At 57.6% G+C, this 219775-nt stretch carries 196 protein-coding genes, 2 tRNA genes, 1 other RNA gene and 1 pseudogene (1 of these 200 running past the window's edge); 88 read left to right on the top strand and 112 right to left on the bottom strand.

The features are described 5' to 3' along the window. Positions 1-249: 249 nt before the first annotated feature. From msrQ to mrcB, 9 genes are all read right to left on the bottom strand, one after another. The gene (gene msrQ / locus FBY10_RS14940) at positions 250-870 is read right to left on the bottom strand and encodes a protein-methionine-sulfoxide reductase heme-binding subunit MsrQ (protein ID WP_145336532.1); all 621 of its coding nucleotides are present in this window, start codon (positions 868-870) and stop codon (positions 250-252) included. Continuing rightward, positions 870-1883 (bottom strand): protein-methionine-sulfoxide reductase catalytic subunit MsrP, encoded by a 1014-nt coding sequence (gene msrP / locus FBY10_RS14935; protein ID WP_145336533.1) that lies wholly within the window; start codon positions 1881-1883, stop codon positions 870-872. Before msrP ends, msrQ begins: the two co-directional genes overlap by 1 nt. A gap of 63 nt (positions 1884-1946) precedes the next feature. Continuing rightward, on the bottom strand, positions 1947-2804 hold the full coding sequence (gene pssA, locus FBY10_RS14930) for a CDP-diacylglycerol--serine O-phosphatidyltransferase (protein ID WP_053137711.1): 858 nt from the start codon (positions 2802-2804) through the stop codon (positions 1947-1949). 145 nt (positions 2805-2949) lie between these two features. Next, positions 2950-3966: a ketol-acid reductoisomerase gene (gene ilvC / locus FBY10_RS14925; RefSeq protein WP_003176099.1), complete on the bottom strand. Its 1017-nt coding sequence runs from the start codon at positions 3964-3966 to the stop codon at positions 2950-2952. A 47-nt stretch (positions 3967-4013) separates the two neighbouring features. Next, complete coding sequence (gene ilvN / locus FBY10_RS14920) at positions 4014-4505, bottom strand: acetolactate synthase small subunit (RefSeq protein ID WP_003176102.1); 492 nt, start codon at positions 4503-4505, stop codon at positions 4014-4016. A 2-nt stretch (positions 4506-4507) separates the two neighbouring features. Continuing rightward, positions 4508-6232 carry an acetolactate synthase 3 large subunit gene (locus tag FBY10_RS14915; RefSeq protein ID WP_065925350.1) on the bottom strand — a complete coding sequence of 575 codons (1725 nt, stop codon included), beginning with the start codon at positions 6230-6232 and terminating at the stop codon, positions 4508-4510. A gap of 431 nt (positions 6233-6663) precedes the next feature. Further along, positions 6664-6993 carry a YqcC family protein gene (locus FBY10_RS14910; RefSeq protein WP_131699429.1) on the bottom strand — a complete coding sequence of 110 codons (330 nt, stop codon included), beginning with the start codon at positions 6991-6993 and terminating at the stop codon, positions 6664-6666. Further along, complete coding sequence (locus FBY10_RS14905) at positions 6993-7727, bottom strand: M48 family metallopeptidase (protein WP_145336535.1); 735 nt, start codon at positions 7725-7727, stop codon at positions 6993-6995. The genes FBY10_RS14910 and FBY10_RS14905 overlap by 1 nt, the downstream gene beginning before the upstream one ends. A 16-nt stretch (positions 7728-7743) precedes the next feature. Beyond that, entirely contained in the window at positions 7744-10068 is a 2325-nt protein-coding gene (gene mrcB, locus FBY10_RS14900) for a penicillin-binding protein 1B (protein WP_145336537.1), read from the bottom strand. A gap of 118 nt (positions 10069-10186) precedes the next feature. Here mrcB and FBY10_RS14895 point away from each other — a divergent pair, with 118 nt between their 5' ends. The 3 genes from FBY10_RS14895 (at position 10187) to FBY10_RS14885 (ending at position 12655) form a co-directional block, all read left to right on the top strand. Continuing rightward, entirely contained in the window at positions 10187-11743 is a 1557-nt protein-coding gene (locus FBY10_RS14895) for a bifunctional aminoglycoside phosphotransferase/ATP-binding protein (protein WP_145336538.1), read from the top strand. Between the two features lie 92 nt (positions 11744-11835). After that, positions 11836-12180, top strand: coding sequence for a pentapeptide repeat-containing protein (locus FBY10_RS14890; protein WP_131699425.1), 345 nt, complete (start codon positions 11836-11838; stop codon positions 12178-12180). Positions 12181-12382: 202 nt separating this feature from the next. Then, positions 12383-12655 (top strand): TfoX/Sxy family protein, encoded by a 273-nt coding sequence (locus FBY10_RS14885; RefSeq protein ID WP_145336540.1) that lies wholly within the window; start codon positions 12383-12385, stop codon positions 12653-12655. 245 nt (positions 12656-12900) lie between these two features. On the opposite strand, the gene FBY10_RS14880 is transcribed toward FBY10_RS14885, so the two are convergent. The 3 genes from FBY10_RS14880 to FBY10_RS14870 are packed head-to-tail and all read right to left on the bottom strand — an operon-like array spanning position 12901 to position 15580. Then, entirely contained in the window at positions 12901-13668 is a 768-nt protein-coding gene (locus tag FBY10_RS14880; RefSeq protein ID WP_145336543.1) for a heme ABC transporter ATP-binding protein, read from the bottom strand. Further along, the gene (locus FBY10_RS14875; RefSeq protein WP_167656483.1) at positions 13668-14651 is read right to left on the bottom strand and encodes an iron ABC transporter permease; all 984 of its coding nucleotides are present in this window, start codon (positions 14649-14651) and stop codon (positions 13668-13670) included. Before FBY10_RS14875 ends, FBY10_RS14880 begins: the two co-directional genes overlap by 1 nt. Positions 14652-14701: 50 nt before the next feature. After that, entirely contained in the window at positions 14702-15580 is an 879-nt protein-coding gene (locus FBY10_RS14870; RefSeq protein WP_131699422.1) for a hemin ABC transporter substrate-binding protein, read from the bottom strand. Positions 15581-15736: 156 nt separating this feature from the next. On the opposite strand from FBY10_RS14870, the gene FBY10_RS14865 reads away from it, so the two are divergent. Then, positions 15737-16054: a Rieske (2Fe-2S) protein gene (locus FBY10_RS14865; RefSeq protein ID WP_131699421.1), complete on the top strand. Its 318-nt coding sequence runs from the start codon at positions 15737-15739 to the stop codon at positions 16052-16054. On the opposite strand, the gene sfsA is transcribed toward FBY10_RS14865, so the two are convergent. After that, entirely contained in the window at positions 16051-16761 is a 711-nt protein-coding gene (sfsA, locus tag FBY10_RS14860; protein ID WP_145336545.1) for a DNA/RNA nuclease SfsA, read from the bottom strand. The genes FBY10_RS14865 and sfsA overlap by 4 nt on opposite strands. Beyond that, complete coding sequence (locus FBY10_RS14855) at positions 16761-17933, bottom strand: pyridoxal phosphate-dependent aminotransferase (RefSeq protein WP_131699419.1); 1173 nt, start codon at positions 17931-17933, stop codon at positions 16761-16763. Before FBY10_RS14855 ends, sfsA begins: the two co-directional genes overlap by 1 nt. A 320-nt stretch (positions 17934-18253) precedes the next feature. On the opposite strand from FBY10_RS14855, the gene dksA reads away from it, so the two are divergent. The 14 genes from dksA to FBY10_RS14785 all read left to right on the top strand — a co-directional run bounded on the left by dksA (position 18254) and on the right by FBY10_RS14785 (position 37683). Beyond that, positions 18254-18688 (top strand): RNA polymerase-binding protein DksA, encoded by a 435-nt coding sequence (gene dksA / locus FBY10_RS14850; protein WP_005791430.1) that lies wholly within the window; start codon positions 18254-18256, stop codon positions 18686-18688. A gap of 83 nt (positions 18689-18771) precedes the next feature. Then, on the top strand, positions 18772-19659 hold the full coding sequence (gene gluQRS, locus FBY10_RS14845; protein ID WP_131699418.1) for a tRNA glutamyl-Q(34) synthetase GluQRS: 888 nt from the start codon (positions 18772-18774) through the stop codon (positions 19657-19659). 62 nt (positions 19660-19721) lie between these two features. Beyond that, complete coding sequence (locus tag FBY10_RS14840; RefSeq protein ID WP_003176118.1) at positions 19722-19898, top strand: hypothetical protein; 177 nt, start codon at positions 19722-19724, stop codon at positions 19896-19898. Continuing rightward, on the top strand, positions 19882-22836 hold the full coding sequence (locus FBY10_RS14835; RefSeq protein ID WP_167656473.1) for a sensor histidine kinase: 2955 nt from the start codon (positions 19882-19884) through the stop codon (positions 22834-22836). The genes FBY10_RS14840 and FBY10_RS14835 overlap by 17 nt, the downstream gene beginning before the upstream one ends. Positions 22837-22858: 22 nt before the next feature. Continuing rightward, the gene (locus FBY10_RS14830; RefSeq protein ID WP_131699416.1) at positions 22859-24298 is read left to right on the top strand and encodes a sigma-54 dependent transcriptional regulator; all 1440 of its coding nucleotides are present in this window, start codon (positions 22859-22861) and stop codon (positions 24296-24298) included. A gap of 696 nt (positions 24299-24994) precedes the next feature. After that, a complete protein-coding gene (locus tag FBY10_RS14825; protein WP_131699415.1) occupies positions 24995-26398 on the top strand; it encodes a polynucleotide adenylyltransferase PcnB in 1404 nt (467 codons plus the stop codon). Between the two features lie 2 nt (positions 26399-26400). Next, complete coding sequence (folK, locus tag FBY10_RS14820; protein WP_131699414.1) at positions 26401-26898, top strand: 2-amino-4-hydroxy-6-hydroxymethyldihydropteridine diphosphokinase; 498 nt, start codon at positions 26401-26403, stop codon at positions 26896-26898. Between the two features lie 214 nt (positions 26899-27112). Further along, positions 27113-27913, top strand: a complete 801-nt coding sequence (gene panB / locus FBY10_RS14815; RefSeq protein ID WP_145336547.1) for a 3-methyl-2-oxobutanoate hydroxymethyltransferase — start codon at positions 27113-27115, stop codon at positions 27911-27913. Next, positions 27910-28770 (top strand): pantoate--beta-alanine ligase, encoded by an 861-nt coding sequence (panC, locus tag FBY10_RS14810; RefSeq protein WP_145336549.1) that lies wholly within the window; start codon positions 27910-27912, stop codon positions 28768-28770. The genes panB and panC overlap by 4 nt, the downstream gene beginning before the upstream one ends. Positions 28771-28984: 214 nt before the next feature. Continuing rightward, entirely contained in the window at positions 28985-30649 is a 1665-nt protein-coding gene (gene pgi / locus FBY10_RS14805) for a glucose-6-phosphate isomerase (protein WP_090399768.1), read from the top strand. Between the two features lie 105 nt (positions 30650-30754). Then, entirely contained in the window at positions 30755-32692 is a 1938-nt protein-coding gene (gene acs, locus FBY10_RS14800; protein ID WP_145336551.1) for an acetate--CoA ligase, read from the top strand. 16 nt (positions 32693-32708) lie between these two features. After that, on the top strand, positions 32709-33578 hold the full coding sequence (locus tag FBY10_RS14795) for an oxygenase MpaB family protein (protein WP_145336553.1): 870 nt from the start codon (positions 32709-32711) through the stop codon (positions 33576-33578). Positions 33579-33645: 67 nt separating this feature from the next. After that, the gene (locus tag FBY10_RS14790) at positions 33646-34662 is read left to right on the top strand and encodes a class I SAM-dependent rRNA methyltransferase (protein ID WP_131699409.1); all 1017 of its coding nucleotides are present in this window, start codon (positions 33646-33648) and stop codon (positions 34660-34662) included. 87 nt (positions 34663-34749) lie between these two features. Then, positions 34750-37683, top strand: a complete 2934-nt coding sequence (locus FBY10_RS14785; protein WP_131699408.1) for a DUF748 domain-containing protein — start codon at positions 34750-34752, stop codon at positions 37681-37683. Between the two features lie 181 nt (positions 37684-37864). On the opposite strand, the gene FBY10_RS14780 is transcribed toward FBY10_RS14785, so the two are convergent. From FBY10_RS14780 to rlmE, 16 genes are all read right to left on the bottom strand, one after another. Next, positions 37865-38485, bottom strand: coding sequence for a BON domain-containing protein (locus tag FBY10_RS14780; protein WP_131699407.1), 621 nt, complete (start codon positions 38483-38485; stop codon positions 37865-37867). 295 nt (positions 38486-38780) lie between these two features. Then, positions 38781-40886 (bottom strand): polyribonucleotide nucleotidyltransferase, encoded by a 2106-nt coding sequence (gene pnp, locus FBY10_RS14775; protein WP_027605371.1) that lies wholly within the window; start codon positions 40884-40886, stop codon positions 38781-38783. A 195-nt stretch (positions 40887-41081) separates the two neighbouring features. Continuing rightward, on the bottom strand, positions 41082-41351 hold the full coding sequence (gene rpsO, locus FBY10_RS14770) for a 30S ribosomal protein S15 (protein WP_003176135.1): 270 nt from the start codon (positions 41349-41351) through the stop codon (positions 41082-41084). Positions 41352-41466: 115 nt separating this feature from the next. Continuing rightward, positions 41467-42384, bottom strand: a complete 918-nt coding sequence (gene truB / locus FBY10_RS14765; protein ID WP_131699406.1) for a tRNA pseudouridine(55) synthase TruB — start codon at positions 42382-42384, stop codon at positions 41467-41469. A gap of 3 nt (positions 42385-42387) precedes the next feature. Further along, positions 42388-42783 carry a 30S ribosome-binding factor RbfA gene (gene rbfA / locus FBY10_RS14760; protein WP_003176137.1) on the bottom strand — a complete coding sequence of 132 codons (396 nt, stop codon included), beginning with the start codon at positions 42781-42783 and terminating at the stop codon, positions 42388-42390. Between the two features lie 160 nt (positions 42784-42943). Then, entirely contained in the window at positions 42944-45469 is a 2526-nt protein-coding gene (gene infB / locus FBY10_RS14755; RefSeq protein ID WP_145336555.1) for a translation initiation factor IF-2, read from the bottom strand. Between the two features lie 27 nt (positions 45470-45496). Beyond that, positions 45497-46978 carry a transcription termination factor NusA gene (gene nusA / locus FBY10_RS14750; protein ID WP_003212187.1) on the bottom strand — a complete coding sequence of 494 codons (1482 nt, stop codon included), beginning with the start codon at positions 46976-46978 and terminating at the stop codon, positions 45497-45499. A 47-nt stretch (positions 46979-47025) separates the two neighbouring features. Next, entirely contained in the window at positions 47026-47484 is a 459-nt protein-coding gene (rimP, locus tag FBY10_RS14745) for a ribosome maturation factor RimP (protein ID WP_003235029.1), read from the bottom strand. Between the two features lie 140 nt (positions 47485-47624). Further along, positions 47625-47701 (bottom strand) — tRNA-Met (locus FBY10_RS14740). Positions 47702-47797: 96 nt separating this feature from the next. Next, positions 47798-47883 (bottom strand) — tRNA-Leu (locus FBY10_RS14735). A 22-nt stretch (positions 47884-47905) separates the two neighbouring features. After that, positions 47906-48289 carry a preprotein translocase subunit SecG gene (gene secG / locus FBY10_RS14730; protein WP_145336813.1) on the bottom strand — a complete coding sequence of 128 codons (384 nt, stop codon included), beginning with the start codon at positions 48287-48289 and terminating at the stop codon, positions 47906-47908. Between the two features lie 4 nt (positions 48290-48293). Further along, complete coding sequence (gene tpiA / locus FBY10_RS14725; protein WP_145336557.1) at positions 48294-49049, bottom strand: triose-phosphate isomerase; 756 nt, start codon at positions 49047-49049, stop codon at positions 48294-48296. A gap of 66 nt (positions 49050-49115) precedes the next feature. Next, the gene (glmM, locus tag FBY10_RS14720; protein ID WP_053137798.1) at positions 49116-50453 is read right to left on the bottom strand and encodes a phosphoglucosamine mutase; all 1338 of its coding nucleotides are present in this window, start codon (positions 50451-50453) and stop codon (positions 49116-49118) included. Between the two features lie 16 nt (positions 50454-50469). Beyond that, positions 50470-51321 carry a dihydropteroate synthase gene (gene folP, locus FBY10_RS14715; RefSeq protein ID WP_145336559.1) on the bottom strand — a complete coding sequence of 284 codons (852 nt, stop codon included), beginning with the start codon at positions 51319-51321 and terminating at the stop codon, positions 50470-50472. Between the two features lie 8 nt (positions 51322-51329). Beyond that, entirely contained in the window at positions 51330-53240 is a 1911-nt protein-coding gene (gene ftsH / locus FBY10_RS14710; RefSeq protein ID WP_010562674.1) for an ATP-dependent zinc metalloprotease FtsH, read from the bottom strand. Between the two features lie 200 nt (positions 53241-53440). Next, complete coding sequence (gene rlmE / locus FBY10_RS14705; RefSeq protein ID WP_105523285.1) at positions 53441-54091, bottom strand: 23S rRNA (uridine(2552)-2'-O)-methyltransferase RlmE; 651 nt, start codon at positions 54089-54091, stop codon at positions 53441-53443. Positions 54092-54196: 105 nt separating this feature from the next. Between rlmE and FBY10_RS14700 the strand changes: the two genes are divergently transcribed. Beyond that, positions 54197-54505 carry a YhbY family RNA-binding protein gene (locus FBY10_RS14700; protein WP_017139256.1) on the top strand — a complete coding sequence of 103 codons (309 nt, stop codon included), beginning with the start codon at positions 54197-54199 and terminating at the stop codon, positions 54503-54505. A gap of 9 nt (positions 54506-54514) precedes the next feature. Here FBY10_RS14700 and FBY10_RS14695 read toward each other — a convergent pair whose 3' ends face one another. From FBY10_RS14695 to grpE, 8 genes are all read right to left on the bottom strand, one after another. Next, positions 54515-54919 carry an MFS transporter gene (locus FBY10_RS14695; RefSeq protein ID WP_145336814.1) on the bottom strand — a complete coding sequence of 135 codons (405 nt, stop codon included), beginning with the start codon at positions 54917-54919 and terminating at the stop codon, positions 54515-54517. A 28-nt stretch (positions 54920-54947) separates the two neighbouring features. Further along, complete coding sequence (greA, locus tag FBY10_RS14690; protein ID WP_090399746.1) at positions 54948-55424, bottom strand: transcription elongation factor GreA; 477 nt, start codon at positions 55422-55424, stop codon at positions 54948-54950. Then, entirely contained in the window at positions 55421-58642 is a 3222-nt protein-coding gene (gene carB / locus FBY10_RS14685) for a carbamoyl-phosphate synthase large subunit (protein ID WP_131699400.1), read from the bottom strand. Before carB ends, greA begins: the two co-directional genes overlap by 4 nt. Before the next feature lie 104 nt (positions 58643-58746). Further along, a complete protein-coding gene (carA, locus tag FBY10_RS14680) occupies positions 58747-59883 on the bottom strand; it encodes a glutamine-hydrolyzing carbamoyl-phosphate synthase small subunit (protein ID WP_131699399.1) in 1137 nt (378 codons plus the stop codon). 259 nt (positions 59884-60142) lie between these two features. Further along, on the bottom strand, positions 60143-60949 hold the full coding sequence (gene dapB / locus FBY10_RS14675; RefSeq protein ID WP_145336561.1) for a 4-hydroxy-tetrahydrodipicolinate reductase: 807 nt from the start codon (positions 60947-60949) through the stop codon (positions 60143-60145). A 10-nt stretch (positions 60950-60959) separates the two neighbouring features. Further along, positions 60960-62084, bottom strand: coding sequence for a molecular chaperone DnaJ (dnaJ, locus tag FBY10_RS14670; protein WP_145336563.1), 1125 nt, complete (start codon positions 62082-62084; stop codon positions 60960-60962). A 318-nt stretch (positions 62085-62402) separates the two neighbouring features. Beyond that, a complete protein-coding gene (dnaK, locus tag FBY10_RS14665) occupies positions 62403-64316 on the bottom strand; it encodes a molecular chaperone DnaK (RefSeq protein WP_131699396.1) in 1914 nt (637 codons plus the stop codon). A 102-nt stretch (positions 64317-64418) separates the two neighbouring features. Continuing rightward, positions 64419-64979 (bottom strand): nucleotide exchange factor GrpE, encoded by a 561-nt coding sequence (grpE, locus tag FBY10_RS14660; protein WP_053137824.1) that lies wholly within the window; start codon positions 64977-64979, stop codon positions 64419-64421. A 254-nt stretch (positions 64980-65233) separates the two neighbouring features. Between grpE and recN the strand changes: the two genes are divergently transcribed. Next, complete coding sequence (recN, locus tag FBY10_RS14655) at positions 65234-66907, top strand: DNA repair protein RecN (RefSeq protein WP_145336565.1); 1674 nt, start codon at positions 65234-65236, stop codon at positions 66905-66907. Between the two features lie 84 nt (positions 66908-66991). Here recN and fur read toward each other — a convergent pair whose 3' ends face one another. Next, positions 66992-67396: a ferric iron uptake transcriptional regulator gene (gene fur, locus FBY10_RS14650; protein WP_010562662.1), complete on the bottom strand. Its 405-nt coding sequence runs from the start codon at positions 67394-67396 to the stop codon at positions 66992-66994. A 98-nt stretch (positions 67397-67494) separates the two neighbouring features. On the opposite strand from fur, the gene FBY10_RS14645 reads away from it, so the two are divergent. Then, positions 67495-68022: an outer membrane protein assembly factor BamE gene (locus tag FBY10_RS14645; RefSeq protein WP_131699394.1), complete on the top strand. Its 528-nt coding sequence runs from the start codon at positions 67495-67497 to the stop codon at positions 68020-68022. Between the two features lie 67 nt (positions 68023-68089). Here FBY10_RS14645 and FBY10_RS14640 read toward each other — a convergent pair whose 3' ends face one another. Further along, the gene (locus tag FBY10_RS14640) at positions 68090-68392 is read right to left on the bottom strand and encodes an RnfH family protein (RefSeq protein WP_145336567.1); all 303 of its coding nucleotides are present in this window, start codon (positions 68390-68392) and stop codon (positions 68090-68092) included. Then, complete coding sequence (locus tag FBY10_RS14635) at positions 68385-68819, bottom strand: type II toxin-antitoxin system RatA family toxin (RefSeq protein ID WP_005791512.1); 435 nt, start codon at positions 68817-68819, stop codon at positions 68385-68387. The genes FBY10_RS14640 and FBY10_RS14635 overlap by 8 nt, the downstream gene beginning before the upstream one ends. A gap of 168 nt (positions 68820-68987) precedes the next feature. On the opposite strand from FBY10_RS14635, the gene smpB reads away from it, so the two are divergent. Next, a complete protein-coding gene (gene smpB, locus FBY10_RS14630) occupies positions 68988-69470 on the top strand; it encodes an SsrA-binding protein SmpB (protein WP_003176160.1) in 483 nt (160 codons plus the stop codon). A gap of 36 nt (positions 69471-69506) precedes the next feature. Here smpB and FBY10_RS14625 read toward each other — a convergent pair whose 3' ends face one another. Further along, positions 69507-70274 carry an FCD domain-containing protein gene (locus FBY10_RS14625; protein WP_131699392.1) on the bottom strand — a complete coding sequence of 256 codons (768 nt, stop codon included), beginning with the start codon at positions 70272-70274 and terminating at the stop codon, positions 69507-69509. A 261-nt stretch (positions 70275-70535) separates the two neighbouring features. Between FBY10_RS14625 and FBY10_RS14620 the strand changes: the two genes are divergently transcribed. The 6 genes from FBY10_RS14620 (at position 70536) to FBY10_RS14590 (ending at position 78547) form a co-directional block, all read left to right on the top strand. Next, positions 70536-72230: a lactate permease LctP family transporter gene (locus FBY10_RS14620; protein WP_145336569.1), complete on the top strand. Its 1695-nt coding sequence runs from the start codon at positions 70536-70538 to the stop codon at positions 72228-72230. Between the two features lie 106 nt (positions 72231-72336). Continuing rightward, on the top strand, positions 72337-75147 hold the full coding sequence (locus tag FBY10_RS14615; protein WP_145336571.1) for an FAD-binding and (Fe-S)-binding domain-containing protein: 2811 nt from the start codon (positions 72337-72339) through the stop codon (positions 75145-75147). A gap of 136 nt (positions 75148-75283) precedes the next feature. After that, complete coding sequence (locus FBY10_RS14610; RefSeq protein ID WP_131699389.1) at positions 75284-75562, top strand: hypothetical protein; 279 nt, start codon at positions 75284-75286, stop codon at positions 75560-75562. A gap of 94 nt (positions 75563-75656) precedes the next feature. Next, positions 75657-76053, top strand: a transfer-messenger RNA (tmRNA) gene (ssrA, locus tag FBY10_RS14605). Positions 76054-76235: 182 nt separating this feature from the next. Further along, entirely contained in the window at positions 76236-77480 is a 1245-nt protein-coding gene (locus FBY10_RS14600; RefSeq protein WP_256663462.1) for an integrase domain-containing protein, read from the top strand. A gap of 347 nt (positions 77481-77827) precedes the next feature. Further along, positions 77828-78547: a hypothetical protein gene (locus FBY10_RS14590; protein ID WP_145336573.1), complete on the top strand. Its 720-nt coding sequence runs from the start codon at positions 77828-77830 to the stop codon at positions 78545-78547. A gap of 81 nt (positions 78548-78628) precedes the next feature. On the opposite strand, the gene FBY10_RS14585 is transcribed toward FBY10_RS14590, so the two are convergent. Both FBY10_RS14585 and FBY10_RS14580 read right to left on the bottom strand, forming a co-directional pair. Further along, a complete protein-coding gene (locus tag FBY10_RS14585; RefSeq protein ID WP_178116751.1) occupies positions 78629-79645 on the bottom strand; it encodes an inovirus-type Gp2 protein in 1017 nt (338 codons plus the stop codon). A gap of 396 nt (positions 79646-80041) precedes the next feature. Next, positions 80042-80284 (bottom strand): AlpA family transcriptional regulator, encoded by a 243-nt coding sequence (locus FBY10_RS14580; RefSeq protein WP_145336577.1) that lies wholly within the window; start codon positions 80282-80284, stop codon positions 80042-80044. Between the two features lie 596 nt (positions 80285-80880). On the opposite strand from FBY10_RS14580, the gene FBY10_RS31780 reads away from it, so the two are divergent. The 3 genes from FBY10_RS31780 to FBY10_RS14565 all read left to right on the top strand — a co-directional run bounded on the left by FBY10_RS31780 (position 80881) and on the right by FBY10_RS14565 (position 82711). After that, complete coding sequence (locus FBY10_RS31780; protein ID WP_145336815.1) at positions 80881-81210, top strand: hypothetical protein; 330 nt, start codon at positions 80881-80883, stop codon at positions 81208-81210. A 93-nt stretch (positions 81211-81303) separates the two neighbouring features. Next, the gene (locus FBY10_RS14570; RefSeq protein ID WP_145336579.1) at positions 81304-82272 is read left to right on the top strand and encodes a DUF932 domain-containing protein; all 969 of its coding nucleotides are present in this window, start codon (positions 81304-81306) and stop codon (positions 82270-82272) included. 250 nt (positions 82273-82522) lie between these two features. Continuing rightward, complete coding sequence (locus FBY10_RS14565; RefSeq protein WP_145336581.1) at positions 82523-82711, top strand: hypothetical protein; 189 nt, start codon at positions 82523-82525, stop codon at positions 82709-82711. A 365-nt stretch (positions 82712-83076) separates the two neighbouring features. Here FBY10_RS14565 and FBY10_RS14560 read toward each other — a convergent pair whose 3' ends face one another. Further along, positions 83077-83421 (bottom strand): helix-turn-helix domain-containing protein, encoded by a 345-nt coding sequence (locus FBY10_RS14560; RefSeq protein WP_145336583.1) that lies wholly within the window; start codon positions 83419-83421, stop codon positions 83077-83079. Between the two features lie 136 nt (positions 83422-83557). Between FBY10_RS14560 and FBY10_RS14555 the strand changes: the two genes are divergently transcribed. Both FBY10_RS14555 and FBY10_RS14550 read left to right on the top strand, forming a co-directional pair. Next, a complete protein-coding gene (locus tag FBY10_RS14555; RefSeq protein ID WP_178116749.1) occupies positions 83558-84010 on the top strand; it encodes a hypothetical protein in 453 nt (150 codons plus the stop codon). A gap of 33 nt (positions 84011-84043) precedes the next feature. Beyond that, positions 84044-84421, top strand: coding sequence for a hypothetical protein (locus FBY10_RS14550; protein WP_218571039.1), 378 nt, complete (start codon positions 84044-84046; stop codon positions 84419-84421). 1204 nt (positions 84422-85625) lie between these two features. Here the strand turns inward: FBY10_RS14550 and FBY10_RS14545 are convergent. Then, positions 85626-87641 carry a PIN-like domain-containing protein gene (locus FBY10_RS14545; protein WP_145336585.1) on the bottom strand — a complete coding sequence of 672 codons (2016 nt, stop codon included), beginning with the start codon at positions 87639-87641 and terminating at the stop codon, positions 85626-85628. A gap of 224 nt (positions 87642-87865) precedes the next feature. Here FBY10_RS14545 and FBY10_RS14540 point away from each other — a divergent pair, with 224 nt between their 5' ends. Then, on the top strand, positions 87866-88093 hold the full coding sequence (locus FBY10_RS14540; RefSeq protein WP_145336587.1) for a hypothetical protein: 228 nt from the start codon (positions 87866-87868) through the stop codon (positions 88091-88093). Positions 88094-88403: 310 nt separating this feature from the next. Here the strand turns inward: FBY10_RS14540 and FBY10_RS14535 are convergent, their stop codons facing one another. From FBY10_RS14535 to leuA, 10 genes are all read right to left on the bottom strand, one after another. Further along, a complete protein-coding gene (locus tag FBY10_RS14535) occupies positions 88404-90239 on the bottom strand; it encodes a DUF2357 domain-containing protein (protein WP_145336589.1) in 1836 nt (611 codons plus the stop codon). Between the two features lie 6 nt (positions 90240-90245). Then, positions 90246-91895 (bottom strand): McrB family protein, encoded by a 1650-nt coding sequence (locus FBY10_RS14530; protein WP_145336591.1) that lies wholly within the window; start codon positions 91893-91895, stop codon positions 90246-90248. A gap of 15 nt (positions 91896-91910) precedes the next feature. Next, complete coding sequence (locus FBY10_RS14525) at positions 91911-93068, bottom strand: DNA cytosine methyltransferase (RefSeq protein ID WP_145336593.1); 1158 nt, start codon at positions 93066-93068, stop codon at positions 91911-91913. Positions 93069-93072: 4 nt separating this feature from the next. Continuing rightward, positions 93073-94374 (bottom strand): DNA cytosine methyltransferase, encoded by a 1302-nt coding sequence (locus FBY10_RS14520; protein ID WP_145336595.1) that lies wholly within the window; start codon positions 94372-94374, stop codon positions 93073-93075. 15 nt (positions 94375-94389) lie between these two features. Further along, positions 94390-94587: a hypothetical protein gene (locus FBY10_RS14515; RefSeq protein WP_145336597.1), complete on the bottom strand. Its 198-nt coding sequence runs from the start codon at positions 94585-94587 to the stop codon at positions 94390-94392. A 983-nt stretch (positions 94588-95570) separates the two neighbouring features. After that, positions 95571-97115: an MDR family MFS transporter gene (locus FBY10_RS14510; protein WP_131699371.1), complete on the bottom strand. Its 1545-nt coding sequence runs from the start codon at positions 97113-97115 to the stop codon at positions 95571-95573. Next, complete coding sequence (locus tag FBY10_RS14505; RefSeq protein ID WP_145336599.1) at positions 97108-98280, bottom strand: HlyD family secretion protein; 1173 nt, start codon at positions 98278-98280, stop codon at positions 97108-97110. The genes FBY10_RS14510 and FBY10_RS14505 overlap by 8 nt, the downstream gene beginning before the upstream one ends. Further along, positions 98277-99773 carry an efflux transporter outer membrane subunit gene (locus FBY10_RS14500; RefSeq protein WP_145336601.1) on the bottom strand — a complete coding sequence of 499 codons (1497 nt, stop codon included), beginning with the start codon at positions 99771-99773 and terminating at the stop codon, positions 98277-98279. Before FBY10_RS14500 ends, FBY10_RS14505 begins: the two co-directional genes overlap by 4 nt. 212 nt (positions 99774-99985) lie before the next feature. Beyond that, complete coding sequence (locus FBY10_RS14495; protein ID WP_145336603.1) at positions 99986-100726, bottom strand: helix-turn-helix domain-containing protein; 741 nt, start codon at positions 100724-100726, stop codon at positions 99986-99988. 1 nt (position 100727) lies between these two features. Continuing rightward, positions 100728-102422, bottom strand: coding sequence for a 2-isopropylmalate synthase (gene leuA, locus FBY10_RS14490; protein WP_145336605.1), 1695 nt, complete (start codon positions 102420-102422; stop codon positions 100728-100730). 298 nt (positions 102423-102720) lie between these two features. On the opposite strand from leuA, the gene FBY10_RS14485 reads away from it, so the two are divergent. From FBY10_RS14485 to FBY10_RS14450, 8 genes are all read left to right on the top strand, one after another. Continuing rightward, on the top strand, positions 102721-103014 hold the full coding sequence (locus FBY10_RS14485; protein ID WP_131699366.1) for an AMP-binding protein: 294 nt from the start codon (positions 102721-102723) through the stop codon (positions 103012-103014). A 54-nt stretch (positions 103015-103068) separates the two neighbouring features. Beyond that, positions 103069-103392, top strand: coding sequence for a hypothetical protein (locus tag FBY10_RS14480; RefSeq protein ID WP_131699365.1), 324 nt, complete (start codon positions 103069-103071; stop codon positions 103390-103392). Beyond that, positions 103379-103849: a YbaK/EbsC family protein gene (locus tag FBY10_RS14475; protein ID WP_057711097.1), complete on the top strand. Its 471-nt coding sequence runs from the start codon at positions 103379-103381 to the stop codon at positions 103847-103849. Before FBY10_RS14480 ends, FBY10_RS14475 begins: the two co-directional genes overlap by 14 nt. A gap of 162 nt (positions 103850-104011) precedes the next feature. Next, on the top strand, positions 104012-104185 hold the full coding sequence (locus tag FBY10_RS31775; RefSeq protein ID WP_256663463.1) for an acyl-CoA dehydrogenase family protein: 174 nt from the start codon (positions 104012-104014) through the stop codon (positions 104183-104185). 166 nt (positions 104186-104351) lie between these two features. Continuing rightward, on the top strand, positions 104352-105491 hold the full coding sequence (locus FBY10_RS14465; protein WP_256663464.1) for an ATP-binding protein: 1140 nt from the start codon (positions 104352-104354) through the stop codon (positions 105489-105491). Further along, complete coding sequence (locus FBY10_RS14460) at positions 105430-106737, top strand: hypothetical protein (protein ID WP_131699362.1); 1308 nt, start codon at positions 105430-105432, stop codon at positions 106735-106737. The genes FBY10_RS14465 and FBY10_RS14460 overlap by 62 nt, the downstream gene beginning before the upstream one ends. Then, the gene (locus FBY10_RS14455; protein WP_131699361.1) at positions 106734-108608 is read left to right on the top strand and encodes a hypothetical protein; all 1875 of its coding nucleotides are present in this window, start codon (positions 106734-106736) and stop codon (positions 108606-108608) included. The genes FBY10_RS14460 and FBY10_RS14455 overlap by 4 nt, the downstream gene beginning before the upstream one ends. Positions 108609-108616: 8 nt before the next feature. Beyond that, complete coding sequence (locus FBY10_RS14450; RefSeq protein ID WP_074847689.1) at positions 108617-109273, top strand: OmpA family protein; 657 nt, start codon at positions 108617-108619, stop codon at positions 109271-109273. Between the two features lie 65 nt (positions 109274-109338). Here FBY10_RS14450 and FBY10_RS14445 read toward each other — a convergent pair whose 3' ends face one another. Both FBY10_RS14445 and FBY10_RS14440 read right to left on the bottom strand, forming a co-directional pair. After that, positions 109339-110487 (bottom strand): hypothetical protein, encoded by a 1149-nt coding sequence (locus tag FBY10_RS14445; protein ID WP_131699360.1) that lies wholly within the window; start codon positions 110485-110487, stop codon positions 109339-109341. A 31-nt stretch (positions 110488-110518) separates the two neighbouring features. After that, positions 110519-111325 carry a ubiquinol-cytochrome C chaperone family protein gene (locus FBY10_RS14440; protein ID WP_131699359.1) on the bottom strand — a complete coding sequence of 269 codons (807 nt, stop codon included), beginning with the start codon at positions 111323-111325 and terminating at the stop codon, positions 110519-110521. 23 nt (positions 111326-111348) lie between these two features. On the opposite strand from FBY10_RS14440, the gene FBY10_RS32170 reads away from it, so the two are divergent. Further along, positions 111349-111630: a hypothetical protein gene (locus tag FBY10_RS32170; RefSeq protein WP_178116748.1), complete on the top strand. Its 282-nt coding sequence runs from the start codon at positions 111349-111351 to the stop codon at positions 111628-111630. A 15-nt stretch (positions 111631-111645) separates the two neighbouring features. Here FBY10_RS32170 and FBY10_RS14430 read toward each other — a convergent pair whose 3' ends face one another. Next, positions 111646-111903 carry a hypothetical protein gene (locus FBY10_RS14430; RefSeq protein WP_131699357.1) on the bottom strand — a complete coding sequence of 86 codons (258 nt, stop codon included), beginning with the start codon at positions 111901-111903 and terminating at the stop codon, positions 111646-111648. Between the two features lie 119 nt (positions 111904-112022). Between FBY10_RS14430 and FBY10_RS14425 the strand changes: the two genes are divergently transcribed. The 6 genes from FBY10_RS14425 to FBY10_RS14400 all read left to right on the top strand — a co-directional run bounded on the left by FBY10_RS14425 (position 112023) and on the right by FBY10_RS14400 (position 119583). Further along, positions 112023-112898: a WYL domain-containing protein gene (locus FBY10_RS14425; RefSeq protein WP_074847693.1), complete on the top strand. Its 876-nt coding sequence runs from the start codon at positions 112023-112025 to the stop codon at positions 112896-112898. Between the two features lie 21 nt (positions 112899-112919). Further along, positions 112920-113240, top strand: a complete 321-nt coding sequence (locus FBY10_RS14420; protein ID WP_256663465.1) for a DUF6124 family protein — start codon at positions 112920-112922, stop codon at positions 113238-113240. Between the two features lie 337 nt (positions 113241-113577). Further along, positions 113578-114510, top strand: a complete 933-nt coding sequence (locus tag FBY10_RS14415) for a chemotaxis protein CheV (protein ID WP_145336607.1) — start codon at positions 113578-113580, stop codon at positions 114508-114510. A 75-nt stretch (positions 114511-114585) separates the two neighbouring features. Further along, positions 114586-115701 (top strand): HD-GYP domain-containing protein, encoded by a 1116-nt coding sequence (locus tag FBY10_RS14410; RefSeq protein WP_145336609.1) that lies wholly within the window; start codon positions 114586-114588, stop codon positions 115699-115701. Between the two features lie 133 nt (positions 115702-115834). Then, on the top strand, positions 115835-117997 hold the full coding sequence (locus FBY10_RS14405; protein WP_145336611.1) for a methyl-accepting chemotaxis protein: 2163 nt from the start codon (positions 115835-115837) through the stop codon (positions 117995-117997). A 146-nt stretch (positions 117998-118143) separates the two neighbouring features. Then, positions 118144-119583 (top strand): glycosyltransferase family 39 protein, encoded by a 1440-nt coding sequence (locus FBY10_RS14400; RefSeq protein WP_145336613.1) that lies wholly within the window; start codon positions 118144-118146, stop codon positions 119581-119583. Positions 119584-119597: 14 nt separating this feature from the next. Here FBY10_RS14400 and FBY10_RS14395 read toward each other — a convergent pair whose 3' ends face one another. Next, entirely contained in the window at positions 119598-120086 is a 489-nt protein-coding gene (locus FBY10_RS14395; protein ID WP_017253710.1) for a TIGR00645 family protein, read from the bottom strand. Positions 120087-120250: 164 nt separating this feature from the next. Here FBY10_RS14395 and FBY10_RS14390 point away from each other — a divergent pair, with 164 nt between their 5' ends. Next, positions 120251-122074 (top strand): hypothetical protein, encoded by a 1824-nt coding sequence (locus FBY10_RS14390; RefSeq protein ID WP_145336615.1) that lies wholly within the window; start codon positions 120251-120253, stop codon positions 122072-122074. A 6-nt stretch (positions 122075-122080) separates the two neighbouring features. On the opposite strand, the gene FBY10_RS14385 is transcribed toward FBY10_RS14390, so the two are convergent. Continuing rightward, entirely contained in the window at positions 122081-122398 is a 318-nt protein-coding gene (locus FBY10_RS14385) for a hypothetical protein (RefSeq protein ID WP_131699350.1), read from the bottom strand. Positions 122399-122695: 297 nt separating this feature from the next. Further along, a complete protein-coding gene (locus FBY10_RS14380; RefSeq protein ID WP_065938302.1) occupies positions 122696-125134 on the bottom strand; it encodes a Lon protease family protein in 2439 nt (812 codons plus the stop codon). A 267-nt stretch (positions 125135-125401) separates the two neighbouring features. Between FBY10_RS14380 and FBY10_RS14375 the strand changes: the two genes are divergently transcribed. From FBY10_RS14375 to FBY10_RS14355, 5 genes are all read left to right on the top strand, one after another. Continuing rightward, a complete protein-coding gene (locus FBY10_RS14375) occupies positions 125402-125890 on the top strand; it encodes a DUF3015 domain-containing protein (protein WP_027605327.1) in 489 nt (162 codons plus the stop codon). A gap of 91 nt (positions 125891-125981) precedes the next feature. Next, complete coding sequence (locus FBY10_RS14370) at positions 125982-127835, top strand: DUF4105 domain-containing protein (RefSeq protein ID WP_145336617.1); 1854 nt, start codon at positions 125982-125984, stop codon at positions 127833-127835. A gap of 48 nt (positions 127836-127883) precedes the next feature. Then, positions 127884-128189 (top strand): chorismate mutase, encoded by a 306-nt coding sequence (locus tag FBY10_RS14365; protein WP_145336619.1) that lies wholly within the window; start codon positions 127884-127886, stop codon positions 128187-128189. Positions 128190-128336: 147 nt separating this feature from the next. After that, a complete protein-coding gene (locus tag FBY10_RS14360; protein WP_131699347.1) occupies positions 128337-128693 on the top strand; it encodes a hypothetical protein in 357 nt (118 codons plus the stop codon). A gap of 70 nt (positions 128694-128763) precedes the next feature. Next, a complete protein-coding gene (locus FBY10_RS14355) occupies positions 128764-129261 on the top strand; it encodes a GreA/GreB family elongation factor (protein ID WP_131699346.1) in 498 nt (165 codons plus the stop codon). Here the strand turns inward: FBY10_RS14355 and gdhA are convergent. Then, complete coding sequence (gene gdhA, locus FBY10_RS14350; RefSeq protein ID WP_145336621.1) at positions 129258-130595, bottom strand: NADP-specific glutamate dehydrogenase; 1338 nt, start codon at positions 130593-130595, stop codon at positions 129258-129260. The genes FBY10_RS14355 and gdhA overlap by 4 nt on opposite strands. 299 nt (positions 130596-130894) lie before the next feature. After that, entirely contained in the window at positions 130895-132559 is a 1665-nt protein-coding gene (gene ettA / locus FBY10_RS14345; protein WP_053137900.1) for an energy-dependent translational throttle protein EttA, read from the bottom strand. Positions 132560-132843: 284 nt separating this feature from the next. Here ettA and FBY10_RS14340 point away from each other — a divergent pair, with 284 nt between their 5' ends. Together FBY10_RS14340 and glyA are read left to right on the top strand one after the other, a co-directional pair. Next, the gene (locus FBY10_RS14340; RefSeq protein ID WP_145336623.1) at positions 132844-136695 is read left to right on the top strand and encodes a bifunctional diguanylate cyclase/phosphodiesterase; all 3852 of its coding nucleotides are present in this window, start codon (positions 132844-132846) and stop codon (positions 136693-136695) included. Between the two features lie 162 nt (positions 136696-136857). Continuing rightward, a complete protein-coding gene (glyA, locus tag FBY10_RS14335; RefSeq protein ID WP_131699343.1) occupies positions 136858-138111 on the top strand; it encodes a serine hydroxymethyltransferase in 1254 nt (417 codons plus the stop codon). A 185-nt stretch (positions 138112-138296) separates the two neighbouring features. On the opposite strand, the gene yjiA is transcribed toward glyA, so the two are convergent. From yjiA to FBY10_RS14320, 3 genes are all read right to left on the bottom strand, one after another. Then, positions 138297-139256, bottom strand: a complete 960-nt coding sequence (gene yjiA, locus FBY10_RS14330; RefSeq protein WP_131699342.1) for a GTPase — start codon at positions 139254-139256, stop codon at positions 138297-138299. 156 nt (positions 139257-139412) lie between these two features. Further along, the gene (locus FBY10_RS14325) at positions 139413-139610 is read right to left on the bottom strand and encodes a YbdD/YjiX family protein (RefSeq protein WP_003176208.1); all 198 of its coding nucleotides are present in this window, start codon (positions 139608-139610) and stop codon (positions 139413-139415) included. A 15-nt stretch (positions 139611-139625) separates the two neighbouring features. Beyond that, on the bottom strand, positions 139626-141692 hold the full coding sequence (locus FBY10_RS14320; RefSeq protein WP_053137912.1) for a carbon starvation CstA family protein: 2067 nt from the start codon (positions 141690-141692) through the stop codon (positions 139626-139628). A gap of 173 nt (positions 141693-141865) precedes the next feature. Here FBY10_RS14320 and FBY10_RS14315 point away from each other — a divergent pair, with 173 nt between their 5' ends. Next, entirely contained in the window at positions 141866-142234 is a 369-nt protein-coding gene (locus FBY10_RS14315) for a PilZ domain-containing protein (RefSeq protein WP_131699341.1), read from the top strand. A 30-nt stretch (positions 142235-142264) separates the two neighbouring features. Here FBY10_RS14315 and radA read toward each other — a convergent pair whose 3' ends face one another. The 3 genes from radA to katB are packed head-to-tail and all read right to left on the bottom strand — an operon-like array spanning position 142265 to position 145803. Next, positions 142265-143632, bottom strand: coding sequence for a DNA repair protein RadA (gene radA / locus FBY10_RS14310; protein WP_024077502.1), 1368 nt, complete (start codon positions 143630-143632; stop codon positions 142265-142267). 35 nt (positions 143633-143667) lie between these two features. Then, positions 143668-144207: an ankyrin repeat domain-containing protein gene (locus FBY10_RS14305; protein ID WP_145336625.1), complete on the bottom strand. Its 540-nt coding sequence runs from the start codon at positions 144205-144207 to the stop codon at positions 143668-143670. Positions 144208-144261: 54 nt separating this feature from the next. Beyond that, positions 144262-145803: a catalase KatB gene (gene katB, locus FBY10_RS14300; RefSeq protein ID WP_145336627.1), complete on the bottom strand. Its 1542-nt coding sequence runs from the start codon at positions 145801-145803 to the stop codon at positions 144262-144264. Between the two features lie 286 nt (positions 145804-146089). Here katB and mscL point away from each other — a divergent pair, with 286 nt between their 5' ends. After that, positions 146090-146506, top strand: a complete 417-nt coding sequence (gene mscL / locus FBY10_RS14295; protein WP_053137928.1) for a large-conductance mechanosensitive channel protein MscL — start codon at positions 146090-146092, stop codon at positions 146504-146506. Positions 146507-146552: 46 nt separating this feature from the next. Here mscL and FBY10_RS14290 read toward each other — a convergent pair whose 3' ends face one another. Continuing rightward, positions 146553-147329, bottom strand: coding sequence for a ferredoxin--NADP reductase (locus tag FBY10_RS14290; protein ID WP_131699338.1), 777 nt, complete (start codon positions 147327-147329; stop codon positions 146553-146555). A 381-nt stretch (positions 147330-147710) separates the two neighbouring features. On the opposite strand from FBY10_RS14290, the gene FBY10_RS14285 reads away from it, so the two are divergent. Together FBY10_RS14285 and FBY10_RS14280 are read left to right on the top strand one after the other, a co-directional pair. After that, on the top strand, positions 147711-148421 hold the full coding sequence (locus FBY10_RS14285; protein ID WP_145336629.1) for a LuxR family transcriptional regulator: 711 nt from the start codon (positions 147711-147713) through the stop codon (positions 148419-148421). Between the two features lie 161 nt (positions 148422-148582). After that, on the top strand, positions 148583-149707 hold the full coding sequence (locus tag FBY10_RS14280) for a methyltransferase (protein WP_131700156.1): 1125 nt from the start codon (positions 148583-148585) through the stop codon (positions 149705-149707). A 66-nt stretch (positions 149708-149773) separates the two neighbouring features. Here FBY10_RS14280 and FBY10_RS14275 read toward each other — a convergent pair whose 3' ends face one another. The 3 genes from FBY10_RS14275 to FBY10_RS14265 are packed head-to-tail and all read right to left on the bottom strand — an operon-like array spanning position 149774 to position 152402. Beyond that, the gene (locus tag FBY10_RS14275; RefSeq protein ID WP_010562540.1) at positions 149774-149941 is read right to left on the bottom strand and encodes a DUF2474 domain-containing protein; all 168 of its coding nucleotides are present in this window, start codon (positions 149939-149941) and stop codon (positions 149774-149776) included. A 12-nt stretch (positions 149942-149953) separates the two neighbouring features. Further along, positions 149954-150961, bottom strand: a complete 1008-nt coding sequence (gene cydB, locus FBY10_RS14270) for a cytochrome d ubiquinol oxidase subunit II (RefSeq protein ID WP_131700155.1) — start codon at positions 150959-150961, stop codon at positions 149954-149956. Between the two features lies 1 nt (position 150962). Beyond that, entirely contained in the window at positions 150963-152402 is a 1440-nt protein-coding gene (locus FBY10_RS14265; RefSeq protein WP_131700154.1) for a cytochrome ubiquinol oxidase subunit I, read from the bottom strand. 318 nt (positions 152403-152720) lie between these two features. Here FBY10_RS14265 and FBY10_RS14260 point away from each other — a divergent pair, with 318 nt between their 5' ends. After that, on the top strand, positions 152721-153968 hold the full coding sequence (locus tag FBY10_RS14260; RefSeq protein ID WP_131700153.1) for an MFS transporter: 1248 nt from the start codon (positions 152721-152723) through the stop codon (positions 153966-153968). A 141-nt stretch (positions 153969-154109) separates the two neighbouring features. Here FBY10_RS14260 and FBY10_RS14255 read toward each other — a convergent pair whose 3' ends face one another. The 4 genes from FBY10_RS14255 to FBY10_RS14240 all read right to left on the bottom strand — a co-directional run bounded on the left by FBY10_RS14255 (position 154110) and on the right by FBY10_RS14240 (position 158343). Then, positions 154110-156293, bottom strand: coding sequence for a xanthine dehydrogenase family protein molybdopterin-binding subunit (locus FBY10_RS14255; protein WP_145336631.1), 2184 nt, complete (start codon positions 156291-156293; stop codon positions 154110-154112). Beyond that, positions 156290-157279: a xanthine dehydrogenase family protein subunit M gene (locus FBY10_RS14250; protein WP_145336633.1), complete on the bottom strand. Its 990-nt coding sequence runs from the start codon at positions 157277-157279 to the stop codon at positions 156290-156292. The genes FBY10_RS14255 and FBY10_RS14250 overlap by 4 nt, the downstream gene beginning before the upstream one ends. Next, complete coding sequence (locus FBY10_RS14245; RefSeq protein WP_145336635.1) at positions 157276-157800, bottom strand: (2Fe-2S)-binding protein; 525 nt, start codon at positions 157798-157800, stop codon at positions 157276-157278. Before FBY10_RS14245 ends, FBY10_RS14250 begins: the two co-directional genes overlap by 4 nt. Before the next feature lie 96 nt (positions 157801-157896). After that, on the bottom strand, positions 157897-158343 hold the full coding sequence (locus FBY10_RS14240; protein ID WP_145336637.1) for a DUF4879 domain-containing protein: 447 nt from the start codon (positions 158341-158343) through the stop codon (positions 157897-157899). A gap of 188 nt (positions 158344-158531) precedes the next feature. On the opposite strand from FBY10_RS14240, the gene FBY10_RS14235 reads away from it, so the two are divergent. Both FBY10_RS14235 and trmA read left to right on the top strand, forming a co-directional pair. Continuing rightward, the gene (locus FBY10_RS14235; protein ID WP_131700148.1) at positions 158532-159827 is read left to right on the top strand and encodes an NCS2 family permease; all 1296 of its coding nucleotides are present in this window, start codon (positions 158532-158534) and stop codon (positions 159825-159827) included. Then, positions 159824-160903, top strand: a complete 1080-nt coding sequence (gene trmA / locus FBY10_RS14230) for a tRNA (uridine(54)-C5)-methyltransferase TrmA (RefSeq protein WP_145336638.1) — start codon at positions 159824-159826, stop codon at positions 160901-160903. Before FBY10_RS14235 ends, trmA begins: the two co-directional genes overlap by 4 nt. Here trmA and FBY10_RS14225 read toward each other — a convergent pair. The 9 genes from FBY10_RS14225 to FBY10_RS14185 all read right to left on the bottom strand — a co-directional run bounded on the left by FBY10_RS14225 (position 160886) and on the right by FBY10_RS14185 (position 171681). Beyond that, on the bottom strand, positions 160886-161353 hold the full coding sequence (locus tag FBY10_RS14225) for a DUF2442 domain-containing protein (protein ID WP_145336640.1): 468 nt from the start codon (positions 161351-161353) through the stop codon (positions 160886-160888). The genes trmA and FBY10_RS14225 overlap by 18 nt on opposite strands. Continuing rightward, positions 161350-161778, bottom strand: coding sequence for a DUF4160 domain-containing protein (locus tag FBY10_RS14220; protein WP_145336642.1), 429 nt, complete (start codon positions 161776-161778; stop codon positions 161350-161352). The genes FBY10_RS14225 and FBY10_RS14220 overlap by 4 nt, the downstream gene beginning before the upstream one ends. A 135-nt stretch (positions 161779-161913) precedes the next feature. Further along, positions 161914-163242 carry a TolC family outer membrane protein gene (locus FBY10_RS14215; RefSeq protein WP_145336644.1) on the bottom strand — a complete coding sequence of 443 codons (1329 nt, stop codon included), beginning with the start codon at positions 163240-163242 and terminating at the stop codon, positions 161914-161916. Continuing rightward, positions 163239-164564, bottom strand: coding sequence for an HlyD family type I secretion periplasmic adaptor subunit (locus tag FBY10_RS14210; protein ID WP_145336645.1), 1326 nt, complete (start codon positions 164562-164564; stop codon positions 163239-163241). The genes FBY10_RS14215 and FBY10_RS14210 overlap by 4 nt, the downstream gene beginning before the upstream one ends. Then, a complete protein-coding gene (locus tag FBY10_RS14205) occupies positions 164561-166297 on the bottom strand; it encodes a type I secretion system permease/ATPase (protein ID WP_145336648.1) in 1737 nt (578 codons plus the stop codon). Before FBY10_RS14205 ends, FBY10_RS14210 begins: the two co-directional genes overlap by 4 nt. A gap of 174 nt (positions 166298-166471) precedes the next feature. Further along, positions 166472-167092, bottom strand: a complete 621-nt coding sequence (locus FBY10_RS14200) for a heme acquisition protein HasA (RefSeq protein ID WP_065938324.1) — start codon at positions 167090-167092, stop codon at positions 166472-166474. Between the two features lie 103 nt (positions 167093-167195). Continuing rightward, positions 167196-169946, bottom strand: coding sequence for a TonB-dependent receptor (locus tag FBY10_RS14195; protein WP_145336650.1), 2751 nt, complete (start codon positions 169944-169946; stop codon positions 167196-167198). Between the two features lie 151 nt (positions 169947-170097). After that, positions 170098-171096 carry a FecR family protein gene (locus FBY10_RS14190; protein ID WP_145336652.1) on the bottom strand — a complete coding sequence of 333 codons (999 nt, stop codon included), beginning with the start codon at positions 171094-171096 and terminating at the stop codon, positions 170098-170100. Between the two features lie 63 nt (positions 171097-171159). Continuing rightward, positions 171160-171681, bottom strand: coding sequence for an RNA polymerase sigma factor (locus tag FBY10_RS14185; protein ID WP_131700139.1), 522 nt, complete (start codon positions 171679-171681; stop codon positions 171160-171162). A 207-nt stretch (positions 171682-171888) separates the two neighbouring features. On the opposite strand from FBY10_RS14185, the gene aroQ reads away from it, so the two are divergent. Beyond that, positions 171889-172338, top strand: coding sequence for a type II 3-dehydroquinate dehydratase (gene aroQ / locus FBY10_RS14180; RefSeq protein ID WP_010206717.1), 450 nt, complete (start codon positions 171889-171891; stop codon positions 172336-172338). Further along, positions 172335-173183, top strand: coding sequence for a shikimate dehydrogenase (locus tag FBY10_RS14175; protein WP_131700138.1), 849 nt, complete (start codon positions 172335-172337; stop codon positions 173181-173183). The genes aroQ and FBY10_RS14175 overlap by 4 nt, the downstream gene beginning before the upstream one ends. 48 nt (positions 173184-173231) lie before the next feature. Here FBY10_RS14175 and FBY10_RS14170 read toward each other — a convergent pair whose 3' ends face one another. Continuing rightward, positions 173232-173897 carry a TetR/AcrR family transcriptional regulator gene (locus FBY10_RS14170; protein WP_131700137.1) on the bottom strand — a complete coding sequence of 222 codons (666 nt, stop codon included), beginning with the start codon at positions 173895-173897 and terminating at the stop codon, positions 173232-173234. 80 nt (positions 173898-173977) lie between these two features. Further along, positions 173978-175879, bottom strand: a complete 1902-nt coding sequence (gene quiC, locus FBY10_RS14165) for a 3-dehydroshikimate dehydratase QuiC (protein ID WP_131700136.1) — start codon at positions 175877-175879, stop codon at positions 173978-173980. A gap of 223 nt (positions 175880-176102) precedes the next feature. On the opposite strand from quiC, the gene FBY10_RS14160 reads away from it, so the two are divergent. Beyond that, positions 176103-177437 carry an MFS transporter gene (locus FBY10_RS14160; RefSeq protein WP_131700135.1) on the top strand — a complete coding sequence of 445 codons (1335 nt, stop codon included), beginning with the start codon at positions 176103-176105 and terminating at the stop codon, positions 177435-177437. 1 nt (position 177438) lies between these two features. Here FBY10_RS14160 and FBY10_RS14155 read toward each other — a convergent pair whose 3' ends face one another. Further along, entirely contained in the window at positions 177439-178317 is an 879-nt protein-coding gene (locus tag FBY10_RS14155) for a DMT family transporter (protein WP_145336654.1), read from the bottom strand. 199 nt (positions 178318-178516) lie between these two features. On the opposite strand from FBY10_RS14155, the gene FBY10_RS14150 reads away from it, so the two are divergent. Genes FBY10_RS14150 through FBY10_RS14140 form a run of 3 tightly spaced genes read left to right on the top strand, consistent with a single transcriptional unit; the run spans position 178517 to position 180840 of the window. Continuing rightward, on the top strand, positions 178517-178930 hold the full coding sequence (locus FBY10_RS14150) for a membrane lipoprotein lipid attachment site-containing protein (RefSeq protein WP_145336657.1): 414 nt from the start codon (positions 178517-178519) through the stop codon (positions 178928-178930). Between the two features lie 44 nt (positions 178931-178974). Next, the gene (locus FBY10_RS14145) at positions 178975-179862 is read left to right on the top strand and encodes a neutral zinc metallopeptidase (protein ID WP_131700133.1); all 888 of its coding nucleotides are present in this window, start codon (positions 178975-178977) and stop codon (positions 179860-179862) included. Next, positions 179863-180840 (top strand): alpha/beta fold hydrolase, encoded by a 978-nt coding sequence (locus tag FBY10_RS14140; RefSeq protein ID WP_145336659.1) that lies wholly within the window; start codon positions 179863-179865, stop codon positions 180838-180840. It abuts the gene before it with no gap. Between the two features lie 43 nt (positions 180841-180883). Here FBY10_RS14140 and FBY10_RS14135 read toward each other — a convergent pair whose 3' ends face one another. Genes FBY10_RS14135 through FBY10_RS14125 form a run of 3 tightly spaced genes read right to left on the bottom strand, consistent with a single transcriptional unit; the run spans position 180884 to position 182948 of the window. Further along, positions 180884-181471, bottom strand: a complete 588-nt coding sequence (locus FBY10_RS14135) for an HAD family hydrolase (protein ID WP_145336661.1) — start codon at positions 181469-181471, stop codon at positions 180884-180886. Then, entirely contained in the window at positions 181468-182337 is an 870-nt protein-coding gene (gene tesB / locus FBY10_RS14130) for an acyl-CoA thioesterase II (protein WP_027605282.1), read from the bottom strand. Before tesB ends, FBY10_RS14135 begins: the two co-directional genes overlap by 4 nt. A gap of 41 nt (positions 182338-182378) precedes the next feature. After that, complete coding sequence (locus FBY10_RS14125; RefSeq protein ID WP_145336663.1) at positions 182379-182948, bottom strand: GNAT family N-acetyltransferase; 570 nt, start codon at positions 182946-182948, stop codon at positions 182379-182381. 76 nt (positions 182949-183024) lie between these two features. Here FBY10_RS14125 and FBY10_RS14120 point away from each other — a divergent pair, with 76 nt between their 5' ends. Beyond that, positions 183025-183945, top strand: a complete 921-nt coding sequence (locus tag FBY10_RS14120; RefSeq protein WP_145336665.1) for a histone deacetylase — start codon at positions 183025-183027, stop codon at positions 183943-183945. 172 nt (positions 183946-184117) lie between these two features. After that, positions 184118-185344 carry a TIGR03862 family flavoprotein gene (locus FBY10_RS14115; RefSeq protein WP_145336667.1) on the top strand — a complete coding sequence of 409 codons (1227 nt, stop codon included), beginning with the start codon at positions 184118-184120 and terminating at the stop codon, positions 185342-185344. 154 nt (positions 185345-185498) lie between these two features. On the opposite strand, the gene FBY10_RS14110 is transcribed toward FBY10_RS14115, so the two are convergent. Both FBY10_RS14110 and yedA read right to left on the bottom strand, forming a co-directional pair. Then, positions 185499-186836: a DEAD/DEAH box helicase gene (locus FBY10_RS14110; protein WP_065924995.1), complete on the bottom strand. Its 1338-nt coding sequence runs from the start codon at positions 186834-186836 to the stop codon at positions 185499-185501. Between the two features lie 48 nt (positions 186837-186884). Next, positions 186885-187781, bottom strand: coding sequence for a drug/metabolite exporter YedA (gene yedA, locus FBY10_RS14105; RefSeq protein WP_145336669.1), 897 nt, complete (start codon positions 187779-187781; stop codon positions 186885-186887). Positions 187782-187941: 160 nt separating this feature from the next. Here yedA and FBY10_RS14100 point away from each other — a divergent pair, with 160 nt between their 5' ends. After that, positions 187942-188403, top strand: a complete 462-nt coding sequence (locus tag FBY10_RS14100) for an Lrp/AsnC family transcriptional regulator (RefSeq protein WP_131700125.1) — start codon at positions 187942-187944, stop codon at positions 188401-188403. Positions 188404-188489: 86 nt separating this feature from the next. On the opposite strand, the gene FBY10_RS31765 is transcribed toward FBY10_RS14100, so the two are convergent. From FBY10_RS31765 to FBY10_RS14075, 5 genes are all read right to left on the bottom strand, one after another. Beyond that, a complete protein-coding gene (locus tag FBY10_RS31765) occupies positions 188490-188762 on the bottom strand; it encodes an acyl carrier protein (protein ID WP_027605275.1) in 273 nt (90 codons plus the stop codon). Further along, complete coding sequence (locus FBY10_RS14090) at positions 188752-189318, bottom strand: hypothetical protein (RefSeq protein WP_145336671.1); 567 nt, start codon at positions 189316-189318, stop codon at positions 188752-188754. The genes FBY10_RS31765 and FBY10_RS14090 overlap by 11 nt, the downstream gene beginning before the upstream one ends. Positions 189319-189670: 352 nt before the next feature. Further along, positions 189671-190282, bottom strand: a complete 612-nt coding sequence (locus tag FBY10_RS14085; protein WP_115487532.1) for a PolC-type DNA polymerase III — start codon at positions 190280-190282, stop codon at positions 189671-189673. 46 nt (positions 190283-190328) lie between these two features. Further along, the gene (locus FBY10_RS14080; RefSeq protein ID WP_024077544.1) at positions 190329-190805 is read right to left on the bottom strand and encodes an NYN domain-containing protein; all 477 of its coding nucleotides are present in this window, start codon (positions 190803-190805) and stop codon (positions 190329-190331) included. A gap of 117 nt (positions 190806-190922) precedes the next feature. Further along, on the bottom strand, positions 190923-191666 hold the full coding sequence (locus FBY10_RS14075) for a DUF2076 domain-containing protein (RefSeq protein ID WP_131700124.1): 744 nt from the start codon (positions 191664-191666) through the stop codon (positions 190923-190925). A 180-nt stretch (positions 191667-191846) separates the two neighbouring features. Here FBY10_RS14075 and FBY10_RS14070 point away from each other — a divergent pair, with 180 nt between their 5' ends. The 8 genes from FBY10_RS14070 to FBY10_RS14035 all read left to right on the top strand — a co-directional run bounded on the left by FBY10_RS14070 (position 191847) and on the right by FBY10_RS14035 (position 200057). Next, positions 191847-192506, top strand: a complete 660-nt coding sequence (locus FBY10_RS14070) for a YciC family protein (protein ID WP_092488567.1) — start codon at positions 191847-191849, stop codon at positions 192504-192506. A 40-nt stretch (positions 192507-192546) separates the two neighbouring features. Then, positions 192547-193635 carry an endonuclease/exonuclease/phosphatase family protein gene (locus FBY10_RS14065; protein ID WP_145336673.1) on the top strand — a complete coding sequence of 363 codons (1089 nt, stop codon included), beginning with the start codon at positions 192547-192549 and terminating at the stop codon, positions 193633-193635. A gap of 385 nt (positions 193636-194020) precedes the next feature. Beyond that, complete coding sequence (locus FBY10_RS14060; RefSeq protein ID WP_057441182.1) at positions 194021-195133, top strand: toll/interleukin-1 receptor domain-containing protein; 1113 nt, start codon at positions 194021-194023, stop codon at positions 195131-195133. 340 nt (positions 195134-195473) lie between these two features. Further along, positions 195474-196004, top strand: coding sequence for a TIR domain-containing protein (locus FBY10_RS14055; protein WP_178116747.1), 531 nt, complete (start codon positions 195474-195476; stop codon positions 196002-196004). Continuing rightward, positions 195997-197220: a toll/interleukin-1 receptor domain-containing protein gene (locus FBY10_RS14050; RefSeq protein ID WP_145336676.1), complete on the top strand. Its 1224-nt coding sequence runs from the start codon at positions 195997-195999 to the stop codon at positions 197218-197220. Before FBY10_RS14055 ends, FBY10_RS14050 begins: the two co-directional genes overlap by 8 nt. After that, the gene (locus FBY10_RS14045; protein WP_145336678.1) at positions 197217-198041 is read left to right on the top strand and encodes a hypothetical protein; all 825 of its coding nucleotides are present in this window, start codon (positions 197217-197219) and stop codon (positions 198039-198041) included. The genes FBY10_RS14050 and FBY10_RS14045 overlap by 4 nt, the downstream gene beginning before the upstream one ends. 16 nt (positions 198042-198057) lie before the next feature. After that, positions 198058-198615 carry a TIR domain-containing protein gene (locus FBY10_RS14040; protein ID WP_145336680.1) on the top strand — a complete coding sequence of 186 codons (558 nt, stop codon included), beginning with the start codon at positions 198058-198060 and terminating at the stop codon, positions 198613-198615. 224 nt (positions 198616-198839) lie between these two features. Next, positions 198840-200057, top strand: coding sequence for a DUF1444 family protein (locus FBY10_RS14035; protein ID WP_145336682.1), 1218 nt, complete (start codon positions 198840-198842; stop codon positions 200055-200057). A 368-nt stretch (positions 200058-200425) separates the two neighbouring features. On the opposite strand, the gene FBY10_RS14030 is transcribed toward FBY10_RS14035, so the two are convergent. Beyond that, a complete protein-coding gene (locus tag FBY10_RS14030) occupies positions 200426-200758 on the bottom strand; it encodes a hypothetical protein (protein ID WP_057441837.1) in 333 nt (110 codons plus the stop codon). 322 nt (positions 200759-201080) lie between these two features. Here FBY10_RS14030 and FBY10_RS31760 point away from each other — a divergent pair, with 322 nt between their 5' ends. After that, complete coding sequence (locus FBY10_RS31760) at positions 201081-201215, top strand: transposase (RefSeq protein ID WP_145336684.1); 135 nt, start codon at positions 201081-201083, stop codon at positions 201213-201215. A gap of 33 nt (positions 201216-201248) precedes the next feature. Here FBY10_RS31760 and FBY10_RS14020 read toward each other — a convergent pair whose 3' ends face one another. The 3 genes from FBY10_RS14020 to FBY10_RS14010 form a co-directional block, all read right to left on the bottom strand. After that, positions 201249-201950 carry a hypothetical protein gene (locus FBY10_RS14020; RefSeq protein WP_145336686.1) on the bottom strand — a complete coding sequence of 234 codons (702 nt, stop codon included), beginning with the start codon at positions 201948-201950 and terminating at the stop codon, positions 201249-201251. A gap of 108 nt (positions 201951-202058) precedes the next feature. Beyond that, positions 202059-205355 (bottom strand): UvrD-helicase domain-containing protein, encoded by a 3297-nt coding sequence (locus tag FBY10_RS14015; RefSeq protein ID WP_145336688.1) that lies wholly within the window; start codon positions 205353-205355, stop codon positions 202059-202061. Position 205356: 1 nt separating this feature from the next. Then, positions 205357-206094 (bottom strand): hypothetical protein, encoded by a 738-nt coding sequence (locus FBY10_RS14010; protein WP_145336690.1) that lies wholly within the window; start codon positions 206092-206094, stop codon positions 205357-205359. 437 nt (positions 206095-206531) lie between these two features. On the opposite strand from FBY10_RS14010, the gene FBY10_RS14005 reads away from it, so the two are divergent. The 3 genes from FBY10_RS14005 (at position 206532) to FBY10_RS13995 (ending at position 211485) form a co-directional block, all read left to right on the top strand. Beyond that, positions 206532-207572: a TauD/TfdA family dioxygenase gene (locus FBY10_RS14005; RefSeq protein ID WP_256663468.1), complete on the top strand. Its 1041-nt coding sequence runs from the start codon at positions 206532-206534 to the stop codon at positions 207570-207572. Positions 207573-207780: 208 nt separating this feature from the next. Then, positions 207781-209577: a hypothetical protein gene (locus tag FBY10_RS14000; RefSeq protein WP_145336692.1), complete on the top strand. Its 1797-nt coding sequence runs from the start codon at positions 207781-207783 to the stop codon at positions 209575-209577. Between the two features lie 138 nt (positions 209578-209715). Continuing rightward, entirely contained in the window at positions 209716-211485 is a 1770-nt protein-coding gene (locus FBY10_RS13995; protein WP_057445317.1) for an SIR2 family protein, read from the top strand. On the opposite strand, the gene FBY10_RS31755 is transcribed toward FBY10_RS13995, so the two are convergent. The 6 genes from FBY10_RS31755 to FBY10_RS13965 all read right to left on the bottom strand — a co-directional run bounded on the left by FBY10_RS31755 (position 211468) and on the right by FBY10_RS13965 (position 217449). Then, positions 211468-211809, bottom strand: a complete 342-nt coding sequence (locus tag FBY10_RS31755) for a transposase (RefSeq protein ID WP_256663469.1) — start codon at positions 211807-211809, stop codon at positions 211468-211470. The genes FBY10_RS13995 and FBY10_RS31755 overlap by 18 nt on opposite strands. A gap of 252 nt (positions 211810-212061) precedes the next feature. Further along, on the bottom strand, positions 212062-213462 hold the full coding sequence (locus tag FBY10_RS13985; protein WP_145336694.1) for an HNH endonuclease: 1401 nt from the start codon (positions 213460-213462) through the stop codon (positions 212062-212064). A 460-nt stretch (positions 213463-213922) separates the two neighbouring features. Beyond that, on the bottom strand, positions 213923-214528 hold the full coding sequence (locus FBY10_RS13980) for a hypothetical protein (RefSeq protein ID WP_057441823.1): 606 nt from the start codon (positions 214526-214528) through the stop codon (positions 213923-213925). Between the two features lie 575 nt (positions 214529-215103). Continuing rightward, positions 215104-216063: a DUF4145 domain-containing protein gene (locus FBY10_RS13975; RefSeq protein ID WP_145336696.1), complete on the bottom strand. Its 960-nt coding sequence runs from the start codon at positions 216061-216063 to the stop codon at positions 215104-215106. Positions 216064-216345: 282 nt separating this feature from the next. Further along, entirely contained in the window at positions 216346-216612 is a 267-nt protein-coding gene (locus tag FBY10_RS32165) for an MbcA/ParS/Xre antitoxin family protein (RefSeq protein ID WP_145336698.1), read from the bottom strand. Positions 216613-216816: 204 nt separating this feature from the next. Further along, positions 216817-217449 carry a hypothetical protein gene (locus FBY10_RS13965; protein ID WP_256663477.1) on the bottom strand — a complete coding sequence of 211 codons (633 nt, stop codon included), beginning with the start codon at positions 217447-217449 and terminating at the stop codon, positions 216817-216819. Between FBY10_RS13965 and FBY10_RS13960 the strand changes: the two genes are divergently transcribed. Further along, on the top strand, positions 217348-217641 hold the full coding sequence (locus tag FBY10_RS13960; RefSeq protein WP_306100596.1) for a helix-turn-helix transcriptional regulator: 294 nt from the start codon (positions 217348-217350) through the stop codon (positions 217639-217641). The two genes, FBY10_RS13965 and FBY10_RS13960, sit on opposite strands and share 102 nt — an antisense overlap. Before the next feature lie 159 nt (positions 217642-217800). Further along, complete coding sequence (locus tag FBY10_RS13955) at positions 217801-218388, top strand: DUF6088 family protein (RefSeq protein ID WP_178116746.1); 588 nt, start codon at positions 217801-217803, stop codon at positions 218386-218388. A 311-nt stretch (positions 218389-218699) separates the two neighbouring features. Here the strand turns inward: FBY10_RS13955 and FBY10_RS32160 are convergent. Further along, positions 218700-219122, bottom strand: a pseudogene (locus FBY10_RS32160) (hypothetical protein); the annotation flags it as partial. A 118-nt stretch (positions 219123-219240) separates the two neighbouring features. Between FBY10_RS32160 and FBY10_RS13945 the strand changes: the two are divergent. Next, positions 219241-219486, top strand: a complete 246-nt coding sequence (locus FBY10_RS13945; protein WP_057439030.1) for a helix-turn-helix domain-containing protein — start codon at positions 219241-219243, stop codon at positions 219484-219486. 2 nt (positions 219487-219488) lie between these two features. Here FBY10_RS13945 and FBY10_RS13940 read toward each other — a convergent pair whose 3' ends face one another. Further along, positions 219489-219775 carry the 3' portion of a hypothetical protein gene (locus FBY10_RS13940; RefSeq protein ID WP_057439029.1) on the bottom strand. Its footprint extends 175 nt past the window's final position, so 287 of the gene's 462 nt are visible here — the last part of the coding sequence; its start codon lies beyond the right edge, outside the window; its stop codon occupies positions 219489-219491.

Below are 219775 nucleotides of genomic sequence, written 5' to 3'. Positions count from 1 at the left end.
GCGGGAGGCGAATTCTACAGCGTTACACGCTGCTGTCAACACCTCTTTTTCTCCGCTTTCGACCGAGAAGATCGAATCGTTAATAGCGCCAAACAACACGACTCTATCAACTCCTTCTGGGCTTCGATGAACTGAAGCAACTCGCTGTCTAATCCTGCATAACTATTTGTTTAGCAAGGAGTTTTATGTTTCAACTGCGCCGGAAGTGGGGCGAATTATAGACTTCCAGGATCTGCGGTCAAGCGTTAATTACGCTTTTGTTGCAGAGGGCGCTTTTTTAGTAATAAGTCGGGGGATTCGGCGCGCTACTGGCGGTACACGCAACACCAGAAGCAGCGCACCTATAGAAGCATAGATAGCCCATTCCTTCAGATCAGCCCGCACGATCCACAACATATGCAGCAAACCAAGCCCAAGAATTACATACACCATGCGATGCAGCTTCTTCCAACGACTACCCAGTCGGCGCTGGCTATAGCGATTAGACGTGACCGCCAACACCAACAAAGACAAGAACCCTAGCGCCCCCACAATAATGTAGGGCCGCTTACGCAGCTCCACACCCAATTGCGACCAATCCAGTCCCAAGACAAACACACAGTAAGCCACTAAATGCAGCACTACATAAACAAAGCACCACAATCCAAGCTGCCGGCGCACCGCGATCCACCCCGCCCAACCGCTCAGTTTCTGCAACGGCGTCATGCCGAGGGTAATCAGCAAGAGGATCAAAGTGCCCAAGCCAAGCCGGTCAACCAGCACCTTGCCCGGATCCGGCCCCAAGGCAAAACTCCACGCCTCATATAGCCATAACAACGGCCACACTGCCGCAGCTATAAAAACGACAACGCGCCAGATGGGGTAACGCATCAGTAGTTCTTCCGCAGATCAAGGCCTGTATATAAAGAGGCAACCTCATCCGAGTAGCCATTGAACATCTGCGTCTCACGCACATTGGGACTGAACAGGCCACTTGGCAGACGACGCTCCCGCGCCTGGGTCCAGCGGGGATGATCCACCGTAGGGTTCACATTCGCATAGAAGCCATATTCATCCGCCGCGATACTCTGCCAAGTGGTTTTGGGCTGCTCGCTTACAAGGCTGATACGCACGATGGATTTCACGCTCTTGAAACCGTACTTCCAAGGCACGACCAGACGTAAGGGTGCACCGTTCTGATTGGGCAACTCGCGCCCATACATGCCAACGGCAAGAATCGCCAAAGGGTTCATCGCCTCATCCAGACGCAGCCCTTCTACATAAGGCCAGTCGATCAAGCCAAAACTCGAACGCTGCCCAGGCATACTCTTGGCATCCTGGAGGGTTTCAAAGCGGATGTATTTAGCCTTGGAGGTCGGCTCAACCTGCTTGAGCAAGGCAGAGATCGGAAAACCCATCCACGGAATGACCATCGACCACGCCTCGACACAGCGCAAACGGTAGATCCGCTCTTCTAGCTGATAGGGCTTCATGAAGTCTTCAAGGGCATAACGCCCCGGCTTTGCGACCTCACCATCAATCACCACACTCCAAGGCTCGGTCTTGAGTGAGCCTGCATTTTTCGCAGGATCGCCCTTGTCTGTACCGAACTCATAGAAGTTGTTGTAGTGGGTTGCGTCCTTGAACGGGGTGATGGACTCATCCTTGACCGTCACCGCCTGCCATTTCGTTTCCGGCAATTTTTCGGCAAACCAATTGGGCGCCTTGCCAGACTCAACATCGGGATAACGCGCTGCCTCTTCTGCATTGGCCCAACGCGGCAGGCTGCTGGCAGCAATGCCGGCAAGCGCACCACCGAGCAAGCTACGGCGAGAAAGGTAGAAGGATTCAGGCGTGACATCCGATTCTTGGCAATCGGACGCTTTGGGCAATTTGATTAACATGGCAACTCCGCAGCATTGGAGAACTGATGCACCAATAGACTGCGGAGTATGGGGGAAATTACATTAAGGCAACGTTTTGTCCCGACGCATATGCAGCAAGTACTGAATCGGCCCCGAAGCGGCGTAGACCAGGAAGGCCAATAGCAGAATCCGAGGAGGGTCACTGAAGACCACCGCAAACACCAGTACCACTGCCAGGATCGCCACGAAAGGTACACGCCCTTTGAGATCAAGCTCCTTGAAGCTGTTGTACTTGATATTGCTCACCATCAGCATACCGGCCGCAGCAACCATCAACGCCACCAGGAACGACATTTTCGAACCCTGGATGCCGTAGTCGCTGAACGCCCAGACGATACCCGCCACCACCCCCGCCGCTGCCGGACTGGCCAGGCCAATGAAGTAACGTTTATCAGCAGTACCCACCTGGGTATTGAAGCGAGCCAGACGCAACGCTGCACCCGCGACATAGATGAAGGCGACCATCCAGCCAACCTTACCCATATCACCGAGCGCCCAGGCGAAGGCCAGCAGTGCAGGCGCAACACCAAAGGCAACCATGTCCGACAGCGAGTCATACTCGGCACCGAAAGCGCTTTGGGTGTTGGTCATGCGCGCCACACGACCATCAAGGCCATCCAGCACCATGGCCACGAAAATTGCGATGGCAGCAAAGCCGAAATACTTGCTGGCGCTCGCCGCATCACCGGCCGCCAGGGCGCTTTGGGCACTCATTGAGTTGATGATGGAATAGAACCCGGCAAACAAGTTTGCCGTAGTGAACAGATTGGGCAGCAAATAGATGCCACGATGCCGGACCTTGCGGCCTTCAGCGTCATGCCCTTCTTCGACATGCTCATCGATCGGCAGCAGGCTTTCGGCGTCAGAAGCCTGGTTTGGCTCTTCGGGACGTTCGCTCATGGACTTTACCTTGCAACGGTGTGAAAAAAATTCGACCAATACTTGCGGCGACTGTTCGCCCGCAAACGATGCAGCTTTATACCAGAACCCGCTCCCCAAACGAAAAAACGCGGCCTAAGCCGCGTTTTCTGTTGATACGTACGACTTAGTTTTTGGCTTTGTCGACGATCTTGTTGGCACCGATCCACGGCATCATGGAGCGCAGTTGCTCACCGATGACTTCGATACCGTGAGCGGCGTTATTACGACGCTTGGCGGTCATCGAAGGGTAGCCGGTAGCACCTTCGCTGATGAACATTTTGGCGTATTCGCCATCCTGAATACGTTTCAGGGCGTTGCGCATAGCCTGGCGGGACTCGGCGTTGATCACTTCCGGGCCAGTCACGTACTCGCCGTATTCGGCGTTGTTGGAGATCGAGTAGTTCATGTTGGCGATACCGCCTTCGTACATGAGGTCAACGATCAGTTTCAGTTCGTGCAGGCATTCGAAGTAGGCCATTTCCGGCGCGTAGCCAGCTTCAACCAGGGTTTCGAAACCGGCTTTAACCAGCTCAACGGTACCGCCGCACAGAACGGCTTGCTCGCCGAACAGGTCGGTTTCGGTCTCGTCCTTGAAGGTGGTTTCGATGATGCCGGTACGACCGCCACCTACGCCAGCAGCGTAAGACAGCGCAACGTTCTTGGCGTTGCCCGAAGCATCCTGGTAGATCGCGATCAGGTCAGGGATACCGCCGCCTTTGACGAACTCGGAACGTACGGTGTGGCCCGGTGCTTTCGGCGCGATCATGATCACGTCGAGGTCAGCGCGCGGCACAACCTGGTTGTAGTGGATCGCGAAGCCGTGGGAGAACGCCAGGGTGGCTCCCTTCTTGATGTTCGGCTCGATTTCGTTCTTGTACAGCGCGGACTGGAACTCGTCAGGGGTCAGGATCATGACCAGGTCGGCAGCAGCAACAGCGGAAGCAACGTCAGTCACTTTCAGGCCGTGGGCTTCAGCCTTGGCAACGGTGGCTGAGCCTTTACGCAGGCCAACAGTTACGTCAACGCCAGAGTCTTTCAGGTTGCAAGCTTGCGCGTGCCCCTGGGAGCCGTAGCCGATGATGGCGACTTTCTTGCCCTGGATGATCGACAGGTCACAATCTTTATCGTAGTAAACTTTCATGAGGTTCCTCTATATATCCAGGCCGTAAGGCCATTCGCTAATTTGGGTTAGATGCTGAGTACTTTGTCGCCACGGGCAATCCCGGTGACACCACTGCGTACCGTTTCCAGAATCGAGGCCGTCCCGATCGACTGGATGAAGCTGTCCAGTTTGTCGCTCGTACCGGTCAGCTGAACGGTATAAACGCTGGCGCTCACATCGACGATCTGCCCGCGATAAATATCGGTAGTGCGCTTGATCTCGGCACGCTGGGCACCCGTGGCCTTGACTTTAACCAACATCAGCTCGCGCTCGATGTGGGCACTCTCCGACAGGTCGACCAGCTTGACTACTTCGATCAGCTTGTTGAGGTTCTTGGTGATCTGCTCGATCACCTCATCGTGGCCCACGGTGGTCAACGTCAGGCGCGACAAAGTCGGGTCTTCGGTCGGCGCCACGGTCAGGCTTTCGATGTTGTAGTTGCGTTGCGAAAACAGGCCGACAACACGAGACAGAGCGCCGGGTTCGTTCTCCAGAAGCAGGGAGATAATGTGCCGCATGATTAAGTACGCTCCGTCTTGTTCAGCCACATATCGCGCATAGAGCCGTCTTTGATCTGCATCGGGTAGACGTGCTCGCTGGTATCGACCTGAATATCGAGGAACACCAGGCGGTCCTTCATGGCGAACGCTTCTTCCATCTTCGGCTTCAGATCTTTCAGATCGGTGATGCGAATGCCAACGTGGCCATAGGCTTCAACCAACTTGATGAAATCCGGCAACGATTCCATGTAGGAATGGGAGTGACGGCTACCGTAGCTCATGTCCTGCCACTGACGAACCATGCCCAGCACGCCGTTGTTCAAGCAGACAATCTTCACAGGAAGACCGTACTGCAGGCACGTCGACAGTTCCTGGATGTTCATCTGAATGCTGCCTTCCCCGGTGACGCACGCAACGTCAGAGTCCGGGAAACTCAGTTTCACACCCATGGCTGCTGGGAAACCAAAGCCCATCGTGCCCAGGCCACCGGAGTTGATCCAGCGGTTAGGCTTGTCGAACTTGTAGTACTGCGCGGCAAACATCTGGTGCTGGCCGACATCGGAGGTCACAAAGGCGTCGCCCTTGGTCACTTCGCAGAGGGTTTCGATCACGGTTTGTGGCTTGATGATGCTGCCATCGCCCTTGTCGTAAGGGAACAGGCCGCGATCACCGCGCCATTCGTCGATCTGCTTCCACCAACTGGCAACGGATTCCTTGTTCGGCGTTTCGCCGATGTCCTTGAGCGCAGCGACCATCTCGGTCAATACACTTTCCACAGGACCTACGATCGGCACGTCGGCCTTGATGGTCTTGGAGATGGACGCCGGGTCGATGTCGATATGGATGATCTTGGCATTAGGGCAGAATTTGCTCGCGCCATTGATCACGCGATCATCAAAACGTGCGCCCACTGCCAGGATCACGTCGGCGTGGTGCATGGTCAGGTTGGCGGTGTAGCTGCCATGCATGCCCAGCATACCCACGAACTGACGGTCCGTACCCGGGAAGGCGCCAAGGCCCATCAGGGTGTTGGTTACCGGCAGGTTGAGCAGTTTGGCCAGCTCGGTCAGGGGTGCAGAACCGCCACCCAGGATCACGCCACCACCCGAGTACAGCACTGGACGCTTGGCCGCCAGGAGCATCTCTGCCGCCTTGCGGATTTGCCCCGAGTGCCCGCGAACGGCCGGGCTGTAAGAGCGCAGCTTGGCTTTCTTCGGGAAAACGTATTCGAATTTCTCAGCCGGGTTGGTCATGTCTTTCGGGATATCGACCACGACAGGGCCCGGGCGACCGGACTGTGCGAGGTAGAAGGCCTTTTTCATGACGTCCGGGATTTCCGACGCATGCTTGATCATGAAGCTGTGTTTCACGATCGGCCTGGAGATACCGATCATGTCGGTTTCCTGGAACGCATCGGTCCCCACCATGGTGCTTGGCACCTGGCCGGAAATGATCACCATCGGGATGGAGTCCATATAAGCAGTCGCGATGCCAGTAATGGCATTGGTTGCGCCTGGGCCGGACGTTACCAGTACCACACCGGCTTTACCGGTGGCACGGGCATAACCGTCAGCCATATGGGTCGCGGCTTGTTCGTGGCGAACCAGGATGTGGGTAACAGCCGGTTCCTTGAACAGTGCGTCGTAAACATGCAGCAGAGCACCACCTGGGTACCCGTAGATATAGTCGACGCCTTCGTCACGCAAAAAGCGGACGAGCATCTCACCGCCAGATAAAAGCTCCACGTTGTTCACCTCTAAAACGCCAGAATACCGTCCGTTAAAAACCGACGGGTCTTAATAGGTTTACTTCTCAACAGAGCATGAGCGACGGTGGTCGCCGACTACGTCAGCACTGACTGAGCAAGTATTGGGATCGTCCCAAGTGTTGCGGGCTTTTCCCACCCAGCGCGAGGTAACGCGTTGCGGGTGTAACAGGTCGGCGCGGATGTGCGCCTCATGATCTGCTGAGCGGGCCTGCTTCTGGCAGTCCCGATACAGCGGACTTTGGATTCTTCTGTTTCAGGCCTCTCAAGTCAAGCAATAATTGCGCTTTTTTCCAACTAAGCGCATGAGAACGTAGAAGAAAGGGCTTTGAGGAGGGATAAAACTCGCCTGAATGTCGTCAAGCGGTAGAAATGTGCGCAAGACTGCCGGAAAAACCGGCAGCCAGGCAATTAACGAGCGTCGACGATCAGTTGATCGAACTTTTTCAGCGCATTACGCAAGCCCAGGCTTTCTCGCGGCCGATCGGCATAAACCATCTCGGCCATTTCGAGAATGCCTGAAGCATTCGGCAGCGGCAGGTCCTGTTCTAGGATCTGTTTCATGCGCACCAGGAAGATCCATTGCAACCACTGGTGGAAGTCCAGTGTGTCTACCGCAAACGGCTCGACGCTGCCGAGCGCCTCGGCGCTGGGGGACACTTCATCCCACCAGCCCTGCACGCGTAATTCGCGCTCAATCAGCAATAACTGTTCGGCAATCGCGGGAAACCGTGCATCCATCAGAGGTTGACCTTGGCTTTTTGCCGAGCCTGGGCAGCGCCGGCAGCGTCACCTTGTGCGGCACGCGCATCGCCGATCAAAGCCCACAAGCTGGCTTGCAGGTCGGGACGACCGCTGGCCAGCGTGAGACCACGACGAGCGAATTGTTCGGCCTGCGGCGCATCGCCCTGTGCCATGCGTACCTGGGCAAGGCGATACAGCACTTGCGGCTCGCGCGGAGCAACACGTTGCGCACGCTCAAGGCTGGAGGACGCACCATTCAAGTCACCACCCGCCTGCTGTTGCTGGGCAGTGGTCAGCAACGCCAGCACCGGACCATCCAATTGCTCGTCGGCTGACAAGCCGCCAGCGCTGGAGGACGATGGAATGCCACTCGGCGTCGACGGCATGTTGTAGGTGCCCTGATTGATCGGCGCGGTCTGAATTGGCGCGGAATCGATCGGCCCGGAGGTGCTTGGCCCAGGCGTCCAAGGCTCGGCACTGATTGGCGCCGCGGTAGCAGCACCGCCGCCCGGCACCATCACTACCACACCCGAGTCCTGTGGCACGGCCTGAGGCCTGGCCTGGGCCGGACGGTTGGTCACGGTTTGGCGGAAACCGCCATTGGCCGAGATCCGGTCATTATTGGAGACAGCTGTGCTCGAATCCACAACCGGAATAGAGCCGCGCTGCACGCTGGAGCAACCGCCGAGCAAAGCCAGAGCTGTAATAGCTGGAATCCACCACTTGTTCACTTGAAACCCTCTTTGCTTAATTCATCCAGCCCTTGACCCAATCCATCACCGATTCCGCATCTGCAGGGGCACCGCCACCGCACGCAGCACCGGGTGGTGGTTCGCTGCCGCGAATATACGGCATCTGCACCGCGCCCGGACAGTTGGCATCGGAGCCCTGGCCGGTATGCGGATCAATCCAGGCCTGCACGATGTTATCCGGCTGCGGCATGTTCAACGGCAGCGGGTCGGCCTTGCGCATGAAACTGGTCCAGACCTGCAATGCGCCGGTGGCACCGGTGAACGGCGTCTTGCCGTTGTCGTCACGACCCAGCCACACCACTGCGAGCACATCCTGGCCGAAACCTGCGAACCAGCTGTCACGCGAGTCGTTACTGGTACCGGTCTTACCCGCCAGTGTCAGGTTGGAAGGCAAAACCTTATAGACCGAGCTACCGGTACCTTCACGCATCACGCGCTGCATGGCGTTCTGGATCAGATAGATGGAGCCCGCATCGAAACGCTGCTGAATCTGGAACGGATAGCGCTTGAGCGGCTCACCCTCGGCTGTCAGTACACTGCGGATCCCGCGCATCGGCGTATTGAAGCCACCGTTGGCGAGGGTCTGGTACATCGTCGCCACTTCGATCGGCGTCATGGCGCCAGCGCCGAGCAGGATCGATGGGAAGGCCGGGAATTCGCGGGTGATACCCAGACGAGCCAGTGTCTTGAGGACATTCGGCACGCCAACCTCCAAGCCGAGCCGAGACGTGGAAATGTTGTAGGAGTGCGCCAAGCCCTGATACAGGAACACCGTGCCGTGGGAGCGGCGATCAAAGTTCTGCGGCGTCCAAACCTGGCCGTCGCCCCCTTTGACCGACAGCGGGTCATCCGACAGCCAACTGGTGAGGGTGTATTTGCTCGGCTTTTCCAGCGCCGTCAGGTAGACCGCCGGCTTGACCAGCGAGCCGATCGGCCGCACGGCATCCAGTGCGCGATTGAAACCGGCAAAGCTGGCCTGGCGACTGCCGATCATGGCCTGGACTTCACCGGTTTCCGGGTTGGTCACCACCATTGCGGCTTCTACTTCATCGGCGCCCTTACGGCCCGTCAGGCGCTTGAAGGTGTCGTTGACCGATGCTTCTGCCTTCATCTGCAGAATCGGGTCGAAGCTGGTGAAGATCCGAAGGCCTTCTTCGGTCAAGTCTTCGTCGCGGTAGTCTTCACGCAATTGGCGCTTTACCAGATCGATAAAGCCTGGGAACGAACTGTCCGCCAACTTCCCGCGGGTTGTCACACCCAGAGGCATTTTCTTCGCCGCGGCAACTTGCTCCGCCGTGGCAACGCCTTGCTGTTCAAGCACATCGAGCACCAGGTTACGGCGCTCCAGCGCACGCTCCGGATTGCGACGCGGGTTGTAATAGGAAGGCCCCTTGACCATGCCTACCAACAAGGCGACTTGATGCAACTTCAACTCGGACAGCGGTTGGCCGAAGAAGAACTGGCTGGCCAAACCGAAACCGTGCACGGCGCGTTGCCCATCCTGGCCGACGAATACCTCGTTGAGGTATGCCTCAAGGATCTCCTGCTTGCTGTAGTGCAGCTCAAGCAGCATCGCCATCATGGCTTCGGTGAGCTTACGGGTCAGGCTGCGCTCGTTGGTCAGGTAGAAGTTCTTCACCAACTGCTGGGTCAGCGTGCTGCCGCCCTGGGTCATCTTGCCGCCGGAAGTATTCACCCAGATGGCACGGGCAATCGACTTCGGCGAAACGCCCCAGTGACTATAAAAGTCACGATCCTCTACAGCCACCAACGTTTCCAGTAGATACGGCGGCACCTGATCAAGCTTGATCAGGATGCGATCTTCAAGATTCTTCGGGTAAATCCCGCCGATCATCAGCGGTTCAAGGCGTACCACCGGCAACTTCGAGCCGTTGAGGGAGGACAGTTCGGCGACGTAGTCGCCGGAAAAGCGCACGCGCACTGGCTGGGCTTTCTCCAGGCCTTCATAGAACTGAAAGCCGCGAGTATTGAGGTCGACGGTGTTACCGCTGACCGCAGCCGCCCCCGGACCATTGCTCACGGGTTCGCGTCGATAGCCCAGGGCGTCGAGTTCGGTGAGGAAGTCATCCTTGCTCAGCTTCTGGCCGGTGAACAATTCCAGCGGGCGTGCATACACCTTGGCCGGGATAGTCCAGCGCTTGCCGGAGAATTTCTCCTGGACCACAGCGTCGAGGTACACCGCAAAGCCGGCGAGCACCACAAGCCCTACCAGGCCGAGCTTGAGCGCCCAGCCAAGCCACGGGCGCAGGCCGCGGGAAGGAGGTTTTTTACGGGAACGGGGAGATCGGGATCGAGTCATGGCGGCGGATTATACGCACTTTATTGATGATCAACATGAGCCGGACAGCGGTTTGCATGACCGCCCGTACCAGCCATAATGCGCGCCATGATTCCCCCCCGACTCTGAAGGATCGCCCGTGAGCCAGTCACTGATCGCAGCCCTGCAAAACCCGGCTTTGTACCCTCATCCGGTTGAAGCGTTCCAGGTCATCGAAACGCATATTTCATGGGTCATCTTGACTGGCCCCTACGCCTATAAATTGAAAAAACCGATGAACTTCGGGTTTCTGGACTTCACCGACCTGGAAAAACGCGGGCACTTCTGCAACGAAGAACTGCGCCTCAACCAGCGCCTGACAACGGATCTGTATCTGGAAGTGTTGCCGATTACCGGCACTGCCGACGCCCCGCAATTGGGTGGCGACGGCCCGGTGATCGAATACGCACTGAAGATGCGTCAGTTCCCGCAAAGCCAACTGCTCAGCACCCTGCAAGCCAATGGCGAACTGACCGCCACGCACATCGATGAAATGGCAACGCAGATCGCGCACTTTCACCTCACCGCACCAAAAGTGCCGCAAGACCACGCAGCTGGCACCCCCGATGAAGTGATGGCGCCGGTACGGCAGAACTTCGACCAGATCCGTCCATTCCTAAGCGACAAGGCCGACCTGATTCAGCTGGAAGCCCTGCAAGCCTGGGCCGAAAGCAGTTTCGAGCGCCTGAAACCGCTGCTGGCACAGCGCAAGCTCGACGGTTTCACCCGCGAGTGCCACGGTGACATCCACCTCGGTAACGCCACTTTGATTGACGGCAAGGTAGTGATCTTCGACTGCATTGAGTTCAACGAACCGTTTCGCTTCACCGATGTGTACGCCGACACCGCTTTCCTGGCCATGGACCTGGAAGACCGCGGCCTCAAGTCCCTGGCCCGCCGCTTTATCAGCCAGTACCTGGAGCTGACCGGTGACTATCAGGGCCTTGAAGTGCTGAACTTCTATAAAGCCTACCGCGCCCTGGTACGTGCCAAGGTGGCGCTGTTCAGCATGCCGAGCGAGGCAAGCCCGGTGCAACGCGCCACGACCCTGCGCCAATACCGCAACTACGCCAACCTGGCGGAAAGCTACAGCACCATTCCATCGCGCTTCCTGGCAATTACCCACGGTGTCTCGGCAGTCGGCAAAAGCCACGTTGCCATGCGCCTGGTGGAAGCATTGGGCGCTGTACGCCTGCGCTCGGACGTGGAGCGCAAGCGCATGTTCGGCGAGCAGCAGGTCGAAAACACGCCACAGGCCGGCATCTATGCGTCCGACGCCAGCGCCAGGACCTACGCTCGCTTGAATGACATCGCGGATACCGTGCTGCGTGCCGGCTTCCCCGTAGTACTGGATGCCACCTTCCTCAAACGCGAACAACGCGACGCAGCAGCCAAGGTGGCCGAAGCCACGGGCGCGCCGTTCCTGATCCTGGACTGCAACGCGCCACAAGCCGTTATCACCAGTTGGTTGGCGCAACGTCAGGCCGACAAAAACGATCCGTCCGACGCTACGCTGGTCGTTATAGAAGAACAGCAGGCCAACCGTGACCCACTGACCGCCGAAGAACTGTTACTGAGTAAACGCGTCGAGACCAATCAAAGCGGAACCCTCGATGCGCTAGTCGCACAAATTCGCCAGCGCCTGCCAGGCCTGTAAGAAAAATTTCTTGGTCGTGTCGTCTACTTGGACGCACGCCCAAGAAATAGTGGCACTATAATGGCGTCATAAATCCAACAGGAGTCGTTTTCATGAGTCAGCCCAAGCTTCTAGATACACCGCTCTACGCACTCCTGCATAAAGACGATATTCGTGGTTTCAATCAGGCACGCCCAGCAGACGGCATTATCGACATGCGCGGCGGCGACTTCCGTGGTCTGGACTTGCGCGACCTGAACGCGGCCGGTGTAGATTTCACCGACGCGTATTTCCGCTCCACCGACTTGCGCGGCCTGGATTTGCGCAACTGCTCCCTGGAAGGCGCCAGCCTCGCCCATGCGCAGATTTCGGGCACCTACTTCCCGCCTGAATTGACTGCCGACGAGATTCTCATGTCGGTCAATTTCGGCACGCGCCTGCGCTACCGCACCAAGTAACACTCAACTCAAGCCCGACTACGCGCAATGCGTAGCGGGCACTCCCCTCCTGCCCGCCGTCAAAATTCCCGCGCCATTCTTATAAGCTTTTGGGCCGTTTCGGACCAAAGAACCACGCTTTTCCTACTGAGCGCTACACTCCTGTTCAGGCTTGCCTGGTTACGATACCCACCGCACCATTCGGCCGTCGCAAGGAGGCTTGATGAACGATGAGCTGCAACACCTGAAAAACCTTGGCAAGACGTCAGCGCAGTGGCTGCATGCGGTGGGCATCCACAGTGCATCCGACTTGCGTCGCCTGGGAGCGGTCGATGCCTATCGAGCCGTAAGGACTCGTGGGTTCCGCGCATCAAAAGTTTTGCTTTATGCGATCGAAGGGGCACTGATGGACGTGCACTGGAACGACATCCCGGTCGAGCGTAAGGAAGCGTTGAACCGCCAGCTGGATGCTATTTCAGGGCGTCAGAAGAACTAGATCGTCCTGCAAAACCCAATGGTTATGCACACTTCAAACGGACGTTTGAGAAAAACAGAAGATCATTCAAAAACAATTGTTGACTCTCAAATGAGAATCGTTATGATTATCACAACTGGTCGCGAGATCAGCCGATAACTGAAAGACCATTGGTTCGGACTCTCAGATTATCTCCTCATCAGGCTAATCACGGTTATTTGACCCGGCTTTTGCCGGGTCTTTTTTTGCCTGAAAAAAGGCACACCTCAGCGTGCAATGATCAGCGGGTGACCACGCTCCGGATGCGGCTGCACCAATACATCCAAGCCAAACACTGCTTTAAGCGGCTCAGGCCGAAGCACCCTCACCGGCGTATCCAACGCATGGGGACGCCCCTGCTCCAGCAGCAGGATACGATCACAGTAACGTGCCGCCAGGTTAAGGTCATGGAGGATCACCAGCACCGCCGCACCCCGATCGGCAAAGGTGCGAATCGCTTGCAGGGTCGTATGTTGATGCAAGGGATCCAGCATCGATGTCGGCTCATCCAGCAGCAACGTCTGCCCAGCCTCACCTGGCCATAGCTGCGCCAGCACCCGCGCCAGGTGCACACGTTGACGCTCGCCGCCCGAAAGAGCCAAGTAACTGCGACCATTCAAGTGTGCGACATCCGCCGCCTGCAAGGCTGCGTGGATAATTTCATCATCGCGCACACGCCCCGTCTGATGGGGCAAACGGCCCATGCCAACCACCTCTTCGACACGGAACGCGAAGTCCAGGGTCGAGGTTTGTGGCAACACCGCCAGCCGCTGCGCGCGCTGCGGTCCGCTCCAGTCTTTCAACGCCTGCTGACCCAGCCACACCCTGCCCTGATCGGGGTGTAACTCACCGCACAACGCCGCCAGCAACGTACTCTTACCCGCGCCATTGGGGCCCAGCACACCGAGCACTTCACCCGGTAGCAGATCCAGAGTGACATCCGCCAGCACGACCTTGTGACCACGCCGGATCTGCAGGTCTTCAACACGCAGCATCAGGCACGCCCCCGCAACAACAGGTAAAGAAAAAATGGCGCACCAATAAATGCAGTCACGATACCAATCGGCAGTTCAGCCGGCGCCAGGGCCAGTCGCGCGACCAAATCGGCAAACAGCAACAAACTCGCGCCCGCCAATATCGAAGCCGGCAACAGCACGCGGTGATCAGGCCCGGCCAGCAACCTGACCAGATGCGGCACCACCAGCCCGACAAAACCGATCATGCCCGCAGCAGCCACCGCAGCGCCTACCCCTAATGCAGTACAGAACACCAACTCGCGCTTGAGCCCTTCAACATCAATACCCAGGTGACTGGCCTCCGATTCGCCGAGCAACAGCGCATTCAGCGCCTTGGCCCGGCGCGGTAGCCAGAGCGCCACACCGACACTGACCAGCAATAAAGGCCATAACCGCGAATAGCTCGCGCCGTTGAGACTGCCAAGGTTCCAGAACGTCAGGGTACGCAGGGTGGCGTCGTCCGCCAGGTAGGTGAACAGGCCCACCGCCGAGCTTGCCAACGCAGTAAGGGCGATACCGGCGAGCAGCATCGTAGCCACATTGGTCTGACCGTTACGCCGCCCCAGTCGATAGACCAGCGCGGTCACGCCCAGCCCGCCCAGAAACGCGCATAGCGATAGCAGATAAGGCCCGAAGGCATCCGGTAACCCACCGAAAAACGCCCCCCCGACAATGGCGATTGCCGCCCCCAGTGCCGCCCCGCTGGAAACCCCGACCAACCCCGGATCGGCCAACGGGTTACGAAACAACCCTTGCATGGCCACGCCCGACAATGCCAATACGCCGCCAACCGCCAAACCGAGCAACGTACGCGGCAAACGAATCTGCCCCAGGATCAACTCAGCCTGTTCCAGGCCTTGCGCTTCTATCGGCACGCCCATCAAGCGCAATGCCGCCTTGAGCGTATCCAGCAGCGGCAAGCTCACCGGCCCCAGTGCCAACGAAAGCCAGGTAGCCAACAGACATAACAGCGCCAGGCCGATGAACAGCGTTTTCGGTTTAACCAAAGTGGTCATGGGCCGGGTTTAGTCTGTGACGGATAAAAGCCGGCCGAGAGCTTCACAAGACTTTGCGGCAGACGCGGCCCGAGCCCACCAACCAACAGGGTCGGGTCAAGCTCGAAAACGCGGCCACGCTTGGCCGCCGGCGTCGAAGCCAGGATCGGATTCTCCTTGAACAACGCCGCGCGCGCCGCGTCCCCCGTCAGGGCGCGGTCGGCAAATACCAGCACATCCGGGCTCAACCCCGCCAACGACTCCACCGAAAACGGCTTGTAACCGCTGTGTGTGGCCAGGTTACGCCCGCCGGCCTGCTGCAACACCCAATCGCCCGCCGTGTCCTTACCGGCAATCAGCGGCTTGCCGCCAGCATGACCGATCAGCAGCAACACGCCAGGTGCCTTCTGCGAGGCCCGCGCCTTGGCCACCCAGCTTTTCTGCTGATCAAGCGCCTGTTCATATCCGGTAAACAATTCACTGGCCTTAGCCTCATCTCCCAGCAACTTACCCAAGTGCTGAAGATTACCCTTCAAGGTCGGCAAATCCGGCTGCGCCGAGAACATTTCGACCTGGACACCTGCACTGCGAATCTGCGCCAGCACCGGCGGCGGCCCCATCTCTTCAGTACCCACCAGCACCTGTGGACGAAGGCTGAGAATGCCTTCGGCCGACAATTGCCGCTGATAGCCGATACTGGGCAACGCCTTGAGCGATTCAGGATGCTGGCTGGTGGTGTCCACGCCAACCAACTTCGGCTCACCGCCCAACGCCGTGACCCATTCCGACAGCGCCCCACCGGCACTCACCCAGCGTTGTGGCAGTTCAGAGGCTTGCGCCCCAGGGTTGACCAGCAGTCCGACAACAAGCGCAATAGCGCTGGTACTCAGGCGCATAACAGGGTTTCCTTCCAAGGGCAGGGCCTTTCGAGCACCCGTCGATGTGACAGATAACCCCTGCCGGGCATCGAACTGAGCACCCAGTCAGCTAACGGGCGAAGCCGGCATTTGATAATTGTTTGCATTTGAACGTCAAGGCACTTAAGGATTGAAATGAAGTTTCTCTGCCCCTCGGACACGCTCGCGCCCAACAGCAGCCTCGGTTTTACGATTGATGGCACGCCGCTGCTGGCGGTACGCCGGGACGGCATCGCCTACTTCTATATCAACCGCTGCCCACATCGCGGCATCCCACTGGAATGGCAGCCCGACCAGTTCCTTGACGACAGCGCCAGCCTGATCCAATGCGCCACCCACGGCGCGCTGTTCCTGATCGAAAGCGGCGAGTGCATTGCCGGACCATGCGCAGGTAAAAGCCTCAAGGCCCTGCACGGTCGCGAGGACGAGCAGGGCCTGTGGGTGGATCTCTAGTCGAGCAGCACGTCTAACCGACGATCCACGCAAATCTCCTGGGACGTCACGCACACCCCATATGCCAACACTTCCACCCCGGCAGCTTTAGCCTCGCGCAAGGCCGCACCATAGGCGGCATCGATTTCCAGCGCCGGGCGCACTGCGTCAACCCCGGAGAGGTTGACGCAATACAACTGCACTGCCCGCACCCCTTCACGCGCCAGATGCGCCAGCTCTCGCAGGTGCTTGGCGCCACGCTGGGTCACGGCATCGGGGAAGGCGGCAACCCTCGTGCCATCAAACCCCAGCGTGACGCTTTTGACTTCCACATAAGCCGCGCCGTCCGGATATTCCAGGCGAAAGTCGATACGGCTTTTTTCCTGGCCGTAGGGCACTTCACGTTTCAACGCGGTGAAACCGTTGAGTTCCGTGATCACGCCAGCGCGTAAAGCCTCCTCGACCAACTGATTGGCGCGTGCCGTGTTAACGCACGCCAAGCGGCCCTGGGGCGTTTCGGCAATTTCCCAGGTGCCGGGCAACTTGCGCTTGGGGTCATTGGAACGACTGAACCAGACCTGCCCGCCTTCCACCATGCAGTTGAGCATCGAACCGGTGTTTGGGCAGTGAATAGTCAACAACTCGCCGGTAACGGTTTCGATATCGGTGAGAAAGCGCTTATAGCGGCGAATCAGTCGGCCTTCTTCGAGGGGAGGATGAAAGCGCATCAGCCTTGCCAGCTCCTTAGGCCACGCTGGATTCGTTCCACCGCCTCCTGGAGTCGCTCAAGGTTTTGCGTGTAGGCAAAGCGCACATGATGGCCTGCTTGATAGCGACCAAAATCCAGACCGGGTGTAAATGCGACATGCTCGGTTTCAAGGAAATGACGACAAAACGCGAAGGCATCTCCGCCGAACGCACTGATATCGGCATACAAATAGAACGCCCCTTCCGGCTCTACGGCAATCCCGAAGCCCAACTCGCGCAGGGCGGGCAGCAGGAAGTCGCGACGACGGCCAAATTCGGCACGGCGCTCCTCCAGAATGCTCAGGGTTTGCGGGGTAAAGCAGGCGAGCGCTGCATACTGGGCCATGCTGGGCGCGCTGATATAGAGGTTTTGCGCCAGCTTCTCGAGTTCGCCGACTGCAGCGGGCGGCGCGACCAGCCAACCCAAGCGCCAGCCGGTCATGCCGAAATACTTCGAAAAACTATTCAGGACGAAGGCCTCATCGTCGACCTCCAGCACGCTGGCGGCGTCAGTGCCGTAGGTCAGGCCGTGATAGATCTCGTCCACCACCAGATGGCCGTTACGCACCTTGATTGCATCGGAAAGCCCGGCTAATTCATCGCGCGTAAGGATCGTGCCGGTGGGATTCGCCGGGGAGGCAACCAATGCGCCCACGCTGTCCTGATCCCAGTGTTTGGCCACCAGGTCAGCGGTCAGTTGATAACGCACCTCAGGGCCTACCGGCACCAGTTGCGCGGCGCCTTCCACCAGTCGCAGGAAGTGCCGGTTACACGGGTAACCTGGGTCTGCCAGCAGCCAATGCTTGCCTGGATCCACCAGCAGGCTGCTGGCCAACAACAAGGCGCCAGAGCCACCAGGCGTTATCAGAATACGCTCGGGGTCCACGTTCAAACCGTAGCGCTGCTGGTAGAAACCACTGATGGCTTCACGCAATTCCGGCAGGCCACGGGCAGCGGTATAACGGGTCTTGCCATTGGCCAACGCCGCCTGGCCGGCCTGGATGATCGGCTCGGCGGTGGTGAAATCAGGCTCCCCGATCTCCAGGTGGATCACATCATGGCCTGATGCTTGCAGCTCATTGGCTCGCGCCAGCAACGCCATGACATGAAAAGGTTCGATGGCGCGACTGCGCGCACTGTAGGGCTGAGCCATTAGCCTTCCTTAACGGTGAGGACAAAATCAGGATTCTACCGAACCCTCGCGGTAAAACATGCTCTATTGCCTGCCTGGCCGTCCAAGATGAACCCGGCGAGCGCTTGCAAAACGACTAAAATCAACATTCGAGACGATGCATACCCAGCCACAGCGGGCTGCTGCAGTTTGCAACCCCTGCGTGACGGGCCTCGACAACCGGGAGTGGCGCGCCCTGAATCTATCTGGTAAGTTCGCCCGCTTGCAGCCGCAGGGCCGGCAGGTGTCGGTGACGTTGCAATCCTGCGCAATGGATTAGAAGAGTGAGAGGCGGTCTATTCATGTCCACCCAAGCAAAGCAACAGAGCATCAGCGGCTTCCAACCCTACGTTGAATCGAAGGGTGAGGAATACATGGGCAAGCCCATGCGCGAGCACTTCTCCAAAATCCTGAAGCAGTGGAAGCAGGACTTGATGCAGGAAGTCGACCGCACGGTTGACCATATGAAGGATGAAGCCGCCAACTTCCCTGACCCGGCAGACCGTGCCAGCCAGGAAGAGGAATTCGCCCTCGAACTGCGCGCCCGTGATCGCGAGCGCAAACTGATCAAGAAAATCGACAAGACGCTGCAACTGATCGAAGACGAAGAATACGGCTGGTGCGAATCCTGCGGTGTCGAGATTGGCATCCGTCGCCTGGAAGCCCGCCCAACCGCGGACCTCTGCGTAGACTGCAAGACCTTGGCTGAAATCAAGGAAAAACAGGTCGGCAAGTAATCCTGCCGAGCTGAACGAATGGGGCGTGCAAACGCCCCATTTTTGTTTCTGGGATTTGCCGATTTTCCAGTAGTATCCGGCCCATGACTGCCTCTACCTATATCGGGCGTTTCGCCCCCACGCCCAGCGGCCACCTGCACTTCGGTTCCCTGGTCGCCGCCCTCGCCTCCTACCTCGACGCCCGCGCCAACCATGGCCGCTGGCTGATGCGCATGGAAGACCTTGACCCTCCCCGCGAAGAGCCCGGCGCCCAGGCGGCAATCCTGCATGCCCTGGAGAGCTACGGTTTTGAGTGGGATGGCGAACTGGTCCGACAAAGCGAGCGGCATGACGCCTACGCCAAAGTACTGAACGATATGTTCAACCACGGCCTGGCCTACGCCTGCACCTGTTCACGTAAACAACTGGAGCCCTACGACGGGATTTACCCAGGCCTGTGCCGAAATGCCGGCCACGACCAGCAGGATGCCGCCATCCGCCTGCGTGTCCCCGAGTTGGAGTACCACTTTACTGACCGTGTACAAGGAGAATTCCGGCAACACCTGGGCCGCGATGTCGGCGACTTCGTCATCCGTCGCCGCGATGGCCTCTACGCCTACCAACTGGCCGTGGTGCTCGACGATGCCTGGCAAGGGGTTACCGATATCGTGCGCGGCGCCGACCTGCTCGACTCCACGCCACGCCAGTTGTACCTGCAAGAGTTGCTGGGCCTGCGCCAACCGCGCTATCTGCACGTACCGTTGATCGTCCAGCCGGACGGTAACAAGCTGGGCAAATCCTATCGATCCCCGCCGCTGAGTCCCGACCAGGCCACGCCGTTGCTATTGAGAGCCCTGCGCGCCCTTGGCCAGCAGCCTGGAGACGAACTGCTTCACGCCAGCCCACGGGAGTTGCTGGATTGGGGCATTGTGCACTGGGAGGCCAGCAAGATCCCGCACGCACTGACGCTGGCCGAAGCGCAATTAAGCTGAAGGCGCTTGCAGCCTGCCAGCCATCCGTTACCATCGCCGCAGTTTTTTAATCAGAGGCCAACATGTACATCTATCGATTGGTCCTGCTGCTGGTCGTCGGGATCTACCTGTTTTCCCCCGCCATCATGGATTGGTGGATCGACGCCACGGGCGCCTGGTATCGCCCCTATCTGCTGTGGCTGATCCTGATCGTCGTGACCTTCATCCTGCAGAGCCAAAAAGATGCCGATGAGCTTTAGCCTCACCCAGATGCTGCTGATCAGCGCTGCCTACCTGGCTGCACTGTTCGGCGTTGCCTGGATCAGTGAGCGCGGAATGATTCCGCGGGCGATCATTCGCCATCCGTTGACCTACACCTTGTCCTTGGGCGTCTACGCCAGTGCCTGGGCGTTTTATGGCACGGTGGGCCTGGCCTACCAGTATGGTTATGGCTTCCTCTCCAGCTACCTTGGCGTGTCCGGCGCCTTTCTGCTGGCGCCGGTATTGCTGTATCCGATCCTGAAAATCACCCGCACCTACCAACTGTCGTCCCTGGCCGACCTGTTTGCCTTTCGCTTTCGCAGCACCTGGGCCGGCGCACTGACCACCATTTTCATGCTGATCGGCGTGCTGCCCCTGCTGGCCCTGCAAATCCAGGCAGTGGCCGACTCCATCAGCATCCTGACCCGCGAGCCCGTGCAACACCGCGTCGCCCTGGCCTTCTGCGCGCTGATCTCACTGTTCACGATCTTCTTCGGGTCACGCCATATCGCCACCCGCGAGAAACACGAAGGGCTGGTATTTGCGATTGCGTTCGAGTCGGTGATCAAGCTGATCGCCATCGGCGGCGTTGGCCTCTACGCGCTCTATGGCGTGTTCGACGGCCCGCAACAGCTGGAACTGTGGCTGCTGCAAAACCAGACCGCCCTCGCCGCCCTGCACACCCCGTTGCAGGAAGGCCCATGGCGCACGCTGTTGCTGGTGTTCTTCGCCTCGGCGATCGTAATGCCGCACATGTACCACATGACCTTCACCGAGAACCTCAACCCGCGCTCGCTGGTCAGCGCCAGTTGGGGCTTGCCGTTGTTCCTGCTGCTGATGAGCCTCGCGGTGCCGCTGATCCTGTGGGCCGGCCTGAAACTGGGGGCTACCACCAATCCCGAGTATTTCACCCTGGGTATCGGTATCGCCGCCAATAGCCCAGCGTTGGCGCTGCTGGCTTACGTCGGCGGCTTATCTGCTGCCAGCGGGCTGATTATCGTCACGACGCTGGCCCTTTCGGGCATGGCCCTCAATCACCTGGTGCTACCGCTGTACCAGCCGCCCGCCGAAGGCAATATCTACCGCTGGCTGAAATGGACGCGACGCGCATTGATCGTCGCGATCATCACCGCCGGCTACGGGTTCTACCTGCTGCTCGGCGCCGGGCAAGACCTGGCCAACCTGGGCATCGTCGCCTTTGTCGCCACTTTGCAATTCCTGCCGGGAGTGTTGTCGGTGCTGTACTGGCCGACCGCCAATCGCCGCGGGTTTATCGCCGGGCTGCTGGCCGGGATCCTGGTATGGATCGTCACGATGCTGCTGCCGTTGGTCGGCAACCTGCAGGGTTTCTATATTCCGCTGCTGAACATGATCTATGTGCTGGACGACACCAGTTGGCACATGGCCGCGATTGCCTCGCTGGCCGCCAACGTTCTGATGTTCACCCTGATCTCACTGTTCACCAATGCCAGCGCGGAAGAGACCAGCGCCGCCGAGGCGTGCGCGGTGGATAACGTGCGTCGACCGCAACGCCGCGAACTGCACGCGGCCTCACCCCAGGAATTCGCCACACAACTGGCCAAGCCCCTCGGCGCCAAGGCGGCTCAGAAGGAAGTCGAGCAGGCGCTGCGCGATCTGTACCTGCCCTTCGACGAGCGCCGCCCCTACGCTCTGCGCCGCCTGCGCGACCGCATCGAAGCCAACCTGTCCGGCCTGATGGGCCCCAGCGTGTCCCAGGACATGGTGGAAACCTTCCTGCCGTACAAGGCCGGCGGCGAAAACTACGTCACCGAGGACATCCATTTCATCGAAAGCCGGCTGGAGGATTACCACTCACGCCTCACCGGCCTGGCGGCCGAACTCGACGCCCTGCGCCGTTACCATCGCCAGACCCTGCAGGAACTGCCGATGGGCGTGTGTTCCCTGGCCAAGGATCAGGAAATCCTGATGTGGAACAAGGCCATGGAAGAACTCACCGGCATCGCCGCGCAACGGGTGGTGGGCTCGCGCCTGAATACCCTGGGCGATCCGTGGAAAGAACTGCTCCAAGGTTTTATCAATTTGCCCGACGAGCATTTGCACAAGCAACACCTGGCCCTCGACGGCCAGACGCGCTGGCTCAACCTGCACAAAGCCGCGATCGATGAACCGCTGGCACCCGGTAACAGCGGCCTGGTGCTGCTGGTCGAAGACCTGACTGAAACCCAGATGCTCGAAGACAAGCTGGTGCACTCCGAGCGCCTGGCCAGCATTGGTCGCCTTGCAGCGGGCGTGGCCCACGAAATCGGCAACCCGATCACCGGTATCGCGTGCCTTGCGCAGAACCTGCGGGAAGAGCGGGAGGAGGACGGCGAAATCATCGAAATCAGCGGGCAGATCCTCGAACAGACCAAGCGCGTCTCGCGCATCGTGCAGTCGCTGATGAGCTTTGCCCATGCCGGCGGCCATCAGAATCTGGATGAGGCCGTGTGCCTGGCCGAAGTGGCCCAGGATGCCATTGGGCTGCTCGCCTTGAACCGGCGCAATTTCGAAGTACAGTTCTTCAACTTGTGCGACCCCGACCATTGGGTCGACGGCGACTCACAACGCCTGGCCCAAGTGCTGATCAACCTGCTGTCCAACGCCCGCGATGCAACCCCGGCCGGTGGCGCAGTACGCGTCAAGACCGAGGCTTTCGAGCATACCGTCGATCTGATCGTCGAAGATGAAGGCAGCGGCATCCCACAGAACATCATGGACCGATTGTTCGAACCCTTTTTCACCACCAAGGACCCAGGTGAAGGCACCGGTCTGGGCCTTGCACTGGTCTATTCCATCGTTGAAGAGCATTATGGACAAATCACCATCGACAGCCCGGCTGACACCGAAAGCCAACGCGGCACCCGTATTCGGGTGACCCTGCCGCGTCATGTCGAAGCGACGTCCGCTGTGAACTGAGACCGTCGAGAGAATTGAATCAATGCCGCACATTTTGATCGTCGAAGACGAAACCATTATCCGCTCTGCCTTGCGTCGCCTGCTTGAACGTAATCAGTACCAGGTCAGCGAAGCCGGCTCGGTGCAGGAAGCACAAGAGCGTTTCAGCATCCCCACGTTCGACCTGATTGTCAGCGACCTGCGCCTGCCTGGCGCGCCGGGCACCGAGTTGATCAAGCTTGGCCAGGGCACTCCGGTGCTGATCATGACCAGCTACGCCAGCCTGCGCTCGGCGGTGGACTCCATGAAGATGGGCGCGGTGGACTACATCGCCAAGCCTTTCGACCACGATGAAATGCTCCAGGCCGTGGCCCGCATCCTGCGTGATCGCCAGTCAGCCATCAGCGTGCAGGCCGAACAACGTCCCGCCGGCAAAGCGACCAACGGCGCCGACAAACCGGGTGTCGACAACAGTAACGGCGAGATCGGCATCATCGGCTCCTGCCCGCCAATGCAGGATTTGTACAGCAAGATCCGTAAAGTCGCGCCGACCGACTCCAATGTATTGATCCAGGGCGAGTCAGGCACCGGTAAAGAACTGGTGGCCCGCGCCCTGCACAATTTGTCCAAGCGCGCCAAGGCACCGATGATTTCGGTGAACTGCGCAGCGATCCCCGAATCCCTGATTGAGTCCGAATTGTTCGGCCACGAGAAAGGCGCGTTTACCGGCGCCAGTGCCGGGCGTGCGGGCCTGGTGGAAGCGGCGGACGGCGGTACGCTGTTTCTTGATGAGATCGGCGAACTCCCACTGGAAGCACAGGCACGATTGCTGCGCGTGCTCCAGGAAGGCGAAATTCGCCGTGTGGGTTCAGTCCAATCGCAGAAGGTTGACGTGCGCTTGATCGCGGCAACCCACCGCGACCTCAAGAGCCTGGCCAAGATCGGCCAGTTCCGTGAAGACTTGTATTACCGCCTGCACGTAATTGCCCTCAAGCTGCCGGCCCTGCGTGAGCGCGGCGCCGACGTGAATGAGATCGCCAACGCATTCCTGCTGCGCCAGAGTGCACGTATCAACCGTACCGACCTGACGTTCGCGCCCGACGCCGAGCAGGCGATTCGGCATTACTCGTGGCCGGGTAACGTGCGAGAACTGGAGAATGCGGTCGAACGTGCGGTGATCCTGTCGGAGAGCCCGGAAATTTCTGCCGAACTGCTGGGTATCGATATCGAACTCAGCGACTTGGAGGATGACGACTTCATCGGCCTGGCCCCGACACCGGGCGGCGGTAGCAATACCAGCCATGAGCCGACGGAAGATTTGTCACTGGAAGACTACTTCCAGCATTTCGTCCTTGAGCATCAGGACCACATGACCGAGACCGAGCTGGCCCGCAAGCTGGGCGTGAGCCGTAAGTGCCTGTGGGAACGCCGCCAGCGCCTGGGCATTCCACGGCGCAAGACCGGGGTTGCCAGCGAAAGCTGAGGGCGGGCCCCCAGAGGTAACACCCTCAGATGTGAAAAAACTGTTACCGCGGATATTTCGCGTAACAAAAGCCGGGGCTTACGGTAACGAAGCCCCGGCTTTTTTTCGCCCGTCAAAAACCCAAAACCACCTCAAACCCCCGGTTTTACTGGGCGGAGCAAAAGTTGGCACGCACCCTGCTATATGCTTAGTACAAAAACAATAACAAGCTTTGTACAAGACAATAAAAATAAAACGAATCGACTCACGCATAACAAAAACAACACGGCGGAGGCGCAGCTAACTGATTCTTTTGGAGAGGCGTTGCATTTGGGGCTTGCCCCGCAACCAGGCCGAGAACAACAAAAACTGCCCTAAGGCAGAGCCTGAACTGGTTGGATCGTAGATCAGCAACACAGCGACCAAAGCAATCCGTTTGCTCTTAACTCCCGATTGGGAGTGTCATGAAGGTGAAGCTTCATGGCGAGGGCGATCAACAAAAACAAGAAGCCCGAAACCAATAATAAAAATAGAGCATGCAACTACTTCTGGGGGAGCTTCGGCTCCCCTTGTAGTTTCCAGGATTTGACGATTTAAGGCTTATGGTGCAACGCCGAAGCTTGTTCCTACACCATCCCCTGACTAAATGCTAGAATCCCCGCCCATCATGCGGTCATTCTTCGTTATGGCCGAACATTCCTTCAAACAGTGCATCCCATGCTGAAGAAGTTGTTCCAGTCATTCCGTTCTCCCTTGCGTCGTACGCAACACAAACGCAGCACGCCTGAAGTGCTCAACAGCAGCCAGCATTCGTTGCAGCGCGCTCAATTCAGCCGTTATGCGGTGAATATCGTCGAACGGTTGCAGAACGCCGGTTACCAGGCCTACCTGGTAGGTGGTTGTGTACGCGACATGCTGCTCAATATCACGCCCAAGGATTTCGACGTCGCCACCAGCGCCACGCCTGAGCAAGTGCGTGCCGAGTTTCGCAATGCGCGAATCATCGGCCGCCGCTTCAAGCTGGTGCACATCCACTTTGGTCGCGAAATCATCGAGGTCGCGACCTTCCGTGCCGGCCATCCGCAAAACGATGAAGAGGAAGACACCAATCAGTCTTCCCGCAACGAGAGCGGGCGCATCCTGCGCGACAACGTCTACGGCACCCTGGAAGAGGACGCGCAGCGCCGCGACTTCACCATCAATGCCCTCTATTACGATCCGGTCAGCGAACGCATCCTCGATTACGCCAATGGCGTACACGACATCCGCAATAACCTGATCCGCCTGATCGGCGACCCGACGCAGCGCTATCAGGAAGATCCGGTGCGCATGCTGCGAGCCGTGCGCTTCGCCGCCAAGCTCAACTTCGGTATCGAGAAACACACCGCCGCACCGATACGCGAGCTGGCACCGATGCTGCGGGAAATCCCATCCGCGCGTCTGTTCGAAGAAGTGCTCAAGCTGTTCCTCTCGGGCTACGCCGCCGACACGTTCGAAATGCTGGTCGACCTGCAGTTGTTCGACCCACTGTTCCCGGCCAGTGCCGAAGCACTGGAACACAACCCAACCTATACCCACACGTTGATCAGCGAAGCGCTGATCAACACCGACCTGCGCATCAAGCAGAACAAACCGGTAACACCGGCATTCCTGTTTGCCGCCCTGTTGTGGCCGGCCCTGCCCAAACGCGTACTGCGCCTGCAGGACCGTGGCATGCCGCCTATCCCGGCCATGCAGGAAGCCGCTCACGAGCTGATCGCCGAACAGTGCCAGCGCATCGCTATCCCGAAACGTTTCACCCTGCCGATCCGCGAGATCTGGGACATGCAGGAACGCCTGCCCCGCCGCAGCGGCAAGCGCGCCGACCTGCTGCTGGACAACCCACGCTTCCGCGCCGGTTACGACTTCCTGCTGCTGCGCGAAAGCGCCGGTGAGCAGACCGACGGCCTGGGCGAATGGTGGACCGACTATCAGGATGCCAATGACAGCCAACGCCGCGACATGATTCGCGACCTCGGCAGCAAGGGTGACGGCGAAGGGGCTGGTCCGAAAAAGCGTCGTCGCAGCGGCACCAAGCGCAAACGCAGTGCGGCGGATGCCTCTGGCGCTGCGGGCGAATAAACGTGGAACGCATCTACATCGGCATGGGGAGCAACCTGGCGGCCCCGGACCAGCAATTGCGCAGCGCTATCGAAGCGCTGGCGCAATTGCCAGACACCTGCGTTGCGGGTGTGTCCGCCTTTTACCAAAGTGATTCCCTGCTCCCGGGCCAACCGCGCTACACCAATGCGGTTGCCGCCCTGGACAGCAGCCTTGCGCCACTTGAGTTGCTGGATGCGCTGCAAGCCATCGAAAACGACCAAGGCCGCGAGCGCCTGGAACGTTGGGGCCCTCGCACCCTTGACCTGGACATTCTGCTGTTTGGCGATCGCCTGATCGACGAGCCGCGCCTGAAGGTGCCTCACTACCAGATGCACCTGCGTGCGTTTGTGTTGTATCCACTGGCCGAGCTGGCGCCTGCCGCATTGCAGTTGCCGGATGGCAAACGCCTCAGCGCCCTGCTTGAAGCCTGCCCGTTTGTCGGCCTGGAACGGCTCCCTGTTGCTGAATCGCGTCAGTAACAGCGGTAACACCGCCATCGTAACAATGCGGTAACACATCCAATTGACTTCCCGTGTCCTCCTCACGACTATAGGCGTCCCGCTGCCGCCAACCCGGCGCTGAAGGGCGCAATCCAGGCCTTATAAGCACTGCTCTCAAGACAGTGCGCCTGAATAAACGAAGACTCACGCGCGTAACTCGCTGTTTCCAAGCGCCTGAACGAGGACCCTTTTCATGCCAGACATTACCCTGACCACCTTGCAGAGCCTCAAGCTCAAAGGTGAAAAAATCACCATGCTGACCTGCTATGACGCCACCTTCGCCCACGCCAGTTGCCAGGCCGGGGTTGAAGTGTTGCTGGTGGGCGATTCACTGGGCATGGTCCTTCAAGGGAATGACAGCACCCTGCCCGTCACCACCGATGAACTGGCCTACCACACCGCCAGCGTCAAGCGCGGCAACGACGGCGCATTTATCATCGCCGACCTGCCTTTCATGGATTACGCCACCGTCGAGCAGACCTTCCTGAACGCCGGCAAACTGATGCGTGCCGGTGCGCACATGGTCAAAGTCGAGGGCGCCGTATGGCTCGCCGAGTCGATTCGCCTGCTGGCTGAACGCGGCGTGCCAGTCTGTGCGCATATGGGCCTTACGCCACAGTCCGTGAACATCCTCGGCGGCTACAAGGTACAAGGCCGCAACGAAGCCCAGGCGCGCCAGATGCGTGCCGATGCCATCGCCCTGGAACAGGCGGGCGTTGCGATGATCCTGCTCGAATGCGTGCCCAGCGAACTCGCAGCAGAAATCACCCAGGCTGTTAAGGTGCCGGTGATCGGCATTGGCGCAGGCTCGGCCACCGACGGCCAGGTGCTGGTACTGCACGACATGCTCGGCCTGTCGATTACCGGCCGCGTGCCAAAGTTCGTGAAGAACTTCATGACTGGGCAGGACAGCATCCACGCCGCATTGAGTGCCTACGTCGCCGAAGTCAAAGGCGTGACCTTCCCAGGCGCCGAACACGGATTCTCTGCATGAACACCGTAAAAACCGTACGCGAACTCAGAGCCGCCGTCGCCCACGCCCGCAAAGCAGGCAAACGCATCGGCTTCGTGCCCACCATGGGCAATCTGCACAGCGGCCATGCCAGCCTGGTCAGCAAGGCTGTGCAACAGGCGGACTTTGTCGTTGCGAGTATTTTCGTCAACCCGCTGCAATTTGGCGCCGGCGAAGACCTGGACAAGTACCCTCGCACCTTGGCCGCCGACCAGGAAAAGCTCTTGCAGGCCGGCTGCAACCTGCTGTTCGCGCCGACCGTCGAGGAGATGTACCCCGGCGGCATGACCGGCCAGACCCGCGTCAGCGTCCCGCAGTTGTCCGAAGGTTTGTGCGGCGCCAGCCGTCCCGGGCATTTCGAAGGTGTGGCGACGGTGGTCAGCAAATTGTTCAACATGGTCCAGCCGGACATGGCTGTATTTGGCCAGAAGGACTACCAGCAACTGGCCGTGATTCGCGCCATGGTCCATGACCTGAACATGCCGATCCAGATCATTGGCGAGCCCACCGTGCGCGCCGATGATGGCCTGGCATTGTCCTCGCGTAACGGTTTTCTCAGCGAAGAAGAACGTGCGATCGCACCGGTGCTGTACCGCAGCCTCAGCCAGATTGCCGCAGCCATCAAAAGCGGTGATCACGACTTCGCCAGACTGCGTGCCGAACAGGTGCAGCAGATAGAGGCGGCCGGGTTGCGCCTGGATTACCTCGAAGTGCGCCAGGGCGTGCACCTGCGGACCGCTACGGCGGAGGATCGGGATATCGTGATTCTGGTGGCAGCCTTTCTAGGCACGACCCGCCTGATCGACAACCTGCACCTGAACCTCGACTGCCCCCTCTGAACACCCCGCCGATTGCCCTGATCGCTGTGCCGGTATAAAAAAGTACCGGCCACAGCGCAGACAAAGCCAAGACATATCGACACGCTAGGTTTAATGTAATCGCCCTGCGCTATGGTTAGCGCTGTCTGGAACCCAATCCTTGAGATAAGACTGGATGTTCCGGGCTTTGAAGTGTCCTAAAGGCAGTCCCCGTAATAAAAGGAAACCCGCAGCGATGGCGTACTACCGCACCCCTCATGACGTTACCGCTCTGCCCGCCTGGCAAGCGCTCAATCAACATCGCCAAGCCATGCAGGATTTCAGCATGCGCGAAGCGTTCAATGCCGATCCCCAGCGCTTTTCCCAATTCACCTTGAGCAGCTGCGGACTTTTCCTCGATTACTCGAAAAACCTGATCACCAGCGAAACCCGCGACCTGCTGGTGGGCCTTGCCAAGGAAGTCAACCTTAAAGGCGCGATCGACGCACTGTACGCCGGCGAACCGGTCAACTCTTCCGAAGGCCGCCCTGCCCTGCACACCGCTCTGCGCCGCCCTGTGGGCGACAAGCTGTCGGTCAACGGCGTGAACATCATGCCGGACGTGCATAAAGTGCTGAACCAGATCACCGATCTGGTCGGCCGCATCCACGACGGCCTGTGGCGTGGCTACACCGAGAAGCCGATCACCGACGTGGTGAACATCGGCATCGGTGGCTCGTTCCTCGGCCCGGAGCTGGTCTCTGAAGCGCTGCTGTCCTACGCCCATAAAGGCGTGCGCTGCCACTACCTGGCGAATATCGATGGCAGTGAGTTCCACGAACTGACCATGAAGCTGCGCGCCGAGACCACGCTGTTTATCGTCTCGTCGAAATCCTTCAACACCCTGGAAACCCTGAAAAACGCCCAGGCCGCCCGCGCCTGGTACCTGGCCCAGGGTGGCTCGGAAGCCGAGCTGTACCGCCACTTTATCGCCGTGTCGAGCAACAACGCGGCAGCCGTGGCCTTCGGTATCCGCGAAGAAAACATTTTCCCGATGTGGGACTGGGTAGGTGGCCGTTATTCGTTGTGGTCGGCCATCGGCCTGCCAATCGCCCTGGCCATCGGCATGTCCAACTTCAAGGAACTGCTGTCCGGTGCCTACACCATGGACCAGCATTTCCAGAACGCGCCGTTCGAACAGAACATGCCGGTGCTGCTGGGCCTGCTGGGCGTGTGGTACGGCAACTTCTGGGGTGCGCAGAGCCATGCGATCCTGCCGTACGACCACTACCTGCGTAACATCACCAAGCACTTGCAGCAGCTGGACATGGAATCCAACGGCAAAAGCGTGCGCCAGGACGGCAAACCGGTGTCCACCGACACCGGCCCAGTGATCTGGGGTGGCGTCGGCTGCAACGGCCAACATGCTTATCACCAGTTGCTGCACCAAGGTACCCAACTGATCCCGGCCGACTTCATCGTGCCGATCGTCAGCTTCAACCCGGTGTCCGACCACCATCAATGGCTGTACGCCAACTGCCTGTCCCAAAGCCAGGCACTGATGCTCGGCAAGACCCGCAGCGAAGCCGAAGCCGAGCTGCGCGACAAGGGCATCCCGGAAGACGAAGTGCAGAAGCTGGCACCGCACAAGGTGATCCCGGGCAACCGTCCGAGCAACACCCTGGTGGTTGAACGCATCAGCCCGCGTCGCTTGGGCGCCCTGGTTGCCATGTATGAACATAAAGTGTTCGTGCAAAGCGTGATCTGGGGCATCAACGCCTTCGACCAATGGGGCGTGGAACTGGGCAAGGAGCTGGGCAAGGGCGTTTACAATCGCCTCACCGGCGCCGAAGAAACCTTGGCCGAAGACGCTTCGACCCAAGGCCTGATCAATTACTTCCGCGGTCGTCACCGCGGCTGATGCAGGTACCGCAAGGCCAACGTCCGTTTGGACGTTGGCCTTGAACCCTCTCCATACAGGGTGCATCTTTATGACTTGTCGCAAAAACAAGAATAAGGATCGCTCATGTTCGATATCAGCACGTTTCCCACCGCCGATGCCGTCCGCCGGGCTGCGCAACTCAGTCAAGAGGACTACCAGCGCCTCTATCGCCAATCCGTCGAGCAGCCGGACACATTCTGGGCCGAACAGGCCAAGGGCTTTCTCGACTGGATAACACCGTGGCACACCGTCCAGCAGTCAGACATCAAGACCGGTACCGCCCAATGGTTTGCCGGTGGCCAGTTAAACGTCAGCTACAACTGCATCGACCGTCACCTGGCGCAACGCGCCGATCAGCCGGCCTTCATCTGGGAAGGTGATGATCCTGCAAAATCTTCCAAAATCACCTACCGCCAACTGCACCAACACGTCTGCCGCCTGGCCAATGTGCTGAAAAGCCGCGGTGTGAAAAAAGGCGACCGGGTGTGTATCTACATGCCGATGATCCCGGAAGCAGCCTACGCCATGCTGGCTTGCACACGGATTGGCGCTGTGCACTCGGTGGTATTTGGCGGGTTCTCACCGGACGCCCTGCGCGACCGCATTCTGGACGCCGACTGCCGCACCGTGATCACTGCCGATGAAGGCGTGCGCGGTGGTAAGCCGGTGGCGTTGAAACAGAATGTCGACAAGGCCCTGGCCAGTTGTCCCAACGTCAGCACGGTGCTGGTCGTACAACGCACCGGCGCCCAAGTGAACTGGAGCGAAGGCCGCGACCTCAAGTATCAACAAGCCCTGGATGCGGCGAGCGAGGATTGCCCTCCCGCACCGATGGACGCCGAAGACCCGCTGTTTATCCTCTACACCTCCGGCAGCACCGGTAAACCCAAGGGCGTGCTGCACACCACGGGCGGCTACCTGCTCCAGGCGGCAATGACCTTCAAGTACGTACTCGATTACCGCGACGGTGAGGTGTTCTGGTGCACCGCCGATGTGGGTTGGGTCACCGGTCATAGTTACATCGTGTACGGGCCGCTGGCCAATGGCGCCACCTCGCTGATGTTCGAAGGTGTGCCGAGCTACCCGGACAGTTCACGCTTCTGGCAGGTCATCGATAAACATCAGGTGAATATCTTCTATACCGCCCCCACCGCCTTGCGTGCATTGATGCGCGAGGGCCACGGCCCGCTGGAGACGACTTCCCGCGCCAGCCTGCGCCTGCTGGGCAGCGTCGGTGAGCCGATCAACCCGGAAGCCTGGGACTGGTACTTCAACGCGGTGGGCGAACAGCGTTGCCCTATAGTCGATACCTGGTGGCAGACCGAGACCGGCGGCATCATGCTCAGCCCGCTGGTCAGCGCCCAGCGCATCAAACCAGGTTGCGCCACCCAGCCGATGTTTGGCGTACAGCCCGTGCTGTTGGATGAACAAGGCAAGGTCATCAGTGGTGCCGGCAGCGGCGTACTGGCGATCAAGGCCAGTTGGCCGGGGCAGATTCGCAGCGTCTACGGCGATCCGCAGCGTATGGTCGACACCTATTTCAAACCCTACCCCGGCTACTATTTCACCGGTGACGGCGCGCGTCGCGATGAGGACGGCGACTACTGGATTACCGGGCGTATCGACGATGTGATCAACGTGTCCGGCCACCGTATCGGCACCGCCGAGGTAGAAAGTGCGCTGGTACTGCATGACCAGGTGGCCGAGGCCGCCGTGGTGGGTTACCCCCACGACGTCAAGGGCCAGGGCATCTATGCCTTCGTCACCCCCATGAATGGCGTCGAACCCAGCGATGCGCTGAAAAAACACCTGCTGGAACTGGTCAGCAAGGAAATAGGCAGCTTTGCCAAGCCCGAATTGATCCAATGGGCACCGGCCTTGCCGAAAACCCGATCCGGTAAGATCATGCGCCGGATTTTGCGCAAGATCGCTTGCAATGAACTGGATAGCCTGGGTGATACCTCGACCCTGGCCGACCCCAGCGTCGTCGACGGCCTGATCGACAAACGCCTGAACCGATAGGAAAACCCGAGTCGCCATGGAATTTATCCGCAGCCGTATAGAAACCCAGTTGATGAGCCTCACCGGCTTGTCACTGGGCCAACTGGACCTGGAAAACCCCAAGGGCGATCCAGGCCTGTTCGGGCCGGACTCGGTCAGCTGGCAAGTCCATGGCGACTTCAGCAGCATGCTCATCGGCGGCATCAGCGCTTTGATGCTGCAAGCCTTGCACCCATTGGCCCTGGCTGGCGTGTGGGACCATTCGAATTTTCGCCAGGACATGCTTGGGCGTTTGCGGCGGACCTCACAGTTCATTTCCGGCACCACGTTCGGCTCGCGCAAAGACGCCGACTGGCTGATCGAAAAAGTGCGCACCATTCACCTGCAGGTGGTTGGCCATGCCCCGGACGGGAGGCCTTACGCGGCCAGCGATCCAGAGCTGCTGACCTGGGTGCATGTGGCGGAGGTGAGCAATTTTCTTGCTGCCCACTTGCGCTATCGCAACCCGCACCTCTCTGGCCGTGATCAGGACCGTTACTACAGCGAGATCGCCGTCGTCGCAGAACGGCTGGGCGCGCAGCATGTGCCGCATTCACGGCAGGAAATTTCCGATTACCTTGAGAATATCCGCCCGCAATTGCTGTGCGACGAGCGCAGCCGCGAAGTGCTGCGCCTGTTGCTGAACGCTCCCTCCCCCAGCACGCTGGCCAAGCCATTTGGCGCCTTGATGATGCAAGCCGGGATCGACCTGCTGCCGGACTGGGCCGGCACCCTGCTCGATCAGCACCAGAGCCCGCTGCAACGCCAGATGATCCGCGCCGGGGTCAAGCGCAGCGCGCCGTTGTTGCGCTGGGCGATGCGCAATGGTTCGGTGCAGCGTGCACACCGGCGGATGGGGTTGATGTAGGCAACGCGCCATAGCTGTTAAACTCCGCGCCTTTATTTTCCCCATTTACCTAAGCAAGGCGCGCTCCATGTTTCCCTTGAATCAGGCGCTGCGCGCCGCCCTCGATCATCGCCAAGACCTGATCAACGAGCTGCACGCCCAGGGCACCGACTGCTATCGGCTGTTCCATGGCAGCCAGGAAGGCGCCGGCGGCCTGACCATCGACCGCTATGGCCCACAGTTACTGGTGCAAAGCTTCCATCAGTCGCTGGAGACCGCCGACCTGCTGGACCTGCACCAAGTGATCAACCAGTACATGGGCCTCGAGTTGCTGCTGGTATACAACGACCGCTCCCGCGGCAACTCGCGTGTCGATCGCGAAGATTCGGTATACCGCGCAGAACCTGCCGCGCTGGAAGACCTGGTGGGCCACGAATGGGGCCTCAATTACCGTGTACGTGGTCGCCACGCTGGCCAGGACCCGCTGCTGTTCCTTGACCTGCGCAATACGCGCGGATGGGTCAAAGACCACAGCGCCGGCAAAAGCGTATTGAACCTGTTTGCCTACACCTGTGGGGTGGGCCTGAGCGCCGCTGCCGGTGGTGCGCGCGAGGTATGCAACCTGGACTTCGCCGAGGGCAACCTGGCGGTGGGACGTGAAAACGGTCGACTCAATCCACAGCTTCCCACCATGGAGTTCGTGCAATCGGATTACTTCCCGGCGATTCGCCAACTGGCCGGGCTGCCGATCACCCAACGTCGCGGGCAGAAACTGCCGAGCTACCCGCGCCTGGAGCAGCGTCAATATGACCTGGTGTTGCTCGACCCGCCTGCCTGGGCCAAGAGTGCCTTCGGTACGGTCGACCTGCTGCGTGACTACCAGAGCCTGCTCAAGCCTGCACTGCTCGCTACAGCCGACAATGGTGTGCTGATCTGCTGCAACAACCTGGCAAAAGTCAGCCTGGAGGATTGGCGTGAACAGGTTTTGCGTTGTGCGCAAAAGGCTGGGCGTCCGGTGCGGGACTGGAAAATCATGACGCCAGGCGCGGACTTTCCCTCACAGGACCACCAGCCACCGCTGAAGACTCTGATACTTCAACTGTAAGAAGCATCCTAAAGGCCCAGTTCTTCGGAACCGAAAACCCGTGCCATACTCCAAGGCACTCCTGTTTGACATAGATGGCGCCGCCCCATGCCCAAAGGATTGATTCGCGCCGCTGGCGCCTTGTTGACTGCCCTCGCGTTGTACAGCTTGCTGGGCTTTCTGATTTTGCCTGGCATCGCCCTTCGCATTGCCAACCAACAGTTGGCCAATTACGCCACAGTGCCAGCGCGCATCGAACGGATCGAACTTAACCCGTTCAGCCTGGAAGTAACGGTGTGGGGCTTGAAGATCGGCGAGCCCGGTAAGGAACAGGTAGGTTTCGAACGGCTTTACGCCAACCTGCAGGTCGATAGCCTGTGGACCCGCGCCCTGCACCTGGCTGATGTGCAACTGGACAAGCCCAAGACCGAGTTGTTGTTCGACAAATCAGGCCAGCTGAATCTGGCGCAGTTGTTCAAGCTGCCACCGAGCGAGCCTACCCCTGCTAACCCCGACGCCAAACCGTTCCCGCTGCGCGTCGACAGCATCAAGCTGGCCGGCGGTTACGTGCATTTTCAAGACTTGCGCCCCAGCGAACCTATCGAATTCCTCTACGACACGCTCGACTTCGAGCTGAAGAACCTCAGCACCCTGCCGGAAGACAATGCGGACATGACCTTGGTGGCCGCTGGCCCTGAAGGTGGGCAGATCGACTGGAAAGGCAACTTCAGCCTGGTGCCGATCACCTCCGAAGGTACGCTGAAGGTCACCGGTGGCAAGATGAAAGCCTGGTGGCCTTACGTGCGTGACGCCTTACCCCTGGTGCTGGAAGACGGCGTGCTCAACTTCAGTACCGAGTACAGGTTCAGCCTGGCCAAAGAGACCGAGCTGAACCTGACCAACACCGCCGCCAGCATCGCACCGTTCGCTATCAAGGCCCCGGATGGCCGGCCGTTGGTGCGCTTGGAGCGCTTGGACGTCAGCGAGACCACGGTGGACCTGGCCAAACAGCAGGTGGTGGTCGGCAAGATCCGCAGCAATAAACTCGAGACCTGGGCGGCTCGCGAAGCGGATGGGCAACTGGACTGGCAAAAACTGTTCGCCAGCCAGCCGAGCAAACCGGCCAAGGCGCCGGAGCCTGCCACTGCACCAGCCACGGCCGACTCGCCAAAGTCTGCACCCGTCGCCCCAAGTAAGCCCTGGCAAGTGCTGCTCAAGGATGTACAACTGCGCAACTACCAAGTGCACTTGGCCGACCGTCAGGCCAAACCAGCGGTAGCGCTGGAGCTGGGCCCGTTGAACATCGACGTGCAGAACTTCGACAGCCTCAACCAGAGCCCCTTTACCCTGAAGGTCGACACCGGCCTGGGCAAGCAGGGCAAGATCCAGGCGACCGGCACGGTCAACCTCAACCCGGTCAGCGCCAGGTTGAAGGTCAATACCAGGGACATCGACCTGCGAGTCGCACAGTCCTATATCAGCCCGTTTATCCGTCTGGAACTGCGTAGTGGCATGCTTGGCAGCGACCTCGACGTGAACCTGAAAAGCACCGATCCCCTGGCGCTGCAGGTCACCGGCCGCGCGCAGGTCGACCAGTTGCACACCCTGGACACCCTCAAGACCCGCGATTTCCTCAAATGGCAGCGGCTGGTGCTGGAGGGTGTGAACTACCAACACGGCGACAGCCTGACGATCAACAAGGTCAACCTTCTGCAACCGTATGCGCGGTTCATGATCAACGATGATCGTACCACCAACGTCGACGACTTGCTGATCCCGCAGCCAACCGACAGTGGCGCCAAATCGTCAGCCAAACCTGCCCCGAGTAAAGACAAGCCGCTGGGTATCCATATCGGGCAGATTGCGATCAACGACGGTTCGGCCAACTTCGCCGACTTCAGCCTCACCCCCAACTTCGCCACTGCGATCCAACAGCTCAATGGGCAGATCGGCACCATCGACAGTCGCCAGGCCAAGCCGGCGAGCGTTGACATCAAGGGCAAGGTGGACCGTTATGCACCGGTCACCATCAAAGGCAGCGTGAACCCGTTTGACCCGATGGCGGCGTTGGACATCGCCACCAGCTTCAAACGTGTCGAGTTGACCACGCTGACGCCTTACTCGGGCAAGTTCGCCGGCTTCCGCATCCGCAAGGGCCGCCTCAACCTTGACCTGCACTACGTGATCACCAAGGGCCAGTTGAAGGCTGAGAACAAAGTGGTGGTCGAGCAATTGCAACTGGGCGAAAAAGTCGACAGCGCCGATGCCGTGGACTTGCCGATTCGTCTGGCAATCGCCTTGCTCAAGGACAGCGATGGCAAGATCTCCATCGAACTGCCCGTATCCGGCGACCTGAATAACCCGCAATTCAGCGTGATGCCAATTGTGTGGCAAACCCTGCGCAATCTGGTGGTACGAGCGGCCACTGCGCCGTTCAAGTTTATTGGCGGGTTGGTCACCGGAGGCGGAGCGGAGGACCTGGGCAGCGTGTCGTTCGCGGCGGGCTCCAGCGAGTTGAACAAAGACGCCGAAGGCGCCCTGAACACCTTGGCCAAGGCGCTGAAAGAACGCCCTACTCTACGCCTGGAAATCGAAGGCACGGCCGCAGCCAGCAGCGACGGCCCATTCCTGGCGGCCCAGCGGCTGGAACGGGAATACCAATACAACTACTACAAGATGCTGCAGCGCCGTGGCGAGAAAGTCCCGGCCCAGGCGTCCTTGCTGGAAGTCCCTGAGAGCGAAAAAGCACCCTTGCTCGAAGGTATTTACCGTACCCGCTTGAAACAGCAGCCTCCCGCAGAATGGAAGGACCTGAGCAGCAGTGAGCGCTCCGCCAAGTTGAAAGAGGGCGTCATCAGGTTCTGGAGTGGCAGTGACGTGCTGCTGCGCCAGTTGGGCCAGGACCGTGCAAGCACCATCAAGGACTACTTGGTAGATAAAGCGCAGCTGGAGGACGACCGGGTTTACTTCATTGACGCGCAACTGGGCCAGGCAGAGAAAGATGGTCGGGTGATAACGCAGATGCATCTGGACGCCGAGTAGGCGTCAACGCCAAGCCGCTACCGCACTGATTTCCCGCCCCAAATAGAACAGGCCCCGACACAGAAGTGCCGGGGCCTGTAATGACCACATCCGTGTGGTCGGTCGCATGAAAATTAGAGGTGCATTGAGTGGATATCTAACTCACTCGCCGCCGCCGCTAGTTCAGACGAGTTCTTGAGCGTTACTCTGCTTTCAGGCCATCGGCCGATACAGCTTTAACGCCTTTGATTTTCTTGGTGATGTTCACCGCGGTCGTTTTCTGTGCCTCGGTCACAGCGACCGAAGAGGACAGGGAAACTACACCCTTGTTGGTTTCGACTTTGATGTCGGTACCAGGAATGCCTTTCTCGGTTACCAGGTCAGCTTTGACTTTGGTGGTGATCCAGGTATCGGAGGTTGCGCCTTTGGCGTCAGCCGCTGCGCCTTTGGTTTTGTCGATGTTGTCTGCCTTGGTAGCGCCGCCAGCCAGCAGGCCGTCAGCAGAAACTGCGGTTACACCTTTGATTTTCTTGGTGATCGCTACGGCAGTTTCTTTCTGCGAGTCCGAAATGGCTGCGGTCGAAGACAGGGAAACCACACCTTTGTTGGTCTCAACCTTGATGTCCGACCCAGGAATGCCTTTTTCAGTCAGCAGATCGGATTTAACTTTGGTGGTGATCCAAGTATCCGAAACGCTTTCTTTTGCCTTGGTGGCCTCACCAGCCGCCAGGGTCATTGGAGCTTGGGAAGTCTGAGCAAAGGCCACGTTAGCACCCATGGCCAGGGTCAGAGCGGTGGCAGTAGCGAGAGCGAACTTCTTCATACGAGTAACTCCTGTTTTATTGAAAGTCTGCAGTGTGTGAACCTTGATGCTGCAGCGTTAACAGGGTTATTGCAGGCAGTGTGCCAAGTCTCGAACGCATATTAAATTCTTAAAAATCATGCACTTATAAAAATCTCCTAATTTCGGAATCGTGCAATTTGCATGAAGGCGATCGTGCCTGCGTGCAAGTTGCGGTTTCTTGGATTTACTAAGCGTCTGATTTTTCGACATTTTCCTTCAGGCATAAAAAAAGGACTCCGAAGAGTCCTCTTTTTCAGCGTGAAGCCTGGGGTAATTAAACGCCCGAAGCCTTGGCTGCTGCTACGTCCTTGATGGACAGCTTGATACGGCCGCGGTTGTCCACGTCCAATACCAGCACTTCCACTTCCTGGCCTTCTTTCAGAATGTCGGTCACTTTCTCAACGCGAGCGTCGCTCAGCATGGAGATGTGAACCAAACCGTCTTTGCCTGGCAGGATGTTGACGAATGCGCCGAAGTCGACGATGCGCTCAACCTTACCGACGTAGATCTTGCCGATCTCGGCTTCAGCGGTGATGCCCAGGACGCGCTGACGTGCAGCTTCTGCAGCTTCCTTGGTTTCGCCGAAGATCTTGATCGAGCCGTCGTCTTCGATGTCGATCGAAGCCTTGGTCTCTTCACAGATCGCACGAATGGTCGCGCCGCCTTTACCGATAACATCACGGATTTTGTCGGTGTCGATTTTCATCGCGATCATGGTCGGAGCATTTTCCGACAGTTCGGTACGGGACTGACCAATGATCTGGTTCATCTGACCGAGGATGTTCAGGCGCGCTTCCAGGGCTTGGCCCAGGGCGATTTCCATGATCTCTTCGGTGATGCCCTTGATCTTGATGTCCATCTGCAGCGCGGTAACACCTTTGGCGGTACCGGCTACTTTGAAGTCCATGTCGCCCAGGTGGTCTTCGTCACCCAGGATGTCGGTCAGGATGGCGAACTTCTCGCCTTCTTTAACCAGGCCCATGGCGATACCGGCCACCGGTGCCTTCATCGGCACACCAGCGTCCATCAGAGCCAGGGAAGCACCGCAGACCGAAGCCATGGAGCTGGAACCGTTGGACTCGGTGATTTCCGACACAACACGGATGGTGTACGGGAACACGTCAGCAGCAGGCAGCATGGCCTGGACCGAGCGACGGGCCAGACGGCCGTGACCGATTTCGCGACGACCAGCACCACCCATGCGACCACACTCGCCCACCGAGAACGGAGGGAAGTTGTAGTGCAGCATGAACGGGTCTTTTTTCTCGCCTTCCAGGGTATCCAGCAACTGTGCGTCACGGGCAGTACCCAGGGTGGCGACGACCAGGGCTTGGGTTTCGCCACGGGTGAACAGTGCCGAACCGTGAGTCTTCGGCAGAACGCCGACTTCGATGTTCAGCGGGCGTACGGTGCGAGTGTCGCGGCCGTCGATACGTGGCTTGCCGTTAACGATGTTTTCGCGAACGGTGCGGTATTCGATCTCACCGAAGGCTGCTTTGACTTCGCTGGAAGAAGGCTGGCCTTCTTCGCCGGACAGCTTGGCAACAACCTGATCCTTCAGCTCACCCAGGCGAGCGTAACGGTCGGCCTTGACGGTGATGGTGTAGGCGTCGGAGATCGCAGTGCCGAACTCGGAGCGGATAGCGCCCAGCAGTTCGGTGGCTTCGGCTTGCGGAGCCCAGGCCCAGGTAGGCTTGGCAGCTTCGGCAGCCAGTTCTTTAACAGCGTTGATCACAACCTGGAACTCGTCGTGAGCAAACAGTACGGCGCCCAGCATCTGGTCTTCGGTCAGCTCTTTGGCTTCCGATTCAACCATCAACACGGCTTCCGAAGTACCGGCAACGACCATGTCCAGGCTCGACGCTTTCAGTTGCTCGTAAGTCGGGTTCAGCAGGTAACCGGTGCTTTCGTGGAAAGCAACGCGGGCTGCGCCGATCGGGCCATCGAAAGGAATACCGGAGATGGCCAGGGCAGCCGAGGTACCGATCATCGCAGCGACGTCCGGATCGGTCTTCTTGCTGGTGGAAACGACGGTGCAGACAACCTGCACTTCGTTCATGAAGCCTTCTGGGAACAGCGGACGGATCGGACGGTCGATCAGTCGGGAAGTCAGGGTTTCTTTCTCGGAAGGACGACCTTCACGCTTGAAAAAACCGCCAGGGATCTTACCGGCAGCGTAAGTCTTTTCCTGGTAGTGGACAGAAAGAGGGAAGAAGCCTTTGCTTGGGTCGGCGTGCTTGGCGCCAACAACGGTCACCAACACGGTAACGTCGTCGTCAACGGTAACCAGCACTGCGCCGGAGGCTTGACGGGCGATACGGCCTGTCTCGAGGGTAACGGTCGACTGACCGAACTGGAATTTTTTGATAACCGGGTTCACGGTGTCCTACCTTCTTTGTGGCTCTTGGGGAACTTGTCTTCTTGCGAAATTCTTGGGCAATGTCGGGAATCGGCCCAACCCTTGTCCAGGGGTAAAACGTGTATCCAGATAAAACTTGAGGCTGGGAGCCTACCATGGGCCAGTGGGAATCCCACTGACACACGGCAGACAACCAACCTCTAGCGCAATCGCTGATTAGCGACGCAGACCCAGGCGACCGATCAGAGCCTGATAACGACCCAGATCCTTGCCTTTCAGGTAGTCCAGCAGCTTACGGCGCTGGTTTACCATGCGGATCAGACCACGACGGGAGTGGTGATCTTTACCGTTGGCCTTGAAGTGACCTTGCAGCTTGTTGATGTTGTGGGTCAGCAGTGCAACTTGCACTTCTGGCGAACCAGTGTCACCAACAGCTTGCTGATAGTCAGCTACGATTTGTGCTTTTTCTTGAACGTCGAGAGCCATGAGGCAATCCTTTTTTCAGGAAACCACCCAAAGGGCAGTCTCAACAGGCCAGGGACAAATCCCTGTATCTAAAAATGAGTGTTGACCGTGCCTGTTAACAGCCACACTCGTTCGGTCATTCTGACCGAATCAGTCGACGTGGCGCGATGCGCCCGTCTTCGCTCACTTCACCGATACCGATAAAGCGACCGTTATGATCCTGTACCCGCACCATGCCGAACTTCGGGGCATCCGGGGCGCGTACCGGCTGACCGTTAAGCCAGTAGAACGCGCTGTGCTCCGAAAAGTGCAGCAATGGCCAATCCAGCAAACCGCTGTCCGATGGCATCAGGAAGCGATCAATCGCTTCGTTGCCGCCTTCAGCGTGTACCGCTTCCAACTCTTCCAGCGTGACCGTCTGGGCCAGGCTGAAAGGTCCTGCCTGGGTGCGTCGCAGCTCTGCAACATACGCGCCGCAACCGAGCTGTTCACCAATATCTTCCACCAGGGTACGGATATAGGTGCCTTTGCTGCAGTCCACGGCCAGGCGTGCGGTGTCACCTTCACAGGCGAGCAATTCCAAGCGCGCAATAGTAACAGAACGCGGTTCGCGCTCCACTACTTCGCCCGCACGTGCCAGCTTGTAAAGGGGTTGCCCATCACGCTTGAGAGCTGAGTACATCGGCGGTATCTGACTGATTTGCCCACGAAAAGCAGGTAAAGCAGCTTCGATATCAGCACGACCAACGGTCACGTCGCGAACCTGCAAAACATCACCTTCGGCGTCTGCCGTGGTGGTGGTCTTGCCCAGTTGCATCAGGGTTTCGTAACCCTTGTCGGAGTCGAGCAGGTATTGCGAGAACTTGGTGGCCTCGCCAAAGCACAACGGCAGTACGCCGGTGGCCAGGGGATCGAGGCTGCCGGTATGTCCGGCCTTCTCGGCATTGAGCAACCAGCGAACCTTCTGCAATGCGGCATTGGAGGTAAAGCCAATGGGCTTGTCGAGCAGAATGATGCCGCTGACGTTGCGACGGATACGTTTGACCTGAGCCACCGCTTACTCCTTGGCGTCTTCAGGTGTGGATGGGTGCTGGCTGTCTTCAGCCACGGCGCGCTCGATCAGTGCCGACAGGTGCGCGCCACGCACGACGCTTTCGTCGTAGTGGAAGTGCAACTGGGGCACGCTGCGCAACTTCATTTCACGGGCCAACTGCATGCGCAGGAAACCTGCGGCCGAGTTGAGCACCTTGATGCTTTGCGCGATTTCTTCGCTGTTGTCCTGCCCCATCACGGTGATGAAGATCTTCGCATGACCCACGTCACGACTCACTTCAACGGCAGTGATGGTGACCAGGCCAACGCGCGGGTCTTTAACTTCGCGACGGATCAGTTGGGCCAGCTCGCGCTGCATCTGATCGCCTATACGCTGGGTACGGCTGTATTCTTTTGCCATGTCTTGTTACCTGTTACTGCCACACGGTGGAAACCCATGGGGTCTGAAAGCGGCAAACGCCCGGCCTGACAAAAGCCAGACCGGGCGTTGCGTTTAGAGTCCGTACGCTTTGCGGGGCATTTGCATGCCCACACACAGCGTGGCTCCGGAAGTGCGCGAGTTAGAGGCTGCGAGCAACCTGAACCTTCTCGTAGACTTCGATCTTGTCGCCAGCCTTGACGTCGTTGTAGCTCTTGACGCCGATACCGCATTCCATGCCGGCACGCACTTCGGAAGCGTCATCCTTGAAGCGGCGCAGGGATTCCAGCTCGCCTTCGAAGATAACGATGTCTTCACGCAGTACACGGATTGGACGGTTACGGTACACGGTACCTTCGATAACCATGCAACCGGCGATCGCACCAAATTTCGGCGAGCGGAACACGTCACGTACTTCGGCGATACCCAGGATGTTCTCGCGGACGTCGCTGCCAAGCATGCCGGTGAGGGCTTTCTTGACGTCTTCGATGATGTCGTAGATGACGTTGTAGTAACGCATGTCCAGGCCTTCCTGCTCGACAATCTTGCGAGCGCCAGCATCGGCACGCACGTTGAAGCCAAACAGTACAGCGTTGGAAGCCAGCGCCAGGTTGGCGTCGGATTCGGTGATACCACCGACACCGCCACCCACAACACGCACTTGCACTTCGTCGTTACCCAGGCCATTCAAGGCGCCGTTCAACGCTTCGAGGGAACCACGAACGTCAGATTTGAGGACGATATTAAGCGTCTTCTTCTCTGCCTGGCCCATGTTCTCGAAGATGTTTTCCAGCTTGCCGGCGTGAGCGCGAGCCAGTTTGACTTCGCGGAACTTGCCTTGGCGGAACAAAGCCACTTCACGGGCTTTCTTCTCGTCAGACAGCACGCTCATCTCGTCGCCGGCGTCCGGAGTACCGTCCAGGCCGAGGATCTCGACAGGGATGGAAGGACCGGCTTCCTTGATTGGCTTGCCGTTCTCGTCGAGCATGGCACGTACACGGCCATAGTTCGAACCGACCAGTACCATATCGCCTTGACGCAGAGTACCGTCTTGAACCAGTACGGTTGCAACCGGGCCACGACCTTTGTCGAGACGCGACTCAACCACAACACCACGACCTGGGGCCGACGGGGTTGCTTTCAGCTCAAGTACTTCAGCTTGCAGCAGGACAGCTTCGAGCAGTTCGTCCACGCCAGTACCGACTTTCGCCGAAACCGAAACGAACGGCGTATCACCGCCCCACTCTTCAGACGTCACGCCATGAACCGACAGTTCGCTACGGATGCGATCGAGATCGGCGCCCGGCTTGTCGATCTTGTTCACGGCAACAACCAGAGGAACACCAGCGGCTTTAGCGTGCTGGACAGCTTCAATGGTCTGCGGCATCACGCCGTCGTCCGCTGCAACAACCAGGATCACGATGTCAGTCGCCTTGGCACCACGGGCACGCATTGCGGTAAACGCGGCGTGACCAGGGGTGTCGAGGAAGGTGACCATGCCGCGCTCGGTTTCAACGTGGTACGCACCGATGTGCTGGGTGATACCACCGGCTTCGCCAGCAGCTACCTTGGCACGACGGATGTAGTCGAGCAGCGAAGTCTTACCATGGTCAACGTGGCCCATTACGGTCACGACTGGCGCACGGGAGAACGTCTCACCTTCAAACTTCAGGGACTCTGCCAGGGAATCTTCCAGGGCGGTGTCGCTGACCAGGGTCACTTTGTGGCCCAGTTCTTCGGCTACCAGTTGAGCAGTTTCCTGATCAAGCACCTGGTTGATGGTCGCTGGAGTACCCAGTTTGAACATGAACTTGATGATTTCAGCTGCCTTGACCGACATCTGGTTGGCAAGGTCGCCAACAGTGATGGTCTCGCCGATCTGCACATCACGCACGACAGGGCCGGTTGGGCTCTGGAAACCGTGGGCGTTGCGTTTCTTCAGCTTGGCCTTGCCACGACCACCACGACGGAAGCTATCGCTTTCTTCGTCGGTAGTACGTGGGGCAACGCGTGGAGCAGGCGCTTTCTCTTTGACCGAAGCACGATGCGGAGCGTTTTTACGCTCGCCATCGCCACCACCACCGCGACGATTGTTATCGTCGGCACGTGGTTTATCCGGACGACGAGGTTCGTCACGCTTGCGGGCATCAGCTGCAGGCGCTGGTGCTGCGGCAGCCGGAGCAGCCTCACGCACAGCCTCTACAGGAGCGCTAGGCGCGGCGACTGCTTCAGTGGAAGCAGTTTGCGCAGCAGCAGGCTGGCGACGCGCTTCTTCTTCAGCGCGACGCTTGGCTTCTTCTTCAGCCTTCTGACGTGCAGCATTTTCTACTGCGCGACGTTCTTCCAGTTCGCGTTTGCGCTCGGCTTCAATTTCTTCCGGGCTGCGCTGTACGAAGACTTTCTTCTTACGTACTTCAACGCTGATGCTCTTGCTACCCGCAACACGCAGGGTGCTGGTGGTTTTGCGCTGCAATGTAATCTTGCGCGGTTCTTCCACTTTCGCCTTGTGGCTGCTCTTCAAGTGAGTCAGCAAAGACTGCTTCTCACTATCGCTCACACCTTCATCGGCGGCGGTGTGCGGCAGACCTGCCTCACGCATCTGCTGCAACAGGCGCTCTACCGGTGTTTTGACCTCATCGGCCAGTTGTTTCACCGTGACTTGCGTCATGCACTTCTCTCCTCAGGCCGCGCCTAATTACTCGAACCAATGGGCTCGGGCGGCCATGATCAACTTGCCGGCACGATCATCGTCAATGCCGTCGATGTCGAGCAGATCGTCAATAGACTGCTCGGCCAGGTCTTCGCGGGTAATTACGCCGCGCACCGCCAGTTCCATCGCCAAATCCTTGTCCATACCCTCAAGCGAGAGCAGGTCTTCGGCCGGATGGGCGTCTGCCAGCTTTTCCTCAGTAGCGATGGCTTTAGTCAACAAACGATCCTTGGCCCGAGCGCGAAGCTCGTTGACGGTGTCTTCGTCAAAGCCGTCGATGTTGAGCATTTCTTCCAACGGTACGTAGGCAATCTCTTCCAGGCTGGTAAAGCCTTCATCTACCAGCACCTGCGCCAGGTCTTCGTCGACTTCCAACTCGTCGATGAAGTTGCGCAGGATGTCACCGGTTTCAGCTTGCTGCTTAGCCTGGATGTCCGATTCGGTCATCACGTTCAGGGTCCAGCCGGTCAACTGGCTGGCCAGACGCACGTTCTGACCACCACGACCAATGGCCTGAGCCAGATTGTCTGCGCCAACGGCGATGTCCATTGCATGGGCATCTTCGTCAACGATAATTGCCGCCACTTCAGCCGGCGACATGGCATTGATCACGAACTGCGCCGGGTTATCGTCCCATAGGACGATGTCCACACGCTCACCGCCCAATTCGCCCGACACTGCCTGGACGCGCGAACCGCGCATACCGATGCAAGCGCCTTGCGGGTCGATGCGTTTGTCCTTGGAGCGGACCGCGATCTTGGCACGTGAACCCGGGTCGCGGGACGCAGCCATGACTTCGATCAGGCCTTCGGCAATTTCCGGCACCTCGATACGGAACAGCTCAATCAGCATTTCCGGCGCAGTACGCGACAGGATCAACTGAGGGCCACGGTTTTCGGTGCGGATTTCCTTGAGCAGCGCACGCAAACGCACGCCGACACGGAAGGTTTCGCGAGAGATGATGTCTTCGCGGGCCAGCAACGCTTCGGCGTTATTGCCCAGGTCGACGATCACATTGTCGCGGGTAACTTTTTTCACGGTGCCGGAGATGATTTCACCCAGGCGCTCGCGATAGGCGTCAACGACTTGAGCGCGCTCGGCTTCACGAACCTTCTGCACGATGACCTGCTTGGCGGTCTGTGCAGCGATACGGCCGAACTCGATGGATTCGATCTTTTCTTCGACGACATCACCGACCTGGGCGCCTGGGTGCGTTTCAGCAACCTTGCTCGGCCAGGTTTCGATGGCCGGATCATCAAGATCGGCTTCTTCAACGACCGTCCAGCGACGGAAAGTTTCATAGGCACCAGTGTGGCGGTTGATTTCCACACGCAGATCAACTTCGTCTTCAAAACGCTTTTTGGTAGCAGTGGCCAGGGCCAGCTCCAGCGCTTCAAAAATCACGTTTGCCGGTACACCCTTTTCATTGGATACCGACTCAACAACCAGCAGTACTTCTTTGCTCATCGTACGCCTCGCCTTTCGCAAGCCATTGGATCCGCGGGATCCGCGTCTCAGTCAAAACTGGGAATAATGTTGGCCTTGTCGATCATATCGATCGGCAACAGGAACTCATGGTCTTCTACCTGCACCACTACATCCTGTTCTTCTACACCGCGCAGAAGGCCCTGAAAGTTGCGACGCCCTTCGAACGGGGATCGCAGCTTGATCTTCACTTGTTCACCGGCAAATTTTGCAAACTGATCAATAGTGAACAGTGGGCGTTCCATGCCTGGCGAGGAAACTTCGAGGGTGTATTCAACGGAGATAGGATCTTCAACATCCAGAACACCGCTGATCTGACGGCTGACAATGGCACAATCGTCCACCAGCACACCGCCCTCTTTATCGATATAAACGCGCAACATTGAGTGGCGACCTTGAGCCGAAAACTCAATACCCCAGCATTCATAGCCTAGGGCCACGACCACCGGGGCCAACAAGGCCTGCAACTCTTCTAGCTTGCTCGACACCTGAACCCCCTCGTGCATGTATGTGCATGCTGTGCAAAATAAAAAAATGGGCGAAACGCCCATCCTTGAAACGCCGTCGAACAGCGGCGTTGAAAGTGTCCAGCTAACAAAAAGCCCCTTAAAAGGGGCTCCGCTAAAACTGGTTGCGGGGGCCGGATTTGAACCGACGACCTTCGGGTTATGAGCCCGACGAGCTACCAGACTGCTCCACCCCGCGACAAAGCTGGGGCGGAAGTATACGACCGATCCCTTACAGGGTCAATGTAACCTTCCACCTACAAGAAAGCCCGCAACAGCGGGCTCTCCTGATAATTGGTACCGAGAAGGGGACTCGAACCCCTACACCCTATGGGCACAACCACCTCAAGGTTGCGTGTCTACCAATTCCACCACCTCGGCAATACAGCACTTACAACCCTTCTTACTTCTGCTCTTGAGCTGGAGGTACGTCAGTCGCTGGAGTAGCCGACTTTTGCTCTTGAAGCACCGGGACATCATCAGAAGCCGGTTTTGCTTTTGGCACTTCCAACACCGCTGGGTTTGGCAAACCTACTTGAGTCAGCGCATGAGCTTTCTCTTTAGCAAAGTAACCTAACCCTAAGCTGGTTATGAAGAAACCGGCGGCAAGTATAGCAGTAAACTTACTAAGAAAGGTAGAGGTACCTTGGCTTCCGAACACAGTATTTGAAGCACCTGCACCGAAAGACGCACCAGCATCCGCACCTTTACCCTGTTGCAACAAAACCAGGGCAACTACGCCCAAGGCAGCCAACAGATGAAAAACGACTACGACTGTTTCCAGCATTTTTTCAGTTTCCCGCGGCGCGACAAATCGCACCGAACTCATCTGCATTCAGGGAAGCTCCACCAATGAGCCCCCCATCGATATCCGGCATGCCGAACAGTTCGACCGCATTGGCCGCCTTCACGCTGCCGCCGTATAGAAGCCGCACACCTTGTGCGACGTCAGAATTCTCTGCCGCTAACTGAGCGCGGATGGCTGCGTGCACATCCTGCGCCTGTTGCGGTGTAGCAGTCAGCCCGGTACCAATGGCCCAGACCGGCTCGTAAGCAATTACCGCCTTTGCGAACGCACCAACACCCAGCTCCTCGATGATGCTGCCAAGCTGACGCGAGACAACCTCAAGAGTCTTGCCCGATTCACGCTGCTCAAGGGTCTCCCCAATACACAACACCGGAATCAAGCCACAAGCCTGTGCCGCTGCGAACTTGCGATTGAGCGTCCCATCACGCTCGCCCATCATCTGACGGCGCTCGGAGTGCCCGACAAGCACATAGGAACAACCCGCATCAACCAGCTGACTCGGTGCAATCTCACCGGTCAACGCACCTTGCATGGCTTCCACCGCAGAATTCTGCGCGCCGACCTGAATCGACTTACCTTTCAAGCCATCAACCACTTGGGTGATATGCAAGCAAGGCGGGAACACCGCGATATCAGCACCGCTAGGCAAGGCCAAGTGACGAAGGCCATTGATCAGCTCAGCGACACTGGCGCGGGTACCGTGCATCTTCCAGTTACCAGCTACCATAGTGCGACGCATGCTGTACCTCGTCGGTCAAAGTGGGCGCAGATGTTACCCAACCACATCATCACTGGCAAGCCGAATTCAGGCGCAAACTTCAGTTACCAGTTTTGCCAGGTCCTCGGCATGGCCGCGAACCTGTATTTCGTCGTCACCTTCGACCATAACGCGCACCAAAGGCTCTGTGCCAGACTTGCGCAGCAATACCCGTCCACGACCAGCCATTGCCAGGGTCGCGCGTTCGCAAGCCTCTTTGACAGCAGGGTGCTCGATCGGGTTTTCCCCGCCTGCGAAACGCACGTTAAGCAATACTTGCGGGCATTTGCGCAAAGCCTGACGCGCCTGAGCCAGACTCTCTTCGCGGCGACGTAAAGCCAATAGCACCTGCAACGCCGCAATAATCGCGTCACCGGTGGTAGTGTGCTGGAAGCACACCACGTGCCCGGAGTTCTCACCACCTACCTGCCAGTTACGCTCCAGCAGTTCGGCGATCACATACCGGTCACCGACATTGGCGCGAACAAAAGGAATACCCAGGTCTGCCAACGCCAGCTCAAGCCCAAGGTTGCTCATCAGCGTACCGACGACACCGCCTTGCAGCTTGTTACGTTCATGCAGGTCGCGGGCAATGATGAACAACAGATCATCGCCATCGACCACGGCACCCGTGTGGTCAACCATCAGCACGCGGTCGCCGTCACCGTCGAAGGCAATCCCGAGGTCGGCATGCTCTGCCAGGACAGCTGCTTGCAACTGCTCCATATGGGTGGAGCCGCAGTTTTCGTTGATGTTCAATCCGTTGGGCTGAGCCGAAAGCACTGTCACGTCTGCGCCCAGCTCCTTGAATACGCTTGGCGCGACTTTGTAGGTCGCACCATGGGCGCAGTCGACGACAATCTTCAGGCCGGCAAAATTGGTACTGGTTGGCACACTGCTCTTGCAGAACTCGATATAACGACCGGATGCGTCATTGATGCGCGACACCTTGCCCAGCTTACTGGACTCGACCACGGTCATCGGCGCATCCAACAGCTCTTCGATCATCAGCTCAATCTCATCCGGCAACTTGGTGCCCTGACCGGAGAAGAACTTGATGCCGTTGTCGTCATGTGGATTGTGCGAAGCACTGATCACAATACCGGCCTCAGCGTGAAAGGTACGCGTCAGGTATGCAATCGCGGGCGTCGGCATTGGCCCCAGCAACATCACATCGGCGCCTGCGGCGGATAAGCCGGCCTCAAGCGCTGATTCAAACATGTACCCCGAAATTCGGGTGTCCTTGCCCACCAGGATGCGGCACGCCCCCATGCTGCGGAACGCCATACCCGCCGCCCATCCAAGCTTGAGCATGAAATCAGGAGTAATCGGAAACTCGCCGACCCGACCACGGATACCGTCGGTGCCAAAGTATTTTTTAGTCATAAGTGCTCCATCATTCTTATTCGGCTGATTCCACAGCTGCAATCATGCGCACCACATCCAGGGTCTCAGCAACGTCATGCACACGCAAGATGCGCGCACCCTTGGTCACCGCAAGCGCCGCCAGTGCAAGACCGCCGTACAACCGCTCACCCACCGGGCGATTCAATGCCAGCCCTATCATGCTCTTGCGCGAAACACCGACCAACAGGGGCCGACCAAGGGCATGCAAGGACTCCATGTGTTTGAACAAACTCAAATTGTGTTGCAGGGTCTTGGCGAAACCAAACCCCGGATCAAGGATGATCCTTTCCGGCGCAATACCTACCGCAGCGCATTGGGCAACCCGTTCGGAGAGAAAACCACTCACCTCACCAACCAAGTCATCATAGTGCGGGCCGTCCTGCATATTGCCGGGCTCACCCAGCATATGCATCAAACACACCGGCAAACCGGTAGCTGCAGCTGCATCCAGAGCGCCGTCGCGCCGCAGGGAGCGCACATCATTGATCAAGCCGGCCCCCAATCGCGCAGTCTCACGCATTACGGCCGGGGTAGAGGTATCCACCGAAATGATCACATCCAACTCTCGAGCGATGCGCTCGACAATCGGCGCCACGCGCTCCAACTCCTCCAGAGGGGAAACAACACGAGCACCAGGCCGCGTCGATTCACCGCCCACATCAATCAAGGTCGCACCGGCCGCCACCATGGCTTCTGCGTGACGCAATGCAGCATCAAGCTGGCTGAAGCGGCCACCATCGGAAAAGGAGTCAGGGGTTACATTAAGAATGCCCATAACATGTGTATGGGCCAAATCAAGAACCCGGTTGCCGCAAGGCAACCGGGGGGAGGACGAAGCAAAAGTCATTTCAAACCTTAATGGTCAGCTGCCGGGCCACCGATTGGGGTTTCAGGACGTTCGTTCTGAACCACTGGCGGAGTGCCAGAGGTGCCCGAGCCGCCTTCCCAATCGCGTGGCTCACGAGGCGTTCGACCGGCCATAATATCGTCGATCTGGTCCGCATCGATGGTCTCGTACTTCATCAGCGCATCAGCCATTGCATCCAGCTTGTCGCGATTATCGGTCAGAATCTGCTTGGCCGTACCGTAGCACTGGTCAATGATACTGCGCACTTCAGAGTCGATCAGCTTGGCTGTCTCACCGGAGAAACTGGCGTTTTGACCACCGCCGCCACGCCCCAGGAATACTTCACCTTCTTCCTCGGCGTACATCAAAGGACCGAGTTTTTCCGACAAGCCCCACTTGGTCACCATGTTTCGCGCAATTTGGCTGGCGCGCATGATGTCGTTGGAAGCCCCAGTGGTCACACCATCGAAGCCCAAGGTCATCTCTTCAGCGATTCGACCACCGTACAGCGAGCAGATCTGGCTGATCAGCGCACGCTTGGAGAGGCTGTAACGATCCTCTTCCGGCAGGAACATGGTGACACCCAACGCACGACCACGAGGAATGATCGACACTTTGTAGACCGGGTCATGCTCAGGCACGACGCGCCCCACGATGGCGTGACCCGCTTCGTGATACGCAGTGTTCTGCTTCTCTTTTTCGGACATGACCATGGATTTGCGCTCAGCGCCCATCATGATCTTGTCTTTCGCCAGCTCGAACTCTTTCATTTCAACGATGCGCTTGCCGGTACGGGCTGCAAACAGCGAAGCCTCGTTCACCAGGTTGGCCAAATCAGCACCCGAGAACCCCGGGGTACCACGGGCAATCACAGCCGGTGCAACGTCGTCGCCCATCGGCACTTTGCGCATGTGCACTTTCAGGATTTGTTCGCGCCCACGGATGTCCGGCAAGCCAACCACGACCTGACGGTCAAAACGGCCTGGACGCAACAACGCAGGATCGAGCACGTCCGGACGGTTGGTCGCCGCGATGACGATGATGCCGTCATTCATTTCGAAACCATCCATCTCGACCAGCAACTGGTTAAGGGTCTGCTCACGCTCATCATGACCACCGCCCATGCCAGCACCACGATGGCGACCAACGGCGTCGATTTCATCGATGAAGATGATGCATGGCGCATGCTTCTTGGCCTGTTCGAACATATCGCGAACTCGGCTCGCACCGACACCGACGAACATTTCGACGAAGTCAGAACCGGAAATGGTGAAGAACGGTACCTTGGCTTCGCCGGCAATCGCCTTGGCCAGCAAGGTTTTACCGGTACCTGGAGGGCCGACCATCAGCACGCCGCGAGGAATACGGCCACCCAGGCGCTGGAATTTGCCTGGATCGCGCAAGAACTCAACCAACTCGCCGACTTCTTCCTTGGCTTCATCGCAACCCGCTACGTCAGCCAGGGTGGTCTTCACCTGGTCTTCAGAGAGCAGGCGCGCCTTGCTCTTGCCGAAGCTCATCGGTCCGCCCTTGCCTCCCGCACCGCCCTGCATCTGGCGCATGAAGAACATGAACACGGCAATGATCACGAGGATCGGGAAGCTTGCCACCAAGAGTTGAGTCCAAATGCTCTGCTGCTCAGGCTGCTTGCCTTCGACAACCACATGGTTATCCACCAGGTCACCGATCAGGCCGTTGTCCTGGATTGCCGGACGAATGGTCTTGAAGCTGTCGCCATCGTTGCGTTTTCCGGTGATCACGTAGCCATCAACCGCTACGCGCTCGACCTTGCCATCCTTAACTTGCTGGATGAAGTCGGAATAGTTGAGGGTCTGCGGCTCGTTAGGGCTGGAGAAGTTGTTCATCACCGTCACGAGGACAGCCGCGATGATCAACCACAGGATCAGATTCTTTGCCATATCGTTCAATTAACTACCCTCTGAAGCAAGCTCCGCTACTGGCGCGCGCTTCGCATGATATTCACCGGCCTAACTTACTACATTACCTACAACTCTGGCAGGCGCCGTCTGTAACCCTTTGTGAAACTTTGACTACACAATATTCGTAAAGCTTCGTGACGAAAGCGATATAAAAAAACCTATCGCCCTCCTCGAATTCCTCAAAAACGCTCTTCACTCTCCGCGCCTTCGACACCGCGGAAGCCGCGGCACAGCAGATATTGCTCTCTGGACCTGTCCCGGGAAGAGTCAGGTTTACGCGTCTGCACCTTGTCGAACAACTTGCGGATGTTCTTGTGGTACTCGTCGAAACCCTCTCCCTGGAACACCTTCACCAGGAAATCGCCACCGGGACGCAACACCCGACCCGCCAAATCCAGCGCCAACTCGCAAAGGAACATGGCCCGGGGCATATCAACGGCCGGTAATCCACTCATATTGGGGGCCATGTCGGAAATCACAAGGTCTACCTGCGAATTTCCCACAGCCTCAAGGATCTGGGCGAGCACCGTGTCCTGGGTAAAATCGCCATGAACAAAGGTCACGTCCGGGATGCTGTCCATCTCCAGGATGTCGGAAGCGATCAGGCGACCTTGACCACCAATCAGACGACTGGTCACCTGGGACCAACCACCAGGGGCCGCGCCAAGATCGATAACGCTCATGCCTGGGCGAATCAGCTTGTCCTTGTCCTGGATCTCCAACAGCTTGTAGCTGGCCCGGGAACGATAGCCATCCTTTTGCGCCTTTTTGACGTAAGGATCGTTGAAATGCTCTTGCAGCCACTTAAGGCTAGTTTTGGAACGGGCCACGGGCCACCTCGAAAATAAAACGGGTCGTGATTAACTGGGCGGTCCCGGACTCGCTCGGGTAAACTGGCCGCCGCTTTTTACAAGATCAGACGCAGGGGTCAGATTATGCCGCTCACTCAAGAGCAGAAGAAACAGTACAAATCCATTGGCCACCATCTGAAACCAGTTCTGATTGTGGCAGACAACGGTTTGACTGAAGGTGTGTTAGCCGAACTTGAACGCGCACTGGGCGATCACGAACTGATCAAGATCAAGGTCAACATCCTTGACCGCGAAGCGCGCCTGGCCGCCATTGCAGAACTGTGCAAGGTTGGCAAAGCAGACCTGGTTCAGGTCATCGGCAAGATGGCGCTGCTGTATCGCAAGAACTTCAGCGTCAACAAGCAACTGTCGAACGTACACCGCTTCAAGTAACACAAAGGGTCACGGGCGTGCTTCGCGCGCCCCGCCACTCCATCCTGGAGCAGGCTGTATAACCAGCACCAGGCCGGAGAACCCTAGCACAAGATAGCTGAATAGCTGCCAGCGCAACGCTTCCGGCAGCAAGACATGCACAATGCAATACATTGCACATGCATACAGCGCCATCAACAGCAGTTGGCCGCGAATATCCCGCCACAAACTCTCCAAGCCTTCAGCCTTGACCAGCACCAACGCCTGAAGCGCTACGCACGCCGCCGCGAATCCCACCAGCAGCGCACTCAATAATCCATCGATCTCATCGATCAGCAACGGAGCCAGGCCAATCAGGCCCAGCGCCGGCAATACACCAATATGCAATAGCCACACGCCACCCACCCAAAGCATCTGGGCAAGCTGCCAAAGCATGGCGCCCGCACGAAGCGGGCGCCGCCTTTCAGACGTGACGAACTTCAACAATCTCGTACTCGATCACACCGCCGGGCGTTTTGACAGACACCACATCACCCTCCTCCTTGGCGATCAAGGCACGGGCCAGTGGTGAGCCGACGGAGATTTTGCCGAGCTTGAAGTCAGCCTCGTCCTCTCCCACGATGTGGTAGACCACGCTCTCGTCAGTCTCAACGTTGGCGATCTCCACGGTGGTACCGAAAATCACCTTGCCAGTGTGCGGAATAGTCGTGACGTCGATGATCACCGCATTCTGCATACGGCCTTCAATGTCACGGATCCGCGCCTCGACCATACCCTGCTGCTCACGAGCAGCGTGGTATTCGGCGTTTTCCTTCAAGTCACCCAGCTCGCGGGCCGTACCGATGTCCTGGCTCAGCTTTGGACGTACGACCTTGGTCAGATGGGCGTGCTCCTCTTCCAGGGCCTTGGCGCCTTGGACAGTCATTGGGTATTTGATCATGCCTTCAATCCTGCGTGTAGATCCTGCAAGCGGCGCACGGTCTTTTCCGGACCGAACTTGAGCGCTTCGCAGATAGCTTCGCCAGCAGCAATAGTGGTGGTGCAGTAGATCTTGTGCTGCAAGGCATTACGGCGAATGGAGTAGGAATCCGCGATCGACTGGCGACCTTCGGTGGTGTTGATAATCAGCGTGACTTCGTCATTCTTGATCATGTCGACCACATGCGGACGGCCTTCCGTCACCTTGTTCACGCGGCGCACTTTCAGGCCAGCCGCTTCGATCAGCTTGGCCGTCCCGGCAGTTGCCACGATTTCAAAGCCCAAGTTGATCAGATCACGGGCCACGCCTGCAACCAGCGGCTTATCATCATCACGCACGCTGATAAACGCAGTACCGCCGGTCGGCAGCACTTCGCTGGCGCCCATCTGAGCCTTGGCGAATGCTTCACCGAAGGTATCGCCCACGCCCATCACTTCACCGGTGGACTTCATCTCTGGGCCCAGGATCGGGTCCACACCAGGGAATTTGGCAAATGGGAACACTGCCTCTTTCACACTGTAGAAGTTCGGAATAATTTCCTTGGTGAAGCCAATTTCCTTCAGGGTCTTACCCGCCATCACACGCGCAGCGATCATGGCCAGGGACACGCCAATGCACTTGGAAACGAACGGCACGGTACGCGAAGCACGCGGATTGACTTCAATGACGTAGATGTCTTCGCCTTGCAGCGCCAACTGCACGTTCATCAGGCCGACAACACCCAACTCCAAGGCCATTTTCTTGACCTGTTCGCGCATCTCGTCCTGGATATGTGCAGGCAACGAGTAAGGCGGCAGCGAGCATGCGGAGTCACCGGAGTGAACGCCCGCCTGTTCGATGTGCTGCATGATCGCGCCGATGACCACGTCGGTACCGTCGCAAACCGCATCCACGTCCATTTCGATGGCGCAGTTGAGGAAGTGGTCCAGCAGCACCGGGCTGTCGTTGGACACTTTTACTGCATCACGCAGGTAACGCTTGAGCTCTTCTTCTTCGTAGACGATTTCCATCGCACGGCCGCCCAGCACGTAGGACGGACGCACCACCAGCGGGTAGCCGATCTTGCTGGCGGCGCGGATGGCTTCGTCTTCGCTGCGCACGGTAGCGTTTGGCGGCTGACGCAGGTTCAGGCGTTCAACCATTTGCTGGAAACGCTCACGGTCTTCGGCACGGTCGATGGCGTCAGGGCTGGTGCCGATAATTGGTACGCCAGCGGCTTCCAGGGCACGCGCCAGTTTCAGCGGGGTTTGGCCGCCATACTGGACGATCACGCCTTTTGGCTTCTCGACGCGGCAGATTTCCAGCACGTCTTCCAGCGTTACCGGCTCGAAGTACAGACGGTCGGAAGTGTCGTAGTCAGTGGAAACAGTTTCCGGGTTGCAGTTGACCATGATGGTCTCGTACCCGTCTTCGCGAAGCGCAAGGGCGGCGTGTACGCAGCAATAGTCGAATTCGATGCCCTGGCCGATACGGTTCGGACCACCGCCCAGGATGATAATCTTGTCGCGGCCCGACGGCGCAGCTTCGCACTCTTCCTCGTAGGTGGAGTACAGGTACGCAGTGTCGGTGGCGAACTCGGCAGCACAGGTGTCAACGCGCTTGTAGACCGGGAAAATATCCAGTTTGTGACGATGCGTGCGCAGGTTCTTCTCGGTCACACCCAGCAGCTTGGCCAGACGCTGGTCGGAGAAGCCTTTACGCTTGAGGCGGAACATCAGGTCGCGGTCGATAGACGACAGACCGAGGGTCTTGACCTTCTCTTCTTCCTTGATCAGATCTTCGATCTGCACCAGGAACCACGGATCGATCATGTTCATGCCGAAGATGTCTTCGACGGTCATGCCGGCACGGAAAGCATCGGCCACGTACCAGATGCGCTCGGCGCCCGGCACGGTCAGCTCTCGCTTGAGGATGCTCATGCTTTCCGGATTGCCCAGGTCAAGCTTCTCGTCCAGGCCGCAAACCCCCACTTCCAGGCCACGCAGGGCTTTCTGCAGGGACTCCTGGAAAGTCCGGCCAATGGCCATGACCTCACCCACGGACTTCATCTGAGTGGTCAGACGCGCGTCGGCTTTCGGGAATTTCTCGAAAGCAAAACGCGGCAGCTTGGTGACAACGTAGTCGATAGACGGCTCGAAAGACGCAGGCGTCGCGCCGCCCGTGATTTCGTTTTGCAGTTCGTCCAAGGTGTAGCCGATAGCCAGCTTGGCAGCGATACGCGCAATCGGGAAGCCGGTAGCTTTCGATGCCAGCGCCGAAGAACGCGATACACGCGGGTTCATCTCGATCACGACCATGCGGCCTGTGTCCGGGCAGATGCCGAACTGAACGTTGGAACCACCGGTTTCAACGCCGATCTCACGCAATACCGCCAGCGAGGCGTTACGCATGATCTGGTATTCCTTGTCCGTCAGGGTCTGCGCCGGAGCAACGGTGATCGAGTCGCCGGTGTGCACGCCCATCGGGTCGAAGTTTTCGATGGAGCAGACGATGATGCAGTTGTCCTTTTTGTCGCGGACAACCTCCATCTCATACTCTTTCCAGCCGATCAGGGATTCGTCGATCAGCAGCTCTTTGGTCGGCGACAGATCCAGGCCACGCGCGCAGATTTCTTCGAACTCTTCACGGTTGTAAGCAATGCCACCACCGGTGCCGCCCATGGTGAAGGACGGACGGATAATGCACGGGAAGCCCAGCTTTTCGAGAACTGCGTTGGCCTCCTCCATACTGTGGGCGATACCCGAGCGCGGGCAGTCAAGGCCGATGGACTTCATCGCCTTGTCGAAGCGCGAACGGTCTTCAGCCTTGTCGATGGTGTCAGCGTTGGCGCCGATCATCTCTACACCGAACTTTTCCAGGACGCCTTCGCGCTCCAGGTCCAAGGCGCAGTTCAGCGCAGTCTGGCCGCCCATGGTCGGCAGCAGTGCGTCTGGACGCTCTTTCTCGATGATCTTGGCAACAGTCTGCCACTTGATCGGCTCGATGTAGGTGGCGTCGGCCATGTCCGGATCGGTCATGATGGTAGCCGGGTTGGAGTTCACCAGGATGACGCGGTAACCCTCTTCGCGCAGGGCTTTACAGGCCTGGGCGCCGGAGTAGTCGAATTCGCAGGCCTGGCCGATCACGATCGGGCCAGCGCCGAGAATCAGGATGCTTTTTATGTCTGTACGTTTTGGCATGGGTTTGTCACTCAAATCCGCAGGTCAGTCGGCAAGCCGTCTTGAACAATCTTCGAAGAGCCTGCGGGGGCCGCCAAGGTAGGGGCCGCCCGCAGGCAGCTCAGTCAGCGTCGCTTGGCCATCTCATTGATGAAACGGTCGAACAGCGGCGCTACGTCGTTCGGGCCCGGGCTTGCTTCAGGATGGCCCTGGAAGCTGAACGCGCTCTTGTCAGTGCGCTCGATGCCCTGCAGGGAACCGTCGAACAACGACTTGTGAATCGCGCGGACATTGCTCGGCAAGGTCGCTTCATCCACCGCAAAACCGTGGTTCTGGCTGGTGATCATCACAACGCCAGTGTCCAGGTCTTGCACAGGGTGGTTGGCGCCGTGATGGCCATGACCCATTTTCAGGGTCTTGGCGCCGGAGGCCAGCGCCAGCAACTGGTGACCAAGGCAAATACCGAACACCGGAATCTCGGTCTCCAGCACTTCCTTGATGGCCTGGATGGCGTAGTCGCAAGGCTCCGGGTCACCCGGGCCGTTGGAAAGGAATACACCGTCCGGTTGCAGGGCAAGCACGTCGCTGGCTGGGGTTTGCGCCGGCACCACGGTCACGCGGCACCCACGCTCGACCAGCATACGCAGGATGTTGTACTTGACGCCGTAGTCGTATGCGACCACGTGATACGGCAGGTCAGCCACTTCGATAGTTTCGTGGCTGTCGGTCTTCAAGTCCCAGACGGTGGAGCGCCACTCGTACTGTTCCTTGGTGCTGACGACTTTCGCCAGGTCCATGCCTTTCAGGCCAGGGAAGCCTTGCGCTGCTGCAATCGCCGCTGCTTCGGAAATATTGTCACCGACCATGATGCAGCCGTTCTGCGAGCCCTTTTCACGCAGGATGCGAGTCAGGCGGCGCGTATCGATACCGGCGATCGCCACAACGTTGTTGGCTTTCAGGTAATCGGACAGCGACATCGTGTTACGCCAGTTGCTCGCAACCAGTGGTAGATCACGAATGACCAGACCCGCCGACCAGACACGATCAGACTCAACGTCTTCCGGCGTAGTACCGGTGTTGCCGATATGCGGATAGGTCAGGGTAACGATCTGTTGGGCGTAGGAAGGATCGGTAAGGATTTCCTGATAGCCTGTCATGGCGGTGTTAAACACCACCTCTCCAACGGTTTGACCGTCGGCTCCAATGGCTTCGCCGCGAAAAATGCTGCCATCAGCAAGGGCGAGTATGGCTGGCTTAGTCAAGAAGACCTCCCGTAAATAAAGCCTGAAAGGGCGATCGCAGGTTGTAAAAAAGCGGAGTGACGTATGGACACGTCACCCCGCTTCTTCACTGAATTATTCTGCGCGCTTTTAGTGGACACACTAAAGCTGTAGCTTACAGAAAAAGGCTTTTTTGGTCCACCGCTAATGAGCCTTAAAGGCAGGAGAATGCGACAGGACGTCGCTTAGCGGGTAAAAACGGGGCCTTAGGATAATCCTGGGGCCCCGTTTTAGCTACTGATTAGTGCAGATCCAACACATCGCGCATGTCGTACAGACCGGGCTCGCGACCTTCCAACCAAAGCGCAGCGCGCACCGCGCCCTTGGCGAATGTCATGCGACTGGAAGCCTTGTGAGTGATTTCCAGGCGCTCACCCTCGGTAGCAAACAATACCGTGTGGTCGCCTACAACATCACCACCGCGGACGGTCGCAAAACCAATGGTTTCACGCGCACGCGCTCCGGTATGCCCTTCGCGACCGTAAACCGCCACCTTGGACAGGTCTCGCCCCAGCGCATCGGCAATAGCCTCCCCCATGCGCAGCGCAGTACCCGACGGCGCATCGATCTTGTGACGGTGATGCGTCTCGATAATCTCGATATCCGCCTCATCCCCCAACACCCGCGCCGCCATGTCCAGCAACTTGAGCGACAGGTTCACGCCGACACTGAAGTTGGCGGCGAAGACGACGGGGATATCCTTACCCGCCTCAACCAACAACTGCTTCTGCTGGGCAGTCAAACCCGTGGTACCGATCACCATCGCCTTACCCGCCTTGCGGCAGAACGCGAGGTTTTTCAGCATCACCTCCGGCAGGGTGAAGTCGATCAGCACATCGAATTCGTCAGCCACCTGCTCCAGGCTACCTGACAATGAGACACCGATACGCCCCAGCGAAGCCAACTCACCCGCATCCGCACCGATCAACGTGCTACCGGGACGAACAATCGCCGCGGTCAGCCCAGAGGCCGGGGAGCGCTGCTGCACCGCCTCGACCAACGTCTTGCCCATGCGCCCGGCAGCGCCCATTACGGCTATACGTCGCATACTCACTTCCTTACAGGTCGCCGAAGAAGCGCTTCACGCCTTCGAAAAAGCCAGTGGTTTTCGGCGAATGCGTGTCATCGCCCTCCAGCGAACTGCGGAATTCCTCAAGCAACTCACGCTGACGGCGACCCAGATTGACTGGAGTCTCCACGGCCACACGACACATCAAGTCGCCAGCACCGCCACCGCGCACCGGAGCTACGCCCTTGCCACGGATACGGAACTGCTTACCGGTCTGCGTACCTTCAGGAATCTTGAGCTTGACCCGACCGTCCAGGGTCGGAATCTCCAATTCGCCACCCAGGGCTGCATCGACAAAACTGATCGGCACTTCACAGAACAGGTGCTTGCCGTCGCGCTGGAAGATCGAGTGTTCGCGCACATTGATCACCACGTAAAGGTCGCCCGTCGGACCACCCTGAGCACCGGCCTCACCCTCCCCCGACAGACGAATACGGTCTCCGGTGTCCACGCCCGCCGGCACCTTCACCGCCAGGGTCTTGTACTCTTCGACGCGGCCTTCGCCGTGGCAAGAGTCGCACGGATCGGAAATGATCTTGCCCTGCCCATGGCAACGCGGGCAGGTCTGCTGCACAGAGAAGAAACCCTGCTGCATACGGACCTGGCCGATACCGCCGCATGTCGGGCAGGTAATCGGCGAGGAACCTTTCTTGGCACCCGAACCATCACACGGCTTACAGTTAACCAGCGTCGGCACGCGAATATTGACGCTGGTGCCGCGTACAGCTTCTTCCAGGTTCAGCTCCAGGGTGTAACGCAAGTCGCTGCCACGCTGGGCACCACCGCGCTGACCACCCCGGCCACCACCAAAGAAGTCACTGAATACATCACCGAAAATATCGGAGAAGTTCTGACCGCCAAAACCGGCACCGCCGCCACCCATGCTAGGGTCGACACCGGCGTGGCCATACTGATCGTAGGCCGCACGCTTGTTGGGATCAGACAGGCATTCGTAGGCCTCATTGGCCTCTTTGAACATGTCCTCGGATTCTTTGCTATCCGGATTACGGTCCGGGTGGTGCTTCATTGCCAGGCGACGGTAAGCCTTTTTCAGATCCGCCTCGCTGGAGCCGCGCTCCACACCCAACACTTCGTAATAGTCACGCTTTGCCATAAGTCTTTGCACTCTTAAGGACGTTCAGCCAGACCCTCCTGAGCCTGGCTAAACTCGTTGAGCCCCAATACAGGCCCGGACCCAACTCACGTCAATTCAACGATCCTGGTCATTACTACTTTTTAGCCAGGGATCCGGCCAAAAACGCGGTATTTATTGCTCGGAAAGCAGGAGCATCCCCGATCACACCGCCAACATCCGAACGCTGTCGCATGCTGTAAAAATTCGCATACCCCAGACACGCCAACGCGGGAGCAAGCTCCCGCGCGGCGACATCCTACCAGTCACCGCTTGATAGCGGTCAACCGGGCGACCAACTTACTTCTTGTCTGTAACTTCTTCGAACTCGGCATCGACAACATCGTCTTTAGCTTCAGGCTCTGCTTTCTGCGCAGCGCCATCGGCAGGCTGAGCCTGTTCGGCATACATTTTCTGAGCCACTGGCGCGGAAACTTTCGACAATTCTTCAACCTTGGCTTCAATATCAGCCTTGTCGTCGCCTTTAACAGCGGCTTCCAGGGCAACCACAGCAGCTTCGATGGCAGCCTTCTCTTCAGCGGTCACTTTCTCGCCAGCATCAGCGATCATTTTGCGCGTCGAGTGAACCAGTGCGTCACCCTGGTTACGGGCACCTGCCAACTCTTCGAACTTCTTGTCAGCTTCAGCATTGGTTTCAGCATCACGGATCATCTGTTGAATTTCTTCATCAGAAAGACCGGAGTTGGCCTTGATGGTGATCTTCTGCTCTTTGCCGGTAGCCTTGTCTTTCGCGCCTACGTGCAGAATGCCGTTGGCGTCGATGTCGAAGGTCACTTCGATTTGTGGCACGCCACGTGGTGCTGGTGGAATCTCAGCCAGGTCGAACTTGCCCAGGGACTTGTTCTGAGCAGCCTGCTTACGCTCACCTTGCAGCACGTGAATGGTCACAGCGCCCTGATTGTCATCAGCAGTCGAGAACACCTGGGATTTCTTGGTAGGAATCGTGGTGTTTTTCTCGATCAGCGCAGTCATCACGCCACCCATGGTTTCGATACCCAGGGTCAGCGGGCTTACGTCCAGCAGCAACACGTCTTTCACGTCACCGGCCAATACCGCGCCCTGGATGGCAGCACCCATGGCAACAGCTTCGTCCGGGTTCACGTCTTTACGTGCTTCTTTGCCGAAGAACTCGGTAACTAACTTCTGAACCAGCGGCATACGGGTCTGACCGCCCACCAGGATCACGTCGTTGATCGCACCAACGTCGATACCGGAGTCTTTCAGCGCAATGCGGCATGGCTCAATAGTGCGTTGAACCAGATCTTCGACCAGCGCTTCCAACTTGGCGCGAGAGATCTTCACGTTCAAGTGCTTAGGACCGGTAGCGTCTGCAGTGATGTACGGCAGGTTAACGTCGGTCGACTGAGCGGAAGACAGCTCGATCTTGGCTTTTTCAGCAGCTTCTTTCAGGCGCTGCATCGCCAGCGGGTCACCCTTGAGGTTCATGCCGCTTTCTTTCTTGAATTCGTCAACGAGGTAGTCGATCAGACGAATGTCAAAGTCCTCGCCACCCAGGAAGGTGTCGCCGTTGGTGGCCAACACTTCGAACTGATGCTCGCCGTCCACTTCGGCGATCTCGATCACGGAAACGTCGAACGTACCGCCACCCAGGTCATAAACGATCACGGTGTGATCGCCTTTAGCCTTGTCCATACCGTAAGCCAGAGCAGCTGCGGTCGGTTCGTTGATGATACGTTTTACGTCCAGGCCCGCGATGCGGCCGGCGTCTTTGGTCGCCTGGCGCTGGCTGTCGTTGAAGTAGGCCGGAACGGTGATCACCGCCTCAGTCACTGTCTCACCCAGGTAATCTTCGGCAGTCTTCTTCATCTTCTTCAAGATTTCAGCCGAGATTTGCGGTGGCGACATTTTCTGGCCATTTACTTCAACCCAGGCGTCACCGTTGTCAGCCTTGGCGATCTTGTAAGGGACCATCTTGATGTCTTTCTGTACGACTTCTTCGTCGAACTTGCGACCGATCAGGCGCTTCACCGCGTACAGGGTGTTATGTGGGTTGGTCACAGCCTGGCGCTTGGCCGACTGACCAACGAGGATTTCACCATCGTTGGCGTAAGCGATGATCGACGGCGTAGTACGCGCGCCCTCGGCGTTTTCGATTACTTTTGCAACGCCGTTTTCCAGCACGGAGACGCAGGAGTTGGTGGTCCCCAGGTCAATACCGATAATTTTGCCCATGATTTACTCTCCCGAAACTTGAATTTGGTTGCCGCAGCAGTGGTGGCTAACTGCGGTAGCACTTAAACGCTTGACTTATAAATGGGGGCCTTGCGGCGGATTTCAAGCCTGCTCATCAATAGAAGGTGCAACGGGTGCAGGAGCCTTGCTCACTACCACCATTGCCGGGCGCAACAGGCGACCGTTGAGCTGATAGCCCTTCTGGAACACTTTCAACACACTGTTGGGTTCGAGGTCGTGGCTTTCTTGCATGGCCATGGCCTGGTGATGCTCAGCGCTGAACGGTTCGCCGCCTTGCGGATCAATGGCTTCGAGCTGATAACGCTTCAGGGTGTCCTGAAACATTTTCAGGGTCAGTTCTATCCCTTCGCGCATCGGGCGGATGTTTTCGTCATCCGGGTTGGACAACTCAAGGCCACGTTCCAAACTGTCAATAATTGGCAGCAGGTCGCCCGCGAACTTTTCCAGCCCGAACTTGTGAGCTTTTTCTACGTCCTGCTCGGCACGGCGGCGGACGTTCTGCAGATCGGCGGCAACACGCAAAGACTGATCCTGCGCAGCGGCCAACTGCTCTTCGAGCACTTGCACACGAGTTGCCAGTTCATCACCGACAGCCGAATTGGCGTCTGGAGTTTGCGTATCCTGCGTCTGTTCGTCAGCCATAGATTTCTCCTTTCAAAATCATGCGCGAACTCAACTCGCGCTTCTGTTCCGGTATATGGGGCCACAATTTCCAGGTTCAAGGGCGCAGGCGCTATCAAAAGTCTTTGGCGTGCCCCAGATCAACTTCGGCCTGATCATTCTCCTTTGCACTAAAAAACCTGAGTAACCGAGCAAATTGAGCTAAGCATCAGGATTGTCAGTCCAGAACAAAACACTGTATAAATAACCAGACCTAAAGCCTGGGAGCGGCCGTCATGCTCGTGCACCTGTCTGTACACAACTACGCCATCGTTGAACATCTGGATCTCGAACTGGATCGCGGGATGAGCGTAATCACAGGCGAAACCGGCGCCGGCAAGTCGATCATGCTCGACGCCCTGGGCCTGACCCTGGGCGACCGTGCCGACAGTGGCGTGGTGCGCCCCGGCGCAGACAAGGCCGACATTCTGGCCACCTTCGACCTCGCAGACATCCCCGAAGCCGAGGCCTGGCTAGCCGAGCGCGACCTTAATAATGACGGCCCGTGCATCCTGCGCCGAGTCATCACCGCCGAAGGGCGCTCACGCGGCTATATCAATGGAACGCCCTGCCCCCTTGGCGACCTGAAAGCCCTGGGTGAGTTGCTGATTGATATCCATAGCCAGCATGAACACCAGTCCCTGCTCAAAACCGACACCCATCGCCGCCTGCTCGACGAATACGCTGGCGCCACTGACCTTGCCCGGCAGGTACAACTGGCTGCCCAGCGCTGGCGCCAGACCCGGCAGGAGCTGGAGCGACTGTCCAATTCCGGCGACGAGCAACGCGCCCGCCACCAATTGCTCAGCTATCAGCTTGAAGAGCTGGAAAGCCTGGGTCTTGGCGAAACCGAGCTGGAACAACTGGAACAGGAACACAAGAACCTCACCAACGCCGAAACCCTACTGGGTATCTGCCGCCAGGTGGTGGAGCAATGCAGCGAGAGCGATTCCGGCAATGTGCTCAATGCGCTCACGGCCAGCCTCAACCGACTATCCAGTGTTAACAGCGCCTCAGGCCCACTGAGTGAAGCCTCCACCCTACTGACCAGTGCGCAAATCCAGGTAGAGGAAGCCGTAGGCGAACTCAATCGCTTTCTTGATCATTTCGACGCCGACCCGGCGCGCCTTCAGGAGATAGAAGAGCGCCTGGACACCATCTATACGCTGGCGCGCAAACATCGAATCCAGCCCACCGAAGTGGCAACCATGCAGCAAAAACTGCTGGATGAAATCGAGACCCTGAACGCAAATGACGAATCCATTGAGCGACTGGGCGAAGAGCTCAGCTCTTTTGCCCGCCACTATCAGGAGAAGGCCCGCGAACTGAGCGATCTGCGCCAACAGTCCGCCACCAGCCTGGCTGGCGCCGTCGAGCAGGAAATTCAGCGCCTGGGCATGCCGGGCGGGCGCTTTAGCATCGAGTTGCGCACCAACGCCAGCAATGAGCTGCAACCCTACGGCCTGGAGCAGGTAGAGCTACTGGTCAGCGCCAACCCTGGGCAACCGCTCAAGGCTCTGGCAAAAGTGGCGTCTGGTGGTGAGCTATCGCGAATCAGCCTGGCGATCCAAGTGATTACCGCGCAAACCTCACGGGTACCGACACTGGTGTTCGATGAAGTAGACGTAGGTATCGGTGGCCCCACTGCGGAAATTGTTGGTCAGTTACTGCGCCGCCTGGGGGATCGCGGCCAGGTGCTGACCGTCACTCACTTGCCACAAGTGGCGGCTCAAGGGCATCAACACTTGTTTGTGCACAAGGTGAGAAACAGCGATGCGACACACACTGCGGTATCCAAACTGAACAAGTCGGAGCGCGTAGAAGAAGTGGCACGGATGCTCGGAGGGATCGACTTGACCAAAGAGTCTTTGGCACACGCGAAGAAAATGGTCGTAGCCGCTAAGGCTTGAGCCGAACTTTTCCCTATTATAGAAAGCACGAAGGCGACCCTAGGGTCGCCTTCGATCGTTTCGCAGAGCAATTCTGCGTCGTTTTTACTTTTTCTTACGGATGTACAACACGAGATTGTGGTCGACCAAATCGAATCCATGCTCCTCAGCAATTTCGTGCTGGAGCTTTTCGATTGCAGGGCTGGTGAACTCGATAACCTCATTGGTATCCAGGTCAACCATGTGATCGTGATGACCACCGTCAGCCAATTCGAACACTGCATGACCGCCGTCGAAATTATGACGAACCACCAGCCCTGCGGCTTCAAACTGGGTCAGTACACGGTAAACCGTGGCCAGGCCGACGTCCTCGTTAGACTCCATCAGCGCCTTGTAAACATCCTCGGCACTCATGTGGCGCTGCTCAGCAGAATCGAGCATTTGTAGAATCTTGACTCGTGGCAGAGTCACTTTAAGACCGGCTTTGCGTAGTTCGCTATTTTCAACCATGGTTAGCTTTCTCGCGGATGCTGCTTCGCAGCTTCTCTTAATACGGGTATGATCGGCGTTTACGTTGTCCCAGCCAAGATAGTGGAAGTCGCCCACCGATGCAAAACACCAAGCTCTTGCTAACCAGTTTCACCCTTGTGGGACTGCTCGCACTCGCCGGTTGTTCATTCCCCGGGGTTTACAAAATCGACATCCAGCAGGGCAATGTCGTCACGCAGGACATGATAGACCAGTTACGCCCGGGAATGACCCGACGGCAAGTACGGTTTATTATGGGCAATCCCCTGCTGACCGACACTTTTCACGCCGATCGCTGGGATTATCTCTATAGCCTGCAACCTGGTGGCGGTGAACGCCAACAGGAGCGCGTCAGCGTCATTTTCAATGGCAATGACCAGCTTGTCAGCCTGTCGGGTGATTTCATGCCAGGCGTAAGCCGCGATCAAGCACTGCTCGGCAACGATAACGGCGCGAATGTGACTGCACCTGTGCAGGAAAGCGAGAAGCCGAAGTCCGAAGTACCAGCCAAGCCAGGCTCCTTGCTCGACAAGATCCAGAAAGACGTCGACGGGGTCGAAACGGTCCCTGTCCCGACGCCCCAGCCTCTGGACACCAGCCCGCAGTAACATTGTGGCGCATATAAAAAGCCCGGCATGCCGGGCTTTTTGTTACCTGTCCTGTCGTTCAGCCAGCTTATGGATTCTGCCGCTTTGCCAACGCCGCCTTGGCCGCACGCAGTCTGCGCACTTCTTTAGGGTCCACAAGCAAGGGCCGATAGATTTCAATGCGATCGCCCGATTGTACGGGACGCACCTCAGCATCCGTGACGACCTTACCGAATACCCCTAAAGGGCAATCAGCCAGATCCAGCTCAGGAAACTGCACAGCCATCCCTGACAACTGCACTGCCGCGCGCAAACTGGTTCCCGAAGCCACCGTCAACGCCAGCAAGACCTGGCGATCCTCGGCGGCATATACCACCTCAATCTCAACCATGCAGCTGCTTGGCTCGCTGGCAGAATGCATCCACCAGGGTATTGGCCGCCTGATTGAACAACGGCCCCAATGTCGCCCGCACAATCGGCCCAGCGTAATCAAACGACAGGTCCAGGCTGATCTTGCACGCCTTGTCGGTAAGCGCCTTGAACACCCACACACCATGCAGCTGGGTAAACGGCCCTTCCTGCAGATTCATCTCAATGGACTTGCCCGGCACCAGTACATTACGCGTAACGAAGTGCTGACTGAGTCCGCCTTTCGCCACCCCGACACTAGCAACCATATGCTCATCACTGCTTTCCAGCACCTCGGCAGTTGAACACCAAGGCAGGAATTCCGGGTAACGCGCCACGTCGTTGACCAGGTCATAGAGCGCCTGCGCCGGATAGGGCAGCAGGGCCGAACGTTGAATATGCGTCGTCATGTGTGCGTGATTTCCACAGCTGAGCGGCAAACATCGCGAAAGAACAGTCGGATCCGCGAAAGAAAAAAACCAAAGAACTGCCCGTATTGTCCGGGATTCGACCAACACGCTCAAGCACGCAGGTTGACCGTAGCCGACACGCTCGCAACTCCCTATAATGCCGCCCCTATGGCTAAACAAAAGAAACACCCCACAGGGACCATCGCGCAAAATAAAAAAGCGCGACACGATTACTTCATCGAACATCGGTTCGAGGCTGGTTTGGTCCTGGCCGGCTGGGAAGTAAAGAGTCTGCGTGCCAGCAAGTTGCAACTGGTCGACAGCTACGTATTGCTCAAGGATGGCGAGGCATGGTTGCTCGGCAGTCATATCACCCCGCTGACAACCGCGAGCACCCACGTGATTGCCGACCCGGTGCGCACGCGCAAACTATTGCTCAATGCCCGCGAACTGGAAAAGCTCGCCGCAGCCGTACAACAGAAAGGCTACGCCTGTATCTGCCTGTCCTGGTATTGGAGCAAGCATCTGGTCAAGTGCGAGATCGCACTGGGCAAGGGCAAGAAGGAATACGATAAGCGTGATACAGAGCGCGAACGCGATTCCAACCGCGAACTGCACCGCGCCGTGCGCAACAAGGGCAAGGAAGAATAATCCTCCTAACGATGTAGCCTCGGGACTTCCCCCCGGCTACATCCCCTTGCGCCGTTCCGCACGCGCCACGCGCTGAACCTCCTGACGCACTTCCTCCAACACTTCCTGCACGTACTCCAGGTGACGTGTCGAGACGTCTCTCGCCTGCTCGGCCCGCCCCTCAATAATCGCCAGGTACAGTTCCCGGTGCTGGCTGATAAGCATGTCACGGGTCTCTGTACGCTGCTGATACATGCCACCAATGTTGGTCACCACGTTACGCTTGAGCAGGTCGAACAAACCGCGAATGGTGTGCAACAACACCGCGTTATGACTGGCCTCCGCAATAGCCAGATGGAACCTCGCATCCGCAGCACCCTCCTCGACTCGGCTCACTTCATCTACGCGGGTATAGCAATCCTGTAGCGCGTCGAATGCAGCGGTCAGCCGCTCACGGTCGACCTCAGTAGCTCGCAATGCTGCGTAATAAGCACAGGACGCTTCAAGGGTCTGACGAAACTCCAGCAGGTCACGCTGGGCCTCGGGATTGTTTTCCAACAGGTGCAACAGCGGATCGCTGAACGTCGAGCCCAGTGATTCGGCAACATAATTACCCCCACCCTGACGGCTCACCAACAAGCCCTTGGCCGCGAGCTTCTGAATCGCCTCCCGCAATGACGGACGCGACACACCAAACTGCTCAGCCAAAGCGCGCTCGGCCGGCAAGCGTTCACCCGACTTCAGCGTGCCCTCAAGGATCATCCCTTCAAGCTGCTCGACAATATCGTCAGACAAACGGCGCTGACGCACCTGATCAAACCCCATAACTCGCTCTCCATCATCCCGACCACTCGCCGGGCCCTCTATTCTGGCCTATCGCCGCCCTTCCAGCACCTATCAGAACCGCTTCGACTCACCCGGCCAGATCACCTCGCCCACCGGCCTACGACCAAAGTTTCGCGAGCGGCAAATTGACACATCTTCAGAAGGCTTTTAACCTAGCCATCAGCGATTGTAAATTGGTATTACCAATTATCCAAATCGACTATGAAGTGCCTGACCAACAACAATTAGGGGCCACCCCATATGCAAACCTGGCAACAGCTCTACAGCCCGCTCGGCAGCCTCGGCCTGTCCGCATTGGCCGCCGTTATTCCGATCGTGTTCTTCTTCCTGGCGCTGGCCGTGTTTCGCCTCAAAGGCCACGTGGCCGGCAGCATCACCCTGGCGTTATCGATACTGGTGGCGATCTTTGCCTTCCAGATGCCAGTGGACATGGCGCTGGCCGCTGCCGGTTACGGTTTTGCCTATGGCCTGTGGCCTATTGCCTGGATCATTGTCGCGGCGGTGTTTCTCTACAAACTCACCGTCAAGAGCGGCCAGTTCGAGATCATCCGCAGCTCTGTCCTGTCGATCACCGATGACCAGCGCCTGCAGGTGCTGTTGATCGGTTTCTGCTTCGGCGCATTCCTGGAAGGTGCCGCCGGTTTCGGCGCGCCCGTGGCAATTACCGCCGCACTACTGGTAGGCCTGGGCTTCAACCCATTGTACGCAGCCGGCCTGTGCCTGATTGCCAATACCGCGCCCGTCGCCTTCGGGGCCCTGGGAATTCCAATCATCGTGGCAGGGCAAGTGACCGGAATCGATGCTTTCAAGATCGGCGCCATGACCGGTCGCCAGCTGCCGCTGCTCTCGCTGTTCGTGCCGTTCTGGCTGGTATTCATGATGGATGGCCTGCGTGGTGTTCGCGAAACCTGGCCGGCGGCGCTGGTCGCGGGCCTGAGCTTTGCCATTACGCAGTACTTCACGTCCAACTTCATCGGCCCGGAACTGCCGGACATCACCTCGGCCCTGGCCAGCCTGATCTCTCTGACGCTGTTCCTGAAAGTCTGGCAACCCAAACGCACCGCGGGCGCGCAGATTGCCGGCGCCACTTCCGACGTAGCGATTACCGCCAGCGCCGGCGGCTTCGGCCTGCCGCGCAGCACCGTCGCCTCACCTTACAGCCTGGGGCAGATTTTCAAGGCCTGGTCACCGTTCCTGATCCTCACCGTACTGGTCACCATCTGGACCCTCAAACCGTTCAAGGCGATGTTCGCCGCAGGCGGCTCGATGTACAGCTGGGTATTCAACTTCGCGATCCCCCACCTGGATCAAATGGTGATCAAGGTTGCACCCATCGTGACCAACCCGACTGCGATTCCGGCGATATTCAAGCTGGACCCGATCTCAGCGACTGGTACCGCGATTTTCTTCTCCGCACTGATCTCGATGCTGGTACTGAAAATCAACGCCAAGATTGGTCTTACCACCTTAAAAGAGACGTTCTACGAGTTGCGTTGGCCGATCCTGTCTATCGGCATGGTGCTGGCATTCGCCTTTGTCACCAATTACTCCGGCATGTCTTCGACCATGGCGCTGGTATTGGCCGGCACCGGCGCAGCCTTCCCATTCTTCTCGCCTTTCCTCGGCTGGCTGGGGGTTTTCCTGACAGGCTCCGACACATCCTCCAACGCCCTGTTCAGCTCGTTGCAAGCCACCACAGCGCACCAGATCGGCGTCAACGACACGCTTCTGGTCGCTGCAAACACCAGCGGTGGCGTGACCGGCAAAATGATCTCGCCGCAATCGATCGCCGTGGCCTGCGCCGCTACCGGACTGGTGGGCAAAGAATCCGACCTGTTCCGCTTCACCCTCAAGCACAGCCTGTTCTTCGCCACGATAGTCGGGCTGATCACCCTGGCCCAGGCCTACTGGTTTACCGGCATGCTGGTGCACTAAAGCCGTAGCAATAGGGTCATAACCGACGCCGGGTTGTAACCTCGGCGTCGGCTTTGCGCAATCGTGTCAATACGGCGCCCAGGGGGGTGCTGATCCTGGAGGACCAATGAGTCTGCCTGCCGCTTTCCTTGCTGACGTCGCACAGTTGATCCCAAAAGATCGGCGTTTCGACGATCCACTGTCCACCCTCGCATTCGGCACCGATGCCAGCTTTTACCGACTGGTTCCACAGCTGGTGATCCGCGTGGAGTCAGAAGACGAAGTGGTGGCGCTGCTGAAAACGGCCCAACGCGATCGCGTGCCGGTGACCTTCCGCGCGGCCGGCACCAGCCTGTCCGGGCAAGCGATAAGCGACTCAGTGCTGATCGTGCTGGGGGACAATTGGAACGGCCGCGAGATTCGCGGGCAAGGCACTCAGATCCGCCTGCAACCCGGCGTAATCGGCGCACAGGCTAACGCCTGGCTGGCGCCATTCGGGCGCAAGATCGGCCCAGACCCGGCGTCGATCAACGCCTGCAAAATTGGCGGTATCGTCGCCAACAACGCCAGCGGAATGTGTTGCGGTACCGCACAGAACACCTACCACACCCTGGCCGGGATTCGTCTGGTCCTGGCCGATGGCAGTCGCCTCGATACAGAAGACGCGACCGGCGTTACGGCGTTTCGTGAACAGCACGGCGCACTGCTTGAGCGCCTGGCGACACTGGGTCGTGAGACGCGGGCAAACGCCGAATTGGCAGCAAAAATACGCCACAAATATCGTCTGAAAAATACCACCGGACTGTCACTCAACGCCTTGGTGGATTTTGATGATCCGCTGGATATCCTCAGCCATCTATTGGTGGGCTCCGAGGGTACCCTCGGGTTTATCAGCGCAGTCACCTACGACACCGTGATCGACCACCCAAACAAGGCGTCGGCGCTGATTGTGTTTCCGGATGTGGAGACCTGCTGCAACGCAGTCACCGCACTGAAAACCCAACCGGTGTCGGCCGTAGAGCTGCTGGACCGACGCAGCATGCGCTCGGTGCAGGACAAACCGGGCATGCCCGCATTCGTACAGCACTTATCAGAAAATGCCTGCGCCCTGCTGATTGAATCCCGCGCCGCATCTTCGTCATTGCTGCATGAACAATTGGCGCTGATCATGGCGTCGCTGACCGGTTTCCCGGTGGAGAAACAGGTCGACTTCACCGAAGACCCGGTGGAAAACGCGCGCCTGTGGGCAATCCGCAAGGACACCTTCCCCGCCGTTGGTGCTGTACGCAAAACCGGCACCACGGTGATCATCGAAGACGTCACCTTCCCGGTCGAGCAACTGGCCATTGGCGTGAACCGCTTGATCGAACTGTTCGACAAACATCACTACGACGAAGCCATCCTTTTCGGACATGCCCTGGAAGGTAATCTGCACTTTGTGTTCACCCAAGGCTTCAACAGCGCGGAAGAAGTCACACGCTATCAAGCGTTCATGGATGACGTCGCGCAATTGGTGGCCGTGGAGTTCGGCGGCTCGCTGAAGGCCGAGCACGGCACCGGCCGCAATATGGCACCCTTCGTCGAGCTGGAATGGGGCAGCGACGCCTATCAACTGATGTGGCAACTCAAACGCCTGCTCGATCCCAACGGCATTCTCAACCCGGACGTGGTGCTCAGCGAAGACCCGCAGATTCACCTCAAGCACCTCAAGCCGCTGCCTGCAGCCGACGAGCTTGTGGATAAGTGCATTGAGTGCGGCTTCTGTGAACCGGTATGCCCATCGAAAGGCCTGACGTTGAGCCCTCGCCAGCGCATCGTAATCTGGCGAGATATACAGGCGAAAAAACGCGCCGGCGTCGACACCTCCGAATTGGAAGCGGCCTACCACTACCAGGGCATCGACACGTGTGCCGCTACCGGCCTATGCGCCCAGCGCTGCCCAGTAGGAATCAATACCGGCGACTTGGTGAAAAAACTGCGAAGCCGTGACGCCGACCGTACGAAAACCGCCGAATGGCTAGCCACCCATTTCGCCACGGCACTGCAAGGTGCGCGCTTTACCCTGCATGTAGCCAATGGCGCACGCATGCTGCTGGGGGCACCTCGCCTGGCGAAGCTGTCGGCCACCGTGACCAAGCTCTCCAAGGGGCAGATCCCGCAGTGGAGCAACGCCATGCCACAACCGGAAAAAGCCATTCGCTTCAGCCCGGCAGTGACGGATGAGCGGCCACGGGTGGTCTACCTGGCGGCCTGCGTCTCACGCGCCATGGGCCCGGCGGCCGGTGATAAAGAGCAGATGTCGCTGTACGAAAAAACCCAGACACTGCTGGAAAAAGCCGGTTACCAGGTCGTGTTTCCCGACAATCAGGACAACCTGTGCTGCGGCCAGCCTTTCGCTTCCAAAGGCTACGCCGAACAGGCAGAACACAAACGCCAGGAACTGATCGGTGCCCTGCTCCATGCCAGCCGCGGCGGCCTGGACCCGATCTATTGCGACACCAGCCCCTGCACCCTGCGCCTGGTGCAAGACCTTGGCGAAACGCGCCTGGACCTCTACGACCCAGTACGTTTCATCCGCACGCACCTGATGGACCGTCTCGATTTCACACCGCAAGAAGCGCCGGTCGCCGTACACGTCACCTGCAGCACCCAACACCTGGGAGAAAGCCAGGCCCTGATCGACCTGGCCCGCCGCTGTGCCAAAACCGTGGTGATCCCGGAAGGCATTCACTGCTGCGGATTTGCCGGCGACAAAGGTTTCACCACGCCGGAACTCAACGCCCACTCGCTGCGCTCCCTCAAGGATGCGGTGCAATATTGCAGCGAGGGCATCTCCACCAGCCGCACCTGCGAGATCGGCCTAAGCCAGCATGGCGGCATCGATTATCACGGATTGGTGTACCTCGTGGATCGCGTGACCCAAGCCCGCGCCCATTAACCCCGCAAAAAAACAGAACCCCTGCGCGCTGGCGTAGTCATCTGCATAGGCCTCGACGAACGAGGCCCATCAGTGATGTCGCTGGCAGCCCTTGAACGCCAGCAGCGTCGAGCCCTTTTGCGCAAGGAGATACCCTATGAAGCGTTCCGCTCTTGCTGGCTTGTTCATTACCGCTGCGATGCTGGCCTCCCCTGTTTTCGCAGCGGGCGAGCCCGATCTGTGCAAGATCAACCTGGACAAAATCAACAACGGTAAAGCGCTGCTCGCCACCGACACCAGTGGCAAAAGCGGTGAAATAGACACAGCCGTCTCCCAGGCCAAGGCCGCCCACGCCGCCGGTGACGACAAGAAGTGCATCGAGATCACCTCAAAGGCCTTGCAAGACCTGCAGAACATCGACAAAGGCAGCCAATAAACGATAGGGCCAACCTTCGGGTTGGCCTTCCGTGACCGTTTGGCGTACACTGCACAGGCTTGTCACTCACTATGAAACAACGAGTTACAAGCACGGGGCCGTTTAGGATTCGACGCCGGTCGCGAAACTTTAGGTGCATGCCGAGTTGGTAACAGAACTCGTAAATCCACTGTTGCAACTACTTATAGTTGCCAATGACGAAAACTACGGCCAGGAATTCGCTATCGCTGCGTAAGCAGCCTTAGACCTGAGCTTCTGGTACCTTCGGGTCCAGCAATCACCAGGGGATGTCTGTAAACCCAAAGTGATTGTCATATAGAACAGAATCGCCGTGCAGTACGTTGTGGACGAAGCGGCTAAAACTTACACAACTCGCCCAAAGCACCCTGCCCTTCGGGTCGCTGAGGGTTAACTTAATAGAAACGGCTACGCATGTAGTACCGACAGCGGAGTACTGGCGGACGGGGGTTCAAATCCCCCCGGCTCCACCACTTCATCATCTAAAGACGTCCACGGACGTCTTTTTTTGTGCCTGAAATCCAGCAAACACGGGGGTTTCAGGTCCAACGGAGTCCGATGGTATCTGAGCACATCCTACAATTCGTGTATTCCACGTGGTATTCCAAGCCCACGACTGCTATTTTTTGGAATACACGCAGTATCGGAGATTCTCATGGGTGCCCAAGCCACTCGGCTTTCAGACGTCAAAGTCAAAGCAGCAAAACCAAAGGAAAAAGACTACATCCTCACTGATGGCGATGGCCTCCAGATGAGAGTGAGGGCTAATGGCTCAAAGCTCTGGAATTTTAACTACATTCACCCAATCACCAAAAAGCGGATCAATATGGGCCTTGGTACGTTTCCGGAGGTAAGTTTGGCTCAAGCCAGGAAACGGACCGTAGAGGCCAGGGAGCTGGTGGCGCAAGGGCTTGATCCGAAAGCGAAGCGTGACGAGGATCGGCAAACGTTAAGAGCGACTACGGAACATACCTTTAAAAACGTAGCCACCGCTTGGTTCGAGCTCAAGAAAGACTCGGTTACTACTGCTTATGCTGAAGATATCTGGCGCTCTCTCACGCTGCACGTTTTTCCTGACTTGGCCGCTACCCCAATCTCTGCGATCACTGCTCCGGCGGTTATCAAATTGCTCAGGCCGCTTGAGACCAAAGGCAGTCTTGAGACCGTGAAGCGACTGAGCCAGCGTCTCAACGAGATCATGACTTATGGCGTGAACTCCGGCTTGATTCACTCGAATCCACTGAGCGGAATACGCTCTGTCTTCAAAAAACCCAAGAAGACGAACATGGCAGCACTTGCGCCAGACGAACTCAATGAACTAATGGTGACGGTGGCCAACGCCAGTATCAAAAGGACCACACGCTGCTTGATTGAGTGGCAACTTCACACCATGACTCGCCCTGCAGAAGCAGCCACCGCACGATGGGCAGATATCGACATCAGCAAAAAAATCTGGACGATACCGCCTGAGCGGATGAAAAAACGCCGGACCCACATCATTCCACTCACGGAACAAGCTTTGGAACTCTTGGAAGCTATAAAGCCCCTTAGCGGGCACCGCGAGTATGTCTTCCCGGCGGATCGCAATCCCCGTACTCATTGCAACAGCCAAACGGCCAATATGGCTCTGAAACGCATGGGTTTCGAAGGCCGTTTGGTTAGCCATGGCATGCGCTCAATGGCCAGTACCATCCTCAACGAACACGGCTGGGATCCTGAACTAATCGAGGTTGCCCTAGCTCACGTGGACAAGGACGAGGTGCGCAGCGCTTATAATCGGGCAGATTACATAGAGCGCCGAAGGCCAATGATGAAATGGTGGAGCGAGCATATCCAAGAAGCGGCCACCGGGAACCTTTCTATGTCCGCGATCAATGACCGTCGGGGTGTAGCCCGCTAACGCGATACGCACAATTTTGCATGACATGACTCACGTGCACCGGTCTTCCTCTCAAGACTGGGCCGGGGAATGTACCCATTACTCACGCGGGGTATGTGAGATGACACTAGCGAATGATGAGCGTGACCCGACCGAAGGGGCCTATCCTCGCTCAGACTTTCTCGAAAAGCGGCGTGCCTTGATGAACGAACGGAGCGAATTTATAAACACTGCCATAAAATCCTCCAAACTCTGAACTTGAATCACCACCCCACTCTCAGCTCGCAAAGGTAGCATGTTGTTCTCCATCACAACCCAAACTAACGATTCGCGATACCGTATTAACGACCAACACAGAGGAGTGCACAATGATTAAAAAAACTCAGCCACTATTTCCACCGCAAGAAGTAACAGCAAACATAAATGAAAGCATAGGCAACACTACAATTGGTGAAGCCATAGCTAGAAACCACAACCTCCTTTGGCATCACTTTTTCGACTCGCTACTTAGTCTCGATGACTATACGCAATTGCTGGACAGCATCCGCGCAGTCACAGGCAATCCAGCACTACAAGCCGAACTAGAAACTCGCTGGGAAAACGAAGACATACAACAGGATGAAGCAATCATCACACTTCTACATCACGTGAGATATGCCTGCCTGTACCTTGAACTGGGGAGCGACGCTGAGGCACAAAAAAACCGTGACCGGGCATGGGCTTTTACCAATTATGCAAGTGTGATGATTGGTGAAATCATAGAAAAATCTGCAACCATCCTCAATGCGAGAGATGCTGAAAGCCGTGCCAAGCAAAACAGTAAAAATGCTCAAGGACGAAACAATTCCATCTTACCAGTCAAAGAAGAAGCTGCAAGACTGCTACATGAACTCAAACCAAAAACAGGCTGGCCATATAAAACAACGGCCATCACCAAACTTACAAAACCCTTAAGTGCCTTTATTGAAAAAAACAACACTCCTACTCTACAGATTTCAAACATTGAAAACTGGCTTACTGAATGGCTGCGTGAAGACGAACACGTTAATCGAGCTTGGGAAAATAGTAAGCGTGTTAAAATACGATGAACTTCAGACTTTACACTATTGAATTTTCGTCATCGACTATTTGGCTCTAAGCGCCTCTAAGGGCTTGGCGCTGTGATGCCCCTAGGCCATGCTCTCCTTTGGCGGCGAAATAGCCCTTGGCCTACCGCGTGAGCCTTTGGGGTTAGGCCGTTCCATTTTCCCCATGCTGCGCCCAACCGTTTGAAGTTTCATGTAGAGATCAATCTTGGTCAGGTAGAGCACTGCCTTGCCTAATGAATCCCGCATCGGATTATTTGAGTGATCTACCATACCGATCCCACAGCTCTTGTAGCGCGATTTGTCCGCGTTACAGTTGTAATACAAACCTCGCCCTTTCGTGATCGTAGTCTTCCAGTATTCGCCGATCAGCTTAGCTAACGTTCCATCCTCCCGAACCTTGGAGCCATCAAAGAAAAACATCATGTGATAATGAAATCCTTTGTCCGACCCATGCTCCAGCTTCCAAATGTAGCCCACCATATCGCCAAACAGCTTGTTCGATCTAGTGTTCTGGAACAGGTGCTCTCGATCTTTCTTAACCTCAGCCTGTGTCGTCTTGGAAAACTCTTTGCGGTAGCCTAGGTCAACCCTCAGCACCAATAATCTGGAATAGCGCTCAAACAATGTATCTACGTATTCCGTCAGTTCCTTGTAATTTTTATTGCTTGAACGCTGATAACTATTGAGCTTGGATTGGAACTGCTTACACTTCGCCTCTTGGCGAATTTTATCGACACAACCGTTAAACAGTTCCAAAAGCAACTTCGCATCCCCACTCAGCACCGCTCGCATTTGCGATAGATACGTGTATTGCAAGCCTGCGTCTGCGATATGCCTAACGATCAAGTCAATATATGGCTCAAACCTATACAACTCACCGAATCGCTTATCACTGAGCACATGCATCCTTACCAGCTTTCGCAGAATTTTACCCGGGCCATTAAACTTCAGAGCACTGCTACCATTCGCGTCGACATACAACTCAAATGCGTCTCCCTCCGACTTGATTAGCTGCTGAGTCCAAAACGATGCTCGCTTCAGCTCACAGACCACTTCCATCTCTAAATCGCCCTGTACATCACCGTTTTCTAGCGGCATACGACATGTACTCATGAGCGCATTAGAGCGCTCATGATCAGATACGCTTACATAGCCCTTCATACAATAAAGCACTCAATAGTTTATGCTGCTCACTGATTGACTTGCCTTTAATCAAGTCAATCCATTATTGACCTTCTCTTCGACACACCTCACTACCAGACGGATAAGAACAAGTGACATTATTTAGCGCTATGCCAACAACTCTTAATACCCATTACCAATAACATATAAACCAGAAAAATTAGAGCAAGCCGACCCCAATCAAAGTACTACAGGCAGCGCACTTCGCAATAGAAATATGAGTCAAACGGTTATACGGAGTTAGTGTTCGGTTTCAGCACAAAACAACCAGGTCTTTTCAACCCCTTCACTGATGGGGATCTAGCTCAATAATCAGCGCACCTCCTTGGCAGACATGCGCTGCTCAATCCAGGTCGTGATTTCGGAGTCAATCCAGCCTATGGCTGCTGCCCCCAGCTTGATGGGTTTTGGAAACGTAGCGTCGTACCTCGGCGACTGGGAATCCATGCGGTCATAGATCGTCGACCGTCCGAGCCCAATACGCTCCGTCAGTTGCTTAAGACGTAAAATTCTCGGGTAGAGAACAGGTTGTGTATTTGTCACTTGCCTTCTCATTATTTGCTTGGGAGTGATCGAACTTTAAGTTTCTCTTCCTCCAATAAAAAGACCGCCAGCGACAAGTATTTTTTTCCTGAGGTTCGAGAAGGCGGTCTGACTCAAGCTGAACGAGTGCTGCTGCCATCAGCAGTCATATGCTTTTGTGCCACCTTTCGGCAGCAACACATCGACATTGCCGTCCGCTTCTCGGCTGCGAAATGCCGTGGGCTCACTAGCTTCGGCGGGAACGCCCAGCGGCCAGTACTCGACCAAGCTCAAGAACCCGCAGCTTTTGGAGGGTCGACACTGATCCAGCAGGAGTAGGATTTAATGGCGGCTCGTTGCGCATGTCATAAGGTATTCAAGTAGTTTTCCTCCAGCGAAGCGATCCGGGTCAAACAGCTCCTCAAGGGGCAGCAATGACACGAAAAGAACCAACTCTGTACAACAGGAACTAACTCTGCACTCTATAGGAACTAACTCCGTACAGCTTTGGCTGGCGAACGCCGGCTGTTAGTGGTGCCACAATGTACTTCCCTGGCTCTTGGCACCACATTGAAAGGAGTTTCACACCTATATCACAACACTGAACATCCACCATGGAACCCAATCCAATGTCATGTCAGTGCCCTTGCTGTAACTCCAAAAAAATCGCTGCCCTCAGAACAGCCATGACGATCGGTGCCACTGTTGGTGCCGTCGGCGGCGCTGCACGAGGAGCGAGTAACGCACTCGCCGGCAGCAAACTAGGCGCAACTTTCGGCGCCCTGGCCGTCCCGCTTGGCATCACCATCGGCACAGTGTCTGGCGCCATCCTCGGTGGACTGGCCGGCGGTGTAGGTGGCTGCGCTATTGGCGCCCAGCTTGGCGAAAAACTGGATCGCCATGTACTGGCAAACAACCTCTGCCTGCTCTGCGGACATCGCTTCAACCTACCTACTTAATCAACACCACCGCCCCTCTCCCCACATCAATCCCGGCTTGTGCTGCGCACTGCGCAGCGTTTATGCCGATCTGTACCCAAAGGAATCTTTCCCATGGCTCATCTCATTGAACAAATGGCTTATGTTGGCGCTACCCCTTGGCACGGCTTGGGCAACCGCCTCACCGAAAAACAACCATTGGAAGTCTGGCAACGAGAAGCGGGCATGAACTGGCAGATTCAGGACAGCCCCGTTCATTTCAAGGCCGAGGCCGCCGGGCACTTGGGCAGCATTCACACATTCCCGGAACAAAAGGTGCTATATCGCTCCGATACCAAAGCACCGCTGTCGGTGGTTTCACATCGCTACCAGGTCGTACAGCCTCGTGAGGTTCTGGAATTCTACCGAGACCTGACGGAGTTCTCCGGATACGAGCTGGAAACCGCTGGCGTGCTTAAAGGCGGTCGCAAGTTCTGGGCACTCGCCAAAACAGGCCAGACAACGGCTTTGAAGGGCAATGATCAGGTCGACGGCTATCTGCTGTTGGCGACATCCTGCGACGGCACACTGGCGAGCACTGCCACCCCAACCACTGTGCGCGTGGTGTGCAACAACACCTTGAGCATTTCCCTCAACGGCGCCACCCACGCAATCAAGGTGCCCCACAGCACACGCTTTGATCCACGAATTGTCAAAAAACAACTAGGTATTGCCGTCTCGCAATGGGACGAGTTCATGTATCGGATGCGTACCCTAGCCGAACGTAAAGTTCAGACCAAAGAAGCCCTTAGTTTTTTTATGGATGTGCTGTGTGACACCAGCGCACATGCCCCCATCCCAGAAGTACTGCCCAACAAGCGAGCAATGGAGAAGGTGCAAAGCTTGTATGAAGGAAAAGGTAGAGGCGCTGATCTGCTGTCCGCGCGCGGTACCGCCTGGGGTCTGCTTAACGCGGTAACGGAGTACGTGGATCACGAACGACGAGCCCGAAGCTCGGAGTACCGAATCGATTCCGCCTGGTTTGGTCAAGGTGCGGCGATCAAACAGAAAGCACTGAATGCTGCACTGCAACTCGTGGCATGAGCCTTGGCTCATACAACGGCACAAGCTCAATGCAAGCGACATCGCTCAAGACCCGGAACCCAGCTAGTCCAATCACAACCTGACATGGGAAAGACGCTCGCAGCCTGGTAGGCACCTGGACTCTGGACCATGTTGTTATCGGTGCAGAAGTCCACGTGTCACTCGCCGAACCCCGCTTTTCTAGACGCCACCCAATAAACATACCCCCCCGTGACTCCCACTTACAGGTCCCAAGACAGGAAATACGTCTATGACAGTACTTCGATTTTTCCTCACGTTGTTCATGTTCATTTCCCTGCTTGCCGGTAGCAGCATCGTGGTAACGACCATTTGCCTGATGTTGCGCTTCCCACCCCTACTGTTTGCCGTCGTGCTGGGCTGTGTTCTGTTGGTCATCATTCTAAGAAAACTTCGCGCGCATTACCGCACGGCGGTTTGATACCCATAACGACATGCTCAGCACTGCATTCACTATTCAGATAGAGGCCTCGTATGAACCCACACTGCTTGATTTGTGAGTCTTCAGCTGTCCTTAGCCAAGACAGCGCAAAGGCGATCGTTCAGTTCATTACTGTGCTAAATAGCCTCGCTCGCGAATGGCAAACAACCCCTCCCACCAAGAGCATGCACACATTGGAGCCTATAGCGTGGTTTCTGCAGAACATGACGGCGGCAGTGGCCAGCGCCACCTCAGCGTTTAGCGCCAGTGACAGGTTTATTCAGGACATGCACAAATATCAATTCGGCTCGTTTACCTATTTGTGCTTACGCTGCGGCGCCCGCTTTGACTCCGTCGAACCATGATCACGTTTTAAGTCGGTTGACTAAACGCTCCACCAATTCGACCACCAACTGTCTATCGGACTGATCCAAGGACGCCAATAAATGGCTGATCCGACTGGCCTGGTCATCTACGAGTGGACTCACCTCACTCAGCAGCTCAGCCGCCTCACAGCCAAAGATGTCGGCGAACTCCAAAAGCCGAGTGATATTTGGCATCACGATCCCTCGCTCAATGCGAGAAACCGCCTCGTTCCCCACCCCCAAGTGTTCTGCAACCGCCTCCTGGGTTAGCCCGCTACGCACCCGCTGTTTAGATATGGCGCGCCCTACTGTGCCCGCCAATTGCTTCTGATCAATTTCAGCCATTTTGCTCTCCCATCTCAACCTAGATGGTTGGGGATCACCTCATTGACATGAAGAACATAAAAGGTTGAAAATCACCCTTAAAGGTTGTAATTCATCCTAAAACTACACATCAGCCTCCTCGATAAGGAACATCCCCATGAATACTAAAACCCTATTAATGATGGCGCTTAGCTGCCTGGCTGCAAATACCGCCTCTGCCGGAACCAATACCTGGACCACGGGCTGGGCGATGGGCACCACCGAATATGCCGTCGACGACGGTAACGGCAACGAATTAGTGATTGCATGCCCCAGTGATGACGACCGCTATGTCTCAGCCAGCGCCACCGTAAATGGCCGGGGGTATAGCTCAGAAGACGGACGAGGTTTTGACCTCATCGTGGATGGAAAAACCTTCCATAACCCGTTTTACACAGACTGTCGTGCCTGCAGCAGCATCTTCACTCATGAGTTCTGGGGGGCCTTGCGCAACGCCAATCGGTTGCAGTTCAGCGCTCAAGGCAAAGTCTTCAACCTACCCACTGAGAACCTTAAGGCGGTATTGCCAGCTCTGAACGACGAAAACAGCAGTTGCTTGGCTGCCTGGTAACTGATCTGCCAATCATCACAAAAGGAGAATCACGTGTCTCAACAAGGCGAAAACCCACAGAGCGGCGTCAACGAAGAAGACCGTAGTACAAGCAGCATCAGCCCAGCCATGATTGGCTGGGGTGTGGCAGCGGCGGTGTTGGCAATAGTGAGTGTGACCTTCAATACCTCGTCCATGGTATTGAGCGCAGGCTGGTTTGCTAAACGCGTGGCCGTTCTGGTCGGCGCGATTTTGGGCTGGTTGGGTGCCATGGCCGGTGATGCGATCCGTAAATTCGCTCATCCAGATGCAGTCTTCACCAACGGTGGCATCCTGAGCCTAATTTGGATCAAGGTGTTTTGGGCGGTTGGTCCGCAAATACTTGGCTTATGTGTGGGCGTATTCTTCGGCTGCGCCATGGTGCTGCGCTGATGCATGGAGTCAGCCTGCACTCAAGATGCAGCACAATCGCCGCACTTTTGCTACTGGTCGGTTGCTCCGATGAAAATTCGCACGCCAGAGGGGAATTCCTTTCTGGGTGCGTACAAAGCGGGGCGCCTAGAGCTATTTGCCAGTGTACGTTTCAGAAACTGGAGGCGAAATACTCTCCAGCGCAGCTTCGCTTGAGTAGTCATCCTGACAAGCTACTCCAGGACGTAATGATTGCAGCACGCACCTGCCAGAAAGAGTGAACGTCAAATCTCACCATCAGAGCCCCGAACGGATAGCCAACAAATGAGCCTGAAGGACCGGCCTCAAAAACTGGTCGTTTCTTCAGGCTTTATTTTGAATTATGCCGATTAGTTAATCACCTCGGACTCTCTAGACATAAAAAACTCCGCTGAATTAATGCGGTATTGCACTCAGTGTTTGTGCCCAAACTGAATAAAGTTGACTGTTTGCAAATTTTTTTGTCAAACATAAGAGAGGCTAGGCTGTACCTCGATTCTGACAGATCCGGAACTTACCCTACCTAGGAGTAGTGTCGTGGCTTGTAAGAGCGTGCTAGACACCTTTGCCAACGGGCACCTGCGTCCCTTGTTTGTCGGCAAGGCTTTGATAGAGGATAATCCACATAGACCTAGGTCCAATCTGCTGAGGAGAGACATATGAGTGTGGAGACAGCTAAACAGAAGGTCTGCAATGACTGTGGCGGATCAGGATCAATAGAATGCGATGGTGACCATGATTGTGTTGCCCACTGTGACAAAGGAAGCATTTTCGACGCACAAGACGACAGATGGCGTGAGTGCGGACAGTGCGATGGACCTGGCTCTCTCCCGTGCAGCAATGCAGGGTGCGAGGGGGTCCCCGGTTCTGAAACCTATCAAAAAGAATGCTGCAATTGCGACGGAACGGGGCGAGTTGCAGCTTAGTGATTGAGATCTTCGACGCATAGAAGCCCGCCTCGGCGGGCTTTTTGCTGCATTAGCTGTCAGCGCTGATTAAAAACAACTCACTGGGGTTAGTTTTCGGTCAGAGGCAGCAATAGTTGCCACAGAAAGCAGTTAACGTAGCTATAGATATCGTAGGTCTAGAGCTGGAGCTGAGCAACAGCAGCGAGATACTCTAATCGCTGCCGATGACTTGCCTAGTTCATAACGAAAGCCGACGGATGAGCCAATACAGCCGAGAATCAGTCGTGGGCTATATCCGCGCCATCTGCGCCAAGCACGATGCCGGGTCTAAACCAGCGATCCTCGGGGAGGACGAATCGAACGTTGGCATCGACTTCCGGGTCCAGCACCAAGGTGAGCGCCCAGCGAGGAATCGACAGGCTGGTGGAGATGTCTTCCAGAATATCTGTACTACTATAGGACATCCTGTAGCGAGTCGACCACTGGTCCTCATCTGGTGGCGCATCCACAAGAATTTGGCGTCCGTCCAGGGTGATAGATCTTAATTGTCTTCGTTTACCGGTGTCGAGAACGTCTTCAGTTTCAACCGGTTCCGACTGAACGACCACTGTACGCTGTTGATCGTCACCTGGGGAGAAGAAGAGGTGCGCACCAGCGAGCTCCAGCTTCGATCTGATAAACGCACGTACATCCGGATAGTCAGCTTTGGCGAGTAGAGATAACGGTTTAGCTAGGTAACCAGCTTTTGGCGAATCGCGCAGCGCGCCTTTGCTATCGAAATAAATTTCGAAAACTATACCTGCTAAGACGTATTTCGAGATGGGTTCAGGGAACCGCTTAAGGCGAGTATCTAAGTTAGATATAAAATCCATAGCCTTCTGTGCGTTTCCACATGCGGCCTGATAGATATTGCGACCTAAAACAAACCAAGAAGTGGGGGGAAAGTCTTCGTGAACGATCGCTCTTAGCTTTTCTATAGCGGGGTTCTGAATATACCAATTATGAGATTGGAGAGAACTGATTATGTCGTTGAGCTCACCTGGAGCATCCGCCTGATAGGTTGAATCTCGGTATCCTTCCAACTGGATGGCCGCTGCTATCTCGTCCCCAGGATCAGGGGCCGCATGGACGGGTGGGTCTGCCTGGACAGGCTGCTCTGGAACAACATCAGGCACCCCGTTGGCTGCGTCGACCCCATGATCATCGGCTGCATGCTCCGCTAGAGGGTCAACTTCAGGTACCGCTTCGGGAGCTAATGCCGGAGCCGGTGGAGACTCTATTTCCAGCTCTGCATTCGGTTCTTCCAGCACGGACGTGTTAATTTCAGCCGCTAGCCCTTCGCTTGCCACCAATTCGATCTGGATCGCAGCGGCGAGCTGGGCAACAGTCGTAGGGTCAGTTTTGGATAGACCCTGCACCAGGGTAGATAGGGTGCAAATCGAGACATGCGGATGGCCGATCTCCTGCTTGAATTCAGAAACCAGACGTGGATCGATAACCTTCAAATTAGGATTATTGTTTGGAACCGGTTTTAGGCCGGTGCGCGTCATATCAAGTCGTTTTGCCGGCACATATACCCAGTCCGATTTCTCATCATTAGTCAAAAAAAGTACGTGAGCAAAGTCGTCTTTTCGCACCAAGCTATATTCAAGAATCTCAAACCAAATAATCAAATCGCCTAAGCGATTTTCAGGTTTCGCTTCATCCCGAAAGCCAGGAGGTAACCGATGCTCAATCCGTGAAGGACCTTCTTTGGCCGCTCGGTCGCAGAGTTCGGCAATGGGCGATTCAAGCACAGCAGGGCCCAGATGCTCCTCAATTTCAGCGTGGATTTTGTCCGGATCAAATTGGTGCTTAAATGCCTGGGTGTATTGCTTGAGGCCGTCTATGGCTTCCCGAAAGCCCGCTAAATATTCGGTTCGGGTGCCAGGATAGGTGGTTGATCTGAGTACTGCGTCATCTACGAACAGTGAGGCCGTATCGAGCATAGCCTCAAGCGCCTTCCTTGGCTGATCGTCTCCCTTACTTTTTGGGGTGTACGTGTGAAGCAGGTTTTCTCTAACCCTTGCTAGATATTCACCTGCGCACCACGCTGGTAGATAGAGGCGCTGCTCGCTAATCGCCACCACCGCCCAGTCAAAAAATTCTTGCCTCGCAGCGGAGTGGAGCTTGAACAGGTATGACAAGATGTTGGTATCTATGAATATCAGGGTGTCTTTCGCTTTGGCCAGATTTGCAAGATCTGTGAGAAATTCGTCCTTGGTTTTCTTTAGAAGATTGAGCCCGAGCAGCATAGCTGATTCCTTGGCATATTCATGTCAGCCAGAGCTTAAACCCACTCCCTACTCATATCCATAGAGAATCGCTGCAAAACCTCACCTTAAAGGTAAGACCCCATAGCATACCGACTACGATAGCGCTTTTGAAAAAGTGGACTACACTTAAATCGGCTCACGTAACCAAGGCTTGTATCTCAGCCCAAGCCTAGGTCCACTTCGCTACCTTTTTGGAGGCAGTAATGAGTAAAAATCCGGACATTTTCGTATTCACCCGCGAAGGGCTTCACCAGCGTGATATGCAGGTGGCCGCCAAGGTTCACCAAGCTACCGTTCTTCGTACCTTGCGTAAGGCGGCAAGTATGAACTCTGGCCAGTTAATACAGGCCTGTAGCAATGGCGGGAGAAGCCTGTACTGGGAGCCTTCCCAGCTGGAAAAGGTCGTGAATGCCATTGATTTTGACGACTAAGCCCGACCTCGTATTCGGTCATGTCTCACCTCCAAGCGAGACATGATTTGATACTTGACGATATTCATAATCGTACTGCTCAACGTTTTGTTTCAGATTTATAAAAAACTCCCCCTATTTCCATGACTTCACGAGCTGACAAGCTAGACACACTGTAATCCAAGGAGGCTCCTAACAGTTTAATACAAAATATCAATCAGTACTCAACCGAAGTAATTTTTTCAAAATTGAAAACAGAGAAGTCGGGGCACCCGAACTCCAACTCATTGTACTTTACCCTAGCCTCCAAACTAAATAACCCCGAAAGAAATCAACGATATATCTTCGATGTATAAACAGCAACATCGAGTCTAGAAGTAGATTTTGTGAGGTGCGAAAGTAAATCTTCAAAAAAACAGATAAGATATTTTGAGTCCATTCCCGGACGCATTACAAACGCACCTACACCAGGCAACAGTTCATGATAACCCTGCAAGTTATAATTATGTGAGCCTGGATATAAAACATACGCACCAAAACTTCTTTTTATAGCATCTCTATACGCGTGCATCTTGAGAAGATCGTCGCGCTTATACGTTTTCCGATTCGAATCATCTTTTATCTCATTTAAATACTCACTTTCAATAGGATCTTCAGAATCAAAAGCGTCTCGACTAAATATTTTGTCATACGCATCTACACGATACTTGGCATCAAAATGAAGTCTAACCATTTTACCGTTAGCTTCAGATTCGTTTTCGCTTTCGTTTGCAGGCCAAAAACTCAAAGAGTAATCTGGCCTCATCGCCCTACTCCAGGAACCTGACATAGTAGGTGAGTCTGTAAAGGGAAAACTACGATTATAATCAAACCGTACAGACAAAGATTCCACCCCGAACACAACAGAGCCTTTAAACGATATATTTCTCCCCTGCTTTAGCCTGAGAGATAATTTATCCTTACTTATCTCAAAGACATTTAGTAGGATCTCGTCCCCAAACGAACAGAATTTTTTAAGAAGAGATACCAATTCAAAAAAAACCCAATACTCGTACAAAAGAGCGACATTTTTTTGTCCCGCATGAAAAACTTCCATACCGGAAGACCAAGAAAGCTTCATTGCAAGATCAAATCGAAGCCATACATTTAAAATCTCTCGATACCCCTCTCGACGCTGTAATACTTGGCTAGAGAAAGGAATACTAGACATCTTAGAAACCCTTGCAAACAATCGTTCACCCAAAACAGCCTCTAGCTGCTTTATAAGAGTCTTAATATCAATAGAAATTCGCGCATATTGCTTACCAGCCAAACTTGAAATGCTTTTTTCTATAGAAGATAAATAATTCAAAAAACTTTCTAAAACAAACTTAACAAACTGATTTTCTGGAGTATCTTGCGATAAAATACCCGAAGAACAAGTCAAAGAGTCAGGTAGCGAATTAACATACTCTTTGACAGGATGACTCTCCGACACACCGGTTCGCCTAACTGCTGACGCTATTTCTCGCAAACTTTTTGACGTAGGCTTAAAACCCTGGCGTATATTTCGAAAAACGCTTTCTTTCCTTAAAACCTCATTAGGTCTTGAAACAATAAAAGACAAAGCATCTTTAAAACGCTTTGAGGCCAAAGTCCCTTTCAGAAAAAGTATCTTTTGATAACAACCACTACTTGAATAATCATCTACATGTTTTTGCTTAAATGTAGTAGGAGACTTAATATCAAATAAAAGCTCTATTGAGTGATTAGCGATTGACTCAGCCATCTCTCGAAAATCATCTCTATATCCAATTTTTTTAGACCTGACTTCCAATGCGACAGTGGAAAGTAAATGTCCGTCAGGAGAAACCAACTCCAACTCTAGTCGCCCAACATAACTCCCGGTATCAATTACTCCACACCCAATCAATTCTGGAATTTGGCTAGCTTTTAAGCCTACAGTACCGCACGCTGTTCTGATTGTACAATTGGGCATGCACGATGAAAGCTTATATTCATATTGAGTAGCTTCGTAAATTTGAACCGGCTCTTCAAAATACTGCTCCGCATCTATCGAATCAACTTCAACAATACCTTTACTAAAATTTGAAGGCGCAAAGATGCTTATATGCGCCAGAACCGACCCAGAAAAATTTTTAAATTCAAGAACCGCGCTATTTGCCATGAATTTTCACTCAAGAAAACTAGTAAATCCATCTCTCAATCGATCCTGCATCCGAGAAACTTTTTCTCCAGATAATTTCAAACCTGAAGCATTACAAAGCTCTTCAAGAGCATCAAGCACAGGTCGCAGGCGCCTCTCAGAACCATGCAGCTTCGGCATCAATTTTTGAACCATCTGGGCATCAAATGAATCCTTTACCTTCCACCCATTGCCCACTAGTTGAGCATGGAAATATGTAAACCGTATAACTTCAATGGCGGTACGGAATCCGAACTCTGCTCCAATTGGCTTTAACAATCGAAACCCCTGCAGCAGCATTTCTGTAATTTCCTGTTGGACGATTGAACCATCAGCAATATCACTGGGTAAATTTATTAAATCTATATCTGCTCTTTTAGCAGACTCTACAATGGCTGACTGATATTGCATGCCAAGCCCTACAATAGATTGCACATCTATTCTAGACGGCGCATTAAGAAAACCTTTTAAATCAGACTCCTCAACTGTAAACTCAATTACATTTGCTCGATCTAGGACCTTTGGCGAAAACATATAGGTTGTTTCATCAACATTAACCGTCCCAATAATGAACAAATTTTTGGGAAGTTCAATAGTTGGAGGAACTCCATCAATCGCATCTTCAGCAGTATGCAAATTAATTTCACAGTCAGACTCCATAGCAGATAGAAAGTCTGAAAAATATCGTTCAACATGAGACAAATTCATCTCATCGAGAATTAAAAAATAAGGTCTGGAAGGATCTTCTTCTGCCTTAATGACAATATCGAGGATTCCGGAAACTGGTTTAACAAACCGATTGGGATCAAGTGCATCTCTATACCCAAAAACACTTTCAGTACCATTCCAATCTGCACCAACTGATACAACTTTAAGCTGCTCATCAAACTCCTTGATCCACTCAGCAAAAGCTATTGCCAGTTTAGTTTTACCACTCCCAGAGAGGCCCGCCAAAATGACAAAGCGCTTCACTAATAAAGAAGCGACGAAACGAGACAAAACCCCTTCCGGGACCTTCATCCCCGCGTTACTTAGCGCACTTGAGCATTGGGTTATCAAAGTTGTATCTAGAACAGCGGACACCGCCTGGCTGACTGGGCTGGGTGCTGACAATGAAACAATACCTGCTACCACGCCAGGAGCTGCTATTTTATTGATCAGCTGACTATTGGGATTAAAATCCGGGATATTATCTTTAATCTTTTCGACAAAAGTACAGTTTTGTGAATACAAAAAAACCAAGGGAACGACAGTATCTTCGTCATCAATCTGAATAAACCCCAGCACCCCATCAAAGATGGTACCTCGCTCCTCTCCGCTGACAAACTTCCTAACAGTAGTAGTAAAGCTAGATCTCGCCGCCTCTATAGTTTCATCCCGAGTTTTCCCCTCAGACGAAATATTAATGAATGCGACGCCTAAGGGTGTATGTTGATTGCGTTGATTCCCTTGTGCCAACCTAGTATCTAGGTTACTAATGCGCTTTTTTGCACCTGTTATATAAATACCTTCAGGCTCTAAGTCGAGCATATCAGCAAGAAAATCTCTAATCCCTAGATACTTAGAAGTACTAGTATTGGATATGCTGTTATAACTCTCTATAAGCTCTGAAAAAAGCGCATTAATTTTTGCAAGCATAATAGTCCCTTTAAATTACAAAAAAGTATTAGAGTGTTTTTGAAGCGACGCTAAAAACGCTTCTGAATAAACCACATTCGTACATCTTCTTGCACGTTCCAAAAAACCTTCCGTGGCCCGTCTTGACAGTGGTTTTAAATCAAACTTTAAGAAAGAGGACAATTTTAGCGCCTCGCTCCGGCTAGCCCACTTACTTACGTCTGCCGAGTAAACACCATCCGCATTTCCAAACGCAGCATTTGGCCATGCTTTCTTTCGATCTAGAGGTGCAGATCGAACCTCTACGGCTTCATGCTTGATAATATTTCCGCCTACCCACTCGGAGACTTTTGTAGAAACTGCGTTGCCTATCAGGCGCCACCTAAAACTCGCCCTACCTTCAGTTCCATGCGCAGAAAAATCAGTCCACCCTTCAGGAAACCCCTGCAATCTTTCTGCATCTTTTATATCTAGGGTCCCTACATAATCTTCAGATGGAAACCATACTGCGGGGGGAGAAGCAATACCAAGAGTGCTACCGCACTTTATAGGGGGCACCCCCTCTCGAACCCAACCTACTCCCCGTAATCCTTCTGTCCAATAAAACCCAAATGCGTCCGCCCCTTCGATAACTGATGGTTTGCCATCCATATCAGGTTCAGGGTAATTATCGGCAAACAGAACATTCCAGGGTTTGGCACTCTTAGAGGCCAAAAGAACTACTCGGGCGCGACGCTGAGGAAGTCCAAAGCACCTGGCATCTACAACCCGATAAGCCCAACTGTAACCCAGCCTCGCCAACTCAGACGTAACAAAGTTCATTGCTTGACCGCGATTCAACCGAAGCATGTAGGGTACATTTTCGATTAAAATCCACTCAGGCCTGTCTTTTAGCGGCCGCTTCTCAATTAAAGAAAAAAGTGTAGTAACTAGCCCAGACTTTGCTCCAGAAATACCTTTCTTCCCCCCCGCCTGACTTAAGTCCTGACACGGAAACCCTGCGGTAACAATATCCGCATCCGGCAAATTTTCCAACGAGAGAATATCGTCATGGACCTCAGCATCAGGAAAGTTTTTTCTGAGTACACTCCTCGCTAAAGGGTCTATCTCGCAAAACAAGCTTGTTTCAAAACCGTGCTTTGCCAGGCCAACCTCAATGCCCCCGATACCAGAAAATAAACTTACAGCCTTCATTTGGTTACCTTAACTGATGGAGAGCAAGCACATATGCAAGTTTAGACGGTACTGCATTGCCGATAAGCAACTGTAATTGCCTCCGTCCAAAATCCCCAAATTCAAAAAAATCTGGAAAAAATTGAATCCTTGCTGCCTCATGAGGAGTCAAGGTTCTTTCTTTAAGTGGATGAACAAATCTTCCCTGCCCTACCGAACCGAATCCGGTAGTGATTGTTTGGGACGGTTTATTCCAATGCATTCGCCCATACACGGATGTATACGAGTGCTTTTTATCTCTATGGCAAGACGGGCGCTCTGAATTGGGTAAGTCGTAGAGGCCATGCTCAAAAAGAAACTTAATTCTTCGTTTATTTTCTTGAGAGTGAACTGCTGAAGTGTCAAAAATATCTGTCTCGGTAGCACCCAACAAATCAGTTATCGCCCAAGCAACATCCCTAGACTGACTTTCATGGGACATATCTAACGTCGAAAGATTACTTTCTCCATCAAGAACAGCAACTAAGAAAAATCGCTTTCTAGCTTGAGGCACACCGAATTTCTCGGCCCTCATCAAGGTTTCATCTAAGCTATAACCTAATGCACTTAATGCCTTTTTTGCATCTAGCAACGATCCTAAACGATCATGTTTTATGCCAGGAACATTCTCTATAACTAAGAACTTTGGACGAAATAATTCCGCAAATCTTGCAACCCTAAGAACCAGCTGATTCTTCGGATCATCTCTACGCGTATGATTGTTAAGATCTGAATGCCCTTGACATGGGGGTCCTGCAAAAACAAAATCAATTTTTCCAATTTTATCGATCAATGCTTTTTCTGCGCTAGTCACTTTAGCGCCAAAATCCCCATCAATATAGCTTTCAATTGGAAGGCTTGAGGAAAAAGAGGGAGAAATATTTTGCTCATATACCGACAAAGCCGCCTCATTAATATCTGAGGCAAATACAAACTCCACTTCAGTTTCTAGCGCTCTCGCAGCTTCCCTCAAACCGACAGAAAGTCCTCCACAACCGCAAAATAAGTCAGCAGCTCGAATCGTTTTATTATTGCTGGAATTTCTAGTAACGGGCTTTGACTTCGACTGAAGCCACGCCAAGTCATACGAATCAGCTAAATTTTCTGAAACGACCAACCCCGAGGGTAAAGATATATCAGAAACCCTCTCCTCACCTGAGCGCAGACTCACAGTTCTCCGAATGATCGACTGCTCTTTGATCAATTCAAACCGCTCAAATCCTCCGCTAGTAGGAAACGGAATTCCGCTCAAATGTAACTGGTGGTTCTCTATGACCTCGAAAAGCACTCTACGCCCCCCTGCTCAACGCAGATCTTTCTCATGTTTTTTGCTGTGAGACAACTCAAGTGTGAATTGACCTCCCGTTTCAATATAAATTGCCGCTTGAGAAAGAAACCAATCCTTCAGCGTCATACCATTCTTCGCTAATAGCGAATACAGCTCTCGTTTAATCGCAGGGTCTAGCTCGATGACTACTCGCCCACTCTGACCTACTGACATACCTACCTTCTTGCTAACCTAGCTGCACGTTATGTATGTAATGTAACATGGCGTGCTTCTATCAGATAGCTACTCAAAATTCGAAATGGCACCTTTTTTTGCTCAAGCTCCTATAGAGGCACTCGGTTCTCTTTGGTGACCCAAGCGCCATCTCATCACAGGGAGGTGCAGGCAAGGGTTAAGGACAACGAAAGTAACCGTACGAGCTTGAGATACTTCCAAACGCACTGTATCAATATACAGCTTTACGGCATACAGCCGATGGTCGCCTATGAAGACTCCCAGCACAGCTTGGCAGACACGGGTCAATGGATGCTTACCAATATGACGCCCTTGGCGCTCGCATTGTAGAAACGCAATTCAGTAAACTCGTCTTGGGTGATCTGCCCCCCACCCTAGATTGCCTAGAGAAAAAATCTTCAACCTGCTTGCGCAGAATTTATCCGTAGACTGGATATTTGGTCGATTTTTAAGGCACGAATTTTAAAGATGGGGGGACATGACTAACCTCCCCTAGGAGGCCTAGTAAATGCTAGGGATTCCTGAAAAATAACGCAGCCCACTTACCGAGTGAACGTAAGGTTTAAATGGCGAGAGCTGGATGGAATATAGACGCACCACTGAAGCTTAAAGGGATATCTGCTTTGATCGGATCCCCTCGGACCAGGTGGAATCTCATCGGCCTGGCCGATCACACCTCAGAGCCTTGCAAATGGACTGAGTATTCCAAAGAGTATTCCAATCAAGAAATAAAAATAATTAAATCTATAAAAAACAATAGCTTATGTACCGAGTTCAGATTACCCCGGCTCATCTAAGGACGTCCACGGACGTCTTTTTTGTGCCTGAAATCCAGCAAATACAAGGGATTTAGGACTACAAAGGTTCAATCAATCTATGAAGAGGCCATGCGCCTTTTTACCACTCAAGTTCCCTCTTGCTCACTGACAAAGGCCCGCTCATTGCTGGCGGGCATAATCTGGTCAATTCTTCGCTTGTTGACGTAATGCCAACGCCGCCACACCACACAAGATCAACGCGATACAAGACACGTAGAACGCATCGCTGTATGCCATCAAGTACGCCTCACGCCGCACGGTATGGATCAGGCCCTCCAGAACCTGCTGTTGGGCAGGTAACAGTTGGTTGAAGATAAAATCTTCGCTGCCGGCCATGCTGGCGCGCAGGCGCTCCTGCAAGGACGGAGAAAACAGGGTGACCGACTCCCCCACTCGCTCGGAGTGAAAGCGCTCGCGCATGGCGACGATCTGCGTCAACCCTGCGGTGCCTACCGCCCCGCCAAGGTTGCGCAGCATGGAGAACAAGGCGGAAGCGGAACCGGCTTCATCTTTTGCCAGGCCGGACACCGCTAGCACCGAAAGCGCCACCATGATCAGTGGTTGTCCGATGCCGCGTACCACCGTGGAAGGAATGATCACGTTGGCGGCACTGTCGACATCCAGGTGCGCGCCGAGGTAGCACCCCAGGGCCATGATGAAAAAGCCGCTGGCGACCATCAGTTTCGGGTTGAGCCACTTCATCAGGCGTGGCATGAACGGGGCCAGCACCAATTGCACCATGCCGTAGGCGATCAGGCTGATGCCGATTTCCCGGGCGTTGTAGCCCTGCAACTGTGAGAGGTAATTGGGCACCAGGAACACCAGGCCGAAGGTAGCCCCGCCGAAAATGAACATTGCCGCACTGGCCACTCCGAAGTTGTAGCTCTTGAGCAGGCGCAGGTTAATGAAGGAACGGCTGCCGTACAGCTGCGACAACACGAAGTACACCAGGGCAATGCCGGCGATCAGGGACATCCACACAATGAAATCGGAGCCGAACCAGTCCTTGCGCCCACCTTCTTCCAATACGATCTGCAAGCCGCCCAGGCCGACGATCATGGCCAGGATACCGCCCCAATCGCCGCGTTTGAGCAGGCTCAATTGCATGGGTTTGGCATCGATGGACCACGCCACCGCGAGCAACAAAAGAATACCGGGGGCCAGTTGCAGGTAGAAAATCCAGCGCCAGGAATAGGCATCCGTCAGCCAGCCGCCGATGGACGGCCCGGCGGCCTGGGCAACGCTGTTGGACAGGGCGAACAAGGCCATGCCCATCGCAATCTTGCTGGGCGGCAGCTCGGTGATGATCAGTTGGAATGACAGGGGGATCAGCACCGCGCCAGCAGCGCCCTGGATCACCCGGATGATGATCATCACTTCCAGGTTGGGCGCCCAGGAACAGGCAATGGACGCTACCAGGAATACAAACGAACCCACCAGCATCACCCGGCGCAGGGAGAACACCTGGACCAGCCATGCCGTCAGCGGAATCATCACGATTTCCGCGACCAGGTACGCGGTGGAGATCCACGAGCCTTCCTCGAAGGTCGCCCCCAGGGAGCCTTCGATTTCCGGCAGCGCGGCGCTGGTCACATGCACGTTCATGCCGGCCATGAAACAGCCGAACAGCCCGCCGATCACTGCTACCCAGGCGCGAAAGGAGACGCTCTTTTCAGCGACTTCAGTCATGTGCCGCGCCCTGGTGGGCTGGCCGGGTATCAACGGTGGTGATCACCGACATGCCCGGCAGGATAGGCCCGCCCTCGTCATGCTCATCAATGACGATTTTCACCGGGAAGCGCTGCACGATCTTGGTGAAGTTGCCGGTGGCGTTATCCGATGGCAACAGCGCGAACACGGCCCCGGAACCCGGCGAGAAACTCACCACATGGCCCTTGAGCTTGCGCCCCGAGTAGCTGTCGACGCTGATATCCACTGCTTGGCCGGCGCGCATGTCGCGCAACTGGGTTTCCTTGTAGTTGGCCACCACATAGGCTTGGTGCAAGGGCACCACTGCCAGCAGCGGCAAACCGGGTGCAACGTATTGGCGAGTGCGCACTTTGCGCTGCCCCACGACCCCGTCGATGGGCGAGCGGATCAAGGTGTCTTCCAGCGCATGAGACGCCAGGCTCAACTGCGCCTCGGCCTGACTGCGCCGGGCAATCTGTTGTTGGAGCGAGGCTTCGGCCAGCTGGCGCCGGGTAATGGCGACGGTCAACCTGGTTTCCTGTTGACGCTGCATGGCCTTGGCGATTTCCACTGCGGCGTTGGCCTGGGTATAGCTGGCAGCCGCCGTTTCCAGACGCTGGGCACTGGCGGCGTGTTCGCGCACCAGGCCCTGGTAGCGGCGCTGGTCAAGGCTCGCGCGGCGCAACTCGGCCGCCACGCTGCGGGTGTGGGCCTCAGCCTGGTTTACCCCGGCCTTTTGCTGAGCGATCAGGCTGTCGGTCACTTGCAGGTTGGCCTGTTGGGCCGCGACCGAGGCCTGGGTTTCCGCCAATTGCGCACGCGCCTGCGCCAGCCGCGCCTGGTAATCGCGGTCCTCGATGCGCACCAGCACATCCCCGGCCTTGACGGGCTGGTCATCCTCCACCAGCACCTGAGCCACATACCCGGAGACTTTTGGGCTGATGGGAATCCAGTCGGCACGCACATAGGCATCATCGGTCTGTTCCAGGTAACGTCCAACCGTCATCCAATACACCCCGAACGCCACCGCCGCGATCGACAGCACAACGCCTCCCAGCAGGATAAGGTTGCGTTTGCGGCGTTGCTTGCGCGCATGCATGAGCTGCTCGACCACCTTCTCCTGCTCGTCCTGGACAGCGATTTTTTCATCGACAGCGATATTCATGGCTGGGTACCGGAAAAATTGACGGAAGTGCGGCTGAGGGCAGCGGTTGCGGGGGCAGAAGACTGCCAACCGCCGCCAAGCGCGCGAAACAGGCTGATCTGGCGCTGCAATAGCTGACCATCGGCATCGGCGAGCGTGGCCTGCAGGCGGATCAGCTCACGCTCGCTATCCAGCACGTCGAGAAAGTCGATAGACCCGGCGTCGTAATTGAACTGGGCCAACTTGTAGGCTTGACGACTGCTGTCCAGGGCCTGGCTTAACGCGGCGTGGCGCCGGCGTTCGCCGTCGTATAGCGCGAGAGCCTGGCGTACCTCCTTGAGGGCCTTGAGTACACTGGCCTCGAATTGCGCCACTTCCACCCGCTCCAACGCCCTGGCCTGGTTGACACGCGCGCGATTGGCACGCCAGTTGGGGAATTGCCAGGTAATCAGCGGGCCGACGCCAAACATCACCGCGCTACTGTCTCCCAGCTCATGGGGTTTGTTGGCGGATGAGGACACTGAAGCGCCAAAGGTCACCTTCGGATACAGGTCGGCCTGGACGATATCCACTTGCAGCGTGGCCGCTTGTAGCGCTCGCTCGGCCTGACGGATATCGGGGCGGCGCGCCAGTAATTGCCAGCCATCGCCCACCGGCAGCTCGGCATTAAGTTGCGGCACGACCTCACGGGTCGCCGCGCTAGTGCCTTGTTCCAGGTCGGCCACGCCGGTCAGCATCGCCAGCTCGTACAGGGCAGCTTGCTGGCGTGCTTCCAACATCGGCAGCAGTGCCAGGGTTTCACCCTGCAACGCTTGCATACGGGTGTATTCGAGATCCGTCACCACGCCGGCCTGGCGCTGCCGATCGGTCAATGCCAGGCTGTGCCCGACCACTTCCAGCGAATGGCGCTGCACCTTGGCACGTGCCCCCAGGGCGCAGGCATTGACATAGGCGCGGGTGGTTTGCGCCACCACCGTGATGCGCAATAAGTCTTCGGCGTCCTGCGCCGCGGCCGCCTGGACCTGAGCTCGCTCGATACTGCGCTGGACCTGGCCCCAGACATCCACTTGATAAGCCAGCTCGAAGCCTGGGTTGAACGCCCACTGGGACGGCGCATGGCTATCGGTGGCTTTGGCCAGGGTCTGATCATCGGCTGTCTTGCCGTACTCGGCGCCCAGTGACGCCTGGGTCGACGGCCAGCGCTCGGCATCGGCCTGCATGATCCCGGCCAACATCGCCTGCACATGGGACTGGGCTGCGGCCAGGTCGCGGTTATGCATCAATGCCTGCTGCACCAGCGCATCGAGTTTCGGATCGTTATACAACTGCCACCAATGGTTGGGTAACGCTTGGGCCGAAACACCCTGCGGCAGACGGCTCAGGACATTGATGCGTTCCGGGTGTGCCTGTGCGGGTGTATGGGCGACCCAGGAGGAACAACCCGCCAGCAAGACGACCGCCACAGTCAGGAGCGAAAGACGACCATGCCGTGCATATAAAAAAGGCGAACCCATCGAAAAAACCCAGAATGCCAAGTAGAAGCGCAGGTTAAGAGAGCACCGGGCCGCACATCTCCCGAGTTCCAGACAACCATCGTTTCGATTTGGACAATGTGCCTGTAGACCGCCTTATCGCAGGCGTCCACGGGCCGGGCACGCGCAAAGACATGGCCCTGCCTGGAGGCGGGGCCATGTACGCTTGGGGGTCGCGCGCTCGCCGGGGCGTATCAGACCAGGCGGCAGTTGCTCGGGGTGTAGCCCATTGTGCGCTTGAACATTGCAGTAAACGCACTTGGGCTCTGGTAGCCGTGCTCCAATGCCACTTCCAGGATCGATACGCCGCAGGCCAGCCGTTGCATGCTGAGTAGCAGCCGAGTGCGCTTGCGCCACTCCCCGTAACTCATGCCCAACTCTTTCTGGAACAGCCGCGCCAGGGTGCGCGAACTCATATTGAGTTGCACCGCCCAACTCTCCAGTTTCGACTCCTGTGACGGGTTGTCGATAAAGTCGGCACACAGCGACTTAAGCCTTGGCTCATCAGGGATCGGCACATGCGCCGGCACCCTCTGCGCAATGTCGAGTTCAGAGAAAATCAGATCGACAATCTGCACATGGCGCAACAGGGCGGGTTCAGTGTCATGTTCATCGGCCGCGGCGATGATCAACTCCCGCAGCAACGGCGAAACCTTGAGAACGTGGCATTCCTCCGTCAACGCCCGGTGTGCGCCCGGCGAGATCAACAGGGTGCGCATGCGCACCTCGCCGGTCATGCGGATTTGGTGCTCCGCCCCCGAAGGGACCCAGAGCGCATGCCCGGAAGGCACCACCCAAGTGGTCCCGACGACCGATACCAGCATCACACCGTTAATTGCATAAACCAGTTGACCTTCTTCATGCCGATGCGAAGCCACTATGTCGCCATGACCATAGTTACCAGCGAGCGCCGCCAATGCGGTGTGCGCCATCATCTCAGGAAGGCACCGCGATGCTCGCCACGCTGAGCAGGCCCAGGCGCGATGCGCGGTTGACAGCACTGGTCACCGCGTTGAGGGAAGCCAGCAAGCTGCTACCGTCGCGGGCGGCACCGAACAGCAACTGGTTGCCCACGCGGATTTCCACATAGGCCAGTGCTTCAGCCTGGGCCCCGTCACGGGTGGCATGCTCGTGGTAATCAGCGATATCGAAGTGAATGCCGCGCTGGGCAAAGGCATCGACCAGCGCCGCCAGTGGGCCGTTACCCTCGCCGCTCAGGTCGATGTGCTGCGCGCCGTGTTCAAGGGCGGCCTCCAGATAGGTCACATCCCCCTCGCTGACCAGTTTTGGCATCCGCAGCGCGTAAGGCTTGCCCTGTTCCAGGTAATGCCGGGTAAAGCAGGCAAGGATCATCTCCCCGCTGATTTCCTGGCCGGAGCCATCCGCTTCCTGTTGGACCAGGCTGCTGAATTCCATCTGCAAGCGACGCGGCATCACGATGCCATGCTGCTCCAGCAAATACGCCACGCCACCTTTGCCCGACTGACTGTTGACGCGGATCACCGCTTCATAGCTGCGGCCCATATCGGCGGGGTCGATTGGCAGATACGGTACTTCCCATATCCCGTTCGGGTTGGCCTGGCGTGCCGCAAAGCCTTTCTTGATCGCGTCCTGGTGCGAACCGGAGAAGGCCGTAAACACCAACTCACCGGCGTATGGGTGGCGAGGATGGGTCGGCAACTGATTGCAGAACTCCACCTCACGCTGGACATGAATGATGTCCGAGAAATCCAGCCGAGGATCAATGCCACTGGTGTAGAGGTTCATCGCCAGCGTCAGGATATCCACATTGCCGGTTCGCTCACCGTTACCGAACAACGTGCCCTCGACACGCTCAGCGCCTGCCAGACATGCCTGCTCCGCCGTAGCAACGCCGGTGCCACGGTCGTTATGGGGATGGACGCTGATGACCACGCTGTCACGGCAGCTGAAATGCCGACAGAACCATTCGATCTGGTCGGCGAACACATTTGCGGTGGAGACTTCCACCGTTGTCGGCAGGTTCAGGATCATTTTGTTGGACGGGGTCGGCCCGAACGCGTCCGTCACCGCCTCACAAATCTCCAGCGCAAACTCCAGCTCGGTGAAGCAAAAGGTTTCCGGGGAATACTGGAATGTCCATTGCGTACCGGGATTGTTGTCCATGTGGCGCTTGATCTCGCGCGTCGCTTGGGTGGCAATCTCGATACAGCCGGCACGATCCACACCAAAGACAACATCGCGGAACACCGGCGCGGTGGCGTTGTATACATGCACAATCGCCCGTGGAGCGCCCTTCAGTGCCTCGAAGGTGCGCTCGATCAGATGACTGCGCGCCTGCGTCATCACTTGAATCGTGACATCGTCAGGAATCGAGCCGCTGTCGATCAGCTCACGCACATAGTCAAAATCGGTCTGGGAAGCGGCGGGAAAACCCACCTCAATTTCCTTAAAGCCCACCTTGACCAGCAAATCAAAAAAACGGCGTTTGCGCTCGGCATTCATCGGTTCAATCAAGGCTTGGTTACCGTCGCGCATATCAACGCTGCACCAAGTGGGAGCTAGCGCCTGCACGTTGCCGGGCCATTGGCGGTCGGGCAGGTCCACGGTATTAAAATGGCGATATTTGCTGGACGGATCCTTGAGCATCATGACGGTTTCTCCTTTTTTCGACAGTTACGACAGTGGGCAGCCGACGCGGCCGTTCACCCTCGCTCGCTAGAACAAACACTAAACGAAACAGACGAAAACCAATTGCTAACCCCCTCAAAAAAACCACAAAACAAAGCATAAAAAACCAGAAATTATAATTTTATTGGTGATTTACCTCATAAAGACAAAATTTAATGCAACCAAAGCACACCAATAAAGCCCCGACAAAAAGGGCCGATACACCCTCTCTCAGCCTCTGTAAGGGCGCTCGCCAGGGCGCCGAAGGTGTTCCAACGCCGTGCTAAGGACCTGCTATGGCCCGACAGAGAGCACAACGTTCGCGACGTACTATCCGCTCTGCGAACTGCGCGACGAGGATACCGCCCTCCCCATCGGCTTCCCGATCCAGAACACCCGCGTCTACCTGATTGACCAGGGTCGCCTTTGCGAACAGGGGCAAAGCGGCGAGGTCTGTCTCGCCGGACCCGGCCTTTCGCCAGGCTACCTCGGACTGCCAGACGTCAACCGCGAGCGCTTCTTTGAATGCCTGATCGGCGAACACCAGGAACGGCTCTATCGCACCGGGGACTGAGGCTACTTCCGCGGAGACTGTGCGATAGTGTTCCAAGGACGTATTGATGACTAGGTGAAGATCAACGGCTTTCGAATCGAGTTGGGGGAAATTGCCTACCATCTCAACCGCCATCCGCAGGTGCGACAAAGCGTCATTACCGTTACTGAATCACCGCAGGACGAGAAGTCGCTGGTCGCCTTCGTGATCGCCGTCGACCCCTCATGTTGCCCGGAGCAACTGCGTCTTAGCCTGGCTACGCAGCTGCCGGCCTACATGGTTCCACGCAACATCCAACTCTGCGAAATCCTACCGCTGTCCGCCACCGGCAAGATCGATCATCGGCGACTGCTATCTACGCTTCATCCATTGGGAGAACCCGCTTATGACAATCAGTAAACGCGCTCAGCAATTCCAGGACACCCTTCACGAGCGCGGCCTCGACCTGACCGTTCAGGAGTTGCCGGACTCGACCCGCACTGCCGACGATGCCGCCCAAGCGCTGGGATGCGAAAAGGCCCAAATCGTCAAGTCGCTGATTTTTCGCACCCGCGACAATATCCCGGTGCTGGTACTGGCAAGCGGGCCGAACCGAGTGAACGAAAAGACCATTTCGCGGCTGGTCGGCGACAAGATTTTCAAGGCAGATGCTGACTTCGTCAAAGAGGTGACCGGCTTCACCATCGGTGGCGTTCCGCCTCTCGGACATAAGCAAGAGCTGAAGCTGTTCGTCGATGAAGACCTGCTGACGTTCGACGAAATTTGGGCCGCAGCCGGTACCCCTAACGCAGTATTCAGAATTCCTGGCTGTCTGACAGACATCATCTCGGCACACCAAGTGATCTCGGTGAAATAAAAGCGAACCGATCATGCCCAGCCCCTACCTGAGCGGCGGCCATCGCGAATTTGCCCTACAGGTGCGCCAGATCCTGCAGAGTCAGCTCTTACCGATAGCAGAGGCTGCCGAAGCACGTGGACATCTCTGCGAAAACGCCTGGCAGAGCAAGGCCTGCTCGGCTTGCCACAGCGTGGCGAAGGCTTCCTAGAAAGCGCTGTGTTCCTTGAAGAGCTAGGCGCTCTGGGCTATGCCGGGATCCGTGCGTCGGTTGGGGTCCATGCCTATATGGCCAGCGCCTACCTGGAGTTGTTCGGGAGCGAAGAACAAGTCCAGGCCCACCACTTCATCATCTAAAGACGTCCACGGACGTCTTTTTTTGTGCCTGAAATCCAGTGAAACTCAAACGCTCCCCCCTCCTATTTTTAAATCCCCCTTACCTCCAAGAAATCTGCCCCCTCCATACCCTCCCCCCTCTCCCAGTGGCCTTGCTAAAGCTTACCCCCCTCACGCCGATAACGGAGTGCAACCCTATCTCTCACACACGGACGTGTCTCTTGCCCATAGCCAAGCGCCCTTCCCCACACTTCAGCTCTCACGCACAGCTGGTTGCGACGCATTATGTCGCTCGCTTGTTCGACACGTCTTCCACGTCTGGAACACCTATCCGCCCCCAATCTTCTTGATCGATCAAAGGCTCGAACCTATGTCAGCGAATGATTATCTGCGCAACAAGATACGTCCCAGCTTTCTTGAAGGCCTGGATGCCGAGCCGGCGCCTGCTACGCCCGCTAAGGCGGAATTTCGGTGTGTCGAACCGCGCTTTACGCTGGAGCGTGATGTTGTGATGTCCGCCGAGCTCAAGCAGCAGTTGGCGGAGGCTGTTGCAAAGATCGAGCACTACCGCACGATTTATATCGAGTGGGGTTTCGCCGCCGCAGACCCGGCCGGCAAGGGTACGATCCTCAATTTCTATGGTCCTCCCGGCACAGGGAAAACCCTCACCGCCGAGGCTTTTGCCGGCAGTCTGGGCAAGAAGATCATGCTGGTGAGCATCGCCGACCTGGAAAGCAAATTCATGGGCGATACCGCCAAGAACATCGCAAGCGTGTTCCGCAGTGCCCAGGCCGAAGACGCGGTGTTGTTTTTTGATGAAGCGGACACCTTGCTGGGCAAGCGTTTGTCCTCTGTCACCCAAGGTATCGATAACGAAGTGAACGCCATGCGCTCGACCTTGCTGATTGAGTTGGAGCGGCATGAAGGAGTGGTCATCTTTGCGACTAACTTTGCGAAAAATTACGACGCAGCCTTCGTCAGCCGTATCTCTCAACACGTTGGTTTCGAACTTCCGGGCGAGCCGGAGCGACAGGCTATCTGGGCGAAGCTGCTGGTACCCGGTATTCCGCTGGCTGACGCGCGGGAGACGCTACTGAGTTCAGCGACAAAACTGTCGGCGGGGCTGTCAGGACGCGAAATGCGTACCTGCATGCGCTTGGCGCTGGCCAAGGCAGTCCGTATCCCGGATCAGCCTGCGCTGGCACAAGCACATTTACAGGACGCCATCGAACAGGTCGCCAGTGCCATGGCACAGATGCAGGCACATGGCGGCAAAACCAACACACCAACATTGGAAGCAGCCCGCACGTTATTGGGCGTGCGCTGAGGAGCGAATCATGGGTCTATGGAACTGGGTCAAATCAACCGCGTCCTCTATTTACGAAACGGTGAAGGAGAAGGCCGTTGCTACGGTCAATTGGCTGGCGGACAAGGCGGAGACGTTTATCGGCGATGTGAAGAACATCTGGCAATCGGTAAAGCCTTATCTGGCGCATGCACGTGTTGCCCTGACGACGCTGGCGAACCTCGCGCCATGGCCCATCGTCAAACGGATGGCGCTGGGCCTGGAGAAGGTTCTGGGCTTCCTCGAAAATATTGAAAGCCATCCGTTGATGGCCAAGCTCAAACAAGCCATCGACTGGGTCATAAAATCCGCCAGGAATGTCCGGGAGAAGGTGCTGAACGATATGGAGATCAAAGAAGCCGAAGCCCGTGCGCAAGTATTCAAGGAGGGCGCCCAGCAGGTCCCCGCTGCCGAACGCGGCGTACTGAAAATCGCCGAACTCATCAACGCTTACATATTGACCAAGGCCAAGATCCAGCGTGTGGTCAACAGCGAGCAGTTTGCTGACTTCAACCACTACCTGCGTGTGCGTGCCGCCCAAAAGCTGCTGAATTTCTACGAAAGGCGCATGACATCCATCGAAAACCTGACAGACGTCGATGCCGACATGATCGCGCTGATGGACATCTCTACCAGTTTGCTCGATGAGACACCGACCCTCACCCTCGAACAAACTCAAACCCTCAACGAACTCACCACCCTGCACTTCGGCAAGCCCGTCGTGCCGTTCGTCTTCGAGGAGATGACCCTCGCATGGGGCGCAGATCTGCGCCGCCTTGAGGTCCAGTGGCAAAAACTCAACCGGGACCTGGCCCGTGACAAGGTGCTGGCCAAACGGATGTCCATGGCCAGCCGCACCGAAGCATTGAGCGCCGAAGAACAAGTCGTGCTCAACGACCTTGAGCGCAATTTGAGTCGAGACACCCAGCGGCTTGAAAACCTCGACGTCAGCATTCGAGAAAAACGCTACTACGTATACGCGTCGGAAGGCTTTCTCCAGTTGCTGGAAAAAGATGAGCAACAGTTGATTGCCGACGACCAGGAATATCTGCTCGACCGCAGCGAGGAAGTCGGTTCACTGATCGCTCGCTGCGCTCAACAAAACTTGAAGTGGGCCTCCCTGAGCGAGAGTGAGCAAGCCCTGCTGATCGACTTCGGTAACATTTTCGAAAATGACTGCCTTGCTCGGACCGAAGCCGCTCTCCAGGAAGTTGAGGTAGGCGTGTGAACAACGAATTAGTGAGTTTTTTGCTGCCTCGGCTTGAACCCTTGCAGATGTTCTTCTTCCTGTTCATTACCGGTGCAACCCTCCTGACGGGATTGATGGTGGCTCTGCGAGCGAACGCACACCATTGGGAAAAGAAGTGGCAAGGGGGCAAGTTGGGCGCCTCGGGGCTGCGCGCGGATCATGGGTCGATCCACGACCTGAGTGAAGCCGTCTCGACCACTGCCGAGAAAATCGCCGGCATCATGCCCGGGATGCTCTTGGTGGTCGGCTTGCTGGGCACCTTCCTCGGCCTGGGCATGGCACTCGATCACGCATCGACTATTTTGCAGAAAAGCGGCAATGCTTCTGTGGGCGCCATGGGCGGCGCGATGCAGGACATGACCGCGATGATGCAAGGGTTGGGGACCAAGTTCAAAACCTCCACCTGGGGCATCATGGCCTTCATTTTATTGAAGGTATGGGACTTGCTCCTGGGCTATGAGGGCCGCCGCTTGGCTTGGTGCATCACGCAGGTCAAGACACAAATGTCGGCCTCTGAGCAACAACGCGAAAGCGCCCGCGCCACTCACGACGCCTTCCTTCAAAACTGCATATCCAGTGCGGCCAAGTACATGACCGGCGCGCTCGGCAAACAGGCCGACACCTTCAATGAACTGATGCAGCAACAGGCCAATCGACGCCACGGCACTGACGCCGAACAACGGCAGTTATTGCAAACCGGCTTCGACAGCGTCAGTACCCACATCAGTGGTCTGGCGAACGGCATCAGCGCCTTACTGCAAAGTGAGAGCAACAGCCAGCAGATCGCCCGGGAAGGGCAGGCAATCGTCCGCGAAGCCGCAGACACCGCTCAACGCACCGAACAGGCCCTGGACGCTTTGGCCGACAGCAACAAGCAACATCTGCAAACTGGCTTTGCGGGCCTAGACACCCGTATTGCCAGTGTCACCGAGGGCATCGGTACGTTGCTGCAACGCCACACCGAGAGTCTGCAGGTGCATCGCGACACGCAAGGCGTTCTCAGCCAGATAGCCACTTCAGGCAACCGTACTGAACAGGCGATGACCGCGTTCACCGACAACAGCCGCGACAACCTGCAAGCCCTACAAACCGCAGGTGAAACGATGGGGGACGCGGCCGCCAAGGTGGGCCAGTCCGCTGCTGAACTGCAAGTCGTGGTGAGTGCCTTGAAGGGTCAGATGGCAGAGGTCATGAATGGCGTCAAAGCTGATTTGAACAGCACGCTGGCCACCATGAATAAGGACTTCAGCGACAACCTGCACGGCATGGGCGCGCAACTGGAAAGCGCCACCACAAAACTGGGCGACGTGATGGAAGCCGTCAAGACTGACCTGGGTTCGAACATCAAGACCATGAACCACGACTTCGGCACCAATCTGGTCAACATGACCACCAGCCTGGGACAGGCGACCGGGAATATTTCCAAGGCTATCGACAGCATGTCCGGCACCGTCAGCCAGGCCATGGAAGAAGTCGCCACCAACATGCAGAAAACTGCCATCGCGCAGGAAAAGACCACGCGGGAGTTCGAGATGGTCAGTGAGAACCTGAATACGAACATCCTGGCGATCCAGGGCGTGGTGGAGAAACTGTCCAAGGACATTCTAAGCGGCCTTAAAGCCGTATCCGAAAGCGGCCAGCGCATGGTCTCGCTGGATCAACGTTACGGCAAAGTCTCGGAAATGCTGATCAAAGTCCCCGAGTCCCTCGACGCTCTGGCGAGCGTTGTCACGCGCCCACCCGTTGACCTGCAACCCCTGCTGCAATCCGTGAATCAATTGACGGGGGTTGCCAACAACATCAATAAATCAGTCACGGCCCGAAAAGCCGTGAAAGCCGTGAAAGCCTGAGCACCCTCATGAAAGAGAAACCAAGCGAGTGGGTATCCATCTCTGACCTGATGGCTGGCGTAATGGCAGTGGTGATGCTGCTACTGGTGATGTCGGTATTGCAGAATCAATTTGCCGAACTCAAGCGCCAGGAAGAGCAAAACCAAGCGGGGGTGACTGAGCAGGAAAAGGTCACCGGTCTATTGCAGGAGATGAAAGCCGCCCTGGACGCACAGGGCGACTCCGGGTTGGTTTCGTTCGACCTCGCCGGTAACAAGATGACCCTGGGGGACAAGATGTTCGCCCGAGGCAGCGCGTGCCTGACGGATGAGGCCAAGCGCGAACTTCGCCTCGTCAGCCCACGCATCGCCACCTTCTTTGGCAGTTCGGGTGACGCCCAGATACTGGTGGAGGGGCATACCGACAATACACAGGTGGCACGCCCGGTGACTGACTTCGTTAAGTTCTGCACGGTCTACGACGACAACTTCACACTGTCTGCCGCAAGGGCCAGAGAGGCACGCAAGTTGATCATCGAACTCCTTGAACCAGGACAGGCCAAGCGCGTCATCGTTGCCGGCTACGGGGATTCACAGCCGCTGCCAGAACTTGATCCGGCGGACGAACACAACCGGCGCGTAGAAGTGCAGTTTGTGAATCGCCGGGATTCGAACAAGCGCATTTGAATCGGCCGCCGCGCCGCTGACAGACACTCTCTGTTGGCGACGCAGCACACCGCAGATCAGGAAAGCTAAGCGGTGCGGGCCTGGTAGGCGCCGACAAACTCATTGCCCCGCATCTCTACCGTCAACACGACCGGCGATTGCTGTTCAACCAGCAATTGCTGCATCTGCCCGATCTCGCTGATTGCGCCCGCCATAAACAGCGGTAGCGTCTCCTCCTCCCACTCTCTTAACGACAGGCGATTCGCCTGGATCGTGGATTGAGAATCCAGGTAAGAGGAGAGATTTTTCGCCCGCGTCTCTACGGCGTCCTTGAAGACAGACAAGTGCCCGTTCTCTCCCAAAAACTGACTCGTCACACGGCTCAGCGTCGTTTGACGTCGCTGAACCAGAGCGTTTTCGCCAGGAAATGAGGCCAGCAGTCGGCACGCCGCTAACCGGGTTCCCATACACAGTTTCCACTCTTCTGCGCGGGCATCTGATTTGCTCTGCATCACTTTCAATGCAGCAGTCAATCCAGCTGTGGTTTCAAACATGCCGGGCGCTTTGTGCTCCGCCGCGTCCTTGGCCAGTGTGACCAGTTCGCCTTCCAACTGATTGTGGATCGAGCCCAAATCCAACTCGATGTCTTCCAGCTTCTGCCTGATCGCCGGGCTCAACTCACCGGTCAGAACCAGCGGTGCAACCTGCGTCAGGTAATTCAAAGCGCCTTTGACAATGGACTTGCGTCCCTCGACCAAGAACGTCGAGATACCCTCGACGCCCGCCTGAATCTCACTCAACTTGGCGCTAATGTCGGCCAGGTGCTTTTGAGCCACCACGGCGGACGCAATCTGGAACATTGCCGCAGAACTGACCAGTTGCTGAAGCTTTTCAGGCTCAAACAACCTCGCATGTTCCTTGATATTTCCGCCTTGTCTCGAGAAGGCTCGAAAGCCGTTGCCATCCGCAGCCGCCGCGAGAGGACCGTCGATCACCACTTGCATGTATCGGGACTGGGCAACATCGTTCGCGACGATCAGATTGGGGAGTGTTTGCAGCAATGGCCCCAAACGATCGATACCCAAACGAGCCGCATCAACCTTTTCAACGCCAGCGGGAATGACCTGCTGCGCGGCCAACGTAACGCTCATCAACGGCTTTTCGGCGGACTTACCGATCAGCCAGGTTGGCAGGTCGTTGCCTCCAGCGCTTGGCAGCGTGAGGTTGTTTTCCATGACAGGCTCCAGATTCAAATGAGAGGGTTCATTACGCCAGGCCTGCCCCGCATTCGCTGCAGAATTTACTGGTTTTAGGGGTGGGAACCTCACAGGACGGGCAAGTAACCAACGCGCTTTTTTGCCGAATGTAGGCGATCTGCACAACGCAAGGCACCGTTACTCGATAGGCCTGACTCGTCAGTGTGTGAGCGCCGGCAATACCCGACAACGCTACGCCAATCGGACCGAAGGCCAACCCCGCAGCACGACCCGCTACCAAGGTGGTGCCGGCGGCCAACGCACCACCCATTGCCAACCGTGCAAACGCGCCGGTGGCCAGAAGAGCGGCCTGTATGGCAGCAGGGCCACCGCGCCGTATCGCGGCCTGAATAGCAGCGTATGAAACGCCCAAGGGGCCCGTTTCATTTTGAAAGCCCTTGGAAAAGTCGGCCTGTTCCTGCGCCGACATTTTCTCCCAGGCATCGGACAGCAACTTCTCCAACACCTTGAGTTCCATGCTCGCAACCGGTTCATTCTTGCCGCCAGTACCGCCCACATGACTGAGCACATCGGCGACGATCTCGGCATAGGGAACACCGTTGCGGCGGAACAGGTTGACGAAGCTATTACCGCCAAAATGTTGCAGCTCGCGAATCAGCAGGAGCAACACCCCCCTGGAGAACTTGTTCTTCTTCTTTGCCGACTCCAGCGCTTCGCGTACCTCGCTGGCCATCGCCAGCCGCCCCTTGCCAGAGTCGGTCAGGAAATCGACCAGCACGATTACATCGACTGGATCTGCATCGATAAGCATCTGCAGCAGATCACTGTCCCCATTGATATCAATCTCGCTTTCCATCGACTATCCCCTGGAGTCCGTTCATGCAAGCCGCAATCAGCGGCCTATTTATCCCTAACTTATCCGCAGCGCGTGGGAAAACTTTAGCCGGTCAGAGGGGCGGCGCCCTGAACTGCGAAGCCACCGCTTCAAACCACCCTGCCGCGCGCATTTTCAGGGCCGTGCTGCCGCACTTCGGACAGGTGGCGAACCAGTCGCCGGGCATCAATGCATCGCTGCGCGGCGCAATGGTTTTCTTCCAGTTGCAGTCCTCACACACAAACGTGAAGGGTTTGGGTTTTATCGGCATGGGTAGGTTTTCCTGATAATAATGCCGCGAACTATTCTGCGACCGGGATCAGCGCTTGCAGCAATTCCAGCTTTCGCTGCAACTGCGCGACATGCTCTCGCTCCGCCCGCAACGCCGACCGCAGCTCGCGGTTTTCCACCTCCCAGATCTGCGCCCAACGCAAATCCTTCTGGTAATGGGCGACCATCTTCCAAAGCTCGCTCAACTTCAAACAGTGCTGTATCAGCACCAGCAGGATGACTCCCATCGCCACCAGTGCCCCCGTCGAAACCACTTCCGACATACTCATGTTTACATCCTTTCCTGTCTTCGATAAATGCCGCTGACAGACACACGATATGTAGTGATTCACGACAGGTCTAGAATGTAGACTTATACAGGTAAAGTATTCACACACATGGAGCGGCTATGAAACGCAAGCAATCCATCGAACAAGTGCGCTGGGATCTGGCACTTCGCTATCGCTTGATCGAGACAGTCGCCTGGTGGGAAGGCCGGCTGACCACGGGCCACTTGATCCAGAGCTTCGGCATCAGCCGCCAGCAAGCCTCCAAGGACATCAACACCTACATCAACGAACATGCGCCCCGAAACTTGACATATGACAAGCAGCGCAAGGGCTACGTACCCAGCAAGCAGTTCAAACCGCTGTTCATCGATGACAGCGCCAGCGCCTACCTGCACCTGCTTTACCAGAACAACGAACGGGCGCCGCACATCGACGGGCTCGCCCTGGCCTATGCGCATACCAAGGTGCTCGAAGTGCCGGACCGGCCCATTCGGCCCGAAGTCCTGCGCCCATTGCTCGCGGCCTGTCGCGACGGTTTGCGCCTGGAAACCGAGTACGTTTCGCTCAACACCCCAAACGTGGAAATCCGCCTGATTGCACCGCACACCCTGGTGTACACCGGCATGCGCTGGCATGTGCGCGCCTATTGCGAAAAGAACCGCCAGTACCGGGATTTTGTGCTGAGTCGCCTGCGAGGTGAGCCGGACCTGCTTGACGCATCACAGAACACCCGGGAGCTGGACGAAGACTGGAATACCGAAGTACCGATCATCTTTACCCCCGATGGCCGCTTAAACGCCGCGCAGCAGGCAATCATCGAAACCGACTTCGGCATGACGGATGGGCAACTGGTGGTCGCCAGCCGCAAAGCACTGGTCAAGTATGTATTGCGCCGCTATCAGGTCGACCCGAGAAACCAGGCGACCAACCCGGAGGCCCAGCAGATCGTAGTCAGTAATATCAAGGAGCTGCGGCCGTGGCTCATGCATGATTGAATTTGCGCTCTCGCGATCTTGATGAACTGGCGCGCGGTGACTGACGCGGAAAGCCTCCCCCCAGTCGCTGCAAAATCAGCGACCGGGTTTAGCAGCTCGGTTAATATCAAGGCCTGCAAAGCCACCCCCTTCACCCTCGCTCAGGACATCTCCCCCGAAACCCTGCTGATCCAGGCCAGCGAAACCCTCGCCTCACTCAACGCCATGACCACCGACCTGGCCTTCGAACTCGAAGGCGCCAACCGTCACAAGTTACTGGGCGCCCAACAATTGATCGTGCTGGGTGAACTGTTGGTCGAGCGAGTGCTGGTACTCACCCAGGACGCGCAAACATTCCAGTAAACAAAAAGGCCGAGGCGCATTCCGCGTCTCGGCCTTTTGATGGCATCGAAGTATTTCTTGTCGAGCAGGTCGTTGACGTTCAGCGAGGCCGACCGTGTCGAGTGCTTCAAGCCCCCGCAAACGGGTTTCCAATCTTAATCATTATCAACACTCAAACCAGCAAGTTAGCCAACTAACTAATTTCAAACATCCGCCTGAATAGCTAATCATCCGCGTCGCTATTGCTTTAACGATAAACCTCTCGATTATTTTTATTTCACATATATTTTACATTCCCCTACATATGCTAATGTCATTACGACATCAACGCTATTCCAACCAAAATCAAGGGGTGTGTATGGCAGGTGTAATGGCATCCGTTAACAGCCGTACACAACTGGTAGGCCAGAACAGGCTCGAGTTATTGCTATTCCGGTTCAATGACCACCAGCTGTATGGCATCAACGTCTTTAAAGTCAGGGAAGTTATCCGCTGCCCTAAGTTATCTCTACTACCAAAGTCTAATAACAACATTTGTGGCGTTGCCAATATCCGCGGCGCTTGCATCCCTATTCTAGACCTCGCGATGGCAACAGGACTGCCCGGCATCACGGATAAAGAAAGCGCCTTTATTATACTTACGGAGTACAACAACCGCGTTCAGGGTTTCTTGGTCTATGCGGTTGAGCACATCGTCAATTTGAACTGGGAAGACATTCATCCGCCCCCCAAGGGCAGCGGTGACAACAATTACCTGACGGCCGTTACACGTGCCGATGATCGTCTGGTCGAAATCATCGACGTGGAAAAGGTGCTGACGGAAATCTCGCCCTCGTCCGAAGAAATATCCATTGGCGTGGTGGATGACGCGGTCACCCAGCAGGCCAGGCACCTGCGTGTGCTGACCGTGGACGACTCGATGGTGGCGCGTAAACAGGTGACCCGCTGCCTGGAGACGGTAGGCGTCGAGGTGGTCGCCTTGAACGATGGCCGCCAGGCGCTGGATTACCTTCGGGCCATGCTCGACGAGGGGCGCAACCCGGACGAGGAGTTCCTGATGATGATTTCAGACATCGAAATGCCGGAAATGGACGGTTATACCCTGACCGCCGAAATCCGCAGCGACCCGCGCATGGCCAAGTTGCATATCGTGCTGCACACCTCCCTGTCGGGCGGTTTCAACCAGGCCATGGTCAAGAAAGTCGGGGCCGATGACTTCCTGGCGAAGTTTCGCCCGGATGACCTGGCAGGCCGCGTAGTCGCGCGTATCAAGGCTGCGAGCCCTATCTGAAGCGCAAAACAACAAGATTCAAGCCAAGGAGGCTGATGGGAAACACATAACAAAAACATCAACAGAGGGCATACTATGTTGAAGTGCAATGAGCTCAACCTTGAGGCGCCTGACGGCGAGGAAAAGCCATTTTGGCGGGGCGGCGCAAAGTCTGAGGCGCCGTGCGCCTTGGGCTGCGGTGCTCAGCCGGCCGCGCCTGCCACGGCGGCTGCGCCAGCTAACCCAGTCATCCAAACATCCATGCAAGACGAGTTGGTCGCCGCACAGGAAATCTGTAGCCGCGCCAAGACCGCCGTTGTCGAAATGTTCGGCCATGTCCGCATGGGCCGGGCCCTGGAGCTTGAACACATCAGTGCACTGGTGGACGACATTTCGAGCTCGATCGCCCGCCATCCAGATGCCTTTATCAGCCTGGCACGCCTGAAAAGCATCGACGACTACACCTACATGCATTCGGTCGCCGTGTGTGCGTTGATGATTGCCTTGGGTAATCAATTGGGGCTGTCCACCGCAGTGATTCGGCGCGTCGGGATGGCCGGGCTGCTGCACGACATCGGCAAAATGGCCATACCGGGCGCCATCCTCAACAAGCCCGGCCGGCTGAGCAGTGACGAATTGCAGCTGGTGCGCACCCATCCATTGGAAGGTGAAAAAACCCTGCTGGCGGCCTCGCAGATGTGCGAAATGGTCGTGGATGTGTGCCTGCATCACCACGAAAAAGTCGACGGCACCGGCTACCCCCATCAGTTGGCGGGGGACCAGATCAGCCTGGTGGCCCGGATGGCGGCGGTGTGCGATGTCTACGACGCAATCACCTCGGACCGCTCCTACAACCAGGGCTGGGACCCCGCCGTCGCCATCCAGAAAATGTCCACATGGGAGGGGCATTTTGATGACGAGGTATTCAGCGCGTTTTTAAAGTCCGTGGGTATTTACCCGGTCGGCTCTATCGTTCAATTGAAAAGTGGCAGTATCGGCGTCGTGATAGAACAACATCCCGACTCTTTATTGACGCCAAAAATAAAAGTGTTCTTCCTGCCCGTTCTAAATCTCTATGTCACACAGAAAATAATAGACCTGAGTGATCCCGCACAACCCGACCGGATTGTCGCGCGAGTACCGACCCAGCGTTACGGCTTTAAAAACACCGAACGTTTATGGCTCGATGAAGAGATGCCCAAAGAGCATTAAGCAATCCCCAGCGCTGTACCGCATGTCTATGCCTAAGCAGCCAATGATAAAACACTATGCCTTGCGCAAAGAAAGTACCGAAATGTCGACATTCGATGATGTTGGCGACTATTTAGCATGGGCAGGAAACATCATGAAATTCAACTCATTGCAGACTCGAATTTGCTTCACCGCCGGGCTCTGCCTGTTTATCTCGTGTGCGAGCCTGGTCTTATATGGCCTTTATTCCTCAACCGCCAATCAAGCCTATGTCGGCACGGAAGTTTCAACCCTGATTGAAAGTGCCACCATCCGCGAAGTGCAAAACCTGGCCGAGTCGCGTGCCAATGCCATCCAGGCAAAACTTCAGAACGCCTTGGATTCGGCACGCACAATGGCCAACACGCTGGGAGCGAGTAAAAGTGCCCAGAGCCCGCTGACCCTGGGCCGTGAGCAGATCAATACGATGCTGCTCAGCGTGCTCAAGGACAACCCCGACTTCAACGGCACATATTCATGCTGGGAGCCGGATGCGCTGGACGGCCAGGATCAAGCCTTTCGTATCAATGAGGGCGGTAACAACCCGTTGACGGGCCGCTTCACCCCCTACTGGACACGCAGCTCGGATGGCAATATCGCCGTGCAACCGCTGGTTGAGTACGACTCCGATGCCCGCCACCCCAATGGCGTGTTGAAGGGCGGCTGGTACTCCGGCCCTCGGGACACCCAGAAAGAAAGCGTCCTCGACCCGCTTCCCTATGTGGTGCAAGGCAAAAATGTGTGGCTGACCACGCTATCGGTACCTATCACCGCCAATGGCAAGTTCTACGGCGTGGTCGGTGCTGACTTCGACATCTCGTTTATCCAGAAGCTCAGCGAGCAAATGTCCGCCGACCTGTATGGCGGCAAAGGCTCCGTGGCGATCCTGAGCCATCAGGGGTTGGTGGTGGCCGACAGTAAACGCCCGGAACTCATTGGCCAGTCACTGAAAGCGTTGTTGCCCGGCTCTTGGGAGAACGTGTTGAGCAATGTACAGAAGGGTAAGGGAGACAGCCGGTTCAACCCGGACTCCCAGGAAATCGAAGTGCAGATGCCGATCAACCTGGGTCGCACCGGCAAGCCCTGGGCGATCGTGATCCACCTGCCCAAGGCGGTGGTCATGAGCCAGGCCCTGGCCCTGGAGCAGGAACTGCAGTCACGCGGCGTCAAGAGCAGCATCTGGCAGGTCTCGGTCGGCGTGGGCATCTCCCTGCTGGCATTGCTGGCGCTGTGGTTTGCCACGGCGAAAATCGTCGGCCCGATTCGTGAAGCCGCCGCCCTGGCCGCCAACATCAGCCTGGGTGATTTCTCGCGCCGGCTGGTGCAAAAATCTGAAGATGAAGTGGGCCAATTGTCCTTTGCCTTGAACGATATGTCGGAAAGCCTGCAACGCCAGGTGCGCGTGGCCGAGCGTATTTCCGAGGGGGACTTGGATCTGGAAGTACGCCTGTCCTCGCCCAATGACACCCTGGGCAAATCGTTGGAAAAAATGGTCGGCAACCTGAACAACTTAATTTCCCAGGTACAGGCCAGCGCCACGCAAATCACCGGCAGTTCCGCACAGGTCACCGAGTTAAGCCAGTCGCTGTCCGACGGCGCGTCCAATTCCGCTTCGTCCATCACCGAAATCAGTGCGGTGATGACCCAGATGGCGGCGCAGACCACCGACAACGCCGCTAATGCGAAGAAGGCCGACGAGCAATCCCAGGCTTCGCGCGCCGACGCGGGAGAAAGCGACAAGCTGATGAGCGAATTGATCGCGGCCATGGCGGAGATCGACAACTCGGGCAAAGACATCACTGCCATTATTACCACCATCGACAACATCGCCGCTCAAACCAACCTGCTGGCGTTGAACGCGGCCATCGAGGCGGCACGCGCCGGCGAACTGGGTCGCGGTTTTGCGGTGGTCGCCGATGAAGTCAGGAGCCTCGCCGCCCGTAGCGCCGAAGCCGCCCAGCAAACTGCCGCGCTGATTGCCGACTCTTCGACCAAGACCCAGCGCGGCATGATCATCGCCGGCCGCACAGCCGACTCGTTGCGAAATATCGTCACCGGCACCAGCACGGTGTCCAGCCTGGTGTCGTTGATCTACCAAGCCTCCAGTGAGCAGGCTTCCGGCCTGCAACAGGCGAGTATCGGCCTGGAGCAGATCGACGAAGTCACCCAGCAGAATCAGGTCAACTCCCAGCAATGCGCGGAGGCGGCCAAGAACCTGTCGGAACGGGCCAACTCCATGCAACAGGGCCTGAGCCGGTTCAAAGTCAAAGCCTCGTAATGCCTCACGCGAAGCCAGGGGACGTTACCCCTGGCCCAGCCCCTTAAATCCACTCTTCGTTCATCAAATATTAAGAATCGCCTCCCTATACTCGCCGATTGCGGGCCGTTCCCCCGAGCGGTCCCCTGCCCCGGTAGCCACAACCCATGACGCGCCCCGCTCCCCTGCTGCTCCTGCTTGCTGGTCTGCTGTTCTTCTTTGCCCTGGGAAACCACGAACTGCAAGGCTCCACCGAAGCCCGCGTCGCGGGGATCGCCATGGCCATGCACCTGGACAATGATTGGGTCGTGCCGCAACTGTTTCGTGAACCCTTCCTGGAAAAACCGCCCCTGAGCCTGTGGCTTGACGCCGGAGCGATTCGCCTGTTCGGTGGCACGCCTGGGGCGGTACGCCTGGCCTCGGCATTTGCCGGTCTGTTCAGCGTGATGCTGTTCTATGGAATGCTGCGCCGGTTCGGGCGCCCGAAAACATTGGCCTTCAGCGCGGCGCTGATCCTGGCGACCATGGCCAGCTACTGGAGCAATGTGCGCGGCGTGGGGGAAGACTCACTGCTCAGCCTCGGCGTGACCACCGCGCTGCTGGCGTTCTACCAGGCGATGCGGCCTGAGTCCGAGCGCCAAGGCTCCACGACCTGGGCCTGGGCGCTGTTTACCGCCGGGATGGCGATCGCCACCTTGAGCAAAGGCGTACTGGGCCTGGCGATGCCGGGCATCGTGATCTTTGTGTACCTGGCCAGCACCAGCCTGATGGACAAGCGCCTGCGCATCGCCGACTGGCTCAAACCGGCGCTGTTTACCCTGCTGGCGTTGGTGCCGCTGATGATCTGGCTGGGCTTCCTGTTCCAACGCGGCGGAATGCAGGCCGTGGGCGAAGTGCTGTGGACCAACAGCGTCGGGCGCTTCAGCGGCTCGTTTGTGGAGGCCGGGCACTACGAACCGTTCTACTACTACATCGCCAAGCTGCCCGAGGCCTTCCTGCCGTGGAACATCCTGGTGTACCTGGGCCTGTGGCATTTCCGTAGAAGCCTGGTGCGTAACCGCTATCGCCTGTTTTTCAGCGTATGGCTGGTGGCGCAATTCACCCTGCTGACGCTGGCCTCAAGCAAGCGCACGGTTTACTTGATGGCCCTGACACCGGCCGCCGCCGTACTGGCCGCAGAATATGCCCGGGTGTTGCTGGAATGGCTCAAGGATCACAAGCCGGCGTTGTACCGCTACCACCGGCACGTGATCGGCGGTGTCTTCAGCCTGCTGATCGCCTGCTATCTGGTGACCGCATTATGGTTCGCGCCAAAAGCTGATGCGCGCCAGTCATTCGTACCGGTGATCAGTCAGGTCCAGGCGCTGCAGGCGCAAGGCAAGGAAGTCGCGCTGTTCCAGCCCAACGAGCGGATCGCGGGGGCCGGCGTGTTCTACATGAAGGGGTACCTGAAGATCCTGCAGACGGAACCCGACCTGCACCGCTACCTCGCGGCCAAGCCCGGCAACGTTGCGCTGCTGGACCATACCAACGACTTGACCGCCAAGGTCACGGTGATCAAGGAGATGGCAATCAACCGCCAGCCCTACTACTTCATCGAGCAGTAAGGCCGGCGCGGGCATCAGTGTTTGGTGACCTTGTCCAGGTAACCCATGGCGAACGCCGAGATCACGAAGGTCATGTGAATGATCACGTACCACATCAGGTGTTGCGGATCGACGTTCTTGGCGTCCATGAAGATGCGCAGCAAGTGGATGGAGGAAATCGCCACGATGGAGGCCGCCACTTTCATCTTCAGCGACGAAGAGTCCATGGTGCCCAGCCAGTTGAGCTTTTCCTTGTTTTCATCGATATCCAGCTGCGAGACGAAGTTCTCGTAGCCGGAAATCATCACCATCACCAGCAAGCCGCCGACCAGGGCCATGTCGATCAACGACAGCAGCACCAGGATCAACTCGGACTCGGCCATCGAGAACACGCTCGGCAGCAGGTGAATCACTTCCTGGAAGAATTTCAGCGCCAGCGCCAGCAACCCGAGGGACAGGCCGAAATAGATCGGCGCCAGCAGCCAGCGCGAGGCGTACATAGCATTTTCGATAAAGCGTTCCATTGGATCTCACACAGCATGGCTAGAAATGGCGGCGAGTATACCAGCCGCTATAAGACACCTGTAACCACGAGAAAACTGACCTGGGCGGCATCTGTAAGAGAATTTTTCTGCTAGTGTCGAGCCCAATAACTCGGCTCGATGACGTCGGACAGGAAAAAACTCAGATGATGGATGTGCGATCCCCTTTGGCCAGCGTTGGCCTATGCGCCGCATTGTTACTGGCCGGCGGCTGTTCCCCAAGCGATGAGCAGAAACAGGCCACCCTCGAAGAGAAAACCGCAAAGTTCGAACAGTCCCTCGACAGCATCCAGGATCCGAAACTGCGCGACGCCATTGCCGACCTCGGCGGCTCGCTGCTGCTGCTGGAACGGGCGCGGGTCAAGCTGGCCACCAAGCCCATAGAAGCCGAATACGGCGAAGACACCCTCGCCCTGCTCAAGCACTACCCCACGCCGCAAGGGCTGGTGGACACCTACATCAATGGCTTGTTCGTACTGCGCAAAGCCTCACATTCGGACTACCTGACCGACCTGCAGCCGGTCTTCCCGTTCAACTTCAATGTGCCAGACCAGTTCCCCTTCCCCCACGGCCTGGAATGGCAATCCGTCACCTTGAGCAACAACAAGATCGTGCCGTTCCAGCCGGAATGGTCGGAAACTGATCCCGGCATCCAGTTGAGCCCCAGCAGCTCCAACCTGACCAACCCGGATGACCTGACGGTCACCTATCCGTTCATCGATGGCATCGAGACGGAAAACAAAAGCCAGCCGCAACCCGTCCGCCTCAAGGGCACGGTAGAAGTGATCGCACCGGGCAAAGCGCTGACTTTCGATTTGTCGAAAAAGGACGTGGGCCACAAACGCACCGAAGGCAATATCACCGTCAACCTGCTGCTCCTGGAAAAGAACTACGCCGAAATCGAACTGACCAACAGCCAACCGCTGGCACCGGAAGTGGGTGACCAATCGCCTAACCCCTTGCTGGTACAGGCGCGGGACAGCACCGGGCAATTCCTCACACGCTCGGGTTCGATCAACGAAAGCAGCGCGCAAGTCGAGTTCTACCAGAAGCAATTGGCCGAGATGCAAAAACAGAAGGCCTGGTCCGACGCATTTGAAAAGCAACTGGTCGATGAGCAGAAAGCCTTCGAACACAAGCAGAGCAGCCATTACGCCAAGGTCTATTTCAATGGCCTGATCGACACCCTGCAGATCAACGTGCTGGATTTCTCCACGGCCACGGTCACCCGCAAGGACCTCGACCTGCCGGTCCTGCGCTTCGACAAGAACAGCCTGGAAAAGACCGTACAAGCCCTGCCCATGCCGGTCACCGTGTATGACGACGGCGCCGCCAGCTGGCTCAAGGACGCATCGTTGACCGAGGAACAACTGAAGAAGAGCGTCACCATCAGCCAGTCCGTCGAAGATGCCAGCGCCGCCCATATCGTGTTCGACCACCCATTCACCTTCAATGACGACCTGGTGGGCAGCGAGCGCAACAGCAGCGAATCACCGGTGACGTTCTTCACTGCCGACGAGAAAGGTGAACGCGGCGAGCCTATTGAACTGCCGACCGAGGCGTATGAATTGAACCCGGCCCGCGGCACTCTCACCTACGACCTCAACCTGTTCCCGGAAAACCCGGCGTTTGTCGTGGGTTCGATCCCGTTGTTCCTGGCGACTATCGAGAAAGGCGACATCGATGCGGCCAAGCTGCCTAAGGGGTTGTCGCTCAAGGACAACGCACTGATCGTCGACCAAAAGGAATTCCCTGCCGACAGCTGGCGCTTCTACGCCAAGGACGCCAGCGGCAACTACCTCAAGGAAATCCTCGGCGTCAGCCACCGCGCCGAGGAATACGGCACAGCCCTGTTTGACGTGCATTATTTCTACGGCCAGCCGACGGCACTGGAAAGCTACCAGCGCACCGACCTCAGTACCGTGCAATACGGCTTTGAGGTCAAATTGGACAAGCCCGAGGGCAAATAAACGCGCCTACAGCGCCAGTTGCTCATGGCTGCCATTGAGCTGGCGGAGATGGGCCTGCATGTGCAGGCACCAGATCTGCGGGTCACCCGCCAGCTCATAGCCGTGCAGGGTCAGGCTTTCGACGATCGATTGCAGCATGGTTTCTGCCACGAAGGGCCCATGAAACGGACCCTGGGATTTGATCGTGGAAGGTTGTTCGCCGGTCATTCCAGCGGCAAACAACAAGGTCCACATCCCGTTATCCCCCGCGAGAGGGCGAACGGAACATTCGATTCGGGTAACCAGGCCGAAGCACTGGCGGGTAAGGCAAAGGTTGCGCGGCATGGCGGCGACCCTCGGTAGATCGGTGTTCAACCTCAACCTATGGCGAGGCTGTTTCTATCCAGCGACTCCTGTGGATATCCCTACGCTCAGAATAGAAGAAAAACACGACAAACCAAGGCTGTAGGGACCAACGGACATTAGTCCCCCAGAAGGAAGTCAATTTAGTGACGCAACCAGATCCAAATGTGGGAGGGGGCTTGCTCCCGATGCAGTGTGTCAGTCGACATCTACATGACTGTCCTATCGCAATCGGGAGCAAGCCCCCTCCCACATGTTTGATCCGGCTGGCCTCAGAACTCAGGTGGGCTTGGCTTCGGCCAGCGCCTGCTGCGCCAGCTCCTTCTCCGCTTCCTTCAGGTCTTCCTCGCTGATCATCTCGGCAATCGCGCGCAAGCGCTCGACCACGCGGGCATTGACGGTGCCCTCCGGGAACTGGCCCTCGGCGTCCGGCTCACCGGCATCCTCGCCCACCAGCAGGCTCAACGCCTCATCCGCCTGACGCACCGCATAGATATGGAATTGCCCGGCGCGCACGGCCTGCAACACCTTCTCATCCAGCATCAATGTGGCAACGTTGGCCTGGGGAATGATCGCCCCTTGCTCACCGGTCAAACCGCGGGCTTCGCACAGGCGGAAGAAACCTTCGATCTTCTCGTTGACCCCGCCCACGGCCTGCACTTCACCAAACTGGTTGATCGAACCGGTGATGGCAAAACACTGCTTGAGTGGCGTCTTCGATAAGGCCGAGATCAAGGTGCACGCCTCGCCCAGGGACGCGCTGTCACCGTCCACGTAACCGTAGGACTGTTCCAGCGCGATACTCGCCGAGATCGCCAGCGGGAACTCCTGGGCATAGCGGCTGCCCAGGTAACCGGTGAGGATCATCACGCCCTTGGAGTGAATCGGCTGCCCGAGGTTAACTTCACGCTCGATGTCGACAATGCCACTGCCGCCCGGGTACACCGTGGCGGAAATCCGTGCCGGCACACCGAACGCCGAATCACCGACCTCCAGCACCGTCAGCCCGTTGCACTTGCCGACCGCCGCGCCGGCGGTGTCGATCAGGATTACCCCGGCGAGCATGTCGTCGAGAATCCGCGCCGACACACGCCCGGTACGCGTGGCCTTGGCCTTCAGTGCACGCTCGATATGGCCAGCATCGGTCATCTCATCGCCTGCCAGGTGACGGATAAAATCCGCCTCACTCACCAGCTGGAACAAATCCCCGATACGCGCCGACAAACGGCCCTGGTGCTCTGCCAGCCGTGCGCTGTAGGTGGCCAGGCGCGCCACCGCGTCAGAGGTCAGCGGCGCCATGCCTTCTTCCGAAGTGCGGGTTTTGAGCAACTGGGCGAACTGCTCCAGGCTCTCGTCCACCATCGGGATGTCTTCGTCGAAATCCACCAGCACCCGGAACATCTCCTGGAAGTCCGGATCGGCGTCCTGCAGCGCGTAATACAACTGGCGCGAACCGATGATGATGACCTTGACCTGCAGCGGGATCATCTGCGGGTTAAGGGTCACGGTGGCCAGGCGGCCCAGTTCGCCCAGGGGCGATTCCATCTTCAGCTTGCGCGACTGCAGGGAACGCTTGAGGGCGTCCCACACAAACGGCTCGCTGAGCATCTTCTCGGCTTCAAGAATCAAAAAGCCGCCGTTGGCACGGTGCAACGCACCCGGGCGTAACTGGCGATAGGTGGTGTACAGCGCGCCCTGGTCGGTGCTGTATTCGATACGGCCGAACAGGTTGTCGTAGGTTGGGTGCGGTTCAAACACCACCGGCGCGCCACCGTTGACCGCATGGCCCACCACCAGGCTCGGGCAGTATTGCTCTTCGAGCAGCTTGCGGGCCTGGGCGTCGGTCTTGGCGTCGTCCACCAATTGTTCCACCACGGTTTTCAGCAGGTACACCTGCATGGCCTGCAGGTAACCGCAGACACCGGCGTTTTCCGCGTACTTTTCCGACAGCGGTGCGAGCAAAGGTTGCAGGGCCAGGGTGATGGTTTCTTCGTTGAACTGACGCAGTTGGTTATTGGACTCGCGCTTCCACTGGGGCAGGCTGGCCAACTCCTCGTTGAGGCGTTCTTCCAGCTCGGAAATATCCGTGTGGAAACGCTCGCGATCCACTTCCGGCAGCTGCGAGAACTCGGCCTCATCCAGCGCCTTGCCGTCGAGCATCGGGGTGAAGGCGATGTTTGAACTGTCGCGGTACAGCGCCACGTCCTTTTCCAACGCCAGGCGTTCGATCACGTCCAGGGCCTTGTCATAGCGCTGGTTGAAGGCGCGGTCGATGGCACTTTTGCGCTGTTGATACGTCGGGTGTTCGAACACCGCCGGGAAGGTCGCGACGAGGTTGTCGACCAGGCCATTGATATCGGCAATGAACGCCGCCGCACCGCCGCCTGGCAATTCCAGGGCGCGGGGTTCGCGAGGCTCGTCAAAATTGTTCACATAAACCCAGTCCGCCGGGGTCTGCAGGCGCTTGCCCTCGGCTTTCAGGTAGCGTTTGACGAACGAAAAGCGGCCGGTGCCCGGCTCGCCCATGACAAATACGTTGTAACCGGGGCGTGGCATGGCCACACCGAACTGCAACGCTTCAACCGCGCGTTCCTGGCCAAGCACACCGCGAAAGGGCTCCAGATCATTGGTGGTCGAGAAGCTGAACTGTTCAGCGGAGAAAGGGCGAGTCAGCGCTTCGGGCGCTAGACGCAAGCTGGCAGCAACAGGATCAGGCATCGGGCTTCCTTACATCAGGCGGGGCAGATGACGGCATTCTGGCTCTCCGTTGCGCGCTCTGGCAAGGCGAGCCGTAGGGAAAGCATAGACACGGAACATACCCTACAAAAAAAACGCGACATTGCTGATTGTTTTATAAAAACACACGGAACCCTTGGAACGTGCCTAAACTCCAAACTGCGCGGGTTGGACTAATAACCGATCCCAGGGGCGCTATGAAGTGCCTGAACCCTTGTCCATTGGTTTGCACACAAAGAGAACAAAGCTATGAAACGGATCCTTCTCGGTACTCTCTTCACCGTCGTCTCCCTCAATGCAATGGCTGAAGCACCAGGCGGCCCGAACTGCGGTTGGGGCAACATGTTGTTCGAAGGCCAGCGCGGTACTCCGGCGCACTTCCTGGCTTCCACCACCAACGGTACCTCGGGTAACGCCACCTTCGGCATGACCTCGGGCACCAACGGCTGCAGCACCAACAGCGCGCTGACCTACGGCGGCAAGTCCTGGATTGCCATGAATGGCATGATGAACGAGCTGTCCGAAGACATGGCCAAGGGCAATGGTGAAGCACTGACCACCTACGCCGTGGTACTGGGCGTTGCTCCGGAAGATCGCGAGCACTTCGCGGCTGTGGCTCACGAGCACTTCCAGCAAATCTTCAGCAAGGCCGATGTGACCGCTGAAGACGTGCACAACAACACCCTGGCTGTACTGAAAGGCGATGCCCGTCTGGCGAAATACGCTACCCAGGCTTAAGCTCGACCTGCCCGCGCCTCCCCAGGCGCGGGTTTTATTTTTGGACCCGCCTCCCTTTGGGTCTCTCTAATTTCCGACTTAAGTTGCCCCTATGCTCAAACGCTTTGCCTGGATGGCACTCCTCGCCTGCGCCCCGCTGTACGCGGCACCGCACCTTGATGATCAACGTTTGCAGCAATTGGCCAATGATCCGTTCTGGCTCTCTTTAGGCCATTACGAAGCCGGCAAAATCAGTGGCTGGCGCAGTTATGTCAGTGAAAAGAAATTCTTCCTCGCAGCCGATGGCGCCCACCACCCGGATGCAGAACTCAAGGCCACCGTCGACGCGCTTTACGCTCCGGCCAGCCTGGGTGAAAAACACGCCCAATGCGTTTATCCCGCACGTACCCGCTGGCTCAAGGATCAGTTGCACCTTACTGACCTGCCCGCTGTGGACTGCAAGGAATTCAAGCAGTGGTTCAAGGACGTCGCGCCCCATAGCGCGGTCATGATCTTCCCAGCGGCCTACCTCAACAGCCCGTCCTCGATGTTCGGCCATACCCTGCTGCGTATCGACCAGGCCGACGTGCAGAGCAACAAGACCGCGCTGCTCAGCTACGCGATCAACTTCGGCGCCTATATCGAAGGCTCGGACAACAGCATCCTGTATGCCTGGAAAGGCCTGATGGGCGGCTACCCCGGCCTGTTCGCCCTGGTGCCCTACCAGGAAAAACTCTCGGAATACCGCAGCCTCGAAAACCGTGACCTGTGGGAATACCGCCTCAACCTCACCCAGGTCGAGACCGAGCGCATGGTCGAGCACGTGTGGGAGCTCAAGCAGATCCAGTTCGACTACTTCTTCTTCGATGAAAACTGCTCCTATCGCCTGTTGGAACTGTTGCAAGTGGCCCGCCCCGGCCTGCGCCTGACCGAACAATTCCCGCTTACCGCCATCCCCACCGACACGGTCAAGGCAGTGAAAGAGGCCGGTCTGGTCGAGAAGATCGACTACCGGCCTTCCCGTGAGCGCGAGCTGCTGGAGCGCGCCAAGCCGCTGGACAGCGATGAGCAACAGTGGGTGCTGAAGGTCAGCGACGACCAGCAGCAATTGCAGGCGCCTGCCTTCAAAGCGTTGCCTCGCGACCGCCAGGCCCTGATCATCGACGCCGCCTACCGCCTGGGTCGCTACCGCGCCAACGGCCTGGAACGCGACACCGCACGCTCCCAACGCAGCTTCGAGCTGCTGCGCGCGATCAACCAGAACCCCGCGCCCGACCTGAAGATCACGCCCCCCGGCCTGCCCGAAAACGGCCATGAGTCACGTACCTGGCAAGCCGGCATCGGCACACGCGGCGACAAGGCTTTCGGCGAATATGGCCTGCGCATGGCCTACCACGACCTCAACGACAACGCCGAAGGCTTCCCCCTCGGCGCGCAGATCGAAATCCTGCAGATGAAACTGCGCCAGTACGAAGGTAACCACTGGCAACTGCAGCAACTGGACCTGGCCACCATCCGCTCCCTGACCCCGCGCAACGCCTTGCTGCAGCCGTGGTCCTGGCAAGTCACCGGCGGCCTGGAGCGCGTACCCGGTAAACACGACGACGAAACCTTGGTCGCCCATGTCAACGGCGGCGCCGGCGGCACCTGGCAACTGAGCGACGACATGCTCGGCTTCGCCCTCGGCACCGTGCGCGTGGAACACAACAATGACTTCAACGAAGCCATCTCCCCCGCTGCCGGGTTCAATACCGGCGTGTTGTGGAAAAACCCACTGGGCAATTTGAGCCTGGAAGCAAAAGGGGATTTCTTCACCAATGGTGAAGTGCGGCGCAGCCTCAGCCTGAACCAGCAGTGGGAACTGTCCCGCAACCTGGGCCTGCGCCTGAGTGCACAGCGCGAGTACAGCCACTTGTCGACGCCGGTGAATGAAGTGATGCTTGAGGTGAAGTGGTATCACTACTGACTAACACCTTTTGTCAGCATTGCCCGCACAATCAGGAGTTCACTCGACATGGCCGTTACCTGCACCACCCTTGAAGAAGTTCGAAACAACATCGACCGCCTCGATCAGCAAATCGTCACCCTGCTGGCCGAACGCGGCCGCTACGTCTCCCAGGCGGCACGCTTCAAAAAAGACACCGATGGCGTCAAGGCCCCACAGCGGGTTGAGCAGGTGATTGCCAAGGTGCGGGGTTTATCGGAAGCCGTAGGCGCCAACCCCGAGGTGACCGAGCAGGTCTATCGCGCGATGATTGCGGCGTTTATCCAGCAGGAATTGGCGGAACATGCGGCTCTGGCGGCCAACCAGGCAACATAGGTCCTTGTGGTGAGGGCGCCAACGGTTTCGGCGCCCACCGCTCGATCTCCTCGCGCTCCACACCTTTCTCACACGCCTTTCACGCCTCCCCGACAAATCCCTATCTAGACTTCCCCCATCAGCCGTGAAGCGGCGAGGGAGCAAGCGATGTGGCGGTATGCAGTAATGCTGTGTGCGGTGGTGTGGCTGGCGGGTTGCCAATCGACTCATCAGGAGTTGCTCGCCAAGGGTTATCCACCGGCCTTTGCCGATGGCTTTGATGATGGCTGCAGCAGCGGTCGCCAGGCCGCTGGCGTGATCACTGGGGAGTTTCGCAAGAACGTTCCCCGCTACCTGAAAGACCGGGAATACGCCGCAGGCTGGGAGGATGGTTTTCGCCAGTGCAAGGCCATGCGCGAGAACGAGGAGTTGCGCGACTACAAGAACGACCACTGGGACGACCGCGAGCGCGCCTGGCAGCAGGAGAAGAACCGAGATGCTGCGCGGGCCTATCGCTCGCAATAGGTCGCTTTCAGACATCCATCGAAACTAAAGCGCGGCGAACATGGCCCAAGCTCCATAGAGGGAGAACGTCATGAGCCGAGCTTTTGTAAATGAGGACAACGCCGCCGCCCAGGCCGATCAACCGGTGGAGCGTCAGGTCAGTGAGCAGCCCAATCGCCTGACCGCGCAGGGGTTGGCGCAATTGCAGGCCAAGGTTACGCAACTACAGGCCGAGCACAGCGCCGAATCCGCCAAGGGCGAGCAGGCCGACAAACAGCGCCAGGCCGACCTCGAGCGGGATTTGCGCTACTTCAACCAGCGCGTGCAGAGCGCCCAGGTGGTGGCGCCCGCTACGTCCACCGACAAGGTGCAGATCGGCAGTTGGGTAACCTTCGCCAATGAGCATGACGAGCAGCAGCGTATCCAATTGGTCGGCGAAGACCAGGCCGATGCCGGCGCCGGCCTGATCAACTGGGGTTCGCCCCTGGGCCGTGCCTTGCTGGGAGCCCAGGTGGGTGACGAGGTGCTGTGGAAGCGCCCCGTCGGCGATCAGTTGATCGAAGTGCTGCGCATCGAAGCCGAGGCTTAGACGATGCCTTGCGCCAGCATCGCGTCGGCAACTTTCACGAAGCCCGCAATGTTCGCGCCCTTCACGTAGTTGATCCGACCGTTCTCTTCGCCGTAGTGCACGCAGGCGTGGTGGATCGACTGCATAATGTTGTGCAGCTTGCTGTCCACTTCACCGGCGGTCCACAGCAGGCGCATGGCGTTCTGCGACATCTCCAGGCCGCTCACGGCGACGCCGCCGGCATTCGACGCCTTGCCCGGCGCGAACAGAATGCCCGCCTCGATAAAAATATCCACAGCCTCAAGCGTCGTCGGCATGTTGGCGCCTTCGGCCACACAGATGCAGCCGTTGCGCAGCAGCGTGCGGGCGGCTGCGGCGTCGAGTTCGTTCTGGGTAGCGCATGGCAGGGCAATATCGCAGGCCAGTTCCCAGGGGGTTTTACCGGCGCGGAACTCCAGGCCGTAACGCGCGGCCAGTTCGCTGATGCGCCCACGCTGCACGTTTTTCAACTCCAGCAGCGCCGACCATTGCTCCTCGGTCAAGCCGCTTTCGGCGTACAGCGTGCCTTCGGAATCGGACAAGGAGATCACCTTGCCGCCCAGGTCCATGACCTTGCGCGCCGCGTATTGGGCCACGTTGCCGGAGCCAGAGACCGCAACGCGCTTGCCTTCTACCCGTTGACCGTCGCGCTTTAGCATCTCTTCGGCGAAGTACACACACCCGAATCCGGTGGCTTCCGGGCGGATCAGGCTGCCGCCGTAGGTCATGCCCTTGCCGGTCAACACCGAGGTGAATTGGTTACTCAGGCGCTTGTACTGGCCGAACAGGAAGCCAATCTCACGGGCGCCCACGCCGATGTCGCCGGCCGGTACGTCCACGTCTGCGCCGATATGGCGGTACAGTTCGCTCATGAACGCCTGGCAGAAGCGCATGACTTCGGCGTCACTCTTACCTTTTGGATCAAAGTCCGAGCCGCCTTTACCGCCGCCCATGGGCAGCGAGGTCAGGGAATTCTTGAAGGTCTGCTCGAAGGCAAGAAACTTCAGCACCCCCAGGTTTACCGACGGGTGAAAACGCAGACCGCCCTTGTAAGGGCCGATGGCGCTGTTCATCTGGATACGGAAGCCGCGGTTGACCTGGACCTTGCCATGATCATCCACCCACGACACCCGAAAGGTAATCGCCCGCTCCGGCTCGCAGATGCGCTCCAGGATGCCCGATGTCAGGTAGTGGGGATTGGCTTCAAGAAACGGCCACAGGCTGCGCAGGACTTCTTCTACGGCCTGGTGGAATTCCGGCTGGTCGGGGTCGCGTTTTTTCAGGCGGGCGAGGAAGGATTCGACGGATTCGATCATGAAAAGTCTCGGCAAATTGATTGTTTTTAAATGAGATTGAGCCGGACTTTATCAATTCATGTCGCACCGCGACAGGGCAAAATGTCGCTTTTGTGAATTTAAATGGTGCATTAGATATAAATAAACCCAGGAAACAGGGATTTATCGCACTTAAAAGGGGATTGCCAAGGCAGGTGATGCACCAGCAAGGAAATAGCCATCGGGAGCAAGCCCCCTCCCACATTTGATCGGTGTGGGTTGGGAAAAATGCGCAAAAAAAAGCGGAGCCCGAGGGCCCCGCTTTTTTCAAACCAGCCGGATCAGGCCAGTTTTTTGTGCCGCACACGGTGCGGCTGAGCAGCAGCTTCGCCCAAACGCTTTTTACGGTCCGCTTCGTACTCGGTGTAGTTGCCTTCGAAGAACACAGCTTGCGAGTCGTCTTCGTACGCCAGGATGTGGGTCGCGACGCGGTCAAGGAACCACCGATCGTGAGAGATCACAATGGCGGCGCCCGGGAAGTCCAGCAGGGCTTCTTCCAGGGAACGCAGGGTTTCAACGTCGAGGTCGTTGGACGGTTCGTCGAGCAGCAGGACGTTGCCGCCCTCTTTCAGGGTCAGGGCCAGGTGCAAGCGACCGCGCTCACCACCGGACAGGTCCTTGACGAACTTCTGCTGGTCGCCGCCCTTGAAATTGAAACGACCGACGTAGGTGCGCGACGGGATTTCATAGTTGCCGATACGGATCTGGTCGGAACCGTCGGAGATCTGCTGGAATACCGTCTTGCTGCCATCCAGGTCTTCGCGGCTCTGGTCCACACAGGCCAACTGCACGGTTTCGCCGACTTCGATGGTGCCCGAGTCCGGGGTTTCCTTGCCCATCAGCATGCGGAACAGGGTGGATTTACCCGCACCGTTACCGCCGATAACGCCGACGATCGCGCCTTTTGGCATGGAGAACGACAGGTTGTCGATCAGCACGCGATCGCCATAGCCTTTGGTCACGTTCTTGAACTCGATGACCTTGTCACCCAGGCGCGGACCGGCCGGGATGTAGATCTCGTTGGTTTCGCTGCGCTTCTGGAATTCCTGCGACTGCATTTCTTCGAAGCGTTGCAGACGTGCCTTGGATTTGGACTGGCGGGCCTTGGCGCCTTTGCGCACCCACTCCAGTTCTTCCTTCATGGCTTTTTCGTGGGCCGATTGCTGCTTGGATTCGGCGGCCAGACGGTCGGACTTGGCTTCCAGCCAACCGGAGTAGTTGCCCTCGTAAGGGATACCGGCGCCGCGGTCGAGCTCGAGGATCCAGCCGGCAACGTTGTCCAGGAAGTAGCGGTCGTGCGTGATCGCAACCACGGTGCCCGGGAAATCGTGCAGGAAGTGCTCCAGCCAGGCGACGGAGTCGGCGTCCAAGTGGTTGGTCGGTTCGTCGAGCAGCAGCATGTCGGGAGCCGACAACAGCAGGCGGCACAGGGCCACACGACGTTTTTCACCACCGGAGAGGAATTCGACCTTGGCGTCCCAGGCCGGCAGGCGCAGCGCATCGGCGGCGACTTCCAGCTGGCGCTCCAGGTTGTGACCGTCGCCGGCCTGCAGGATCGCTTCAAGCTTGGCCTGTTCGGCGGCCAGCTTGTCGAAGTCGGCATCCGGCTCGGCGTAGGCGGCGTAGACCTCGTCCAGGCGGGCCTGGGCGTCCTTGATCACGCTGACGGCTTCCTCAACCACTTCACGCACGGTCTTGGTCGGGTCCAGGATCGGCTCCTGTGGCAGGTAGCCGATGTTCAGTTCCGGCATCGGGCGGGCTTCGCCTTCGAACTCGGTATCGACGCCAGCCATGATTTTCAGCAGTGTGGACTTACCCGAGCCGTTGAGGCCGAGCACGCCGATCTTGGCGCCGGGGAAAAAGGACAGCGAAATATTTTTCAGGATTTCCCGCTTCGGCGGAACAACTTTTCCCAGCCGATGCATGGTGAAGACGTATTGAGCCATGGTGAACCTAGCGTCTGTGACTGATGAATTAAGCGGGCGAAGCCCGTGCCAGGCCATGCGCCGCGCGGGCCGTTGACTATCATCAATGCCAGCGAGCGGAAAAGCCTGAAGATCTGGGGCTGGAACGCCACCGCGTAACCGGCAAAGCTACCTCAATGCGCTTGGTCAGTCCAGCCAAGCAGGGCTGGCACTTTGCCACAAGTCAAGGCATGCTAGCCGCCCTTCGGGCGTCCGGCTTATAGTGCACGTCGCGCGCCAGTCCAGCCAAACCGCAGGATCACAGCTTGTCCAAAGTCACGCCGCCAACTCCCTTGCGCGCCGCTCATGTAGCGCCGGGAATGCCCCTGCACGGCACCCTCAAAGGCGCATTGGCGACGCTTGTCCTCCTGCTGCTCGCGTTATTGTTCTGGCAACTGCTGGACCAACTGCAGCAAAACCAGAAAAACCAGCAGCAATACACCATCGACTACAGCGCCGACCTGGCTGAACAGATCAGCCTGAACATGGCCCTGAGCGCAAAAATTGCCCTGAACCTGCTACCGATGGTCGAACCGCCGCGCGACATCGAACAGCAACAGGCCCTGACGCGCACGTTGCAGCGCTCGCTGCCGGAACTGCGCAGTATCGCCCTGCTCGCGCCCAGCGGCGCGATGATCAGCGACAGCGCCAATGACAGCCAGGACAGCGCCTGGCTGGAAGAGCTGGTGCAGCGCAGCCACGGCCAACCCTACTACCTGAGCAATAACGACGACGGCACCCTCATCTATCTGCTGCTGCACCAGCCCAGCGGTGGCTCAAAGATGTACTGGGCGCTGCGCCTGGCACCCAACTACCTGGTCAACCTGACCCGCCAGGACAGCCAGGGCCAGCGCCCCATGTGGGCCATCGAGAACCGCCTGAACCACCGTGTGGTCAGCCGTGACAGTGGCATGCCGGCGCAATGGGGCGACGCCCTGACCCCGGATGACCTGAATAAAAGCGTGCTGGTCACGCCCTTGAGCAAAAGCGACTGGCAGTTGCGCGGGATGTTCGACCGTGCAGCCGTGCTGGAACAATTGCTGCCGGCGTTTATCGGTAAATGCCTGCTGGGCCTGGCCTTCTCGTTGATCCCCGTGATCGTGCTGCTGAATATGCGTCGCCGCCAGCGCCAGGTGCATGAAGGCCGGCGGCGGTATCAGGATATTTTCGAAGGCACCGGCGTCGCGCTGTGCGTACTTGACTTGTCGGGCCTGAACGCATTCTTTGGCAAGGTGCACTTGCAGACCCGCGAGCAACTGCACGCCTGGCTGCAAACTTCCCCCGAGGAATGCCGGCAGTTGCTCACCGAACTGCGCATCACCGAGATCAACCAGGTGGCGGTGAGCCTGCTCAGAGTGAGCTCCTGCGAGGAAGCGTGGGAGCGGCTGATCGATGATTGCCCGCGCAACACCACGTCCATCGGTCATCAGATACTCGAAGCGGTCCTGACCCAACAGAGTCAGCTTGAGTTGGAAATCCAGCTCAAGGATGTGGCCGGCAACGAACAGTACCTTTGGATGGTGATGCGCCTGCCGGAACAGCAGGACGACTTCAAGGCGGTGATCCTCAGCATCAGCGACATCACCAGCCGCAAACTGATCGAACTGTCGCTGGTGGAACGTGAAAGCTTCTGGTCGGACGTGGTCCGTACCGTGCCCGACCACCTGTATGTGCAGGATGTGATCAGCCAGCGCATGATCTTCAGCAACCACCATCTGGGCCACACCCTCGGCTATACCAAGGCCGAACTGCATCAAATGGGCGAGTATTTCTGGGAAATCCTGCTGCACCCCGAAGACGCCGAGCATTACCACGATCTGCGCCAACAGCAACGCCAGGTCGGCTACACGACGCAGCTGCACTGCCAGTTGCGCTTTCGCCATCGCAATAACCAATGGCGGCGCTTTGATATTCGCGAGCAGGCCCTGGCGCGGGACAAGACGGCGCAAGTCACGCGCATCATCGGTGTGGCCAAGGACATCACCGACCAGATCGAAGCCAGCGAGTCCCTGCGCGACAGCGAACAGCGCTACCGCATGCTGGCCGAAAGCATCAGCGACGTGATCTGCTCCACCGACAGCCAACTGGCCCTGAACTACGTCAGCCCGTCGGTCAACGCCGTGCTGGGTTACGACGTGGACTGGGTATTCAAGAACGGCTGGCAGTCGATCATCGCCAACCCGCAGCAACTGACCGGCATCTATAGCCTGGTGGAACAGGTCAGCCGCGCACTGGGCGATCCCGAGGCGCTGAATAGGCTGCGCGATCAAGTGCAGACCCAATTGTTCCTGTTCGACTGCCTGCGCGCCGATGGCCGCAAGGTGCCGATCGAGCTGCGCCTGGTGCTGGTGTGGGATGAGCACGGCGCCTTCGAGGGCATCCTTGGCGTGGGCCGCGACATCAGCCAGCAACGCCGTGCCGAAAAAGACCTGCGCATGGCCGCCACCGTATTCGAGCACTCCACGTCGGCAATCCTGATCACCGACCCCGCCGGCTATATCGTGCAGGCCAACGAGGCGTTCAGCCGGGTCAGCGGTTATGCGGTGAGTGATGTACTCGACCAGTTGCCGAACATGCTCACCGTCGACGAACAACAGGAAGCCCACCTGCGCTACGTGCTCAAGCAACTGCACCAGCACAGCACCTGGGAAGGCGAAGTGTGGCTCAAGCGCCGTAACGGCGAGCATTACCCGGCCTGGGTCGGCATTACGGCGGTGTTCGACGATGAAGGCGACCTGGCCAGTTATGTGTGCTTCTTCAGCGATATCAGCGAACGCAAGGCCAGCGAACAGCGCATCCACCGCCTGGCCTATTACGACGCCCTGACCCACCTGCCCAACCGCACCTTGTTCCAGGACCGCCTGCACACCGCGTTGCAGTCGGCCGAACGGCAGAAGTCGTGGGTGGTACTGATGTTCCTCGACCTCGACCGTTTCAAGCCGATCAACGACTCCCTGGGCCACGCCGCCGGCGACCGCATGCTCAAGGAAATGGCCACCCGCCTGCTCGGTTGCGTCGCCGAAGACGATACCGTGGCGCGCATGGGCGGCGACGAGTTCACCTTGCTGCTGCAACCGCGGGTCAGCCGCGAAATGGCGCTGAACCGCGCGATCCATGTGGCCGAACAGATTTTGGCCAGCCTGGTGAAGCCGTTTGTGCTGGAGGGTCGCGAGTTCTTTGTGACCGCCAGTATCGGCATTGCTCTCAGCCCGCAGGACGGCAACGAGCTGAGCCAGCTGATGAAGAACGCCGACACGGCGATGTATCACGCCAAGGAACGTGGCAAGAACAACTTCCAGTTCTACCAGGCCGACATGAACGCCAGCGCCCTGGAACGCCTGGAGCTGGAAAGCGACCTGCGCCACGCGCTGGAGCAGGACGAATTCGTGCTCTATTACCAGCCGCAGTTCAGCGGCGACGGCAAACGCCTGACCGGCGCCGAAGCGCTGCTGCGCTGGCGCCATCCACGCCGTGGACTGGTGCCGCCGGGGGACTTCATTCCGGTGCTCGAAGAGTTGGGCCTGGTGGTGGACGTGGGCGACTGGGTGATCAGCGAAGCCTGTCGCCAGCTCAAGACCTGGCACCATAACAAGGTGCGGGTGCCGAAAGTCTCGGTGAACATCTCCGCGCGGCAGTTCTCCGACGGCCAGCTGGGCACGCGCATCGCCACCATCCTCAAGGACACTGGCCTGCCACCGGCGTGCCTGGAGCTGGAGCTGACCGAAAGTATCCTGATGCGCGAAGTCAACGAAGCCATGCATATCCTCGACAGCCTGAAAAACCTGGGCCTGAGCATTGCGGTGGACGACTTCGGCACGGGTTATTCGTCACTCAACTACCTCAAGCAATTCCCCATCGACGTGCTGAAAATCGACCGCACCTTCGTCGATGGCCTGCCATCCGGCGAGCAGGATGCGCAAATCGCCCGCGCCATTATCGCCATGGCCCACAGCCTCAACCTGGCGGTGATCGCCGAAGGTGTGGAAACCCATGAGCAATTGGACTTCCTGCGCGAGCATGGTTGCGATGAAGTGCAGGGTTATCTGTTCGGGCGGCCGATGCCGGCACATCGGTTCGAGGCACAGTTCAGCAATGATGCCCTCTTCATGTTCGACTGAGATTTTGTGGTGAAGCCACTTGCCCCCGATGAGGCCGGCACAGTCACCACCCATCCCGAGATGAGCCCCACTTGTCCGCGACATGATGTCCTTTCATATGCCATCTAAAACCCATTGGGTTAGAATGCCCTCCTTTTCTGCCCCCGATCCTTGAGGACCGCCATGTTCAGCCGTGATTTGACTATTGCCAAGTACGACGCCGATCTCTTCGCCGCCATGGAGCAAGAAGCCGTGCGCCAGGAAGAGCACATTGAGCTGATCGCTTCGGAAAACTACACCAGCCCTGCGGTGATGGAGGCTCAAGGTTCGGTTCTGACCAATAAGTACGCCGAAGGCTACCCAGGCAAGCGCTACTACGGTGGCTGCGAGTACGTCGACGTGGTTGAGCAACTGGCCATCGACCGTGCAAAAGAACTGTTCGGCGCCGATTACGCCAACGTCCAGCCACACGCCGGCTCCCAAGCCAACAGCGCCGTCTACCTGGCCCTGCTGCAAGGCGGCGACACCATCCTGGGCATGAGCCTGGCCCATGGCGGTCACCTGACCCACGGCGCCAGCGTTTCCTCCTCCGGCAAGCTGTACAACGCCGTTCAATACGGCATCGATGCCAACGGCCTGATCGACTACGACGAAGTCGAGCGCCTGGCGATCGAGCACAAGCCAAAAATGATCGTGGCCGGTTTCTCTGCCTACTCGCAGATCCTGGACTTCCCACGCTTTCGCGCCATCGCCGACAAGGTTGGCGCCTACCTGTTCGTCGACATGGCTCACGTAGCCGGTCTGGTCGCAGCTGGCGTCTACCCGAACCCGGTACCTTTCGCCGACGTGGTCACCACCACCACCCACAAGACCCTGCGCGGTCCACGTGGCGGCCTGATCCTGGCGCGCGCCAACGCCGAGATCGAGAAAAAGCTGAACTCCGCCGTATTCCCGGGCGCCCAGGGTGGCCCACTGGAGCACGTGATCGCCGCTAAAGCGATCTGCTTCAAGGAAGCACTGCAACCTGAGTTCAAGACCTACCAGCAACAAGTGGTGAAAAACGCCCAGACCATGGCCAGCGTGTTCATCGAACGCGGCTTCGACGTGGTGTCCGGCGGTACTGAAAACCACCTGTTCCTGCTGTCGCTGATCAAGCAGGACATTTCCGGTAAAGATGCTGACGCTGCCCTGGGCAAAGCCTTCATCACCGTGAACAAAAACTCCGTGCCGAACGACCCACGTTCGCCGTTCGTCACCTCGGGCCTGCGCTTCGGCACCCCGGCTGTGACCACTCGTGGCTTCAAGGAAGCAGAGTGCAAGGAACTGGCCGGCTGGATCTGCGACATCCTGGCAGACCTGAACAACGAAGCCGTGATCGACGCGGTACGTGAGAAGGTCAAGGCCATCTGCAAAAAACTGCCGGTATACGGCGCTTGATTGCAGTTGCTTGACTAAGAAGCCCGGCTCTTGAGCCGGGCTTTTTTATGCCAATTGTCCAGTTTGAAATGCGCCCAAGTGTGGGAGGGGGCTTGCCCCCGATAGCAGTGTGTCAGTCACATATAGGTTTACTGACCCACCGCCATCGGGAGCAAGCCCCCTCCCACAGTTGACTGCATTACACGTCAGGGTTGGTAGACTTTGGCAAAGCCTTCGCGGATTTTGTCCTCCGGCAACTCATCGGCAATAAACACGATCACACTCTCCCGCGCTTCACCCTCGGCCCACTCAGTATCCCAGTCGAAACCATAGAGCTTGAGCACGCCCTGAAACACCATGCGGCGGTCTTCGCCGGCGATGTTGAGCACGCCTTTGTAGCGCAGCAGCTGCTTGCCATGATCCTCCAGCAGTTCGTTCATGAACTCACTGAGGCGGTCGATATCCAGCGGCTGGTCGGTGCGCAACACCAGGCTGGATATACGGTCGATGGACGGCGCCTTGCTCACCGGGCGCAAGCTCATGCCGGCATTAAGGTTGAAACCACGCACATCGAGCAGTTCGGCCAAATCAATCTTGCCGTGCTCGACCACACGAATCGGCGCGCGGCGGTTGATGCGTGTGAGGCGTTCACTGAGCGCCTCGAAGGTCGCGTCGTCCACCAGGTCACGCTTGCTCACCAGCAGCCGGTCGGCAAAACCGATCTGCGCCTGGGCGATGGTCTGGGTCAGGTGGTGCTCGGCGTGGGCCGCGTCCACCAGGGTAATGATGCCGTCGAGGATGTAGCGCTCGCGCAGTTCTTCATCGATGAAAAAGGTCTGGGCCACCGGCGCCGGGTCGGCCAGGCCGGTGCACTCGATCACCAGGCGGTCGAAGGCGATCTCGCCGCTGTCCAGGCGCTCGAGCAGCAGATAGAGGGCCTTGGTCAGGTCGGTGTGGATGGTGCAGCACACGCAGCCGTTGGACAGGGTCATGACTTGCACCGGTTCTTCGCCCAACAACTGGGTGTCGATACCGGCATCGCTGAATTCGTTTTCGATCACGGCAATTTTAAGGCCGTGCTCGGCTTTGAGCAGGTGGCGCAGCAAGGTGGTCTTGCCCGCGCCGAGAAAGCCACTGAGGACGGTGACGGGAATGGGAGAGGACAAAAACAGTTCTCCTTATTAACTGAAGAAACACAAAACAAATGTGGGAGGGGGCTTGCCCCCGATAGCAGTGTGTCAGGCACTTATGTGTCACTGAGACACCGCTATCGGGGGCAAGCCCCCTCCCACAGTGGATCACCGCCAGCCCGAACTAACGGGTCAGCAGCACTTGGGCCCACCCTTGCCGCCGTAACGGGCTTCCTGGCGTTCCCGGAAGAACGCCTTGTAGTCCATCATCGGCTTGTCCGGGTGCTTGGTTTGCATATGCTCGACGTAGGTGTCGTAGTCGGGCATGCCGACCATCAGGCGCGCGGCCTGACCGAGGTATTTACCGAGGCGACTGATGTCATTGAACATGCTTGCAATCCTCGGTTATGCGTCCGGTACTGCCTGGAACGGGGCTTCTTTATCCGTACGCTCTTTGTTGCCCCAGGCGGCGACGCCAACCTTGAGCGCATAGAACAGGATGCTGAACACCACGAACAGGAACAGCACAGTCAGCGTTGCGTTGGTGTAAGCGTTCCAGATCACGTGCTGCATCTGGTCCACGCTCTTGGCCGGGGCCAGGATCTGGCCGTTCGCCAGGGCATCACTGTACTTCTTCGCCAGCGACAGGAAGCCGATCGCCGGGTTGGCGTCGAACAGCTTGATGAAGCCTGCGGTGGTGGTGCAGATCAGCAGCCATACCGCTGGCAGCATGGTCACCCAGATGTAGCGTTGGCGTTTCATTTTGATCAGCACAACGGTGGCGAGCATCAGCGCGATACCGGCCAGCATCTGGTTGGAGATACCGAACAGCGGCCACAAGGTGTTGATGCCGCCCAGCGGGTCGATCACGCCCTGGTACAGCAGGTAACCCCACATGGCGACGCAACCGGCGGTCGCGATCAGGTTGGCGGTCCAGGACTCGGTGCGCTTGAGCGCCGGTACGAAGGAGCCCAGCAAATCCTGAAGCATGAAGCGACCGGCACGGGTGCCCGCGTCGACGGCAGTCAGGATAAACAGCGCTTCGAACAGGATCGCAAAGTGGTACCAGAACGCCATGGTGTTTTCACCCGGCAGCACACTGTGCAGGATCTGCGCGATACCCACCGCCAACGTCGGCGCACCACCGGCACGCGCGAGGATGGTGGTTTCACCGATGTCATGGGCCACGGCCGACAGCGCCTCGGGGGTAATTGCAAAACCCCAGCTGCTGACGGTTTGTGCCACGGTCACCACGTCGGTGCCGACGATTGCCGCCGGGCTGTTCATGGCGAAGTACACGCCTGGCTCGATCACCGAAGCGGCAACCATCGCCATGATCGCCACGAAGGACTCCATCAGCATGCCGCCGTAACCGATGTAACGGGCGTGGCTTTCACTGGCCAGCAGCTTGGGCGTGGTGCCCGAGGAAATCAGCGCGTGGAAGCCAGAGACCGCGCCACAGGCAATGGTGATGAACAGGAACGGGAACAGGCCGCCCTTCCATACCGGACCGGTACCATCGATGAACTGGGTCAACGCCGGCATTTTCAGGTCAGGCATGGTGACCAGGATGCCAATCGCCAGGGCGATGATGGTGCCGATTTTCAAGAAGGTAGAGAGGTAGTCACGTGGCGCGAGGATCAGCCACACCGGCAGTACCGCGGCCACGAAACCGTAGCCGATCAGCATCCAGGTGATCTGGATCCCGGTGAACGTGAAGGCCTTGGCCCAGACCGGATCAGCGGCAATCTGCCCGCCTAGCCAGATCGAACCGAGCAGCAACAGCACGCCGATGATCGAAATTTCACCAATGCGGCCCGGGCGGATGTAGCGCATGTAGATGCCCATGAACATCGCGATCGGGATGGTCGCCATCACCGTGAAGATGCCCCATGGGCTCTCGGCCAGGGCCTTGACCACGATCAGCGCCAGCACCGCAAGGATGATGATCATGATCAGGAAGCAGCCGAACAGCGCGATGGTCCCCGGGATACGACCCATCTCTTCGCGAACCATGTCCCCCAGGGAACGGCCATTACGACGCGTGGACAGGAACAGGACCATGAAATCCTGCACCGCACCGGCCAGTACCACGCCGGCAATCAGCCAGAGTGTGCCGGGCAGGTAGCCCATTTGCGCCGCCAGTACCGGGCCGACCAAGGGGCCTGCACCGGCAATTGCCGCAAAGTGGTGACCGAAAAGGATGTGTTTGTTGGTCGGCACATAGTCCAGACCGTCATTGTTGACCACTGCGGGGGTGGCCCGTCGTGGATCGAGTTGCATCACATTATTAGCGATGAACAGGCTGTAGTAGCGATAAGCGACCAGATAGATGGCCACGGCAGCGACCACAATCCACAAGGCGTTGATCGCCTCGCCTCGGCGCAAAGCCACTACGCCCAGGGCGCACGCTCCTACGATTGCCAGCACCAGCCAGGGTAAGTGGCGTAGCAGGCTATTATTATTTTTCATTTTTATATTCCAGCCAGGGTGGACAGAAAGGACAGCCATCCGGAGTTTAGCGCTACTGGCCTTAAAGGCCACCCCCCTACGTTGGTCTAGAGCCTTGCAGCGGTAAAAAAACAGAAAAAACCGCCCAATGATGGCGCAGGGCTACAATCCTTTTATCCACAGAGGGTTTCACCATGACCGAGCAAGCGTCTGATCGCCGCCGTTTTCGCCGGATCGCCTTTGATGCCAAGACCGAACTTCGGCAAAACGGCAACGAATGGCCAGTGCAATTGGTGGATTTGTCGCTCAAGGGCCTGTTGGCGCAACGGCCTGAAGACTGGAAGGGAAATAAGGCGCTGCCGTTCGCGGTCGACATACGCCTGGATCCCAAGGCGCATATAAAGATGCAAGCACGGCTGACCCACGAAGCAGATGGTCAACTGGGGTTTGTGTGCACAGACATCGACCTGGACTCGATCAGCCACCTAAGGCGGCTTATCGAACTGAACCTTGGAGATGAAGAAGAACTGCACCGGGAGTTGTCGGCGCTGTTGGAGATCTAACCACCCACATTGGTTTTGCGGCGTTGGTGATTACTCGAACAAGGCATCCAATGCCTGTTCCAGGCGCGTGACCCCAATCACCTGCAATCCTGGCGGCATTTCCTTCGGCGCATTGCCCTTGGGCACAATCGCACGTTTGAAACCGTGTTTGGCCGCTTCCTTCAAGCGTTCCTGACCGCTCGGCACCGGGCGCACTTCGCCGGACAGGCCCACCTCACCGAACACCAGCAGGTCGTGGGGCAATGGCCGGTTACGCAAGCTGGACATCACCGCCGCCATCAACGCCAGGTCGGACGCGGTTTCCAGCACCTTGACCCCGCCGACCACGTTGAGGAACACGTCCTGGTCATGGGTCGGGATGCCACCGTGACGGTGCAGCACCGCCAACAGCATCGCCAGGCGGTTTTGATCCAGGCCCAACGTGACGCGACGAGGGTTGGCCAGATGGCTGTCATCCACCAGCGCCTGGACTTCCACCAGCATCGGCCGGGTGCCTTCCCACGTTGCCATAACCACGCTGCCTGGGACTTCTTCCTGGGCACGGGTCAGGAAAATCGCCGAGGGGTTAGAGACTTCTTTCAGCCCCCGGTCAGTCATGGCGAACACACCCAGTTCGTTCACCGCGCCGAAGCGGTTCTTCACCGCCCGCAGCAAGCGCAAACGGCCATCGGACTCGCCTTCGAAATACAGCACGGTGTCGACCATATGCTCCAACACCCGTGGCCCGGCCAGCGCGCCCTCTTTGGTGACGTGGCCGACCAGGAAGATCGCCGTGCCGCTCTGCTTGGCGTAGCGCACCAGCAACGCCGCACTCTCGCGCACCTGGGACACGCCGCCCGGCGCCGATTGCAGTTGCTCGGTGAAAATCGTCTGGATCGAGTCGATCACCATGACCTTGGGTTTTTCGATCCGGGCCGTGGCGATGATGCTTTCGATGCAGGTTTCAGTCATGACCCGCAGTTGATCCTGGGGCAAACCGAGGCGGCGGGCACGCATGGCCACCTGTTGCTGGGATTCTTCGCCGGTGACGTACAGCGCCGGCATGCGGCTGGCGATGCTGCACAGGGTTTGCAGCAGGATCGTCGATTTGCCGATGCCGGGGTCGCCGCCGATCAACACCACCGAACCATCCACCAGGCCGCCACCCAGAACCCGATCCAGCTCACCGGAAGCCGTCGAGAAACGCGGGATCTCTTCAACGCTGACCTCGGCCAGGGTCTTGATCTGCGCCTGTTGCCCGGTCCAGCCGGCGCGGCCGGTGGGGGCCGAGGCGCCGCCGCTTTCGATCATGGTTTCAGTCAGGGTATTCCACGCACCACACTCGGTGCATTGGCCGGCCCACTTGGGAAAGGTCGCGCCGCACTCCGTGCAGCCGTACATGCGCTTGGCCTTTGCCATTTGAAAACCTCCAACGGAAAAACCGCGATGATAGCTCAGCGCGACGCCGGGGTCCGGATTTCACCGCTGGCCAGTCGTGAAGCACTGTTGCCGACCGGGTCTTCGGCGTTGAGATCGGCGCCCTTGGCCTTGAGTTCGTCGAGCAACTCGATGCGCTTGAACAGGCCGGCGTACATGGCCGCCGTCTGACCGGCACCGTTACGTTGGTCGGGGTTGCAGTCGGTCGCCAGCAGGCGCTGGGCAATTTTCAGTTCTCCCTTGAAGATCGCGCCCATCAACGCGGTGTTGCCGCGCTTGTCCTGCACACAGGCGTCGGCACCGACGGCGAGCAAACGCTCCACGTAGGCGCTTTCACCATGGTAGGCGGCGAGAATCAACGCCGTGTAGCCCTTGTCGTCCTGGGTGTTGAGGGGGAAGCCGGCGTCGATAAAGGTGTTGAGCATGTCGAGGTCACCACGGCGGGCGGCGTCGAAGTAATAATCCTGGAGCTGCGCCTTGAGCGCGACCGGGTCGGGCGACTCGGCATGGGCGACAAAGGCCAGCATGGCCATCAGTAGGCCGATCGAAATACGCATGGGTTCTCTCCTGCCAGAGGTCGACGCCCGCGTGGGCGTCGACCGAAACCAACGTCAGTCAGTGAGTTTTTCGGCCAGCGCCTTCACGCGCGCTAGGTCACCCTTGGCGACCTTGGCCACGCCGGTGCCGTATTCCGGATCGGCCTTGTAGAGGAACGACAGGATGATGTGCTTGCTCTCGTCATCGGTAGTGGCCAGGGAGCCGCCGAAGTTGTCGATCAAGTCCTGACGCTCTTTCTTGCTGTAGGAGCGATACAGATCGCCGGCCTGCTTGAAGTTCTGCTCACGCTGGATCTTCGCCTGCTGGGTGCTGCCCGACAGCGCCGTCTGGCTGTAGCGCGCAGTTTGCGGCTCTTCACGGTTTTCCAGGCGGCTTGGCTGGTAGTTCACGCCGCTGGTGGTCTTGCCGAAGTTCAGCGCGCCGTCCTGGTTACCGTTGTTGACGGTGACCCGTGGGGCGTTGATCGGCAACTGCAGGGCATTGGCGCCCAGTCGATACATCTGCGTGTCGGCATACGAGAACACCCGCCCTTGCAGCAGGCGGTCTTCCGACGGTTCGATGCCCGGCACCAGGTTGGCCGGGGCCATGGCCACTTGCTCGGTTTCCTGGAAGACATTCGCCGGGTTGCGGTTCAGCACCATCTGCCCGACTTTACGCTCGGGCACATTCGGCCAGATCTTGGTGGCGTCCAGCGGGTCGAAATCAAACTTGGCCAGGTCTTCCGGCTTGAGTACCTGCACATACAGGTCCCACTTGGGGAAGTCGCCTTTGTTGATATGGGTGACCAGGTCGTTGGTCATATGGCTGTAGTCACGCCCCTGCACTTCGGTAACTTGCTTGGGGTCGAGATTCTTGATGCCTTGCAGGCTCTTCCAGTGGAACTTGACGTAGTGCACTTCACCCTTGGCGTTGATCAACTTGTAGGCATGTACACCATTGCCGTCCATTTCCCGATAACTGGCCGGAGTACCGGAGTCGGAATACAACTCGGTGAGTGTACGAGTGGCCTCGGGAACATGGGAGAAGAAGTCGAAGCGACGGGAGTCATCGTCCAGATTAGTGCGCGGGTCCGGCTTGAAGGCGTGGACCATGTCGGGAAACTTGATGGCATCGCGGATAAAGAACGTCGGGAAGTTATTGCCCACCAGGTCCCAGTTGCCATCGGCGGTATAGAACTTGGTGGCGAAGCCGCGCGGGTCACGCAGGGTTTCCGGGGAGTGGTTACCGTGCACCACGGCCGAGAAGCGCACGAACACCGGGGTCGTTTCGCCAGCAGCGAAGACCTTGGCCTTGGTCAGGTCGCTGAGGTTATCGGTGACGGTGAAGGTGCCATGGGCGCCGGTGCCACGGGCATGCACGACGCGCTCGGGGATGCGTTCACGGTCGAAGCGCTGCAGCTTCTGGATCAGTTGCACGTCCTGCAGCAGCACCGGGCCGTTGGCGCCAGCGGTTTGCGAGTTCTGGTTATCGCCCACCGCGGCGCCGTTATCACGGGTCAGGTTGGCGGCTTGCACGGAGAGGGAAAGCAGGCTGGCGGTCGCCAGTACCAGCACATGACGCGCCAATACCGGGCCGCGATTGATTGGATTCTTCATCAAGGTTTCCTCTGGTTTTTTAGTGCACATTCAGTTGTGCTTGCCAGAGGCTAGTGACCCACGAGTCAGAAGATAAATAGAAAAACCCCACCAGGGCGATAAAGAAAATAATGTGGTAAGCCACTGAAACAGCGGGTATTTCGCGCGCGATTGGTGGCACTTTGCAAACTATTTGCGTTTTAATGTGTCGATAAAAACTAACAGTGTTAACGGTTGTGTCGGGCAAGCCCGCTACCGCTGACTTACACTAAGCGGCACCCTTCTCATTTGTAACAAGGAATAACCTATGGGCGTGATCAGTGAGTTCAAGGCCTTCGCGGTCAAAGGTAATGTGGTCGACATGGCCGTCGGTATCATCATCGGCGCCGCCTTCGGCAAAATTGTTTCTTCGTTTGTAGGCGACGTAGTGATGCCGCCCATTGGTCTGTTGATCGGTGGCGTGGACTTTGGTGACCTGGCGATAACGCTCAAGGCGGCCCAAGGCGATGTGCCCGCCGTCGTCCTGGCGTACGGCAAGTTCATCCAGAGCGTGATCGACTTTGTGATCGTCGCGTTTGCGATCTTCATGGGCGTCAAGGCCATCAACCGCCTCAAGCGCGAAGAAGCCGTTGCACCTAGCCTGCCACCGACACCGAGCAAGGAAGAAGTGCTGCTGGGTGAGATTCGCGACCTGCTCAAGGCACAGAACGACAAGCCGCTTTAACCTGTACCGGCTTGGAAAAAAGGCGCCTGCTTGAGGCGCCTTTTTATTACCAGTAGTTTTCCACCGCCACCTGCCCCGGCCGGCGGCTAAGGCTCAGTTGCATGTCGCGCTGCTTGAGCAACTGGCGAGTGTCATCCACCATCTGCGGGTTACCGCAAATCAGCACACGGGAATGTTCCGGAGTCAGCTCGACGCCGGCAGCACGCTCCAATTCGCCATTCTCGATAAGCGTGGTAATGCGCCCATTCAGCGCACCTGGGTGCTGTTCACGGGTGACGAGCGGAATGTAGGTGAATTTATGCGCGTATTCGGCCAGGTACTCTCGTTCACCCAGCTCTTTGATCAGCGACTGATAGGCCAACTCCTGGGCTTCCCGCGCGCTGTATACCAGGATGATGCGCTCGAATTTCTCCCAGACTTCAAAGTCCTGCAGGATCGACAAAAACGGCGCCACCCCGGTCCCCGTACCCAACATCCACAAGTCACGACCATCGACGAAACGATTCAGGGTCAGGTACCCGGTAGCCTGGCGCTCCACCATTAAGGTATCGCCTACCCGCAGTCGGCTGAGTTCACTGGTGAATTCGCCGCCTGGGACAACAATCGAGAAGAAGTCCAAGTATTCATCAAATGGCGAGGACACCACGGAATAGGCACGCCACACCGTGCTGCCATCCGCCTTGGTGACCCCCAGGCGCACGAATTGCCCGGCGGTGAAACGGAACCCTGGATCACGGGTGGTTCGCAGCGTAAACAGGCTGGGGGTCAGGGATTGCACATCGAGCAAGGTCTGGCGGGTAAATTTCTCAGCACTGGCCGTCATGGGGGACTCCGTTCTACAGGTGCCCTAGTGTCCCTCAAAGTCGCGCCCGGAAACACCCATGCCGGGTAATGGCATGGTGCAGGCACAAAATAGTAGCAACTTAATATCAGCACTAATAAATTTGCTATTAGCGCCCCTATCAGCACCACAAGCACACGCTAAGTTGTGTCTGCCACAAGTGCTTCAACTGACTAAAAAATCGAAAAAAACAACTAAGCCCCTTAGCAAAGCCCGCCGCGACCGTAGAGAAAACTTCTTAAACGCCGCCCTGCAAGAGCGAAAATTTCATCTCGCGATGTAGCTCATGTCCTACACTGGTTTGCGTGCAGTGGGAGTTCGGGACGTATCCCATGTCATGCGGAAACCCATGGAGAGTTACCAATGGTCAACTGGCGCAACACCCGACTTCCCAAGCTGGAGGGCGAGAGCGAGGCAACTACTCTTTTCGAGACGGCTGTGAACCACACCTACGCACTTGGCTTCCAATACTGTTCTTTTACGATGAGTTCTCAACTGCCTAACAACCAAACGAAACCTATTCACCTCAACAACTATCCCGATGAGTGGAACAAACTGTATAACCAGGCCCACTTCTTTGAAGTTGATCCCGTGGTGGAACATTGCAAACGTTGTGTACTCCCCCTTGTCTGGGAGGAAAAAACCTTTAAAGACTCACCAAACTTGTGGTCTTTAGCCAAATCCTTTGGTGTGCATTTGGGATGGACCCAAGCTGTGCATGATTTCCAGGGTGTGTTCAGCATGCTGACCCTTGGCCGTAGCACGGGTGAAGTGACCCCGCAGGAGCTGTACGAAAAAGCCGGCCAGGTCCTGTGGCTGTGCCATGCGATGCACGCGGTAGTGGCGCAGACTTACGCACGCAAGCCCAGCATTAACCCTGCCAGCAAATTAACCCCGCGCGAAACCGAAATCCTCAAGTGGTCAGCCATGGGCAAGACCGCTGCGGACATAGCCACCATTCTGTGCCTGTCCGAACGTACGGTGGGCTTTCATATCTGCAGTTGCTTCAAAAAGCTGGGGGTCAACAACAAGATCGCCGCTGTGCTCTGCGCCTCGAAAGCGGGGTTGTTTTAAGCCGCGTTGAAACACCGCATGTAATCCCTCAGGAAAAAAAGTAACATTTACGACCCATTCTGAGTGCTGGGCTGTCCCCACGGGGCGCCGCCCGCTGTTCACTCAGACGGTTCTGCAGCCGACTGCCGAACACCCATCGATGACCCAGAGCCTCCCTCGCCATGCCCCTGCTCGACAGCCCCTTCGCCCAGCTCGATCTGATCCGCCAGCCAGAGCAGCATAACGATCCGCTGCAAGCCTTCGACGCCGCCGACGAGTACCTGCTCAGCTATCTGGCTGAACAGCAACCGAGCGCTGCGACTCGCGTGCTGGTGCTCAATGACAGCTTCGGCGCCCTGGCTGCCAGTCTCGAAGGCCGGGCGCAGGTGACCTCCAGCGGCGACTCGTTCCTGGCCGCCCTGGGCCTGGATAAAAACCTGGTGCGCAATGGCAAGGCCTTTGACGCCGTGCCGTTCATCCCCGCCAGCCAAGTGCCCACAGGGCCGTTCGACCGGGTGCTGATCCGTGTACCCAAAACCCTGGCATTGCTGGAAGAACAACTGATCCGCCTGCAAGGCCAACTGGCGCCGGGTGCCGAGGTGATCGCAGGGGCGATGATCAAGCACCTGCCAAGGGCGGCCGGGGAAATGCTTGAGCGCTATATCGGGCCGATGCACGCCTCCCTGGCCGTCAAGAAAGCCCGGTTGCTGATCGCCACCCAGGCCGACCGGCCCATCGCTGTCTCGCCCTACCCGACGCGCTACACCCTGGACGCGCCGGCTATCGAACTGCTCAACCATGCCAACGTGTTCTGCCGTGAAGGCCTGGACATCGGCACCCGCGCCTTCCTGCCGCACCTGCCCAACAACCTGGGCAGTGCCCGCGTGGCGGACCTGGGTTGTGGCAACGGTGTACTGGCGATTGCCAGCGCCCTGCAAAACCCCGAGGCGCAATACACCCTGGTGGACGAGTCCTATATGGCCGTGCAATCGGCGCTGGAGAACTGGCAAGCCGCCCTCGGTGACCGCGCCGTCACCGTACGCGCTGGCGATGGCCTGGCCGGTCAGGAACCAGACTCCCTCGACGTTGTGCTGTGCAACCCGCCGTTCCACCAGCAGCAGGTGGTCGGCGACTTCCTCGCCTGGCGTATGTTCCAGCAGGCGCGGGAGGCGTTGGTGGTCGGCGGCGCCCTGTATATCGTCGGCAACCGTCACCTGGGTTATCACAGCAAGTTGGCGCGCTTGTTCCGTGGCGTAGAGCAAGTGGCCGCCACGCCAAAGTTTGTGATTCTCAAAGCGCGCAAATAAAAAAAACCCTGCCCTTCCAAAAGAAGAGCAGGGCTGAAAACCGAGCGCGAAGCCCGGATCGGGATGTCAGTGGGTGGTCAGGCCGGCCGCATTCATGAACATGCGCATCAGGCTGGCCACGACGAACAGGGCCAGCACACTGCCGGTCCAGATCATCGCCAGCCACCCCAGGCGCCGCCACAACGGCTGTTTCTCGGCCTGTTCAATCTCGTGCAACGTAGGTTTGCCGGACATGCAACGACCCTCCTAGTGATAGCCGTCTTCGTGGGTGACCTTGCCGCGGAACACGTAGTAGCTCCAGAAGGTGTAGCCCAGGATGAACGGGATGATGAACAAGGTGCCCACCAGCATGAAGCCTTGGCTCTGGGGCGGCGCAGCGGCATCCCAGATCGACACGGATGGCGGGATGATGTTCGGCCACAGGCTGATCCCCAGGCCGCTGTAGCCGAGGAAGATCAGCACCAGCGTCAGCAGGAACGGCGTGTAGTGGGCATTACGCGCCACGGCGCGGATCAACCCGTACATGGTCACCAGCACCAGGATCGGTACCGGCAGGAACCAGAACAGATTCGGCAGGGTGAACCAGCGCGAGGCGATTTCCGGGTGCGACAGCGGGGTCCAGATACTCACGATGCCGATCACGGCCAACACCACGAAGGCCAACGGCCGCGCCAGGTTGTGCATCTTCTCCTGCAACGGGCCTTCGGTTTTCATGATCAGCCAGGTGCAGCCCAGCAACGCATAGGCCACGATCAGCGCCACGCCGCAGAACATCGTGAACGGTGTGAGCCAGTCCAGCGAGCCGCCGGCAAACTGGCGATTGACCACCGGGATCCCGTCGATAAACGCGCCCAGCGCTACACCCTGGAAGAACGTGGCCGCCAGCGAGCCGCCGATAAACGCCTTGTCCCACAGGTGACGCTTGTGGTCCTTGGCCTTGAAGCGGAACTCGAAGGCCACGCCGCGAAAAATCAGCCCGATCAGCATCAAAATCAACGGCAGGTACAACGCAGAGAGCACCACCGAATAGGCCAGCGGGAACGCGCCGAACAACGCCGCGCCACCGAGTACCAGCCAGGTTTCGTTACCGTCCCAGACCGGGGCCACGGTGTTCATCATCACGTCACGGTCGGTCTTGCCCGGGATAAACGGGAAGAGAATGCCGATGCCGAGGTCGAAACCGTCCATGACCACGTACATCATGATGCCGAAGATGATGATCACGGCCCAGATCAGCGGAAGATCAATACCCATCTCAATTCCCCTTGTGCTGGATGTGGGCGTGGTCGTCATCGCTGCCATCATCGGCGGCGGACAAAGGACGGGCCGGTGTGCGTTTCTGGCCAGGGCCACCGTGGGTCGGCTCCGTGCTTTCGTGGGTCACCGGGCCTTTGCGCACCAGGCGCATCATGTAGCCCAGGCCCGCACCAAACAGCGCGAAGTACACCACCACGAACAACACCAGGGTGATCGTCATCTGCGCCAGGCTATGCCCGGAAGAAGCATCCGCCGTGCGCATCAACCCGTAGACCACCCACGGCTGGCGGCCGATTTCGGTGGTGAACCAACCGGCAAGAATCGCGATCAGGCCAGACGGCCCCATCCACAGCGCCAGGTACAGGAACGGTTTGGACGTGTACATCTTGTCGCCCCGGCGCAGCCAGAGGCTGAACAGACCGGTGAAGATCATCAGGAAACCCAAGCCGACCATGACCCGGAACGACCAGAACACGATGGTCGAATTCGGCCGGTCTTCCGGTGGGAACTCCTTGAGCGCCGGCACCTGTTTATCCAGGGAGTGGGTCAGGATCAGGCTGCCCAGGTACGGAATCTCCACCGCGTATTTGGTTTTTTCGGCTTTCATGTCCGGCCAGCCAAACAGGATCAGCGGGGTAGGCTCATTGCCTTTGTTTTCCCAGTGGCCTTCGATGGCGGCGATTTTTGCCGGCTGGTGCTTGAGGGTGTTGAGGCCATGGAAGTCACCGATCACTGCCTGGATAGGCGCCACGATCAGGGCCATCCACATCGCCATCGACAACATCTTGCGGATCGCCGGGTTGTCCTTGCCGCGCAGCAAGTGCCAGGCCGCCGAGGAACCGACGAAGAACGCGGTCGCCACGAACGCCGCCGTAGCCATATGCGCCAGCCGGTAGGGGAACGACGGGTTGAAGATCACCGCCAGCCAGTCGGTAGGAATCACGCGGCCGTCGATGATTTCAAAGCCCTGCGGTGTCTGCATCCAGCTGTTGGACGCCAGGATCCAGAAGGTCGAGATCAACGTACCGACGGCCACCATCACGGTGGAGAAGAAGTGCAGCTTGCGCCCCACCTTGTTCCAACCGAACAGCATCACACCGAGGAAACCGGCTTCGAGGAAGAAGGCCGTGAGCACTTCGTAGGTCAGAAGAGGCCCGGTGACGGCGCCGGCGAAGTCCGAGAAGCGGCTCCAGTTGGTACCGAACTGGTAGGCCATGACCAGACCGGAGACCACGCCCATGCCGAAGTTGACGGCAAAGATCTTCGACCAGAAATGGTAGAGGTCACGGTAGGTGTCGTTATGGGTCTTGAGCCACAAGCCTTCCAGCACCGCGAGGTAACTGGCCAGGCCGATGGTGATCGCCGGGAACAGGATGTGGAATGAGATGGTGAACGCGAACTGAATTCGGGCGAGATCTAGCGCCTCCAAACCGAACATAAGTCTTCCTCTGTCAGGTAATACCGGCTGCTGGCGGGAGCCTGCACCCACTGCCCCCACGGATATGGAGTCTGGCGAATTTCAATTCGTTTCTTTTTTTAACCAACCACGTAGGGAATCGGGCCTTGCGGCCACCAGAACAAATTCTGAAATGACTTTGATCTGGATCAATCACAGTCAAAAGAGTAGTCCCATTTTCGCGGTTGGTCCGTGTGGTCTTTTGCCGCGTGACAGACTGCCTCAGCGCAGTTCTTGCAACCATCTGTTACAACTTGATGATAATCTCGGCCCTTCCTCCGGCCTTGACCAGAATTCCCGATGCCCAGTGAACCCGCGTTGCTGTTACGTCACCACCGCCCTTTCATCGCGTTCTGGCTGGCACGGATTTTCACCGCCAGCGGCTTCCAGATGCTTACCGTGGCCATCGGCTGGAACCTTTACCAGCTCACTGGCAACGTGCTGGACTTGGGGTTGGTCGGCTTGGTGGAGTTCGTGCCGCGCGTGCTGTTCATGCTGCACACCGGGCATGTGGCCGACCGCTATGAGCGACGCAAAGTCGCGGCCATCTGCCAGACCGTGCAGGCGCTGATTGCCCTCTCCCTGGCCATCGGCGGCCTGACCGGCAACGTGACCCGCGAGATGATCTTTATCCTGGCGTTCCTGCTCGGCGCGGCGCGCTCGTTTGAAATGCCCACCACCCAGGCCCTGTTGCCGAGCATCGTACCCAGCGCGCTGTTTCCGCGGGCCGTGGCCTCGTCGCAGTCGGCCCAGCAACTGGCGACCATCGTTGCCCCGGCGCTGGGCGGTTTGCTTTACGCCTTCGGCAGCGTCTGGGTGTATGGCCCCACAGTAGCGCTGTACCTCATCGCCTGCGTGCTGACCCTCAACCTGCCCGCCCGCCACACCCCGCTCAATAAAGGCAAGGCCACCCTGGATTCGCTGCTGGCGGGGATTCGTTTTATCCGCAGCCGCCCGGACATCCTCGGGGCGATTTCCCTCGACCTGTTCGCCGTGCTGCTGGGCGGCGCCACCGCGTTGCTGCCGGTGTTCGCCAAGGACATCCTGCTGACCGGCGCCTGGGGCCTGGGCCTGTTGCGTTCGGCGCCGGCGGTGGGTGCGTTGTTGATGTCACTGTGGCTGGCGCGTTTTTCGGTAGATCGGAAGGTCGGCCGGGTGATGTTCACCGCCGTCGGCGTATTCGGCGTGGCGACCATTGCCTTCGGCCTGTCCACCTCGTTCTGGTTTTCCCTGGCGGTACTGGTGGTACTGGGCGCGGCGGACATGATCAGCATGGTCATCCGCGCATCCTTTGTGCAGTTGGAAACCCCGGATGAAATGCGCGGCCGGGTGAGTGCGGTCAATGGCCTGTTTATCGGCGCGTCCAACCAATTGGGCGAGTTCGAGTCGGGCATCACTGCCCATTGGTTTGGCACAGTGCCAGCCGTGGTGATGGGCGGGATCGGCACGCTGGTGGTGACCGGGGTGTGGATCAAACTGTTCCCGACCCTGGCGAATCGGGATCGTATGCATGTGCCGGTGGAAGAAAGCATCAAGCCCGCTGCATGATTCAATGTGGCAATAAGGTCAATGTGGGAGGGGGCTTGCTCCCGATAGCGGTGGATCAGCCAACTTATGCTTGGACTGAAACTCCGCCATCGGGAGCAAGCCCCCTCCCACATTTGGATTTTCAGTGTTTGCTGGACCGCGTCAGAGCACCTTATCAAGGGTGATCGGAAACTCCCGCACCCGCTTGCCGGTGGCATGGTAAATCGCATTCGCCACCGCCGCCGCCACCCCGACAATCCCGATTTCCCCCACGCCTTTGGACCCAAGGGCGTTAACGATCTCGTCGTGTTCTTCGACAAACACCACGTCTATCTCACCGATATCGGCATTTACCGGGATGTGGTATTCAGCCAGGCTGTGGTTCATGTAGCGTCCCAATTGATGGTCGATCTGAGTCTCTTCGTGCAGCGCCATGCCGATACCCCACACCACCCCGCCGAGGATCTGGCTGCGCGCCATCTTCGGGTTGACCACCCGCCCCGCCGCGATGGCACTGACCACCCGGCTGACCTTGATCGTGCCCAGGTCTTCATCAACCCGCACTTCGACGAACACCGCCGAATGGGTGGCGGTGGCGTACCCCTCGCGTTTCTTGTCCGGTTCGCTGTCGACCTGGACTTCCAAGGTCTCTTCGCCGCTGTCCTTGACCAGTTGAGCCAATGACACACTCACGTCACCGGTGTGCAGTTGGCCGTCTTCAAAGCGCACGGACTCGGCCTCCTTGAACACCGGGTAAGTTTGCCGGGCGATGGTCAGCAGCTTGGCGCTCAACGCTTCGCAGGCTTGCTGCACGGCGGTGCCGACGGACGACACGGTGAACGAGCCGCCTTGCAGCGGCGCGGTGGGCAGTGAAGAGTCGCCGAGCAGAAACACCACGTCCTCCACCGCCACGCCACTGGCCTGCGCCGCAATCTGGGTCATCACCGTGTAGGTGCCGGTGCCGATGTCGGTGGTGGCGCTGCTGACGGTCAGCTTGCCCTCAGCGTCGATGCGCGCCTTGGCGCTGGCCTTCATCTGCATGGCTTCCCACACGCCACCGGCCATGCCCCAGCCGATCAACTGGCGGCCGTCGCGCATGCTGCGCGGTTCCGGGTTGCGCTGGTTCCAGCCGAAGCGCTCGGCACCTTCGCTGTAACACTCGCGCAGAGCCTTGCTCGACCAGGGTTTGTCTTCGTTCTGGTTGCGCTCGGCGTAGTTGACCAGCCGCAGCTGTACCGGGTCCATCCCCAAGGCGCTGGCCAGTTCATCCATGGCGCACTCCAGGCCGATCACACCCAACGCAGCGCCGGGCGCGCGCATGTCCAGGGGCGTGAACACATCCAGCGGCACCAGTTTGTAAGTCAGTTGCACGTTGTCGCAGTGATAGAGCATGCCGCTCCACTCCACCACGTGCTCACTGAAATCTTCGAAGCGCGAGGTCTGGCCAATCGCCGTATGCCCCAACGCCAGCAGGCGACCATTGGCGGCGGCGCCCATCTGCAAACGCTGCAACGTGCGCGGGCGGTAGCCGAAGGTGAACATCTGCTGGCGGGTCAGGGTGACGCGCACCGAGCGCTTGAGCGCCAGGGACGCCATCACTGCCAAGGGCAATTGATACTGCGGACGCAAACCTGAGCCGAAGGCACCGCCGACGAATGCAGCAAAAATCCGCACCTGGCTTTTATCCAGTCCGAAGACTTTTTGCACATAGGCCTGGCAGTTCTGCGGGCCTTGGGTCTTGTCATGAATATGCAGGGTGCCGTCCGGCTGATACAGCACGGTGCTGGCGTGGGGTTCCATGGGGTTGTGGTGTTCGATGGGCGTGCTGTAGTGCAGGTCGAGACTGACAGCGGCAGCGGCCCACTCGGCCTGGAAGTTGCCGCGCGGCGCGGGTGGCGTCTGCGGTGAGGCATGGGCCTGTTCCTGTTGGGCGAGCAGGTCAGTCTCGAAGTCTTCACGCGCGTATTCGATTTCTACCAGCGAGCCCGCATGTCGCGCCAGCTCCAGGTTATCCGCGATCACCAGGGCCAGGGGCTGCCCGCTGTACAGCACACGGTCGTTATACAACGGGCGAAACGGCGAACCGTCCGCCGCATCATCATCCTGGAAGGCATCGTCGTAACTGGCGATTTTCGGCCGGTTGAGGTGATGGATAACCGCCACCACGCCCGGCAGAGCCAGTGCCCTGGCCGCGTCGATAGCCAGCACACGGCCCTTGGCGATGGTGCTGGACACCACACTGCCGTGGAGCAGGCCGTCCTCGGGGAATTCACCGGCATAACGCGCCTGGCCGGTGACCTTGAGCAGACCGTCGACACGGTCCAGGGGTTTGCCAATAGCGGTCATGGGCGTTCTCCTGCGACGGCGGCGTCGCTCAGTGCGCGGATAATTGCGCGGCGCGCCAGCTTGATCTTGAAGCCGTTGTGCTCCAGCGGCTCGGCGTCTTGCAACAGGGCGTCGGCGGCGTTGCTGAAGGTCTCGCGGCTGACCACCTGGCCGATCAGCGAGGCTTCCACCGCGCGGTCACGCCAGGGTTTATGGGCCACGCCGCCAAGGGCCAGGCGCGCGTCGACGATTCGGTCGCCCTCCAATTCGAGAGCGGCGGCGACAGACACCAACGCAAACGCGTAAGACGCACGGTCGCGGATTTTCAGGTAGTGGCTGTGACGCGCCAGCTGGTCGGCGGGTAATTCGATGGCGGTGATCAGCTCATCGTCGGCTAGTTGGTTGTCGCGTTGCGGCGCATCACCGGGCAAGCGGTGGAAGTCGGCAAACTCGATAACCCGCGCACCGCCACGCCCCTCCACATGCACCCGCGCCTCCAGCGCCGCCAGGGCCACGCACATGTCCGACGGGTGAGTGGCCACGCACTGTTCGCTGGCGCCGAGGATCGCATGGATACGGTTCAACCCAGTGCGCGCCGGGCAGCCGCTACCGGGCTCACGCTTGTTGCAGGGCACGGTGGCGTCATAGAAGTAGTAGCAACGGGTGCGCTGCAACAGGTTGCCACCCGTACTGGCCATATTGCGCAGTTGCGGCGAAGCACCGGCAAGGATCGCCTGGGACAGCAACGGGTAACGCTGTTCGATCAGCGGATGCCAGGCCAGGTCGGCATTGCTCACCAGCGCGCCGATCCGCAGGCCGCCCCCGGCGGTTTGTTCAATCTCATTCAGCGGCAGGCCGGTGATGTCGATCAGGTGCTCGGGGCGGCTGATGTTTTCTTTCATCAAATCCAGCAGGTTGGTGCCGCCGGCAATAAAGCGCGACGCGGCGCTGCTCAGGTGCACGGCTTCGTGGACATCCGCCGGTTTGCTGTACTGGAAGGGATTCATTGCTCGCCTCCTTGAGTACGGCAGGCAGGCAAGGCCTCTTCGATGGCATCGCGGATGTTGCTGTAGGCACCGCAGCGGCACAGGTTGCCGCTCATCAGTTCCTGGATCTGCGCGGTATCGTGGGCGCGACCTTCATTGGCCAGGCCGACGGCGGAGCAAATCTGACCCGGCGTGCAGTAACCGCACTGGAAGGCATCGTGCTTGATAAAGGCTTGCTGCATCGGATGCAGTTGGTCGCCGCCGGCCAGGCCTTCAATGGTGGTCAATTCGGCGCCATCGCACATCACCGCCAGGGTCAGGCAGGCGTTGATGCGTTTGCCGTCGCGCAATACCGTGCAGGCGCCGCACTGGCCGTGGTCGCAGCCTTTTTTGCTGCCGACCAGGTCCAGTTGCTCGCGCAGCAGGTCCAGCAACGTGGTCCAGGGCAATACATCCAGTTGGCGGTGCTGACCATTGAGGGTCAAGCGTATGGAGTGGGCGACGAACGGCTGGGCCGCCGCGCCATTAGGGGTCGCGCTCATAAACACCTCACGGGTTGGTGTACATCCGCGGCGTTCAGGAAAATCGCCGTCTCAGGGGTACGACTTCCCGGAATTTTGAGCGTTCAAGCTGATTGATCAGCGGATATTGAGCAGCGTCTTCAAGGTGTTTCGCGGGCCGTTGATCGACGAGTTGCTGTATTCGAACCAGCCCTGGGCTTCGACATTCAGGTCAAATACATAGATGTAGCCCATCAGCGTGCCCGCCCCGCTGCAGGCCTCGCTGACGCTACCGACCTGGCACACGGGCGTACGCTGCCCGTTCAGTTCGGCACCATTGAAGCGGCCCACCGGGTTGTTGCCCAGGCCGACTTCCATCACCGACACTTTGGTGGGCCCACGGTGCGTGCACATCTGGGTGCTTTGCGCGCGTTCCGGGATGGTTTCCGTGCAACGGGCCGATTCGACCTTGAACACGCGCACCTCGCTCAAGGGCGGTGCAGTCGCGCCCCACACCGGTGCCGCGCCCAACCACAGGCCGAGACAAGGGATCAAGGCTAGACTCCACGCGTTGGCTTTTTTCATGCTGTCGAAGACCCGGTACTGAACGTCACAGCAGTATGCCTCAAGGCCATGCGCCACACAGCCTCGGCTGCTGGTATGATGCGCCGCTTTTTCCGATCCTCTCTGGAACCACAGGCGCTTGGCGCAGTTTGTGCTTTGACTTAGAGGTCAACAAATAACGACGCAACATAGCGTCACAGGGAGCAGGCATGCTGGAAAAGCTGTTTCAACTCAAGGCACACAACACCAACGTGCGCACCGAAATCCTCGCGGGCATCACGACATTCCTGGCCATGGCCTACATCCTGTTCGTGAACCCGAGCATCCTCGGCGAGACCGGCATGGACAAAGGCGCAGTGTTTGTCGCGACCTGCCTGGCGGCGGCCATCGGTTCGACCGTAATGGGCCTGATCGCCAACTACCCGATCGCACTGGCGCCGGGCATGGGCCTCAACGCCTTCTTTACCTACACCGTGGTTCTGCACATGGGCCACACCTGGCAGGTTGCGCTGGGGGCGGTGTTCATTTCGGCGGTGCTGTTCTTCCTGCTGTCGATCTTCCGTATCCGTGAGTGGATCATCAACAGCATTCCCCTGCCCCTGCGTTCGGCGATTGCCGCCGGTATCGGCCTGTTCCTGGCGCTGATCGCCCTGCACAACGCCGGGATCGTGGTCGGCAACCCGAACACCCTGGTGGGCATGGGCGACCTGACCAAACCAGCGCCTATCCTGGCCATCCTCGGTTTCATGCTGATCGTTGCGCTGGAAGCCCTGGCCGTACGTGGTGCGGTGCTGATCGGCATCCTGGCGGTGACCATCGTCTCCATCCTGCTGGGTGTCACCGAGTTCGGTGGCGTGATGTCGATGCCACCGTCCCTGGCCCCTACCTTCCTGCAGCTGGATATCAAGGGCGCGCTGGACATCGGCCTGGTCAGCGTGATCTTCGCCTTCCTGTTCGTTGACCTGTTCGACAACTCCGGCACCCTGATCGGCGTGGCCAAGCGCGCCGGGCTGATGGGCAAGGACGGCCACATGCCGAAAATGGGCCGTGCGCTGATCGCCGACAGTACCGCCGCCATGGCCGGTTCGCTGCTGGGTACGTCGACCACCACCAGCTACATCGAATCCGCTGCGGGCGTGAGCGCCGGTGGCCGTACCGGCTTGACCGCCATCGTGGTCGCAATCCTGTTCCTGCTGGCGCTGTTCTTCTCGCCGCTGGCCGCCAGCGTACCGGCCTTTGCTACCGCGCCGGCGCTGCTGTTCGTCGCTGTATTGATGACCTCAGGCCTGGCCGAAATCGACTGGGATGACATTACCGTTGCAGCGCCAGTGGTGATCACCGCCCTGGCGATGCCCTTCACATACTCCATCGCCAACGGCATTGCCTTCGGTTTCATCGCCTGGACCGCCATCAAGCTGCTTTCGGGCCGCTACCGTGAGCTCAACCCGGCACTGGTGATTCTGTCGATTCTGTTCGTGATCAAGCTGGGCTGGTTCAACGCATGACTTTTGACGCCGCACGCTACACCGCTCAACTGCAAGACAAGGTCACGCGTTTGCGTGACCTGCTGGCACCGTTCGACGCACCCGAGCCACAGGTCTTCGAGTCGCCGCTGCAGAACTTCCGCCTGCGGGCGGAGTTCCGCCTGTGGCGCGAAGGCGGTGAACGCCACTACGCGATGTTTTCCCAGGACGACAAACGCACGCCGATCCTGATCGAAGAGTTCCCCATCGCCAGCACTCGCATCAACCAGTTGATGCCCCAGCTCAAGGCCGCCTGGCAAGCCAGCGCCGCCCTGAGCCACAAGCTGTTCCAGGTGGAGTTCCTCACCACCCTGGCCGGCGACGCGATGATCACCCTGTGTTATCACCGCCCGCTGGACGAGCACTGGCACACCGCGGCGAATAAGCTGGCGGCTGATTTGAATGTCAGCATCATCGGCCGCTCCAAGGGCAAGCGTGATGTGATCGGCCACGATTACGTGGTGGAAAAACTCGACGTGGGCGGCCGCACCTTCAGCTACCGCCAACCCGAAGGCGCGTTCACCCAGCCCAACGGCACGGTGAACCAGAAGATGCTCAACTGGGCATACGAAGCCTTGGGCGATCGCCCGGATGACTTGCTGGAGCTGTATTGCGGCAACGGCAACTTCACCCTGCCGCTGGCCACCCGAGTGCGTAAAGTGCTGGCTACCGAGATCAGCAAGACCTCGGTGAATGCGGCCCTGAGCAACCTCGATGAAAACGCGGTGGATAACGTCACCCTGGTGCGCCTCTCCGCCGAAGAGCTCACCGAAGCGCTGAATGAAGTGCGCCCGTTCCGCCGCCTGCACGGCATCGACCTGAAGAGCTACGAATTCGGTAGCGTGTTCGTCGACCCGCCCCGCGCCGGCATGGACCCGGACACCTGCGAACTGACCCGGCGCTTCGACAACATCCTGTACATCTCCTGCAACCCGGAGACGCTGGCGGCGAACATTGCGCAACTGCATGACACCCACCGCATTACCCAGTGTGCGATGTTTGACCAGTTCCCGTGGACGCACCATATGGAATCCGGGGTGTTATTGACCAGGCGGTAATTCAACGTCCTCAGGTTCCTTCTTGCGTGGCCGGCCGCCCTTCTTGCCATTGGCGCGGGCGGCGGCGGATTTGGCGGCGCTGCTCTTGCGACCGTTGCGTGAGGCTACCAGGCTGGTGGCCAGGTCCATCAGCGGCTGGCTTGTGGCGATCAGGCCCGTGATCGAAACATCCAGATCCTGGGCCTCACAGCTAATGGCCTTGCCACCGAAACTGACTTCCAACTGCTGGAAATCTTCCTCTGAAAACCCTTCGAACTCCGGCAGGCCGGCCACCGGCAACATGACGCGGCTGCCGTCGCTGAAGCCGATGGAGATGCAATCGTTTTCGTAACGCACATTGCTGGCGTTGGCGTACAGGCGCTTTAGCCTGCGGCCACGGGCGATTGCCTTGTCGACGTCGGCGTCAGTGAGAGGTACATAAGGTATGACTTTGGCTTTTACGATTTTCATAAATTAATCCCTACGCAATCTGGCGCTCTTACCAGATTCAAAATGGTCCGTTGCGCTACGGCGTCGTGCCAGGCGCTTGCGATGACGTAGACACCACGTCGAATGACTAACCCTGGAACCAATTCACTGGTGTCCCAGTTCCATGAATGGTTCTCCAGGCAAACCGTTTGCAGTTTTTCCCACCAAATCCTGCGCGCCCGTGCCAGATAATGTCGCTGCATGATTACCTCGCGTATTTCCTTCAGAACCGCAGTGGGTGGCCGCCTCCGTTCAGGCTCTACATCCCACAACTCAACGTCCCCATCCAAAAAACTGAAACGAAACCGCGCATCCCACCCCTTGCCCCTGACATGCACATGAGGCGGGCAATGCTCGTCCCTGATAAACACCGAGATGACATACCCCTTGTAAGCACCTACTTTCATCGTAACCCATCCGTTAGGTTATTTTCCGCCAGGTAACAATTTCCCCCTGCCACCCGACAACCGGCTCCATGGTCTCGAAGCTGTTTCACAGATTAGTAACGACAAAAAACCCGGCGAATGCCGGGTTGTAACCACTCATGCCGACGGCTGGAAATACCCCGCCAACGCCCGCAAGTCCTGCTCACTCAGCAACCCCGCGTAATACTTCAACTGAATCCTGGCCAGCAGATACGCATGCCGCGCATTCGCCAGGTCGCGGCGGGCGGTGAACAGTTGTTGCTCAGCGTCGAGCACGTCGAGGTTGACCCGCTCACCGCCGCTGACGCTCTTTTTGGTCGCAGTGACCAGCGCGGTGGCGGAGCTGACAGCCATCTCGTAGGCACGCACTTTCGCCGCGCCGCTGGTGTTGAGGTTGAATTGCTTGCGCAGTTCCACCAGCGTCGCCGAGGTGTGTGCGTCCAGCTCGTATTGGGCCTGGGACAGTTGATTGGCCGCCTGGCGCGTGGAGGCCGACACCGAGCCGCCGGCAAACAACGGCAGGCTGACCTGGATACCGACGCTGTTGGTGTCGTACTTCTGGTTGTAGCTGCTTTCCGAATCGGAGCTGGTCTGGCGGCTGCTGGCGTACAGGCTGACCTTGGGCAAGTGGCCGGCGCGTTTACGCTCCACTTCGTAAGAGGCCACGTCCAGCGCGTGGTGCTGGGACTTGAGTTCGGGGTTGTTGGCCATGGCCAGTTCACGCCACGTCTCGAAGCGGTTGGGCTCCAGGGGTGGGATGTCAAATTGGCGGGCCAGGGGTGCCAGCTCTTCGACCTGCAACGGTTGGCCGACAATCGCTTCCAGCTCGCGCAAGGCGCTGTCCTGGGCGTCCAGCGACTCGATTTCCTCCGCCTGGGCCAGGCTCAAGCGCGCCTGGGTTTCCAGCACATCGGTGCGTGTGCCTTCGCCGCCTTTGAGCAAACGATCATTGAGTTGCAGGCGTTCGGCAAACGCACGCTTCTGCGCGCGGCTCAACTCGATGCGCTCCTGGGCCAGCAGCGCCTGGCTGTAGGCGCTGAGCACGCGCACGGCCAACTCCTGGCTCTTGCTGCGAAAACGTTCATCGGCCATCAGCGCCTGGGCGGTGCCTTGGCGAAAGCGCGCGTAGGCTTCGTAATCCAGCAACGGTTGCTGCAAGGTCAGGGTCGAGGCATAGCTGCGGTAGTCACGGTCGCTGGTGACATTGCCGACGGCGGTGCTTTGGGTGACTTCGGAAGCGTTGCGCGAGTTGTTATAGCTCCAGGACAGGTTCGGCAATAACGCTGCACGGCCGATCACGCGGTTCTCTTCGCCGGCTTCACGTTCCTGGATGGCTGCCTGAAAGGTCGGGTCATTGCGTAGGGCAAGGTCGTAGGCGTCGAGCAAACCCAAGGCATGCGCCGCCGGTGTAACGCTCAGGCACAGGGTAAAAAACAGCGCCTTCATTCTTCCACCAGGGCCATGTGGGTACGATCCAACAAAGGTTTGAACAGGTAGTTGAGCATCGAACGTTCACCGGTCTTGATAAAGGTTTCCACCGGCATACCGGGACGGATCTGCACGCCGTCCAGCTGTTGCATGCCCGCCGCACTGACCTGGGCGCGCACGGTGTAATAAGGTTCGTCGGTGCGCTCATCGACCTGGCGGTCGGCGGAGACCAGCGTCACCTCACCGGCTACCCGCGGGGTGGTGGCCTGGTTGAAGGCCGAGAACAGCAGTTCTACCGGCAAACCTGGGTGTACCTTGTCGATCATTTGCACCGGCACCCGTGCTTCCACCCACAGCGGTTCGCCCTGGGGCACGATGTCCATCAGCGCCTGGCCGGGCTTGATCACCCCGCCTTCGGTGTACACGTCCAACCCCACCACCACCCCCGAAGCCGGCGCACGCACCAGGCTGTTGGCCAGTTCGAACTCGGCCGACGCCAGCCGGTTGCGCAGGTCGTCGCTGCGGGTGCGGGTCTCGGCCAACTGGCCACGCAAGTCTTTCTGGAAGTCTTCGCCGAGCTGGCGGATGCGCAGGCGCAGCTCCAAAACCTGGCGCTGCAACTGGCCGATGCGCCCGTAGTCTTCGGCAATCGCGCCGTCGACCTGGGCGTACAGGCGCTCGCTGTCGAGCAGGCGATTGCGCGGGATATAGCCGTCGCGCGCCAACTCGCGCAGGCCTTGCAGTTGCTCATTCAACGCCGCGCGTTGCTGCACCTTGCTCGCTTGGGAATCCCGCGTGCCACGCAACTGCGCCTCGGCGCCGGCGATGGTTTCGCGCAGGCCTTGTTGCTCGGTGGCCAGCGCCTGGGCGCGGCTGGTGAACAGTTGCCGTTGCAGATTCAGGGTGTTGGCTGCCTCAGGTTCATTCAGCAATTCAGGGCCGAATGCAATGGCGGGCAAACCTTCGCTTTCCGCACTCAAGCGCGCCTCACTGGCGAGAGACGCCAGGTACTGGCTGCGCAGCGACTGCATCTGCCCGCGCAAGGGTGTTTCCTTCAAGCGCAACAGCACCTGGCCGGCGTTGACCACATCACCGTCACGCACCTCGATGCGCTCGACGATGCCACCGGCAGGATGCTGCACGGTCTTGCGATGGCCAGAGACCATGACCTTGCCCGACACCGCCACGCCTTTGTCCAGCGGCGCCAACGCGGCCCAGCCGATAAATCCGGCAAAGCCGCCGAGCACCAGCCACCAGCCCAAGCGCGAGTATTGTTTGTCATCCAGCGCCAACACCGTGTGAGGGCGGTCGCTGACCAGCACCGGTTTACTCATGCTCATGCCTGTTTTCCTTCACCGAGGCGGTAGCTCATGCTCAGGGTCGACACCGGCTTGGGCGCTGCGGCTTTCTGCCGTGCTTCCAACACCCGCGCCGTAGGACCAAAGGCCTGCAACTGGCCGTCCTTGAGGATCAGCAACTGGTCGGTCAGGCTCAGCACATTGGCTTTGTGGGTAATCAGGATCACAGTGCGGCGCTGCTGCTTAAGCTGGGTGATCGCCTGGAGCAGGGCTTGCTCACCCACTTCGTCGAGGTTGGCGTTGGGCTCGTCCAGCACGATCAACGCCGGCAGGCCGTACAGCGCTCGGGCCAGGGCCACGCGTTGCTTTTGCCCGCCGGACAACCCCGCACCGCCCTCCCCCAATTGCGTGTCGTAGCCTTGGGGCAGTTGCAGAATCAGTTCATGCACGCCGGCCATTTGCGCGGCAGCGAGGACTTTGTCGGCCTCCAGCTCGGCAAACCGCGCGATGTTTTCGGCGATGCTGCCGGCGAACAATTGAATGTCCTGGGGCAGGTAGCCGATGTGCGGGCCGAGTTGCTGTTTGTCCCACTGGGCCAGGTCGGCGCCGTCCAGCCGCACCTTGCCGGCCAGCGGTGCCCAGGCGCCCACCAGCACCCGCGCCAGGGTGGACTTGCCGCAGCCTGACGGGCCGATCACGCCGAGCACTTCACCCGCTGGCAGGTTGAACGCCAGGTTCACCAGCGCCGGCCGCCGGCTGCCAGGGGCGCAGGCGCTGATTTGCTCGACGCTCAACTGGCCCTTGGGCACCGGCAGGCTCATGCGCGGCGGTCGCGCCGGGTTGGCCGCCAGCAACTGCGACAAGCGCTCGTACGCCAGGCGCGCCGAGCCCCATTGTTTCCAGACGCCGATCAGTTGGTCGATGGGGCTCAGCACCCGCCCCATCAGGATCGAGCCGGCAATCATCATCCCCGGCGTGATATCGCCCTGCACCGCCAGCAACGCGCCCAGGCCGAGTACCAGCGATTGCAATGCCAGGCGCACGCCCTTGGACCAGGCGGTGACGGCGGCAGTCTTTTCACTGGCCAGGTTTTGCTCGGCGAGGAACGCCTGGTGCTGGTTGAACCAACGCCCGCGCAAGGTGGCGAGCATGCCCATCGCTTCGATGCTGTCGGCATTGCGCAGGTTGGCCGTGGCCTGCTGGCTGGCGTGGATGGACAGTTGGCTGGCCTGGGCCATCGGCGCCTGGCTGACGTGGTGGTTGATCCACGCCAACGCGATCAGCATCACCGCGCCGCCCAGCGCGAGCAGGCCAAGCCAGGGGTGGAACAGGAAGATCACCAGCAGGTACACCGGAAACCACGGCGCATCGAAAAACGCGAACAGCGCCTGGCCGGTGGCGAACTGGCGCAAGGTGGTCAGGTCATGCAACGCCTGGCCCGCCGCCTGGGTGCCGCCCTTGAGTTGCGCTTCGAATGCGGCGTCGTAGACCCGCTGGTTGAGGCGCATGTCCATCTGTGTGCCGAGGCGGATGACCACCTGGCTGCGCACCCACTCCAACGCGCCCATCAGGCCGAACAGCCCGAGGATCATCAACGTCAGCATGAGCAGGGTCATCTGATTACCCGAGGCCAGCACGCGGTCGTACACCTGCAGCATGTACAGCGCCGGGGCCAGCATCAGCAGGTTGATCACCACCGAGAACAGGCCGATGTTGAAGAAGCCACCTTTATAGGCCGTGAGGGCGGCCAGGGTTTCGTTGCCGGCGTGGCGCATCTGGGAATTCTCGTGGGGTTGAGCGTGCAGCGTCGCCGCGTTGACAGGCGATACGACGCTGCGCAGAATTCGGCACCGCCGTCGCCGGTAGAGTTAGAAGGCTTGGGCGAAGGCGGTGTAATGCGGCGAATGGGAGAGCGATCTTCCATTCGCTTTTTTCATGCAGCAGCAGGTTCAGGCAGCGAGTGCCCAGTCCTGTGCCACGTCCTGCACGCCCACCAGAGCAACGTCGGTGGACACTGCGCTGGCGTGTGCCGCCAGGCCCGCCGACACTTCGTCGAACGTGCTGGCAGTGGACAGACCAAAGTCGTCGAGCAGGTTGTTGAGCACGGTTTCCAGCGCGGCGGTATTGCCCTGCATCAAACCGTAGATCACGCTTTGTACTTCGTTGCCAGCCCGGCCGGCACCCTCGGCGGCGCTCAGGTCGAGGCCGTTGAACGCGACCTTGAAGTCGCTCAGGCTGAAGTCGCTGCCATTGCCGCCGCCCAGGCCAGTGCCCAGTTGCACATTATCCAGGTCGCCCCACAGGTAGTGGTTCAGGTTGCTGCTGGCGGGCAACGATGGGTTGAACACATAGTGCAGGCCATTGCTGGTGTCGCTGTCGGCGATGAACGCGTACTCGGAGTTGTTGGCGCCGTGGGTCGAATACTGGTCGCCGCTGAGGGTGCCGTTGCTGAAGCCGCCCGTGTTACTGGTGCCGTGACCTGCCGTGTTGAACCCCACTGCCCAGGAACTCAGGTAGTCCGATACCGACAGAGAACCCAGGCCCGAATCGTAGCTAACAGAAATAGTCATCGCTAAACCTCGTTAAACAACGTTGTTGATGAGCACGCCGGTGCGGCGCGCCTTTTTGCCCACCCATGGGCAAAACCGTTGATCAGCTGCCTGGGCACACTGATCAGAATTTGTATTCCAGCATGCCGCTCAGGGTTCGCCCGCGCGCCAGGCTGAGGTTGTTGGCGTCGCCCATGGCGACGAAATAGGCTTCATCGGTGGCGTTTTCCAACGCCAGTGCAATGTTCAGTTGATCGGTCATCCAGTAACTGGCGTACAGGTCATAGAGCGTGTACTTGGGCCACATCGCCTGATCCATCAGCTCGTAGCCCTGCTGATCGAGGTTTTCGCCGTTGCCCGAGCTGTAGCGCACACGCACACCCGTATCCAGGCGTTTTTCCAGGAAGCGCATGCCCAGGGTCAGCGAGCCGCGATCGGCAGGCATGTACGTGGCGTTACCCATGATTCGCCCGCAGCTTTCCTTGTTGTTGGCGACGTCGTCATCCAACACTTCATAGGTGGTGACCGGCCGTATGCTGATGCGCCCATCCGGCAGGGTGAAACGCTCCAGGCGAGTGGTCCTTGGCCCGGTGGTCTTGGCGCCGCCCATGTAATAGTTCTTCGAGCAGAATTCATTGCTGCCGATCATGTGGGTGTAGCTGAGGTTGGCGTACGCGCGCCCCATGTCGTAATTGAGCTGGTATTCGACCCCGCGAAAACGCGTCGGGTTGGTGTTATTGACGTAAGCCATGGTCCCGAGAAATCCACCCACCTGGGTTTCCGGCAAGCTGACGCTGGTGTTGAGGAAAGAGAAGTTTTCAATCCGGGTATCGAAGTAAGCCACCTTCATGCCGAGGCGGTCATCACTGAAGAACAACCCCTCCTTGAAGACATTCATGCCCACTTCCCAATCCCGCGATTCTTCAGGCTTGAGGTACGGGTTGGGGAACACGCGTTCTCCCGAACCACCACCGTGGGGGCGGCCGGTCATGAAGGTTTCGGTCACCGCCGGTGGCCGCCAGCCCTTGCCCCAACGGGTATAGAGTTGCAGCCAGTCCACGCCCGGTTTTACCGCAAGACCGAAGGTGGGGGAAAACTGGCCCTCTTCACGGTCGACCTCGATCACTTCCGAGACACGCCTGGCGCCGACGAGGCTGCTGTAGAAACGATCACGCCGGTACAGGGTCATGCCGGTTTCGCCTTCAAGCCGATAGCGGTCATAACGCAAGCCCGCATCCAGGGTTAGCCAGCCGCCATATTCGTACTGCGCGTTATTGAACAGACTGGCGATGGTGCGTTTGCCCCCTGGCGTACTGCCCTCTGCGTAAGGCAACAAGCCCAGGTTGTTGGTGGCTTCAACTTTGTTGGTCCGGGGCTTGAACTCGTCCTGATACAACTCCACCCCGTAGTTCCAAGTGACATGCCCCCGTTCGCCGAAATCAAACCGCGAGGTGTTGTCACCCTGCAGGCCCCAGGTGTCGGTCTGGAAGTGATCGGTGTAGGCGCCGACGTAGTTACCGGTACCTGGCGACGACAGGTTGGGGGCGTTGCCGCGATCCATCTGGGTGGTGACGTAATAGAGCTTGGCCTTGAGATCGATCAGCGGGTTGTCCGGGCTGTAGCTGTAGTCCAGCGCGACGTTTTTGGCGTTGAGATTGTTTTTGCTGTTGCGTACGTAGTAGGTGCTCTGAAGGTCGTCGGCGATATAGCCCCAGGCATCGTTACTGTCGGTGTCGGTTTCCAGGTAGCTCAACTGCACGCGTTGGTCGTTGGGCAGGTTCAGGCCGAACTTGACGATCTGTGAGCGGGTCACGCTGCCGGTGTCGCCGACTTCGCTGTTCAACCAGTCGTCGAAGGCCGCAGGGGCAGATGATCTGGCGCGCAGGTTGGTGCCTAGGTTGTCGTCGTTGTGCCTGCCGGCGCGGTAGTTACCGAAATGCCGCTCGCTGTAGCCCAGCAATACATCGCCGCGCTCATCACCAAAGGCGAACACGCCGCTGCCGTTGAAGTCGGTGCCGTTACCCAGCTCACCGATGCCGCTGCCGGCGCGAAGGCGGCCGCCGTAGTCCTTGCCGTCCTTGAGGAACTCACTGGCATCCAGGGTCTTGAACGACGCAATGCCACCCAGCACGGCCGCTCCGCCCTGCCCCGACTGGCTGCCTTTGTCGATCTCGATGCTGGAGATGAACTCCGGGTCGATCAGCATCGTGCCGTTGCGCTGCTGGTGGCCGTTGACGTTGAAGTTCTGGCGCATGCCGTCGATGTTCATGTTCACGCGGCCATAGTCCTGCACACCGCGAATATTCACCGACAGGCCAGGGTCGCGCTGGTTGACGGCGGTGTAGACGCCGGCGGTTTCTTCGAGCATGTCGGCGGCGTGACGGGGCGGAGGTTTATCAATCATGTCCCGGCTGATCACCGCCACGGACTTTGGGGTCTGGTACACCCAGTCGCTGGCCTGGCCGTTGGTGTTGCCGGTGATGGTGGTGGTGCCCACGGTCATGGCGCCGTCGTGGTCGTCGCTGACACGGTTGAGGGTTACCTGGCGCTCGCCGGTAAAGCGATATTCCACCGGCGTGGCACCGAGCAAACGGCCAAGCCCTTCCTGCACGCTGAAGCTGCCTTTGAGCGCCGTGCTGCTCAAGCCTTGCAGGCGTGGGCTGTCGAACAGCACCTGCAAACCGGCCTGGTCGGCAAAGGCCAATACGGCACTGCCCAAGGATTGCGCCGGCACATCGAACGCCAGCACCGCCGGCTGGGGAGCGCCCACCTGAGGCTGCGTCGCATACACGGGAGCGGCTGCGGCGAACAGGCCCAAGTGGATGGCCAGGGCTAACCGACTACCGGTGAGACGCCCCTTGGTGAGTACTGACATTTCTGGTTTCCCTGCGCTGATCGTATTTTTGTTTATGCGAATGCTTCTCACCTATCAAGACGTACGAGGCGCAGGAAGTCAGTAAGGCTTTTTCAAAAGTTTTTGCGCTGGGGGGAGTTAAGCGAGTGGGAGCGGGCCTCCCACCGGATCATCAATAGATCAGGCTGAGGCCTGCCAGGTCCAAGCGTTGCACTTGAAGTTCCTGGGTGAGGGTGCCGAGGGCGCTGTCGAGCATGTCGAGACGGAAGACACCGCTGACTTCGCGCTCGCCCAGGTCGGCATGGGTCAACACCACCCGCCCCGGACGGTAGCGATTGAGCTGCTCAATGACCTTGGCCAGGGGCTGGCGATCAAAGATCAGCACGCCACGTCGCCAGCTGGTGGCACGGTCTACATCGAACTGATCCAGGGGCACCACACCCTCCTGGGCGTTGTAGCGTGCAGCCTGGCCCTCCTGGAGCACCCGATCGCTCGGGCCTTTTTTCGGTGAGGCGTGCAAAGAAACTTCAACGCTGTGCTGCAACACGCCCACCCATGCCCGGCGTTCGGCCTCGCGCGCCACCACAAACCGCGTGCCCAACGCCCGCGTCTGCCCGCCGGCGCTCTGCACCACGAACGGACGGGTCTCCTGACCCACCATCGGCGCCACATCAAAAATCGCCGAGCCCTGGATCAGGCTGATACGCCGCTGCACGCCGTCGTAATCCAGGCGGATGGCACTGGCGGAATCCAGCTCCACCGTGCTGCCATCGGCCAAGTGCACGGTGCGCACCTCGCCTTTTTGGGTGACATAGTCGGCCTGCATGTGCAGCCAGGCGTCCGGCCCACGCAGCCAGCCGACGCCGGCCACCACCACGACCAACGCGACCGCCGCCGCACGTTGCCAGGGCCTGCGCCGCGGGGAGCGGCGCACGGGCAGCGCTGCAGTCGCGGGGCGCTGGCGGTGAACGCTCTCGTCCTTATGCACCTCGCCCAACGCCGCCCAGGTCTGTTCGGCAAAGCGCAGCGCCGCTTCGTGGCGGCTGTCGCAGGCGATCCACTGGCACAGCTCGGCCTGCTCCTGGTCGGTCAGGGCACCGGCGTGCAGGCGCACCGCCCACTCGGCGGCCTCCTCGGTAATGCTGTGCTGTTGCTGACCCTGGCTATTCACGTGTGAATCTCGAATTTTTCGTTATATGACGCTGTGACGTCTGACCTGAGGTTTTTCCGTAATTCATTCGTCGGATGGCCCCACCTCGCCATCCTGCAAGCGCTGCATCACATACGCCAGCGCCTTGGCCAGGTGCTTTTGCACGGAACTGTCGGAAATGTCCAAATGCCGGGCAACCTGGGCGTGGGTCATGCCCTCTATACGGTTCAGACGGAAGATCTGCTGGGTGCGTTCCGGCAGCTCCGCCAACGCCTGCTTCAATGCCTGTCGCTGTTGCTGCGCCATTGCCTGAGCCTCCAACCCGGCCACTTCATCTTCAATCTCGGCCAGCGCCTCATGGGGCACGGAATCGGTCTTGCGCCGCGCTTCCTGGCGAATATGGTCGATCAGCAGATTGCTCGCCGTTCGATAGAGATAGCCCTGGGAGTTGTCGATACGCTCGCCGGCCGGTTTTTCCGCCAGGCGCAGGAAGCTCTCCTGTACCAGGTCGGCGGCCAACTGCGGGTCCCGTACCTTGCGCGCCAGATACCCACGCAGGGTATCGGCATGCTTCAGAAACAGGCCTTTGAGATCCACGTCCGACAAACCGACTCCCTGGAATGTAAAGGAAACAGGCGGGCATCTTAAGCGTTGTCGAGAATGATTTTCAATTGATATCTAATCCGATTCGAGCGCAGGGCACGCCTGATTAACAGTTCGGTAATCGAACATATCCGCCGCCATCAATTGACCAAATTAACCAACCAGTACATTTTATCCCCACAACGAACAAGAACTGTGGAGATCCCCTGTATGCCGCCCATCGTGCTGGTGCTCAACGGCCCCAACCTCAACCTGCTCGGCACCCGCGAACCCGCGACCTACGGCCATGAAACCCTGGCCGACGTCGCCGCCCTGTGCGGCCGCAGCGCCGAACAACTGGGGCTTAAAATCGAATTCCGCCAGACCAACCACGAAGGCGAGCTGCTGGACTGGATCCACGGCGCCCGCGCTCGCTGCGCCGGTATCGTGATTAACCCGGCCGCCTGGACGCACACCTCGGTGGCGATTCGCGACGCCTTGGTAGCCAGTGAAGTGCCGGTGATCGAGGTGCACTTATCCAATGTGCATGCGCGCGAGGCGTTTCGGCATCACTCGTTTGTGTCGCCCATCGCCAAGGCCGTGCTCGCGGGTTTTGGCAGCCATGGCTACCACCTGGCCCTGGAACATTTCAGCCAGTTGTTGAAGGGGTCGGCCCGATGAAACCGCGCATCCTCGCCGGGCTGATCGGCGCCGGCATCCAGGCTTCCCGCACCCCTGCCCTGCATGAGCAGGAAGGAGACGCCCAAGGCTTGCGTTACCTGTATCGCCTCATTGACCTTGAGCCCCTGCACCTGGACATCAACGCCCTGCCCGACCTGCTGGACGCTGCCGAGTTGATGCACTTCACCGGATTGAACATTACCTACCCGTGCAAGCAGGCAATCCTGCCGCTGCTCGATGATTTGTCCGACGAGGCCCGAGGCATCGGAGCGGTCAACACCGTGGTCTTCAAGGACGGCAAGCGTATCGGCCATAACACCGACTGCCTGGGGTTTGCCGAGGGTTTTCGCCGCAACCTCAGCGATGTGCCGCGCCAACGCGTGGTGCAGATGGGCGCGGGTGGCGCCGGTGCCGCAGTGGCGCATGCGCTATTGGCCGAAGGTGTCGAACACTTGAGTATTTTCGACGTGGACGCCAGCCGCGCCCGCGACCTTGTGGATAACCTCGCCCAGCGTTTCGGCGCCGGCCGCGCCCAGGTCGGCACCCACCTTGAAAACGCCATGGCCGAGGCCGATGGCCTGGTCAACACCACGCCGATGGGCATGGCCAAACTGCCCGGCACACCGGTGCCAGCGGCCCTGCTGAGAGCCGAACTGTGGGTGGCTGAAATTGTGTATTTCCCACTGGAAACCGAACTGCTGCGCGATGCCCGCGCCTTGGGCTGCCGCACCCTGGATGGCGGCAACATGGCGGTGTTCCAGGCGGTGAAGGCGTTTGAGTTGTTCAGTGGTGAAGTGCCGGATGCGCAGCGAATGCTCGCGCACTTCAAGAGCATGAATACCTGAAATGTGCGAGGGGGCTTGTCCCCTCCTACATTGGGTTAGGCGGTGTATTCAGGCCTGCAGGTAGCGCAACACCGATTCGCAAATCATCTCGCGATGCCGCTGTTTAACCGTCTCATCCGACAGGTCGATCTGAAAGATCTCACTGAACGTATGGCGGTTGGACACCCGGTAAAAGCTGAATGAGTTGATCAGCAAGTGTACGTCCAACGGCTCCAGCCCTTCGCGGAACAGCCCCATCTCGGCGCCCCGGCGCAACGTCACTCCCAGCCCCTCGAGGATTTTGCTGTTCATCGCCTTGATCGTTTCGGTGCGTTTCACGTACTCGGCATTGTGGATATTTTCGATGCTGACAATACGCACGAAATCAACGTTCTGATCATGGTGGTCGAAGGTGAACTCCACCAGCCGCCGGATCGCCTCACGCGGTTCCAGGGCAGTGAGGTTCATGCGCGTTTCGGTGTTGCGAATATCGCCGTAGAGCTTCTCCAGCACCTCGACGTACAACTGCTCCTTGCTGCCGAAGTAGTAATAGATCATGCGTTTGGAGGTGTGGATGCGCTCGGCGATGGCATCCACGCGAGCGCCGGACAGGCCCTGCTGAACAAACTCGACGATGGCTTCCTGGAGAATGTTCTCCCGGGTCTTTTCCGGGTTGTTCTTACGACTCTTGCGCGGTGCGTCTGACACCGCGGGGAGTTCGGGACTTGAGGTCATGGTGCGCTCACGGCCATTTTTATTGTGCAGGCCGCGATTATGGGCCGAGGCGTCCTACGAAGGAAGCACTTGGCCCACCGTTATAAACGCGCCTGGCGCACTGCGCCGCTACGGGATTTGGCCATCGCCGCCAGGCGCACCGCCACGTTGGCCGCGCCGTAGCCGGCGTAGCCGTTTTTGCGTTGGATGATCTCGAAGAAAAACCGTCCTTCGAAGGGCTCGGTGTACACATGAAACAACTCACCGCCCTGGGCGTCACGGTCGTACAACACGTTGTAGTACGCCAGTTCGCTGAGGAACTCATCATCAAAATCAAAGCGTGCTGCCAGGTCATCGTAGTAGTTGAGCGGGATATCCAGCAGCGGCACCCCGGCCTCCTTGGCGCGACGTACTTCGGCGAAAATATCCGCGCAGTCAAAGGCAATGTGATGCACACCTGAGCCGCGATAACTCGACAGCGCGTGGGAAATCGCGGTGTTGCGGTTCTCGGAAATATTCAGCGGCAAGCGAATCGAGCTGCAACGGCTGCGCAGCGCACGGCTTTTCACCAGGCCGTAGGGGTCGGGCAGCACCACTTCGTCATCGGCTTCGAAATCCAGCAGGCTCTTGTAGAACAGCACCCAACTGTCGAGGCTGTCGGCCGGCAAGGCCATGGCCATATGGTCGATGCGCAGCAAACCACCGCCCGCAGCATTGGCCGGCTGCAGATTGAAATCGGTGTCGTAGATCCCCCCCTCACCCTGATCCACCAAGTAAATCAGGCTGCCGTCCGGCGCACGTACTGCCGCCAGCTCCAGCTCGTTGGGCCCGACCAGGCCGCGATAGGGCTGGCCCTTGTAAGCCACCGCCCGTTCCAGCGCCTTGGCGCTGTCCTTGACTCGAATCGCCGTGGCGCACAACGACGGCCCATGGGCCTCGAAAAAGTTATGCGCGAAGGAATAGGGTTCGCAGTTGAGGATCAGGTTGATATCCCCCTGGCGCAGCAGGCTCACGCTCTTGGAGCGGTGCTGGCCGGCCTTGACGAAACCCAGGCGTTCCAGCCAATGGGTAAGCTTGGCGCCGAGGTTTTCATCCACGGCGAACTCGAGGAACTCGATACCGTCGTACTCGCTGGCCGCTGGGGTATCAAACAGAATCTCGACAGGTTGCGCGGGCGCCTCCTGTTGCAAGCGCTCGCGGGTTTTCTCTTCCAGGTACAGCAAGGAACGCAGGCCATCTGCCGCATTCGCGCGGGTCGGCGCGGCGCGGAAGCCATCGTTGAAAATTTCCAGGGACAACGGCCCGGTGTAGCCGCTCTTGATGATCGGCGCGAGGAACCCCGCCAGGTCGAATTCGCCTTGGCCGGGGAAGCAGCGAAAATGCCGGCTCCACTCCAGCACATCCATGGCCAGGATCGGCGCGTCGGCCATTTGCACAAAGAAGATCTTGTCGCCGGGGATCTGCGCGATGGCACTCGGGTCGCCCTTGAGCGACAGCGTGTGGAAGCTGTCGAGCAACACCCCAAGGCTCGGGTGATCGACCTGGCGCACCAGGTTCCACACCTGCTGCCAGGTGTTCACATGCTTGCCCCAGGCCAACGCTTCATAGCCAATGCGCAGGCCGCGACGGCCCGCGTGTTCGGCCAACAGGCTGAGGTCGTCCAGCAGGATGCGTTCATCCCCGACGCAATCGGCCGAGGCGTTACTGCACACCAGCACCAGGTCGGTGCCCAGTTCCTGCATCAGGTCGAACTTGCGCTCGGCGCGCTCCAGGTTGCGCGCAAGACGATCGCGGCGGCAGCCTTCAAAGTCGCGAAAGGGTTGGAACAAGGTGATGGCGATGCCCAGGTCAGCACACATCTGCCTGACTTCCCGGGGGCTGCCGTCGTAATACAACAAGTCGTTTTCGAAGATCTCGACCCCATCGAACCCGGCGGCGGCAATGGCTTCGAGCTTTTCCGGCAGGGTACCGCTCAAGGACACGGTGGCGATGGAACGTTGCATGGGCGACTCCCGGCAATTGTTGTTTGTGGCAAATTATTCGCCCCCAGACTACCCGCAGCAATTAAAATGTACGAACCGGTTAGTTTTTGGTGCGATTATCGAACACTAAGCCTCTTTGGCGAATTGACGATTTTTTAGCCACTGCGCACCATCAATCACGCAGCGACACCCAAAAGAAGACCCACAACACCTCATAAAAATTTCAAAAAACGGGTACAACCACATGCCTTCGCAAAACTCCGCCCTGGCCGCGCGCCCGGGCACCCCGCACGCCGGCATCGGCGACAAGATCCGCGGCGCCCTTGCCGTGGGTAAAACCCGCTGGGGCATGCTGGCCCTGGTGTTCTTTGCCACCACCCTCAACTACATCGACCGCGCCGCACTGGGCGTGATGCAACCGATCCTGGCCAAGGAAATGAGCTGGACGGCGATGGACTACGCCAACATCAACTTCTGGTTCCAGGTCGGCTACGCCATCGGCTTTGTGCTGCAAGGTCGGCTGATCGACCGCGTGGGCGTCAAGCGCGTGTTTTTCTGCGCGGTACTGCTGTGGAGCCTGGCCACCGGTGCCCATGGCCTGGCCACTTCGGCCGTCGGCTTTATGGTCTGCCGCTTTATCCTCGGGCTGACCGAAGCCGCCAACTACCCGGCCTGCGTGAAGACCACGCGCCTGTGGTTCCCCGCTGGCGAGCGTGCGGTGGCCACCGGTATCTTCAACGCCGGTACCAACGTCGGCGCAATGATGACGCCGATGCTGCTGCCGCTGATCCTGCATGTGTGGGGCTGGCAGGCTGCGTTCCTGTGCATGGCGTCGCTGGGCGCGATCTGGCTGGTGTTCTGGGGTTTGAAGTACTACAACCCGGAAGACCACCCGAGCGTCAAACAATCCGAACTGGACTACGTGCAACGGGAAGTCGAACCGGAACAACCTGGCGTACCGTTCAGCCGCATCCTGCGCATGCGCGGCACCTGGGCCTTTGCCATCGCCTATGCACTCACCGCACCAGTGTTCTGGTTCTACCTGTATTGGCTGCCGCCGTTCCTGAACCAGCAGTACAACCTGGGCATCAACGTGACGCAGATGGGTATCCCGCTGATCATCATCTATCTGACCGCCGACTTCGGCAGTGTGGGTGGGGGAATTCTGTCGTCGTTCCTGATCGGCCGTGGGATGAACTCGATCAAGGCGCGGTTGCTGTCGATGCTGCTGTTTGCCTGCTGCATCGTCGGCGTGATCATGGCGGCCGGCTCCAGCCAGCTGTGGGTCGCGGTATTTGCCATCTCCCTGGCCATCGGCGCGCACCAGGCCTGGACCGCCAACATCTGGAGCCTGGTGATGGACTACACGCCCAAGCACATGATGAGCACGGTGTTCGGTTTCGGCGGCATGTGCGCAGCCATCGGCGGCATGTTCATGACCCAGATCGTCGGCCATATCCTCACCGTCACCAACAACAACTACACCGTGTTGTTCACCCTGATCCCGGCGATGTACTTCATTGCGCTGACCTGGATGTACTTCATGGCGCCGCGCAAGATTCCTACCGTCGACGCCTGATTTACCGACGCCGCTGCTGCCAGGCAGCGGCCAACCCGCTCATGCAGATCACCCCGATGCCGACCACCGTGGTCACATCGGGGGTATGGCTGAACACCAGCCAGCCCAACAACCCCGCGAAGACGATCTGGCAATAGCCGAACGGCGCCAGCAAGGCCGGTGCCGCGAAGCGAAACGCCTGGGTCAGCATCAAGTGTGCGGTCATCCCACAGGTGCCCAGCGCCAGCATCAACACGCCATGCCACAGCGTGGGAACCTGCCAGAAGAACGGCACCATCGCACTCATCACCAAGGTATTGCACAGCCCGGCGAAGAAGTTGCTGGTGGTGGGCGTGTCGTATTGGCTGAGGATGCGCGTGAGCAGTTGGTAGAAGCAGAAGAACAGCGCCGAGCACAGCGGCAGTAACACCGCAGGCGTAAACAACTCACCGCCTGGGTGAATGATCACCAGCACGCCGACAAAGCCGCAGATCACCGCCAGCCATTGGCCGCGTGTCACGTGCTCGCCAAGCAGCGGCACCGACAGTGCTGTCACCAGGATCGGCGCAAGGAAGTTCACCGCCGTGGCTTCCGCCAACGGGATGTAATGCAACGCCGTGGTGAAAAAAAGGCTGGTGCCCAACAGGCATAAGGCCCGCACCACCTGCATTCCCGGGCGTTTACTGCGCAGCACGCGTAGCCCCGATTGCGGCAGGAAAATCCCGGCCATCAGCAAGGTGTGCACCACGTAGCGCACCCACACCACCATCACGATCGGGTAGAACCCGGCCAGGTATTTGGACAAGGCATCGTGGCTGGAGAACAGGAATGTCGCCAACACAATCAGCAAAATGCCTTTGAAGGGATGGTTGACGCCGGAAAGGGGGGTGCTGACAGTCATGGAATTCTCTTGCGTGGCGAGCGAAACGCTGAGCACTGAACGAAGCAGCGCTCAACCCGGTAATCTAGCAGCCGGGCTGGAGTCTGCCCCAAGAGCATAACCAAACACCGGGCGAACAGCGCACTAAATCACCGCATTCGAGTCCAACGCAGCACCTTAGCCCCCGCATTGCATACTTTTTAACCAAGGCCTCGCCGCTATGAAAAAAATCCTCTTTGTTCTTTCTGCCCTTGCCCTGCTGACCGCCTGCGACCAGGAGGCCAAGCAAGCGCCCAAACCCGCACCGCCTTCCGTGCAGGCCACCCTGGTACCCGAAACCCCGCCCACCGATAAATGGGTCGGCAAATGGATCGGTGTCGAAGGCCTGCACCTGACCATCGCCAAGGACGACAGCATCGGCCGTGGCCACTACGTCCTCACCATGCAATACGGCCTCGACGCCGACGACTCGGGCACGTTCAAGGGTGAAGCGGCCGAAGACGGCATAGCCTTCACCCGCCCGGACGGCCCGCAATTGCTCCGCGCCGGCGATGGCGAAGCGACCGGGCTGAAATGGCTGGCGGATAAAAAAGACTGCCTGATCGTCGCCACCGGCGAAGGCTATTGCCGTTAATACCGACCATACTCAATCACGGTTAGCACACAGAGGATTGCCCCATGCTATGGAAAAAAGGCCGACGCAGCGACAACGTGGTGGATGCCCGCGATGACAGTGGCGGCGGCGGTGGCGGGATGCGTTTTGGTGGCGGCAAGGGCCTGAGCCTGACCGCAATTGTGCTGATCGTCGGCATCGGCTGGCTGACCGGCCAGGACCCGTTGCAGATCCTCGGCCAGTTGACCGGCCAGATGGAGCAGGCGCCCTCGGTGAGCACGCAGTCGCGCCAGGCGCCGCCGGCCAACGATGAGCAAGCCGACTTCGTACGGGCGGTGCTGGGCGATACCGAAGACACCTGGGGCCAGGTGTTCCAGGAAAACGGCCTGGCCTACAAGAACCCCAAACTGATTCTGTTCCGTGGCCGGGTCAATTCCGCCTGTGGTGGCGCCACCTCGGCCAGCGGCCCGTTCTATTGCCCGGCGGATCAGCAGGTTTATCTGGACCTGGATTTCTTCCGGGAAATGTCGCAACGCTTCCAGGCGGCTGGCGATTTCGCCCAGGCCTACGTGATCGCCCACGAAGTCGGGCACCACGTCCAAACATTGCTGGGCATTTCGTCGAAGATCCAGGCCGCACGCCAGCAAGGCCGGCAGATGCAAGGCGACGGTGGCCTGCTGGTGCGCCAGGAGCTGCAAGCCGACTGCTTCGCCGGTGTGTGGGCCAACCGTGCGCAAAAGCGCCTGAACTGGCTGGAGCCTGGCGATATTGAAGAAGCGCTGAATGCGGCCAACGCCATCGGCGATGACCGCTTGCAGCAACAGGGCCAGGGGCGCGTGGTGCCGGACTCGTTTACCCACGGCACCTCGGCACAGCGGGTGCGCTGGTTCAAGACCGGCTTCGCCCAGGGCCAGATCACTCAATGCGACACGTTCGCTGCCAAGAGCCTATAAATGAATCAACGATTGGGACTGCTGTTGGGCCCGTTGCTCATCTCATCATCCGCCTGGGCCGCCGAGCATGGCGTCAAGGTGGTCAGTCCCGATCGTTTTCACCTCGACGCTGGTGACCTCAGCCTCGGCGTGAGCCAGGACTGGCGCCAGCCACTGCCCAACGTCACCCGCGCCTTGATCATCGTGCACGGGCGCCTGCGTAATGCGCAGACCTATCTGAAAAGCGGAATCGATGCCGCCGAACACGCCGGGGTTGCCGCCACCACCCTGGTGATCGCGCCGCAGTTTCTGAACGGGTCCGACATGCAGCGCAACCATCTGGACAGCCAAGTGCTGCGCTGGAAGGGCAATGACTGGATGGCCGGCGAAACCTCGACCGGCCCGGGCCAGATCAGCTCTTTCGGCGCCCTCGACCAGCTCATCAAGCACCTGGGCAACCGCACGCTGTTCCCGGAGCTCAAGGAAATCGTGGTCGCCGGTCACTCCGGCGGTGGCCAGGTGGTGCAGCGCTTCGCCCTCACCGGCCACGCCCACCCTACCCTGCAAACCGAGGGCATCCGCCTGCGTTATGTGGTGGCCAACCCCTCGTCCTATGCCTACTTCAGCCCACAGCGGCCGGTAAGGTTCGAGACCGCCAGCTGCCCAGGCTTCAACGACTGGAAGTACGGCATGCAGCACCTACCGGCCTACGCCAAGGGCCAAAACGCCGAGCAGCTGGAGCAAGCCTACGTATCACGCCCCATCACTTACCTGCTGGGCCAGCAGGACACCGACCCGAACCACCCGGCACTGGATAAAAGCTGCGAAGCCGAGACCCAGGGCGCGTATCGGCTGATTCGCGGGCACAACTACTTTGACTACCTCAAGCAGCGCCATCCGCAGTTGAGCCAGACGCTGGTGGAAGTGCCGGGGGTGGGGCATGACGGGGATGGGATGTTTACTTCGCCCGAAGGGCAGAAGGTACTGTTTAAGCAATAACTGACGAAACCGCCCCTCCCACATTTGATCTCTATTGCTTGGGTTAGATCATCCGGCGCAATGCAGCACAATCTGCAGCATGCCAATCCGCCAGCTCCGGCCACGGGTTCTCCGGCAAATTGACCAACACCGTCCTGGTCCCCGCCGCCCGGCCGCAGTCCAGGTCAAAACGGTAATCGCCGACCATCACCATCTCGCTCGGCGATACATCCCACGCCGCCGCCAATTTCAACAACCCACCCGGATCGGGCTTAGGCGGCGCATCGTCGCGACCCAGCACATCGTCCACGGCAAAGCAGTCCGCCAGGCCAATCGCCTCCAGGGTGATATGCGCCAACTCCCGCGCGTTGCGGGTCAGGATACCCAGGCGATAACCGCGCCCGGCCAGCTCGCGCACCAGCTCCACCGCACCGTCCGCCGCGACCGAACCCAGCGCCAGCTCGCGTTCATGTTCGAGCAACCAGGCATGCTTGGCCGCTGCGATGTCCGCCGGCAAGGCGGCGAGGTGGGTGAGGATGTCGTCCTCGGGGGGAATGTCCAGGGCCACGCGAATCGCCGCAAAGTCATGCACCGCTACCGTCAGGGTGCCGTCCATGTCGAACACCCAGTGCCTAACGTCCGTCAGGCTCATGCCCAATCCTTGCGATGGCGAATCAAGCCTTCCTGGGTCACCGACGCCACCAGTTGCCCGGCGCGGTTGTACACGCTACCGCGGGAGAACCCACGGGAATTGCCGGCCCATGGGCTGTCCATGGCATACAGCAACCAGTCATCGGCACGCAGGTCGGCGTGGAACCACAGCGCGTGGTCGAGGCTGGCGACCTGCATGTCTTTCTGCCACACGGTCTTGCCGTGGGGTAGCAACGAGGTGGTCAGCAGGCCGAAGTCGGAGGCGTAGGCCAGCAGGTATTTGTGCAGCGCCGGCGTATCCGCCAGGGCACCATCGGCCCGAAACCACACGTATTTGACCGGGTCGGACGGCTGCGGGTTGAACGGGTCTTTTTCGGTGACCGGGCGTACTTCGATCGGCTTGGGGCACAGCAGCTTGTCGCGCATATGCTCGGGGATCAGGTGCGCGCGCTGCTGGGTCAGTTCCAGCTCCGACGGCAGGTTTTCCGGGCCGACCACCACAGGCATGGTGGTCTGGTGCTCGAAGCCGGCCTCGTCGTACTGGAACGACGCGCTGCAGGTGAAAATCGGGTGGCCCTTCTGGATCGCCGTCACGCGGCGCGTGCTGAAACTGCCGCCATCGCGTACGCGGTCGACCGAATACACCACCGGCAACTTCGCATCGCCGGGGCGCAGGAAATAACCGTGCAGGGAATGCACGTGGCGCGCTTCTTCGACGGTCTGGCTCGCGGCCGACAGCGACTGGCCGAGCACCTGGCCACCGAACAGTTGGCGAAAACCCAGGTCCTGGCTGCGGCCGCGAAAGAGGTTTTCCTCGATCGGTTCCAGGGTCAGCAAGTCCACCAGATCTTCCAATACTTGGCTCATAGAGCAACTCCTACAACAATCGATAGGGCATTCCGGGCTGCTTATCCGTGCAGCGTGTCCAACCATTGGGCGCGGGTGATGCGGTACAAAACGTGGGGGCGCAGCGGGTCATCGGCTGCGACCTTGGGGTGTTCAAAATCTGCCTGGGGATCGTAATGCATACCGATGACCTGCATGACTTTTTGTGATGGCAGATTGGCTTGAGTGGTGAAGGCGACAATTTCGTCCAACTGCAAACGGTCGAAACCACAGCGCAGCGCGGTCCAGGCCGCCTCACTAGCATAACCCAGGCCCCAATGCTCACGGGCCAGGCGCCAGCCGATTTCCACCGCAGGGGTAAAGCCCGCTTCGAAGCTGACGTTCTGCAACCCGGTCAGGCCGATAAACTCACCGGTGTCCTTGCGTTGCAAGGCCCACAGGCCAAAGCCATATTCGGCGAAGTGGCCGCGAATCCGGCCGATCAAGGCAGCACTTTCCAGGTGGCTCAATTTGGCCGGGAAATAGCGCATCACCTGCGGGTCGGCGCACATGCGCGCAAATTCCGTCAGGTCGGCATCGCGCCACTGGCGCATAACCAGGCGCGCGCTTTCCAATTGCAATATCGCCTCCATGGGTCCCCTCCCCTTGCCATGTGCGTGAGTGTACAGCGCTGTTAAGATCCTTCGCAGATCCCCGTCAGAAAATCCCATGCCTTTGCCATTGATCTACCACGATGACTACAGCCCCGAGTTCCCGGCAGACCACCGGTTCCCCATGGACAAGTTCCGCCTGCTGCGTGACCACCTGGTAGCCAGCGGCCTGACCGAAGACAGCCAATTGCTGCGCCCGCCGTTGTGCCCGCCGGAGATTCTGGCCCTCGCCCATGAACCTGGGTATATCGAACGCTACATGAGCGGCGAGTTGTCCCGCGAAGACCAACGGCGCCTTGGCCTGCCCTGGAGCGAAGCCCTGGCCCGGCGTACCGTGCGTGCGGTCGGTGGCTCGATCCTGGCGGCGGAGCAAGCCCTGGAACACGGCCTGGCCTGCCACCTCGCGGGCGGCACCCACCACGCCCACTACGACTACCCAGCGGGCTTTTGCATCTTCAATGACCTGGCAGTGATCAGCCGTTACCTGCTGGATAGCGGCCGGGTCAACCGCGTGCTGATCTTCGACTGCGACGTGCACCAGGGCGATGGCACCGCGCGCATCCTCCACGACACGCCGGATGCAATCACCGTGTCCCTGCACTGCGAAAAGAACTTCCCCGCCCGCAAGGCCCAGAGCGATTGGGACATCCCGCTGCCCATGGGCATGGGCGATGCCGACTACCTCCAGGTGGTGGACGATGCCCTCAACTACCTGCTGCCGCTCTACCAGCCGGACCTGGTGCTGTACGACGCCGGCGTCGATGTACACAAGGATGACGCCCTCGGTTACCTCAAGCTGACAGACGCAGGCGTAGCCGCTCGCGATGAAAGCGTGATGCGCCATTGCCTGGGCCGCGACATTCCGGTGATGGGCGTGATTGGCGGCGGCTACAGCAAGGATCGCCCCGCCCTGGCACGCCGCCACGGCATCCTGCACCACAGCGCCCAGCGGGTGTGGACGTCATCAGGTTGTCATTGAAAGGTGGGCGTTACCCACAATGCCTGTGGAACGGCCTGTGGATAACTTGAGCGTAAGCGTCTGAGAGCCTGTATCCGTAACGCCTGTAGGAAGCTGTACGTTTTTTGATCAGGCAGCGCCGCGCTCCTCGGGTAGAATGCTCGGCTTATTTTCCGCGATCGTAGCCCTGCCCATGCCCGACATTTCCTCACGACACGTCACCATCATCGGCGGCGGCCCAGCCGGGCTGATGGCCGCCGAAGTCTTGAGCCTGGCCGGGGTGCAGGTTGACCTGTACGACGGCATGCCGTCGGTGGGGCGCAAATTCCTGCTGGCTGGCGTGGGCGGCATGAACATCACCCACTCCGAAGCGTACCCGGCGTTCCTGTCGCGCTACGCCGAGCGCGCACCGAACATCGCACCGTTGCTGCGGGGGTTTGGTGGCGAGGCGTTGTGCGAGTGGATTCATGGCCTGGGTATCCAGACCTTTATCGGCACCTCCGGCCGCGTGTTTCCTACGGATATGAAAGCAGCCCCGCTGCTGCGCGCCTGGCTCAAGCGCCTGCGCGATCAGGGTGTGGTTATCCACACCCGACACCGTTGGTTGGGGTGGAGCGCCGACGGTGATCTACTTATCCACAGCCCTGAAGGCGAGAAAACCGTCCACAGCGATGCGGTACTCCTGGCCCTCGGCGGTGGCAGTTGGTCGCGGCTGGGCTCCGACGGCGCGTGGCTCAAGCTGCTGGAGGATAAAGGCGTGCCTTACGTTGCATTGCAACCCAGCAACTGCGGCTTCGAGGTGTCGGCCTGGAGCGAATTGATGGTCAGCAAATTCGCTGGCGCGCCGCTGAAAAACGTCGCCATCGGCCTGGGGAATGACAAGCCGCGACTCGGCGAATGCGTGATCACCGCCACCGGTATCGAGGGCAGTTTGATCTACGCGCTGTCGGCGCCGATTCGTGAGGCCATCAATCGCGACGGTTCGGCCACGGTGCATATCGACTTGCTGCCCAGCAAACCGTTGGACAAGGTTCAGGTGGCGCTGGCCAAGCCGCGTGGCTCACGCTCGATGAGCAAACATTTGCACAGTCAATTGGGCCTCGATGGGGTCAAGGCGGCGCTGTTGCGCGAGTTGGCGCCCGCCGAACACTTCATCGATCCGGCGAAATTGGCAGTGGATATCAAGGCGCTTCCGTTGACGTTGGTGAAGACACGTCCGATGGATGAAGCCATCAGCACCGCAGGCGGCGTGCCGTTTGAAGCGTTGGATGAGCGCTTGATGCTCAAGCAATTGCCTGGGGTGTTTTGTGCGGGGGAGATGCTGGATTGGGAAGCGCCGACCGGCGGGTATTTGCTGACGGGGTGTTTTGCCAGTGGCAGAGCGGCTGGGCGGGGGATGTTGGAGTGGCTCAACCGCTGAGATCTGCGGTGAATTCAAAGCCGCCATCGGGGGCAAGTCGAATCGTCGCACCGCCCCTCCCACATTTTTGATCTGTGAATACATTCAAACTGTGGGAGGGGCGGTGCGACGATTCGACTTGCCCCCGATGAGGCCCTTAGCAGCACCTCAAAACTTACTTCTTCTTACGCGGCCCAGTATTAAAAACAGGCACCTTACGCACCGGCTTGATCGAAGGCTCCGACGGCGCCACTTCACCACTGTCCACCCACTTGCCGAGGTTGCGCTTACCACCGCCGCCACCTGACGCCTTAGGCTTCTTCGGTTTTTTCGGTTTCTTCACCACCTGACCGCTGGCATCGGTGTCCGGCACGCGGTGCTCCGGCTCGAAGTCCTGCTCCATCTTGCGGGTCAAGGTCTGGCGGGTCAGCATCTCGATGGCCGACAGCATGTTGACTTCATCGGCGCACACCAGGGAAATCGCCTCACCGGTGTTGCCCGCGCGACCGGTCCGGCCGATGCGGTGGATGTAGTCCTCGGCCACGATCGGCAGGTCGAAGTTGACCACCAGCGGCAGGTCTTCAATGTCCAGGCCGCGGGCAGCGACGTCGGTGGCCACCAGGATCTGCACTTCGCTCGATTTGAAACGATCCAGCGCACGCTGGCGCGTGGCTTGCGGTTTGTCGCCATGGATGCCATCGGCATTGATGCCCAGGCCCTGCAACTTATCCACCAGCGCATCCACGCCGTTACGGGTCTTGGCGAACACCAGCACCTGCTTCCAGCGGCCTTTGCGCATCAGGTGCACAAACAGCTCCGCCTTGCGCTTCTTGTCCACCGGCACCACCCATTGCTTGACGGTGTTGGCGGCGACGTTACGCGGGCTGACTTCGATGGTCAGCGGGTCGTTGAGCATCTGCCCGGCCAGCAGGCGAATGTCATCGGAGAAGGTCGCGGAGAACAGTAACGTCTGGCGCTTTTTCGGCAGCATGCGGTAGATGTTCGCCAGTTCCTCGGAGAAGCCCAGGTCGAGCATGCGGTCGGCTTCATCCAGCACCAGGGTTTGCAGCTGGTTGAGTTTCAGCGCGTTCTGGCGGAACAGGTCGATCAGGCGGCCCGGCGTGGCGACCAGAATGTCGACGCCCTTGCGCAGCTTCATCATCTGCGGGTTGATGCTCACGCCGCCGTACACCGCGTAGGTGGTGAGCGGCAGGTGTTGGGCGTATTCGGCAACGCTGGCGTGAACCTGCTCGGCCAGCTCCCGGGTCGGGCACAGGATCAGCGCGCGCGCCGAGTTGGCGGCGACTTTCGGCCCTTCCATGGTCAGCAGTTGCAACAATGGCACGGCAAAACCGGCGGTTTTACCGGTACCGGTCTGGGCCGCGGCCATCAGGTCGCGACCGGCCAGCACCGCCGGAATGGCTTGCGCCTGCACCGGCGTCGGGGTCTGGTAGCCAAGCGTCTCAAGGGCGCGCAGCAAGGGTTCGATCAGGCCAAGTGTGGCGAAAGTCATGTGTTTACCGTAGGAAAAATTCAGCGCAAGGGCGTAATGCGCGGCAGTTTACCTTATTTCCGGCTTGGGCTTTCGCCACTGGGGCAGACTGATCAACAGCACGGCGCTGATAATCACCAGCATGGCCAAACCCTCTTCCAGGCCGATGGATTCACCCACGAACACAATCCCCAGTAACACCGCCACCGCCGGGTTCACATAGGCATAGCTGGTCGCGGCCGCCGGGCGAACATGCTTGAGCAGGTACATATAGGCGTTGAAGGCGATGATCGAGCCGAACACCGTCAGGTAGGCCAACGCCAGCCAACCCTCCAGCGGCGGCATGGCCTGCAGGTGCTCACCGGACAGCGCGCTGCCGATCAGCAATGTCACGCCCGCCACCAGCATTTCCGCAGCGCTGGCCATCGCGCCCTGGGGCAGCGACAACTGCCGACTCCACACGGACCCGAATGCCCACGATGCCGCCGCGAACAACAACAAGGCGGCGCCCACCGGGCTCGATTGCAGGGTGCTGCCCATGTTGAGCATGGCGATGCCGACAATCCCCAGGATCACCCCGGCCCATTCCAGCCGCGTATTGCGCGCGCCCCAGAAATACCCGCACAGCAAGGTGAACAGCGGCACGGTCGCCACCGCCAGGGCAGCCACGCCGGACGACACGCCCGCATGTTCGGCCAACGTGACGCCGCCATTACCGAAGGTGAGCAGCAAAATGCCGATCATCCCGGCGGCCTTCCATTGTGACCACGTCGGCGCTGGCACCCCGCGCCATCTGAGGTAGCCATACATCAGCGCACCCGCCGTGCAGAATCGAATCCCCGCCAGCAACAGCGGCGGCCAGTAGTCCACGCCGATGCGAATCACCAGGTAGGTGGAGCCCCAGATGACATACAGAGCAAAAAAAGCGGCGATCAACGGTAAGGGAAAGCGACGTGTGCCAGGCATTGGGCGGCTCGAAGGCAGATATAAGAGGGGCTTATTCTAAAAAAGCAGGTTATTAAACATAAGTTACAAAACCTGTTTAAACCGCCCATACACTTTTCAAAGCATGGTTATCAGGGCTATAACCCGTTCTTTCGAAAGCCACGCGCAACTGGAGCCTTATATGGACAAATACGACCGCATGCTCCTCAGCGCTCTGCTCGAAGACGGCCGCGCCTCCTACGCGCAACTGGCCCGCACGGTAAACCTCTCCGCCCCCGCCGTGGCCGAACGCGTGGCCAAGCTGGAAGCCAGCGGTGTGATCACCGGGTACCAGGCCAAGGTGGATTTTTCGAAGGTGGGCTTGCCGATTCAGTGCGTGATTGAACTGCGGCTGACCAACCACGGCAGCCAGAAGGTGTATGACGCACTGGCCGAAATCCCGGAACTGACCGAATGCCACCGGGTGACGGGCGATCCGTGCGTGATCATGCAAGCGGCGGTGGGCTCGATGCCGGAGTTGGAGAGTTTGATCAATCGGCTGGCGAAGTTCGGGTTCAGCAAGACCTCGATTATTTTGTCGAGCGCGATAGAGCGGCGGGTGCCGTTGGGGCAGTTGGAAACCAATGGCAAAAATGGTGGCTGATCTACCGCCATCGGGGGCAAGCCCCCTCCCACAGTTTGATTTGTGAATACATTCAAAATGTGGGAGGGGGCTTGCTCCCGATGGCGTCAGTGGCCGCACTGCAAATTCGAGCGTTCAACGATCAAGTCAACTATCTGCTGGATGGTAGTGATGTGATCCCAATCTTCCTGGGTCGCTTGCAAGTTGAATTGCCACTTGATCTGCATGACAAAGCAGGTCAAATCATCATCAATAATCTTGAAGTCATGGATGAAGTCCGTTTGCTCCGTGACCTGGCTTCGGTCGATGAAACCGATGATATCGACGAATAGCTGAATCACCTTTTCGCTGATCTCGGCTCTAGTCGGGCTACCTTCCATTTCTTGCCTCATAGGCGCACTTACCAATACTGATTAGATCAAAGACAGCCAACCCCGCAGCAACGAAAGGAATGCCCCGTCCAATAATGCCAAATACCCGGACGGTGCCAAACGTTGCTTTCGCCATTCTGGCCACCGTGGGTTGCCTGATCAATGTACGAGGGAAAAAGCGCATTCCAATGAGACTCGCCAAGTTCGTCGTTTTGCTGGAGCCAACATGAACCCAAGTGCCCACGGCAATTTTGTTTATAGGTATGCCCGCGGCGCCAGTGAGAACCGTTGCGGCCGTCAAGCCATAGTGTTGCTGTGTACATTTCCAGAGTTCGTCAAACGTGGTGCTCGGCACCGAGGAGTCAGCATGAACGGGCTTGAGTAACTGGTAACTGGCGCCGTGGGTCCAGCCTGGCGAATTAGGTAAAACCATGACTGCTGGGCAACTTGTCATCGTGTTTCCCAAATGAAACGCCATGCTTGAAGTTGAGCCGAAATCGATGCCGTTGCCTTGGAGCTCAAACTGGCTTCGCCTGATTGCTGTGTGAAGATCGCTTTCCTGCATGACGTAGTCCCTGTACGTAAATGACAGCCGGGATCTTAGGTCGCAGCGAAGGGCTATAGACGGGAGAAGGGAAAATCCAGAAAGGTCCGACAGGACAGCAAGGCTAAGCCTACTGACTATTCAGAAAGCAGATAAACGCCCTCAAGATGCCCAGCGAGATGGCGAAGAGGGTGATGGATCGGGCGTTGGAGTGTGTGCAGCCTCGATGAACGACAGATAACCAATGTGGGAGGGGCGGTGCGACGATTCGACTTGCTCCCGATAGCTGAGTGTCAGTCACCAGATGTACTGGCTGACACACTGCAATCGGGAGCAAGCCCCCTCCCACATTTTTCTGAACGGCGTTGTTCTATCAGAACCCGCGATGTTTCTTCAGATGCTCATTGATCTTCGCCGCCGGCACCTTCTGCAGGGTGCACAGCAGGTCGTGGGACAGTTCGCGCAAGCCATGGGTACGCCGCAGTTCCTGGGCCAGGTGCGCCGTGAGGTTGGCGGCCATTTCCGCATCCGCCAGCGCTCGGTGAGCCTGGCCGGTGTGGGGCAGTTGGGCGTAGGTGTTGAGGGTGCCGAGCTTGTGGTTGGGCGCAGCCGGCATCAGGCGGCGGGCCAGCAGCAGGGAGCAGGCGAATTTTTGCAGGCGGGTGCGGCGGATCAGGCCGAGTTCGAAATCCCAGAACTTCTGGTCGAACGCGGCGTTATGCGCCATCAGCGGCGTGGTGCCGACGAATTCGTTGACTTCGTTCATCACCCGCTCGGCCGGCGGGGCGCTGCGCAGCATGGCGTTGCTGATGCCGGTGAGTTGCTCGATAAAGCCCGGCACGCGCACGCCTGCGTTCATCAGGCTCTGGTAGCGGTCCACGATCTGGCCGCGTTCGAGGATAACCACCGCGATTTCCGTGGCCCGGCAATGGCTGCTCGGGGTGATGCCGGTGGTTTCAAAGTCGATGACCGCTATACGTTCCAAACCTGTTCCAACTCCGTCTAACCCTTTATTTATTAAGCCGCCGTGCTTATTTGAGCAGCAACGCGCCTTCGATCGGCACGTAGCGGCTGGCGGCACGTATCAGTGAGTTGGCCGTCAGCCCCGGTACGCCGTAGGCCACGGCTTCGACGCCGTGCTTGTGGATGATGCGGTCGAGCAGCATGTCGAAGTCGCCGTCACCCGAGGCCAGCACAATTTCGTCGACGTGGTCGGCGGCGTCCATGATGTCGATGGTGATGCCCACGTCCCAGTCGCCCTTGGCCGAGCCGTCGCTGCGCTGGATATACGGCTTGAGCTTTACCGTGAACCCAAGGTTGCGCAGGATCTGCTGGAACTGCTGCTGCTTGCTGTCACCGCGGTCGATGGCATACGCATAGGCCTCGACGATCTGCCCCCGTGAACTGATATCAGCCCACAGGGCGGCATAGTTGAAATGGCAGCCATAGGCCTGGCGGACGGTGTAGTAGAGGTTTTGTACATCGGCGAACACTGCAATTTTCTTCACCGCACTTCCTCATGACAGCCAGGCGCCAGGGCCCGGAAAGGGTGCCAGTATGCCAGCCGCGAGAACGTTTCCGGGAAAAATCAGACCGGGGCGGCTCAGCGCCCCGGACCGGGAGTGTCAGACGAAGGAATCGTCGTCGCCGAAGGAGGAAGAATCGTCGGAATAGTCGCTATCGGCAAAGCTGTCCGAGGCGTTGTCGCTGCCCCAGCTGTCATTGCCGGCGAACTTCTGGTCATCGTTGCCCCAGTTGCCGTTGTCACTGGCGGGCGCCGGCTCTTCACGGATGATTTCTTCCACAACCTGCGGCTGTTGCGAGTTGTGGCTGAACAGGCTGCTGATGCCTTCGGCCAGCAACACACCACCGGCCACGCCCGCGGCGGTTTTCATCGCGCCACCGAGGAACCCGCTGCCAATGGGGGCGGCGGCAGGTTGTTGTGGCTGTTGATAGTTCTGTTGCGGCGCTGGCTGGCCAAAGGACGGCCGCGCCGGTTCACGCCAGCCACCGCCCGACGAGGCCGGAGCGCTCTGGGCCGGTTGCGGGTCACGGGAACCGCCGCCAAAGATGCTCGACAGGAAACCACCGCTGCTCGCCGGGGCCGCTTGTGCGGACTTGGCCCGCTGCAACTCATCCTGCAATTGCTGGATCTGCTGCGCCTGTTGCTTGTTCTGCGCGTCGAGACTCTTGAGCGCGTGTTCCTGCACCAGGATCGACTGGGTCATGTAGTACCCGGCGGCCGGTTGGCGAGTCATGTGCTCCTTGATCCGCGCTTCTGCCTGGGCGTCGCGGGGCGCTGAGTCCGTTTCGGCTTGTTGCAACCGTGAAAACAGTCCATCGATCAGGGTTTGCTCTTCGCTGTTCATGGCGACCTCGTTAGATTGCCGGTAAAAATCGTGGTCCTGCCTGTGATCAGGCCAGGTGCGTTCTAGTTATGGGGGTGTTACGAGTTGTTTCAATGGTCTTTACTCAAGGTTTACGTTTGCTTACCGCTGGCCATGATCGGTTAAAGTGTTGCCCTTGCTTTCAGGCCTGCGATGACCCCGATGAATCCGTTAGACGTATTGCGCGACTCCTTCCGTTTTACCCGAGGCAACCTGGGCGCAATCGTCCAGCTGTGCCTGCCATTGGTGATCCTCGAGGCCCTGCTGCAACAGCTGCTCGACCACACGCTCGGCGCGGATGCGTTCCCCGGCTACAGCGTGGTGGTGGGCTTGCTGGTGTACCCGCTGTACACCGGTGCCTTGATCCTCTTTCTCGACGCCCGCACCCGTGGCGAGTCGCCGCGTACCAAGGACATCTGGGCCATGGCCCTGACCCTGTGGCCGCGCTTCGCCCTGCTGACCGCCATGAGTACCTTGCTGATTTTGCTGGGCCTGTCGCTGTATTTCCTGCCGGGCCTGTGGCTGATGGTGGTGCTGGCGTTCGCCGAGTACCTGTTGGTTCTGCGCGGCATGTCGGCGCTGGAGGCGATGAAGGAAAGTCTGCGCCTGACCCGTGGGCATTTCTGGCGAATCCTGGTGTGCCTGTTGTGTGTGATGACACCGCTGTGGTTGCTCAAAGGCGCCAGCGTCGCGGCCTATCCCAACCCCGCGCCGTTGCTGGGGCTGCTGATGGACAGCGCCCACAGCTTCCTGCAACTGTTTACCAGCGTAGTCCTGTTCCGTTTATTCATGCTGATCGGTGGCGATGCCGACGCGCGGTGATATGCTCCACGCCACTCCTGAAACGCTATAAGCCGAGCCGATGACCCGTTTATTGCGCATCACCCTGCTGGGCCTGCTGATCGTTGCGGGCCTGCTGACGGCCCTGATCTACAGCCTCACCTGGCGCCCCGCCGCCAAGGAAACCCTGCCCGTCAGTTGCGTCGCGCCCCGTGCGCCGACCCTGTTGCCAGGGCAGGCACTCAAGGTCATGACCTGGAACGTGCAATACCTGGCGGGCAAGAACTACGTGTTCTGGTACGACACCGCCGACGGCAGCGGCCCGGACGAACGACCTACCGTCGAAGACATGGCCGTCAGCCTCGACGAAGTGGCGCGGGTGATTCGTGACGAACAGCCCGACATCCTGCTGTTGCAGGAACTCGACGAAAACGCCAAGCCTTCCCACTACCAGGACCAGCTAGCGCTTTTGCAGGAGCGCCTGGTCGACCTCTACCCGTGCAGCGCCCAGGCGTTCGACTGGAAAGCCGACTTCGTACCCGACCGGCATATCTTCGGCAGCGTGGGCCGCAAGCTGGCGACCCTGAGCCGCTACCAGATCGAACACGCCGAGCGCCTGCAATTGCCGGCGCCCGAGGCCAATATCATCAGCCGCCAGTTCCAACCCAAGCCAGCCTTGCTGCTGACCTACCTGCCACTGAGCGATGGCGGCCAACTGGCCGTGCTCAACACCCGCCTGGACGGTGATGCACCAGGGCGCAGTGCGGTGCAGGAGCAGGTGCAAACGACAGTGAAGTTGCTGGATAAATTCGAAGGCCGTGGCACGCCCTGGCTGATCGGCGGTGATTTCAACCTGCTGCCCCTGGGGCAATTCCTGCGTTTGGATGCAGGCAAGCGTGGGCAGTATTCGCCGGACAGTGAGCTGCATTTACTGTGGGACAAGTACCCGATGATCCCGAGCAACAGCCAATCCAGCGGAATTGATCGTGAGAAATGGCTGACGTACTTTCCCAATGATCCGAGCATCGACGGCCCGGATCGCACCCTGGATTACCTGTTCTACAGCCCGCGAATCAAGCGGGTGGAGGCCAAGGTGAGGCAGGAGGATACGTTGCGTATCTCCAACCATTTGCCGGTGATTGCACGCTTCCTGCTGCCCGCCGCGCAATAACCCACATTTGGATCCTTAGCGTTACGACTTTCGGGGTTTGATCCGCGCGGTCGGCTCGGCTATCAGCGGGTCATCCGGCCAGTAATGGAAATTATCACCTCACGTTCCCTAGATTGACACTGCCAAATCGCCCGTAGCCTCTATCTATGACGGCTATTTCGGCAATTGACAATTGACCGTCAAACTAAACCCCTTTGATTGACAGAAACTGGTGCCAATCAAGAGTAGGTTTGACAGGTGTATCAAAGCGAGTCAGCTCTAAATAGCGCAAAATGTTTGACACTACGCACCGCTTCCGAATCATGCTGACCACACGCTTTATTGCGGTTTAACCACGCCACAATGAGCCCAACCGATAACGACTGGCGCAACTGGAGAGCGAACAATGAAGAGAGTCTTAACCGTTGGATTGCGTTACAACGGTGAACCCATCGATGGAGTTGAGTTCGACAATTTGGGACTGTGCGGTGCAGCCGCAGAGCACGACAAGTCCGCGTACCCCCTTTACGAGTACGATGTCATCATCATCAACCCTGCAAGCTTCTCGCATTTCCTATTCGGCGAGAAAAGCGAGTTCTCTGCGTCGCCTACTGAATTGGGGGATCTCAAGCAGAAGAAGGGTACTTATGACATTGACACTGTCTTTGATGCCTTGGATCGCCGGAAAGAGATGGAAGCGGCCATTAAGGCTGGGGCGACAGTCGTGTGGTGTTTGTCCGAGGCCAAGCGGATGAACTTCTTCGGGTATAGAGAAACTTGGCTGGGGTATGTGGCGCCTCCCGTTTCTCGCATGGTGAAAAGTGGCGACTTACTGGTAAAGAAGGGGCGACGTCTGGGTGACGTAGACCCGGACAGCCCATTTACCAAGTATTTTGCATCTCTGGCTTCGACTGGCTGGAACTTGTGCCTCGGAGATGAGGACATTGGAGGCTACACCTCAATCGCCTCCAGCCCAGAGGGTTACAGCCTTGGCGGACGAGTGTCAGACAGTGGGTTTGTCGGTTGGTTGGTCACGCCGCCATCCTCCGACACAGCTGCCAACCGCTTAATCTTGGATTCTCTTGAGATCGTGAAGGACAATCTCCAACAAGAGAAATACCACGGGATCTTCCTGAGCCATACCGGTGCGGACAAGCCTTTCGTTCGGCAGCTGCGTAAAGACTTGATGGAACATGGCGTTCCGCAGGTTTGGGTAGATGAAGCGGAAATCGAGATAGGAGATTCGTTGATTGGGAAGATAACGGAAGGGATGAAGGAGACCCGCTACATCGGGGTGGTCTTGTCGTCGAGATCAATCGATGCCCCATGGGTGAAAAAGGAACTCGACATCGCCATCAATCGAGAAATCTCAGGCGGCGAAGTCGTTGTGCTGCCGTTGCTCTATGAGAAATGCACTATACCGACCTTCCTTGAGGGGAAGCTATACGCCGATTTCACTAGCACGGAAGAATATGAAACCGCGTTGGCAAAGCTACTGCGCAAGCTGCGTATCCATTAAAACGCAGCAGCACCGACCGCTCCTGTCAAAACGAGCAACCCAACTGTGAATCTGACAGCCCCCGCGACTGACCTAGATTGCTGATGCAGCCTGGGCGGTCATGTGGGTTTTAAGTGCTGCGATAGTCCAAGAACAAAATCAGGGGCACCTCACACCACCATCCTGGTATTGACGGTTCGGACGCCCACTGAGATGGGGTAAGTGTCAATCCTCCGAATTTCCTGCGAGAAAACCTGCGAAGGGGGATTGCACTCCCTCTCCAGACCTTGATACTAAATAGCCACCCGCCCCCTGCTCTATGCGTCGGGCATCTACAAAAATCTCAAGGACCGATCTGTCAATGAATCTTCAAGAGCTGTTTAAATCTCTGGAAAAGCCAGTCAAGCACAAAATTTTCGTGAGTTATCATCACAAACCAGATCAAAAATATTATGATGCATTCTCGGCTAAGTTTCATGACACATACGAATCGATACACGATGCGTCATTGGACAGCGAAATAGACAGCGACGACGTTGACTATGTACTGCGACGAATTCGCGAAGAGTATATAACTGGTACGTCCTGCACAATAATCCTGATTGGCGCTGAAACCTACCAAAGAAAGTATATCGACTGGGAAATTAAGGCAACGCTTGACAAGGAACACGCCCTCCTTGGCATCTACCTCCCATCAGCACCGCGAAACGAAAAAGGCATTACCGTACCAGGCAGGTTGCATGACAATGTCCAAAGTGGGTATGCCGTGTTTACCAGCTGGGAAAAAGCTACTGCATCCCCAGAGTCTTTAGGGAAATACATCACCGACGCCAAATCCAAACTTAAATCACTCATAGTCAACAGCCGTGAAAAGAAGAAGCGCAATGGGTGAAGTAAGAGCGACTGATCTCGCAAAGCCTTTTTTTGTACTCTATGTCGTATGGCATCCTAGCTTTGAGCTAGGGGAAAAAATCGCCGACGCTATGATGCAACATTTTCGGCGAGATCTTTACAAAAATATTGTAGGGGGTGCGGGCATACCGGTAGTGTTCCGTAATGCCTGCATGCCTGACAACGACATCCCAATATCAATAAATCCTGAGGACTCTGAAGCGTCTGCAATCATCGCACTCGTTGACGATAATCTGTGCGAGTCACAAAGCTGGGTTGATTACGTCAAGGGCCTCTCTGAAAAGACTGAAGAGTCCAATAAAAACGGCTTCAACAATCTCCTATTCCCTGTATCTTTCAACAAAGAAGCATTGCATAAAGTAAATTTAAGTGAGCAAGCTCTTAGATGGGACTCATGGAAAGGCGATAATAACGAAAAAACAATGCGCCTAATTAGCGAACTCACTTACGAGTTCTGCCGAATGCTTAGGCACCACTTAGCCCAACTGGAAAACCCATCAAATAAAAACCTTGAAAATTATTTAAAGAAGGTGCAAATCTTCTTAAGTCATTCAAAACACGATATCGACGGTATTGAAATCGCTACATCTATAAGAAAGAGGATCCACGAAGGACACGGTCTGTCCTCATTTTTTGACGTCAATGACATCCCAGCCGGCCTCAGGTTTGACGAAGTTTTACTAGCGCAGGTGCGCATCAGCGCGATGATCGCGATTCATACGGACTCTTACTCTTCAAGAGAGTGGTGCCGAAAAGAAATCATTGAAGCCAAAGCCTGGAATGTGCCGCTTGTAGTCGCTAACAGCATAAACAATATGGATGAAAGAGGCTTCCCTTACATGGGGAATGTTCCAGTAGTTCGCCTGGGCTACGATGTAGCAGATGTTTCTCGAATAGACATTGTCATTAGTAGGCTTCTCGATGAGGTTTTGAAAGATTTTCTCTGGCGCTGTCAGACACATGAAATCAGAAAACAACTGCCTAGCAGGGCATTCCTTATACCACGCCCGCCGGAGTTAATCTCTCTATCCTGCATTCCTGAAGGACCCGAGCTGACTGATACTGCCTCTACAGAAACTATACTTATCTACCCAGATCCTCCATTGAGTACAGAGGAGGAAAGACTTATCAACAGGGTTTCGCCGAATGTGCAGCTTAGAAGCCTAGCTGAATGGAAAGCGGGGGCAACCAGATGAGTTACAAAGAAGTCCTCGACGGCTCAAAGATTTCAATATCGATATCGGAAAGCGAAAACATGGCTGCCTTAGGCTTAAGCCACGCGCATCTGGTGGATGCAATGTGTGAGGCAGCACGCCACATGCTCGCTTTGGGGGCAACAGTGACCTATGGAGGTGACCTACGAGCTCATGGCTTTACCAGGATTCTGTACGAACTCGTGTCTAGATATCGAAAAGATTCATATGACAACAAAAATTTAGCGAGCGTAATCAATTTCCTTGCCTGGCCTGTCTTCGTACACTCCAATCTCAATGACCTGCTTACCTTGAGCAGCGAAATGGAAGGAACTGCTGAGCTCAGAGTAATTGATGAGAAAGGCGGTACATTATCAATTGAAGAGGCCACCCCTCTACTACCCGGCGCAACGTTTGATTGGTGCGCTGGGCTAACTGCAATGCGAAGCACAATTACCGCTGAGTCGACAGCCAGGATAGTCCTTGGAGGTAAAACATCAAAATTCAATGGCAGCATGCCAGGTATAGCCGAGGAAGTGCTTATCTCTCTGCAAAGCCATAAACCTGTTTATTTGCTGGGCGGATTTGGTGGGTGTACCAGAGAAATTCTAGATCTGATGGGCGTAGACAACCAGTTCAACACATCAACCCAAAACTGGCCGCACTCAGGCGAGTTCAGACAGTATAAACTCAAAGATCTGAAAAACGGGCTTACCGCAGAAGAAAACACGGTACTTGCCAACACCCCTCATATAGACCAAGCAATAGTTTTGGTGATACGGGGACTAATGAACTTACAAACCCATTCTGGACTGAAACACTAAAATAGTAGGGAGCAATATGTCATTACTCACGGAAGCAGAAGTAATTGCACGCTCACGCACAGTCAGTCGGCAAAGTAATATATTCAAGTCCACTGCAAGCACGCAGGTTTATGACGTCTTCCTAAGCCACTCATCCAATGAGCCCCTTGAAATAATTTATGGTATAAAGGGATACTTAGAAGATGCAAACCTGACCGTCTACATAGATAAAGTCGATGACCCTCAGCTCTCCCCAGATCACGTCACGCCTGAGACAGCTGAAATTCTGCGAATGCGCATGAAGTCATCAAAATCGCTTTTATACGTTTACAGCCGTCACTCGACTAAATCTCGCTGGATGCCTTGGGAGCTCGGTTACTTCGATGCACTGAGAGGCTCCGTAGGCATTCTTCCAGTCACCCAGTACGCTCAAAGTGAATTTAAGGGTGAAGAGTACCTCGGATTATACCCATATGCCGATCTTGCCTTGGTGAAAAACTCCACGAGAAAGCAACTCTGGATTAATAGATCAGCAAGTGAGTATGCCGATTTATCCGGCTGGGTTAAAGGTACAGAAAAAATTCGCAGAAGATGATCCGCGTAACGCCCGCACACTGTGAAACTTGCTAAATGCTTATTAGCAAGGGGAAGCGAGCAATCGCTTTCGCTTCCCCCTCAAAATGCTTTAGCGTAACCGTCCGGCCAACACACCTTCCTGACACCGTCGCTTGAGGCGATGGTGTCCCAAGCTCTGAACAAGTTTAAGCCTGCCCAATTCCCCCTGTTTACAACTGCCTGCTGACAAAAAGGATTCTGTACATGCTTTTTTCCCTGCTCGACAAACTCTTCAATCGCCCGCTAAATGAAGAGGCATTTGCCAAAAAATTTATCGATTCGACTCGTAAAGCTGGCTTCAGCGAGAATCTGAATTTTGAGAAGAACGAGTTCCGCATCCGCCATGGGAATGGATCGTACTTCAATCTCCATAATGCCTTTCGCGACTATCAAAATGCAGACAAAGCACAGAAATTCGCCGTCCTGACCGGATACGTATCGACGCTGTTAGAGGCAGGTAGAAAAACCGAGACTGCGTTTGATAATGTCAAGGCACAGCTGCGTCCGGTGATTCGCAACCTTGCCATGCTTGAAGAAATTCGACTGGAACACGCCCGTAACGATGGCGACAAGCAGTACGATTATGTTTCACAGCCTTTGGGCCGAGACTGCGTTATTCTGCTTGCTGTCGATTCGCCCGAGTCCACTGCCACCCTTACCAATGGCCCCGAAGCACATTGGGCTGTGACGATGGAAGAGGCGGTAACGATCTCCATCGAGAACCTGCGTGATACGACAAGCGAAGCCTTCGGGGAGATTATTCCAGGCCTATACGCTGGGGAGTGGGCGGATGGGTACGACACCAGCAGGGTGTTGTTGCCAGATGTCCTTCAGCGCGTGCCAGTTAAAGGTCGGCCAGTGTTCATGATGCCCAGTCGAGATGTCCTGATGGTCACTGGAGACAAGGACGAACAGGGAATTCGTCAGATGGTAGAGCTTGCTTTCCAGGCTCTTGAGAGGGGGCGTGCTGTCTCCACCGATATTTACACCTACGAAGGTCGCGATATCGTCCCGTTTCACTGTGATGATGAAGGGGTAAACAGCCGGCTGGTTACACTGGAGCATTTGCTGCTGCAGAATAATTATGCCAATCAGAAAGAGCTGCTCGACAAGCTCAATCTGGAAAAGGGCATCGACATCTTCGTCGCCTCATACAACCTCTTCCAAATGGCTGACCAACCAAACCAAACGGTATCGATGAGCGCCTGGACAAAAGGTGTACCGACGCTGTTGCCCAAGACCGATCGCGTCGCGTTGGTTGAACCCGGTGAGGGTGGGAAAGCGACAGTCAAAACCGTCTCCTGGAGTGAACTTGAATCCGAGCTTGGCGATCTGCTGGCTACAGAAGCGGGCTATCCACGTCGCTATCGGACACTGGGATTTCCTTCGGTTGAGCAGCTTAATCGCCTGACTACCTTGTGATCAGTGCCCTACTATTCTGGCGCACTACAACGGAGGTATGAATGCCCGACACTTACAGCGCGCATAATCATGCGAGTCGCAACCAGGCAGAAATCTGAAACAGCAACGGTTGCGCTTGTTTTGGTTGCTATGCGGTATTTCCGCAGTTAGAAGGGAAACGGGCAGAGCTTGCGACCACGACAAATCAGCCATCAATGACTACCATAATTTATGAGCTCGCATTACATGTCGGCACACATTCCAACTTCGTGAGTTTCTGTAGTGATCAATAGATCCCGGACACGACGTTGAGTTTTTACGTTGCCTCAGCCGATAACTGCCGGTTGTGGGATCACTCGAAATTTGAGTTGAAGCTCTCAGCTTGCCGATCAACGCTTTTCGATCGTAAAGGAGTCGTTAAAAAAGTCATCCCTAGCGATCAGACCAAAATCCTCGCCGACAAAAGCTCTGTCAGCACGACCGTCATCGCTGAAGAGAGCCTGGGTACGCCGTTCCTGCTTGAGATTAGCAACTGCCTGAAAGAAGCAACCTTCACAAAGGTGTAGCTCATAGCGCTCGCCATCATGTTTCGAGCCATAGCCCCAATGCGCTTGCAGCGTGGCGAATTGAAGCTGGCCACTTGTCACCCGGGTGGGGAGTTGGCAGACGTCGCACAGGACGTCGATCACGGATTCGATTTCTGCCTTACCAGTAATTTTCATCACCACCCCCTACCAACCTACATAGACTTGATCGACACCACTTCTACAAACCTGAATTTCTTTCAGGAAGGTGAGTTGGCCGGACGCTTACCCACAACCTCAATGCAAACCTCGTCCATAAATGGATTCGGGTGCATGCGCAGAAAAACCTGGCACTGCAAACTGCCTTTATTCCGGTCTAAGCCGCGCCGTCGATAGCGACGCATCAAGCTCTTCCCGCTACGATCCGAATTGAAGTGCCTCATGCAAAAGGCGTAGTTGTGGTGAGTTGGCCGACGGAAAATGCAGCGTCGTGTTCCGCTTTCCTACGAGACCTGCTGCGATGATCCGCGTCGATTCCATCTGGCTCGCCACCGAGCCCATGGACATGCGCGCCGGCACTGAAACCGCGCTCGCACGGGTCGTGGCGGTGTTCGGTGCGGCGAAGCCGCACCCTATTCGGTTTGCCCATTCGTAGTTTACGACTCAGGCAGCAATCGAGAGCCCCTTGCTAAGCAGGTTGCCAGAAATTGCAGCTGAAGTTGTTCAGCCCTCCGCCATATTGACTTGACCGCACTGCAAATGATTTGGGGATGTCTATGCCATCGCCACCATCCCGGAAAAATTCCCTCATGGAACACAGTGCCTGCATCTTCAAGTATTCCCATTCACGGTACAGCTTCGCTTGCTGATCGCTCGCCGCTTTGGCGGCGCTGGGCTGACGTTTCGACAACAGCTGGGCGTAATCAGGAACGGGCGAGTAATCGTAGGTGAAAGTCGTTTGCCCATGTATCCACTCTGCGGTCGGAGAAGACCGCCAGCGGTAGCGAACACTGACCGTTAGCCGCTTGCTCAGATGGTAAGGCGACATAATCTGATCATCGATGTAAAACAGCAGCCCCTCTTCTTGTTCGGTTTCGACGCGGCCCTTCATCTGCTGCACGGCATGCACCAGATCGCTCCCGGCGCGCAACACGTCAGTCCTGGTATGTTCGCGCTTGGCGTGAGCCTTCGCTTTGTTGTGTGCAGCCATTGCTCGCTCGAACGCATGAAGCTCGGAGGCAACATAGTCACCGCACTCTCTGAGGCCAAGCTCGCAGATCGGCCCGACTTGCTCCTCTCTCAGGCACTTGTCTACCGCCGTCTGCAGGGATCTGAGGTCGACAGCTCTGATCGCGCGCAACTGATCGTGAGGCAAGTTTATGTAGGTCATATCTGGTGCTGTCCTTGTGTCATGTCATCTTTAACGGTACCGGCCAGCCCCCCCCCCAGAAACGCCGAGATAATTGGTGTTCTTACAGGAAGCCGTTGGCCTGATATCTCAGTACCTCTGGGCACAAATACTTGAGTAAGCGCACCGGTTGCAGTGCTTCCCTCGACTGGCAGAACGCTCACCTGCCCGCAACGCCGTGATCGCCTTGAACACACTTGTACCGCTCGCCCTGACCGAAGGAACCGCACTCTCAGAGCACCCGGTGACGAGGGAGTGGATGGAGATATTGTTGCAGCGACTGCCACCGAGGTTTTCCAGAATGGGGCGTACGGTTCTGGAGACCTCTGATAGTCCAATGCCTGTGCGCAGCCAAACCAGATCGCCGTTAGCGTCACGAAGCATCCAGGGCATAGTGATGACCTGGCCATTCACGCTGGCCGTGGCTTCTGGGACGTACTGTGCAATACCGGGCTGCAACGCTGTGCCGCGAGTAAAGGCGATCCAGGCATGCTCCGAGAGCGTCTTATCTTCCGCGTAGCTCGGCAACGTTTTCTCGCCCCACGACTGCAGGAAAGCCTCCTGAGGCTTGACTCCATCACGGTAGACATACTCAAGCCCTGCCAGCACTGATCGGCGGGCCCGGATCGAGATGTCCATCTCCTGCTCGGGCGGCAGGTTCAGTTCGTGCGCATAGTGATACTGAAGGGAGCAGGACATGAAGCCGTCGAGCGCAGAAAAGCTGATCGTGGCAGGGGCGGCCAGCGGAACACGAGCCAGTGGCGGCGCGGCCACCAACGCATTTGCGGTTCCACGACTAGGGGTAAGTATTGATGGATCACACAGAGGAGTAGGAATCTTCGATGCATCCGTACCGCAATACACATAGAGCCGGTCTTTCGCCCTTGAAACGCCTACATACAGAAGGTTGTTACGCTCGATGGACTCGCCTTCAGCCCGAATCTGGGGCGTGCTGTTGAGCGCCTCAGGGGGAAGCAACAAGGCTTGGTGATCATCATCAAAGCGTGGCGGTGCATCGGCACCAAACCGGGATTTCTCGACGTTGGCCATATGCACCACGTCGAATTCGAGCCCCTTGCTCCCGTGAACCGTCATAAGCCTGACCGCGTCAATCGCAGCAGCCTCCGGGGGCAATGAACGCTCTACTGACCGCTGGCCGATATACCGTCGGAAATCTTCCCTGGCCAGAAACTTGGACAGTGTTGCCTGGCTGCCAACCCCATCACTGTTGCGCACTCCGTACATAAATTGCCACAGGGCGAGGCGCTGAATCTGCGCAGTCGCGGAGTGGTCAGTCAATGAGGCCAGCCCGAAACCCTTTTCAAACATCAGGTCGCACACGAAAGCCCAAGGTCGGGAATTGCGCGTCGACGTGCCCAGCAACTCATTCAACGCCTGGACGACCTGCAGCCCCTTAGGTGACAGCCCTTGAATTGGCTGCTTCAGCCAACGCCCAGACTGGTAATCGGGGCCCAGCTTGGACAGGCTCGTGAGTAGGGTGATGTCCGAGGCCGGCATGCTGAGATCGTTGAGCCTGAGTAGGCCTAGGAGAGCGCCAGGCGTGCGCTGGGTCAGGAGTTGCATCAGGCACATGAACTCTTTGACTTCAGCCCGCTGGCTCAACTCGCCGATGTGCAGCACAGGGATCCCAGCCCGTTCAATCTCTTGTGCCAGCTTGTCCAACTGGACGTTGGTGGAGCTGATGATGCCTTGACTGCCGTAGGAGTGGCCGGCCACCCGACATTGATCAATCTGAGCAACGATAGCGCTACTTTGAGCGTCTTTCGCCGTGTGTATCAAAGCCGGCATGATCCCGCTCGCAGAGCGAGAGGGTGAGACAGGATCAAGCGGCACTAGGGGCTGCAGTACGTGTTCGGTGCCAGCCCTTTCGACAGCACGGAGAATTTCAGGCGAGCTACGACGGTTGATGTCCAGGCTATACCGCTGGATCGAAGTTCCCTGTCCCATCGCGACGTACGCTTCATCGAATTTGAGCAAACTTTGGATCGACGCACCGCGCCAATGGTGAATAGCTTGGCGAATGTCGCCGACCACCCAAAGATGGCGCTGAGGCGGCCCGATTTTCTTAACGAACTCGATCATGACATGGTTGACGTCCTGGTACTCGTCCACCAGGACATGGTCATACTGCTCAAGGAAGGCGGCCACAGACGGGCGATCGTCACGCGCCCTGAGGGTGGGGCGAACCAACAAGTCTGGATAGTCAACCCAACCATCACGACGCAGGACAGCCTCGTAAGCCCTGTACACGGTGACGATATCGTCGCGTTCCAGCGCAACATCCGAATCGACGGCTGGCAATGTTTGAAGAATTGCTGCGTAGTCGTCCGGAAAGACCAGCTCTTCCTTCAGCCGATGAATGATCTTCAGGACGTCAGGGAGCCAATCGTATGGATTGCGCAACCTGAAGAAATATTTGAGCTCCAAAGTGGGCAGCTCTTCGACCATCATTCTGACCTGCTGGAGCAGATCCGCGACTTTGATCTGAGGGGTTAACTCGAAGAGGTGGTGATGCTTTCGCAGCAGCTCCAGTCCAAATGAGTGGAACGTGCCAGCCCAGATATGGGAGGCATTCGGGACATTGGCCGCTGTCAGTCGCTCGACCAGCTCCTGCGCTGCCCGGTTGGTGAATGTCATAACCAGAATTTTACTGGCGGGTACGCCACTAGCGATCAGGTGGGCCACGCGGTGCACCAGGGTCGTGGTCTTACCCGTGCCGGGCCCCGCTACGACATTGACATACTTTTCCGGTGCCTGAGCGGCACGGCGCTGAGCGTCGCTGGGAGGGTGCGTCGGAGCGGGAAGTACCGGCGTAACATCCGGGAGCAACAACGCGTCAGCCAATTGCTGCCGCACGACCTCCAGAGGCAACTGGAAGGACGTGGCGATTTGCCGGGAACGCCATCCGTTTGACCACAATGCCCTCGCTGCTGACTTGGGCAACAGCAGCTCCCGCGCAAAGATATTGGCCTGAAGCTCTTGGCGCTCCCATGCGCCATATCCATCAACCACGGCAGAACCAGGCGATTGCCCAGCGACGTCGGAGATAAACGATGTTGAGGTGGTTCCAGGTGGTGGCTTTGGAGAGTCGAGATACCAGTGGCCGAGCTCATGGGCCAACAAATAGGCCCGCTCCTCTAGCCGAACATCATTACGAATCAGGATCGTCTTCATCCAAGGTTGGATGAGAGCGTCCCCGCCTCCTAGCGCATAGTTATCCGGCTCGACCCAGTCAATCGCCAGCCCCAGCGTACTTTCAGCCACTGCAAGCAGTTGCTCGCTGGTAGGGTAGTCATTGCCGCACGCGGCGATGAGCTTCGCCCGTGCATTCATTGCCTCGATTCGTGCACGGTCGAAAGTATTCATGTCAGTCCCCTATGACCAAAAGCTTCGCTTCCTCATCATGAGGTAGCTTCAGAGCCTTCACCGCCTCCTCCCATGGAACAGGCTCCGTGAGCACACGAGGCTGACCGTTGGGTGCTTTATACGAAGGCGTTGGCATCTGCCTAAAATTGAGGCCTACCGCCTGGATCACAGCCTCCCTTGAAACCGCGAAGTACTCGGCGATTTGGCCAAGCAGTGCGCCCGGCGCTCGTACAAGACCTCCCAGCACCTCGTTAACCAATCGACGCTTGCCATGAAGCCCCAAATAGTCGGCCAGCTCGCCAGCTTGCGGGCCTACAAGCCCAGCAATTGCAACCCGAGCGCGCTCAACTTCCACCTCAGCACTGACAACTGCACCTTGGGTCTGCAAGCAATGTGAGAGCGCCTCGGCTAAAAGGCTGCCAACAATCTGTGAAGCCGACCGCCCGTATTCTTTGGCGGTCAACTTGAGCTCCAGGCTGAGCTTGCGGTCGAGCCTGGCCATCCACTGATAGGACTCGCCGCTGTAGCTCGCCACTTTGTGCTCATAGCCGTCGAGAACCTTCCTCCCGCTACGCTCCTCGATGGCGTCCTCAAAACGGTCATAGCCGTTTTCGACCAACTCGCGGACGAGCACTGAAAACTTCTTGTTCTGCCCCTCTGCTAGCTCCTTGAGCGTTTCGTGCATCGATACAGGCACGTAGACGCCGACTGTCTGCAGAGTGCCCTTGGTGCTGGTCACGGGCGCTGATCGTGGCGCCTGTGATGCACGAGGCAGAGCGGGTTCGTAATGACTACGCATAGACACCTCCTTTGGCGACACATCCTGAGCAGCTGGGACACGCAATGGTTCTGCCGCAGAATCCACGAGTGGAGGAACGACGAGGTTGGACGAGAGCTCCGCGATGACCTTCCTGGCTAGCAGGTTTGGGGAAGGCGCCTGCACATGAAGCAGGTGACCGTCCGGCAATGCGACCGTGCACTGATGGGCTCCTGCCACTACCTGAAAATCCCCCGTTGTAGACACCCATGCCAGGTAATCTGCCCATGCTCTGAGCGGGGATGACGTCAAATTGACATTACGTTTCATGGTAGACTTTGGCCATCTTGAAGGAAGCAATGACACGCCGCCAGGCGTTCGTATATCATCTTTATATCACTTGATCTTGCAGGGATACAATGATCGACGCTCATTTTTCTAGGGCTATCCATGGCTCAGTCAGCCGTTGGATGCACGATAATCCGCTCGAATTTTGCCTCTCTGCGCTCAACAATCCTGTGGAGCTTGGGGCAACCCTGCTCCCCGCTATCGTCACCGCGCTTGAGGATGTAAACATCAGCTTGTATGACGTGCAGCGCAGCGCGTGGTCGAATCCGTTGATTCATCTACGCGCTGTGTTCGATGTCCATGAGCTGCCAGAGACGCCCACTGCCTTCATTCCTGTGCCTGACGTAGCAACTACGGTTGCAGCGCGCGCCTGTGCAGTGGCCTGCCTTGCCGCGCTCAATTCAGACACTATTTCATACGGCTCCGAAAATGAGGGGTATCTATTCGTAAACCTTGTCGTGCTGCCTGGCGATGACGATTTTGCGGACAAGTCCAAGGCCGACATGCGTGGCCATACCGACGGGGTTACGTTCCCGCTTCGCGGCCAATTGCATGAGTTTGACAAGCGCGTTGCGCCGTCACCAGATTTCGTTTGCCTGAGCGGCCTTCGCAATCCCGACGAGATCATAACAACGGTCATGCCGCTGTCGGCTGTTTTGCAGCAGTTGACCTGTGACGAAATCACCGAGCTGACAAAACCTCAGTACGTAATTCGTCCGCAGAAAACCTTCAAGCGTGGACTGCGCACACTCTTCGGTAAAGACAGCCCCTTACTAGACGCGATGGCAGGTATTCAGCTGCTTTTCGAAGGCGATGATGGGTACTGGATCCGGTACAGCCACAGCGCTGGAGACGCAGATTACGACTCAAAACTAGCTAGTCAGGCCATTAAGCGGTTCGAGCAAGCATGCCTTGAATGCTCGACCTCTGTTGTCATCGAGCCTGGAGACCTTCTAGTCGTCAACAACCGCGTCGGTCTGCATGGCCGTGGCATGGTAGGTGGAGAAGTAGGTGGTAACTCGCGGTGGCTACTCCGTACGTACGGGTTGGATACCCAAGGCTTAACTCCCGAGCAACGCTATGACGGAAGCGCATTCAAGCTTTTCCCATAACTGGCTAACGAGTACTCGTTATCAGATGTGCTGGAAAGGATGAGTGTTAATCCCAATTTTCGTTAGCCTCGCGTCACGCACTCCCCAAAAACTGTTGGCAAATTCTGCTAAGCAGCCCTCCTGCAAGGTATGATTTATCCTGAGACCAGCCTGAATACCAACTGGGCTTCCCCCCAGTGCAAAACCAATCAACGCCAAGGAGTGCGCCATGCCGGCCAGCTACCCACCAGAGTGGTTTCAGATGGCAGACGTCAGGCGGCGTCGACTATCAGCAGCCATCTGGATTCCCTTGCGCCAATCCGAGGTGCTCCACAAAGGCGGTGCTGATAGAGAGCCTGGCGCATTCGAAGAAACGCTTTGCGTCGGTTCACTGGCGGTATACGCAGATCAGCGTGAGATAGGCGAAACGCTGGATTGGGGCTCCATTGGATTGATGCATACCCCCGGCCCCTACGCATTTGGCAACGGCCGCTACAAGCCAGCAGATCAGTATCTCCATGAGGAAGAAGAGCCGCCGGTGGGTGTGGAGCTCGTTCTTCTGAATCATCTCAACAGTGATCACGATACGGAATGGCTGGTAAACCAGGATTTGATCCTTGCACTGCAACTGATGCAAGAAGGTGATTCTTGGGTAAGCCCCAACGAGGGGTACATGGAGGTTGTCCGGCAGCGTAGAAATGAAGATGACCGGGTCATTGCCATCGAAATTCGTGCAGAACATTTGCGCGATTATTTGTGCGCTCGCGGTCTCGCCCTCAGGCTGGTGCAATACCGGGAGCGCAAACAATATGTCGCCGATGCTTCTCATATTCCGTGGCACGGAGCTCCTGTAGAGGAGCAGAAGGCCAATGAGCTCTTCAAACTGCACACCGTTAGCATCAGGGCTGATGGGGGGTTGCTGGGCCGCACGTCGGTCATGAGAGTCTGGCGCACAGACGTCGACCCCGAAGAAGACGTCCCAGCATTCGCAGCCGAAAGCAACAGCAACACGGACTACGAGCATTTTGAATTTGAACAGAAAGGGCTCACCTTTGAGCAGGTTGACGGTAGGCTCTGGCGCGAGGAATGGCTAGAGCCTGCATCGAAAAGCGAGCGCGTTCGTGGAGACCATCCTGAAGAACAGCTGTATTACGCAACAGGTGCCGCCGGCGAAAGACTGCCGGCAAGCGCGCTCGACAATGAAGATGTCGGGCTGTACCTATGGTTCAAGGCAGAAGTGATTGAAGCCCTGTTGGCGTTCAAGGGGTCAGCTTTGAAGTGGTATACCTCGGACACTGGCTCGATCAAATGCTCGCCAGACTACGAGGTTCATTTTGGGGTCAACGAGAAAAGCCACATCAACGCGTACGCCTACGACATCGCCAAGTTACCTCTTTGGCAACAAAAGATATGGCATGGTTTTAACATCTCGCCAGACGGCCGCCCCTCGCGCGAGCTCCTTGGTTCCCAATTCGAAAGCAATCCCGCGAACACCATGGCGCCGGAAGAGCTGTTCGAAATGGTGATTGCCAAACTCAACTCGTTTTTCACTGAGAACTTCGAGGCTCCGCTATTCAAACCCCATGACAACTCGGCTGACATCCTGCGAAATTGTCACCGCTTCCGAGCTCTCAGCAAAAATGGATTGCTGGCCTTGGCCAAGGACATCGCCAGACTGACTGTGGACTCCATCGACATAGGTCTTCTGAAGCAAAATCTGAAAGTTGACCCTAAGGAAAAACTGGGAAGCCTGAAACTGCTGGAGCGTCTGCTGTTGAAATACTGCGAGAAGGATGCTGCTCGCAAGATGATGATGCCGCTTCATATCGCTTATGGCCTGCGCCTGGGGGATGCTCATCTACCCTCGAAGACCGATCTGGAGGACGCACTGCGTGATCTAAATGCACCCGATGGCGCTCATCCCGTCACAATCGGAGCAGTGCTCTTAAGCCGGGTCGGCATCGGCCTCTATGAGATAGGGGATACCATTCATGCTGGACTGAAAGCCACGAAATCACAGTCCTAGCCCCGCTGCGAATTTATAGTTGCGGAGCTCGTGAGGAAGGCGTTCTATGGGCAATTGCGCGAGCCGGCTGGGGCACTCTTCTTACCATCTTCTGCGCCTGTATCTCGCCAGGGCGCGAACGCTATTAAGGACGATAGAATGACCGTTATCTCTGGAGATCCGACGACTCAGCTGGCCTTCTCGATGTTCGAGAACAAAGGGGTATATGCGGTCCTGGTCGGCTCCGGCGTTTCCCGGGCTGCAGGTATTCCTACGGGATGGGAGATCACGAAAGAGTTGGTGGAGCGCGCAGGTGTTGCAGCGGGCGCGGCTCCTCAAGATGACTGGGTTCAATGGTATGTCAATACGACTGGCCAACAGCCCAACTACTCAGTCCTGCTGGAAGAGCTCGCCAGCACACAGACGGAACGTCGAGCCATCATTCAGAGTTTTCTTGACCCCAGTGCTCAGGAGCTTGAGGACGGACTCAAGACCCCCACTCCGGCTCACCGCGCGATCGCCTCAATGGTCAAGTCGGGCCACATTCGCGTTATCGTCACCACGAACTTCGATCGGCTCATGGAGAACGCACTGCGCGAATTGGGCATCGAGCCCACCGTCGTAAGCTCCGAGGACACCCTTTCTGGCGCAGAGCCTCTGACTCATTCCCAGTGTTATGTCTTCAAGATCCATGGTGATTACAAAGACGCCAGGATTCTGAACACTGACGCAGAACTGGGTGTGTACCCAACACCTTTTAACGCGTTGCTTGACCGAATCATCGATGAGTTCGGCCTGATCGTCGCGGGGTGGTCGGGTGAATGGGATCACGCATTGCGGGCAGCATTTCTGCGCGCGCCTAGTCGTCGGTACCCCACGTTCTGGCTCTCTCGCGGCCGGTTGTCCGACCGTGGTCAGGAACTGATTGATCAGCGTAAAGCCGTGGTCATCACCTCAGGGGATGCCAACACCTTTTTTACCGGGCTGAACGTCAAGCTGGAGACCATCCAGCAGTCCAGGCAGCTGAATCCAGTAGGGGCGGATATGAGCGTGGCAATGGCCAAACGATTCCTCGCGCGGCCGGAGCAACGTATCCAGCTGGACGATCTGTTCTGCAATGAGACGCGCAAGGTGATCGGACACTTCGTGTCCGTGTTTGCAGGCGGTCAAACGCGGCACCAGCATCAGCCCGTTGATTGGGTTCTTGACTATGAATCGGTAACAGAACCCTTGGTAAGGCTAGGTGCCGTCATCGGGCGTTGGGGATCTGACAACGAACATAAGTTGGTATTAGACGCGATCGGTGGCCTGTACGCTGAGGCTCAGAAAGCCCAGGAAGGTTTCAAGAGCTGGCTGGATCAAAAGCACTACCCCGCTGCCCTGGTGTTTTATGGGTATGGGTTAGGTTTGACAAAAGCCGGCCGGCTGAGCGAGTTGTTTAAACTTTTCGATGCCCCGCTGCAGAACCAGCGACGTGGCCGGATCCTATCGATGAATGCGGAGCTTTCGCCGTTCCTTATCGAGAGCAACAGCCGCCAGGTTTGGCAAACCTTTGAAGGTCAGGAGCGCGCTAAGGCCCCCTTAAGTAACAGGCTTGCCGGTGTGCTCGTCCCACGATGGGCGCCTGACTTTGCGGGAATTGAATCACCAGAGCTGCTCTATGAGCGTTTCGAGTTCCTATGCCTGCTTCATTTCTTGAAATTGCGAGACGTGAACCAGGAGTCGCTGAGCAGCATGATTGAGCGAAACCAAACTAGCCAGCTCAGCCTAGGCCGGATCTCTCTAGTTGAGGACAGGATCATCCGATTGGCGCAGGAATACTCAACGGATGAACATCGAGTGCCATTACTCGAAGCAGGCTTCGCTTTTGGCAGTGCAAAGTATCTGCAGGACGTGTTGGATGCCCTGCAATCAGCTGCGGGCTGGTAGCCGCCGGAACGCCCACCCAAGCCGTTGCCTACCGGCTTGTCTGTGCTCTGTCGGGCCCCTGTCGTGTTGTCCCATCGGCGGCTTCTTCATCATGAGCCGTATCAACCTCTGATGGAGCCTAACAATAAACACCAACACTTCTGGCCAACCTCGCATGCTGAACCTTGAGGAGTTCGCCGCTCTTACCCGAATCCATTTGTGCACGAGGTTTGCGTTAAGGCTATGGCTGAGCGCGATGCTGGCAATCGAGGCGCCGGGCTGGGCACACTCTTGGATGACTTCAGCCTTGAAGGATTTGGAATAGGAACGGCGTGTTGGCTGCATGAAATACCCGCTTAAAAAGCTAGAACTGGCGCCCACTAAAATTTAAGTGCACACCATGTCTTGCCTTTGTGAGGATGGGTAGATGACGTGGCCGGACGCATACGGCTCAAGTTGTCCAAGAATGCGCCCCACCCGAGCGCGTTGTTTGCTAGCGTCACAGACGAATCTCGCCGACAAATGGGTTTGGGTAAAAACCAAAAATCATAGAGCTGCACCCGGTTTCATTCCGCTAAAGTCATTGCTCCCAGTATTTCAAATTTTGGGTTTTTGAGACATGAGCACCTGAACAATCTTCTCTCTTGCGAGTTCGTACCCAACTTCGCCGTAGAAGAGATCAACGATCGCGCATAAAGAGAGCTTCTGATCGATTTTAAGCTCAGCGAGCTGGCCCGCATACAGGTGAATGGCAAGCTCCATCACCCTTGAAGAAATATGTGACAGCCCTTCGGACATTGACGGATCAGGTGCGATCAAGCCGTACAAAGCGCGAGCTTCCATGCTGGATTCGGGGAAGGCTGAGCTCGCATTCGAAACTGCCGCTCGCAGCAAGTTGTACACCTTTTGACGCTGCTCATACGCCACTTCTCGGCAACGACTAACCAACTCGAACACATCACGAACGTTTATAGCTCTAACCTTCTTTAGAATTTCGGCAGCGGCCAACCGTTGCTGGTGTTGGGCGACCTTGCCCATTAATGCCCCAACTTGTCGGGAAGCAGATCCTGAATCGATCATGTCATGTAACGAGATGCCTCGCTCTCCGAGCACCTCTGCGCACTCTTGGGATTTTACTTCACTCACCGAATCCCTAGCATTTTCTGCAGTGGGATCGATGAAGCTCCTCACGCTGCGAAACTCAAGCTCAGGTGTCACGGGGCCGAGGTCAACCCCGAAGCTGAAGCACGAGAAAAATGAAATATATGCGTAAGCGTGGGAGGTTTTGTCAGAAATGCCGACAAGCACGGCGTGTCCGAAGAGGAATGGACTTTCACCTACAACGTCCTGAGTATTTCGTCCATCCCACCACACTACCTCCTCAGGCAGGCGCGCCTTATCATTTTCAAGATCTTCAAGAAGCAGTGCTTTTATAGGATTGATACCAGCTTGCCTAGCTTCGGTAGGAAAGCTGTGAGCAAAAAATGTCATCGCCAAATATACAATTGCTTGGAGTAAATCGGGGCCTCCAAGCCTCAAGCGGATATGATGCGGCTCAATCTGATAATGAGTTTCGCTAGTTCCGGATTGATCAATCCTGAATATCCACTCCTCAGACGAGTTGCTCTCGATCCAGCGCTTAGCGACCTCCAAACTAGGCGCTTGCAATTGATAATGACCGTCTTCGGAAACCTTGGAAGGGTCGAACGGTGGAGGTAGATACACCTCTATGGTGTCCCCGATCAGCGAATAGAGCGTCTCATCTTGAGTATAAATGAACGGTTTGGCCGCGTCCTTGCGATCTGGCCGAATCTTCAGCGCCGCATTTAACATGGAGAGCTCGGCCTCCAGGCGTGCCACCAGCCCTCCGAAACTATTATTGTGCTTTTCGCAGTAAATGCCTCGATTGGTACGGCGACCGCCAAGGGCTGCGGGAAACGTATGCTCAGACGATTTGGCACGCAGAGCACACATGATGCAATTTCGAGGTTTTGCCACTCTTCATTTCTCCCTACGATCCAACGCTAGTCGAACATTAACCCATGACGCAAATCAACAGCACGGACAGGCTTTAAACTGAAGGAATCACTCCAGTCAGACTACTCATCACATACGTTCATCTAAGTAATCTTCACAGGTTCATAACGCCATGACATGGTGTGCACTTAAAAAAATCAAGCGGGCACCAACCCTAATTTTTTAAGCAGGCATTTCATGCACTCTCAACGCAGTTGCTACTTCACCCCCCGTCAAAGGCCAGGTCATTCAAATCCGGGGCGTCGATTACCAGCATCCCTCTCAGCTATAGCTTCAATACAAACTTTGTACACAAATGAATTCGGGGGCAATCGAAAAAAGGTCGGCGCTGCTACCCGCATTGATTCCGTTACCCATACCGCAGCTCACCTTGATAGGTGCCGAGGATAGAGCATAGCTATATATTTGAAACTATATCTTTCTAACTAACAAGCATATAGAAAAAATAAATACTCGCACCAATTAAGAACGCGCTGAGTATGCGAAACCCCATCAACCCCATGGTTTTACGCACATGCAAACCAAAAGAAGGCATATAAGCCAACAACAAAGAACACCCCAGCATAAGAGGGTATACCCATACAAGATCCAAAGTTAAAGCTTTTGCTTTGGAAAAAATAACAGGAACTATACTTATACTAATAAAAATCATACACAGGTCTGAACCTATTCCTGTTACACGGTCCAGCACGCTAAAACATCGTAAAAACGAGATATTTTCTCCTGTCTTATATAGTGAATAAGTAACGAGTGTCAGGATGACACCTCCACACATCATCAATATCACGGTGTTTATACCTATTTGCTCACTAAAAACTTGGGAGGCAAAACTTGAAAGCTTTGTGCTCTGCGCCATTACAGTGAGCGCAACTCCCAGCAAAAAGTAAAACAGTATAAATCCTATTCTGTCTGTAACATGCAGTCTTAATCCGTTGATCGAGGATTTAACATCGTTTCTGACCCACTCAGGCATCTTGCTGTATTGAGTGATGTACGATTCCTTCATGCGTTTGAAAATACCTTTCATAAATATACCTGTCAAATTTTTGAAACGGGGCTAATCGTTGACCCACCGGTCCGAGCTATAGGATGCATACTCAATATATCTCGTATGATGTCGCGCCCCTCTAAAAGCCGCCAGAAGATTCTGAGACCAAATCGAACCGTTCATAAACAGCACTTCCATCGCGAATAAGCTTGGTTCACGCCGATGACTGTAATGGCGGCGCTTAGCCTCTGCATAAATAGCTCATTGAATCGACTTCGTAACCGAAGTCGCTCAACGTCCGCAGTTTACCTCTGAGACGGTGGGCGTAGTAACCACGGGCGAGCTATATCAGAGATCGCGCAAAGCCAATCCACCGACTCTTGGGTGTTCAGTTGATAAACCAGTGCGTACTCTTTCAAAATCAACAACGCGGTCGCCTTTTTTAAAATGAATTTCTTCTGATCGATACGAGTGGTCCGGGCTCCAACTCCTGGATTTGCTGCTCAGGCGTCAGCGCTTTTGTTTGCGGAGTAACACGGCAGCGCTCCTACTAGAGTTGGTTGACCCAACGACAGTCGCGGTATGGGCAGCAGTTGCTTAACCCTGACAGCCCCCTACCCTGACTCACCGTTAACTTCACGAGCTTCCAAGTCCTCTGGACGCCCCAAGACGATCGCAGAAAACAAGGTGGTGAAAAGAGCGCTCTCCTCATCCGATATGAGAGGAAGTACCTCCTGAAGGTTTCGACGAGCTTCTTCCAACGTGGTCGCGATCGGAAATCGATGCAAGTTGGCCTGCAACCTCTGCAAATCGCTGAACGTGTAGGCAGCATTTGCATCGGTCATCCAACCCTGCTCGTGCATATCATGGATAAATTGGAAGCCCTCATCGAACTGCTGGTTCTTCACAAGCGCCACTGCGAGTTTGTCGATAATCAGCAGAAAGTTCGAGATCTTCGCCTCATCCTCGGTTTCCTCTGGTATTTGGTCATTGGAGGGAAGCCCCTGACTGAACCTGATAACATTTTCCTGACACCTCCGCTCATTCCACTCCCTTGTAATCTCCTGCTGGGCAAAGACATGCGCTTGCTCAAGCGTGTTGGCGGCGACCAACTGCTTCAGTATTCGAACACGGTAGACCGGAGGCAGAGTGCTGAACAACGTGGCCACCCACGCCTTCGATCTGAGTCCGTGCTTTTTAAAGTACGTGAGGATTGTCCACTCACAGACCAAGCCTAGATCGCACAGACCAGTTCGGATTCGCTCGTTTGATAGCTTCTTGTGATTTGCCTCATGGGCACCATCGTTGCCCAATTCCCGAATGCCGTGGAGGGAGTCAATGACATCCTGTGGAAAGAAGTTTTTGAGAAGGTCAATGCGCCTGTAGAGATTTGTAGTGCGCACGGCCCCACCATCCTCTGGATCCATCAGGTGAACGAGAACAGTTCTGAAAAGGTTTTCCAGGCAATTGCGGATGCTCACAGCCTTTTGGTAAAGACGCGAGGCATCCCGTTCGTCTAGGTAATAGTCGAACGCCCTCTGAGGCATCAACGGTGGGTGATCAGCTTCCTGCATGGACAGTTCCTCAAGGTGGCTGCTCCTAAGTGAGTGCTTTGCGCGATGGCCGATAATACTAAAGTGAGATCATGCCGGGGAGCTGCCCTGATTACCCATTTGCACAAGTGAATGGCGACACCACTCATTCTGGCACAGCGACACGATTATCGGCGGGGGCGTCCATCCCATTGCTTACTACCAAGGAGTGAGGCAGCGCAGCAATTAGCGACAGTGGGCGCATCCTTTTCCATCTACCTTCTTCAAGAAGTACGAAAGCGCAGGTCCTTGGGTTAGCGAATGTTAGGTGTACACACCGTATTCGATTCGCATTAGAAGGTTTTCAACCAGCGCCCTCCCTAAATGGGTTGATATTAAGCTGCAAGGCTCCCGACCACCTAGTGCAGGGGCAGGCCGAATGAGCCAACTCTCGGCAAGCATACGAGTACCTAGCACTCGTTTAGCAAATCCTAGAATCTGCTCGCGGCTTAAAAGATAGCGCCGGTAATCTGTACTCCAGCATCCGAACGGGACTCGGAAGCAGAGCACTAAAGCTCGTGAATCTTGCATCACATTTGCCTCGCAAATATCTAGAATTGAGCCGTGGGATCAAGCTATTGCGGAGCAGCGCAGCCGCACCTATTGGTGGACGCCTGCAAGCGGTTTCTGCGGGAATACTATGCCCGCTAATCGCACCGATACACCTTCGAGTTATCGGCCAAGCGACGAGGTTCGCGATAAAATCATCCGCGGGGCCAGGTCGATAAATTCGTTTCACCCACACTTACGCAGATGCCGCTCCGCTGAAAAAATTATCTCAGCAGTTTTGAGATCACCGCACTTACTCTCGTGCTGAATGCTGTAGCACGCGCCCCCTTCGACTTTATAGATATAACCCACCAAATTGTCCGCGCCCCCTTCAGCAAGACTCACCTCAACAAGGGGCTCCATCGCCCAGCTTTTCTCGCCCCTCAGGTAGCCTGGAGACATGAGATAGGCTTGAGTAAACCAACAGTGGTCATCAAGCTCCAGAAGCATCTGCTGAAGTATCGGAACCGTTGGGATCATGAACATGCTTCCTACAACGTCGTCACCGTAATCCCGCACCAGTTCCATGTAAAACCACGGAAAATGCATCTCAAGCTCAACATATTGCCAGTGTTGAGCTCGCGCGCCCCCCAAAACGTCTACTGAAAGCAGTTCAGTGTGACTATGCGTCTTAAACATAGAAAATTCCTCCAAAATATTAACAATAGTTAATGGAGGTCTGGCGTACAAGGCGGCTTCATCATTCCTTTTGCGGGGATGAGAAAAATGGAGCTGAAACAGGCGTTTGGTATGGCATTGAGAGAGATGAGAAAATCTCGTCATCTGAGTCAAGAGGATTTCGGAGGCTGTAGCAGCCAAACCTACCTCAGTCAAATGGAGAGTGGCGGAAAGGGGCCAACCCTAGAAAAGGTGGACGCACTCGCGTCTGTCATGGACGTTCATCCATTGACGGTTCTGATGCGCTGCTACCTTCTGCTAGATGACACTGCCACATTAGACTCTTTAATCACTCGCATTCGTAATGAGGTCACTGAAATGCCCCCCTTCTGAGTTGCCGGAAGGGAGCAATAATGTTCCTGTTCTCAGTTCTTGCATCAATTTCCAACGGCCTGATAAATTACATGTTGAGGTGAAAGCTTTACATAACCGACTCACAGGTACTACTTTCTCCAGTAAACCCAAAGGCTTCATGGCATTCAGGAGTCCTAAATGTCAGTCGCAAAGTCAATTGCCAAACAAATCCAACACATGCCTAAGGGGCGTCCTTTTCTCGGTAGTCTTTTCGGGCAGTCTGGCAGTCGTGCATCAGTTAACAAAGCGCTCTCAAAACTAGTTAAAGCCGGCGCCCTTGAACGTGTAGTTCGAGGAGTTTATATGCGTCCCAAGGCCAGTAAATACACGGGAATGGTGCGCGCCAGCCCCCTAACGGTGATTAGATTGATGACCAAGGCAAACGGGGAAATGATTCAGATACACGGCGCAGAAGCCGTTCGCTTGATGGGACTCAGTACACAGATGCAGGTGCTGCCCACCCTCTACACCAGTGGGTATACACGAAAAATCCATATTGGAAATGCTACCGTTCGTTTACAACACGCGTCAAAGGATCGCTTTCAATACTTAGAAACCAAGGTAGGAGTAGCTCTGACGGCTCTTCACTACATAGGTAAAGAAGCGCTGTCCTTCGAGGTAACATCACATATTCAAAAAGCGCTTAGCAAAGACGAATTCAAAATACTCCAGACATGCCGAATGCCGGCTTGGATGAGGACTGCGTTGAGTCTTGTGGATAATTGAATAATGGAAGTTGGACATACCTCTGCTAAAAACGCTTAGCAAAGTTAACCGTCCGACGAGCTTAAAAGTTACCGCCTGACCAAATCACCAGCTCTGCCACTTCATTTCGACACCGCATCCTCCATGATCTTTTGCTATTTTAGTCGTAGCATTTGGCCGATTAAAACAGCTGAAAACGTTTTGGCGACTCTCACCTTTGTGAACATTTCAAGTTTTTTGGACAATGCGCCACTGCTGCGCTTGCCAAGTTCTGAATCATGAGTTTTCGTTATGATCGACTACCAATGAGTATTGGACAGCTAGAGCTACGCTAAAGGACTGAATCGCTCTGCCTCGCCCATTGAAGTGAGGAAGTCCAGGCGGACTTCCTTGTGGAGCACCTCCAACTGCAAATCCGTACTGGCTGACGACTTAAGCGGCAAAGCCTCCACGTCGCGCACCGCCGTATCTGGTTCGAACACTCCGACAGCCATAAGGTTGTTCTCAAAACCGTTGTCGATCAGTTCCACTTGCAGGTATGCCGGAACCGGCTGCAGGTGGTAAACCTGTCCTCGTCAAGTTCAACCCAGCCCGCGCGCACTAATCGACAGATCTGCTCATACACATAGCACATCGGCGATACGAAAATGTGTGCCATTCAGGCGAGCAGCATAGGTATCGCGCAGTTCACGGGTCGTATAGGTTGTACGCCCTGGCTCCTGAAGCAGCTCATACAGACGCCTGTCGAAGATAATCGAGGCCGATTTCGTTGAGGTACCAGAAGAGTTAGTGCGGAAGAAATGCGGATTATAATCCGTGGCCTGTGCGTCCGCAAACGCACGATAGTGCCGCCTCAAGTAAATTGAGACGGTCATGGATAAGTTGGCGAAAGCGTTAGGAGAACGCATCCGAGTGCAGAGGAAGGCCTGCCGGGTTTCCCAGGATGCACTGGCGCTGGCGTGTAATATCGACCGCAGTTACGTAGGGCGGATCGAGCGCGGCGAGTTCAACATCACCGTCGAGAAGCTGTATCGCATTGCAAGCGTGCTTGCATGCGATACATGCGGCCTACTGCCTCCGGTGGCGTTCCACCCCGTTAACACGGAAACTTTCGAGTAAGCTCACGCCGAAGTGAAGTTCATGTCATTGTTATTACGCAGCAGGGATTCGACCTTCGACGAGCGGCTATAAGCAATCGAGCGTTCTAGTTCACGCACCCGTTGCCACAACTTCATATTCTGAGCCAGCACGTTGTCACGCTGTATCTGAGTGATTGACAGCGTTTTTTCCAGCGCTGCCAGCTGACTTTCCATCTGCCGGATCTGTTTGCCGCTCGATGACCCCGTCCCTTTGCTGGCCTCTGCCCGAACCGCCTCGATTTGAGCCAGTAGCGGTAAATGCGTTTTAC

Source organism: Pseudomonas sp. SJZ103, from assembly GCF_007828335.1.
GTDB lineage: Bacteria > Pseudomonadota > Gammaproteobacteria > Pseudomonadales > Pseudomonadaceae > Aquipseudomonas.
This window is presented reverse-complemented; position numbering and strand designations above follow the sequence as displayed.

Excerpts from the sequence above, each read along its gene's own strand:
- grpE (WP_053137824.1), bottom strand. The coding sequence starts at position 64,979 with ATGGCTGACGAACAGACGCAGGATACGCAAACTCCAGACGCCAATTCG.
- FBY10_RS14040 (WP_145336680.1), top strand. The coding sequence starts at position 198,058 with ATGTCATTACTCACGGAAGCAGAAGTAATTGCACGCTCACGCACAGTC.
- tpiA (WP_145336557.1), bottom strand. The coding sequence starts at position 49,049 with ATGCGTCGCACTATGGTAGCTGGTAACTGGAAGATGCACGGTACCCGC.
- FBY10_RS14075 (WP_131700124.1), bottom strand. The coding sequence starts at position 191,666 with ATGAACAGCGAAGAGCAAACCCTGATCGATGGACTGTTTTCACGGTTG.
- FBY10_RS14305 (WP_145336625.1), bottom strand. The coding sequence starts at position 144,207 with ATGCGTATTTCGATCGGCCTACTGATGGCCATGCTGGCCTTTGTCGCC.
- fur (WP_010562662.1), bottom strand. The coding sequence starts at position 67,396 with ATGGTTGAAAATAGCGAACTACGCAAAGCCGGTCTTAAAGTGACTCTG.
- FBY10_RS14065 (WP_145336673.1), top strand. The coding sequence starts at position 192,547 with ATGACCCGTTTATTGCGCATCACCCTGCTGGGCCTGCTGATCGTTGCG.
- FBY10_RS31765 (WP_027605275.1), bottom strand. The coding sequence starts at position 188,762 with ATGGAAGGTAGCCCGACTAGAGCCGAGATCAGCGAAAAGGTGATTCAG.
- sfsA (WP_145336545.1), bottom strand. The coding sequence starts at position 16,761 with ATGCGCTTTCATCCTCCCCTCGAAGAAGGCCGACTGATTCGCCGCTAT.
- FBY10_RS14135 (WP_145336661.1), bottom strand. The coding sequence starts at position 181,471 with ATGAGCCTGACGGACGTTAGGCACTGGGTGTTCGACATGGACGGCACC.
- FBY10_RS14640 (WP_145336567.1), bottom strand. The coding sequence starts at position 68,392 with ATGGTTGAGATTGAGGTGGTATATGCCGCCGAGGATCGCCAGGTCTTG.
- FBY10_RS14360 (WP_131699347.1), top strand. The coding sequence starts at position 128,337 with ATGTGGCGGTATGCAGTAATGCTGTGTGCGGTGGTGTGGCTGGCGGGT.
- aroQ (WP_010206717.1), top strand. The coding sequence starts at position 171,889 with ATGCCGCCCATCGTGCTGGTGCTCAACGGCCCCAACCTCAACCTGCTC.
- FBY10_RS14100 (WP_131700125.1), top strand. The coding sequence starts at position 187,942 with ATGGACAAATACGACCGCATGCTCCTCAGCGCTCTGCTCGAAGACGGC.
- FBY10_RS14440 (WP_131699359.1), bottom strand. The coding sequence starts at position 111,325 with ATGGAAAGCGAGATTGATATCAATGGGGACAGTGATCTGCTGCAGATG.
- dksA (WP_005791430.1), top strand. The coding sequence starts at position 18,254 with ATGTCCACCCAAGCAAAGCAACAGAGCATCAGCGGCTTCCAACCCTAC.
- FBY10_RS14035 (WP_145336682.1), top strand. The coding sequence starts at position 198,840 with ATGCTTTTTTCCCTGCTCGACAAACTCTTCAATCGCCCGCTAAATGAA.
- katB (WP_145336627.1), bottom strand. The coding sequence starts at position 145,803 with ATGAAGAATCCAATCAATCGCGGCCCGGTATTGGCGCGTCATGTGCTG.
- pgi (WP_090399768.1), top strand. The coding sequence starts at position 28,985 with ATGGCGTACTACCGCACCCCTCATGACGTTACCGCTCTGCCCGCCTGG.
- FBY10_RS14235 (WP_131700148.1), top strand. The coding sequence starts at position 158,532 with ATGCTGGAAAAGCTGTTTCAACTCAAGGCACACAACACCAACGTGCGC.
- greA (WP_090399746.1), bottom strand. The coding sequence starts at position 55,424 with ATGATCAAATACCCAATGACTGTCCAAGGCGCCAAGGCCCTGGAAGAG.
- radA (WP_024077502.1), bottom strand. The coding sequence starts at position 143,632 with ATGGCAAAGGCCAAGCGCATGTACGGCTGCACGGAGTGCGGCGCGACC.
- mrcB (WP_145336537.1), bottom strand. The coding sequence starts at position 10,068 with ATGACTCGATCCCGATCTCCCCGTTCCCGTAAAAAACCTCCTTCCCGC.
- FBY10_RS14535 (WP_145336589.1), bottom strand. The coding sequence starts at position 90,239 with ATGGCAAATAGCGCGGTTCTTGAATTTAAAAATTTTTCTGGGTCGGTT.
- FBY10_RS14070 (WP_092488567.1), top strand. The coding sequence starts at position 191,847 with ATGAATCCGTTAGACGTATTGCGCGACTCCTTCCGTTTTACCCGAGGC.
- FBY10_RS14060 (WP_057441182.1), top strand. The coding sequence starts at position 194,021 with ATGAAGAGAGTCTTAACCGTTGGATTGCGTTACAACGGTGAACCCATC.
- glyA (WP_131699343.1), top strand. The coding sequence starts at position 136,858 with ATGTTCAGCCGTGATTTGACTATTGCCAAGTACGACGCCGATCTCTTC.
- FBY10_RS14175 (WP_131700138.1), top strand. The coding sequence starts at position 172,335 with ATGAAACCGCGCATCCTCGCCGGGCTGATCGGCGCCGGCATCCAGGCT.
- FBY10_RS14205 (WP_145336648.1), bottom strand. The coding sequence starts at position 166,297 with ATGCGCCACGCCGGCAACGAAACCCTGGCCGCCCTCACGGCCTATAAA.
- FBY10_RS14590 (WP_145336573.1), top strand. The coding sequence starts at position 77,828 with ATGATTAAAAAAACTCAGCCACTATTTCCACCGCAAGAAGTAACAGCA.
- gdhA (WP_145336621.1), bottom strand. The coding sequence starts at position 130,595 with ATGATCGAATCCGTCGAATCCTTCCTCGCCCGCCTGAAAAAACGCGAC.
- FBY10_RS14005 (WP_256663468.1), top strand. The coding sequence starts at position 206,532 with ATGATCGACGCTCATTTTTCTAGGGCTATCCATGGCTCAGTCAGCCGT.
- FBY10_RS14155 (WP_145336654.1), bottom strand. The coding sequence starts at position 178,317 with ATGACTGTCAGCACCCCCCTTTCCGGCGTCAACCATCCCTTCAAAGGC.
- FBY10_RS14450 (WP_074847689.1), top strand. The coding sequence starts at position 108,617 with ATGAAAGAGAAACCAAGCGAGTGGGTATCCATCTCTGACCTGATGGCT.
- FBY10_RS14620 (WP_145336569.1), top strand. The coding sequence starts at position 70,536 with ATGCAAACCTGGCAACAGCTCTACAGCCCGCTCGGCAGCCTCGGCCTG.
- FBY10_RS14475 (WP_057711097.1), top strand. The coding sequence starts at position 103,379 with ATGACAATCAGTAAACGCGCTCAGCAATTCCAGGACACCCTTCACGAG.
- FBY10_RS31760 (WP_145336684.1), top strand. The coding sequence starts at position 201,081 with ATGATCCGCGTCGATTCCATCTGGCTCGCCACCGAGCCCATGGACATG.
- FBY10_RS14570 (WP_145336579.1), top strand. The coding sequence starts at position 81,304 with ATGGCTCATCTCATTGAACAAATGGCTTATGTTGGCGCTACCCCTTGG.
- FBY10_RS14170 (WP_131700137.1), bottom strand. The coding sequence starts at position 173,897 with ATGACCTCAAGTCCCGAACTCCCCGCGGTGTCAGACGCACCGCGCAAG.
- FBY10_RS14090 (WP_145336671.1), bottom strand. The coding sequence starts at position 189,318 with ATGCAGGAAAGCGATCTTCACACAGCAATCAGGCGAAGCCAGTTTGAG.
- FBY10_RS14250 (WP_145336633.1), bottom strand. The coding sequence starts at position 157,279 with ATGAATCCCTTCCAGTACAGCAAACCGGCGGATGTCCACGAAGCCGTG.
- FBY10_RS14320 (WP_053137912.1), bottom strand. The coding sequence starts at position 141,692 with ATGAAAAATAATAATAGCCTGCTACGCCACTTACCCTGGCTGGTGCTG.
- msrP (WP_145336533.1), bottom strand. The coding sequence starts at position 1,883 with ATGTTAATCAAATTGCCCAAAGCGTCCGATTGCCAAGAATCGGATGTC.
- FBY10_RS14865 (WP_131699421.1), top strand. The coding sequence starts at position 15,737 with ATGAAGTTTCTCTGCCCCTCGGACACGCTCGCGCCCAACAGCAGCCTC.
- FBY10_RS14120 (WP_145336665.1), top strand. The coding sequence starts at position 183,025 with ATGCCTTTGCCATTGATCTACCACGATGACTACAGCCCCGAGTTCCCG.
- FBY10_RS14885 (WP_145336540.1), top strand. The coding sequence starts at position 12,383 with ATGAACGATGAGCTGCAACACCTGAAAAACCTTGGCAAGACGTCAGCG.
- FBY10_RS14880 (WP_145336543.1), bottom strand. The coding sequence starts at position 13,668 with ATGCTGCGTGTTGAAGACCTGCAGATCCGGCGTGGTCACAAGGTCGTG.
- FBY10_RS14700 (WP_017139256.1), top strand. The coding sequence starts at position 54,197 with ATGCCGCTCACTCAAGAGCAGAAGAAACAGTACAAATCCATTGGCCAC.
- FBY10_RS14395 (WP_017253710.1), bottom strand. The coding sequence starts at position 120,086 with ATGGAACGCTTTATCGAAAATGCTATGTACGCCTCGCGCTGGCTGCTG.
- FBY10_RS14370 (WP_145336617.1), top strand. The coding sequence starts at position 125,982 with ATGCTCAAACGCTTTGCCTGGATGGCACTCCTCGCCTGCGCCCCGCTG.
- FBY10_RS14240 (WP_145336637.1), bottom strand. The coding sequence starts at position 158,343 with ATGAAAAAAGCCAACGCGTGGAGTCTAGCCTTGATCCCTTGTCTCGGC.
- FBY10_RS14030 (WP_057441837.1), bottom strand. The coding sequence starts at position 200,758 with ATGAAAATTACTGGTAAGGCAGAAATCGAATCCGTGATCGACGTCCTG.
- FBY10_RS14050 (WP_145336676.1), top strand. The coding sequence starts at position 195,997 with ATGGGTGAAGTAAGAGCGACTGATCTCGCAAAGCCTTTTTTTGTACTC.
- nusA (WP_003212187.1), bottom strand. The coding sequence starts at position 46,978 with ATGAGCAAAGAAGTACTGCTGGTTGTTGAGTCGGTATCCAATGAAAAG.
- FBY10_RS14110 (WP_065924995.1), bottom strand. The coding sequence starts at position 186,836 with ATGACTTTCGCCACACTTGGCCTGATCGAACCCTTGCTGCGCGCCCTT.
- trmA (WP_145336638.1), top strand. The coding sequence starts at position 159,824 with ATGACTTTTGACGCCGCACGCTACACCGCTCAACTGCAAGACAAGGTC.
- FBY10_RS14460 (WP_131699362.1), top strand. The coding sequence starts at position 105,430 with ATGGCGGCAAAACCAACACACCAACATTGGAAGCAGCCCGCACGTTAT.
- rbfA (WP_003176137.1), bottom strand. The coding sequence starts at position 42,783 with ATGGCAAAAGAATACAGCCGTACCCAGCGTATAGGCGATCAGATGCAG.
- FBY10_RS14375 (WP_027605327.1), top strand. The coding sequence starts at position 125,402 with ATGAAACGGATCCTTCTCGGTACTCTCTTCACCGTCGTCTCCCTCAAT.
- FBY10_RS14265 (WP_131700154.1), bottom strand. The coding sequence starts at position 152,402 with ATGTTCGGTTTGGAGGCGCTAGATCTCGCCCGAATTCAGTTCGCGTTC.
- FBY10_RS14560 (WP_145336583.1), bottom strand. The coding sequence starts at position 83,421 with ATGGCTGAAATTGATCAGAAGCAATTGGCGGGCACAGTAGGGCGCGCC.
- FBY10_RS14835 (WP_167656473.1), top strand. The coding sequence starts at position 19,882 with ATGCCGATGAGCTTTAGCCTCACCCAGATGCTGCTGATCAGCGCTGCC.
- yedA (WP_145336669.1), bottom strand. The coding sequence starts at position 187,781 with ATGCCTGGCACACGTCGCTTTCCCTTACCGTTGATCGCCGCTTTTTTT.
- FBY10_RS14555 (WP_178116749.1), top strand. The coding sequence starts at position 83,558 with ATGAATACTAAAACCCTATTAATGATGGCGCTTAGCTGCCTGGCTGCA.
- FBY10_RS14525 (WP_145336593.1), bottom strand. The coding sequence starts at position 93,068 with ATGAAGGCTGTAAGTTTATTTTCTGGTATCGGGGGCATTGAGGTTGGC.
- FBY10_RS14000 (WP_145336692.1), top strand. The coding sequence starts at position 207,781 with ATGCCGGCCAGCTACCCACCAGAGTGGTTTCAGATGGCAGACGTCAGG.
- panB (WP_145336547.1), top strand. The coding sequence starts at position 27,113 with ATGCCAGACATTACCCTGACCACCTTGCAGAGCCTCAAGCTCAAAGGT.
- FBY10_RS14585 (WP_178116751.1), bottom strand. The coding sequence starts at position 79,645 with ATGCCGCTAGAAAACGGTGATGTACAGGGCGATTTAGAGATGGAAGTG.
- FBY10_RS14415 (WP_145336607.1), top strand. The coding sequence starts at position 113,578 with ATGGCAGGTGTAATGGCATCCGTTAACAGCCGTACACAACTGGTAGGC.
- FBY10_RS13955 (WP_178116746.1), top strand. The coding sequence starts at position 217,801 with ATGTCAGTCGCAAAGTCAATTGCCAAACAAATCCAACACATGCCTAAG.
- FBY10_RS31780 (WP_145336815.1), top strand. The coding sequence starts at position 80,881 with ATGTCATGTCAGTGCCCTTGCTGTAACTCCAAAAAAATCGCTGCCCTC.
- FBY10_RS14795 (WP_145336553.1), top strand. The coding sequence starts at position 32,709 with ATGGAATTTATCCGCAGCCGTATAGAAACCCAGTTGATGAGCCTCACC.
- FBY10_RS14785 (WP_131699408.1), top strand. The coding sequence starts at position 34,750 with ATGCCCAAAGGATTGATTCGCGCCGCTGGCGCCTTGTTGACTGCCCTC.
- FBY10_RS14245 (WP_145336635.1), bottom strand. The coding sequence starts at position 157,800 with ATGAGCGCGACCCCTAATGGCGCGGCGGCCCAGCCGTTCGTCGCCCAC.
- dnaK (WP_131699396.1), bottom strand. The coding sequence starts at position 64,316 with ATGGGCAAAATTATCGGTATTGACCTGGGGACCACCAACTCCTGCGTC.
- FBY10_RS14890 (WP_131699425.1), top strand. The coding sequence starts at position 11,836 with ATGAGTCAGCCCAAGCTTCTAGATACACCGCTCTACGCACTCCTGCAT.
- secG (WP_145336813.1), bottom strand. The coding sequence starts at position 48,289 with ATGCTGGAAACAGTCGTAGTCGTTTTTCATCTGTTGGCTGCCTTGGGC.
- FBY10_RS14255 (WP_145336631.1), bottom strand. The coding sequence starts at position 156,293 with ATGACCGCTATTGGCAAACCCCTGGACCGTGTCGACGGTCTGCTCAAG.
- ilvN (WP_003176102.1), bottom strand. The coding sequence starts at position 4,505 with ATGCGGCACATTATCTCCCTGCTTCTGGAGAACGAACCCGGCGCTCTG.
- FBY10_RS13960 (WP_306100596.1), top strand. The coding sequence starts at position 217,348 with ATGAGAAAAATGGAGCTGAAACAGGCGTTTGGTATGGCATTGAGAGAG.
- FBY10_RS14645 (WP_131699394.1), top strand. The coding sequence starts at position 67,495 with ATGCAAAACACCAAGCTCTTGCTAACCAGTTTCACCCTTGTGGGACTG.
- FBY10_RS13945 (WP_057439030.1), top strand. The coding sequence starts at position 219,241 with ATGGATAAGTTGGCGAAAGCGTTAGGAGAACGCATCCGAGTGCAGAGG.
- FBY10_RS14380 (WP_065938302.1), bottom strand. The coding sequence starts at position 125,134 with ATGCCTGATCCTGTTGCTGCCAGCTTGCGTCTAGCGCCCGAAGCGCTG.
- acs (WP_145336551.1), top strand. The coding sequence starts at position 30,755 with ATGTTCGATATCAGCACGTTTCCCACCGCCGATGCCGTCCGCCGGGCT.
- mscL (WP_053137928.1), top strand. The coding sequence starts at position 146,090 with ATGGGCGTGATCAGTGAGTTCAAGGCCTTCGCGGTCAAAGGTAATGTG.
- FBY10_RS14790 (WP_131699409.1), top strand. The coding sequence starts at position 33,646 with ATGTTTCCCTTGAATCAGGCGCTGCGCGCCGCCCTCGATCATCGCCAA.
- FBY10_RS14150 (WP_145336657.1), top strand. The coding sequence starts at position 178,517 with ATGAAAAAAATCCTCTTTGTTCTTTCTGCCCTTGCCCTGCTGACCGCC.
- FBY10_RS14425 (WP_074847693.1), top strand. The coding sequence starts at position 112,023 with ATGAAACGCAAGCAATCCATCGAACAAGTGCGCTGGGATCTGGCACTT.
- FBY10_RS14195 (WP_145336650.1), bottom strand. The coding sequence starts at position 169,946 with ATGTCAGTACTCACCAAGGGGCGTCTCACCGGTAGTCGGTTAGCCCTG.
- FBY10_RS14290 (WP_131699338.1), bottom strand. The coding sequence starts at position 147,329 with ATGACGGCCAGTGCTGAGAAATTTACCCGCCAGACCTTGCTCGATGTG.
- FBY10_RS14635 (WP_005791512.1), bottom strand. The coding sequence starts at position 68,819 with ATGACGACGCATATTCAACGTTCGGCCCTGCTGCCCTATCCGGCGCAG.
- folP (WP_145336559.1), bottom strand. The coding sequence starts at position 51,321 with ATGACTTTTGCTTCGTCCTCCCCCCGGTTGCCTTGCGGCAACCGGGTT.
- FBY10_RS14365 (WP_145336619.1), top strand. The coding sequence starts at position 127,884 with ATGGCCGTTACCTGCACCACCCTTGAAGAAGTTCGAAACAACATCGAC.
- FBY10_RS14540 (WP_145336587.1), top strand. The coding sequence starts at position 87,866 with ATGAGTAAAAATCCGGACATTTTCGTATTCACCCGCGAAGGGCTTCAC.
- FBY10_RS14855 (WP_131699419.1), bottom strand. The coding sequence starts at position 17,933 with ATGGCTCAGCCCTACAGTGCGCGCAGTCGCGCCATCGAACCTTTTCAT.
- infB (WP_145336555.1), bottom strand. The coding sequence starts at position 45,469 with ATGACGCAAGTCACGGTGAAACAACTGGCCGATGAGGTCAAAACACCG.
- glmM (WP_053137798.1), bottom strand. The coding sequence starts at position 50,453 with ATGACTAAAAAATACTTTGGCACCGACGGTATCCGTGGTCGGGTCGGC.
- leuA (WP_145336605.1), bottom strand. The coding sequence starts at position 102,422 with ATGATGCTCAAGGATCCGTCCAGCAAATATCGCCATTTTAATACCGTG.
- FBY10_RS14145 (WP_131700133.1), top strand. The coding sequence starts at position 178,975 with ATGCTATGGAAAAAAGGCCGACGCAGCGACAACGTGGTGGATGCCCGC.
- FBY10_RS14445 (WP_131699360.1), bottom strand. The coding sequence starts at position 110,487 with ATGGAAAACAACCTCACGCTGCCAAGCGCTGGAGGCAACGACCTGCCA.
- FBY10_RS14500 (WP_145336601.1), bottom strand. The coding sequence starts at position 99,773 with ATGGGTTCGCCTTTTTTATATGCACGGCATGGTCGTCTTTCGCTCCTG.
- FBY10_RS13995 (WP_057445317.1), top strand. The coding sequence starts at position 209,716 with ATGACCGTTATCTCTGGAGATCCGACGACTCAGCTGGCCTTCTCGATG.
- FBY10_RS14565 (WP_145336581.1), top strand. The coding sequence starts at position 82,523 with ATGACAGTACTTCGATTTTTCCTCACGTTGTTCATGTTCATTTCCCTG.
- FBY10_RS14355 (WP_131699346.1), top strand. The coding sequence starts at position 128,764 with ATGAGCCGAGCTTTTGTAAATGAGGACAACGCCGCCGCCCAGGCCGAT.
- FBY10_RS14385 (WP_131699350.1), bottom strand. The coding sequence starts at position 122,398 with ATGCCGCGCAACCTTTGCCTTACCCGCCAGTGCTTCGGCCTGGTTACC.
- FBY10_RS14325 (WP_003176208.1), bottom strand. The coding sequence starts at position 139,610 with ATGTTCAATGACATCAGTCGCCTCGGTAAATACCTCGGTCAGGCCGCG.
- FBY10_RS14280 (WP_131700156.1), top strand. The coding sequence starts at position 148,583 with ATGCCCCTGCTCGACAGCCCCTTCGCCCAGCTCGATCTGATCCGCCAG.
- FBY10_RS14390 (WP_145336615.1), top strand. The coding sequence starts at position 120,251 with ATGATGGATGTGCGATCCCCTTTGGCCAGCGTTGGCCTATGCGCCGCA.
- pssA (WP_053137711.1), bottom strand. The coding sequence starts at position 2,804 with ATGAGCGAACGTCCCGAAGAGCCAAACCAGGCTTCTGACGCCGAAAGC.
- FBY10_RS14115 (WP_145336667.1), top strand. The coding sequence starts at position 184,118 with ATGCCCGACATTTCCTCACGACACGTCACCATCATCGGCGGCGGCCCA.
- FBY10_RS14045 (WP_145336678.1), top strand. The coding sequence starts at position 197,217 with ATGAGTTACAAAGAAGTCCTCGACGGCTCAAAGATTTCAATATCGATA.
- FBY10_RS31755 (WP_256663469.1), bottom strand. The coding sequence starts at position 211,809 with ATGCAGCCAACACGCCGTTCCTATTCCAAATCCTTCAAGGCTGAAGTC.
- panC (WP_145336549.1), top strand. The coding sequence starts at position 27,910 with ATGAACACCGTAAAAACCGTACGCGAACTCAGAGCCGCCGTCGCCCAC.
- FBY10_RS14840 (WP_003176118.1), top strand. The coding sequence starts at position 19,722 with ATGTACATCTATCGATTGGTCCTGCTGCTGGTCGTCGGGATCTACCTG.
- FBY10_RS13975 (WP_145336696.1), bottom strand. The coding sequence starts at position 216,063 with ATGCAGGAAGCTGATCACCCACCGTTGATGCCTCAGAGGGCGTTCGAC.
- FBY10_RS14505 (WP_145336599.1), bottom strand. The coding sequence starts at position 98,280 with ATGAATATCGCTGTCGATGAAAAAATCGCTGTCCAGGACGAGCAGGAG.
- FBY10_RS14260 (WP_131700153.1), top strand. The coding sequence starts at position 152,721 with ATGCCCAGTGAACCCGCGTTGCTGTTACGTCACCACCGCCCTTTCATC.
- FBY10_RS14160 (WP_131700135.1), top strand. The coding sequence starts at position 176,103 with ATGCCTTCGCAAAACTCCGCCCTGGCCGCGCGCCCGGGCACCCCGCAC.
- FBY10_RS14610 (WP_131699389.1), top strand. The coding sequence starts at position 75,284 with ATGAAGCGTTCCGCTCTTGCTGGCTTGTTCATTACCGCTGCGATGCTG.
- dnaJ (WP_145336563.1), bottom strand. The coding sequence starts at position 62,084 with ATGGCAAAGCGTGACTATTACGAAGTGTTGGGTGTGGAGCGCGGCTCC.
- FBY10_RS14405 (WP_145336611.1), top strand. The coding sequence starts at position 115,835 with ATGAAATTCAACTCATTGCAGACTCGAATTTGCTTCACCGCCGGGCTC.
- FBY10_RS32165 (WP_145336698.1), bottom strand. The coding sequence starts at position 216,612 with ATGCAAGATTCACGAGCTTTAGTGCTCTGCTTCCGAGTCCCGTTCGGA.
- rpsO (WP_003176135.1), bottom strand. The coding sequence starts at position 41,351 with ATGGCTCTCGACGTTCAAGAAAAAGCACAAATCGTAGCTGACTATCAG.
- FBY10_RS14510 (WP_131699371.1), bottom strand. The coding sequence starts at position 97,115 with ATGACTGAAGTCGCTGAAAAGAGCGTCTCCTTTCGCGCCTGGGTAGCA.
- FBY10_RS14125 (WP_145336663.1), bottom strand. The coding sequence starts at position 182,948 with ATGGAGGCGATATTGCAATTGGAAAGCGCGCGCCTGGTTATGCGCCAG.
- ilvC (WP_003176099.1), bottom strand. The coding sequence starts at position 3,966 with ATGAAAGTTTACTACGATAAAGATTGTGACCTGTCGATCATCCAGGGC.
- FBY10_RS14825 (WP_131699415.1), top strand. The coding sequence starts at position 24,995 with ATGCTGAAGAAGTTGTTCCAGTCATTCCGTTCTCCCTTGCGTCGTACG.
- FBY10_RS14580 (WP_145336577.1), bottom strand. The coding sequence starts at position 80,284 with ATGAGAAGGCAAGTGACAAATACACAACCTGTTCTCTACCCGAGAATT.
- FBY10_RS14215 (WP_145336644.1), bottom strand. The coding sequence starts at position 163,242 with ATGAAGGCGCTGTTTTTTACCCTGTGCCTGAGCGTTACACCGGCGGCG.
- FBY10_RS14545 (WP_145336585.1), bottom strand. The coding sequence starts at position 87,641 with ATGCTGCTCGGGCTCAATCTTCTAAAGAAAACCAAGGACGAATTTCTC.
- FBY10_RS14055 (WP_178116747.1), top strand. The coding sequence starts at position 195,474 with ATGAATCTTCAAGAGCTGTTTAAATCTCTGGAAAAGCCAGTCAAGCAC.
- FBY10_RS14220 (WP_145336642.1), bottom strand. The coding sequence starts at position 161,778 with ATGAAAGTAGGTGCTTACAAGGGGTATGTCATCTCGGTGTTTATCAGG.
- FBY10_RS14830 (WP_131699416.1), top strand. The coding sequence starts at position 22,859 with ATGCCGCACATTTTGATCGTCGAAGACGAAACCATTATCCGCTCTGCC.
- FBY10_RS14200 (WP_065938324.1), bottom strand. The coding sequence starts at position 167,092 with ATGACTATTTCTGTTAGCTACGATTCGGGCCTGGGTTCTCTGTCGGTA.
- FBY10_RS14225 (WP_145336640.1), bottom strand. The coding sequence starts at position 161,353 with ATGAAAATCGTAAAAGCCAAAGTCATACCTTATGTACCTCTCACTGAC.
- gluQRS (WP_131699418.1), top strand. The coding sequence starts at position 18,772 with ATGACTGCCTCTACCTATATCGGGCGTTTCGCCCCCACGCCCAGCGGC.
- FBY10_RS32170 (WP_178116748.1), top strand. The coding sequence starts at position 111,349 with ATGCAAGCCGCAATCAGCGGCCTATTTATCCCTAACTTATCCGCAGCG.
- ftsH (WP_010562674.1), bottom strand. The coding sequence starts at position 53,240 with ATGGCAAAGAATCTGATCCTGTGGTTGATCATCGCGGCTGTCCTCGTG.
- FBY10_RS14285 (WP_145336629.1), top strand. The coding sequence starts at position 147,711 with ATGGTCAACTGGCGCAACACCCGACTTCCCAAGCTGGAGGGCGAGAGC.
- FBY10_RS14870 (WP_131699422.1), bottom strand. The coding sequence starts at position 15,580 with ATGCGCCTGAGTACCAGCGCTATTGCGCTTGTTGTCGGACTGCTGGTC.
- FBY10_RS14780 (WP_131699407.1), bottom strand. The coding sequence starts at position 38,485 with ATGAAGAAGTTCGCTCTCGCTACTGCCACCGCTCTGACCCTGGCCATG.
- FBY10_RS14410 (WP_145336609.1), top strand. The coding sequence starts at position 114,586 with ATGTTGAAGTGCAATGAGCTCAACCTTGAGGCGCCTGACGGCGAGGAA.
- FBY10_RS14140 (WP_145336659.1), top strand. The coding sequence starts at position 179,863 with ATGAATCAACGATTGGGACTGCTGTTGGGCCCGTTGCTCATCTCATCA.
- FBY10_RS14600 (WP_256663462.1), top strand. The coding sequence starts at position 76,236 with ATGGGTGCCCAAGCCACTCGGCTTTCAGACGTCAAAGTCAAAGCAGCA.
- cydB (WP_131700155.1), bottom strand. The coding sequence starts at position 150,961 with ATGGGTATTGATCTTCCGCTGATCTGGGCCGTGATCATCATCTTCGGC.
- FBY10_RS14015 (WP_145336688.1), bottom strand. The coding sequence starts at position 205,355 with ATGAATACTTTCGACCGTGCACGAATCGAGGCAATGAATGCACGGGCG.
- ettA (WP_053137900.1), bottom strand. The coding sequence starts at position 132,559 with ATGGCTCAATACGTCTTCACCATGCATCGGCTGGGAAAAGTTGTTCCG.
- FBY10_RS14020 (WP_145336686.1), bottom strand. The coding sequence starts at position 201,950 with ATGACCTACATAAACTTGCCTCACGATCAGTTGCGCGCGATCAGAGCT.
- FBY10_RS14625 (WP_131699392.1), bottom strand. The coding sequence starts at position 70,274 with ATGGGGTTTGATCAGGTGCGTCAGCGCCGTTTGTCTGACGATATTGTC.
- FBY10_RS14910 (WP_131699429.1), bottom strand. The coding sequence starts at position 6,993 with ATGGATGCACGGTTTCCCGCGATTGCCGAACAGTTATTGCTGATTGAG.
- FBY10_RS14420 (WP_256663465.1), top strand. The coding sequence starts at position 112,920 with ATGAACTGGCGCGCGGTGACTGACGCGGAAAGCCTCCCCCCAGTCGCT.
- msrQ (WP_145336532.1), bottom strand. The coding sequence starts at position 870 with ATGCGTTACCCCATCTGGCGCGTTGTCGTTTTTATAGCTGCGGCAGTG.
- FBY10_RS14515 (WP_145336597.1), bottom strand. The coding sequence starts at position 94,587 with ATGTCAGTAGGTCAGAGTGGGCGAGTAGTCATCGAGCTAGACCCTGCG.
- FBY10_RS14495 (WP_145336603.1), bottom strand. The coding sequence starts at position 100,726 with ATGATGGCGCACACCGCATTGGCGGCGCTCGCTGGTAACTATGGTCAT.
- FBY10_RS14615 (WP_145336571.1), top strand. The coding sequence starts at position 72,337 with ATGAGTCTGCCTGCCGCTTTCCTTGCTGACGTCGCACAGTTGATCCCA.
- FBY10_RS14400 (WP_145336613.1), top strand. The coding sequence starts at position 118,144 with ATGACGCGCCCCGCTCCCCTGCTGCTCCTGCTTGCTGGTCTGCTGTTC.
- smpB (WP_003176160.1), top strand. The coding sequence starts at position 68,988 with ATGGCTAAACAAAAGAAACACCCCACAGGGACCATCGCGCAAAATAAA.
- FBY10_RS14275 (WP_010562540.1), bottom strand. The coding sequence starts at position 149,941 with ATGTCCGGCAAACCTACGTTGCACGAGATTGAACAGGCCGAGAAACAG.
- carB (WP_131699400.1), bottom strand. The coding sequence starts at position 58,642 with ATGCCAAAACGTACAGACATAAAAAGCATCCTGATTCTCGGCGCTGGC.
- FBY10_RS13980 (WP_057441823.1), bottom strand. The coding sequence starts at position 214,528 with ATGAAAGGTATTTTCAAACGCATGAAGGAATCGTACATCACTCAATAC.
- quiC (WP_131700136.1), bottom strand. The coding sequence starts at position 175,879 with ATGCAACGTTCCATCGCCACCGTGTCCTTGAGCGGTACCCTGCCGGAA.
- recN (WP_145336565.1), top strand. The coding sequence starts at position 65,234 with ATGCTCGTGCACCTGTCTGTACACAACTACGCCATCGTTGAACATCTG.
- FBY10_RS14315 (WP_131699341.1), top strand. The coding sequence starts at position 141,866 with ATGACCGAGCAAGCGTCTGATCGCCGCCGTTTTCGCCGGATCGCCTTT.
- FBY10_RS14210 (WP_145336645.1), bottom strand. The coding sequence starts at position 164,564 with ATGAGCATGAGTAAACCGGTGCTGGTCAGCGACCGCCCTCACACGGTG.
- FBY10_RS14530 (WP_145336591.1), bottom strand. The coding sequence starts at position 91,895 with ATGCTTGCAAAAATTAATGCGCTTTTTTCAGAGCTTATAGAGAGTTAT.
- dapB (WP_145336561.1), bottom strand. The coding sequence starts at position 60,949 with ATGCGACGTATAGCCGTAATGGGCGCTGCCGGGCGCATGGGCAAGACG.
- tesB (WP_027605282.1), bottom strand. The coding sequence starts at position 182,337 with ATGAGCCAAGTATTGGAAGATCTGGTGGACTTGCTGACCCTGGAACCG.
- FBY10_RS14695 (WP_145336814.1), bottom strand. The coding sequence starts at position 54,919 with ATGCTTTGGCAGCTTGCCCAGATGCTTTGGGTGGGTGGCGTGTGGCTA.
- FBY10_RS14430 (WP_131699357.1), bottom strand. The coding sequence starts at position 111,903 with ATGAGTATGTCGGAAGTGGTTTCGACGGGGGCACTGGTGGCGATGGGA.